General features: G+C 55.9%; 136 protein-coding genes, 1 pseudogene and 1 other annotated feature. Of the genes and pseudogenes, 108 read left to right on the top strand and 29 right to left on the bottom strand.

Annotated elements, in window-relative coordinates; all coding sequences use genetic code 11:
- Nucleotides 1–475: 475 nt before the first annotated feature.
- Complete coding sequence (locus ABD796_RS19260) at nt 476–3,604, bottom strand: ATP-binding protein (protein WP_344910613.1); 3,129 nt, start codon at nt 3,602–3,604, stop codon at nt 476–478.
- A 480-nt stretch (nt 3,605–4,084) separates the two neighbouring features.
- Between ABD796_RS19260 and glyQ the strand changes: the two genes are divergently transcribed.
- From glyQ to ABD796_RS19235, 5 genes are all read left to right on the top strand, one after another.
- Nucleotides 4,085–4,972 (top strand): glycine--tRNA ligase subunit alpha, encoded by an 888-nt coding sequence (gene glyQ, locus ABD796_RS19255; RefSeq protein WP_344910610.1) that lies wholly within the window; start codon nt 4,085–4,087, stop codon nt 4,970–4,972.
- A complete protein-coding gene (gene glyS / locus ABD796_RS19250) occupies nt 4,965–7,043 on the top strand; it encodes a glycine--tRNA ligase subunit beta (RefSeq protein ID WP_344910609.1) in 2,079 nt (692 codons plus the stop codon). The genes glyQ and glyS overlap by 8 nt, the downstream gene beginning before the upstream one ends.
- A gap of 517 nt (nt 7,044–7,560) precedes the next feature.
- On the top strand, nt 7,561–9,330 hold the full coding sequence (locus ABD796_RS19245) for a M91 family zinc metallopeptidase (RefSeq protein WP_344910606.1): 1,770 nt from the start codon (nt 7,561–7,563) through the stop codon (nt 9,328–9,330).
- A 70-nt stretch (nt 9,331–9,400) separates the two neighbouring features.
- Nucleotides 9,401–10,285: an immunoglobulin-like domain-containing protein gene (locus tag ABD796_RS19240; RefSeq protein ID WP_344910603.1), complete on the top strand. Its 885-nt coding sequence runs from the start codon at nt 9,401–9,403 to the stop codon at nt 10,283–10,285.
- Nucleotides 10,286–10,444: 159 nt separating this feature from the next.
- Nucleotides 10,445–11,197 (top strand): GTP pyrophosphokinase, encoded by a 753-nt coding sequence (locus ABD796_RS19235; protein ID WP_344910601.1) that lies wholly within the window; start codon nt 10,445–10,447, stop codon nt 11,195–11,197.
- Nucleotides 11,198–11,297: 100 nt separating this feature from the next.
- Here ABD796_RS19235 and ABD796_RS19230 read toward each other — a convergent pair whose 3' ends face one another.
- The gene (locus tag ABD796_RS19230; RefSeq protein ID WP_344910598.1) at nt 11,298–11,738 is read right to left on the bottom strand and encodes a PH domain-containing protein; all 441 of its coding nucleotides are present in this window, start codon (nt 11,736–11,738) and stop codon (nt 11,298–11,300) included.
- A 251-nt stretch (nt 11,739–11,989) separates the two neighbouring features.
- On the opposite strand from ABD796_RS19230, the gene ABD796_RS19225 reads away from it, so the two are divergent.
- The 30 genes from ABD796_RS19225 (at nt 11,990) to ABD796_RS19080 (ending at nt 52,159) form a co-directional block, all read left to right on the top strand.
- On the top strand, nt 11,990–13,762 hold the full coding sequence (locus ABD796_RS19225; protein WP_344910595.1) for a hypothetical protein: 1,773 nt from the start codon (nt 11,990–11,992) through the stop codon (nt 13,760–13,762).
- 97 nt (nt 13,763–13,859) lie between these two features.
- Nucleotides 13,860–16,247: a helix-turn-helix domain-containing protein gene (locus ABD796_RS19220; RefSeq protein ID WP_344910593.1), complete on the top strand. Its 2,388-nt coding sequence runs from the start codon at nt 13,860–13,862 to the stop codon at nt 16,245–16,247.
- Nucleotides 16,248–16,457: 210 nt separating this feature from the next.
- Complete coding sequence (locus ABD796_RS19215) at nt 16,458–18,089, top strand: type 2 periplasmic-binding domain-containing protein (protein ID WP_344910591.1); 1,632 nt, start codon at nt 16,458–16,460, stop codon at nt 18,087–18,089.
- A 32-nt stretch (nt 18,090–18,121) separates the two neighbouring features.
- The gene (locus ABD796_RS19210; protein WP_379120746.1) at nt 18,122–19,033 is read left to right on the top strand and encodes an ABC transporter permease; all 912 of its coding nucleotides are present in this window, start codon (nt 18,122–18,124) and stop codon (nt 19,031–19,033) included.
- Nucleotides 19,034–19,087: 54 nt separating this feature from the next.
- Nucleotides 19,088–19,969: a carbohydrate ABC transporter permease gene (locus ABD796_RS19205; RefSeq protein ID WP_344910589.1), complete on the top strand. Its 882-nt coding sequence runs from the start codon at nt 19,088–19,090 to the stop codon at nt 19,967–19,969.
- A gap of 17 nt (nt 19,970–19,986) precedes the next feature.
- Nucleotides 19,987–21,876 (top strand): glycosyl hydrolase family 28-related protein, encoded by a 1,890-nt coding sequence (locus ABD796_RS19200; RefSeq protein WP_344910588.1) that lies wholly within the window; start codon nt 19,987–19,989, stop codon nt 21,874–21,876.
- Nucleotides 21,877–22,038: 162 nt separating this feature from the next.
- The gene (locus tag ABD796_RS19195) at nt 22,039–22,956 is read left to right on the top strand and encodes a GNAT family N-acetyltransferase (protein WP_344910586.1); all 918 of its coding nucleotides are present in this window, start codon (nt 22,039–22,041) and stop codon (nt 22,954–22,956) included.
- A 472-nt stretch (nt 22,957–23,428) separates the two neighbouring features.
- Nucleotides 23,429–25,699 carry a helix-turn-helix domain-containing protein gene (locus tag ABD796_RS19190; RefSeq protein WP_344910584.1) on the top strand — a complete coding sequence of 757 codons (2,271 nt, stop codon included), beginning with the start codon at nt 23,429–23,431 and terminating at the stop codon, nt 25,697–25,699.
- Nucleotides 25,700–25,925: 226 nt separating this feature from the next.
- On the top strand, nt 25,926–26,837 hold the full coding sequence (locus tag ABD796_RS19185) for an ABC transporter permease (RefSeq protein ID WP_344910582.1): 912 nt from the start codon (nt 25,926–25,928) through the stop codon (nt 26,835–26,837).
- Nucleotides 26,838–26,847: 10 nt separating this feature from the next.
- Nucleotides 26,848–27,708: a carbohydrate ABC transporter permease gene (locus ABD796_RS19180; RefSeq protein ID WP_344910580.1), complete on the top strand. Its 861-nt coding sequence runs from the start codon at nt 26,848–26,850 to the stop codon at nt 27,706–27,708.
- A gap of 113 nt (nt 27,709–27,821) precedes the next feature.
- A complete protein-coding gene (locus ABD796_RS19175) occupies nt 27,822–29,354 on the top strand; it encodes an extracellular solute-binding protein (protein ID WP_344910631.1) in 1,533 nt (510 codons plus the stop codon).
- A gap of 32 nt (nt 29,355–29,386) precedes the next feature.
- The gene (locus ABD796_RS19170) at nt 29,387–30,442 is read left to right on the top strand and encodes an amidohydrolase family protein (protein ID WP_344910578.1); all 1,056 of its coding nucleotides are present in this window, start codon (nt 29,387–29,389) and stop codon (nt 30,440–30,442) included.
- Nucleotides 30,443–30,502: 60 nt separating this feature from the next.
- The gene (locus tag ABD796_RS19165) at nt 30,503–30,859 is read left to right on the top strand and encodes a Rieske (2Fe-2S) protein (RefSeq protein ID WP_344910576.1); all 357 of its coding nucleotides are present in this window, start codon (nt 30,503–30,505) and stop codon (nt 30,857–30,859) included.
- Nucleotides 30,860–30,906: 47 nt separating this feature from the next.
- Nucleotides 30,907–31,986, top strand: a complete 1,080-nt coding sequence (locus ABD796_RS19160) for a MupG family TIM beta-alpha barrel fold protein (protein ID WP_344910574.1) — start codon at nt 30,907–30,909, stop codon at nt 31,984–31,986.
- 243 nt (nt 31,987–32,229) lie between these two features.
- Nucleotides 32,230–33,036, top strand: a complete 807-nt coding sequence (locus tag ABD796_RS19155) for a response regulator transcription factor (protein WP_344910572.1) — start codon at nt 32,230–32,232, stop codon at nt 33,034–33,036.
- A gap of 21 nt (nt 33,037–33,057) precedes the next feature.
- Nucleotides 33,058–34,929 (top strand): cache domain-containing sensor histidine kinase, encoded by a 1,872-nt coding sequence (locus tag ABD796_RS19150; RefSeq protein WP_344910570.1) that lies wholly within the window; start codon nt 33,058–33,060, stop codon nt 34,927–34,929.
- Nucleotides 34,930–35,059: 130 nt separating this feature from the next.
- Nucleotides 35,060–36,013: an ABC transporter permease gene (locus ABD796_RS19145; protein WP_344910567.1), complete on the top strand. Its 954-nt coding sequence runs from the start codon at nt 35,060–35,062 to the stop codon at nt 36,011–36,013.
- Between the two features lie 22 nt (nt 36,014–36,035).
- Nucleotides 36,036–36,911 (top strand): carbohydrate ABC transporter permease, encoded by an 876-nt coding sequence (locus ABD796_RS19140; RefSeq protein WP_344910564.1) that lies wholly within the window; start codon nt 36,036–36,038, stop codon nt 36,909–36,911.
- A 23-nt stretch (nt 36,912–36,934) separates the two neighbouring features.
- A complete protein-coding gene (locus ABD796_RS19135) occupies nt 36,935–38,566 on the top strand; it encodes an extracellular solute-binding protein (RefSeq protein WP_344910562.1) in 1,632 nt (543 codons plus the stop codon).
- Nucleotides 38,567–38,886: 320 nt separating this feature from the next.
- The gene (locus ABD796_RS19130) at nt 38,887–40,416 is read left to right on the top strand and encodes a sensor histidine kinase (protein WP_344910560.1); all 1,530 of its coding nucleotides are present in this window, start codon (nt 38,887–38,889) and stop codon (nt 40,414–40,416) included.
- A 139-nt stretch (nt 40,417–40,555) separates the two neighbouring features.
- On the top strand, nt 40,556–41,716 hold the full coding sequence (purT, locus tag ABD796_RS19125) for a phosphoribosylglycinamide formyltransferase 2 (protein ID WP_344910558.1): 1,161 nt from the start codon (nt 40,556–40,558) through the stop codon (nt 41,714–41,716).
- A 180-nt stretch (nt 41,717–41,896) separates the two neighbouring features.
- Nucleotides 41,897–43,435, top strand: coding sequence for a spore germination protein (locus tag ABD796_RS19120; RefSeq protein ID WP_344910556.1), 1,539 nt, complete (start codon nt 41,897–41,899; stop codon nt 43,433–43,435).
- A complete protein-coding gene (locus ABD796_RS19115; protein ID WP_344910553.1) occupies nt 43,435–44,535 on the top strand; it encodes a GerAB/ArcD/ProY family transporter in 1,101 nt (366 codons plus the stop codon). The genes ABD796_RS19120 and ABD796_RS19115 overlap by 1 nt, the downstream gene beginning before the upstream one ends.
- Nucleotides 44,532–45,656, top strand: a complete 1,125-nt coding sequence (locus ABD796_RS19110; protein WP_344910551.1) for a Ger(x)C family spore germination protein — start codon at nt 44,532–44,534, stop codon at nt 45,654–45,656. Before ABD796_RS19115 ends, ABD796_RS19110 begins: the two co-directional genes overlap by 4 nt.
- Before the next feature lie 58 nt (nt 45,657–45,714).
- Nucleotides 45,715–46,815 carry a GerAB/ArcD/ProY family transporter gene (locus tag ABD796_RS19105; RefSeq protein ID WP_344910550.1) on the top strand — a complete coding sequence of 367 codons (1,101 nt, stop codon included), beginning with the start codon at nt 45,715–45,717 and terminating at the stop codon, nt 46,813–46,815.
- A complete protein-coding gene (locus ABD796_RS19100) occupies nt 46,812–47,948 on the top strand; it encodes a Ger(x)C family spore germination protein (RefSeq protein ID WP_344910548.1) in 1,137 nt (378 codons plus the stop codon). Before ABD796_RS19105 ends, ABD796_RS19100 begins: the two co-directional genes overlap by 4 nt.
- Nucleotides 47,949–48,061: 113 nt before the next feature.
- Nucleotides 48,062–49,573: a spore germination protein gene (locus ABD796_RS19095; RefSeq protein WP_344910546.1), complete on the top strand. Its 1,512-nt coding sequence runs from the start codon at nt 48,062–48,064 to the stop codon at nt 49,571–49,573.
- 19 nt (nt 49,574–49,592) lie between these two features.
- Nucleotides 49,593–50,792: a Ger(x)C family spore germination protein gene (locus ABD796_RS19090; RefSeq protein WP_344910544.1), complete on the top strand. Its 1,200-nt coding sequence runs from the start codon at nt 49,593–49,595 to the stop codon at nt 50,790–50,792.
- Between the two features lie 8 nt (nt 50,793–50,800).
- Entirely contained in the window at nt 50,801–51,034 is a 234-nt protein-coding gene (locus ABD796_RS19085; protein ID WP_344910539.1) for a hypothetical protein, read from the top strand.
- A gap of 15 nt (nt 51,035–51,049) precedes the next feature.
- Complete coding sequence (locus ABD796_RS19080) at nt 51,050–52,159, top strand: GerAB/ArcD/ProY family transporter (RefSeq protein ID WP_344910537.1); 1,110 nt, start codon at nt 51,050–51,052, stop codon at nt 52,157–52,159.
- 116 nt (nt 52,160–52,275) lie between these two features.
- On the opposite strand, the gene ABD796_RS19075 is transcribed toward ABD796_RS19080, so the two are convergent.
- On the bottom strand, nt 52,276–52,641 hold the full coding sequence (locus tag ABD796_RS19075; protein ID WP_344910535.1) for a c-type cytochrome: 366 nt from the start codon (nt 52,639–52,641) through the stop codon (nt 52,276–52,278).
- A 301-nt stretch (nt 52,642–52,942) separates the two neighbouring features.
- Between ABD796_RS19075 and ABD796_RS19070 the strand changes: the two genes are divergently transcribed.
- The 3 genes from ABD796_RS19070 to ABD796_RS19060 all read left to right on the top strand — a co-directional run bounded on the left by ABD796_RS19070 (nt 52,943) and on the right by ABD796_RS19060 (nt 54,935).
- The gene (locus ABD796_RS19070) at nt 52,943–53,770 is read left to right on the top strand and encodes a sensor histidine kinase (protein WP_344910531.1); all 828 of its coding nucleotides are present in this window, start codon (nt 52,943–52,945) and stop codon (nt 53,768–53,770) included.
- The gene (locus ABD796_RS19065; RefSeq protein ID WP_344910529.1) at nt 53,767–54,414 is read left to right on the top strand and encodes a response regulator; all 648 of its coding nucleotides are present in this window, start codon (nt 53,767–53,769) and stop codon (nt 54,412–54,414) included. The genes ABD796_RS19070 and ABD796_RS19065 overlap by 4 nt, the downstream gene beginning before the upstream one ends.
- Before the next feature lie 68 nt (nt 54,415–54,482).
- Entirely contained in the window at nt 54,483–54,935 is a 453-nt protein-coding gene (locus tag ABD796_RS19060) for a GlcG/HbpS family heme-binding protein (protein ID WP_344910527.1), read from the top strand.
- Nucleotides 54,936–55,035: 100 nt separating this feature from the next.
- Here the strand turns inward: ABD796_RS19060 and ABD796_RS19055 are convergent, their stop codons facing one another.
- The 5 genes from ABD796_RS19055 to ABD796_RS19035 form a co-directional block, all read right to left on the bottom strand.
- On the bottom strand, nt 55,036–55,812 hold the full coding sequence (locus ABD796_RS19055) for a carbohydrate ABC transporter permease (RefSeq protein WP_344910629.1): 777 nt from the start codon (nt 55,810–55,812) through the stop codon (nt 55,036–55,038).
- Nucleotides 55,813–55,935: 123 nt separating this feature from the next.
- Nucleotides 55,936–56,817, bottom strand: coding sequence for a carbohydrate ABC transporter permease (locus tag ABD796_RS19050; RefSeq protein WP_344910524.1), 882 nt, complete (start codon nt 56,815–56,817; stop codon nt 55,936–55,938).
- 161 nt (nt 56,818–56,978) lie between these two features.
- Nucleotides 56,979–58,325, bottom strand: a complete 1,347-nt coding sequence (locus ABD796_RS19045; protein ID WP_344910522.1) for an ABC transporter substrate-binding protein — start codon at nt 58,323–58,325, stop codon at nt 56,979–56,981.
- A 94-nt stretch (nt 58,326–58,419) separates the two neighbouring features.
- Entirely contained in the window at nt 58,420–59,202 is a 783-nt protein-coding gene (locus tag ABD796_RS19040; RefSeq protein WP_344910520.1) for a helix-turn-helix domain-containing protein, read from the bottom strand.
- Complete coding sequence (locus ABD796_RS19035; protein WP_344910518.1) at nt 59,180–60,979, bottom strand: sensor histidine kinase; 1,800 nt, start codon at nt 60,977–60,979, stop codon at nt 59,180–59,182. The genes ABD796_RS19040 and ABD796_RS19035 overlap by 23 nt, the downstream gene beginning before the upstream one ends.
- A 268-nt stretch (nt 60,980–61,247) precedes the next feature.
- Between ABD796_RS19035 and ABD796_RS19030 the strand changes: the two genes are divergently transcribed.
- Complete coding sequence (locus ABD796_RS19030; RefSeq protein WP_344910517.1) at nt 61,248–61,379, top strand: hypothetical protein; 132 nt, start codon at nt 61,248–61,250, stop codon at nt 61,377–61,379.
- Nucleotides 61,380–61,818: 439 nt separating this feature from the next.
- Here the strand turns inward: ABD796_RS19030 and ABD796_RS19025 are convergent, their stop codons facing one another.
- Together ABD796_RS19025 and ABD796_RS19020 are read right to left on the bottom strand one after the other, a co-directional pair.
- The gene (locus ABD796_RS19025) at nt 61,819–63,021 is read right to left on the bottom strand and encodes an MFS transporter (protein WP_344910515.1); all 1,203 of its coding nucleotides are present in this window, start codon (nt 63,019–63,021) and stop codon (nt 61,819–61,821) included.
- Between the two features lie 123 nt (nt 63,022–63,144).
- Nucleotides 63,145–64,044 (bottom strand): SDR family oxidoreductase, encoded by a 900-nt coding sequence (locus tag ABD796_RS19020; protein WP_344910513.1) that lies wholly within the window; start codon nt 64,042–64,044, stop codon nt 63,145–63,147.
- 351 nt (nt 64,045–64,395) lie between these two features.
- Between ABD796_RS19020 and ABD796_RS19015 the strand changes: the two genes are divergently transcribed.
- The 5 genes from ABD796_RS19015 (at nt 64,396) to ABD796_RS18995 (ending at nt 76,484) form a co-directional block, all read left to right on the top strand.
- Nucleotides 64,396–66,798, top strand: coding sequence for a helix-turn-helix domain-containing protein (locus ABD796_RS19015; protein WP_344910511.1), 2,403 nt, complete (start codon nt 64,396–64,398; stop codon nt 66,796–66,798).
- A 206-nt stretch (nt 66,799–67,004) separates the two neighbouring features.
- Nucleotides 67,005–67,943 carry an ABC transporter permease gene (locus ABD796_RS19010; RefSeq protein ID WP_344910509.1) on the top strand — a complete coding sequence of 313 codons (939 nt, stop codon included), beginning with the start codon at nt 67,005–67,007 and terminating at the stop codon, nt 67,941–67,943.
- Nucleotides 67,944–67,973: 30 nt separating this feature from the next.
- Nucleotides 67,974–68,846 (top strand): carbohydrate ABC transporter permease, encoded by an 873-nt coding sequence (locus tag ABD796_RS19005; protein WP_344910507.1) that lies wholly within the window; start codon nt 67,974–67,976, stop codon nt 68,844–68,846.
- 54 nt (nt 68,847–68,900) lie between these two features.
- Entirely contained in the window at nt 68,901–70,532 is a 1,632-nt protein-coding gene (locus ABD796_RS19000; RefSeq protein ID WP_344910505.1) for an extracellular solute-binding protein, read from the top strand.
- 261 nt (nt 70,533–70,793) lie between these two features.
- Nucleotides 70,794–76,484: an Ig-like domain-containing protein gene (locus tag ABD796_RS18995; protein ID WP_344910503.1), complete on the top strand. Its 5,691-nt coding sequence runs from the start codon at nt 70,794–70,796 to the stop codon at nt 76,482–76,484.
- A 75-nt stretch (nt 76,485–76,559) separates the two neighbouring features.
- Here the strand turns inward: ABD796_RS18995 and ABD796_RS18990 are convergent, their stop codons facing one another.
- From ABD796_RS18990 to ABD796_RS18975, 4 genes are all read right to left on the bottom strand, one after another.
- The gene (locus tag ABD796_RS18990; RefSeq protein WP_344910501.1) at nt 76,560–77,621 is read right to left on the bottom strand and encodes a Ger(x)C family spore germination protein; all 1,062 of its coding nucleotides are present in this window, start codon (nt 77,619–77,621) and stop codon (nt 76,560–76,562) included.
- Complete coding sequence (locus ABD796_RS18985) at nt 77,618–78,682, bottom strand: GerAB/ArcD/ProY family transporter (RefSeq protein WP_344910499.1); 1,065 nt, start codon at nt 78,680–78,682, stop codon at nt 77,618–77,620. The genes ABD796_RS18990 and ABD796_RS18985 overlap by 4 nt, the downstream gene beginning before the upstream one ends.
- Nucleotides 78,675–80,021 (bottom strand): spore germination protein, encoded by a 1,347-nt coding sequence (locus ABD796_RS18980; protein WP_344910497.1) that lies wholly within the window; start codon nt 80,019–80,021, stop codon nt 78,675–78,677. Before ABD796_RS18980 ends, ABD796_RS18985 begins: the two co-directional genes overlap by 8 nt.
- Before the next feature lie 117 nt (nt 80,022–80,138).
- Nucleotides 80,139–80,993 (bottom strand): helix-turn-helix domain-containing protein, encoded by an 855-nt coding sequence (locus ABD796_RS18975; RefSeq protein ID WP_344910495.1) that lies wholly within the window; start codon nt 80,991–80,993, stop codon nt 80,139–80,141.
- Nucleotides 80,994–81,256: 263 nt separating this feature from the next.
- Between ABD796_RS18975 and ABD796_RS18970 the strand changes: the two genes are divergently transcribed.
- The 5 genes from ABD796_RS18970 (at nt 81,257) to ABD796_RS18950 (ending at nt 85,524) form a co-directional block, all read left to right on the top strand.
- Nucleotides 81,257–82,573 carry an ABC transporter substrate-binding protein gene (locus tag ABD796_RS18970; RefSeq protein ID WP_344910493.1) on the top strand — a complete coding sequence of 439 codons (1,317 nt, stop codon included), beginning with the start codon at nt 81,257–81,259 and terminating at the stop codon, nt 82,571–82,573.
- Between the two features lie 31 nt (nt 82,574–82,604).
- Nucleotides 82,605–82,829: a hypothetical protein gene (locus ABD796_RS18965; RefSeq protein WP_344910491.1), complete on the top strand. Its 225-nt coding sequence runs from the start codon at nt 82,605–82,607 to the stop codon at nt 82,827–82,829.
- A gap of 8 nt (nt 82,830–82,837) precedes the next feature.
- Nucleotides 82,838–83,122 carry a hypothetical protein gene (locus ABD796_RS18960; protein ID WP_344910489.1) on the top strand — a complete coding sequence of 95 codons (285 nt, stop codon included), beginning with the start codon at nt 82,838–82,840 and terminating at the stop codon, nt 83,120–83,122.
- Nucleotides 83,123–83,152: 30 nt separating this feature from the next.
- Nucleotides 83,153–85,201 carry a hypothetical protein gene (locus tag ABD796_RS18955; protein ID WP_344910486.1) on the top strand — a complete coding sequence of 683 codons (2,049 nt, stop codon included), beginning with the start codon at nt 83,153–83,155 and terminating at the stop codon, nt 85,199–85,201.
- Between the two features lie 122 nt (nt 85,202–85,323).
- Nucleotides 85,324–85,524 (top strand): hypothetical protein, encoded by a 201-nt coding sequence (locus tag ABD796_RS18950; protein ID WP_344910484.1) that lies wholly within the window; start codon nt 85,324–85,326, stop codon nt 85,522–85,524.
- Nucleotides 85,525–85,868: 344 nt separating this feature from the next.
- On the opposite strand, the gene ABD796_RS18945 is transcribed toward ABD796_RS18950, so the two are convergent.
- The gene (locus ABD796_RS18945) at nt 85,869–86,654 is read right to left on the bottom strand and encodes a helix-turn-helix transcriptional regulator (RefSeq protein WP_344910482.1); all 786 of its coding nucleotides are present in this window, start codon (nt 86,652–86,654) and stop codon (nt 85,869–85,871) included.
- 94 nt (nt 86,655–86,748) lie between these two features.
- Here ABD796_RS18945 and ABD796_RS18940 point away from each other — a divergent pair, with 94 nt between their 5' ends.
- The 3 genes from ABD796_RS18940 (at nt 86,749) to ABD796_RS18930 (ending at nt 92,456) form a co-directional block, all read left to right on the top strand.
- Nucleotides 86,749–88,101, top strand: coding sequence for an ABC transporter substrate-binding protein (locus ABD796_RS18940; protein WP_344910480.1), 1,353 nt, complete (start codon nt 86,749–86,751; stop codon nt 88,099–88,101).
- A 50-nt stretch (nt 88,102–88,151) separates the two neighbouring features.
- Nucleotides 88,152–91,079: a glycosyl hydrolase 2 galactose-binding domain-containing protein gene (locus tag ABD796_RS18935; protein WP_344910479.1), complete on the top strand. Its 2,928-nt coding sequence runs from the start codon at nt 88,152–88,154 to the stop codon at nt 91,077–91,079.
- Between the two features lie 180 nt (nt 91,080–91,259).
- On the top strand, nt 91,260–92,456 hold the full coding sequence (locus tag ABD796_RS18930) for a TolB-like translocation protein (protein ID WP_344910477.1): 1,197 nt from the start codon (nt 91,260–91,262) through the stop codon (nt 92,454–92,456).
- Nucleotides 92,457–92,597: 141 nt separating this feature from the next.
- Here the strand turns inward: ABD796_RS18930 and ABD796_RS18925 are convergent, their stop codons facing one another.
- Together ABD796_RS18925 and ABD796_RS18920 are read right to left on the bottom strand one after the other, a co-directional pair.
- Entirely contained in the window at nt 92,598–93,866 is a 1,269-nt protein-coding gene (locus tag ABD796_RS18925) for an MFS transporter (protein ID WP_379120697.1), read from the bottom strand.
- A 207-nt stretch (nt 93,867–94,073) separates the two neighbouring features.
- Entirely contained in the window at nt 94,074–94,667 is a 594-nt protein-coding gene (locus ABD796_RS18920) for a TetR/AcrR family transcriptional regulator (RefSeq protein ID WP_344910475.1), read from the bottom strand.
- A gap of 286 nt (nt 94,668–94,953) precedes the next feature.
- Between ABD796_RS18920 and ABD796_RS18915 the strand changes: the two genes are divergently transcribed.
- Nucleotides 94,954–96,384, top strand: coding sequence for a DHA2 family efflux MFS transporter permease subunit (locus tag ABD796_RS18915; RefSeq protein ID WP_344910625.1), 1,431 nt, complete (start codon nt 94,954–94,956; stop codon nt 96,382–96,384).
- Nucleotides 96,385–96,483: 99 nt separating this feature from the next.
- Here ABD796_RS18915 and ABD796_RS18910 read toward each other — a convergent pair whose 3' ends face one another.
- The gene (locus ABD796_RS18910) at nt 96,484–97,236 is read right to left on the bottom strand and encodes an MBL fold metallo-hydrolase (protein ID WP_344910473.1); all 753 of its coding nucleotides are present in this window, start codon (nt 97,234–97,236) and stop codon (nt 96,484–96,486) included.
- Between the two features lie 123 nt (nt 97,237–97,359).
- Between ABD796_RS18910 and ABD796_RS18905 the strand changes: the two genes are divergently transcribed.
- The 7 genes from ABD796_RS18905 (at nt 97,360) to ABD796_RS18875 (ending at nt 104,605) form a co-directional block, all read left to right on the top strand.
- The gene (locus ABD796_RS18905) at nt 97,360–97,791 is read left to right on the top strand and encodes an Lrp/AsnC family transcriptional regulator (protein WP_344910471.1); all 432 of its coding nucleotides are present in this window, start codon (nt 97,360–97,362) and stop codon (nt 97,789–97,791) included.
- 83 nt (nt 97,792–97,874) lie between these two features.
- Nucleotides 97,875–98,456, top strand: coding sequence for a TetR/AcrR family transcriptional regulator (locus ABD796_RS18900; protein WP_344910469.1), 582 nt, complete (start codon nt 97,875–97,877; stop codon nt 98,454–98,456).
- A gap of 139 nt (nt 98,457–98,595) precedes the next feature.
- A complete protein-coding gene (locus ABD796_RS18895) occupies nt 98,596–99,813 on the top strand; it encodes an MDR family MFS transporter (protein ID WP_344910467.1) in 1,218 nt (405 codons plus the stop codon).
- Between the two features lie 750 nt (nt 99,814–100,563).
- Nucleotides 100,564–102,069: a spore germination protein gene (locus ABD796_RS18890; protein ID WP_344910466.1), complete on the top strand. Its 1,506-nt coding sequence runs from the start codon at nt 100,564–100,566 to the stop codon at nt 102,067–102,069.
- The gene (locus ABD796_RS18885; RefSeq protein ID WP_344910464.1) at nt 102,066–103,271 is read left to right on the top strand and encodes a Ger(x)C family spore germination protein; all 1,206 of its coding nucleotides are present in this window, start codon (nt 102,066–102,068) and stop codon (nt 103,269–103,271) included. Before ABD796_RS18890 ends, ABD796_RS18885 begins: the two co-directional genes overlap by 4 nt.
- Nucleotides 103,268–103,492 (top strand): hypothetical protein, encoded by a 225-nt coding sequence (locus ABD796_RS18880; protein WP_344910463.1) that lies wholly within the window; start codon nt 103,268–103,270, stop codon nt 103,490–103,492. Before ABD796_RS18885 ends, ABD796_RS18880 begins: the two co-directional genes overlap by 4 nt.
- 24 nt (nt 103,493–103,516) lie before the next feature.
- The gene (locus ABD796_RS18875; RefSeq protein ID WP_344910461.1) at nt 103,517–104,605 is read left to right on the top strand and encodes a GerAB/ArcD/ProY family transporter; all 1,089 of its coding nucleotides are present in this window, start codon (nt 103,517–103,519) and stop codon (nt 104,603–104,605) included.
- Between the two features lie 224 nt (nt 104,606–104,829).
- Here the strand turns inward: ABD796_RS18875 and ABD796_RS18870 are convergent.
- From ABD796_RS18870 to ABD796_RS18860, 3 genes and pseudogenes are all read right to left on the bottom strand, one after another.
- Nucleotides 104,830–105,590: pseudogene (locus ABD796_RS18870) on the bottom strand (glucose 1-dehydrogenase).
- 250 nt (nt 105,591–105,840) lie between these two features.
- A complete protein-coding gene (locus ABD796_RS18865) occupies nt 105,841–106,704 on the bottom strand; it encodes a hypothetical protein (RefSeq protein WP_344910459.1) in 864 nt (287 codons plus the stop codon).
- Nucleotides 106,705–106,831: 127 nt separating this feature from the next.
- Nucleotides 106,832–107,725 (bottom strand): LysR family transcriptional regulator, encoded by an 894-nt coding sequence (locus tag ABD796_RS18860; RefSeq protein WP_344910457.1) that lies wholly within the window; start codon nt 107,723–107,725, stop codon nt 106,832–106,834.
- A gap of 171 nt (nt 107,726–107,896) precedes the next feature.
- Here ABD796_RS18860 and ABD796_RS18855 point away from each other — a divergent pair, with 171 nt between their 5' ends.
- From ABD796_RS18855 to ABD796_RS18840, 4 genes are read left to right on the top strand one after another with little or no spacing between them, the layout of a single operon-like run.
- The gene (locus tag ABD796_RS18855) at nt 107,897–108,868 is read left to right on the top strand and encodes an ABC transporter ATP-binding protein (RefSeq protein WP_344910454.1); all 972 of its coding nucleotides are present in this window, start codon (nt 107,897–107,899) and stop codon (nt 108,866–108,868) included.
- Between the two features lie 38 nt (nt 108,869–108,906).
- Complete coding sequence (locus ABD796_RS18850) at nt 108,907–109,977, top strand: ABC transporter substrate-binding protein (protein ID WP_344910623.1); 1,071 nt, start codon at nt 108,907–108,909, stop codon at nt 109,975–109,977.
- 34 nt (nt 109,978–110,011) lie between these two features.
- Nucleotides 110,012–111,649 (top strand): ABC transporter permease, encoded by a 1,638-nt coding sequence (locus tag ABD796_RS18845; protein ID WP_344910621.1) that lies wholly within the window; start codon nt 110,012–110,014, stop codon nt 111,647–111,649.
- Nucleotides 111,646–112,944 carry an MBL fold metallo-hydrolase gene (locus ABD796_RS18840; RefSeq protein WP_344910452.1) on the top strand — a complete coding sequence of 433 codons (1,299 nt, stop codon included), beginning with the start codon at nt 111,646–111,648 and terminating at the stop codon, nt 112,942–112,944. Before ABD796_RS18845 ends, ABD796_RS18840 begins: the two co-directional genes overlap by 4 nt.
- Before the next feature lie 67 nt (nt 112,945–113,011).
- On the opposite strand, the gene ABD796_RS18835 is transcribed toward ABD796_RS18840, so the two are convergent.
- The gene (locus tag ABD796_RS18835) at nt 113,012–113,935 is read right to left on the bottom strand and encodes a LysR family transcriptional regulator (protein ID WP_344910450.1); all 924 of its coding nucleotides are present in this window, start codon (nt 113,933–113,935) and stop codon (nt 113,012–113,014) included.
- Between the two features lie 353 nt (nt 113,936–114,288).
- Between ABD796_RS18835 and ABD796_RS18830 the strand changes: the two genes are divergently transcribed.
- From ABD796_RS18830 to ABD796_RS18790, 9 genes are all read left to right on the top strand, one after another.
- Entirely contained in the window at nt 114,289–115,173 is an 885-nt protein-coding gene (locus ABD796_RS18830) for a carbohydrate ABC transporter permease (protein WP_344910448.1), read from the top strand.
- 25 nt (nt 115,174–115,198) lie between these two features.
- Nucleotides 115,199–116,095, top strand: coding sequence for a carbohydrate ABC transporter permease (locus ABD796_RS18825; protein ID WP_344910446.1), 897 nt, complete (start codon nt 115,199–115,201; stop codon nt 116,093–116,095).
- Between the two features lie 48 nt (nt 116,096–116,143).
- Nucleotides 116,144–117,430, top strand: a complete 1,287-nt coding sequence (locus tag ABD796_RS18820) for an ABC transporter substrate-binding protein (RefSeq protein WP_344910444.1) — start codon at nt 116,144–116,146, stop codon at nt 117,428–117,430.
- A gap of 21 nt (nt 117,431–117,451) precedes the next feature.
- The gene (locus ABD796_RS18815) at nt 117,452–118,180 is read left to right on the top strand and encodes a glycerophosphodiester phosphodiesterase (protein WP_344910442.1); all 729 of its coding nucleotides are present in this window, start codon (nt 117,452–117,454) and stop codon (nt 118,178–118,180) included.
- Between the two features lie 243 nt (nt 118,181–118,423).
- Entirely contained in the window at nt 118,424–119,284 is an 861-nt protein-coding gene (locus tag ABD796_RS18810; protein WP_344910439.1) for a transporter substrate-binding domain-containing protein, read from the top strand.
- Between the two features lie 31 nt (nt 119,285–119,315).
- Nucleotides 119,316–120,086, top strand: a complete 771-nt coding sequence (locus ABD796_RS18805; RefSeq protein ID WP_344910436.1) for an amino acid ABC transporter permease — start codon at nt 119,316–119,318, stop codon at nt 120,084–120,086.
- Nucleotides 120,083–120,793, top strand: coding sequence for an amino acid ABC transporter permease (locus tag ABD796_RS18800; RefSeq protein WP_344910434.1), 711 nt, complete (start codon nt 120,083–120,085; stop codon nt 120,791–120,793). The genes ABD796_RS18805 and ABD796_RS18800 overlap by 4 nt, the downstream gene beginning before the upstream one ends.
- Entirely contained in the window at nt 120,790–121,542 is a 753-nt protein-coding gene (locus ABD796_RS18795) for an amino acid ABC transporter ATP-binding protein (RefSeq protein WP_344910431.1), read from the top strand. Before ABD796_RS18800 ends, ABD796_RS18795 begins: the two co-directional genes overlap by 4 nt.
- Before the next feature lie 34 nt (nt 121,543–121,576).
- On the top strand, nt 121,577–122,932 hold the full coding sequence (locus ABD796_RS18790) for an LLM class flavin-dependent oxidoreductase (RefSeq protein WP_344910429.1): 1,356 nt from the start codon (nt 121,577–121,579) through the stop codon (nt 122,930–122,932).
- Here ABD796_RS18790 and ABD796_RS18785 read toward each other — a convergent pair.
- Nucleotides 122,917–123,804: a LysR family transcriptional regulator gene (locus tag ABD796_RS18785; RefSeq protein ID WP_344910427.1), complete on the bottom strand. Its 888-nt coding sequence runs from the start codon at nt 123,802–123,804 to the stop codon at nt 122,917–122,919. The genes ABD796_RS18790 and ABD796_RS18785 overlap by 16 nt on opposite strands.
- Nucleotides 123,805–123,940: 136 nt before the next feature.
- On the opposite strand from ABD796_RS18785, the gene ABD796_RS18780 reads away from it, so the two are divergent.
- The 17 genes from ABD796_RS18780 to ABD796_RS18700 all read left to right on the top strand — a co-directional run bounded on the left by ABD796_RS18780 (nt 123,941) and on the right by ABD796_RS18700 (nt 145,422).
- Entirely contained in the window at nt 123,941–125,365 is a 1,425-nt protein-coding gene (locus tag ABD796_RS18780) for an MFS transporter (protein WP_344910425.1), read from the top strand.
- A gap of 159 nt (nt 125,366–125,524) precedes the next feature.
- Nucleotides 125,525–126,442, top strand: coding sequence for an ABC transporter permease (locus tag ABD796_RS18775; RefSeq protein ID WP_344910619.1), 918 nt, complete (start codon nt 125,525–125,527; stop codon nt 126,440–126,442).
- A gap of 55 nt (nt 126,443–126,497) precedes the next feature.
- Entirely contained in the window at nt 126,498–127,379 is an 882-nt protein-coding gene (locus tag ABD796_RS18770) for an ABC transporter permease (RefSeq protein WP_344910615.1), read from the top strand.
- The gene (locus ABD796_RS18765) at nt 127,376–128,386 is read left to right on the top strand and encodes an ABC transporter ATP-binding protein (RefSeq protein ID WP_344910423.1); all 1,011 of its coding nucleotides are present in this window, start codon (nt 127,376–127,378) and stop codon (nt 128,384–128,386) included. The genes ABD796_RS18770 and ABD796_RS18765 overlap by 4 nt, the downstream gene beginning before the upstream one ends.
- The gene (locus ABD796_RS18760; RefSeq protein ID WP_344910420.1) at nt 128,383–129,360 is read left to right on the top strand and encodes an ABC transporter ATP-binding protein; all 978 of its coding nucleotides are present in this window, start codon (nt 128,383–128,385) and stop codon (nt 129,358–129,360) included. Before ABD796_RS18765 ends, ABD796_RS18760 begins: the two co-directional genes overlap by 4 nt.
- 60 nt (nt 129,361–129,420) lie before the next feature.
- Nucleotides 129,421–130,968: an ABC transporter substrate-binding protein gene (locus ABD796_RS18755; protein ID WP_344910418.1), complete on the top strand. Its 1,548-nt coding sequence runs from the start codon at nt 129,421–129,423 to the stop codon at nt 130,966–130,968.
- A gap of 45 nt (nt 130,969–131,013) precedes the next feature.
- On the top strand, nt 131,014–132,987 hold the full coding sequence (locus ABD796_RS18750) for a S9 family peptidase (RefSeq protein ID WP_344910416.1): 1,974 nt from the start codon (nt 131,014–131,016) through the stop codon (nt 132,985–132,987).
- Between the two features lie 127 nt (nt 132,988–133,114).
- Nucleotides 133,115–133,633, top strand: a complete 519-nt coding sequence (locus ABD796_RS18745; RefSeq protein WP_344910414.1) for a hypothetical protein — start codon at nt 133,115–133,117, stop codon at nt 133,631–133,633.
- A gap of 13 nt (nt 133,634–133,646) precedes the next feature.
- Nucleotides 133,647–134,186, top strand: a complete 540-nt coding sequence (locus ABD796_RS18740) for an OsmC family protein (RefSeq protein ID WP_344910412.1) — start codon at nt 133,647–133,649, stop codon at nt 134,184–134,186.
- A 183-nt stretch (nt 134,187–134,369) separates the two neighbouring features.
- Nucleotides 134,370–135,623, top strand: a complete 1,254-nt coding sequence (ilvA, locus tag ABD796_RS18735; RefSeq protein ID WP_344910410.1) for a threonine ammonia-lyase IlvA — start codon at nt 134,370–134,372, stop codon at nt 135,621–135,623.
- A gap of 378 nt (nt 135,624–136,001) precedes the next feature.
- Nucleotides 136,002–137,003, top strand: coding sequence for a LacI family DNA-binding transcriptional regulator (locus ABD796_RS18730; protein WP_344910408.1), 1,002 nt, complete (start codon nt 136,002–136,004; stop codon nt 137,001–137,003).
- Nucleotides 137,004–137,219: 216 nt separating this feature from the next.
- Nucleotides 137,220–138,542: an ABC transporter substrate-binding protein gene (locus ABD796_RS18725; RefSeq protein WP_344910406.1), complete on the top strand. Its 1,323-nt coding sequence runs from the start codon at nt 137,220–137,222 to the stop codon at nt 138,540–138,542.
- 45 nt (nt 138,543–138,587) lie between these two features.
- Nucleotides 138,588–139,475, top strand: coding sequence for a carbohydrate ABC transporter permease (locus tag ABD796_RS18720; protein ID WP_344910403.1), 888 nt, complete (start codon nt 138,588–138,590; stop codon nt 139,473–139,475).
- Nucleotides 139,468–140,298: a carbohydrate ABC transporter permease gene (locus tag ABD796_RS18715; RefSeq protein WP_344910401.1), complete on the top strand. Its 831-nt coding sequence runs from the start codon at nt 139,468–139,470 to the stop codon at nt 140,296–140,298. The genes ABD796_RS18720 and ABD796_RS18715 overlap by 8 nt, the downstream gene beginning before the upstream one ends.
- 311 nt (nt 140,299–140,609) lie before the next feature.
- Nucleotides 140,610–142,421 carry a right-handed parallel beta-helix repeat-containing protein gene (locus ABD796_RS18710; protein ID WP_344910399.1) on the top strand — a complete coding sequence of 604 codons (1,812 nt, stop codon included), beginning with the start codon at nt 140,610–140,612 and terminating at the stop codon, nt 142,419–142,421.
- A gap of 34 nt (nt 142,422–142,455) precedes the next feature.
- A complete protein-coding gene (locus ABD796_RS18705; protein WP_344910397.1) occupies nt 142,456–144,351 on the top strand; it encodes a right-handed parallel beta-helix repeat-containing protein in 1,896 nt (631 codons plus the stop codon).
- Between the two features lie 165 nt (nt 144,352–144,516).
- Entirely contained in the window at nt 144,517–145,422 is a 906-nt protein-coding gene (locus tag ABD796_RS18700) for an S-layer homology domain-containing protein (protein ID WP_344910395.1), read from the top strand.
- A gap of 87 nt (nt 145,423–145,509) precedes the next feature.
- On the opposite strand, the gene ABD796_RS18695 is transcribed toward ABD796_RS18700, so the two are convergent.
- Complete coding sequence (locus ABD796_RS18695) at nt 145,510–146,406, bottom strand: AraC family transcriptional regulator (protein ID WP_344910393.1); 897 nt, start codon at nt 146,404–146,406, stop codon at nt 145,510–145,512.
- 177 nt (nt 146,407–146,583) lie between these two features.
- On the opposite strand from ABD796_RS18695, the gene ABD796_RS18690 reads away from it, so the two are divergent.
- The 4 genes from ABD796_RS18690 to ABD796_RS18675 all read left to right on the top strand — a co-directional run bounded on the left by ABD796_RS18690 (nt 146,584) and on the right by ABD796_RS18675 (nt 153,233).
- Nucleotides 146,584–147,912, top strand: coding sequence for an extracellular solute-binding protein (locus ABD796_RS18690; RefSeq protein WP_344910391.1), 1,329 nt, complete (start codon nt 146,584–146,586; stop codon nt 147,910–147,912).
- A gap of 207 nt (nt 147,913–148,119) precedes the next feature.
- Complete coding sequence (locus ABD796_RS18685) at nt 148,120–149,163, top strand: FUSC family protein (RefSeq protein WP_344910389.1); 1,044 nt, start codon at nt 148,120–148,122, stop codon at nt 149,161–149,163.
- 88 nt (nt 149,164–149,251) lie between these two features.
- Nucleotides 149,252–149,504: a binding site (T-box leader), on the top strand.
- 73 nt (nt 149,505–149,577) lie between these two features.
- Nucleotides 149,578–151,251, top strand: a complete 1,674-nt coding sequence (locus ABD796_RS18680) for a glutamine--tRNA ligase/YqeY domain fusion protein (protein ID WP_344910387.1) — start codon at nt 149,578–149,580, stop codon at nt 151,249–151,251.
- A gap of 68 nt (nt 151,252–151,319) precedes the next feature.
- The gene (locus tag ABD796_RS18675) at nt 151,320–153,233 is read left to right on the top strand and encodes a PAS domain S-box protein (protein WP_344910385.1); all 1,914 of its coding nucleotides are present in this window, start codon (nt 151,320–151,322) and stop codon (nt 153,231–153,233) included.
- A 13-nt stretch (nt 153,234–153,246) separates the two neighbouring features.
- Here the strand turns inward: ABD796_RS18675 and ABD796_RS18670 are convergent, their stop codons facing one another.
- The 5 genes from ABD796_RS18670 to ABD796_RS18650 form a co-directional block, all read right to left on the bottom strand.
- Nucleotides 153,247–153,411, bottom strand: a complete 165-nt coding sequence (locus ABD796_RS18670) for a mechanosensitive ion channel protein MscL (RefSeq protein WP_344910382.1) — start codon at nt 153,409–153,411, stop codon at nt 153,247–153,249.
- Nucleotides 153,412–153,795: 384 nt separating this feature from the next.
- Nucleotides 153,796–155,175 carry an ABC transporter substrate-binding protein gene (locus tag ABD796_RS18665; protein ID WP_344910380.1) on the bottom strand — a complete coding sequence of 460 codons (1,380 nt, stop codon included), beginning with the start codon at nt 155,173–155,175 and terminating at the stop codon, nt 153,796–153,798.
- A 54-nt stretch (nt 155,176–155,229) separates the two neighbouring features.
- The gene (locus ABD796_RS18660) at nt 155,230–156,630 is read right to left on the bottom strand and encodes an ADP-ribosylglycohydrolase family protein (protein WP_344910378.1); all 1,401 of its coding nucleotides are present in this window, start codon (nt 156,628–156,630) and stop codon (nt 155,230–155,232) included.
- A 60-nt stretch (nt 156,631–156,690) separates the two neighbouring features.
- On the bottom strand, nt 156,691–157,572 hold the full coding sequence (locus ABD796_RS18655) for a helix-turn-helix domain-containing protein (RefSeq protein WP_344910376.1): 882 nt from the start codon (nt 157,570–157,572) through the stop codon (nt 156,691–156,693).
- Between the two features lie 308 nt (nt 157,573–157,880).
- Complete coding sequence (locus ABD796_RS18650; protein ID WP_379120753.1) at nt 157,881–158,606, bottom strand: phytanoyl-CoA dioxygenase family protein; 726 nt, start codon at nt 158,604–158,606, stop codon at nt 157,881–157,883.
- Nucleotides 158,607–159,062: 456 nt separating this feature from the next.
- Between ABD796_RS18650 and ABD796_RS18645 the strand changes: the two genes are divergently transcribed.
- From ABD796_RS18645 to ABD796_RS18580, 14 genes are all read left to right on the top strand, one after another.
- Complete coding sequence (locus ABD796_RS18645) at nt 159,063–160,862, top strand: cache domain-containing sensor histidine kinase (RefSeq protein ID WP_344910371.1); 1,800 nt, start codon at nt 159,063–159,065, stop codon at nt 160,860–160,862.
- Complete coding sequence (locus tag ABD796_RS18640; RefSeq protein WP_344910369.1) at nt 160,859–162,379, top strand: response regulator; 1,521 nt, start codon at nt 160,859–160,861, stop codon at nt 162,377–162,379. The genes ABD796_RS18645 and ABD796_RS18640 overlap by 4 nt, the downstream gene beginning before the upstream one ends.
- Nucleotides 162,380–162,492: 113 nt before the next feature.
- Entirely contained in the window at nt 162,493–163,761 is a 1,269-nt protein-coding gene (locus ABD796_RS18635; RefSeq protein ID WP_344910366.1) for an ABC transporter substrate-binding protein, read from the top strand.
- Nucleotides 163,762–163,840: 79 nt separating this feature from the next.
- Nucleotides 163,841–164,731 (top strand): carbohydrate ABC transporter permease, encoded by an 891-nt coding sequence (locus ABD796_RS18630; RefSeq protein WP_344910364.1) that lies wholly within the window; start codon nt 163,841–163,843, stop codon nt 164,729–164,731.
- Entirely contained in the window at nt 164,728–165,552 is an 825-nt protein-coding gene (locus ABD796_RS18625) for a carbohydrate ABC transporter permease (protein ID WP_344910362.1), read from the top strand. The genes ABD796_RS18630 and ABD796_RS18625 overlap by 4 nt, the downstream gene beginning before the upstream one ends.
- A complete protein-coding gene (locus ABD796_RS18620; protein WP_344910360.1) occupies nt 165,549–166,478 on the top strand; it encodes a nucleoside hydrolase in 930 nt (309 codons plus the stop codon). Before ABD796_RS18625 ends, ABD796_RS18620 begins: the two co-directional genes overlap by 4 nt.
- A gap of 9 nt (nt 166,479–166,487) precedes the next feature.
- Nucleotides 166,488–167,456: a DMT family transporter gene (locus ABD796_RS18615; protein WP_344910358.1), complete on the top strand. Its 969-nt coding sequence runs from the start codon at nt 166,488–166,490 to the stop codon at nt 167,454–167,456.
- Nucleotides 167,457–167,571: 115 nt separating this feature from the next.
- Nucleotides 167,572–167,928, top strand: coding sequence for a DUF1304 domain-containing protein (locus ABD796_RS18610; protein WP_344910355.1), 357 nt, complete (start codon nt 167,572–167,574; stop codon nt 167,926–167,928).
- Nucleotides 167,929–168,101: 173 nt separating this feature from the next.
- Nucleotides 168,102–169,007 carry a LysR family transcriptional regulator gene (locus ABD796_RS18605; protein WP_344910353.1) on the top strand — a complete coding sequence of 302 codons (906 nt, stop codon included), beginning with the start codon at nt 168,102–168,104 and terminating at the stop codon, nt 169,005–169,007.
- Nucleotides 169,008–169,159: 152 nt separating this feature from the next.
- The gene (locus ABD796_RS18600; RefSeq protein WP_344910351.1) at nt 169,160–170,080 is read left to right on the top strand and encodes a phosphatidylinositol-specific phospholipase C/glycerophosphodiester phosphodiesterase family protein; all 921 of its coding nucleotides are present in this window, start codon (nt 169,160–169,162) and stop codon (nt 170,078–170,080) included.
- A complete protein-coding gene (locus tag ABD796_RS18595) occupies nt 170,073–170,771 on the top strand; it encodes a response regulator transcription factor (RefSeq protein WP_344910349.1) in 699 nt (232 codons plus the stop codon). The genes ABD796_RS18600 and ABD796_RS18595 overlap by 8 nt, the downstream gene beginning before the upstream one ends.
- Complete coding sequence (locus tag ABD796_RS18590) at nt 170,746–172,062, top strand: HAMP domain-containing sensor histidine kinase (RefSeq protein WP_344910347.1); 1,317 nt, start codon at nt 170,746–170,748, stop codon at nt 172,060–172,062. The genes ABD796_RS18595 and ABD796_RS18590 overlap by 26 nt, the downstream gene beginning before the upstream one ends.
- Nucleotides 172,063–172,290: 228 nt before the next feature.
- Nucleotides 172,291–174,588, top strand: a complete 2,298-nt coding sequence (metE, locus tag ABD796_RS18585; protein ID WP_344910343.1) for a 5-methyltetrahydropteroyltriglutamate--homocysteine S-methyltransferase — start codon at nt 172,291–172,293, stop codon at nt 174,586–174,588.
- Nucleotides 174,589–174,757: 169 nt separating this feature from the next.
- Nucleotides 174,758–175,750 carry a zinc-dependent alcohol dehydrogenase family protein gene (locus tag ABD796_RS18580; RefSeq protein ID WP_344910341.1) on the top strand — a complete coding sequence of 331 codons (993 nt, stop codon included), beginning with the start codon at nt 174,758–174,760 and terminating at the stop codon, nt 175,748–175,750.
- Nucleotides 175,751–176,028: the final 278 nt, after the last annotated feature.

Here is a 176,028-nt window from a genome sequence, read left to right as displayed (position 1 = left end):
CTTCGTTACGTTAATTATCTAACGTTCCTTATTCGGTGTCCACTTTCTATGCTAACCGCAAAAGAGCCTTATTTCGCGATACGTGGCCGCTCCGGCGCGGGATAATGCCAGAAAGAGCACTAATGTTGGGCGAAGGGCCGCAGATCGGCCGTATTCTAGTCGGGAGGCCCAGGTTTATGCTCGAAAGAACATTATTTCGCGACGTTGGGCCGTTCCGCGCGGGATAATGCCAGAAAGAGCACTAATGTTGGGCGAAGGGCCGCAGATCAGCCGTATTCTAGTCGGGAGGCCCAGGTTTATGCTCGAAAGAACATTATTTCGCGACGTTGGGCCGTTCCGCGCGGGATAGTGCCAGAAAGAGCACTAGCGCAAATTCAGGCAGAACATGTTCAGACCTCACATCCCGCGACGAGATGTGAGGTCTTTTTCTCGAAATCATATATAGTCCCGCAAGGCTCGCTGGCACGAGAAGCGACTATTTTTTCACTCTAAAAGTAACGACTGTGCCTTGGTCGGCCGCGCTTTCGATCCGCAAGCCTTCGCCGTACAGTTGCATCAGTCTGCGATTCGTGTTCGCGAGACCAACCCCGTTTCTGCTCCCGGCCTGGACCTGAGAGAGAAGAGCGCTCATCGTCTGCTCGTCCATGCCGATGCCGTCGTCCTGGACGGTTATTTCGGCGTAATCTGTTTCCTCGGCAACCCGGATTTGGACGGTTCCTCCGCGGGCACGCTTCAGCACCCCGTGACGGACCGCATTCTCCACGAGCGGCTGAATGGACAGTGGCGGCACTTGCAGCACCAAGTTCTCGTTTACTTCCCAGACGACTTGAATGCGACTCTCGAACCGCTCCTTTTCAATAAACAAATAGGCCCGGACCAGCTCCAACTCTTTATGGAGCGGAACAACCCGATCCGAATTGCGGAAGTCGAAGCTGGCGCGCAAGTAATTGCCGAATACGACGAGCAGCGTCTGCATTCTGCCGGTATCGATCTCGCTGAGCGCCGCCACCGAATTGAGCGTATTGAACAAGAAGTGCGGCTGAATTTGCGCCTGAAGCCAAGCAGCTTCCATCCGGATACGCTCGCGCGCCGTCCGGGTCACCTCCGTCAGTGCCCGCACCCGCGACCTCAGCTCCAGCGCGTCGACGGGCTTCGTAATATAATCGTTGGCCCCCGACCGGAAGCCGGCTTCTATGTCCTCCGGTCTGCTCCGCGCCGTGAGAAGCAGGATGGGCAGCTCCGAATGGGAAAAGCGGCTGCGGACGATCCGGGCCACTTCATAGCCCGACATACCGGGCATCATCACGTCCGTAATGATCAAATCCCACACGTTACTGTCCAGCAGCGCCAATGCCTTCGGGCCGCTCGTGACTGTCGCGATATCGTAACGGCCGCGGGACAGTACGCCCGCCAGCACATGCAGATTGACGGGATCGTCGTCGATCGCCAAGATGCGCGGCCGATCTTCTGCGGCATCGATTGAAAAACCGGGGAAGTGCGCTTCAGCCGGATTCGGCTCGTCGGCAGGTTTCAGCTGGACGGCGGACTCCGGGTCGTCTGCGGTAGCGGCAGTCGCAGCCGTCTCGGTTACGACCGATACGACCTCTTGTGCCGAAGGCCGGTCCGCAGGCAGGCCGGACGGGTCGAATAACGGGATGGAAAACGTAAACGCCGAGCCCCGGTTGGGCGCAGACTCCACTGTAAGCGTGCCGGCGTGCAATTCGACCAAACGGCGGCTGATCGTCAAGCCGAGACCAAGACCGGTGATGCTCGACGAGGCATCCGCGTCGCCTTGCTCGTAAGCTGTAAAGATGCGTTTCTGCATACCTTTATCGATGCCGATCCCGGTGTCGGATATGCGGATGTGCATTTTTCCATCTTGTGCCCAGGCATCGATCCGTATTTGTCCGACATTGGTGAATTTGACGGCATTGTGGAGCAGGTTGAACAAGATTTGAATGAGCCGGTTTTCGTCCGCCAGAACGGGAGGCAGAGAGTTGGGGACGTTATTGACGAGCCTGACCGGTTTGCCCTCGGTCATGAACCGGACCATGTCCAGGACGCCGGAAGCGACTGTCTGGACGCGCAGGCGGACCGGGTGAAGACGGATACGATTTTCCTTGAGCCGAGTCAGATCGGTCAAGTCGTTGAGCATATAGGACATCCGTTTGCCCACGTCGATCAGCAGCTTCATGTTCGTGTCGATGCGTTCCGTTTCATAACGGGCGTTGCTTTCCAGAACCGTCTGGGCGATGTTCAAGATGCTGTGAAGCGGATTTCTCAGCTCGTGGGACGTATTCATCAGAAACTCGTCCTTCAGCTTGTCGGCCGCTTGCAGCTGCTCGGCCTGCTTGGCCGTCTGGGCGGAAATGCGGAAATACCGCTTGAACCAGTACAAGGCAAAGACAGTGAAGGCCGCGAGCATATCGAACGGGTAATAGCCGAGCTCGACCGAGCCGACGTTTTTGATAATTCCCCAGACCAGGTTCAGATTGATGGCCGTCGCCCCGAGCGCCAAATAAACGATATCCGGTACGCCTCTGCGTATGGCGAGCACGAGTAGAACCGGGAGAACGAAGAATGGAATGGCCACGAATGCTATGTGCAGGAGGTACCCATGGGAAAGCGTACGTCCCGGCAGGAACAGGACGAGCAGGGCGTACAAGCCGCACAAGATCGAATAAGAGCCTGCTGCGCGGAGAATCGGGAAAGGCGGCAGCAACTGCTTGACATAGTGCAGCAGAAAGACGGCCACACCCAAGAAAGACAAGTAGTACAGCTTCAACGTCCATTCAAAGGACACCGGGAACCACGCCGGCAAAATTCGGTCATCGTCAATCAGAATCGTCACGATCGCACAGATGGTCAACGCGGAAAAGTAGAGCAGCGCCTTCTGGCGGGCTCCCCACGCATACAAAATAAGCGAGTAGACGGCATGCATCAACAAAATGAGACATACGGAAAGCTGGGTTCCGACGGAAAACCAATAGGAGCGGTCGATGGCGGCCTCCGTGCCGAATTGGACCGACTGCCTGATGCCGCTTATGAAGCTATCGTCGTAATTGGCGACTTGAAAGACAATATCGATGACGTTTCGATCCGTCGTGAACGAAGCGGAATACGGGACCGCCCCGGCCGTATACGTCTCGCGGGTTTCGGCAGGCCGCCCCGATTGAGCGAGCAGTTGGCCATTGACGAACAGCGCCGAGGAAGTCGATATAACGGGAACCCGGATGCTGTAGGATCGGGTGCTGTCCGGTTCGACCTGTATGCGCAACCGATAAGAACCGTAGCCGAACGGCGAGCCTTTCCCATTGGATACGTGTGCTCTCCAGAGACCCGGAACGTTTACGATTTCCGCTCCTTCGTTCTGCGCCCCAGCGTTCTCCGGCCCCACCGTCAGAAGCTGATAGGGATACAATTCCCACTGGCCGTACAACGACAACGTAGGCCGGGAGGCGGGGTCCCAGCCTCTCAAGTCCAATTGGCCGCCGACCGCCAGGACATGGCCGGGGGACGCTTGAAGCATCATCCACGCGCTCCGTACTGTAGTTAAACATATTAGAAATAGACCGATTACGATAACGATTTTGCGCTTGCTCATTCCAATAAATCCCCTTTATTAGGAAGCCCTGCAGCCAAATATAGCCCACGGTTCCGGAGCCTGTCAAGAATCTGGAGAACCGTTTCCATAGGCTTACGATGCAAGGCCCGCTTCGTTTTGCGATTCAATAGACAGTTTGACATCGTCGAACCGTTCGGCTAAAATAGCATCATAATTGAATCGTTCTCTATGAAGGAGAAAGTAGCCGAATACCGTCGGCATCAGCAGCGAGCCGGGACAGGTGCAAGCCCGGAGAGACGGACCCGGCGAAAGGGCGCTCCCGAGAGACTTCAGTCGGAAAAAGCGGGTTTTCTTGAACGTATCGGGAAAACCAAGTAGGGTGGAACCGCGGGAGCCAAGCTTCCGTCCCTACGTCGGCCGTGAAGGCCGGCGTGGAGACGGGGGCTTTTTTTGTGTGTTTGCCCCCAGCCTTATGCCTTCAACGCATCAGTCCCATTCCAGCAAAGGAGCGAACACTCAATGAATTTTCAGCAAATGATGCTTACGCTGCAGCAGTTCTGGGCGGAGCAAAACTGCGTGATCGTGCAGCCGTACGACACGGAGAAGGGCGCGGGTACGATGAACCCGATGACGTTTCTGCGCACGATCGGACCGGAGCCCTGGAACGTCGCTTACGTCGAGCCGTCCCGCCGTCCGGCGGACGGCCGTTACGGGGAAAACCCGAACCGTTTGTACCAGCATCATCAATTTCAGGTAATCATGAAGCCGTCCCCGGACAACATTCAGGAGCTGTATCTGGAAAGCTTGAACCGGCTCGGCATCGACCCGCGCAGCCACGATATCCGGTTCGTCGAGGACAACTGGGAATCCCCAACGCTGGGCGCGTGGGGGCTTGGCTGGGAAGTGTGGCTGGACGGGATGGAGATTACGCAGTTTACGTACTTCCAACAAGTAGGCGGCATCGACTGTCATCCGGTGGCGGTGGAGATTACGTACGGGATGGAGCGTCTCGCCTCCTATATTCAAGAGAAGGAAAATGTGTTCGATCTGGAATGGGTGGCCGGCGTTACATACGGCGACGTGTTCAAGCAGCCCGAGTTCGAGCATTCTAAGTATACGTTCGAAGTATCCGACGCGCAGATGCTGTTTCAGCTGTTCTCGACCTACGAGGCGGAAGCGAAACGCGCGATGGAGTTGAACCTCGTTTTCCCGGCTTACGACTATGTGCTCAAATGCTCGCATACGTTCAACTTGCTCGACGCCCGCGGGGCGATCAGCGTAACGGAGCGAACCGGCTACATCGGTCGGGTGCGCAATCTGGCGCGCTCGGTTGCGGCCACGTATTTGCAGGAGCGGGAACGTCTCGGCTTCCCGATGCTGAAGGAAGGGGCGGTGCAGCATGGCTAACGATTTGCTTCTGGAGATCGGACTGGAGGAAGTTCCCGCCCGCTTCGTGCGCGCTGCGATGGAACAGTTGAAAGATAAAACCGAAAAATGGCTCGATGCCAGCCGGCTTTCCCACGGCGGAGTGAAGGCATACGCAACGCCGCGTCGGCTTGCTGTCGTTGTGCAAGGACTTGCCGACAAGCAGGAGGACGTCAGCGAGGAAGTGAAAGGTCCGGCTCGCAAAATCGCGCTTGATGAAGCAGGCGGATGGAGCAAGGCGGCGCTCGGCTTTGCGCGCAGCCAAGGCGTCGATCCGGCGCAGCTGTTCTTCCGCGAACTGGGCGGCATTGAATACGTGTATGCAGTCAAAAGCAGCCAAGGCGTAGAGACGTCGACGCTGCTTCCAGAGGCGCTGCCAGCGCTCGTCACTTCGCTGACGTTTCCGAAAAATATGCGCTGGGGCAGCTACGAGCTACGTTACGTCCGTCCGATCCGCTGGCTCGTCGCCCTCCACGGCGCGGAAGTGGTGCCGTTCGAGATAACAGGCGTGTCCTCGGGCAACGTGACGCGCGGCCACCGTTTCCTCGGGCAGGAGACGACGATCGGGGAGCCGTCGCAATATGCGGAACGACTGAAGGAACAGCATGTCATCGCCGACGTGGAAGAGCGTCGTGCGGCGATCGAAGCCGGCATCCGGGCGCTTGCCGCCGAACGGGGCTGGCATATCGCGGTCAAGGACGATCTGCTGGAGGAAGTGCTCTTTCTCGTGGAAACGCCGACCGTGCTAAGCGGCGCGTTCGATCCCGCTTTCCTGCATATCCCGCAGGAGGTGCTGATTACGTCGATGCGGGAGCATCAGCGGTATTTCCCGGTGCTCGACGCCGAAGGCAAGCTGCAGCCGTATTTTGTCACCGTGCGCAACGGCGATTCGCTGGCGCTCGACGTGGTCGCGAAGGGGAACGAGAAGGTTCTGCGGGCCCGTCTGTCGGACGCGAGATTTTTCTACGAGGAAGACAAGAAGCTTGTGATCGCGGACGCGCTCGCCAAGCTGGAAACGATCGTCTACCACGAGGAGCTGGGCACGGTGGCGGACAAGGTGCGCCGCATCCGGGCTATTGCCGACAAACTGGCGCAGCATCTGGCGCTGGACGCGACAGGACGGGCCGACGTCAGCCGTGCGGCGGACATCTGCAAGTTCGACCTTGTCTCGCAGATGGTCTACGAGTTTCCGGAGCTGCAGGGCATTATGGGTGAAGACTACGCGAACATGGCAGGAGAAAACGCCGCCGTTGCGCGCGCCGTCAACGAGCATTACTCGCCGCGCAATGCGGGAGACAAGCCGCCGGCTTCGCTGGTCGGAGCGATCGTGGGCATCGCCGACAAAATCGATACGATTGCCGGCTGCTTCTCGATCGGCATCGTGCCGACCGGCTCGCAGGACCCGTACGCGCTGCGCCGCCAGGCAGCGGGCATCGTCAGCACGCTGCTTGCCCACGAGCTGGAGCTTACATTGCCGGAGCTGTTCGCAATCGCGCTGGACTCTCATGCGGCCCGTGGCTTGAAGCGGGAGGCGACGGATATCCGCAAAGACATGCAGGAGTTTTTCACGCTGCGGGTCAAGAACGTGCTGACCGAAAAAGGCATCCGCTACGACGTTGTCGATGCCGTGCTTGGAGCGGGCGCGGACGATGTGCGCCGCACGCTGAAGCGGGCCGACGCGTTGGCGGCGGCGGCGACGGAAGCGAACAAGGAGCAGTTCCGTCCCGCCGTCGAGTCGTTCAACCGCGTCTGCAATTTGGCGGCCAAGGCGGACTCGCGGACCGTCGACGCGGCGCTGTTCGCCGAGCCTGCCGAGGGCGAGCTGTATACGCAGTGGCAGGACGCGCACGGCCGGTTCGCGCAAGCCGTCGAGCAGGCTCGTCTGGACGATGCGCTGGCGGCTCTGTCCTCGCTGAGCGGCACGATCGCCGGGTTCTTCGAAGCGGTCATGGTCATGGCCGACGATGAAGCGGTGCGCCGCAACCGGCTTGCGCTGCTGGCGGTCACAGCCGACGACGTGAAGGCGTTCGCGGATTTTTCGAAGCTGGTGTAAGTCTCGGAAATTCCCTAGCCCACAGCTGTAAAGAGTGTCTGGATATATGTACCGTACAATAGGCTGCCGATTTCAATCGGCGGCCTATTGTGCCGACTGGCCCAGCCGAAGGCGGATGTACACGATTCCATGACCCGCATTAACGGACGAGTTCCAAAGCACGTCGATTTGGAAAACCTGAAAGCGGTAAAGCAGAAGCAAGTTTATGTTGTGAATACGACACTGTGGATTGCTTAGATCCGACAGCGATGAATCTCGTTGTGGATCGCGCAGGCGCTACGAAAGCCGATGTCACAAAACGTCGGAGTCGCGATTCGATATGGTTTAGCGGCACAATACGATGATTAATGACATTAATAATAAATGATGCTAAATGATTTGAAATCCCCGCCTCGCCGCCGAAGCTGCGATGGTGGGGATTTTTATTGGATGAAGAAACGGAAATATTCGGAATTCCAATTCCATCCATCCGTTTGATATAATAGCAGAGAAAACGAAGCTTCAAGGGAGGGACATGATGAAGCAAATATCCGGCCGAAAGCCGGAGCGAAGCGAACGGGACCGTTCCCGCACGGCGCGAGCCCCCGCGGTCCATTCGTCGGCGCAGACTTCCTTGCAGACGCGGATGGTGCAGATGCAGCGAACGATAGGGAATCGCGCATTCGGTCAATGGCTGACCCGATCGTACGCTCCCCCTTCGGGGAAGACGATTCAGATGATGAGGGACCGGGATGCGTTCACGGGCGAACAGGTACAGGCGGAAAAGCAGGACGAGCTGCTCGGTCAAATCGCCGACCGGTTGGAGCAATACAACGAGTTCAACAACGAGAACGATGCCGATTGCCAACAGCGTTTGCACGGGTTGAAGCTGTTGGATTCGCATATCCACGCCTGGTTTAATCGGTTCGTTACGGGGAAGATCGACGTCGTTCCGAACGGGCCGCTGCTAAAATCGCTTCTACGGGAGAGCGAGGCGGAGCACCGAGAGCTGGTGAAACGCATCGCGGAGAACAACGAGCTGATCCCTGTGGATGCGAGCGATATGCAAGAAGAGGACGTAACGACCGTTCGGACGATATGGAGAGCGATCGTGGAAGAAGAGGGGAACCTGCTAATTCGGGAAAGAACGGAAGGCTTCCGCGACCGCATGCTGGCCGCCATTGCTAAGCTGCTGCAGGAGCCCGTCGGCCGGAAGCTGATTGCCGAATTGAATAAGAAGCAGGACAACGAGAAAAAGCAGGTGATTGTGTCGTCCGACTTCGTCCAAGAACTGAAGGGCTCGGGCATCGCGGACAGCGGCCAGAACGAGGCGATCCCGCAGCGCGATCTGGAGTCGAACGACAAGAACTACAACTTCAAGCCCTTGGCCGACAAAGCCGAGCTGCGCGACAAGGATCCTTCATCGATTCCGGAGTATCGCGGGGATCGAGGCGATGCTGCGGCGTTCAATCAATTTTTGGACGATAATCGCGACCAGACCTATTTTAAGTTCGATGGCGAAATATACCAGACCGGCCAAGGCACGGGGAGCTTTGTGCGCATTCATGGCGAAGGGATGAAGACGTTGGTCGGCGAGAACAATCAGGAGGTCGTCACCCCCGAATTCGTAACGTTGGGCCACGAGTTGGGGCACGCTTCCCGCTTTTTGAAGGGCATGACGCCGGACCGTTTCGTCGGTGTGGATCAGTTCGGCGTAGAGGGTATGGCGGACCGTCAGCTTTGGCACAATGCGGAGGAATATTTGAACATCAACGCCGTGGAAAACGGATTGCGAAACGAACATGGCATCGGCAAGAGGAAGTACCATAGCGGAACGTTGGACAATGTGAACAAGATGGTGCTGCACGAACGGTACGGCCTTCGCCGCGATCAATTGTACGAGCAGTATCCTTGGGCGGCGCGTCAATTGGGCGAGCATCCGCTGGCGAGCCTGGCGCTTGTTGCCGATTTTGTGGAACCGGTTGCCGACTTTGCCGATCCGGTCGTCGTCAACGAATTGCTAAGGCGGTTGGACGAGCTGGAGCCGGTATTGGCCGAGGTGGAGCGGCAGAAGGATGAGACACCGGATCGGCTGTACGACGCAGCCAACAAAGCCGTTAAAGCCAGAATGGACAAGGATGAAGAGTTTAAGGAGTACAGAGCGGCGTTCGCCGACGCCTTCCAGAATGTGCCGCTTCCCTTTCTGCCCGCGGAGCTGGAAAACCTGTACCGCTTGGCGCAAGGGAGAAGCTTCAGCCTGCAAATGAAAGCCGCTTCTTTGCTGGAGGATGTCGAATTCGATTTTTAATCAAACAAAGCGGGTTATTCGAAACAATTCGGCCGACCCTTTCGTCCATAACGGAAAGGGGTGGAAGAAAATGTTTCATGCGCGCATCAAAGCAATAGGGAATTCCGTGCTGCTGCTGTCGCTCGTTCTGGCCGGCTGTCAAGATAAGCCATCCGCGAAAACCCCGGAGTGGGAAAATACGGCAGACCTTCATGCTCCGCTATCGATGGGAAGCGGCCCGGATGAGACGAAGCAAGAGAACGCGCACCAGGAGCAGCAGTACCATGAATTCCAACAGCCGACGGATGCGTGGGGGGTGAACCGGGGAATCTCCCGTACGGTTTCCGGCGGAATTCGCTCTCCCGGCGAAGAAGTACGCATTCTGCTGCGGATAGAAGAACCGGAGAAGGGCAAAGAAATCGCCTCCCGCACAATCCGCTACAAGCTGACGGAGCGCGATCCGGAAGGCGGGCTGATCCGCTTGGTCGAGGAGGAAACGAGCCATATCGATCCGACGGTCGCGTTCTCCAGCTTTACCCCCAAGCTGCCGGAGCAAGAAGGGACTTATTATTTCCTGACGGCGGAAATTATGAACGGTCCGGTCGTGGAGGATACGGTGCTGTCGCCTATTCAAGTTCCCGTGCAGAAGCTGGAAGCGTCGCTGAAGCTCGATCGGGCGGTTTACCCGGCCGACGGCAAACCGGTGCTGACGGTATCGAACGAGGGTCCGAGTTCCTTGTTTTTCGGGCTGGACTATCTGATCGAGCGTAAAACAGACGGCGACTGGAAGCCGGTTCCGGCCGGGAAAAATGCAGCGGTTGCGTCAATCGGCTACAATTTGAAGCCCGGGAGCCATTGGGAGCAGACGATCGCTTTCAAAGGACTGTCGGCCGGCGATTACCGGTTCGGTAAAACGGTCGAGGGAGTCGGCACGCCGATCCGGAAAACGCTGTACGTCGAATTTTCCGTGCAATAGGGCACGGGTCGACCGGACAACGGCGGCGAAACCTTGTCCGGATCATCCGTCTGCAGAAGGCCATTCGAATCGGGCTGAGGTCTGTTTCCGTCTGTCTTCGTTTGATGCTACAATAAGGACGAGGGTATGTACCGAATTCCGCACTTAAGGAGACAACGGATGAACGCTTTGCAGATCAAGCAATTCAAACTGATCAAAACCGAAATTACCCGTTTTATGATGATGTACAAGTTCGCCCTGAACGAGCTTGAAACGAAGGTGGAAATATTGCAGGAGGAGTTTCAGCTGCTGCATGATTACAATCCGATCGAGCATACGAAATCACGGTTGAAGTCGCCGGAAAGCATATGGAACAAGCTGAAAAGAAAGCAAGGCGGCCTTTCGTTCGACGGCATCCGGGAACATGTCAAGGATATAGCGGGGCTGCGGATCACGTGCTCGTTTTTGTCGGATATTTATCGTATCCGCGATATGCTGGAGGCGCAAAGCGACCTGAAAATCGTTGAGGTCAAGGACTATATCCAGCACCCGAAGCCGAATGGGTATCAGAGCCTTCATCTTATCGTCGAGGTGCCGGTTTATATGTCCGATGGAAAGGAATTCGCTTGTGTGGAAATCCAGATCCGAACGATCGCGATGGATTTTTGGGCCAGTCTGGAGCACAAAATCTATTACAAATACAATGAAACGGTGCCGGCTCAGCTGCTTCGCGAGCTGAAGGAGGCCGCGGATGCGGCGGCGGCGCTGGATCGGCAGATGGAACGGCTGCACAACGAAATCCAGTCGATCCGCGAGGAGCAGGAAGACGGCGAGGCGAACGAGCTGACGCGCATTATGATCAACAACCAGCAGTTCTCGCTGCCCGAAGCGCTGTTCGGTCTGCTTGGCGACGGGCGGCAAGAAAAGGATTGAAAGCCGACGGCAACCGCCGGGGCTGCACGTGACGTTTAGCGCAGAGGGAGGATGATGCTGTCCGCTTGTCCTCCTGCTGTCGCCAATTTTCAATCGAACATTAGGCGTTGTCCCGGCGTATTTCGGTACGCATGTGGGGGCAACGTTTTTTTAGTTCCGTCATAAAGCCCTGTTCGTCCAAAGGGGAAATATGCACGAAGTCGTACTTGTTGTAACGGATCTCGATGCGTCGGATCGAGGTGGCGGCGCTGGCTGAGACGGAGCGGATCGTCTTCGCTTCGCTGATGCCGGCAAAAGGTACGGTGCGGCTCAGAGGTCCGGTACGAATGAGCAAACCGTCCCCGCCGATGACGTAGCAGGTGGCCAGCCACAGCCAAGCGACGAAGCCGCCCGCCGTAAAGCAGAGCAGAAATAGCAGCATGCCGCCGACGATACCAGCGCCTCCCACGAACAGCGGAGTCAAGCCACAGGCAAGCAAAGCGAGGACTGACGCCCAGAGCGTAACGGACAGCCAGAGGTCTCTTCTTGGAGCAAATTTCAATCGGCAGCACTCCTTCTGGTGGAATGGTCGCTTTTTCAAGCATTCGATTAGATTATTACATACGCCGGCTCGGTTTGGAAATAGCCGGCAATCGGATACCGCTGCGACAGAACGGGAAATTTGGCAAGAAAGCAATTGGAGTAGGGAAACGAGATAACCAATCGGGAAATCAGGAAGTGGTCATGATACGTTCTTGTCTCTATAGTTAGATACAAATCCAATGGTTATGGGGAGACAAGGAGGAATGAAGAATGAGGAAAACGACAACGTTCATGGCAGTGGTATGTATTATGTTGCTAAGCATGGTGTTAGGGGGGACACTGAGCAGTTTTGCCGATAGTCCGGTCACGCTTTACAACGACAATCATTACGGCGCGGAATCGAACCCGACCGGCAATCCGATCGGAGGAGGACAAGGATATAATAAAGCGGTTTCCGTGCCTCCCGTTGTGGTTGCTACAGCTGCGGATTTGGTTTATGCAGTCAATAGCGCTGCTTCCGGGTCTGTCATCTACGTGGACGATAACGCCAATATCGACATGAGCAGTTCGCCGCCGCTTGTCCTCCCAAGCGGCGTTACGCTTGCGAGCGGGCGCGGGAGCCTGCTGCCGGACGCGACGGTGTCGCAAGGAGGGCGTCTGTACCTGAATAAGCCGGGAGCAACGATGATCCAGGTGAATGGTACGAACGTGAGAATAACAGGATTGCGGATTGACGGAATGGACAATGAGGAAGGGACCTCCACATACGGGATTCCCGTCACGACAGGTGTCCAGATTCTTCCGACATACGCGCCCGAAATCGACAACAATGAACTGATGGGATGGACGTATGCGGCTGTATTGGGCAGCAATGGCCATGTTCATCACAATGACATTCATCATAACCGGCGAACGGGTCTTGGCTATGGCGTTGTCATTACGGGGAATGCCGCGACAACCCATGTAGGCGTATTAATTGAAGCCAACAAGTTTGACTGGAACCGCCACAGCATTGCCGCAACCGGGAATGTGAACGATCGCTATGAAGCCCGTTACAATTATATCGGGGGAAATATGGTACAACCCGGCTTTGATATGCATGATTTCCCGGCGTGCAATTGCGGCGGCGATATCGTCCATGTCCATCACAACACGTTCGAAATCATCCATAATTCCTTTAACGAAATGAGCTATGCGCTCGATGTTGGCAATGCGCCGAAGACAGGACTGTATGTTTATAATAACTGGATGTATAATCCGAATCCCGAATATGGCCTGAGACTGGCCAAACAAATGACGGAAGCCATACAGGTCGGTATGAACAAGTTCGGAACAGGGACCAATATTACGTATTCGTCGATGTATTTGTTCAAAGGGATCAACAATTCCTTTTTTAACGGCGGCTATATTTTCTCGACGCTTGCAGGAACGCCTACGATGACGGCAGGCAGAACGTTGACGGTGGGTGGAATTGACAACGTTTTCAACGCGGAGCAGGTCGGGGATCAGATCACCTATACGATCAACGTGGCGGCTTCCAAAACATTTTCCGTTCAAATGTTCAAAGGTCCCGGCTTAATCCCAGAAAGCGGCGCGATCGTCAAAGTGTATTTTGACGGCGACAGCAGTCATCCGGCAGGCATATTCGATACGAGCTTGACTCCCTTTTCGAACGCCTCGATCGGACAACAAACTCTCGACGCCGGCACGCACACCGTCACTTTGGAGGTCATCGGCAAAAACCCGAATTCGCTTGACTTCAAAGTGTACTACCGCATGCTGCGGCTGAATGAAGACATCGGATTTTGGCTGCAAGCCGATAAGCAGCTGCTCACGGTTGGCGAATCGGCTACGGTTCATTCGATCCGCGATTTGAGCGGCGCTTCCTTCGCAAGTGAAGATCCAAGCATTGCAACGGTGACGCCGCTAGGCTTGATTACAAGGGTTTCGGCAGGTACAACGAACGTTGTCGCATCCGTCTACGGGGATAGGGGGATTAGGTCCAGCGCTGTGCAAATAACGGTCGTGGATATAACGCCGTGAGGATGATCAAGGGAATTCGGAAGTGCAGATGGTTGCCAAGCTCTGATCGTTTCCCTATATAATCAAGGGTAAGGGTTTTAGACAGAGGGGGATTTCCATGACAGAGCTGCGTTATTTCCGGACAAAACGGGTGAATCGAAAGAGTGTATTTTTCAAGTTTCTCATCTCCTATATGGTGGTGCTGCTCGTATCGGTCAGTATTGGAAGCGTTCTCTACTACCGGGTTCAAACGGAGATGGTCGATACCGCCGGACGCGCTTATTTGGGTATGCTGGATCAGGTGAAGCAAGTCGTCGATACCCGTATGAAGGAAATGAACGGCGCGGCCTTACAAATGATCTTGAGCCCGAAGCTGCAATACTTGTTAAACCTGACGGACAATACGACCATTGAGGAACGGTACATGTATTTTGATTTCATGAAAGATATGCAGCGAATCAAAACAAGCATCGGCTGGATGAACGATTTCTATATTTATTTGCAAGACGCCAAAACAGTGATGACGCCGGACGCGAAAACGGACGTCGAAACCTTTTTTTCCACGATGATGGTTGGCGCCGATGCTTCCTATAAAGGATCGATGATGGAAAAGCTCGGGCAGTACAATGTTTCCGAGTTTGTTCCTTCGGTCATTATGGGTACCGGGTCGAACCAGAAGCGGATTATTTCGTATTTGCAAACGCTGCCTCTGGGAAGCAAGACGATAAAAGGAACCCTCGTCATCAATATCGACGAACAACAAATCGGCGATCTGCTGCACACGATCGAAATGGCGAGCCAGGCGCAAATTTACATTGCCGATGCGAAGAAGCAGGTTCTGCTGGAGCCCTCGAACAAGAAATGGAACATTCCCGACATGCTGGAAAGGATGTTATCCGATCCGCCTCACACGGCTGTCAAGGATGATCGCGGAAAGACGATGGTCGTTTCCCGAACGGTTTCGCAGGATAACGGCTGGACGTATATCGCGGTCGTTCCCCGGGACGTTGTCATGCAGCGCGTGAATAAGCTCAAATCGTACGCGATCATGCTGCTGTGTTTCTATTTGCTTGTAGGCGCAATAGCTTCTTATCTGCTTGCTTATCGCAACTACAACCCGATTCGCGAAATGGTGCAGCTGCTGCAGAAAGCGAAAGGCGCGGAAACGAAAGATACGAATGAATCGAATGAATCGAATGAATTTGACTATATCAAACGAATGTTATCCGGCACCGCTTATGAGGAGAAGCAATTGCGCGACAAGCTGACCCGCCAGACGCCGATCATTCAAGCCAATTTCCTTTCTCGTCTGCTCCGCGGACGCGTTGACGTTGCGGCCATGACGGAAGAGGAATGGCAGGAGATGGGCATCCGGATCCCTGTCAACGGATTTGCGGTTATGCTGATCGATATTGACGACAGCAGCGCTTTTGCCAAAGAAGATTCCGAACGGGAATGGGCGCTCATTCGCTTCATCGTATCGAATCTCGGCGAGGAGCTAATGAAGGGGGAAGGCTACGTAACCGAGCTGGACAGACAACAGTTGGCCGTGTTGGCCGGACTGGGCGGGCAAACTGCGGCGAGCGGCGAGCATGAGATCAAGGCGTTGGCGGAGGAGTTCCAAACGATTTTGTATCGCCGGTTTCGCCTGCAAACGACGATCGCCGTCAGCGAGATTCATCGCGAGATCGAACAGACTGAACTCGCTTACAGGCAGGCACTGATGGCTCTCGAATATAAACTGGTCAAGGACAGTAATTCCGTCATTATGTACGACGAAACGCGAGGGCTCCAGCAAAATCAATACCATTTTCCGCTCGAGCTGGAGGTGCAGCTTCTCAACTATGCCAAGGCGGGCGACTATTCATCCATTGACAAGCTGCTGGATCAAATCTACGAAATGAACTTCGTCAGTCACAAAGTCAGTCCGGAGAACGGGAAATGTCTGTTTTTCGATATCGTCTGCACGCTGCTGAAGCTGATGAATTCGACTTCCGCGCAGCATGCTCTGCATGTGCTTCATGAAAAGTACGACCCTGTCAAAACGATTCTCAGCCGTGCCACGGCTGCCGAGATGCTGCAAAAAACGAAGGAATGTTATGAAGCGGTTTGCGAATTGACAAGAGAACATCACTCTTCGCACAGTGACAAGCTGCTTGATGGCATGAAGCAATACCTGGAAAACCGCTACGCGGACAATAATTTCAATTTGACGTCGATGGCGGAGCAATTCGACTTGACGCCCAAGTACATATCTGCCTTCTTCAAGAAGCAAACATCGCAAAATATTATGGACTATGTCGTGGAAATGCGGATTGCCCACGCCAAGCGGTTGCTGCAGGACCGTTCGTTGACTTTGCTGCAAATCGCTCAGCAGGTCGGATACGTGAACGATGTCGGCTTGATCCGCGTGTTTAAAAAAATGGAAGGGGTTACGCCCGGTCTCTATAGGGATACGCTGCCGGCCGATCGGGAAGCTACGCGGGGCGAATCGGATATCGGATAACGGAAAGTGAAGACGGACAATGCCCGAATGGGGCTGCAGATAGCGAATCGCGAATATTGGAAATAGAAAAATCGTACCTTCCGCTTTATTGTTGGGAACAGGTCAACTAAATAAGTTGAACGAAAGAACTTCATGGAAAGGCGGCATGCAACGGGCTTCCATCATTCGTTCAACTTATATTGCCTATGAAAAAAAAGGGAGGAACTGAGAATGAGCAACTCGAGAAAGAGATTTCACGTTCTACCGGTATCGGCAGCACTGCTTGCGGCGCTGGCAACCGGCTGTACGGATACGAGCAAGTCCAATCAGCCGGGGAACGTTTCCCCGAGCCCTTCGGCCGGCGGGAGCAGCGAGGTTACCAAGAAGGAAGCGGCTTATCCGGCTGCATTAAGCTATTGGGTGGCGATGAATTCGGATGAAAAAGCGGTCAACAAAGACTACAACGATATGGCCATGTATAAGGAACTCGAGAAAAGAACGGGAACCAAGGTCGAATTTCAACACCCTGCAGGGACTGCCGCCGATCAATTCAATCTGCTGCTCGCGGGCAATAAGCTGCCCGATGTGATCTATTGGAACTGGAGGGACATTCCGCGCGGCCCCGGTGCTGCGATCCAAGACAAGACGATTCTGCGATTGAACGAATTGATCGATTCGTACGCGCCAAATTTCAAGAAGTATTTGCAAGATAACCCGGAGATGAAAAAAGCGATCACTTTGGATGACGGCACCATCTACGCGATGCCTTTTTTGACGCCGGATCAAGAGGCCGCATCCTTTCTCGGACCCATCATTCGCAAAGATTGGCTGGACAAGGCCAAACTCCAAAGTCCGACTACGATCGACGAATGGTACACGGCACTGAAAGCGTTTAAAGCGACGGATATGAACGGCAACGGCAAAAACGACGAAATTCCGCTGCTGCTCGATCAGGGTTATTTGGAAGCATGGAGCAGCGCATGGGGAGTCGGCACGTCGTTCTACCTGGATAATGGCAAAGTTAAATATGGTCCGACGCAGCCCGTCTTCAAGGAGTTCTTGAAGACGATGAACCAGTGGTATGCGGAGAAGCTGATCGATAACGATTACCTGGTTACGGACGGCAAACTGAGAGATTCCAAAGTGACGAGCCAGCAGCTGGGGGCGCTTGTCGGGTATGTCGGCTCAGGCATAGGCAAGTATATGGATGCGATGACGCCTAACGATCCGAACTTCGAGTTGGTCGGCGCGCCGTTCCCGGTCTTGAAAGCCGGGGACAAGAACAACTTCGGCATGAGCAACCTGCCCTTCATCGGCAGCGGCGCGGCGATTACAACTGCAAGCAAAAATCCGGAGCAAATCATCAAATGGCTGGATTATGCTTATAGTCGGGAAGGGAGTCTGTTGTTCAACTTCGGGACTGAAGGGGTCAGCTACAAGATGGAAAACGGCAAGCCGAAATTCACCGATACCATACTCAAAAATCCCGATAAGCTATCGATTAGCCAGGCACTGGCCAAGTTTGCCGTTTCGAACGGACAAGGGCCGTTCGTATACGACAGCGGAGTCGGCTCGCAGGTTGCCGCCAGGCCGCAGCAAGCCGCCGCTAAGAAAGCTTGGGGTCTTGCCACGGGAACAGGCCGGCTTCCGGGCGTCACGTTGACGGTTGAAGAAGGGGCCAAATTTGACACCATTATGGGCGACGTGAACACTTATTACAAAGAAATGATTAACAAATTTATTATGGGCATCGAAAAAACAGACAAATTCGACGAGTATGTAAAGAAAATCCAAAGCATGAACATCGATGAAGCGGTCAAAATTCAGCAAGCGGCTCTCGACCGTTATAACCAGCGCAAGTAAGGACTTACGAAAAGCGAAGCTATAGGGGAATGATGGGGTTGAGACATCGTATTCTGAAAGATTTTCAGCGGAACAAGATCATTTATTTCATGTTGATGCCAGTGGTTCTTTATTATCTTGTTTTTCACTATTATCCGATGTATGGCGTTCAAATCGCCTTCAAGGATTTTTCGCCGGGCAAAGGAATTTGGCACAGCCCATGGAACGATTTCCGCTATTTCCAGCAATTTTTCCAAGGCATTTATTTCTGGCGGCTGCTGCGCAATACGCTTTTGTTAAGCTTCTACGATATTGTTTTCGTGTTTCCTTCCTCCATACTGCTTGCCTTATTGCTGAATGAATTGCGAAGCCGCATGTTCAAGCGAACGGTGCAGTCTATCGTCTATTTGCCGCATTTCATCTCCTTGGTCGTGATCGTCGGGATGATGGTCGATTTTTTATCCTCGGACGGCTTGGTGAATCGGATAGCGGTCTTTTTTGGCGGGGAAGCGGCTTCGTATTTGCAGCAGCCGTCGATGTTTCGAACGCTGTACACGGCCTCTAGCGTCTGGCAGTCGATCGGCTGGGGCTCGATTATTTATTTGGCCGCGATCGCTACGATCGATGTCAGCTTATACGAAGCGGCCAAGGTGGACGGGGCCGGCCGTTTTAAGCAGATGCTGCACATTACGCTGCCCGGCATTCTCCCGACCATTGCGATTTTGTTTATTTTACGGATGGGCAGTCTGATGGCTGTCGGAGATGAAAAAGTGCTGTTGATGTATAATCCGGTCACCTACGAAACCGCCGATGTGATCGGCACCTATGTATACCGCAAGGGGGTACTGGATGCCAGCTTCGGTTTTAGCACGGCGATCGGACTGTTTAACTCGTCTATCAATTTCATTTTGTTGATTATAACTAATTATCTTAGCAAGAGGCTGCAGGGAACTCGATTATGGTAATGACGAGCATTCGCACAATCACGAGGGATACTGCGTCAGGAAGGAAGGCGCGCTATGCTTGCCAAACGAAAACCCGGGGAAATAAGCTTCGATCTGTTGAATACCGTACTGATGGTTTTGCTGTCGGTCATCACCCTGTACCCGATGGTATATGTGTTATTCGCTTCTTTAAGCGAACCGAGTTTGCTGGTTAAAGCGAGAGGATTTCTTTTTTATCCGAAAGGGTTTAGCCTGGATGCTTACAAAGCGGTGCTGGAAAACCCGATGATTATGACCGGTTACAAGAATACGCTGTTTTACGTCATTGTGGGCACCTCCTTGAATTTATTGATGACCACGCTGGCGGCTTATGGATTATCCCGTAAAAATGTCATGTGGAAAAATCCGATCATGTTTATGATCGTGTTTACGATGTTTTTCAGCGGAGGACTGATTCCCAGCTATTTGCTGATCCAGAACCTGCATATGATGGATACCCGCTGGGCGCTGATCGTTCCCGGGGCTATGAGCGCGTTTAATATGATCGTCATGCGGACTTCTTTCCAGGGGATCCCCGATGCGATGGAGGAGTCCGCCCGAATGGAAGGCGCGAGCGATTGGACGATTTTGTTCCGCATCATCGTACCGTTGTCTATGCCTGTTATTGCGGTCATGATTTTGTTCTACGGCGTTTCCAATTGGAACTCCTGGTTTGCCGCGAACATTTATTTGCGCAACCGGGATCTCGTTCCTCTGCAAATCGTATTGCGCGATATTTTGATCAGCAACGATACGGACAACATGATGCAGGGAGGGGCGGCGATCGACAAAGCGTCGATCAGCTATACGATCAAATACGCCACTATTATCGTTTCGACGCTTCCCATTTTGCTTATGTATCCCTTTTTGCAAAAATATTTTGTCCAGGGCGTGCTGATCGGCGCTTTGAAGGAGTAGTAAGGGGAGGACTAACAATGGAATCGAATCGTACCGAACAATCGGAAATGTCCCGGAGAAAGCTGCTCTCGACACTCGGCATGGCCGGCGTTGCCCTGGCCGCCGGTTCCATAGGTGTCGGCTCTTTTCCGCAAGCGGCGGAAGCCGCTCAACCCGCAACATTGGCGGAAGCGGATGCCGAATTTGCTGCAAGGGGGACGAATGTTAAGTGGAATGGTGCGCAGGGCGACGGTGCGGCCGATGATGCGGCCGCGATTCAGCAATCGATTAACGATGTAAGCGCCGCCGGCGGAGGAGTCGTGTTTTTTCCTGCCGGGACTTATCTGATCGGAAGTACGATTACGATTCCTTCGAATATTACCCTTCGGGGCGTGAATGCGGAACTGAGCGTGATCCGCGACCATGCTTCGCTTGGAAACAACGGAATCCTTTCGCTTATCGGCACGGTCGGATCGCGGCTGAAGAACATCAAGCTTCGCGATCTGACGATACGCAACGGCACGGCTGCTGCGTATCCAACCCTTCCGACCAAATGGAAAGACGGCATTGTAGCAAACTATGTGGACGGCTTGACGCTGGAACGGTGTACGCTTACGGAGGTTCAAGGCTATTCGACATTTGACGTTAAATTTTGCACGAATGTATACGTCGATCGCTGTCTGTTCTATCGCATCGCGTACTGCTGCATGCTGGTCGGTCCGGATTGCGACATTATCAAAGTGTACAACAGCACCTTTGATACCCTTACGACAGTGTCGGCTCCAGGCAACGCTTATACGTTCGCTACGGGAAATACGGTTCTGAACGAAGGAACGAATTGGCCCAAGAACATATGGATCGTCAATAACAAGTTTTTAAACAACCCCCACTGGGAAGGCTTGGATCTGCATGGCGGAGAAAATGTGTGGATTCTCAACAATTACATCGAAAATTGCTATTGCGGGATCAACGTTCAGAATACAGCCGGTTTTGTCTCCAACCCCGTCTTGAAAAATGTGATCATTGAAGGCAACATCGTCAAGCAAGGTTCGGGGGACGTCGGAAGCAACGGGATTCTCGTACAAGGGGTTAGCGGAATATGGGCAGAAGGGGTCGCCATTCGCAATAACAAGATCGACGGTTTTGGGCCGACGGCGAATGTGCTTAACGGCGGTATGAAGCTCTCGTGTATGACCAATTTCATCGTAGAAAACAATGTGATCGACAATTATTACCAGTCGGGCATTGTCCTGAACTATGCTTGCTTTGAGGGAAGCGTCGTCGACAACTGCATCAAGAGCTGCGCAGGAGCATTTACGTGGGCCGAAACGGCGGCTATTCGCATTCCGAATAATGGCGGGGGCATTTTTGGCGTACGCATTGAAAATAACACGGTGAATCCCGCTGTCCTCCATACAGATACGGACTTGAATAAATTTCCGAAATATTTTGTCGCCTGCAGCCATCAACGGGTGTCCTTGCAAATTTGCTATAACGCTATTCATAATATCGGAACCGCTTACTATCTGAATCCATCGTATATGAATGCCTTCTGGGCGGCGAAGCCGACGGGGGGCGCAGGGTCCGGTATTGTGCAGAAATACGGGGATGTCATTTATAACCAATCCGGACAACCGGGATGGCATGTCAGTCAGCCGACAATCGGATACGGTTCGCTTTACACCGGCGCAGTGACAACCGGGAGTATAACAAGCGGCGCCAACATCCTTACCGTCGGAAGCGGCCTGACCCGGCTGTTCCCGGTCGGCATGAACATTAAGGTGATAGGCGCGGGGGCGGGGGGAGCCGATTTGAGCGCGCGAGTCGTCAATAACAATCACGCTACGCAATTAATTTTGCATGTATCGGCAAGCACAACGGTTTCGGGGGCGGATATAAAGTACGACTCCTTGACTTTGGTTCCTTAACAGCAGGCTTGAAGGACGGCAGCGAGCGGATAACCCCGGGAATCGGCGAGCAGTTCGTACAGTATGCGGCGAAGCTGTTGGGCAGGATTTACGGCAGGCAGGTCGAATAACGTATAAAGATTTGATGTTGAAGCACATTCTTTTTAATATTGAGGTGTTCTCATGGGGAATGAAACGATCCAATACAGGAGGCTGAACGCTTGTACGTTCGACGAAGCGTTGTCACTGTGGAACCGCGGCTTCACCGGCTATTATTCAGATATGACAAGAACTATGGAACAACTGTTAAACAGCTTTGCGGCGAACTCCATCAAGCCCGAGCTGTCGGTAGCCGCGTTCGTTTGCGACGATCCCGCAGGCTTCGTATTTATCGCGACGAAGATCGTCGACGGCCGCAAATGGGCCTGGAACGGAGGAACCGGGGTAGCCCCGGAGTATCGCGGCAAAGGAATCGCCAAGGCGTTGATGCGCGAGGCGCAGCGGGTTTTTGCGGAAGAAGGTGTCGATTGCGCGATTTTGGAGGTCGTTTGCCGGAATGAGCATGCGATTTCGGCCTATGAAAGCGGCGGTTTTAGCAAAACCGACCGGATAATCGGACTGGTGCACAAGGGCACGCTGGATGAACAAAGCTTCCCGGTGCCGGATTCATCACCGGGGCTGCAGGCGGAATACGGCAAAGCTTCGGCTGCGGCGGAGCTCGATTTCTATCGGGATGTGGCCGCTTGGGAATGCATGTGGCATAACATCAAGAACGGGGAAGCGCTGATCGTGCGCGATCAGTTCGGCGAAGCGGCGGCATATGCTTTGTTTAGCCGAACCTTCGACAAGCAAGGGAATATGGAGACGGCAAACTTACTTCAATGCGAGCCAGCTCCCGGAAGAGAGGATCGCGACGCTCTGTTCGCTTTTGCGCTGAGGAGCGTCTACGGGCCGCTTGACCGGGCATGCACGCGCAGCACGGCTAACTTGTCTACTGCCAATCCGGAAGTGATCGATATGCTGAAAGTGGCGGGTTTCGAAACCCGTTACGAGCAATATTTGATGGTTATGGACCGGAGCGGGGAGCCGAAGCCGCAATAAGTTGAACGAAGGAGGCCAGGGCGGTCACGGCGGTTATCCGGGGGCTTGCATCGAACCGATCGTCGCCGCCTCCGCCGTCATTATAGGGTTGCAATAGGAAAGCTGCTTACACTGCTTGAGATATCGCTCCATCGCGCTTAAACTCCTCTATTTCCTCTTTTCCTTTTCCTGCTAAGGAATATTATTTTTTTCGTTGGACCTCCCGAAGAAGTAAAATCCGCGCTATTTAATTTCTCCACTATTTCATACCCATAGCTCTCTCCTTCAAAACAAGCAATCCCCTCTCTTCGTGACAACTAACTTGTTATACAATATAGTTTACACAAACAAATATTACGCAGTCAGTCCAGAACTGTTGAAATAATATTTCAAGGTGATATAATTTTTATACATTGTATTTGTAAGCGGTTACTATAATGAAAATGCGGACCAGCCGACGGTTACGCGTAAAGAAGGAAGGTGACGAGCTCGTATGATACGCTTTCACAAGCCTCGTATTGCATTGTTTTGGCAGTTCTTCGCCAAATATTTTGTATTGTTCCTTATTCCCGTTATTGTCGCGATTACGTTTACGTACATATTCGTTGTCCGTCTGATCGAGGATGATGCGAGAGACCGAAACGACATCGTGATGAGGAACAGCTCGGAGCAAATTGACAACGCTTTCTCTTCCATACAAACCGATATGATTCGCGTGCTGAGCGATTCCACGCTGCGAAGCTTCCTCCAGGTCGCCGGCGATTCCCCGGAAAATCAGCAGCGCAACGAGTGGCTTCACTCGCTGATGGACCAGCTGGACAAAATCATGGTCGACGATCTCGTCTCGAACGCCTATATCTATTTGGCGAAATACGACCTCGTGATCGATTCCAAGACGGACTCCGGCAAAGAATATTATTTCCGCTACAAATACCCGATCGCTCCATCGGAGCGCGACAATCTGTTCCTTCATCTGACCGGTAAAAAAACGATGTATTTTACGAAAGCGTACCGGGTCGACGTAAGCCCGATCTCTCCGGACACCTCGGCATCCCCTCATACCGTCATATCAACCGTCATGAGCTATCCGTTCAATTCCGCCGATCCGGACGTTTATCTCGTACTCGATGTGAAGCAGGATACGCTTCGCGAGCAAATCAGCAATAGCGAAGACTGGATAATCGGAGCGGCGATTACCGATGGAGAAGGGCGTCCGATCGTGCAGAGCGGCGCCATGGCGGCCGGCGCGGGCATCGATAATAAAAAGGCGGTATCGTCGATTCCGTCGTCGTTTAACGATTCGTGGCGGTACGTCAGCGTAGTCGATCTCGACAAGCTGCTGCAGCCTGCGCGCATGATCCGCATGCTGTCGCTCGTCTTTCTTGGCTTCTTTCTCGTACTCGGCAGCGGCGTATCGTATTATTTGAGCCGAAGGCTGTACGCCCCGATACTCGAAATCAAAAGAGGATTCGCCACGTATCGTCAGCCCGAAGCGACGGTGAAGCGGGAAGCGAACGATTTCGACGTCATCAAGCGGTTTTCCGGCATGCTCATCTCGGAGAACAACCAACTGTCGCGTCTTGTCAGCGGAATGGTTCCGATGGTGCAGGAGCATTTCGTCGGGAAGCTGCTGCTTGGGGAATTTCAGGATGAGGCCGCGCTGACGGCGTGCGCGAAGGAAATCGACTTCGATTACGATCCGACTGCAAACCGTACGGTGCTGTGCATCGAATTCCACTATTATTCGCGCGTTCAGGAAGGGCAGACGGAGACGTCCAAATCGTTCCTGCTGGCCGAACTGAGGGATAGTATCCGCAAAGCGTTTCCGGGTATGGCGATCTGGCTCAGCCATACGAAATCCGATATTTTGGCGTGCGTGCTGCACCACGCTCCGCATTCCGACATAGGGTCCAAGGAAGCGGCGGAGCGGATCAAGCTTTGCTTGCAGCCATTTGCACCCTTCTACAAGGCGACGATCGGCATAGGCCGGACGGTGGGGTCGATTCAAGAGCTGCCTGCCTCGTACGACCATGCCTTGTCCATGCTCCGGTACAAAGGTATGCTCCCCGAAGTGGAAATTTGCGGCGAGGAACGCGAACGCGAGGACCGATCCGGCTGGGACAGCTTCCTGTCGGTGCAGGAAGTGAACCGCATCTTCAATCTGTGCAAATCGCGCGAGTACGACAGCCTGCTGCAATCGACGTACGCTCTGCTCGATGCGGGCAAGCACGCGCGTGCGAGCGAAATGAAATATTTGTGCTCGGACGTGCTGAATACATGGATTCGGGCGGCGGAATACGAGAAAACCGATTTCAGCATCGCCTTCTATTCGAAGCTGTTCGATAGGCTCAGCCGCTGCGTAACCGTGGACGAAATCCGGCAAACGTTCCGCGACATTCACGAGCTGATGTTCCGGCCGAGGCAGCCGCACGACCGGACCCGGCCGTTCGCCGAAATTCTCGCTTACATTCACCGGCATTACGCCGAGGAGCTGTCGATCGAGCGCTTCGCCCAGCAAATGAACATGTCGGTCGGGCATTTCAGCCGTACGTTCAAGGGAGAGGTCGGCGAGAAATACGTGGAGTACATTGCCAAAGTACGGATGGATAAGGCGAAGCAATACTTGCTCGAGACGGATTTGAAAATCGATGAAATCGCCGAAAAAGTGGGGTATTGGGGGCGGAACTCGTTCATTCCCATTTTCCGCAAATACGAGGGGGTTACGCCGGCCAAATACCGGACCCTTTACAGTTCCGCCCCTTGAGCAAAGTTTGCCGCAAGTCGAGACTTCGTTTTTTCGGAAGTCTCTTTTTTTTCCGGCCAACCCGGGCCGCTGCGCGGTTTTGCGGCCCACGCAATAATGGCGACACCGCCAAAATATGCGCGCTTTACGTCTTGTGTCGCCTGACCGTATAGTTGGGGCAAGAACGAGCGAACAGGAATTGACGGAAATGAAATCGCTTGCAGAAAGCTGAAAGGTGTGAGACTAGATGGCCCGTTCTTGGTATGTGCTGAAAAAGTATAAAGCGCTTTATTTTCTGATGCTTCCCGGCATCTTGTACTACTTGATTTTCAAGTATGCGCCCATGTACGGCATCATTATCGCGTTTCAAGATTTTTCGATCGGCAGGGGCATTATGGGCAGCAAATTTGTCGGCTTGAAACATTTCCACGAATTTTTCGTCAACACGCCCGATGCATGGAAGCTGATCCGCAATACGATCATGCTGAATATCTACGGACTGCTGCTTCAATTTCCGGCGCCGATCGTTTTGGCCGTTTTGTTCCACGAGCTCCGGTTCAAATGGTTTAAACGGTTTGTGCAGTCGGTGAGCTACATGCCGCACTTTTTATCGACGGTCGTCATTGCCGGTATATTGGTTACGTTTTTGTCTCCGTCGACCGGGATCGTCAACTTTTTGCTCGTCAAATGGTTCGGCATCGAGCCGATTATGTTTCTTGGTTTGCCCGAGTGGTTCCGGACGATTTATGTCGGATCGGAAATATGGCAGGGCGTAGGCTGGGGGACGATCTTGTATTTGGCGGCCATTGCCGGCGTCGACCCGACGCTGTACGAGGCGGCGAAAATGGACGGAGCGAACCGGTTCCAGCAAATTCGCCACATTACGTTCATCGGCATGGTCCCAGTCATGATCATCTTGCTCGTGCTCAATCTCGGCCACTTCATGGAAGTCGGCTTTCAAAAAATATTGCTGCTGTACAACTCGATGAACTACGAAACGTCCGACGTCATCAACACATTCGTTTATCGGAGAGGCGTGCTGGACGCGGACTTCAGCTTCGCAACCGCCGTAGGCTTATTCCAGTCGGCAATCGGCTTCCTTCTCGTGGTCACGGCGAACCGCATTGTCCGCAAATACTCCGATACGAGCCTATGGTGAGGTGATTCGCATGCAAATCAAAGAAAGCTTCGGCTCCAAGCTGTTCGATGCGGTCAATGTGCTGATCATGATCGCGTTTGTCATTGTGATGATGTATCCGATGGTCTACGTCTTCTCCTCGTCCATCAGCTCCGACGCGATGGTCGCCAGCGGCAAAGTGCTGCTGTTTCCGAAAGACGTTACGCTGCACGCCTATAAAGAAATTATTGCAAATTCGGACGTATGGAGGAGTTACTGGAATACGATCCGCTATACGGTCGTTCATACGGTGCTGACCCTGCTCGTCACCTCGGCCATGGCTTATCCGCTGGCGAAAAAATGGCTCCCCGGCCGCAAAATCGTGCTGTTGATGGCCGCCTTTACGATGCTGTTCAGCGGCGGCTTGATTCCGACGTTTCTCGTCGTGCAAAAGCTCGGGCTGCTCAATTCGATCTGGGCAATCGTGCTGCCGACCTTGATCAGCACGTGGCACCTGTTCATCATGCGGACGTTTTTCGAAGGTTTGCCCGAGGAGCTGGAGGATGCGGCTACGATCGACGGCTGCGGGTATTTGCAGGTGCTGATCCGGATCGTCCTGCCGCTGTCGCTTCCCGTTATGGCCACGATCGGCCTGTATACGGCCGTCGGTCAATGGAACGCCTTCTTCGACGCCTTGATTTACTTGAACGACCGCAGCCTGTATCCTCTGCAGATCATGCTTCGCAACATTCTCGTAGCGGGCGCGAAAATTACGTCCGAGAGCGACGCCAGCCAGCTGCAGACGATGAAGTACGCGATGATTATGGTAGCGACCTTGCCGATTCTGTGCATCTACCCGTTCATCCAGAAATATTTCGTTCAGGGCACGATGATCGGCGGTATCAAAGGTTAGCCGCGTTTCACCCCGGTTCGGGGGAAGGACGCTGCAACATATACACAAATTTGTTTGATCAAAGGGAGGCAGATCAAGTGAAAAAAACGTTTGCCACAATTGTTGCCACGGTCATGCTCGGCGGCCTTGTCGTCGGCTGCTCCGGCACGAAAGATCAGCCAGCCGCCGGCGATGCGGGCAAAACCGGCACTACGGCCGTGGACAAAAAGCCGATTACGTTTACATGGCTCGCTTACGACCGCACCGAAGGCAAAATCCGCTCCGACTGGGACATTTTCAAGGAAATCGAGGCGAAAACGGGCGTTAAAGTCGACTTCCAGGTTGTCAGCCAAGAAGGTCTCACGGAAAAGCGGCAAATTATGATCGCCACCAATTCGGTGACCGACTTCATCCAAGTATCCACGCAGGAAGGCCGCGACAACGGACCGGAGAAAGTGTTCCTCAACCTGAAGGACTATTTGGATAAAGCTCCCAATCTGAAAAAGTTTTACGACAAATATCCGGAAGCAAAGGCGCAGGCGACCGGATCGGACGGAGGCTTGTATACCGTTCCCGTGCTCGAGGGCGACGCCGAAGGCAAAGGCTTCAACTTCGTGTGGCTGGCGCGGAAAGACCTGGTCAGCAAAGTCAATCTGAAGGAGCCGACGAATCCAGACGAATTGTATCAATATTTGAAAGCGCTCAAGGAGAAATACCCGGACGCCTATCCGTACTCTCCGGCGGCGGTCAATGGGGATGTCGGCCTGTATACGGTAATGGGCAACATGTTTACGGGCATCTCCGGCTTCTACAACCTGAATCCGCAAACCGACAAATACGCATTCGCTCCTTACGAAAACGGCTATAAAGACGCCATCGTCTATATGAACAAGCTGTACAACGAAAAGCTGCTCGATCCGGAATATCCGTTCCTGACCGGTCCGCAATGGGAAGAGCGGATGATGAAAGGCAAGGCGCTCGTTTCCTTCTACTGGAAAGCGAACCTCGCCACGCTGACGGATAGCGCCAAGAAAGCGGGGGCTCCGGCGGATTACGAGCTGGACGCCATCGCGCCGGTCGTAGCGCCGGGCGTCAAAAACTATTTGTACTCCCGCGCCGTCGTAGGTTCGTCCGGCCGCGCCATCTCGGCTAAGGTGAAGGATAAGGACCGCGCCGTTCAATTCCTCGATTACCTGCTCAGCGAGGAAGGCACGAACTATTTGGCGCTCGGCATTCAAGGCAAGTCGTATACGCTCGATAACGGCAAGCCGCTATTCATGAAGGAATTCGGCGATACGCCTTACGTTCCGCTCCGCCGCGATTTCGGCGTATGGTATGACATGATCAACCTGAACAATGCCCTGTCGCGCGAAGCTTGGGAACGAAGCGCAAGCGACAAAATGAAGGCGATTAACACGAAATATGCGCCGTTCATCGTCCCGGCTCCTAAAGCCAGCGTCAAAACGAAAGAAGAGCTGGAGCTGGAAAAGTCGAAGCTGAACAACTTGACGAAGTTTCTGGAGCAAAAAATGACCGAGTTCGTTACGGGCAAAACGCCGATCAACGACACGACGTACGCGCAATTTATCGACCAAGCGAAAAAGCTCGGCTCCGACGATCTGCTGAACATGTACAACACCGCCTACAAACGCACGTACGGCAAGTAATCCGCAAGCAGCGGCGCAAGGAGGAGCTTCGCATGTCCGAAATATATAAAGTAATCGATGTGGACGTCCACAACGAACAAAACGATTCCGCGTTCGTCCCTTATTTGCCCGAGCCGTGGAAAAGCCGGGTGGCGGCGAGCGGCATCGGCATGGCGGGATCCGGCTATTATTCGCCGGTCGGCGTTCTGCGGAGGGATTCGGTTCCGCCGGGGGGAGGCAAAGCCGGCTCGGACCCCGACTTCATGCTCAAGCAGCTTGTCGAGGAATTCGACATGGAGTACGCGATATTGACGGGCGTCATGTACAACATTTCGGCGACCCACGACGCGGACTTCGCCGCAGCGGTCTGCTCGGCCTACAACGATTATTTGATAGCCGAATGGCTCGGCAAAAGCAAAAAGTTCAAAGGCGCGATGGCCGTCGCCACGCAGGACCCCTATTTGGCGGCGAAAGAAATCGACCGGATCGGCGGCCATCCCGACATCGTCGAGGTCATCATTTCCAGCGCGGCGCGGATGCCGCTCGGCCAGCGCTATTATCATCCGATTTACGAGGCGTGCGAGCGCAACGGTTTGCCGCTCGCGATCCATCCGGGAGCGGAAGGGGCGGGGAGCTCGACTCCCCCGACCGCCGCCGGGTACCCGTCGCGTTATATCGAATGGCACACGTGCTTGTCGCAAATGTTCATGACCCATCTGGTCAGCATGGTGTGCGAAGGCGTGTTCGTGAAGTTTCCGAACCTCAAAGTCGTGCTTATCGAAGGAGGCATCGCCTGGCTGCCGGGCCTCATGTGGAGGCTCGACAAAAACTACAAGGCACTCCGTTCCACGGTGCCTTGGCTGACCCGTCTGCCGAGCGAATATATTCGCGACCACTGTTATTTGTCGACGCAGCCGATCGAGGAGCCGGACAATCCGCAGCATTTGATCGACTTGTTCAACATGATCGACGCCGAGAACATCATCCTGTTCTCCAGCGACTACCCGCACTGGGACTTCGATCCGCCGACGCAAATACTCAAGAAGCTGAAGCCGGAAGCAAAACGGAAAATCTTGTACGAAAACGCGAAGGCGCTGTATAAGCTGTAAAACCAGCGCAAAAGCCGGCGGCGCCATTCAGATTTTCAGAAGGAGGGCGGAACGAAAGCCATGCCGGTTCATTTCGTAATGAATGTTGGCGATATTCCGGAGGGCGGCCATGTCGTCGTGAACGTGGAGGGCCGGGAAATCGGCGTTTACCGGTTGGATGAGCAGTATTACGCCATCCATAACCATTGCCCGCACCTGGGTGCTCCGTTGTGTGCGGGCGCCATATGCGGCACGAATTTGCCGTCCGACGTATTCGCCTATCAGTTCGGCCGCAAGGGAGAGATCGTTCGCTGCCCGTGGCACGGCTGGGAGTTCGACATCAAGACGGGAAAGTCGCTGTTCAGCGACAAGGTCCGCACGCGCAGCTACAAGGTGGAAGTGTGCGACGGCAAAGTAGGAATCGTGATCGGGAGCTAGATACAACACAGACCTGGAGATAGATTACGGAGAGGAGACGGTAGCGCTTGGCGGAATTGGGACAATCGATCTATCCGACGCTTGGCATAGCGGAGGCGAACCGTCAGCTGGACGAAGCGATTCGCGTCGGCTGCAGGCATCTATTTACTTCGCTGCACCTGCCCGAGGCGAGCGTGGACGACTGGCGGGAGGTTCGCCGGCTGCTGGAGCGCGCCGCGCAAGCCGGAATGCGTATCGCGGCCGACGTGAGTCGGGCGTCGCTGGCGCAGTTCGACGCCGATCCGGAGCACTTGGCTCCGCTCGCGAAGCTCGGCATCGAGATCATCCGGCTCGACCACGGCTTTACGATGGAGGAGACGATGCGTATCCTTCGAGCGGAGCAGTTTACGTTCCAGATCAATGCGGGTTCGATGAACCGCGACGATGTGCGAAGGCTGGAGAAGGAGGGCGTGGAACTGAGCCGCCTGATCGCCGTGCATAACTTTTACCCCCGGCGGGAAACGGGAGTTACCATCGACTTCTACCGCCGCCAAAACCGGATGTTCCGCGAATTCTGCATTGCCACGGGCGGGTTTGTCCCGTCTTTGACAGAGCCGCGGGGACCGCTGCACGAAGGGCTGCCGACGGTCGAGGCGCACCGGCGCTTGCGGGCTGCCGAAGCCGCTGCCGAGCTGATAGCGGAAGGGCTGACGGATATCGTCTATTTCGGCGATCCGGGTCCGAATGAGAAAGAGTGGACGGCGGTCAGTCATGTCGTCTCCGGTCTGATTCCGCTTCGGGTGAAATGGATCGATCCGCTTCCCCCGGAGCTGGAGCCGCTGCTGGCGGACGTGCATACGAGCCCATGGGACGCCGCGGAGCTGGTCATTCGCTCGCCGATCAGCAAGCCGTTCGTAAGGGAGCGCGGCTTCGATCCGGTTCCCCGGAATACGTTCGAACGTCCGCTCGGCTCGGTTACGATGGACAATACGCGCTACATCCGCTATTTCGGGGAAGTGCAGGTCACGCGCACCGATCTGCCCGCCGACGAGAGGGTGAACGTGCTCGGCCGGGTTATTCCCGAGGATCGCCCGCTGCTTCGGCACATCGGCTCGGGAATGCGGTATGCCTTTGTCGCGATCGACTGAGGCGGCCGATTGGCCGTGACCGAACGCGAAAGCGCCGTGCCGAGGGATTGGGACAACAATAGCCGAACGAAAAAGCTGTCGATCGAAAGGTCGGCAGCTTTTTCGCGTCTCTTTTTTCGAAGTCCGAGATGCTCCCGCTTGCCCGCGCGGTTGGAACAAAAGAACGCTGTGCGGCGGAGGGGTTTGGCGCTATACTGGGAATGCCGATGTTGTCGGTCCGAATTCGAAGGGGGGCTGCGCCGCATGAAAGCGCATATCGTGGAAGACGTCAAGATCGTCAGGGAGACGCTGGTCCGTCATATCGACTGGTCCGGGCTCGGGCTGGAAATAGCGGGGGTATCGGAGGACGGGGAGCAGGCGCTGGAGCGAATGGAAGCGGCGCCGCCGGACGTGCTCGTCACCGATATCGGCATGGCGATGATGGATGGCATCGAGTTGATCCGGCGGGTGAAGGCCCGTTTTCCTGATACGAAATGCATCATTTTGTCCGGTTTGAGCGAGTTTCAGTACGCTCAGGAAGCGATCAAGCTCGGCGTAGTCGAATACGTGCTGAAGCCGCTGGACATCGACGAGCTGACCGCCGTCGTCGCCCGGACCGTTCGTTCGATCGTCCAGGAACGCGAGCAGCGGGACGAACTGCAGCGGGCGAAGCAGATCGTCAAGGCGCATCTGCCCAACGTAGCCGACGGCGAGCCTTCCATGACGGCGCTGTCGGGCAGCATGAAGCATGCCAAGGTCGTCGAGCGGATGCTGAACTACGTCAAGTCAAACCTCGCGAGCGGCACGCTGTCGCTTCAGCAGGTGGCCGACGAAGCGAATCTGAGCGAGAAATACGCTAATTCGATCTTCAAAGAAACGGTGGGCACGACGATCAATCACTATATTATCGCGCAGAAGATGGAGCTGGCGGCCCGGCTGCTGCAGGACCCCGACATGAAGGTGTACGAGGTATGCGAGCGGATTGGCTACGCCGACCACGACCATTTTCGGATCAGCTTCAAGCGGCATCACGGCTGCACGCCGTCGGAGTATCGGAACCGGACGCTTTGATCGAGAAGGGCGGGGATTACCGTGGCAAAAACGCGCAATCGCTCGGCAAGGCTTTATCAGAAAATCGCGATGCCGGTGACATTCATCATCGTCGCGCTGGTTTGCCTGCTCGCCGTGCTGTCCAGCGTCGTGATCGTCTGGATTCAGAACGACCAGACGGAGAAGTCGGTGCGACAGTCGACGAATTATGTGTACCGGAGCTTGTGGTATCAGTTCAATAGCTTGAAAAATATTCCAAGCTTTATTATATCAAGCCGGGAAATCGAGAATTTGCTTGAGAAACGGTACGCCTCCAAAGCGGATGCAGTTTCCGACTATTACGACCTGTTCACCGAGTTCGAGAACATCTCGCTCATGTCGCTACTGAACGAGGTCGATCCGCGGAGCCAGGCGCAAATTTCGTACGTCGTGACCGTTATTGTGGGAGCAGGCAGCGGCCTGTACGATTTGGCGACGGACCGTTTCGCCACGGTCAACGGCATTTACAAGAATGACGACGTAAAGGACAAGGACTGGTACCGCAAGCTGTCCGAATCGGGCAACCCGATGGTATGGTGGGCGGAACCGGGCAATGCGGACGGAATAGGCGGGCACATTTACGTGGCCAAACGCAAGGTGAGCGCCAAGGACGGACGCGAGCTCGGTTATGTCGTCGTCGGCTACGCCCTGAACAACATACGCGGCGTCCTGAATCAGGTCGGCCTTCTGCAAGGAGAATTCGTGCTGGCGGACGAGCAGAACCGGGTCGTCTACGGCACCAGCTATCCGTTCGGACGCACGCTGCCGGACTCTTTCACCGCAGGCATGAACGGTCAGGCGCAAGGAGAAGGACAAGGGCTGCTGACGCGGAAGATCGACGGGGAGCAGACGTTTATCGCTTGGGGGGAATACGATAACGGCTGGAAGCTGATCTCCATCGTTCCAGAAAGCCGTCTTGCGGACTACACCGCCGTCGTGGCCGCCATAGCGGTCGGAGTCAGCCTGCTCGGCATCGTCGTGACGACGCTGCTTATCCGGCGCGTGGCCGCTAAAGTGACCGTTCCGGTAACGCGGCTCGCTTCGCTGATGAAGCGGGTGGAGCTGGGTGAGCTGCAGCCCCCGGCACGGCTGGAGCCGGCCTATATCGACGAGGTCGATTTGCTGGGACGCGGCTTCGCCAACATGATCGCGAGGCTGAATGGACTGATCGAGGAAGTGTACGTCCGGGACATCGCCCAGAAGCAGCTTCAGCTGGACCTGCTGCATGCCCAGATCAATCCGCACTTTTTGTACAATACACTGGATATGATCAACTGCAAGGCGCTCGACGCCGGAGACCGGGACATCAGCCGCATCGCCCGTCTGCTCGCCACCGTGCTACGGTTCGGGCTGAACAAGGGCCAGCAGGTGATCGCGCTCCGCGACGAGCTGAAGCAAGTATCCAGCTATTTGGAAATTCAAGCGATGATGAACGGAGAGCTCCTCTACAACATCCAGGCGGACGAATCGCTGTCCGCAGAACCGGTTATTCATTTCGTGCTTCAGCCGTTGGTCGAGAACAGCATGGTGCACGGTTTCCGACAGCAGCGGACGAACCGGCGTATCGAGATTCGGGTGGAGCGGGATGACGGAGACCTGCTGATCGAAGTGCACGACAACGGCTGCGGGGCCGATGCGGAGCGGATGAACCGGCTGCTGGCAGGAGAGGAGCCGGAGGCGGGGAGCGCGTCCGAGACGGAGCTGCCGGCGCAGACGTCCGGGCTGGGCGTTCGCAACGTAGAACGGCGCATCAAGCTGTATTGCGGCGACCGGTATGGGCTTCGCTACATGCCCGCAGATAGCGGTACTTGCGTGCATGTCCGTCTGCCGCTCGCTTGGCCGGGGAAATCGGCATCCGATTTTTCCCCGGGTTAATCGTCCGATGCCCCGGTTTATTCCGGGGCTCTGATTTTATATGCTAAAGATGTAAGCCTTTTCGTAAAGCGCCGGCCGGCGATGCGAGGCTGAATAGACAAATAGACATCAAGAGAACGGAGGAGTGCGAGTGGAACCGGCTGCCAACGTTGCGGCCGCGCCGGTACGGGCAGGTATGAGACCCGTCTGGGCGCGGTTATGGAAATTCCGGCTATTGTACCTGATGCTGCTGCCGGCGGCCGTATGGGTTTTCATTTTCGATTACTTGCCCATCTACGGCGTAAGCGTCGCTTTTCTCGATTACAACTATGTGAAGGGTATCTCGGGCAGCACCTGGGCGGGGCTGACGCATTTCAAACAGCTGTTTGCCTCCGACATGTTCGTCTCGGCGCTCAAGAACACGATTATTATCAACCTGTACAAAATGGTCAGCGGCTTCATCTGTCCGATTGCGCTCGCCTTGGCGCTGAGCGAAATCCGCATCGCCTGGTACCGCAAGACGCTGCAAACGGCCGTCTACTTGCCACGCTTTGTCTCGTGGGTCGTGTACGGCGGTCTGATCACGATTCTGCTGTCGCCGCAGACGGGTATCGTCAACCGGATTATCAACTGGCTGGGCGGCAAGGAAATTTACTTTCTGGCCGAACCGGATCTGTTCCGCGGCATTCTCGTCGTCTCCGACGCGATGAAGGAGATGGGCTGGGCAGCCATCGTGTACATCGCCGCTATCGGGGGCATCAACCCGGAAACGTACGAAGCGGCTATCGTGGACGGAGCTTCGCGGTTTCAGCGGATGCTCAAGATTACGCTTCCCGGCATCGCCACCACGATCGTCGTCCTGTTCATTTTGCGCGTAGGCTTCATCATGAGCGCCGGCGTCGATCAGGTGCTGAACCTGTACAATCCGATCGTGTACGAGGTCGGCGATATTCTCGATACGTACATTTACCGGATGGGGATCGAGCAGTTCAACGTCAGTCTGGCTACTGCGGCCGACACGATCAAAGGCGTCATCGGCTTGACGCTCGTTCTGCTGACGAATGCCATCGCCAAACGGATCAACGGCGACTCGGGCATTTTGTGAGCAAGAAAGGGGCGGACAACGAATGAAAACAACATGGAATGAAAACGTATTCGTCGGGTTGAACTATACGATTTTGACGATTATTACTCTGATTATCGTACTGCCGTTCTGGTACGTGCTGGTCGTGTCGGTCACGCCGTATACGGATTTTATCGACAGCAATGGTTTTATCTTGTTTCCGAAGCAATTCAGTCTGGAATATTACCGCTACCTGCTGCAGGAAGGCTCGATGCTGTACAAGGCGTACGGCACGACGATCCGCAATACGGCGGGAGGCGTCGCTCTGGCGCTGCTGCTGACGACGACGGCCGCTTATGCGCTGGCGGAAAAGCGCTTGCCCGGGCGGAGATGGATTTTGCTGTTTTTCGTGCTCACGATGTTTTTCAGGGGCGGCACGATTCCGCTGTACATTACCGTCAAGCAGCTCGGTCTGCTGAATACGAACATCGTGCTTATTCTCATTATGGCGTTTAGCGCTTTCCTCATGGTTATCATGAAAACGTTTTTCGAGTCGCTGCCCGAAAGCTTGCGGGAATCGGCTTCGATCGACGGCGCTTCGGAGTTCCGCATCTTCTGGCAAATCGTGCTGCCGCTGTCGCGGCCGGCGCTGACGACGATCGGGCTCATGTACATGGTGACGTACTGGAACGACTTCTTCAACGCGCTGCTGTATGTTTCGGATTGGCACAAGGCGCCGGTGCAGCTCGTGCTGCGGACGATCATCGCCAATTCGAGCTTGCCTCCGGAGCTGCTGGAAGCGGCCGGGACGACTCCGCCGCCGACAATCGGCATCCAGATGGCCTGCATCATAATCGTTGCGCTGCCGATGCTCGTGCTGTATCCGTTCGTGCAAAAATATTTCCAGCAAGGCATGATGGTCGGCTCCATTAAAGGTTGACAAAGAAAAAGGAGGTCTTTTGCATGCAATCCGCCAAAAAATGGCCTTACGCCGCCGTGTCCGTTCTGCTCGCAAGCTCCGTCGCGCTGGCCGCCTGCTCCAAAGACGACCCCAAGACAGCGACTCCCGCGCCGCAGGGCAATGCGGCGAACGGCTCGGAGCCCAAGAAGGAAGAGCCCTACGAGATCAAGTGGCTCCGTCAGATCGACGTCTCCAAGCCGTACGATCCGAACAAAGACGTCATAAAAGCCGCTGTTGAGAAAGCGCTTAATGTCAAATTCAACGTCGAGTTGGTCGACAACCAGCAGTACAAGACGAAGCTGAATCTGAAGATGTCCAGCGACGACGTGCCCAACGTCGTACGAATCGATTTTGCCGACGATTTCCAGAAATATGCGGTTCAGGGGGCATTTGTCGATCTGACCTCGCTGATCAATGAGAAGGACACGCCGAATATTGCCAAGGAAGTGCCGGCGGCGGTGCTCGAGCAGGCGAAGCTTGGCGGCAAGCTGTACGGTATACCGTATGCCGGCGGACCGGGCTCGGGTTACCGGTGGAACATCGTCATGCGCACCGACTACCTCCAGTCGCTCAGCCTGCAAACGCCGAAGACGCTGGACGATTACTATGCGGCGCTGAAAAAAATCAAGGAAGCGAAGCCGGACATCATTCCTCTCGGAGGTTATACGTCGCAAATCGGCGAGGTGAAGTACGCGAACAATTCATTTGACCATATTTTCGGCGCCTTCGGCGTGACGCCGGGGTATTTTACGCAGAAGGACGGCAAGTTCAGCAACTTCGATATCGACCCGAGAATGAAGGACGCGCTGGCGTATTTGCAGAAGATGTATGCCGACGGCTTGATCGATAAAGAGTTCGCGACCTTGAAAGAAGAGCAGCTGCGCGACAAGCTGTACGCCGGCAAGCTGTTCTCGTGGATGGGCTGGTGGTCGACGGCCAACGACTACGATACGCAAATCGAAACGTTCGAATCGAAAAAGGCGGGCAAGCTCGGCAAAGACGAGAAGCTGCCCGACCAGTCGGCGCTGCCTTACAAATATTTGACGCTAGCCGACGCGATCACGGGCACTAACGGCACGTATGTCGCTCCGCAAGGCGCCCCGTTCGGGCAAGTGTTCGCGATCAGCGCCAAAACCAAGGATCCGAAGCGACTGCTGGCTATTCTCGACAAAGGGCTGACGATGGAAAACCAGATGCTGTCGGTCTGGGGCATCGAGGGCGTTGATTACAAAATCGAGAACGGCAAAATCAAGCAGGTCACCGACCATATCGATCAAAAAACGCAAACGGACAAGGATGGCAACTTCCACGGCATCCAAAGCTATACGTGGGCGCCCGGTCTGAACGGCTGGCCGCGTTATTTGGAAGCGACGCCGCTCCGTCAGCAGCAAGCGCTCGGTGTGGCGATTACTAACAAATACCAGATACAGGATGCTTCCAACTATTTGACGTCCCCGACGAAGATCGCCAGATTGAAGGAGCTAAACACGTTCCGCGACTCGACGTTCACGCAGATTATTATGGGCGCCGATCTGAAGAAGTTCGACGAGTTCGTGGCGAAATGGAAGAGTCAGGGCGGCGATCAAATCATCAAGGAGCTGGAAGATTCGTTTAAGCAAAAGCAGGGTAAGTAATCGTTTCGAGGACGCCTTCGTTCCCGCCGACCAAGCGGTGACGAGGGCGTTTTTGGCATGATCGGGCCACGCGTTCATATTGGGTTCATAAAGCCGTTCTATAGTAGGAAGTAGAAACTCGCAGCCACACCCGCATCGCCGATCGTCTAACTTGGCGGCGGTGGTGTATGCTATAAATAAAGCGTAAACCGCCAAGCAAAGCTTACTTACATGAAGGGAAGAACAGCGATGATCGAACTACGCATTGCCGCATACGGTTCACACGGGTGCAGAGGGCACCGCACCGCAGCCGTGAATCGTCCCCGGCGGGCGGTGGCGCCATGAGTACGGACCGCAAGCGCAAGGCCGCCGGTGAGCCGGCATCCACAATCGATTTATTGATGAAGAGGCCGCCCTGGTATAAAGTCGCGCCGTATGTGTTCATGTTGTTCCTCATGTTCTACGGGGTGTGGATGATTGCCTATACGGCTTCCTCCTTCCTGCATAGCCGCGGGGATAAGGAGGTGGTCTGGAGCGATCTGCTCGAAGAATTGAATACGTTAGCCTCGGTCCGGGAAGAAGCAGGGGGGCAGTCGGACAGCTTGATGGAACGGCTTGCGGTTACGATGGGCGTCCGCGCGGGGTGGATCGATCCGGCGGGGAAAGAGCGGTGGTACGGAAACGAACCGGTTCCTCTGTCCGTTGAAGAAATCGGCGAGTCGGAGCTGCGGCAGGTGCGGGAAGGCGAGACGATCCGTCTGCTGAACCGTCCCAACCCGTTCCGGAGCGGGGTGGCAACGGTCGCACGGCCCGTACGGAATGGGGAGGCATCGTACGCCTTATTCGTTCAAGGGGAAGCGCCGGGCTTCTTTCACGGATTCGTCAAGCAGCTGACGCCGCAGCTGATCCTCAATGGTATTTTGCTCATTCTCGGCATCATCGCTTTCGCACACGGAACGCCGCAGCGGATCCGCACTTGGACGACGATTATCGGGGCGCTGAATCGAATTTCCAAGGGGGATTTCAACGTCCATCTCGATATAGACACGGTGCAGGGACGCAAGGTGCGAAAGCCGCGCGGGAACCGCAAGCCGCGACGAGAGCGCCGGGATGGCGGCAACCATAACGACCTCGTCTACTTGACCCAATCGATCAACGATATGGCCTCCGGGCTGAAGAAGATCGAATGGATGCGGCAGGAATTCGTATCCAACGTTTCCCATGAAATCCAGTCACCGCTTACGTCCATCGGCGGATTTGCCCGTGCGCTGCGCAGCTCCGATCTGTCCCGCGAAGCACGAGACGACTATTTGTCGATCATCGAGACGGAAACGGACCGGCTTTCCCGGCTGAGCGACAACCTGCTCAAGCTGACATCGCTAGATTCCGCGCGCCATCCGTTCGAACGGAAACGCTATCGGCTCGACAAGCAGATTCGCCGTATCGTGCTAGCGTGCGAACCGCAGTGGGAATCCAAAAAGCTGGAAATGGACATCGAGCTGGAGCCGTGCGAGCTTGTGGCCGACGAGGATTTAATGAGCCAGGTATGGATGAATCTGCTGCACAATGCCGTCAAGTTCACGCCCGAGGGCGGCACGATCCGCATCGGCATCGCGGAAGCGAGGGGAGCCTGGACGGTCACAGTGTCCGATACGGGTATCGGCCTGTCGGAGGAAGACCGGCTCCACGTATTCGAGCGGTTTTTCAAAGCCGACAAGTCACGCAGCCGTTCCGAGGGCGGCAGCGGCCTGGGGCTGGCGATCGTCAAAAAAATCGTCGACATGCACGGCGGCACGATCCGCATGGACAGCCAAGCCGGTGAAGGAACGACGGTGACCGTCACGCTGCCAGCGGGAGCGCCGCCCGAATAAAGGAGTCCGACGCTCTTGCGTTCCCCAAAAGCGCTGTGTTACGCTGGGATGCGGGGAAATTCGGCGACGCTCTCTCAAGAACGCGCGCCGGATCGGGCAATTGTGAACGATTATTCGGGTGAAGCGGGGGACGACATCAATGTGGCATACGAAGAAAATGCTGCTGTTGGGTTCGGGCGAGTTGGGGAAAGAGGTCATTATCGAGGCGCAGCGGCTTGGCGTGGAGACGGTCGCAGTCGACCGTTACGATCATGCGCCGGCCATGCAGGTCGCCCATCGCAGCTATGTGATCGACATGCTTGACGCAGAGCGGCTGCGGGAGATTATCGAACGGGAGAAGCCGGATCTGATCGTGCCGGAGATCGAGGCGCTGGCGACGTCCGAGCTCGTGAAGCTGGAGGAGAAAGGGCATCGCGTCATTCCTACCGCCAGGGCGGCGAAGCTGACGATGGACCGCGAGGGTATCCGCCGGCTCGCTTCGGAGAAGTTGGGACTGCCCACGGCCGGCTACAAATTCGCCGATACATACGAAGAATTCGTGCAAGCCGTCAACGAAACCGGCTTCCCGTGCGTCGTTAAACCGCTCATGAGCTCGTCGGGCAAGGGGCAAAGCGTATGCCGCGAAGAGCAGGATATCGAGCGCTGCTGGAACATAGCCATGGAAGGCGGACGCGTGCAGAATGGAAGGGTCATTATCGAGGAGTTTATCCGCTTCCAGTCGGAGATTACGCTGCTGACGGTCCGGTCGGTAAGTGGTACGAGCTTCTGCGCCCCGATCGGGCACGTTCAGGAGAGCGGCGATTACATCGAATCGTGGCAGCCGCACGCGATGACCGATCATCAGCTCGAGGAAGCGAAGCATATCGCCAAGACGATTACGGACGAGCTGGGCGGATACGGGCTATTCGGCGTCGAGCTGTTTCTGACGGAGGACCGGGTGTATTTCAGCGAAGTTTCGCCGCGTCCGCACGATACCGGACTTGTTACACTTGTGACGCAAAATATATCCGAATTTGCGATTCATGTCCGCGCCATTCTTGGCTTTCCGATACCGGAAATCGCTTTGACGACGCCCGGAGCGAGCCGGCCGCTGAAGGCCGACCGCGAGCTGGAGCATTACCGGATCGCCGGAATCGGCGAAGCGCTGTCCGTCCCTTATACGCAGGTGCGCGTATTCGGCAAGCCGGTCACGAAGACGGGCCGACGGATGGCAGTCGCGCTGTCGACGGCCGGTTCGGTCGAAGAAGCCCGCGAGCGGGCGAAGCTGGCTTTGGACAAGCTTTCCGTCGAGGAAGCGTAATTTAACCACGCATTCGATTCAATCTTATACGCCGGGCACGTCCCGGATCGGAGCAAGGGGCATTCCACCCGTCACGACAGGTGACTGGGGATTGCCTCTTTTTCTGTTGTTTGCATAAGCTGGCAAACGCTGGGGACATTAAGGGGTGCGTCACAATGCTGAAATGCCGGGGTGAGTACGATGTGGGCGGGATGGTTTGGCAAAAAGAAATACCGGACGTCGCAGCCGCAGCGTCCCGACAAACATCAGGACGGCGATTTGATCGGCGGCGATCTGGCCGCGAATGTCGTGCACCTGAAGTCGATCTTCACGGAAACCCCCGATTTGAATATACGGCATTTGATCATTAAACAAAGCGGAGAGCCGGCCGCACTCGTTTATCTGGATGGGCTGACGGACAAAAACTCGATCAATAACGACGTGCTGCGGCCGCTTCAGCTCGATTCGGTCAGGGGCGATATCACCGACGGTTTGACAGTGACGGTCGGGCGCGTTCATCCTCTATACAGTTGGCCGCAGATCGAGATGGCCATCCTTCAGGGCAGCAGCGTCCTGCTGGTTGCAGGCCGCCAGGAAGCGTACGCACTCGATACGAGAGGCTGGCCGCAACGGGCGATCGAGGACCCGCAGCTCGAAGCTTCATTAAAAGGTGCGCATCAAGGGTTTGTGGAGACAGGAAGTCAAAATATCGCCATGCTTCGGCGGTATATTCCGAACCGCGAGCTGAAAATTACGGAAATTTCGGTCGGGCAGCGGGGGCATACGAAAATCTCCGTTCTATACCTGGCAGACGTCGTCCATCCGGAGCTGCTGCAAGAGCTGACCGATCGCATCCGTCGGCTCGAGATCGATGTTATTATCAATACGGGAGAGCTGGCGGAGCTGATCGAGGACAATCCGTTTTCCCCGTTCCCGCAATTCATCCTGACCGAACGTCCGGATGCTGCCGCCTCGCAAATTCTGCAAGGCCGAATCGTCGTCGTCGTGGACCGGAGCCCTAGCGTGCTGGTGGCGCCGGCTACGTTCACCTCGTTTTTCCAAAACGTCGACGACTACAGCACGCGCTGGTCGATCGCCACCTTTATCCGGCTGCTGCGCATGTTTGCCTTTTTTATCGCCGTTTTTTTGCCGGCGGCTTATATCGCTATCACTTCGTACAATTTCGAGACGATTCCGGTCAAGCTGCTTATTACGATCGGGGATTCGCGGGGACGCGTCCCGTTCCCGCCGTTCGTGGAAGCGATTTTAATGGAGATCACGCTGGAAATGATGCGCGAGGCGGGGGTGCGGCTTCCCGCTCCTGTCGGGCAAACGGTAGGGATCGTAGGCGGCATCGTCATCGGCCAGGCGATCGTGCAGGCCGGTCTGGTCAGCAACATTATGGTTATTGTCGTGGCGTTTACGGCGATTGCCTCGTTCATATTGCCCAATTACGATATGGTGGCCGCGGTCAGGCTGATTCGCTTCGTCATGATGGCGGCCGCCTCGCTGTTCGGCATTGTCGGCATTATCGTCGGCTTGATGACGCTGATCGGTCATCTGATCGCGCTCGAATCGCTCGGTACGCCGTACGGCACCCCATTCGCTCCGATGCGGTTTGCCGATTGGAAGGACGCGCTGCTCCGCCTGCCGTTATGGCAAATGAAGAAAAGGCCGGTCAGCGCCAGGCCTACTCAGTTGAAAAGGCAGGGCTCCAACCATCCGGAAGGAGACGGGTAATGAAAAAGTATGCGTTTAACGAGATCGGCTTTGTCCAATCCATCTTGCTCATTACCGGCATTCAAGTGAGCGTCGGCTTTCTGGCTTTGCCTCAGGCATTGGCGGAGGCGGCGGGTACCGACGGCTGGATCTCCCTCGTTATGGGCTGGGCCGTTGCAGTGACGGCAAGCCTGATCATCATCCAATTGATGAAGCGGTACCCGGACGGCACCTTGCCGGATTTGATTGCAGCGTATTTCGGCAAATGGGCGGGTATGGCGGGAGGCGCGCTGCTGGCTGTCTATTACTTTTATATCGCTTATTCGTGTCTCGTCTATTCGGTGCTTACGGCGAAAGCGTGGCTGCTACCGCAGACGCCCGCGTCCGTCATTATGCTGCTATTGCTTATTCCGACGGGCATGCTGGCGCGGAGCGGTCTCCGCGTATTGACGCGGTATGCGGAAATCGTCTTTCTGCTTTCGCTGTGGATTCCGATCGCTTACCTGTTTCCGCTCAAGGAAGCTCACTGGCTTCATCTGCTGCCCTTATTCAAGGCTGGCGCGGGACCGGTCTTCGCGGCGGTGCCGTCCACGTTTTATTTTTTCGCCGGCTTTGCGAGCACGTTTATTTGGTACCCGTTCTTGAAGGACAAGCGGCATGCGATGGCGGGAGTAGCGATTGCGAACACGCTGACTCTGCTCGTATTTTTGTTCATTACGATCGTCTGCTTCGTCTATTTCAGCCCGGACCGGATTGCGGTATACAGCGAGCCGGCGATTATCGTATTGAAAACGATCGAGTTCAAGTTTATCGAGCGGATCGAGGTGCTGTTTATCGCGTTCTATTTGATCATTTTCTCCCTTGCCTGGGCTCCTTTTATGTATTTTGGCGCGTTCTGCACAAGCTGGCTGTTCGGCAAGCGCGATCATCGGGGGCATTTGCTGCTGTTTTGGCTGCTGTTTGCCGTCGGCAGCTTCTTTTTTATGCCGGATTCGGACTTGAGTGAGAAAATGAGCGAGTTGCTTGGCAAGATCAGCTTCGGTATGGAGTACGTGCTCCCCTTCTGCCTGCTGCTTTATGTTTGGATGCACGACCGTATGAAACGGGGGAGCGGAGCATGAACAACAGGCTGCTGCTTGCGCTGCTTCTCGTCTGGACAGCCCTTATGACATCCGGCTGTTACGACCGGATCGATATGGAGGAGCAGACGACCAGTTTTCTGCTCGGCCTCGATCTCGACCAGCAGAACCGGCTGATCGTCTATTCCACAAACCCGGTGTTCGGTAAACGCGGCGGGAAGCAAAGCCAGGTAATCGTCCAACGGGCGGACACGATCCGCAAGTCGAGAGAGCTGCTGGAAGCACATACGCTCGGGTTTTTGAGCTTTCGCAAGGTGCAGATTTTGCTGCTCGGCCAGCGGCTGCTGGAGCATGACGACTGGTTCCGGCTGTTGGACGTCCTGCTGCGCGATACGAAAAATCCGTTGACGCAGCGGGTGGTCGCCTACAATGGGCCGCTCTCCGACATTATCGACATCAATCCGCCCGACCAGCCGATGCTGCCTCTGCTGCTGCGCTGGATGGTCGATACGAAAAGTGCGCATTCGGAGACGGTGCGGACGACCTTTCAGGAGCTGGACCGGCAAATGTACGAGAAAGGAGTAACGCCATACATCTCTTCCGTCATCCTGGACAAAAAGAAGGATGTCGTGCTGCATGGAACGACCTTGCTCGATAAAAAGGGGAAGTTTGCCGCTTCTCTCGATATGCCGGAAACGGTATTGCTGCAAATTTTGCAAAAGCGGGCGGACCAGCCGGTGAGCCTGACGATCCGCATCCCCGGCGAAGCCCGAAGCGGGATTCTGGATACCGACCGGCTCAGCTTCGAGACGGAGAAGGTGAAGACGAAGATCAGCACTTCTTACAGCGAGAATCGCTTCCAGTTCGCCATCGACGTCAGCATGCCCATTACGCTGACGGAGCGGCTATACCCGTATGACGTAAAGGAGCAGGGGAAGCGGCTGGAACAGGTCATTGCCGAACAGCTTCAATTGAAGTTCCAGAACGTCATCCGGACGGTTCAGGTAAATAAAATCGACCCGCTCGGGCTCGGGCTCTACGCGAGAGCTTACGCTTTCGACCGTTATCAGCAAGTAAGCGACCGATGGGGAGCGGAGCTGGCCAAGGCCGATATCGGGGTAACTGTAAAGGTGCGGATTCGTAGCGTGGGCCCTGTCAAGTGACCGCAGGGCGCCAGCGGCTGGCAGAGACGGGCCGGACTTTCGGAAAGGGGGGATGCGGATGAAACGGTATGCGTTCAATGAAATCACCTTCATGCAGTTCGTTTTTCTCAACTTCGGCCTGCAGGTCAGCGTCGGGCTGCTCGCCCTGCCGAAAGTGCTGGCGGAACGGGCCGGCACGGACGGCTGGCTGGCCATCGTCCTGGGGTGGGCCGTATCCACGGCGGCCGGCCTGGTCATCGTGCAGGTGATGAAGTACCATCCGGACGGCACATTGCTGGATCTGCTGTCGCATTATATGGGGAAGTGGGCCGGTAAGGCGGCAGCGGTCGTATTCGCCGTCAATATGTTTTATTACGGCTATACGGGAATTGTGAGAACAGTGTTGTACATCAAGCTGTGGCTTCTGCCGCAAACGCCGCTGTATATCACGACGCTGCTGCTGCTCATTCCGACCTATGCGGTCGCCCGCAACGGACTGCGTATTCTGGGCCGTTATGCGGAGCTGGTCGTATTCATTTCCCTCTGGATCCCGCTGATTTATCTGTTCCCGCTCAAGGATGCCCATTGGCTTCATTTACTACCGGTTTTGAAGGAAGGGTGGATGCCCGTTCTGTCGGCGGTGCAGCCGGTGTTCGTGTGCTATACCGGGATCGGAGCGATATTTCTGTTTTACCCGTTCCTGCGCCATCAGCGGCTGGCGTCCGCCGGCATCGTCTTCTCCAACACGCTGACGATGGTCGCTTTTTTATTCGTGACGCTCGTTTGCTTCGTCTACTTCAGCCCCGACGAAATAACGCAGTATAACGAACCGGTCGTCAATGTGCTGAAAACGATCGAATTCAAGTTTATCGAACGGGTCGAAGTGCCGTTCATCGCCTTTTTTCTGCTCATCTTCTCCCTGGGCTGGATTCCTGCTCTATATATGGGCGTGTTCTGCACCAACTGGCTGTTCGGTCAAGCGGACCACCGCAATCATCTGCGGATACTTTGGGCGGTAATAGCCATCGGCTCGTTTTTTTTCATTCCCACCTTCAATGAAACCGACGGGATGGAACATTCTTTGGCGCAAGTCGCTATCGTGTGCGAAGGCGCTTTTCCCGTCGTCTTGCTTGTCTACATCTGGATCTGCCATAGCGTCCGAGGGAGGAGAAGCGCATGAACAAGCGGTTGGGGCGATGGGCCCGGCTGCTGCTGATCGCGGCCGCCGTCGGCGCGGCTCCCGGCTGCTACGACCGGCTCGATTTGGAGGAAACGACTTCCCCTTTACTGCTGGGCTACGACATCGATCAACATAACAACATGCTCGTCTATATAAGCAATCCGGTATTCAATAAGAACGGCGGCAGCGAAGCTCACGAAATTGTCGTCGAGGCTTCGACATCGCGCGAGGCGAGAGATCAGGAGGATGCCCGTTCGGCAGGGAAAATTCACGGACGCAAGGTGCAGATCGTGCTTGTCGGCCAAAAGATGCTCCAGCAAGCGGACTGGTTCCGCATGCTGGACGTCTTCTTCCGCGATGCCAGAAATACGTTGACGCCCAGGGTGATCGCCTACAACGGACCGCTTTCCGAAATCATATACCTCGATACGAAAGGGCAGCCGATGCTGCCGCTGTTGCTGCGGGAAATCGTAGATACCAAAAGCGTGCGCTCCGAAACGGTAAAAACGACGCTGCAGGACATGCACCGGCAGCTCTGGGAGAAAGGCATTACCCCTTACATCTCGCAGGTCGCCGTCGTCAACGGGGAAGTGATGCTTCAAGGAATGGCGCTGCTCGATCATCAGGGCAAATACGCCGCCGCGCTGGATGCCCGGGAGACGATTTTGCTTCGCATGCTGCAAAATGAAGTCAAGCGGCCGGTCAGTCTGACGATCGCCGTCCCAGGCGAAGCGAAACAAGGCCCCTTTCATACGGACGAGCTGAGCTTTACGACGGAAACCGTGAACGCGAACGTCAAAACGTCCTATTCCGACGGCCGGTTTCAGTTCGATATCCGGGTCGACATGCGCGCTACGTTGTCGGAGCTTCTGCTTCCGATGCGCGAACCGTATTTGAACGAACCCGACTTGTTGAAGAGCTTCATCGCCGAGCAGGTGCGCAACCAGTTGAACGATCTTGTGCGCAAAATCAAACAGCATCGAATCGATCCGATCGGACTCGGCTTGTATGCCCGGGCATATGCGTACGAGCCGTACAAGCAGGTGGAGGACCGCTGGGGGGAGGCGCTGGCCGGCGCGGACATCCGGATAGCGGTAAACGCGGTGCTTGGGTCGACCGGACCCGTGAAGTGAGCTAGACCGTCCGGTCCGCGTCCCGCGTCATCGGCGGAAGAGTAAAATTTCCCAATACGGCAAACAATAACGGCACATAAACGATGATGTCCAAGAAGGGCTGGTGCTGAAGCATGGGCGGAAACGGGGCGGAACGGGTTGACGAAGCGCTGAGCGACCAGCTTGCTTACAACCTGAGCCGGATCAAGCGGGAGATCGGCAACAGCAGCGATATTATGTTCCGGGATATTCAGCTGAACGGGGGCGAATCCGCTTCCGCTCAGGCCGTTATTATTTATGTGGACGGCGGCACCAACCTGCAGCCGATGCTGCAATCGCTTCTGGCCGCCAATGCGGGCGGCAGCGAGCTGGTCGAAGCGGAGCAGTGGATCGAATATTGGAAGCTGAACGTCATCTCGGGCGGACAAGTCATTGAGGTGGTGTCGTTCGGAGAGCTGTACGAAGGCTTGCTGAACGGCAACAGCATTTTGCTGATCGAAGGGTGCTCCCGCGGCTTGTCGATCGGGACGCAAGAGCTTAGAGCGAGGTCGGTCGAAGAGCCGAACGTGCAATCGGTCGTCCGCGGTCCGCGCGAAGGCTTTACAGAAGTGCTCAGCTGGAACACGTCGATGATACGGCGTAAAATCGCCAACCGCCACCTGTGGATCGAATCGCTGAAAATCGGCAAAGTGACCAAAACGGACGTGGCCATCCTTTATATCGAAAATATCGTCGCCGAAGACGTGCTGGACGAGGTGCGCGCGCGGATCGCGAAGATCGACATCGACGGCATTCTGGAAAGCAATTACATCGAGGAGCATATTCGCGACAAGCAGATTACTCCTTTCCCTACCATCTTCAATACGGAGCGGCCGGATGTGGTGGCTGCCGGATTGCTGGAAGGACGGGTGGCGATTCTCGTGGACGGCACGCCGTTCGCGCTGCTCGTTCCGGCATTGTTCACCCAATTTTTCCAATCGAGCGAAGATTACTACCAGAAGCCCGACTTCGCCACGCTGATTCGCATGCTGCGGTTCCTGTCGTTTGTGCTTGCCATGTTGACCCCTTCTCTATATATCGCGATTACGACGTTTCACCAGGAGATGCTGCCGACGACGCTGCTCTACAGTCTGGCAAGCCAACGGGAAGGGGTGCCGTTTCCCGCCTTTATCGAAGCTCTGCTGATGGAGACGACCTTCGAAATTTTGCGCGAGGCGAGCGTCCGGATGCCGAAAACGATCGGCCAGTCGATCTCGATCGTAGGCACCCTTGTTATCGGCCAAGCCTCGGTGGAGGCCGGTCTCGTCAGTGCCGCAATGGTGATCGTCGTATCGATTACGGCCATCTCCAACTTTGTTCTTCCTGCCTTCAATATGGGCATCTCGGCGCGTATCGTGCGGTTTCTGCTGATGATTTTGGCGGCATCGTTCGGGCTGTTCGGCATTTTCATGGGCATTATCGTCATTGTGGTGCACTTGTGCGGGCTTACCTCGTTCGGAGTGCCTTACATGGCCCCGTTGGCCCCGTTCCGTATGTCCGATCAGAAGGACACCTTATTCCGGATACCGCTGCCCGACATGCTGAAGCGTCCAGCCAGCCTCCCGCAGCAAAATCCGGTTCGCCAAAAAAAGCGCGGGCGGCGATGACGGGGAAGGGGATTGGCACATGAAGCGAACGATTGTCTGGTGCGCCCTGCTGCTGGCGCTTGCGCCGCTTACCGGCTGCTGGAGCCGCCACGAACTGAACGAGCTGAGCATCGTGGTGGGGCTCGGCATCGATAAGGATGGCGACAAATATAAGATCACCGCCCAAATCGTCAACCCCGGTCAAGTCGTCGTCAAAAAACAGGCCGGAAGCAATGTAAGTCCGGTTATTACTTACGAGGAGACGGGCGTAACCGTTCCCGAGGCGCTGCGGCGGATGACCGTCAAGCTGCCCCGCCGTCTTTATTTTGCCCATATGCGCATGGTTGTGATCGGCGAGGATGTGGCTAGGACGGGAATCGGCAGACCGCTCGACTTCATCTCGCGCGACATGGAGATGCGCAATGACTTTTATTTGGTTGTCGCCAAAAAAGCGAGCGCTTCGGATGTATTGAAAACGTTCAGCTCCATCGATCCGATTCCGGCGAACAATATGTTCACGAAGCTGGAAACGTCGGACGAGCTATGGGCGGCAACGGGCAAAATGACGCTCGTTGAGCTGATTGACGATCTGAGCACCCAAGGGAAAAGTCCGACAATGACCGGGGTGGAGATCGTAGGCAATCGCGGCGACGCGAACCGGGCGTCAAGCGGTCAATATATCGATCCGCCTGTTATCCTGACCTATTCGGGTATGGCCGCTTTCAAGTTCGACCGAATGGTCGGTTGGCTGAACGAGAACGAGACGAAAGCATTGAAATATATCCAAAATTCGGTCTCCCAATCGATCGGCTACGTCTCGTGCCCTCATGGGGACGGGAATATCTCGATGGAAGTGGCTAGAGCCAGATCGCATATCGATGTCAAAGTACGAGGCGGCGTTCCGGTATTCGATGTCAGCTTGCGCGTGGAACAAAATATAAGCGATATCGAGTGCGATGCGGATTTGATGGACGTATCGATTATCGCAAAGCTGAAGGAGGAGTCCGACCGGAAGCTGAAGACGATGATGGAAGGCGCCATTCTGAAGGCTCAAAAGCAATTTGGCGCGGATATTTTCGGTTTCGGCGATGTGCTTCATAGCAAAAGCCCGAAAACCTGGCATTCGATCAAGGATTGGAACAAAGTTTTTGAGAATGTCGAAATTCGGGTCCATGCGGACACGATTCTTCGTCGCACCGGGACGACGCTGCAGCCGGTGCAGCAACAGATCGAAAGGTAGGGAAGCGGATGTGGATGACGATCTTTTATTCCGTAGCGTCGGTATCGATCGCAATCGCGGAAGCGCCGAAGCTATGGAAAGAGCGGAAGAAGAAAGAATTGTGGATATTCGCGGCGATATGGGCAGGCGGGGCTCTGTTGGGGATTACCGCGAGCCAGCATGTGCTTCTGCCCAATCCGCTTGACGGGATTGCCGTCGTCATAGGGCCTTTCGCGCAAGCGCTGTATAGTATGTTCGATTGAAGGGCGGGGTGCGTGATGAGAAAACAGGCGTTCTTGGAGGTTCGAACGTTCACGGTATTGGTCATTTTTTTCACGATCGGTACCTCGATCCTGATCGCCCCATCGGGGCTGGCGGCCGAAGCGAAGCAGGACGGCTGGCTCGGCTGCATCATAGGCATCGCTCTGAATCTGCTTGTCGTGCTGCTCTATGTGGTCTTGGCCGAACGCTACCCGGGCCTTTCTCTCGTCCAATATTGCGAAGCTGTGCTGGGCCGTTGGCTCGGCAAGGCGGCGGGATTGCTGTTCGTCGCCTTTTTTTATTTGCTGGCCTCGCTGATGATCGGGGATTTGGGATTTTTCCTGGCCTCTCAAATCATGCCGGAGACGCCCATGGAGGTTGTGCAAATTTTATTCATCATCGTAGTCGGTCTGGCCGTCCGCGCCGGTCTGGCCGTCTACTCCAGGGCGGCAGAAATTTTCTTCCCCTGGCTGCTGCTCCTTCTCGCCGTGCTGATCGTGCCGCTTGTGCCCAAATTACAGCTTCATAATGTGACACCCGTGCTGGAATATGGCATCAAGCCGGTATTGAAGAGCGGCTTCAGCCTTTTCGGGCTGCAGGAGACGGTCGTCATGCTTATGATTTATCCTCTCGTGTCCAAGGGAAAAGGACGTATCCGGGGACTTGTGCTCGGGACGGCGATAGGAGGCTTCGTCCTTTTCATCATTACATTATGGAGCATAGCCGTGCTGGGCGCCAGCCTGTCGGCCAATCAACTGTTTCCTGCCTATACGCTCGCCAAAAACATCAATATCGGCCATTTTCTCGAACGGGTCGAAGGGGTTATGATCTTCATCTGGATTTTATCGATATTCGTCAAAATCGCCATTACGTTTCATTCCGTCGCCCTCGGAACGGCCCAATTGTTCCGCGTCAGCGATGAAAAGCCGTTCGTCTGGCCTCTAGCACTGGGTATGCTGGCAATTTCGTTGATTTGCTACCCCAACACGATCTATGTGAAAGATTTCCTTGCCAAAAACTGGACCCCATTCGCGATCGTGTTTATGGTGCTGCTGCCTGTGCTGCTGCTTTGCATGTCCATGATTCGAGGACATGACGCGAAAAAATCGAACCATCGCCATCCCTAATCATCTTGCAGTTGAGCGGCGGCTCAGCGTATTTTCCCAGCAGGAGGAAGAGAGGCTTGCTATGTGACAGCACTGTCCTCGAGCAAGCCTATCCTAATAGTCTCCAATCGGATTTACTATTTATGTCCGGCCAACCATAGAGCGATATTGGCGACTTCTTCCTCTTTCAACGAGCTTTTGAATGCGGGCATTCCGCCTTTTCCGTTCAGTACGACCTTGTAGATTTGTTCGTTCGTCAGCTTCGCGCCCACTTTCTGCAAGTTCGGCCCGACCTTTCCCTCCAGTTGGTTGCCGTGGCAGGCGATGCAGGACTGCTTGTACAAAGCCTCGGCGGATGCCTGATCCAGCGTAACGCCGGGAACGGAAGGACCTTTCGCTTCCTGCTCCTTGTCGGGCTTGTCCTGCACGGCGCTTACCGTCAGCATGACAAGTCCCAGGGCACACGCTCCAAAAAACAGTACCGCCATGATCCAATTTCGCATCAGTACCCCTCCTTTTTCAAGATTTTATGTTATCACTCCCTCCCGGAGCTGTATATAGCTCCAAAGAGTCATGCCCACTGCGGGTTTGACCCCCGGATTGAATGCCGTGCTCTGCCGTTTCGGGGGAGTCATCCCGAACACAACCTCTCTTCTATGCCAAGAAATCGCCTCAACTTCACGGAATGTTCGCATCTATGGCGCTGCAGTAGCCCGATCGGGTCATACTCAGCGTCCAAGATATTGAGTAACATAAAGGGAGAACGGCTGCTGTGTGCATCGAGACCAAGGAGGGGGTTTGCCGGTGTCTTACAAGCAGATCAAATGGCTGATTTTAGTGATCCCGACGCTAACGATCGGATTGTGGGAATATGTGCGTCATCAGTTTTTGCTGCCGTACATTTCTATGGATATGGGCAATTGGCTGGCTACCGTCATCGTGTTTACGGTGACGATGATCTTCCTGACTCAACTGTTTTCCATGCTGGAGGATATGCAGGAGGAACTGAAGGAAGCGCGGGCGGCGAAAGCGGCGCTGGAAGAGCGGGAGAAGATCGCGCGCGAACTGCATGACGGCATCGCCCAATCGCTGTTTCTGCTGGCGGTCCAGGTCGACCTGCTGGACAAGCGGTACGACGGGGAGGCGAAGGAAATTCGCGGATTCCGCCAGACGGTGCAAGAGGTGAACGGGTATGTCCGGCAAGCGATCGCCAGCTTGCGTTACCCCGCGTCCGCCGACTCGCTGCCGTGGATGGAGCTGATGCAATCGCTGCCAGCGGATCTGGCCGCTGATACGGGCATCCAGGCGGAGTGGAGCTGGAACTTGCCCGAGGAGAAGCTGTCCCCCAAAGAAAAGGTGGAGCTGTACGCCTCCGTCCGGGAAGCGCTGCTCAACATCCGCAAGCATACGGACGCGGGGAGGCTCTGGATTACAGCGCGGGAGGAAGGGACGGGCTGGAGCTGCGTCGTCGCCGATGACGGGCAAGGGTTCCGGGAGGAAGCGTTGCGGCAAGCCGACAAGTTCGGTCTGCAAATTATGCGAGAGCGCGCGGACGAGATGGGTTGGATCTTCGAGCTGAACCGCGAGCAGGGGAGATCCGTATTCCGCATTCATAAGGAGGAAGAGCGGTGAATTCGTTGGTTCGCGTACTCATTGTGGACGACCATAAACACGCCCGGGAAGGCATGCGTACAATTCTGAACATGGACCCGGCTTTCGAGATCGCCGGCGAGGCGAAGAGCGGCCGGGAAGCGATCGAGCTGACGGAAGCCTGTATGCCGGATTTGATCCTGATGGACATCAACATGCCGGCGATGGACGGACTGGAGGCGACGAAAGCGATCAAGGAGAAATATCCGTACATCAAAATCGTCATGGTGACGGTATCCGACGATATCGCGCATTTGTTCGAGGCTTTGAAGAAGGGCGCGCAGGGCTATTTGCTGAAAAATCTGCATCCGGGGGAATGGCATCATTACTTGAAAGCGGTCGCTCTTGACGAAGCTCCGCTCAGCCGCGAGTTGGCCATGCGCATCTTGCAGGAATTCTCCCACAAGCGCATGCCGAGATTCGAGCGCACCCCGCTCACAGCGAGGGAGCAGGAAATTTTGGCGCTGGTCGCCAAAGGGCTGTCCAATCGCGACATCGCCGTGAGGCTGGACATCTCCGAGCATACGGTCAAAAACCATTTGAAAAATATTTTGCAGAAGCTCCATCTGGAAAACCGCGTGCAGCTCGCCCGGTATGCGTTCGAGAAAGGATTATCCGGAGTGTGAAGCGTCACCCGTCTGGGGAGATGACCATATACTGCTGAAGATAAACTCAATAAGGAGTGTATAATCGGATGCGTATCACACTGGAAGTGGCCAAAGCGCTGCTCGAGGCAGCGGAGAAAAAAGCGCGGGAGCTCGGGCTCGCCGAAGATATCGCCATCGTGGACGAGGGGGGCAATCTGATTGCCTTTCACCGCATGGACCATGCCCGCCTCGCGGGAATCGATATCGCCCAGAACAAAGCATGGACCAGCGTGGCCTTGAAGATGCCAACCGCTAATCTGGCGCAGGCCGCACAGCCCGGAGGGCCGTCGTACGGCATTAACACGACGAACCAGGGGAGGATCGTCATTCTCGGCGGCGGCATTCCTTTAATGAAGGACGGCATGGTCTATGGAGGAATAGGAGCCAGCGGGGCGACGAGCGCGCAGGATATCGAGGTAGTCAATGCCGCGGTGCAGCTGTACGAACGGATGCATCCCGCCATGAATGCCCGCATCGGCTCGATCTCGTCTTATCGATAACGGGCAGCCTTAGTCGACGAAACGAATATGGGTTTCCGTCCGGACCTTCCGTCCGCGGCGGAAGCTTTCTTTTTTTTTTCGGCGCCGCTCGCCGAAAGGCTCAGCCCTTGACCGACGAACCGGCGATACCTTGAATGATATATTTCTGGCCGAGTAGGAAGACGGCGATCATCGGTACGATTCCGGCCGTTGCGGCGGCCATCATGCCGTTATAGTCGATGTTGTTTTCCAGAATGAAGTTTTGCAGGCCAAGCGGCACGGTATACAGCTTCGGATTGGTCAAGAAAACCAATGCGTTCTCGTAGTCGTTCCAGTGCCACGAGAAATCGATAATCGCCAGCGTAGCGAGAGCGGGCTTCGCAAGCGGCAGCATCAGGCGGACGAAAATATGCCCGTGACCGGCGCCGTCAATGAAGGCGGATTCGGATATTTCTTTCGGAATGGCCATGAAAAACTGCCGCATCAGGAAAACGCCGAATATCGTGAACAGTCCGGGAAGAATGAGAGCCCAATGCGTATTGTAGATGCCGATTTTATTGAACAGGATAAACTTGGGCACGAACAGCACCTGCGGCGGAATCATCATCATCGACAAATAGACGAAGAACAGCGCATTTCTTCCTTTGAACTCGATTCTGGAAAAGCCGTAGGCCGCTAACGAGGCCAGGAAGGTTGCGCCGAGCGTGCTGATTAGCGAGATTTTCAGCGAATTCCAATAGTAGAGGCCGAAGCTTTGCCCGCCGCTCCACAGCTTGATATGATGCTTCCATTCCAGCCGGGTCGGCAGCCAGGAGCCGAACACTTCGGCAGGCGTTTTCACCGAAGTTAGCGCCATCCACAGGAAAGGGACGACCATTGCAACCCCGCACAGAAGCATCAGAACGGTAAGCAGTCCTTTGCCGACGGTGGAGGTGCCGCCGCCCGAAGACCGGAGCCGTTTGCTTTGTGCCGGTGCGGGCACTGGCGTAGTGTGAGCCGAGCGCATATCGCTATCCCCCTGTCAGTAGTGAACCCAGCGTTTTTGGCCGAGCCATTGGAATGCGGTGATCAGCAAGATGAAAGCGAACAGCACCCAGGATATCGTCGACGCGTAGCCCATCTCGTAGTAGCTGAATGCGGTCTTGTAGACGAACAGCGACATGACCGTCGTGCTGCTTCCCGGACCGCCTTGGGTAATCGCTTGAATGAGGGCGAACGATTTGACCGCCATGATCAAGCCGGTGACGAGCAGCAGAAACGTAGTCGGGCTGACGAGCGGCCAGATGATGCGGCTCACCGTATGCCATCGCCGCGCTCCGTCGATCTTCGCCGCTTCCAGCAGATCGGGCGATATTTCCTGCAAGGCGGCCAAATAAATGATCATATTGTAGCCGAGCATCAGCCACACTTGAATGATGTCGATGGCGAAAATGGCGGTGTCCGTCGTCGCGAACCAGCCTGGGGGTTGAGCAATGCCGATCGCCCGCAACAGGCCGTTGATCGGTCCTTGCGTCGGCTGAAACAGCAGCATCCAGACGAAGGCGACCGCTACGCCGCTTGTAATGTACGGCATGAAATACAGCGTCCGCAGCAAGTTTTTAAGGTATACTCCGCGGTTCAACACCAGCGCGACGCCAAAGGCGAGGGCGATCGAGACCGGTACTGAGCCAAGAAAGATTGCCGTATTCTTGATCGAGGTGTAAAACAGCTCGTCCCCGAACAGACGCCGGAAATTGTCTAGTCCGACGAAACCGAAGCGCGGATTCGCGAACTGGTAATCGGTGAACACGAGCGCCAGCGAGTAGAGGGCGGGTATGATGAAAAAGGCGATAATGCCGAGCATATTCGGCAGGATGAACAGATACCCGATCCATTGCTGTCTTTGCAACCAATTGAGCTTCATATCGGTACCTCCCGTCCTTGGGGGAATCGGGGAGCGGCGGTCCGGCCGCCCGAGCCGTGCCAGCAGGTCCGCCGCTATCCGTTGCGGCATGCGGAAATCGTCCGTGCGAAGCGGGGGAAGGGCGGACCCGAGCGAGCCGTCGCCGCACCACTCCGATGTCCTTATTTTTTGTTTTGCTTAATGAAGTCGTTGTGGCGTTTTTCCATGTTTTGCAACGTCGTCTGGATGTCCTGCTTATTCAGAAAATATTTCTCGTATTCTTCCTTGCGAGCGTCGACGACCTGCTGCGGGATATCCAGCTGGACGACGGGCAAGTCTCCGAACATGATTTTCTTGAGCGTATCGAGATCGTAGGTCGATTCCACACCCTTCAGCATCAGCTGGATTGCGTCGTCGGCATTGACCGACTTAGAGGACGGTATCCGGCCCCCAGCCGCCATCGGAAGCATGCCGCCATCGGCATACCACTTCAGAAACTTCCACGCTGCTTCCTTGTTCGCCGATTTCGGGTTGATCGAGATGACGTCGCCAAGTCCGCCTCCGGAATATTTGAAATCCTTTTGGTCCGCCTCGACTTTCGGCGTAGTCGCGAACGTAATTTTGAAGCTGCGGGGGTAATCCTTCAAGTTGTTGGAGTTGCGGAAAATAAACTCGCCCGCCCCGAGCATGGCCGCCTCGCCTTTCAAAAACATCGTGTCGATCGGCATTTTGCTCGTCAGCTGCTCACCGTAGGACGGCATCGATTTGTCCTTGTGCATCATGTCGAACATCGTTTGCAGTCCTTTTTGCCAATACGGGTTGTTGAAGTTGGACGTGCCGTCGCTTTTCGTCAAGCCCATTGCGGCGATAGAGCCGTCGAGCGGTCCGGTCGGTTCCCCGTTCCACTGCACGTAGCCCCAGACGTTCGGTTTCTTTAGCTTGGCCGCATACGTCCGCAAATCGTCTACGGTCCAATCGAGAGGGGGAACGGGCAGCTTGGCTTCGTCGAGCATCGCCTGGTTCAGCCACAGGAAGGACATGCTCTTCTTGGTCGGCAGCCCATAATAGTTGCCGTCCAGTTGCCATTGCTTGGCGTCCGGCCCCATCTTGGCGTCGATGTCGTAGTCCTTGTAGGCGCTCAAGTCTGCCGCCAGATTGGCGTCCACCCGTTTCTTCACGCGGGACAAAGCGTAATTCGCGTACAGGTCGACCTCCTGACCGGCCATCAGGGCGGTGTCCAGCTTCAGGTTGCCGGGGTCGTCGTTGACGAACCGGACGTACTCCACCTGGATGTCGGGGTTTTTGGCGTTCCACGCATCCATGACCTCCTGCGGACCGGCTTCGATCGGCACGCCGCCCCAGAATTTGAGCTTGACGACTTTCTTCGGATCGGTCTTGGCCGTCTCGGTCGTCGTGCCGCCGGAATCTCCGGTTCCGGCCGCCGTCGTACCCCCGCCGCCGCAGCCGGCGATCGTCGTGCCGATCAGCGCCGCGCATAACAAGCCCGCCCCTATTTTGTAACGTTTCATCGCTCTGGACCTCCTCGTACGATGCTTTTATCGGGTTGCCTTTACAATATATCAGTTCGGCCGGAACGTCTTAAGGAACGATTTTTAGAGAATGTTAGAACGATTTTTGGTTGTCGTCCGCGTTCCGCCGATAGTCGCCGGGGCTGACGCCCGTCCATTTGCGGAAAATTTTGTTGAAATAGTTGTCGTTGGCAAAACCGACTCTCTCGGCGATCTCGCCGATCGTGGCGGACGTCTCCGTCAGCAGCACCTTGGCCGATTCGATCCGGACGTTTTGCAAAAAGTTCGTAAGTGTCACGCTCGTCTTCTTGCGGAACAAGTCGCTCAGGTAGCTCGGGTCCATGGAGACCCACTCGGCCAGCGAAGCGAGCGACAACGGCTCGTCGTAATGCTGCAATATCCGGTCGATGACGGCGTTCAGCTCGGGATGGTCGGTCGGCTCCGCGGCGTGCTTGGCGATGCCCTGCAGTTCCCGCTCGATTTTGCGCAGCCGTCCGCGCAGCCGCAGCTCGCGTGCTACCTTGTCCAGCGTCAGCTCGAGCGCCTCCGCGTCCATTGACAGCTTCAGCAGATAGCTGGTTGCGCCGTGTTCCAGCGCGCTCCGGGCGTATTCGAAATCGCTCATGCACGTCAGCATCACAAAGCGGGTGTCAAAGCCTTCTGTCCTGACGGCCTGGAGCAGCTCGACCCCGTCCATGACGGGCATGACGATATCCGAAATGACCAGGTCCGGATTGTGCTTGCGGATATAAGCAAGCGCGTCGGAGCCGTTGGCCGCTTCGCCGGCTATCCGGAACGGCGAGGCGATTTTGCCGAACAGCGCTTTGACGTATTCGCGTGCCTGCAGCTCGTCCTCAACGAGCAGGGTAGTCCACATGATAAGCGCCTCCTTCTCTTTCGGAATAGGGGATCGACAGCAGCAAAGGGAAGTACAGGCGCGCCATGGCGCCTTGCGGCAGTGGCAGCAGCTGCAAATCCGCCTGGCCGGGAAACAGCAGTTCCAGCCGTTCGCGCAAGTTTTGCAGGCCGATTCCTTTGCGGACGCGGGAGCGTTTGCGTTCCATCGCCTGCTCGATGCCGATACCGTCGTCGCATACGTCCATCGCCAGGCGGCCGTCGTCGGAATAGACGCGGATCGTGATGTTCCCTTTGGCCTGCGATGCCCCGAAGCCGTGGTAAATGGCGTTCTCGACGAGCGGCTGCAGACTGAATTTGGGCACCAGCGCGTAAAGCAGCTTGTCGTCGAGGTCGAAGGATATGGAAAATTGCTGGTCGTACCGGCAGTTTTGAATATGCATATAGGCGCTTACGAGTCCGATCTCGGCTTTCAGGTGGATCAGGTCGACATCGGTGTTCAGGCTGTTCTCCAGCAGTCGCCCCAAAGCGATACATATTTCGTGCGTCTCGTCGTCCCCCTTGCGCAGCGAGATGCTCTTGATCGTATTCAGCGTATTCAGCAGGAAGTGCGGGTTCATCTGGGAGACAAGCACCTGGAAGCGAACCGCCTGCTTGTGCCGTTCCTCCATTTTGAATTTGTGCACGAGTTCGTGAATGTCGCGGACCATCCGGTTGAAGCTGCGGGTAAGCGACAAAATTTCGCCTTTTCCTTTTTCCGGCAGCACGATCTTCAGATTGTTCATGACCATCGCCTCCATCTTGCGCTGGAGCAGCTGAATCGGACGCGTAATTCGCGAGGCGATCAGCAGGGTCATGCCCATGAATAAAGCGGTAAACAGCGAAATGGTTACAAAAAACCGCTGTTTCAACTGGTCCGTTTCGCGGAATAGGACGTCCAGCGGCACTTCTTTGACCAAATACCACTGCAAGGAAGGAATGTAGCTAAAGGTGTACAGCGTCCGGTTGGCTTTATCGGTATAGGAGCTTCCGTTGCCGTCCGCCACGATGACTTGGGCAATCGCTGGATCGACGGAGGCGGATTGCTTCGGCTGGAGCACGACCCGGCCGTCCCCGTTCAGCAGGAAATAGCTTTGACCCGATGCGGCGCGGGACGGAAGGCGGTTAAACCATTCCCGGTAATCGATGCTAATCCGGACCGCGCCGATCGGGACGAAGTTCTCGTCCTTCAGCAGGGCGTACAGCGAAAGCAGGTAAGGGCTGGTCGTATGATCGCGGTATACGTAATTCGGCTCAAAGCCGTTCCATACATACTTGGAGGCTGAACCGCCGGTCAAGGAAACAAACCACGACTCTCGTGAAAGCTCTTCGTAGCTGAGCGGCTTGTCCGGCGAATAGGAAGCGTATACATGACCATGAAAGTCAAGCATCGTGTAGTAGACGGGGGCGTCTGACAGGAAGAAGCTGTTGCCGATACTATTGAATTTGTTTTCCACGCCTTTCATCCGTGACCAGGGATCGACCTGCTCCGGATGGCGCAGAACGGGTACGATGGCCGGGTCCTGCTCGAGTAGCGTCGCCGTTTTCGCCGCCACCTCCATCAAGTTCTCCAGCGAATGCTTCATCGTCTCCAACTGTTCGAGGTTTTGTTCGCTGTATTTCGTTTGCAGGAGCGTTTCCGTTTCCCGAAAATGATAGACGGAGACAAGCGTGAAGGGCAGTAGGATGAGGAGCAGAAACGATAAAAACAAGCGGTTTTTCAGCTGGCTCGGATATAAGGCATGCCGCCATGCAGTCATAAAGAATCTCCTCTCGGACGTTAGGCTGTGAAATGGACAATGCCGGAATTCTATTGTATACGCTATTCGGCATAGCGTCTAAAAAAAGTTTCAAGGATACAATTCATACTATCCCGATTAGAACACACGCCAGTTTTGTTTAGAACAACCGCGGTTTCAGAAAAAGCAGTCGGTCCGTTGCAGAATTTTACCATGCGGTCTCATTCGCTTCACTTCGATAGTTATATATTCTGAAAGTTCAAAATGAAAAGAAAGGAGGGGTGTAATCATGGAGATGAAGAAGCTCATCGACCAGGTTCTACACGGTGAGCCGGATGCATTTGAACCTATTGTGCGGAATTTGGAGAGGAAGATTTATACATTTTTAAAAGGATATCGTGGTCAAGCAAGATGTAGATGATGAAATGACGGAAGCACTACAGAATCCAAACAAAACTTGCTCACGACAGACGCAATGTCATTTCTTTAGGAGTAACGTGGAGTTTAAAAAAGGAATATATGGTAAAAATTTAAAGTGATCATGCGGAGAAATAATGGTATTTTCAGGGCGCATCAAAGTACCCTGTTTTGCCGTCGGGTGTATTTGGCCTCAAACATGCTGTAATCGTTTGGACGCCGCCATTGCCTCCACTTCTGCCAACAGGAGATCTGTACCGATCTTGAAGTGACGATCCGTATCGACGCAGGCCGCAATATGAGGGGCAACTCACATTCCGCACCCCAATTCAGCCGTTAAATGGTTAAATGGGTACAGCGATGGTTTTAGAGCAAAACCACCGCTGAGGCAAGTCGATTCGATTAGCTGAGATAAATCGATTCTAAGCCAAGACTAGTCTCCATTAGCTTACCGCCCCTTTGGGCGCTTTGTTACGAATCAGACAAGCGGCTAATAATCCGATGCCCAGCACAACTGCCAACAATATAAAGGTGAGTGGGAAGCTGCCCGTTTTCATGCACTGAATGGCAATAATTGGCCCCAGGCTCGTTCCCGCAAACAGAATAAACGTATAAACCGATACGGCGATGCCCTGCAAGGGGCCCCCAAGCTGGCCCACAAGCGTGATGAGGGCCGGACCTACAAGTGCGATACCCGCGATAAAGATAACACTCATAGCGACAAGCAGCGTTAAGTTAGAGATTAGCCCCAAAGAGGCTAGTCCTAGCATAGCTATCAATAACCCGCTTCGCATAATCCCCAGCGTGCCGAAACGCCCGGCAAGTCGGCCTGCGAAGGGAGAAACCAGCATTCCCAACACGCCGATGGAACGAACGTATAAAATTTCTTGATTGCTCAATCCGAAAGTCGGGCCGCTTAAATAGGTCCCCAGAGCGGTCGACATACTGACGAACGACATCAAGAGAACAAGCGCCACCAAATAAGCGAGAAGGAGGTTCTTACGGGCAAATAATCTCCCCATGTTCCGAAACGGTTTCAGGATACTGGATTTCTCATCCTGATATCCCCCCTTAGGCAGGAATTTCAAAACCAGAATGGCTGTAACCGAATAAAGGGCTGCCAGCAAATAAAAAATCGAGTACCATCCATAATATTGGCTCACGATCCCGCTCATGACTTGTCCAACGATACCGGCCACCATAAAGCCGGTAGTGATGAATCCGATCGCCGTCATCCGTTTTTGCGCCGGGTACATCTCCACAACATAAGCTAGTGCAACAGGAGAAAACGTCGCGGCGGCCGCCCCCTGTAATCCCCGTAGTACGATAATCCAAGTAAAGTCGCGGACCGTGCCAATGAACAGAGAAATGAAGGTCAAAGCAATTAAACCGATGCAAATAACCATTTTGCGACCGTACTTTTCGGATACCGCCCCATATACGAGACAACCTATTGCAAAGCCCAATGAGAAAATACTGCCTGCAGTCGCAGCCTGCGTGGAGGATATTTCAAAGATATCCGAGAACAGAGGAATAAGCGGAATGGTAACGTACAGGCTAGACATGATAACCATGCCTGCCCAGCACAAAATAATGGTCATTAAGGTATAGTTTTTTGAGGAATTGTTTTCTACTGGTTGTGTCATAAGAACACCTCATTCTTAAAGATGATGCCCGACCGGAGCTTACAGCAAAAGCCCCCTTCGCTAAGCAGCCAAAGGGGCCAAGTTCAACATTATCTCGTAAAGACAAAAGCTTGTCAGTATCGATCAGACCTTAAAATAATGGTCCCCATCCAGATCACTCAGAAGATCTGCATGCTCAGGCTTCCACCCGAGCAAATCTTGCGTCATCTTACTCGAAGCCTGAACGTTCTGCGAAACGAAATGCGTCAGCCAACCAAAGTGACCAGGAGCCTCTTCAATCGATTTACTGGCTATAGGAAAATGGAGGCGACGACCGATTACATCTGCGATCTCCCGAATAGATACACCTTCTTCGCCGATTGCATGCAATTTCGATCCTGCAGGGGCAGTCTCGATCGCCATTCGGAAAAGACGCGCTGCATCCAATCGGTGCACAGCGGACCAGCGGTTTTCGCCTGTGCCCACATAGGCTGAAACACTTGTACGCCTAGCGACTTGAATTAACGCCGGAACGAAGCCGCCGCGATCGCCGTCGCCGTGTACCGAAGGCGGGAGCCTCAACACGGATGCACGCACGCCTTGATTAGCTAAGGAAAGAGCTTCCTCTTCGGAAGCGATGCGGTGCTTTCCGGCAGTGTTACTATCAGGAGCATCGTCCTCTGTGCCAATTCGTCCTGGTGCAAGGTGAGCAATCACGGACGTAACAACCAAAGGGCGACCCGAACCGGCTAGCGCTTCGCCAAAAGCCTGAACTGCACGTCGGTCCGTTAGTCCGGCATTTGCCATGTTCGAAAAATCGTGGTTGAAAGCAGTATGAATGACACCGTCCGATGCTTCGGCACCGCTTTTCAGGCTATCGAGGTCATCCAAAGAACCACGGTGTACGGCGGCTCCGACTTTAAGGAGAGAGTTGGCTGACTCATCCGAGCGAGCCAGGCCAACGACTTCGTGTCCTGCGTTTAACAATTCACCTACGACGGCAGAGCCGATAAAACCGGTCGCTCCTGTTACAAAAATGCGCATAAAGAGATGCTCCTCTGCATATAAGTTATACTTGAGCCACCGAAATGATCAACTTGCGATCGGAAGTCGTGGTTACAAGGTTATCTTCATTGTAGAACGCATCCTGTCCTGATGATTGCCTGATCTGCTTCACTTATTGCCTATTCCAACGGAAGGTCAAAACCATTGGTTACTCACTGACGCAACCTAGAACGTCTCCCCTTAGTCGCAGCGCGGCGAACCAAGGCGATCGTCGAACTGGAGAATCGTCCCGCTAAGGGAGCGGTCCCTCTTCTGTAAGATAATGGGTAGACAGGCGCGGGAACTCGATGGTATGCTTTTCGGTATATGATCGCAAGGGGCCGAGAGGACATGACCGGAAGCTGGTCGCGCATTCGCGCATCGATCCGCAGAAACGGGTTTTTGCTCAAAATATTGCTGTCGTATATCGCGACAGGCTCTATCCTGCTCGGTGCGCTTTCGTTCATGATGTACGCCCAGTATTCCCGCAGCTTTCTGGATGAAATCCGCAAAAGCTCGGAAAAGGCGCTCAGCCAGTCGTACAACGTGGTCGAAACGTACTGGGCATCCACATTAGGGTATTTGACCCAATTTCATATTTTTTATAATATCCCGACCGGCGCCAACGATCAGGTGAGCGCGGGAACGCTGTTCAGCGCGCTGTTCGCCGAAGCTCACGAATCGCTGCAGATGGGCGATATTTCCCGCAAGCTGAGCGAGATCGTCGTTTCCAACCCGATTATCGAATCGGTTTACGTGATCAACCGGAAGGCGGACAAAGTGTTTTCCAACCTGACGGTGGCTCAGCCGGTCGACCAGTTTTTTGACCAGGCTATCGTTGATTACGTGTCTACCCATACGTTCAAGGGCGAATATACTGTTTATCCGCGCAGGGTGAATTTCACCTATGCCTACAAGACGGCGGATTACAACGCTATATCCGTTCTGTTCGTGGAGGAAACACACGACGGCAGGCCGGTATCCGTGCTTGTCTTCAATCTGAAGCAGAGCGCGCTCCAGCAGCTCGCGAACCCGCAATCCGACAACGACGCCAATCGGATCTTTATCGTGGACAGGGACGGGCTGGTCATCTCTCATCCTGAGATGAACCGGGTCAACACGAACATAGCGGATGAAGGCGATTACATCAAGACGATACTCGGAACGGAGCAGAGCAGCGGCTCGTTCACGTCGGATATCAACGGCAGCAAATCGCTGGTGGCGTACAAGAAGTCGACGGCCATGTTCGATTGGACGTTCGTAAGCGTGGGCGACTACAACAAGCTGCTCTGGTCGCTCTCCAAGCTCGGCAACGCGATTTTCCTGCTGACCGGCTTGTTCGTCGTGCTCAGCATCGGCACCGCCGTCTGGTTTACCCGCAATACGGTCCGTCCGCTGCGCCGCCTGCTGCGCAAAGTAAAGACCAGCACGCAGCCGTCGAATGAACGCGAGGCGTATACCGAATACGAAGCGCTGGATCATCTCGTCGACAATCTTGTGCACAACGTTGACGAGCTGAAAGCTTCAGTGCGGGAAGGGATGCCTGCGGTCAAGTCGGATTTGCTGAAAAGGCTGCTGCACGGCGCCGTCGCCAGCCAGAAGGACTGGAACGACATGGCGGACAAACACCATATCCGGCTCGCTTCGCCCTTTTATGCAGTATGCGTGCTACGCATCTGCTCGTTCCAGTCGCTGGCCGACCGGAGCACTTCGCGCGATCTGGCGCTCATCCGGTTCGCGATCATGAATATCGCCTCGGAGACGTTCGGGCCCGACTATGCCTATGCCATCGAGGCTGTAGACGGCGAAGCCGATCATATTGCGCTCATCGTCAATCTGGACGAAGGGCAAGCCGGCGAGCTGGGCGACTTGAAGCCGGTGCTGGCGAAGACGCAGGGTCACGTCCGCAGCTATCTGGGGTTGACCGTGACCGCTTCCGTAGGCGCTCCGGCCGCCGCTCTCCGCGACATTCACCAGTCTTACAAGAGTGCCTTGCGGCTGTCCGACTACCGGCTAATTTTCGGAAAAAGCGCGATTCTGCTCCAGGCCGATATACCGGCTCCGGAGCGGGAAGCGTACGAATACCCGCTTGATCTGGAGAAGAAGCTGATCGAAGCGATCAGGGCGGGGGAGCAGGAACGCGCGGACGAGATCGTCGGCGATATTTTGCAGCGGGTGCAGCGGTTCTCGTATGACGAAATCTTACTTTCGCTGACTCAACTGGCGCTCGCTTCCGCCGGCTCGGCGCAAGGAGCGGCGACCGATGAGGAAACGGACGGCGTCGGCTTGTCGTTCAAGGCGATCATGCACGAGCTGGACGGCTGCGACGATCCGGAGGACGTGCGGTCGTGGTTCCGGAAGCTGACGGGCACGCTGATCGAGATTAACCGGTCGAAGCGGGACGGCAAGAACAAAGAACTCGTGAACAAAATTCAAAGCTTCGTCGATGCCGGCTTCCGCGATCCGAACCTGACCGTCGAAGCGGTATCCGAGCATGTGGGGCTGTCGGCCAACTACGTGCGGACGATCTTCAAAAACCATACCGACCGCTCGCTCAGCGCCTATATCGGCGAGCTTCGTTTCGGCGAGGCGAAGCGGCTGCTGCTCGAAACGGACGAGCATGCCAATAAAATCGCCGAGCTGGTCGGCTTCGGCAGCGGCAAATATTTTTATTCCGCGTTCAAAAAAGCGGTCGGTCAAACACCCGACGAATTCCGTCGATCGCCGGGCGAACGTTCCGCAACATCCGAATAAATCGCTTAACGGCACCCCGAGACGCTTCTGCGTCCGGGGTTCTTTTTTTAACAAACCGGGTTTTCGTAACTTTTGAGGCGTGCTTTATTTTTACCAAATCGGCGTTTTGCCAACTTTCGTCCTTTTGTCCGGGGCTGTCGGCCGTTTACGCTAATACCGAGACGACCCGAACACCACACTATCGACAGAGAGGGGCGAAATGCACCATGGAACCGGCCCGTTCCTACATCGGCCAGTCGTTCATCAAGGAACTGGTTCGCAACAAATATTTGTACTTGCTGGCGCTGCCGGCCATCGTCTTTTTTTTCGTATTTTCGTATTTGCCTATGTTCGGCATCGTGATTGCGTTTCAGGACTACAATCCGCTCAAAGGCATTTTCGGGAGCGAGTTCGTCGGGCTTCGCAATTTCGATTTCTTCTTCACCAGCAACGACTGGTTGATGGTCACGGTCAACACCTTATATTTGAACGCGCTGTTCATCGGCTTCGGGCTGTTGGCGCAAGTCGTATTCGCCGTCATGCTATCGGAGATCCTCTGGCGGCCGTACAAGAAGGTGACGCAGTCGATCATGCTGCTGCCGTACTTCATCTCGTGGCCGATCGTGGCCATGTTCGCGGTATCGCTGTTCTCGACGGACAGCGGCTTTATTAACCGGGTGCTGGTGTCGACAGGCCTTGACGCGATTCCGTTCTACCAGAATCCGGACATCTGGCCGGGGACGCTGACGCTGCTGAAAATATGGAAAGGGACCGGCTACGGTGTCATTATTTATTTGGCGACGATCGCCTCGATCGACCGCGAAATTTACGAAGCGGCGAAAATGGACGGGGCCTCCCGGTTACAGCAGATTCGCTACATTACGCTGCCGATGCTGGCCAACACGACGATTTTGCTGCTGCTGCTGGCGGTGGGACATATTTTCTACGGGGATTTCGGGATGATCTATGCGATTATCGGGGACAACTCGCTGCTCTACCCGACGACGGATGTCATCGATACGTTCGTATTCCGGGCGCTGCGCAAGTACAGCGATATGTCGATGTCGTCGGCGATCGGCTTGTACCAGGCGGTTGTCGGCTTCGTGCTCGTGCTCGCGACCAACGCGATCGTCCGCAAGGCGAACAAGGACGCCGCGCTGTTCTGACCCATCCCTTCGAAGGAGCTAGATACCATCATGCAAACGAAACTGCTGTCCGACCGCTTCCTGGGCGCCTCGTTCTATGTGCTGTGCGGCCTGTTCGCGGCGCTGTGCGCGATGCCGTTCCTGCTCGTCATCGGCAGCTCGCTGACCGATGAAATGACGCTTCTCCAGGCCGGCTACCAGATTATTCCGTCCAAGCTGTCTTTTGACGCCTACAAGGCGATATTCGCCAGTCCGACCATTTACCGGGCATATTCCGTCACGCTATTCATCACGGTCGTCGGTACGGCGCTCAGTCTGCTCGTTACGTGCGCCGTCTCTTACGCCGTTTCGGTAAAGACGCTGAAGTACCGCAATTCGATCATGTTCTTCATGTGGTTCACGATGCTGTTTAACGGGGGACTCGTGCCGTGGTATATTCTGATTACCAAATATTTGCATTTAGGCAACAGTATTTGGGTCATGATCCTACCATCGCTCGTCAATCCGTGGTTTATGTTCCTGCTGCGCAACTTTTTCATGACGATTCCGGAGTCGCTTGCCGAATCGGCGAAGATGGACGGTGCGAACGACATCTATATTTTGTTCCGCGTCGTACTTCCGCTGTCGCTGCCGGCGCTCGCCACGATCGGGCTGTTCTACGCGCTGGAATACTGGAACGAATGGTTCAAGGCGATTCTGTTCATCGACGATCCGGGCAAATACCCGCTGCAGTCGATCATCGTGCGGATTATTAGCAGCATGACGTTCACCAACCAGCTGTATTCGATCGGCACGATCGTCGTGCCTTCTTATACGATTCGGATGGCTACGGTCATCGTGACGATCGGTCCGATCGTGCTGCTGTATCCGTTTATTCAGAAATATTTCGTGCAAGGACTTATGGTAGGCGCGGTAAAAGGCTGATCCCCGCTATTTAGGCGGATCATATAAACAGACGAGATCAGGAGGGTGCTAAGCATGAAAACGATGAAATGGGGGAAGACCGCCGTGGCGGTCGCCTTGTCGGCGGTCATGATCGCCGGCTGCAGCAAATCCGCGGACAACGGACCGAAGACGGGGGACGGGGCACAGACAGGCGTCAAGTCGGACGGCAAGAAGGTGCCGGATCTGGTCACCTTGCAGTTTTATTTTCCCGGCGATCCGCCGAACGACCAGCAGGCCGTTCTCGACGAATTTTACAACCGGACGAAAGATACGCTGAACGTCAAGCTGAACTTCAACTGGGTGCCATGGGATCAGCTGAAGGAAAAGATCGGGCTCAAGCTGGCATCCGGCGAGCAGGTGGATGCGGTGTTCGACGCTCAATGGAACACGATGCCTCAAATGATTGCCAAAGGCACTTTTCTCAAGTTGGATTCCTACTTCAATAACGACAAGTATCCGGGCCTCAAGAAAGCGTTCCCCGATGCGTACATCAACAACAACAAATTCGTCGACAGCAACAAGGAAGAGCACATCTACGGCGTGCCGTTCACGCAAACCTACGGCAGCTTGACGGGCGTCGTCATCCGTAAAGACTTGCGAGTCAAATACGGGCTGCCGGAAATCAAAAGCTTGGCTGAGCTGGAAACGTATTTCGACGCCGTGCTGAAAAACGAAAAAGGCATCATTCCGTTCGGCGTCAACGGCTCGCTCAGCTCGCTCGGCAACTGGCTGCAGGCCGACGTGAAGCCGACCGATCTGAACGCCATTATGGCGGGGGATCTGATCCCGCACTTTAACATCAAGAACGGCAAGGTCGACGTTGTGTTCGCCGGAGAAGATATCTCGGGTCTGCCTGCGCCGCTTAATACGAAGGAAATGTTCTACCTGCAGGAAAATACGGCGCGGCGCTGGTACACGAAGGGCTATTTGGAAAAAGACATCATCAGCCAAAAAGACTCCGCCGGATTCTTCAAGGCAGGGAAATTCGCCGCCGTCGGCGCCGATACGGCCGGCTTCAACTCCGTCTTCCGCGAGCTGAAGAAGGCGGTGCCCGGTGCGGAAGCCGAACTCGTCGATCTGGTGCCGGGCACGCGGGAGCAGAAGCCAGGCGCGGTGAAAACCGATTTCAAGGCGTGGAATTTCTCTAGCATTCCGACGACGTCCAAAAACGCCGACAGAGTCATGGCGTTCTTCGACTGGCTGTATGCCGACGCCAAAAACCACGATTTGTTCGAATACGGCATCGAAGGCAAGCATTGGGTCGCGGTCGGCCCGGATAAATTCAAGCTGCCGGACGGGGTCGATCCCGGCAAAAACTACAGCTTCCCCGGCTATGTGCTGACCTGGAACCCGAATTACAAGCGCACGCCCGCCGATTGGCCGGAAGAGCTGCAGAAGCGCGAGAAATATTTGTCGGAGGAGAAGTCGTACGTCAAATCGACGACGGCCGGCTTTACGCTGAATGCCGAGCCGATCAAGAGCGAGCTGGCGAAAGTCGGACCGGAGTTCAAAAAAGTGCGCACCGTCGCCTCGCTCGGCTTGACCGAAAACTACGAGGCGGATTATAAAGAAGCGATCGAGAAGATGAAGAAGATGGGACTGGACAAAATCCGCGACGAAATCAAGAAACAGCTGGAAGAGTTTTTGGCCGCGCAAAAAAAGTGACCGGAGGAGAAGCGAGCCGGCCGTAAGAGCTGCGGGATACGCGTAGTCGTGCGGACACCCGCGACTCAAGCGGGAAACGCCCGCAGCCGCCGCGAATGCCCGCGGTCCGACCATGAAACGCTCGCACGACCTGCATACGTCCAAACCCGATACGCAAGGATGCCTTGACGCCCGCCGGAACCGATCCGGCGGGCGCATCCGTTGTCGGGTGAAACGGCGTACGCGGCACGTGGCGTTTACATATCGAAAGGAGTGATTCTGATGATGCGCACGTACAGACGTTGGGCGGCATCGCTGCTCGTAGCCGCGCTGCTGTTCGCCCAATGGGCGGGTCTCGTTCCGTTTATTCCCATCGAGGTCGCACAAGCTTACGACCCGAGCGGGAATGTATTGGCCGGCGATTTTGACAGCGCATTCACGAACGGCGTCAACCCGTTCGTCGCGAACTCCAACGCAACCGGCGGAGTGACGCAGATGGTGTATACGCCGGGCAGCGGCTATGCGGTCGAGTTCCGCGATACATCCGCGTTCGGTCCGGGCGGCGCCGCCAACAGCGGCAGCTCGTTCTGTGCCCCGATCGGCGCGCAGAGCCGTCTCGTCAAGCGGATCAACGCCGTCTACGATTTGCCGGTCGGCAGCGATCCGGCGGTGTTCGTCTACGAATTCCAGACGCTACGCACAGCGGCCAGCAGCGCTCCGGTGCCGTCGGGCATACAGGCGGTCATCGAATTCGTCGGGCATGACAACGGGGTAACGGTTCCTCGATACCCGACCGGGCAGCCGAGCATTTTCCGCGCGAATGCGTATTTCGGCCAGCAGCCGGGCAATAACACGACGTTCGGAACGATTAACGACGCTGACGTTCCCGCCCTGAAATTCGCCATCATTCCGAACGGCGGGGCGAAGCACATTACGAGTCTGCGTCTATGTTTTGCAGTGCGGGTCGAGCCCGAAGGGACGCCTGAAGCGTTTGCCGTGAAAAATCTGGCCGTGTACGAAGTGCCGTATGTGTCCGGCCCGAACTCGCCTATCCGCGGCCTGGTCGCTCATTGGAACTTCGAGCAGGTAACCGACGGCAAGGTGGCGGATATGTCCGGAAATGGCCATACAGCGACCGTCACGAACGCCCAGCTAACGCCGAACGGACGGGTCGGCAGCGGGCTGGAATTCAACGGTACCAACGCGTACGTCAACGCCGGCCCGGCCTCCGATTATCAGCTCACCGATGCGCTTTCCGTGGCAATGTGGATTCGGCCCGATGAGCAGACCGTCACAGGACGACACCGATTTATATCCTGGACCGACGGGTTCCGTATAACCGGCAACGGCTTCGAGCTAGGCTTCGAGTCAGGCGGAACCCGGTTGATGTACACCTTTAAAAACGAAACGACCCATGAGGCGATCAGCAGCTATTTCGCCCAGACGACGCGTTGGGGGAAATGGATGCATCTGGCCGCGACGTGGGAGCTAAGCTCAAAAACGATTTCCCTGTATACGGACGGCAAGCTAGCGGGCAAGGCGACGTTTAACGGACCGCTGCCGGTGCCGACCAGCAATGTGCTAATCGGACGCGGAGAAGAGGCTTTCTTCCACAAAGGGACGATCGATGAAATCAAGCTGTACAATAAAGCGCTTACGGAGGCTGAGATTCAGGCGATTTACAACGATCTGCCGCCGATTCCAGTCAGCGGCATTGCGGCGAGCGCGAGCCGGATCGAGCTGGCTGTCGGCTCCTCGAGCATGCTCAATTATACGATAGCGCCCCAGAACGCCAAAGATTTGACCGTCTCCTGGTCCAACTCGAATCCGGGAATCGTCTCGATCGACGAATACGGCAAGGTGAGCGGCGTCCGCGAAGGGAGCACCGTCATTACATTGACGACGCGGGACGGAGCCCATACCGCGCAGACCGAGGTGCAGGTGGTCGTCCGCCATCCGACTGGCGTCACGCTGAACAAACCCGCGCTGTCGCTCGCCGAATGGAAAACGGAACGGCTGTCCGCCACGGTGCTGCCTGCGGATACGACCGACAAAACCGTAGAATGGAGCTCCAGCGATCCGAGCGTGGCGAAGGTCGACGAGAAGGGCATCGTCCGCGGCGTTCGCGCCGGCCAAGCGGTCGTCACCGTCAGGACTCGCGACGGCGGATTGACGGTTGCGGCCACGGTGACTGTCACGAAGACGGCGATAGCCAGCTTCGCGCTGAACAAGTCGGCGATGACACTGGCGCCTGGCAAGGCGGAGACGCTAATCCCAAGCGTGCTGCCGGCGAATGCCACGCACAAGGACCGTATCCGCTGGAGCACGAGCGACGCCTCCGTAGCCGAGATCGATCAGACGGGAGTCGTTGTGGCAAAAAGCAGCGGTCAGGCTGTCGTCACGGCGAGGGCCGAGGACGGCGGGCTGGCGGCTTCCGCGACTGTCACGGTCCCGGCGGCAGGGGCCGGCATTTGGAGCCGCGTGTTCGTGCTGCGGGATTACATGGATTTGTACGATTTTCCCGAGGAGCTTCTGAGCTATCCGCTCGTCTTCCCGGCGAATACGGTGAAGAAGAACGGCTTGAAGCTGACCGCCGATGACGGTACGCCCGTCGAATATGAGCTTGCCGACGCACCCGAGAATGCCCAAGGGTATTTGTCCGGAGCGACGCTTCGCTTCCGTACGGCTCTGGCGAAAAAAGGCATCCGCGGCTTCATGCTGGACTACGATCCGGCCTACGACGCGTCCGCCTCGACACAACGAATCGCCTTGACGGACAATCACGACGGGACGGCTACGCTGGCGGCGAACGGCCAGCAGATCAAAGTGCCGTACGGCACTGTCTCGTACGGCGCAGGCGCCGATATCGGCCAGGCGAAAGCGCCGATCGTCGCGATCGCGCGCGACGGGGCGAACTGGACCGGGGCTGGCGCGCTGACCGCGACTACGGCCATTCAGGTGCTGTCGGTTACCGGACGCGTTGTAGAGCGGGGAGCGCTGTCGTTGAAGTACGAGGTCAGCTATTTGTTTACCGGCGGCAAGAGCTACAAGGTGGCGCTGACCGTGCAGCACAACGAGCAGCACGTCACGGTTGACGAGACGATCGAAGGGTTCACGAGCAACGACAAAGTCTATTTCAAATTTTCAATGATGAACGGGCTCGATCCGGATGGACGTCTTGTCGTCAGCAACGGCGGGTACACGCCGGCTTATTCCGGCAAGTTTAACGACAAGCTGACTGCGACCGGCAAGCTGCCTTACGAGCTTGGTCTTTATTGGGTGAACAACTACGGCGTAATGCGCTCGACCGTGTTTTGGAAAGACGACGGCGCAAATGCCTTGATGTTCAGCCTGTACCGCAACGAAGACTGGAAAACCGCACGGCGTTACTATTACAACTCTGCCGGGGAGCACAACCTGAACTTCTACAGCTATGGCGGAGACAAGTACATGATCACGAAGCTGGAAGGCAGCGAGCGGCACTGGGCGCTTGGCTTGATCGACCGGGCGGACGTGGTCGTAAAAGGCTCGACGGCTGCTTACAAGGGCCAGTCTTGGCTGGCCAATTCCTCCTTCAACGGCTATACGTACAGCAGCTTATGGGGAGCCGGCCCCGAGGTGCGGCTGTTCCAGAAGCTGACCGAATTCAGCTTGAACAAAATGAAGGACCGCGTGCTCGATTGGGAGGAGCAGCCGAATATCCGGATCGATCTGCCCGGAAACGAGACGACGATGTCAGCCAACGAAACCGTCACGTTCAAGGACTGGAACGACTATAACCGCAAATACAAATTCGATCTTTACGTCGAACGGTATTTGGACGGCTCGTATTCGCAGCGCAACGACCGCAATGCCTTGCTTCAGTATGCGAACAGCCGATGGAGCTGGACGCCGGCCCAGCGGCAGCAGGCGAGAGCGCTAGTGGCCTTTAATGCTTACTTGTCCGCCGGGGATATCAACTTCCCGCACAAGTCGATGCTGGCCGGTCACGCCAACTTCATCATCGATGGCAAGCAGGCTGTCGCCATTACGGCGGGCATGTTCCCCGAGCATCCGGATGCGGCTGATTGGAAGCGGGAGTTTATGGCGTTTTACCAAGAGTGGGTGAGCTACTTCACAAGGCCTTCCAATCCGTCCACCCATGCGAGCGGGGGACGCTGGTACGAGAATTCGTCCACGTACAGCCTGGCCTCACTTCGCCCGGCGATGTCGGCCTATGAGGGGATGAAGCAGTACGACGGTACGGATCTATTCGACAATCCGAAGTTCCGCGACTGGATGTACTGGAACATCGCCATGCTCGTGCCGACGGAGGGCGGCATCCGCCAGCTGCCGCCGCAGGGCGCTCACGCGACGGATAAGGATTTGCCGGGAGGGGAATTCGACAATCTGTTCCCGGATCTGGCGAAGGCTCTTCAGCAAAGCGCCAATCCGGCAAACGTGCGGCTCGGCGACAATTTGCTCTGGAGTATCACCAAAGGAACGCAGGGCGTGAAGCCCGAATTGGGCTCCATGCTGTTCCAGGACTACGGAGCGATCATGCGCTACGACTTCGGCGGCCCGCACGAAGCGTACGTCAACGTGCAGCAACTTGTCGGCCCCGGCTACCGCTGGCATGCGGCGGCCAACGGCACGGTGTTGTATGCGGCCAAGGGCAAGCGGCAAAGCTGGAACGATTCGGAGGCGAGCGGAGACGGGCTGAACGTCAAGCTGCTGCCGGCTTTCGTCCCGGACGGCAAGTCCGAGTCGCTCGGCGAGCATGCGCTTGACGGCGTTTTGTACGACTTCGATTTCGCCCAATATTTCCGGGCTGAGGGAAGAGGCGCGCCTTATTTGGCCCGCGGGGTCATGATGCTGCGCGACGATTATATCGCCATTTATGACGACATGGCGGGCAATGCTTCCGGGTCGTTTTATTGGAACAACTCCGGCTATCGGTATACGGGCGAAAATCCGGATATTCATGCCGTCAAAGGAGGGGCGGGGGACCAGCTGCATATTGTCGCGCCTCAACCGGTTACCGTCACGTCAGCCGCATATGGCGCGATCGTGAACGGCAGCGAGTACGTGTATGCCGCCGGAAGCGATGGGGCGGCGCTGGACGTGATTGCCGGATCGGCCGTCTTCCAGGGTCGGACCGGATATGCCGGGCCTCAGGGCATCGCCTTGTTCGACGGAACGAAGGTCGGACTGTCCGGCTTTACGCTGGAACGGTCGGGCGGAGAGTTCGGTATCAGCGCGAGCGCCGCCGACCCGTCGGCGATTACGGGCCGCATTGCTGGCAAGAGCGGCGGTCTGGTAACGATTACGCCTCCGGCGGGCTTTTCGGCGGAGCAGGCGGAAGTGACGGTGGAAGGAGCCGTCGTTCCTTCGGTCGTAACGAACGGCACGATTACGTTCCAGGTCGCGGTCAGTCAAAGCGAAGGGACGAAACGGTACACGATCCGTCCAGGGACGCCGCCGCTGTGGGCCGACGGCTTCGAAAGCGGCAATGCCGACCGCTGGACGCCTACAGGAGGGACGTGGACAGTCACCTCGGACGTCTATGGCCGCGTATACCGCCAATCGTCTCCCGATGGTGGTTCGACCGTTGCCGGCAATACCGGATGGAGCGATTATTCCGTCCGGGCGGACGTCATTCCGACCGGCATCGCCTCCGGCAGTCGGATCGATCTGATCGGCCGGTACAAGGACGGCAACAACTTCTATTATTTGCAGCTTAGCGAGCCTGAGGGCCGACTGAAGCTGTATAAAAAAGCGGCCGGCTCCATAGCGCTGCTCCAGTCCGTGCTGCTCGCACCGCAGCCCGATCGCTGTTACATGCTGCAGCTGACCTTCGCAGGGACATCGCTGTCCGGGTTCGTGAACGGGGTTCGGCTGATCCAGACGACGGACGGTTCGCTAGCGGGGGGCAAAATCGGCCTGAGAACATCGTCCTCGGCGGACTTCGATAACGTGGTAGTGAGCGAGTAATGAGCGTAAGCCCCCGTCTCCGCGAAGAAGCGGGGACGGGGGCTTATTGACATCCGCCAAAGACTGCCGCAGCGGTCACGTTTCTTTAAAGTAAATGCTGTCCCGGATGCGCACTTGGCAGCTGATTTCGTGCTTCAGCTTCGGATACCATTCCGTTTTCCAGTTCTTGAGCTGATCCTCTGTCAGCATCGGCCGGAAAATTTGCCCGGTGCTTAGCGTGTCCGATTTTAATTTGTGCAGTTTGAGCACAATTTCCGCGGCTCGCATCTCGATCAGTTGCTTGATTTTACGGGCTATTTCCTCGTTGCTTTCGTCTTCCTTGCTCTCGGTCACGACGATATCGAGCGCAATGCTGCTTTTCAACCGGGGACCGGCAGCCGTCCAGCTTTTTTCATGCCTCACCTTCGCCTTTTTAATCAGAACGCTCGTATCCTGGGCGACTTCAATCGTGCCCCCCGTATATTTCTCCTGGAATACATTGAGAATCATCGTTTCGTCCGGAGAGACCATACCGATCATCTTATCGCCTTGCATGATCGCCGAGCCTTTGAAGATGAACAGCGTGTCCGTTCCCGCCTCGATTAAAGGAGCGGGCATGTCTTCGGTATAAGAATGAATGCTCCGGTAAGCCTCCCACAGACGGTCAATCGTTACGCTTGGCGTCCAGCCCGATTCCTCGCTAAAATAATCGTACGACGATACTTCCGGCGTCGGCTTCACTTGATGATACAGCGTCTTCTCGAATTTTCCCTGTACGATGCCGACCATGCCTTTAATGGAAATATCGTCGGCCCGGATCGCGAAATCGACGACATCTCCGATCCCTTTTTTGGCGAGCCGTTCGCTAATCAGGAATAACCGCAGGTGCAGAAGATCGATGCTTTTCTCCGCCTTTGTCCGGATCTGATCAATCGCCTTGCTGATCGACTTCGCCTCGTCCTCCAATATTTGCGTCCCGCCCCTGACGGTCGGAATCTGTAAAATAACCCGGTACGCTTCTTTCTCTCCCTCGTCAACGCCCATGACCACAGGCAGGTAACGCTTATTAATATCTTTCACATCCCAACAGCCGCTCAAGGTCAAGAGAGGGATGCACCAAAGAGCAAGCAGAAGGCGTTTCCAAGAGGCGGGATTCATACGGACGCCCTCCTTTTCCGTATTCCCGATGCATAGGTTGCGAGCGGGATGACCAGGATGCTGTACAGCAATAAATACGTGCTCCAGGAGTAGTACCGGTTCAGCACCTGCAGATTTGGAATTTGAAAAAAAAGCACATAGGCGGCTATGCCTACGGCGAGGGCAATCCACTTCTCCTTAGCAGGAATGAACAGCTTCTTCGTCAACGCAATTGTCATCCACAGCAATAGGGATACTTCCAGGGTGCCGAGTGCGCTGGAGGCGACAACAAAAAAAGCGGGCAGCCAGTCGAAAACGATCCATTCCAGGTCGACCGTATCCGAGGCCATCACGGTGGGGAACTGTAAAAGCAGTGCCGTCTCCTGACCAAAAATCAATAGCGGGGTGTAGACGAACGACAAATAAAACGCCGCCAAAATGAGCATAGCCGGCCATACAACCCGCCATTGCAACGGCTTACCGGGCGGAAGCAAGCCGAGAAACAAAAAGCCGGAGGAGGACAACAGACTGACATAGAAGGAGGGGCTTTTTACAAAATGAAGCTGAGGGTCCCAAATCGGAAACATGTTCCGATAATCGAAGTTGGCGTAGCTGATAAACAACGAAAACAGGACGAACGGAACAAAAACGAACAGCAGCGCCACGCTCAACCGGGCGATTACCTTGATCCCTTTGACGGCCGCATACAGGGAAATCGCCAAATAAAGAAGAGCCGGCGCCCATAACGGAGTTTGGGGAAGCAGTACGATATTGATCTGCGTAATCTGGTACCGGAACAGCAGCAAGATATGAATAAACAGAAACAGAATGAGGGGAGCAAGTATCAGCCGCGTTCCCCAGACTCCGAACGTTTCGCCTAGGATGTCGGCGATCGTCTTGCCGGGAAAGGCCGACAAGCCGCGCAAATAGATGGCGACCAGCCCCGCTTCCAGCAAGCAGCCGACGGCAATCGCTTCCCAGTGCCCTCTGGACGTGGCCTCCAAAATTTTTACTGCGAAATTGGAGGACATCGCGGCTAGGTGGATTTGCACGAATAACACGAAAACCAGCCGTCTACTCATCTTCTGGCATTCCTTTCGCGCTGAGTCTTAGATAAGGGACGGAGAACGTTCTCAGGTCGGCAAAATAAATGCAAAGCCCGATGATGGCGGCCTCAAGGCCATATATGCCGAAGACAGCGCTGACGATCAGCACAACGTACCGATAAATACGAATGCCGATCGTATTGAGGTACCCGGTCATCGTATAGTTGGCGATCGTTGACGCGGCCAATATGATGATGAGCAGGTTGCTGACCAGCTTCGCCTGCACGATCGCCTGCCCCAGAATAATGCCGCCGATCATCGTGATCGTCGGGCCGACGCTCTTCGGCAGCCGGATGGTCGCTTCGATGACCATTTCCAGCAGGAGAAGCATGATCAGAACCTCGACCAGCGACGGATATGGGACGCCTTCACGGCTTTTCGATACCGAAATCGCCAATTGAATCCGCAGCAGTTCGGGATTGACGGAATTTAGAACCACGTACAAGCCGGGCATGACAATCGCGAATAAAATTCCGGCAAGCCGGATATAGCAAAAGAACAACGCATACAGGCGAGGGTAGTTGCTGTCCGATTTGATGGACCACAAATCTTTCACGAGCGCCGGGAAGATGAGCGCGAACGGATGCTGGTCGAGGAAAAGAACTACTTTGCCGTCCAGTAGATTTTGCACCGCATTCTCCGGGGTTTCCGTGGACAAATAAGTAGGAACGAGGACGTACTTGGGCTGCTCCAGTACGCCGAGCAAATCCGTCAAGCTGTATACGTCGTTGCCTTTGTTGCGGTGCAGCCGCTCCTTGATCTGCCGGACGACTTTGCGGTTGGCCTTCCCTTCAACGTATAGCAAAGCGAGTCTTCTCAGCGAATTTGTGCCCAAATAATCGGTTTCGACCGTCAAATCTTTCATCTTTAAATGCTTGCGCAGCAGCCCGATGTTTTTGTTCAGATCCTCGGTAAAGGCGCCGAACGAAGACTGAAGCGGATTTTCGTTTTGCGGCGACGTGACGGAGCGGCTGTTCTGAAGCTGGCCGGGATCGAGAATGACAGGCTTGCCGGAACATTCGCGGCATACGACCAGTTTCCCTTGAAGCATGGCGTCGACAAGCAGCTCGGCGGGCTGGTTCGCGTCATGCTCGAAAGGAAGCAGTACCCGACCAAGGGCAGTACCGTCCTCTTCCGGACCGGCCGCCATCTGGTGCAGCGTCGCAAGCAGCGGAGGCAGCTCGACCAACGTTTGGATATAGTACACCTTGACGTTATCGTTAAACAGATTTACCGTTCTTGCGATAAAATCGGAGTTATGCTTGAAGGCGAGCAGCAAAGCTTCTTCCCAATCCCGATTGTCCATGCGAGTCATCTGATCACCCCATGGAATAGATTGAGTTGATTTCCATTTTTTTATACAGAGGCCCGGTCATTTTCACATTCCGGGGGAAGGCGGGGAAGGCGGATTTGCGCTTTCGTGCGGATGGGGTCAGACCGATTTGCGATATAGATTGGGAGCGATCCCGACGTATTTTTTGAATATGCGCGAGAAATAAAAGACGTCGTTATACCCGAGCGACGAAGCGATTTCCTTTAACGTAAGCTCGGTGTTCAGCAAGATGTTTTTCGCTTCGGCGATCTTCAGCCGATGTACGTATTCGTTCAGCGGATAGCCGGTCAGCTTGCTGACGTTGCGCTTCAGCGTGGACAAAGAAATGTGGTGTCGGTCGCACAGCTCCTGAGCGTCGAAGGAGAGATAAAGCGATTCGGCGATATCGTTCAATAGATGAATGCCTGCTTCCTTGCGGGCGTTTCCGGACGCCGGCTCGGCCATCATGAATTCGAACAGCAGCGATTCCAGCAGCAGCGCGGCCCGGTCCACCTGACTCGGAAGACCGCTTTCCATCAGCGTGAAAATACGCGCGATTTTGCTCATTTGGGCTTCGCTGCCCGTTACTTGCCGGACGGCTCCCGGCTGGATGAACCAAGTATCGAGCCATTCCTGAATCCGCGGACCTTGGATGGTGAAGAAATATTCGTCCCAATAGCCTCCCGGATCGGGACCGAAGCAGAATGAGGCGTTCGGATACACGAGAAACAGACTGTCCGGGGTAACCGGCAGCTTGTCGCCGTCGTTCACGCGGTACGTCCCTGATCCGGCCGTAATATAGCAGACGGCCCACTTGCTGCCGAACCGCGCCTTCTCCCGGTAAATCGTTCTGCCCGGCATATGCCCTACATCCAAAATCGTCAGCGATTTGACGTTCAGTTTGCTTTTGTCTACTTTAAGGTCGACAACCCGGATCGGCTTCGTGCCGATACTATAGTCCATGAAAGTGGGCATAGCGTACATTCCTTCCTAGAAAACCTCATGATAGGATAAGTATAAAGTTCCTTGCGGATTTTGCCCATACACCAAATGGAGAATCACGCCATAATACAAGAACTACGTTCTTTATAAGGGAACTTGAAACGAGATGAAAAGCGAGGTGAATCCGTCCTGAACAGAAGCTTTGATTAAGCGGTTACTTTCGCGGTTCATACAGCCGCAGCCGATTGCTTGTGAATTTGTATCCGTTTTCAGATCATACAGATGGGGGAATAACGATGCCAGCAAAACAAATAAGAGCGCTTGGCGGCGTACTGCTGACGGTAGCTTTGGGGACGACGGGATGCGCGGGGAAAGAGGCGGCGCCTGTGGAGCCGTCCAAAGCGGCGGCACCGGCAAAGCAGGAACCGGTCACGCTGAAATTTTATACGAAGACGCCGATTGACGATTTTGAGAAATACATCAACCAGTTCGTCAAGAAAAAATTTCCGCATGTAACGCTCCAGGTGGTGGAGAACAAGAAAGGCAGCGAGATTCAGGATCTGATCGCCGCCAACGACGTGCCGGACATTATATGGGAAGGGCTTACGAACATGGGGGCGGCGCTCGCGGAATACGACGTGCCGATGGATATGACCGCGTTAGCCAAAAAGTACGGCTTCGATCTGAACCAGTACGACGCCAAGCTGGTGGACAATATCAAGTCGTATTCCTCGAAAGGGGAAATCTTGTATTTGCCGTACAACGTACTCGTCTTCGGGCTCCATTACAACAAAGACATTTTCGATAAATTCGGCGTCGCTTACCCGAAAGACAATATGACGTGGGAGGACGTAAACGAGCTGGGGAAGAAGCTGACCCGCCAGGAGGGCGAGCAGCAATATATCGGCCTGCGGCCGCCGCTCGGCGTCAATCGGATGCAAAGCCAGCTGAGTCTGTCGTACGTGGATGCCGGCGGACAGAAGGCCGCACTCGCCACAGACGGCTGGAAAAAGCTGTTCGAGACGTTCAAAGCGACGAACGATTTCCCCAATCCGCCGGTCGTCAAATCGTTTTTCGACGCCCGCGACGAGTTTCTGAAGAAGCGTACGGTCGCCATGCTTCCGGACATTTTGCAGCTGCAAAACTCGGATATGGCAGGGCTGGAGAAGGAAGGGCTCCGTTGGGATTTCGCCACATACCCGACCTTTAAAGACAAGCCCAACGTAGGCGTAGGGGTATTCTCCGACGGCTTCGTCCTGCCGAAAGGAAGCAAGCATGCCGATCAAGCTTTCCAGGTTATCGCATACTTGAGCAGCGACCCGGAAGTGCAGTCGGAGGCGACGCGCAACGGGCGGATTACTGCGCTTAAGGACGCCAAGGTGCTGGAGCATGCGTTCGAGAACAATCCGGCCGCCAAGGGCAAAAACATCAAGGCCGTGCTCTCGCAAAAATACCCCGATCCGACCGTGTCTTCTCCTTATAACGGAGCAGGCTCGGGCATTATCAACGCGAAGCTTGTGGACTACGTGAACGGCAAAGCCGACGTCAACACGCTGCTCAAGCAAGCGGAAGAAGAGTTTAACAAAAAAATCGCCGAATTGAAATCGAAGTAAGCGCAGTCATCTGAACCTGGGAGTCCTGATGATGTCCAAAATTAAATGGTCGATAGGCGGCGCCCTGCTTGCGCTTGCGCTGGCGACGTCCGGCTGCGGCGGCAAGGAGGCGGCTTCGCCGGAAGCGGCCGGACAGCCCGAACCGGCGAAGCAGGAGGAGCCGGTCACGCTGAAATTTTACACCCAGACGGCGATGACCGCCGACGATTTCGAGCAATATGTCAACCGGTTCGTCAAAAGAAATTTCCGCATGTAACGCTGCAGATGGTCGAGAACAAGAAGGGCAGCGAGATCCAGAACCTGATCGCCGCCAACGACACGCCGGACATCATCTGGGAAGGGCTCACGAACATGGGAGGCACGCTCGCCGAATACGACGTGCCGCTGGATATGACGGCGCTGGCCAAGAAATACGGCTTCGATCTGAACCAATACGACGCCAAGCTGGCGGACAGCATCCGATCGGTTTCCCCGAAGGGCGAGCTGCTGTATTTGCCTTATAACGTCCTTGTCTTCGCACTGCACATCGCCGAGTTGAAGTCCAAATAAAAACGATCCGTTTGCGAGGAGGAATGACAGATGACCGAGCGCAAGGAGCCAGGCGAGACATTAACCCGCAGAAAGCTGTTAGCGACGATGGGGGCCGCCGGAGCGGCCGCCGTCCTGTACGGAACTGTGGCGGGAGCCGTTAATGGAAGAGAGCTTTCGGTGGAGCAATCCGTGTACGGCAATCCGGGCGGGAGCGGCCTCCCGCTGCGGGCTCGCGGCGCATTCCGGCCGCAGGTGCTTATCGCGCAGGAATGGGACATCCTGGAGCATACCGCCGCCGACGGCATCAAGACCGGCTATCGCTGGGCGGGTCAGCGCCCGCATACGACCGCGGCGGATAACCCCGCCGCAGACGGGGGGATCGGCAATACAGCATGGGTCCCGGTGTACCAGGTCGGCTTGGCCGGCGCGCTGGAGCAGATTAGCGGGGTTTCGCTGGTTGGAGGAGCCCGGCCGGTCTGGCGGGTGACCGATTCAGCTCTATGGCCATCCGATCCGACCGCGGCCCTCCGGTCGGTGCTGGAGGCGGCTGCCGTTTCCGGCGGGACCGTCCTGCTTCCGGCCGGCGTGCATTCCTTCACGGCATCGGGCGGCAATTTGGACCTGCCTCCAAATGTAACCGTTTGCGGGGAAGGGGTCGGGGTGACGAACTTGCAGTGGAACGGCAATGGCTACTTGTTCCGTTACTGGAGAAATGCGACGGTCTGGAGCGGTGCGGTCGGTACGAGTCACGCGATCGCGGACTTGTCCATTAATGGAGGAGGCAATGCGAATGCTAGCGGCGTGGAAATATCCGACACGTACGGATTCAAGCTGCGCAACGTCAGCATGTACGGCTTCACGGCCGGGGACGGCCTGGTGCTGCACAACCGCAACTTCTGGGTCGAGGGCACGACGCTGGAGAACGTCTCCATCAGCAATTGCAAACGTCAAATCGTCTTCAAGCGGCAGCCGGGAACGGCGAATATGCCCTCGTACGGCTATACGACGTTCCGCAACGTGTCGCTCAATGTCCGCGACGGACAGATCGGCATATTGGTGGGCGACGATGCGTACAATGAGGCAAAGCATGAAGTATACAACGCGATACTGGAAGTGAACATCTGGAACTCCGGCAATTCGCGCGGCATCGCTTTCGGCAAAAACGGCACGATTTCCGATTCATGGGGCAACTTCCGCTGCGAGACGCCGCCGGAAGGACAGATGTATACGGGCACGTTCGTCCATGTCCAGTATCCGGAAACGTCGGGGTTTTCCAACTTCGACGGACCGATCCGTACTTCGCACCTGAGCGGAGCGGAAAATTGGACGAATACGTGGCGCGACCTGCGCTATTTAAAGCTGAGGGACATCGGCGAGCCGAAGCCGGGCGTACAAAGCAGCGCGCAGTGGTTCCGGGTGTGCCGCATCGGAGGCGACCGGTCGCTGTTCAGCGGGCGGGTCCGGATGGTCACCGATTACGGCAAAGCCTCGTATCGGTCGGCATCCGCGGAATTCGCCTTCGGCACGCGCGGCAAGGAAGCGGGAGGCATCAAGCCTGTCTTTACGGTGGACGGCGACGGGTTTAACGGCACGTCGGACGTATATGCCAAATTCGTGCTCTGCGCCGACGCGCAAGGGCAGCACTGGCTGTATTTTCGCCGTCCGCGGTATACGAACTACTGCATATTCGAATACACGTACGATTTATACCCGCAAGGGACGTTCGAATACTGGGACAAGGTCGATTCCCCGGAGACGAATGCCGCATTGACGAAAGTGTGGGATTCGCTGTCTTCGCCCTCTCAGGCATCGTATATCGGAGACGAGCTGGTGTTTACGGGACAGAGGGCAATCGCTACGGTAAACGGGGGCAGCACGAATTATCAGGTCGCCCACCAACTGGGCGTTGTCCCGGAATGGTACACGGCGACGGCGCTGTCGGCGGACGCCAATGCGGTCGGCATCTCGTCCGTTACGGCCGATGCGAGCAATATCACGATCGCCTTCAAGGCAGCGACGCCGGCCGGTACCGGAAATATTAAGATTGCCGTCGAATGGGGCCGCAAGCAGTTCAACAACCGGTTCCGGCCCGCGTGAAGCGCTCTCGGGTGCGGGAGCCGCGCTCCGATCGGCTTCGCATCATCTACGAGGAAGGCCCTGCGATTACAGGGTCTTCTTTCTTTTATCGTTGCAAGACACGTATAGCAGGAGGTGCTCCGATGCGGTGGAAGGTGCCGGCTGGCCGGTCTTGGCGCAATAATGCCCTGTTTTATAAAATATGGCTTTGCTTTTTGTCCCTCCTTATCCTCAACACGTTCTTCGATACGTTTTCCTGGTTCGGGGAACGGTCCAAATCGTTCAGGCTCGGGAAGCTGGAGACGGACCGACTGTTCGATAGTATGCAGTCTGGCGGGCTGTGAAGGGAACGCGATGCTTGACGCCGCGGAGCAAGGGAAAGCATTTTCAAGGGGGTGTCCACTAAGTCCCCGAAATAAAAAGGTTGGGCGAGAAAATGTAAGATTTTCCGTCCAGCCTTTTTGTGTACCTACTTTCCGAAGAAGGGAGGAAAACAAAGGCCGGCTGGGGTGGGGGGCACATTGAACTTGAAAGAGACGACGCTTCGCGCTGACCTTAATATACACACATATTGCGCAGTACATCTATGGATGCGCTTTCCTACCTACACTATAATAACCAATATCGGCCCGATGAAGGGAATGCAGGCTGCTTTGCGCGCGCATGTTCAGCCTGGATCACTTTGTTTCTACAAAATATTCGCTTTTTTGAATTGCGCTGGCGTTACATTCATCTTCTGCTTGAAAAAACGGAAGAAATGCGAATGATCGAAGAAACCGAGTGCCTCGGCGATTTGTTTGATGCTCATATCCGAATGAAGGAGCAGGAAACGAGCTTTGTTGATTTTCAATTGGTTGTACAATCCCATGACACTGCAACCGAACTCCCGGTTAGCGATTCTTTTCACTGTCGACGGGCTGACGGATAATCTGTTCGCCAGTTCATCTATGCTCAAGGCTTCGGACAAGTGCATATTCATCAGTACCAGCATTTGTGAACGAAGGCTTGTTTGGCTGTCGAGCATTCGCAGGCAGTTGAGCAGTACAGAGTCGAGAATCCCGGCCGTCTGCAGCCTGGCAAGCAGCGTAAGCTGGCTGCTATGCTCCTGCAGCTCGGAAATGGTGGATAGCATATCGGACAGATCGACTACGACGAACTGCTCGACCTGCTTCTTCATCAGGGAGATGATTCCTCGCTGGTCGGGCATTTCACTCAGGTCAATGCCGATTTGCTGGTAACCGCTTTCAGACAAGAGTGCATGCGGATGACCGGGCGGAATGATGCAAATCTGTCCTCTCCGCAACCGATGTTCTATCCCGTCATGCTCAACGTGGAGGACGCCTTTGGTCACCCAAATGATCTGAAACATCGGGTGGTGATGCTCAGCCAGTTGGTAACCTTTATCCCGCGAAAGCATATGGACGAGATGGTAAGGTTCAGGCAACATATAGTTTTCGAAGAAGGAAGCAGACAATAGCAGCACCTCCCGCGTTCTTTCACTTTGCAATTAATGTAACGGAGGCCGTCGAGGTTGTCAATGATTCAAGCCAAATGAGGAGGTCAACTCAATGAAGGTTGGATCGAGAAAGCTATGGAAGTCCGGACTGTTGTCCGCCGCTATTGGAGGACTGCTCGCGGGTTGCAGCGGAGTCGCTTTGAACAAAGGAGGCAGCGGCACTTCGAATCGAGAAGGCGAGGGCATGCCGGCCCCGATCTCGAATGAGCCGGTCACGATCAAGATCGGCGCGACGGTTAGTGCCGCCCTGAATAATGAGGTCATGTTTCAGGAAACGGTCGTAGAACCGGTCAGGCGCAAGTATCCGCATATTTCGATCGAGTACATTCCGATGGGTGGCAACAATCCAGTCAAATCAATCGACGATTGGATTTCCAGCGGCAACATCCCGGACATTATCTTGCACGCCAACGGCTCGATGGGCGAATTGTTCACCTATGATCTGATGACCGATATTACCCCACTGGTCAAGCAGACGGGCGCCGACCTGAACCGCTTCGACAAGGCGGTATTGGATTCGGTGCGAGTCGCCTCCGACGCCGGGTGGCTGGTCGGCATTCCGTTCTCGCAAAATTTCAATGCGCTTTACTACAATAAAGACATTTTCGACAAATTCGCTGTCGGTTACCCGTCAGACGGAATGACATGGGATCAGGTCATCGAGTTGTCCAAACGTCTGGCCCGAAACGAGAACGGGGTGCAGTATAGCGGGCTTCATCCGGAATGGGCACTTCGGCCCGCCTACCCGCTCGCCCTCACGATCGTCGATGCCAAGACGGGAAAATCCCAACTCATGAACGCCCAGTGGAAGCAGGTTGCCGAACTGCTTCAGCGGATAGCGGCCGTTCCGGGCAATTGGGACGGCAAAACGAACCGAGTTGATTTCTGGGGCAAGAAGACGATCGCGATGCTGGCTACAACCAATGTGTTCACCTCCATCGAACCGGAAGCCCGAAAAGGATTTACTTATTGGGACGTAGCCCAATATCCGAGCTATACGAACCAGCCGGGCATAAGCGGCATGGTGGACGCTTGGGTGATGATTGTCGCAAAAACAAGCAAGCACAAGGAGCAAGCGATGCAAGTTATCAATGCCGTCACCTCCGACGAAGCGCAACTGCTGGCGTCAGCGAAGTACGCGCAGTTGTCGACGCTTGCCAATCCAGCCATGAAGCAGCAGTTCGGTTCGCAATTGGATAGTCTGAACATGAAGGAGAAAAACCTGGCAGGCATATTCAAGGGGCGCATCGTCGGCGCACCCAAATTTTCGCCCTATGAACGACAAGTACGATCGCCGTTTGAGGGTAACATGATGAAGGTGTTCAGTGGAGAAATGGACGTAAACTCCGCGTTGCGGGATGCGGACGAGAGAACCAACAAGCTGCTGGAGGAACGGAACCAATAACTGTAGCGGCAAGAGAAAAATATTAGGTTTCATCAAGGAGAACGAGACTGATGAAGAAGCAATTTGCAACCTGCGAGTATGTGTATTACGACGGGCATAAACGCCCGGGCGGCTCGACTGATTTCAGTGGCCCGGACAGCGTGCTGGATACGGAGCAGCGAGTTGCTTTTCTGGCAAGTTATGCGAAGCAGGCGCAGGCCTGGTTTGACGATGACGACCTTGCGAAGCCGGTCGTGCCCCGGCAAGAGCTGCAGGACGCTGTAAACCGTTTGAAGCCTCGGCCGACAACGGCGATCCGAAAACAAACCGAGCTGACCGAACTGGCGTATACAACGGCCGGAGGCGAGCGTCCAGGCTGGAAGCTGTACGGCACCGGCGCGTCCATGGAGGAGGGACATCTCGTCCTGAGCGACGAAGAGATTGCCCCTGTATGCTGTGCGAAATATGTGCTCGCAGAAGCTGCGCAAGTGACAGACGTTTCGTTGGAGATGTGGATCGACCCGGCTTTTCAATCCGCTGTCAGCAGTCATCATTACTACAGCAGCATCGGCAGAAGCTTCGAGCTGCGCTTCGATACGCTGCATGCGGTCAAAATCAAGTGGCTGGCAACCGGTCACAGGAAAGCATACGGCAGCAGCATGTGGCATCCGCGAATGGAGGATGCGGGAACGTATTCCTTTGGCGAGTGGATGCCGGTTCGCATTCAACTGGATTGGCAGCAGCAGGCCTATACGGTCCAATTCGGCGATCATGACACATCGGAACCGATTCCGTTTCCGTGTGCTTGCGATCAGTTGAACAATATCTTTTTCGACGGCGGGATGCATCCAGGTGCACCATGGCGTATACGCGGCTTGCGTTTCTATCGGTCTGGCCTGAAGAACGGTGTTCCGTACGAGGAGGTAGATATGGAACGACCTGTTGATACGATCGATCTCGACTGGACACAGCGGGGTTATGACGACTCCGCTTGGAGCCGGACCTATCTTCCGTGTGCGGTAGGCGGATTTCGGGAACGAGACAAACCGTTGCTGCTGCGCAAGACTTTTTCTGTCGAAGCGAACAAACGTGTCATACTGGTGATCGATTCGCTGGATCCGCACGGAGATGTATGGGTCAATGGGACTCTTGTACGGGAACAAAAGCATTTCCTGCAGGCGCGTATCGATATTACTGCCTATGTGACCTCGGATGGAGCCAATACGCTCGCGATCCAGGTTTACCCGCGAGCCCCGGAGGTTTACTACCCGTGGCATAGAAATACCGACGTGTATCACGGCTGGTTTGCGGGACGGATGCGCATCGAGCAGACCGGCTCAAGTGTCATTAGCGAACCGGTCGTACGCACCCGCAGCGTGGGCGGGGAGAGGATGGCGGAGATCGAGATTGAGGCACAAGTTGCGCATGAGGGAGCGAATCCATTTTGCGGAAAAATGCGGGTGAAGGCGCGCAGATGGTATCCGACCGAGGGTGCATGGGAAGAGCTGCTCGAACAGCCGATCGTTGTCGAGGCGGGGGAGCAGACAAAGCTGGTCGGCAGATTTCGGATGGAGGCTGACTATTGGGATGTCGATCACCCGGTGTTGTATCAGTTCAGCTTGCAATTGCTTGACCCTGTAGGTACGCCAGTCGACGACGAGACGGTCGTCACGGGGATTCGTACGATTGATCAGCAGGGCGGCTCTGTCCGGTTGAACGGCAAGCCGATTATGCTGAACGGGGCGCTTTTGATGCAGTTTCTTCCGCCCTTCGATGACATTCCGGTCAATCATGTATGTCCAAGCACGGAGCAGATTGCATGGCAAATGATGATGATCCGACGAATGAACGGCAATACCGCCCGGCTGCATATGCTTGGCTACGGCACGAACGACCCGAGGTATGGGGAAATATGCGATCAGTTGGGCGTTATGCTCATCTGGACGACGCGGATGATCGATACGTTGGAGACCTGTGTATACGAAGAGGGCTGGGGGCCCAAAGAAGCGTACAGGAGTCAGATTCGGCAGGTAATCAACCATCCGTCGATTGTCATGTGGGAAGGCTCCAATGAATTTCACGGCAACCTGGCGGAAATTGACCGGATGTACGACGCCTATGTCGAGCTGTTCGCAGATCTCGATCCGACACGGCTGCTCAGCCCGTGCTCCCATCTCTACTACGGCGGCGGCTTGTACGGTGACCGGCACCAGTATTACAACGATGACGGCACGATGGATCAGGATGGCAGTCCGGCACACGCCTCCCACGGCTGGACGTCGCCACATGTCGTACGCAGCTGTCATCCGTATGTCATGCTGAACGGATACGGGCAGACGTGGGATCAACTGCGCAAGCAGGACTGGCGATGGCAGGAAGAACTGCTGAAGAGCAAGAAACATGCGTACCTGCTGACGGAATTTGCCGTTACGGGGGACCCGAATTGGCAGCTGCAGGAGAACGAGCCGTGGCATCATGTCCCGTCCTATGAGAAACCGTACGACAAGGGCAGCATCGGCCGGCCGCTCACGTTTGCGGAATGGAAGGAATCGCAGGCATTCCAATGTCTCGGCGCGTTCCATGCGGTGAAGCGGGCAAGGCTGGCGGGAGCCGATGGCTTGGTGTGGTGCTGCTTGTCCGAAGGGGCGAACGACGTGACGTATAAGAAGCCGCCGATCGATTTTTACGGTCATGCGAAGCTGGGCTTTTACGGACTGCGGATGGGATTTCAAGACATATTGGCATGCAACGGCAACACCGATGTGGTGCTGGGCGCTGATGACCAGATTCATCCGGTTATCCTGAACGCCAAAGGAGCGGCGAGCATTCATGTCGATGTGTCCATTCTGAGTGAAGATAGACGGGTGATCCAACAGGTGGCGTATCGGGATGTGGAACTGCAGGGCGGGCTCGAGCAGGTTGCATTGTCACCGTTCTTGCCCGAGCTGTCGGAGTCTGGCTATTACACGATCCGGTTCGACGTTACGACCGAAGCGTAGACTTGCGGGGCAGAGCCTGGTGCACGTTCCGGTGAAACTGATCGGGCGTGCATCCGAATTCCCGATTCAACAGGAGACTGAAACTCGACAGAAACTTGTAGCCGACTTCCTATCACCTATCGGACACGGTTAACCGTAATCACAAATGTATCAGGATATTCAAGAGGAGGGAGTGACAAGATGGGGAAGCCAGCACTTCGAAAACGGGAACTTGTGCCGTCCGTAAGGCTGTCTGATGAAGAAGGCCAGACTTTTTTCGGCTATTACGACAACCCGGCATTCAGCGGAAACGACCGACGCCATCTCGTTCATCGGGTGCCTTTCTGCGACCGGATGCAGCGGGCGGGCGACTCAGCCGAGCTTGGCTTCATCGAGATTGACAGCGGGCGGTATACCCGATTTGCAGAAACGACGGCCTGGAATTTTCAACAAGGCTCGATGCTGCAATGGAATCCTTCAGCTCCAGACGACGAAGTGATTTACAATACCGTGCGGGATGGCTGCAATTGCAGCGTCGTACAGAACGTGCATACGCAAGCGATACGGTATTTGGCCAGGCCTGTAGCCAATGTCGATCCCACCGGAAGATATGGGCTCAGCATCAATTTTGGCAGAATGTTCGATTTCCGCCCAGGGTACGGTTACGCCGATATCGCCGATCCGTTCCGCTCGGAGCTGCACCCGTCAGAAGATGGCATTTTCCGTGTCGATCTGCGGACTGGGGATGCCCAGCCAATCGTCAGTCTGGAAGAAATTTGGTCGTTCATCAAGCCGGTGTTTCAAGCGGTGGAAGCCAAATTGACAATTAATCATATTACGTTCAATACGATCGGCACACGCTTTCTGTTCTTGGCCAGATGGGTGCCGCCCCACAGCGGGAAACATCTGACCGCGCTTATGACGGCGAACGCGGACGGGAGCGGGCTTCGCTGTCTGTCTCTGTATACGCTGCAATCCCACTACCACTGGCGGGACGAGAGTCGCTTTGTCATTTTCGGAGGAGGCCCGCGCGGCGAGCAGCTTTATCTTTATGAGGATGCGCCCGGGATGAAAGGAGAACCGGAGGTTGTCGACGCGGCTTCTTTTTCAAGCGACGGCCATTGCAGCTACTCGCCGGATCGCAGGTGGATGCTGTACGACAGCTATCCGGATCAGGACAATATGAGGCATCTGTACGTATACGATTTGATACGCAAACAGAGGGTGACGCTCGGTTCGTACTACACGCCTCCGCACATCGCGGGAGATTTCCGCTGCGACCTGCATCCGCGCTGGAATCGCGCTGGTACTGCGATCAGCTTCGATTCCGCACACGAAGGACAACGGCACGTCTATATGATCGATTTGCGGGAACTGCAGCGATTGGAAGGCAAATAAACCTATGGGAGAGGGGATTCGGGTGCTCAGGAAGACAGTCACTTCTCTTTTGTATAGTGTGATTTCACCCAAGATCAACAATCATGGCGCCTTTCAACCGGCCGATCGAATTTTATTGGCCAAAGGTGCGGAATGGAATCATCAGACGATCCTGCGAGTGAACGCCCAGAACAGCAGGGCTGCGCCGCTAACCGCCGCGCCCAGGAGGCATACTCCGTTCCAGCCGGCGTAAGCGTACATGCGGGTAGAGGCGATGGAACCGAGTGCGCTGCCGGCGGAATAGAAGATCATGTAGCCGGCGGTCAGCCGGCTCCGCGCCTCGGGACGCGCGGCGAAAATCATGGTTTGGCTCGTCACGTGTACGGCTTGCACCGCCAAGTCGAGCAGGACGATGCCGACAATCAGCGCGGCCAGCGAGTGGTTCATGTAACCGATCGGCAGCCAGGATGCCAGCAGCAGCGTCAGCGCAATGCCGGTCGTTCTCTGCCCGAGCCCGCGGTCGGCAAGCCGGCCGGCGCGGGCCGCCGCCAGTGCTCCTGCGGCGCCGGCCAGTCCGAACGCCCCGATCGCGGTATGCGAAAGCGACAGCGGAGGGGCGCTTAAAGGCAGCACAAGCGAAGTCCACAAGATGCTGAACGCTGTGAAAATAAGCAGAGCGAGGATAGCCCGGACGCGCAGCACGCGCTCCTGAACGAACAAGGCGGGCACCGATCGAAGCAGCCGGACATAGCCGATTCGCTCGTGCGGCAGCTCCCTTCGCGGCAGCACGCGGAACAGCACGACGGCCATCGCGAGCATAAGCGCGGCGGAGACGAGATAGACGGAGCGCCAGCCTCCCAGATCGGTCATTGTGCCGGCGAACGTTCGCGCCAGCAGGATGCCGGTGACGACTCCGCTCGTCGCCAGGCCGACGGCTCGACCGCGCTCCGCCGGAGCAGCCAGGCTGGCCGCGTAGGCGACGAGCGTCTGGGTCGTGACGGCGAACAGGCCGACGGCGGCTACGCCCGCGAGCAGGAGCATACCGTTCGGAGCGAAGCCGACCGCCAACAAGGCCGCGGAGGACAGCGCCATCTGGACGGCGATCAGCCTGCGACGGTTGAACACATCGCCCAGCGGCACGAGCAGCAGCAGCCCAAGCGCATAGCAGATTTGCGTAACGGTGACGACGATGCCGATCGACGAGGAGGCAATGCCGAATTCGCGCGCCAGATCGTCCAACAGCGGCTGCGCGAAGTAAACGCTCGCGACCGCGAGCCCGCAGGCGACGGCGAGCAGCAGCGGCACGTAACGGGGTAGGGGAGAGGACTCGGCATGTTCAGAGGCCGCATGTGCTGCTTGTTCCCGCTCTGCCGTCAGTCTGCTCCGCCCTTGTCGTGGCATCGGGGTATCTTTTCTCTGGCTGGTCTTCATACGGACAAACCTCCTTGTTTAAAGTACCGATCGGTACAAAATAATTTCCCGTTAACTATACATCGCAATTTCGCAGGCTGTCAACGTCAAAATTCACGAAGCATCGTTTGGAGGCAAGTTAAAAAGGCTGTTCTACAGTAGAATGACTACTGCGGAACAGCCTTATTTCACTCCAGAAATCCCGAACCATCAAAGGCATACTCAAGCTTACTTTTTTTTCTGAGGAGAACGGATCAAAGAAAACTGTTTGGCGAGAAAAGCCGGGGTATACGGCATATCCTTCCTCAGCCAACTGACGATCGTTCCAATCAAAGCGGAAGATCCGTACCAAATGGCAATGTCCTTCTGCACGCCGGTCGTACCGACGGAGGATTCGCTTCCCAGCTTATCTACTCTCGCCGTAATGACTTCCGTCAGCAATTTCAACATCCGTTCCGTAAAAATCGGCGTTCGTCTCGACGCAAGAATAACTTTATAAAACTTCGCATGTTCCGCGATGTGTTCGAGCAAATTAACCATCATCGGCCAATCTTCATCTGTTGTGGCAGTCGGGTCCCGCAGCTCCTCGCTCAGAATCCGTTTGAGGTCCTCGTTCATCTCGTCCGCCATTTTCTCCATCATATCCGGAATGTCCTTGTAATGAAGGTAAAACGTAACGCGATTGATGGTCGCGCGCTCTGCAATGCGGTTTACCGAGATTTTCTCAATCTCCATTTCCTCAAGCAGCTCTACAAAGGCATCTTTCAACAATTGACGCGTGCGGAGGATCCGTGGATCAGTGCGGGACGTTCGATTCTCCATGTATCGTTCCCTCTCCTTAAGGATGCAATAGCGACAGATTTCTGTTTTTTTGTAGTATTTTTTCCGAGTAAACGACAAAAAACAGAAAGATGTAAACTAATTAACATGATCGAATCAATGTGTCGCTTGTAAAACCGATTCTTTTGCCTATAATCTAATTAATATAGTGTTGATTATATAACACACTGTAAATTTAGTCTAGAGAGTCTTGAAAGGATGGAGTAGGTTGAGCACCAGCAGTGCAGTAGAAAGTACGAATGTAAAGAAGGGACCGATCTTATTCATTATGATTTTAGGCGCTTTTCTAGCGATCCTAAATCAGACCATCATGAGTGTGGCTACACCCGAGCTCATGAAGGATTTCAGCATCACGGCTGCAACAGCGCAATGGCTCACTACCGGCTACATGTTGGTAAACGGCGTGCTTATTCCCATCACGGCCTATCTCATGCAGCGGTTTACCACGCGCCAGCTTTTTCAGGCCTCTATGATGATCTTTCTTGTCGGTACGATCGTATGCGCCTTCTCCGGCACCTTCCCTGTGCTTTTGACCGGACGTATGATCCAAGCCGCTGGGGCAGGTATCATCATGCCGTTGCTGATGACCGTAATCTTGACGCTTTTTCCGCCTGAAAAACGCGGCGCGGCCATGGGCATGGTCGGGTTTGCGATCATTTTCGCCCCAGCCATCGGGCCAACGCTCGCCGGGTATATTCTTGAAAACTATGCTTGGGAATCGATGTTTTACGGCATGATCCCTCTGGGCCTTATCGTTATTATCTGCGGGTTTATTTATTTGAAAAATGTATCGGAACGCGTTATAACCAGCATCGACATGCTCAGTGTCGTCCTCTCCACGATCGGATTCGGCGCGCTGTTGTTCGGGTTTAGCCGGGCTGGAAGCTTGGGCTGGTCGAGCGCGGAGGTGCTATCCTTCGTCGGTGCAGGTATATTGTCTCTCGCCTTATTCACTTGGCGACAGCTCGTCTCCGAGAATCCGTTACTTGAACTCCGGGCGTTCAAGTATAGCATGTTCTCCTTAACAACCGTTATCAGTATCGCGGTTACGATGGTGATGTATGCCGATATGATGCTGCTGCCGCTCTATTTGCAAAGTGCCCGCGGCTATTCCGCGCTGGAGTCCGGTTTGCTGCTCTTGCCCGGAGCGCTTGTGATGGGCGTTCTCATGCCGGTCGCCGGAAAGCTTTTCGACCGTTATGGCGCGAAATGGCTGACCGTTATCGGTCTGATCATTACGATTCTCACGACTGCCGGCTTTATTAATTTGACGGATTCCACCAGCTATACTTACCTGGTGCTGATGTCTACAGGCAGAAGGATCGGGATGGCCTTATTCATGATGCCTCTGCAAACCGCAGGATTAAATCAATTGCCGAGTCGGCTTAACGCGCATGGCACGGCGATCTCGAATACGATTCGGCAAGTAGCCGGCGCAGTGGGAACATCGTTACTCGTGACGGTCATGTCGACCCGTACTGCTGCCCATCTCGCGGATACGATAGCATCAGGAGCGGCTCAAGGCGTGACTAAAGAACAAATGATTACGGAAGCCACCATCCAAGGAATCAATGATGCGTATGTCGTCATTATCGGGATTGGCATAGTGGGACTGTTGCTTTCCTTCTTTATCAAACGCGTGAAGCAAGCTTCCGGGGAACAGACAGTCGGGGTTTTGAAAACGAAAAAAGCCGTTTGACTTTAAAACCTTAAGTAAAGGCAACGCCCATTCACTTCCCTCGCGGAAGCGGAATGGGCGTTGTTGCTGTTGCGGAACGGCATGATGAGCAAATTGGGATCAGTACGCAATCGTTTCCCCATCTGACGGAATCCGGACTTGTCCGGCAAGCTGAAGTTCTTTCAGACGATGCTCCAGGTCCGCTTTTGTGACCAGGCAGTGGTTGATGGCATCCATATGAACGGCAACCACTTGAGCTTCCGGCGCATAACGGCATAATGACGCAATATCCCTATCGTCCATCGTAATCGGATCGCCGTACGTAAACCGGGCGCCTCCGGCGTTGACGATGATCACATCCGGACGATAGGCGTCGATCGCTTCGCGCACGTCGTCGCACCAGATCGTATCCCCGGCGATATAGAGGGTCGGTTCTCCAGCAGCCCGCAGAACGAAGCCGGATACGTTACCCATCAGCTTGCCGATCTCGCCGGTGCCATGCTGACCGCTAGTGCGATTCAACATGATGCCCTTTTGGTCGAGCCCTTCGGAGATCGCAGTCACATTCGTAAATCCGTCGGCCGAGATCTGCTCATCGTCCCCCGGCTGACAGATGACGGGAACGGAGGAGGAGAGGCGTTCTTTAGCCGTGCCGTCCCAATGGTCGTTATGGAGATGGGTTACAATAACGGCGTCGGGCGCCAGCCACTGTTCTACCGGACCGGGCAGCGGAACGAGCGGATTGCGTCTATCGTTGGGCGTATTGGGAAAGGCGGGATACGCGCCGGAATCGGCCAGCATCGGATCGACCAGAAACCGAAGGCCGCCGTAGGCAAGCCAAAGCGTAGCATTACGTACAAGTTGTATTTCCATCACGAATCGCTCCTTTCGAAAATGGCGTATGATACAATTATAAAAGAATCGCGTGCATCGCTACATAACTTGCTGAAAGCAAATCACTTTACCGGCTTACGCGGTGAAAGGAAGTTTATCGATATGACAAGCGGCTTGACGTTGGATCATTTGGACATGGCTATCTTGAAGCTGCTGCAGGCTGACGCCCGGCTGTCCAACAAAGAAATCGGCGAGCGCGTTCATCTGACCGGCCAAGCCGTCGGTGCGCGGGTGCGCAAACTGGAGGAGGCCGGAGTTATCGAAGGGTATACAATACGTTTGAATGCCTCCCGCGTCGGTCCTGCCGTCCGGGCATTTGTAACGGTTTTCCTCTCTTCGGGAGCGGCGCACCAGAAATTTCAGGCGTATGCGGCAAGCCAGGAAAGCATTGCCGAGGTACATCGGGTCAGCGGGGAAGGCTGCTACTGGATGGCCGTTACGGTGGACGACTCGCGGCAATTGTCCGAACTGCTCGACGGCCTGCTGCCGTTTGCGAATTATAAAGTCAGTATGTCCATCGACCGGATTAAATAAGGCTTGAAAGGAGCGGGATTTGACGGACCTGCCCGTAGAGATTACAATCATATCATACTGATCGATACAAAAAGAGGTGGCCATTGGTGCGGAGACGGGAATTCGATGTGGAACAGGCGCTGGACGCGGCCATGCAGCTGTTCTGGGAAAAAGGATACGAAGCCGCGTCGTTGAGCGATTTGACGTCCGCCATGGGCATTCAGAGACCTAGTCTGTACGCCGCTTTCGGGGACAAACAAGGTCTGTTCGAAGCGGCGCTGCGCAAATATACGCAAGCCCATGCCCTCGCGCTGCGCTCCATTCTGCATAGCAAAACATCTGTGAAAGAAAGCTTTCGCTCCCTGTTCGAAGGGCTTGTCGAAGCGGAATACGCCGGAAACCGCAACCGGGGATGCTTTTGCATCAATACGATCGTGGAGCTGGCCCCGCACGATGAGAAGTTTGAGGTGCTGACCAGAGAACACCAGATGTACCTCGCGGCTATTTTTCAAGAGGCGATCGAACGAGGCAGGAAAGCGGGGGAACTGGAGCCCGGAGAGAATGACAAGGCGCTGGCGCAGACGCTCGTCGTCTCGCTGATCGGACTGACCGTCATGATGAAAGCCCGGCCGCCGCGTACGATGGCCGATCATTGCGTCGAGGTGACGCTCACGCTGCTGAAATAATCCAGTCCGTATATCTCCAAAAAAAGGGAGCCGAAGTGCCAAATCCTTGCTATAATGCATAGAGCACGCACGTGCATTATCGTGTACCCCGAAGATGCGGCACGAGGGGACGCGGAGCGCAAAAGGATGGTGGCCGGCTATGGCATTGCAGGCGTGGCGAGTTGCGCCAAGCAGCATTAAAGCACTGTACATCTGTTCTTTTCTTATGAATTTGGGTTTTTACGCCTTGATTCCGTACTTGACGCTGCACTTGACCGGTCACTTTCTATGGTCGCTGGCGCTAACCGGTGTCCTGCTTGGCGTCCGGCAGTTTTCGCAGCAAGGGCTGACGTTCGTCGGGGGCGTCGTGGCAGACCGATTCGGCTGCAAAGAGACGCTGGTGATCGGCGTCGGGGTGCGCGCGGTCGGCTTTTTGGCGTTTGCCTTCTGCGGCGAGGTGTGGCAGTTTTTCGCGGCGGCAATCGTTTCCGGTCTGGGCGGAGCGCTGTTCGATCCGTCGTATCAAGCTGCGTTCGCGCGGCTCACGCCGGAGGAGCATCGGAAATTACTGTTCTCGTTCAAAAATATCGTGTCCAATCTGGGCATGGTTTCCTCGACGATCGTCGGCAGCGTGCTGAGCTCGCTCGATTTTTTTTATTTGTCGCTTGTGTCCGGGGGCATCTATATCGTGATCGGCTGTGTCATCGCCTGGTCGCTGCCGAGGCTCACGGTGGAGTTCTCGCGCGACAGCGTGTTCGCGGACATCCGGACGATATTCAAGGACAAGCCTTTTGTCACGTACACGCTTATCCTCGTCGGATATTACTACTTGTTCATGCAGCTGTTCTTGACGCTGCCGCAGCTGGCCGAGACGGTAACCGGGAGCAAGAGCGGCGTTGCTTACGTCTATGCCGCTATTTCGCTGTCGGTCGTCGTTTTGCAGTTTCGCGTTACCCGTCTCATTCAGCGGTTTGAAAACCGGTTTATGCTGATCGGGCTCGGCACGCTCGTCATGGGTCTCGGGCTGTTCGCGTTTGTTTTCGCCTTCAATGTGTGGCTGCTGCTGGCCGGTTCGGTCGTATTCGCGCTCGGCACGATGATCGCCGGCCCGCTGCTGATCGATGTCGTGCCGACGTTTGCTCCTCCGCGACAGATCGCCTCGTATTACGGCTTTAACGGCTACTCGTTGGCGATCGGCGGTGCGTTGAGCACGATTGTAGGGGGCTGGTTCTACGATCTGGGCACACATCTCGGCAGACCGGGCTTGCCGTGGCTCGTCTGTCTGCTCGTCGCCTTGCTGGCCTCCTGGAGATTGTTCAAGCTGAAAGACAGCCATAACCGCTTTCAGAAAGATTCTTCCGACTTGGCGCAGCCATGAAATACGTCTTAGACTTGGCCGTACTTGCGAAATGCTTCCTTCGGCCCATGCCTGTGCCGGTGACCGAGACCGGGACCAATTGAATGAACGTACACTCGCTAGAGTGAACAGCCGTAGACGCCTGCCTGCGGCTTTTTTTAACGTTGCAGAAAGTTTAACTTCGCTAAAGTGGTAAAGCGGTAAATCAGTAAATCGGTGTAAGTCGAAGAGCGACATTCTGTACCAAGAAAAGCAACCTCTAAAATTCGGCTGCGCTTCATCGAATTGGCTTCGATCCGAAGCTTTTTTAATCTATCTGCGCACCCCGTTAAAGCCATCGTTACCGAAGTTAACCGTCATCGCTTATTTAAGCCGCGGAACCGGCGTTTTTTCGCGGTGGAGGCCTCGGCTAATGTCCGAAAGAACCTTATCCGCGCCGGCTGTCCGCCATTTTGCCAATATAGTGTTCCTTCGAGCACTATGGAGCGCCGAAAGCCGCGGAACCGGCGTTTTTTCGCGGTGGAGGCCTCGGCTAATGTCCGAAAGAACCTTATCCGCGCCGGCTGTCCGCCATTTTGCCAATTTAGTGTTCCTTCGAGCACTACGGAGAGCCGAAAGCCGCGGAACCGGCTTTTTTTCGTGCCGCGCCGCTCATTTTGCTAAACTCGATCCGACGCTTTTCTTATGACCTGCCCTCCTTTGCCTGCGCGTTCTGATAGAATCCGCGGCAATTGGATACCCTAACCAGACAGAGGAAGGGGGGCGGACGGTATGGAAGTTCCGGTGCAAGACGGTTTGTTCCCGGACGGGGGGAGGGCGGAGCTTTCTTCATTCAAGCAGGCGCTGCGCGAGCGGATCGGCGACAGTCCGGATATTATTTACCGCGATATCGTACTCGGCGAAGTTCCCGGGTTCCTGGTATATATCGAAGGCATGGCCGAGCCGCGGCACATACTCGAAGCGATTCATCAGGACGTCAACTGGCGCGATGCGGGCTTAGAGCGGTCCGGGGAGGACTTGCTCCAACTGCTTCGGGAACGTATCGTGCGGGAAGGAAAAGTAGCGTCCGTCGAAACGCTCCAACAGGCGACCGCCGCGCTGCTATGCGGCAATACGGTCGTTTTTCTGCAAGGAGCGGACCGCGCGCTGGCTATCGGGACGGAGCAGCTGAAGCAGCGGGATGTGCAGGAAGCGAGCTCGCAGTCCGTCGTCCGCGGGCCGCGGGAAGGCTTCACCGAATCGCTGCGCGACAATACGGCGCTCGTCCGGCGGCGCATTCGGAACCCGCGGCTGCGGCTCTGGCAGACGAAGCTCGGTAAAGATACGCAGACCGATGTGGCCGTTATGCACATCGAAGGCAAAGCCGATCCCGCCGTGCTGCAGCGGCTGCTCGACAAGATCGTACAGCTCGAACTCGACAGTGTCCTGGAAAGCAACTATATCGAGGAGCTGATTCAGGACCGGCGGTACAGCCCGTTCCCGACCGTCTACAACTCCGAACGTCCCGATGTGATCGCCTCCTCGCTTTTGGAAGGCCGTATAGCGGTGTTCGTGGACGGGACCCCGTTCGTGCTGGTCGTGCCGGCGCTGTTCGCCCAGTTTTTCCAATCCAGCGAGGACTACTATCAGCGGGGGGATTTCGCCAGCCTCGTCCGGCTTCTTCGTTACTTATGCTTCGCCATCTCGCTGCTGACGCCCTCCTTCTATATCGCCATTACGACGTTCCATCAGGAAATGATACCGACCAATCTGCTGATGAGCCTGATCGGCCAACGGGAAGGCATTCCGTTCCCGGCGTTTATCGAGGCGATTACGATGGAGATAACGTTCGAAATATTGCGGGAGGCGGGCATCCGTCTGCCCAAATCGATCGGCCAGTCGGTATCGATCGTCGGAACGCTCGTGATCGGGCAGGCGGCGGTCGAGGCCGGACTTGTCTCGGCGGCGATGGTCATCGTCGTCTCCATTACGGCGATCGCCAACTTTGCTCTGCCGGCGTTCAACATCGGGATCTCGGTCCGGCTGCTGCGATTCGTACTGATGGGGATCGCCGCTTCGTTCGGCTTGTACGGCATTATCATTGCCATGGTGATGCTCGGGCTGCATCTATGCAGTCTGGAGTCCATGGGCATTCCCTATATGACCTCGTTCGCGCCTTTCACCTGGAGAAGCCAGAAGGATGCGCTGCTGCGGCTGTCCCGCAGAACGGTAGCGAAATATTTCGCCCATGAGAGCCCGGACCGTTCGGCGCCCGGGCAAGAGGAAGGCGCGCCATGAGGGGCCGCGCGGCAAAGACGGTGCTGCTGCTTGCGTGTTTGTCCGTCCTGCTTAGCGGCTGCTGGAGCCGGAAGGAGCTGAATGAGCTGGCGGTCGTCGTGGCGCTCGGTATCGACCTGCACAAGAACGGCTACGCCGTGACGGCGCAGGTACTCAATCCCAATGAGGTGAGAACGCAGAAGAGCACCAGCGGAGCGACACCCGTCATCACATACAGCTCGGAAGGAAGGACCGTTCCGGACGCGCTGCAGCGGATGCTCATAGAAGCGCCTCGGATGCTTTATTTGTCCCACGTCCGCGTGCTGGTGTTCGGCGAGGCGCTTGCGAGAAAGGGGCTTAGCGATACGCTGGATTTTATTTCGCGCAATCAGCAGCTCCGGACCGATTTTTTTTTGCTTGTCTCTCGCGGAGCCCAGGCTGCGGACGTGTTGAAGATCGTGACACCGTTCGAGCATGTTCCCGCCAATTCGCTGTACACGTCCATCGTGATTTCCCATCAGAAATGGGCGGCTACGGGAAAAGTCACACTGCAAAAATTCATTACCGAGCTCGGTCGGGAGGGCTCCAATCCGGTCTTGTCCGGCGTTCATGTGACCGGCAGCGCGGAAAAGGGAAGCTCCCTCGGCAACCTGCATAAGATCGACCCCGACGCGCTGCTCCAGCATGCCGGACTGGGCGTGTTCGAAGAAGATCGGCTAGTCGGCTGGCTGGACGAAAGCTCAAGCAAGACCGCCAACTACGTGCTGGACGAGGTCCATACGACGATCGGCTACGTGCCGTGTCCGGGCAGCGGCATCGCAGGGGTGGAAATTGTCCATTCGGACAGCGATATTGACGTCTCGCTCGGGGAAGACGGCAAGCCGGAGTTTACCGTTCGTTTGGACGTCGAGACGAACCTGAATGCGGCAGAATGCTCGATGGATTTGAGCAAACCGGCTACGATCGAGAATATTCAGGAGAAACTGAACGAGAAATTCGCCCGTTCTCTCGAAGGGAATATTCATGAAGTGCAAACGAAATACGGGGCCGATATATTCGGGTTTGGCGAGGTGCTGCACCGCAAATATCCAAGCGTGTGGGCCAAATACCGGGAACGATGGAAGGACAGCTTCGGCGGGATGAAGGTGAGCGTCGAAGCGGACGTTACCATACGGCGCATCGGTTCCATCGTCCAGCCGGTACGACGGGAGATGAGGGAATGATAAACTGGAGCATGACGCTGGCCTTGCTGTTTCTCCTTGTCCCGGTTGCGGAAGCGCCTCGCCTGTTGAAGCTGCGCTCGACGCGGGATACGGTCGTGTTCGGGATATTGTGGACCATCGCCTTTGCCGCCATCGGGGCGGAATGGCTGGGGCTGCCCATGCCCCGTCCGCTCGATTGGATTCGCGCGGCTACGCGGCCGCTGAGCGGGCTGCTATCATAACCGTCGATAGGGTAGGTGTGCGTAATGAGGGAGAACGGTCTGGCCGGACGGCAGTTTTTTATCATGACATTCGGCTTGACGGTAGGAACGTCCATCCTGGTGACGCCGGCCGGGCTGGCGGGAACCGCCGGGGGAGATGCCTGGCTTTCCTCGCTGGTCAGCCTGATGATCAATATGGCGATGGTTGCGCTTTATATCGTCCTGACCCGGCTGTATCCGGGCCGGACGCTGTTCGAAATACACGAGGCGGCGCTCGGGACATGGGCTGGCAAAGCGTTGACGCTGCTGTATTTGTTTTATTTCCTCATTCTGGCCGGCACGCTGCTCGGCAACTTGGGCTTTTTCCTGTCCAGCGAGATTATGCCGGAGACGCCGATCGAAGCGATCCAGATCCTATTTTTGGCGGCCGTTGTCATGTGCGCCCGTCTCGGCATCGTGGTGCTGGCTCGCGTAGGCGAACTGATGTTTCCATGGGTCATCGTCCTGTTCCTTTTTCTGGCGCTCGCGCTGCTGCCCCAGATCGATTGGAATCACATCAAGCCCGTTCTGGAAAAAGGCTGGGCCCCGGTCGTCAAAGCCGGCTTGCATTCCGCGATGTTTCAGGAGTTGGTCGTGCTGCTTATGTTCATTCCGCTCGTCAGGGAAGGGAAGAAGGCTTCACACGGCTACTTGGCAGGAACCGCCCTGGGCTCTCTGATGCTATCGACCGTCGTGCTGTTGAGCGTGCTTGTGCTCGGCGTCCAGCAGTCCGCCAACAGTACGTTTCCCGCCTTCGCGCTGGCCAAGACGATCAATATCGGCAATTTCCTGCAGCGCGTGGAAGGACTACTCATCACGATTTGGGTACTGACGTTTTTCATGAAGACGATGCTGCTGTTTTTCTCGATGCTGAAAGGGTTCCAAACGTTATGTCGGCTGAAAAGCTACCAACCGCTGGTCTATCCGCTGGCCATGCTTGTGCTCGTCATTGCCTGGAATACGTACATCAACACCGTTTATGTCGGGGAAATTATCCAAAAGGTATGGTCCGTCTATTCCATGCTGCATGTGCTGGTCATTCCGCTTGCGATCGCGGCGATTGGCGCGGTCCGGAAGCGGTTGACGTCGCGATAAGCGCGCAGACGAAGGTTTACGTAAAGAAAACGGCAAACGGCAAAAGCCGGCGAAGCGGGAGAGTCCTGGACGGACTGCTCGCTTGCCGGCTTTTTGACCGTGTAGATGAAGCGACTTTCTAACGAAACGATCAGGGTTGTCCCGTAACCGCTACGCTTGTTTACCCGAACCGCCCTAGACTGACGTCTGTCCAGCTGTCCCCGGTGGCGGGCGCGATCAGAAGCTTAGTAAGCCGACCAGCCGCCGTCCGCGGTAATGACCGTGCCGTTGACAAAGCTGGAGTCGTCGGAGGCGAGGAACAGGGCGACTGTCGCGATGCGCACCGGTTCGGCCGCTTCACCGCGCTGCAAGCCCATGCCGGCCATCGCCTGCTCCAACCCGAACGGATCGGGCTGCGTAATGCCCGTGCCGATATTGGTGGCGACGGCGCCCGGGGCGATCGCGTTACAGCGGATGCCGAGCTTGCCGTATTGAAAGCCGACATTTTTGGTCATGCCGACGACCGCGTGCTTGGAGGCGGTGTAGGCGAGGCCGGCTCGCGACCCGTACAGCCCGCCGACGGAAGCCGTATTAATAATGACGCCGTGACCTTGCTTCGTCATGAGCGGGATCGCTTTGCGAATGGCTCTCATCGGCCCGGTAACGTTAATGTCCATGACGCGGTTCCACATCTCGTCCGTCACCGCTTCGGCGGACATCATCTGGTCCATGATACCGGCGTTGTTCACCAATATATCCAGTTTGCCGAAACGCTGGACGGCGGTGTCGATCATCTGCGCGACGTCTTCTTCTTTGACAACGTTCGTCACCGTCCCGACAGCCTCTCCTCCGGCAGCGACGATTTCCTGCACGACGGCGTTGACCGCCGCTTCGTTAATGTCGGCGACGACGACGCGCGCTCCTTCTTTGGCGAACAGCAGAGCCATTTCCTTGCCCATTCCCGATGCGGCCCCGTAATGACGGCGGCTTTCCCTTGCAGCTTCATCGTTCCTCATCCTTCCCGGTTTTTGTTCGTTCGATCGTCTTCCGGCGGGGCTCCGAGTTGTCCTCTCCATCATAACAAGCTGGAACGGTATTTAGTATGACATTGTGGTGGATTTTGTAATCCGTACCCGGCTAGCCGCGGCACGGCTTGCGGCTCAAGCGAAGAAGACGCCCCCTCGCCCCGGAACAAAACGGGAGATAGAAGCGTCTTCGTATGAAAAGGAAGGGGCCTGTGCGAACTTTCCGGTCCGTCAGTACCGGTCCATGATGAGCTGCGTCTTCAAGGAATCTTGAGCGAGCAGCCAGCCTTGGCCTTGCAGATAGGAGATGAGCTGGCTTTGCTTCGACGCGGCGTCGGTCTGGTTGGCTGTTTTGAACGAAGCCTCGACGATATATTCGGTGCCGGTGCCGTCGGCGTCCTTGATCGGCCATATTTCGATGTAAAGCTCGGTCTGGTTCCATTCGCCGATATACCGTTTGGCCAGCACCGGTCCGTACTTACGGGAGTCGTTCAGCATGACCGTCCCCCAGCCCGTATAGAGCCAGCGATCCAGCTTACCGGGGATGTTGGCGGTCAGCAGGTTGCGGGAATCTTTGGCGGAAGGCAGGTCCATGCCGCTGTAGCCTGATTTTTTGCCCGTCTTTTTCGTCGAGATGCTCAGCGTTTTGTTCAGATAGCCCCATTCCACCTGCGCCTCGTAGTTCGTATCGGTGCTGTCGAACCCTTCGAGGTTCGCTTGGGTCAAAGCCGCGGCAATATTGCCGTTCACAATCGGGTAGCGCTTTTTGTAAGTCAATTCGAAGTCGTTTTTGTCCTCGATTTTGCGGATTCTCGCGCTCCAGCCGTTGTCGTACAAATCCCGGTTGTCGGTGTCCATGAACAAGACGTTCATCTTCGTCACCGTATCGGGCATGTCGAACGCATTGCGCACCCCGCTTTTCAGCTTATGATCGGAGTTCAGCACCGCCGTCGGGTTCATCAGCAGCTTCACCTCGTAGTCCGGCACCATGTTGCTCGCCGATTTGACGGGCGGGGCCGCCCACAGCGTGACGCCTACCAATAAAGTCGATACAGCGGCAACCATCGCTCCCGTCCAAGCTTTGTTCCATTTCATCAAGCTCATCTCCCTTAACCGGTATAGTCGACGCAAGTCTTTGCCTGCGTTCAAGCTTAACGGTAAACGGATTGTGTATTCTCCATGTCAACGGCCGATGTAGTTATTGTAAAAAAAAGGAATCTTACTAAAGCTCGACCTTCCGCAGATGGGAGACAAACGATTCCATCAAGGCGGACGGCTTGCGGTCCACATTGACGGCGCAGTAAACGAAGCGGCTGAACGTCTTGCCCGGAATCGGGCTGATCGCCAGCAGTCCCTGCCGGGCTTCCTGACTAACGGCAAGTCTGGAAATAAACGAGATGTGGTTGCCCAGCATAACCGTTTGCTTGATCGCCTCCAGCGAGTCAAGCTCCAGCAGCGTATTGAGCCGGATGCCGTTGGCGCGTACCCACTTGTCGGTCATGCGCCGCGTGCTGGACTGCTGGCCGTGCAGGACGAACGGAAACCGGGCCAGCCGCTCGGGGTCCGGATCGGCAGACTGGGCAATGGGGTGCTGCGGGGCGCAGATCAGCACCAGCTCGTCCTCGCAGATTGCCTCCGAATGCAGGGAAGGTGTCTGGAACGGCTCCGCCGACATAATGCCGAGATCGATCTCGTGATGGACCAGAAGCTCTTCGATGACCGGGGACGTCTTGACGGCCAAGGAAATCGAAATGTTCGGATGAACGGCGGCAAACGCGTTGAGCACGACCGGCAGCACGTAAGTCGCCGGCACATAGCTCGCGCCGATGCTCAGCGTTCCGCGTCCCGCATCGGCAAACTCCTGCACGACGCGGCCGGCTTCGCGGGCCAGCGCGTTGATTTTGACCGCATAATGCAGCAGCGCATAGCCGGCTTCCGTCAAATGGGTTTTGCCTGCGCGCGCCTCGAACAGCTGCACGCCCCATTCCTGCTCCAAGCCTTTCATATGGAAGGTGATCGTAGGCTGCTTCAGCCCGAGGGCGTCGGCCACGGACGTAATTTTCCCGTGCTTCGCCAGCAGCTCGATGATTTGAAATTTCAACAGACTGATGTTCATGCTGCTCATCCTCCGCCAAGTTCGATTCGGTCAGGATTATTATAGATTAAATCTATGAAACTATATAGTATCCATTGATAAATTTAACAGTAGCTTTACGTGGCGCTAACACTTCGCGATTGTTTGTCTTGTACACTTGAACCAGTAACAAACGAAGGCGGGAGAAGAAACATGGATGTCGTAATCAGCGGACTCCGCAAATCGTTCGGCCAGGTCGCGGCTTTGAAGTCGACGGATTTGACCATCAAGCAGGGAACGTTCACGACGCTGCTCGGCCCCTCGGGGTGCGGCAAAACGACGCTGCTGCGTCTGATCGCCGGTCTGGAGCAGCCGGACGGCGGCGAAATTCGCATCGGGGACGAATGCATTCATTCTTCTTCGCGAAGGATGGACAAACCGGTCCACAGCCGCGGCTTCGGCATGGTGTTTCAGGACTTTGCGCTCTGGCCGCACATGACTGTGTTTGAAAATGTCGCGTTCGGCTTGCGGGCGGCGAAGATGACGAAGGATCTGCGGGAACGCGTGCAGGAGGCGATCGCGATGGTCCGCTTGAGCGGAATGGAGCAGCGCTATCCGGACCAGCTGTCCGGAGGCCAGCAGCAGCGGGTCGCTTTCGCCCGCGCAGTCGCGACGAAGCCGCGGCTGGTGCTGTTCGACGAGCCGCTGAGCGCGCTCGATGCGGTCCTTCGCGATGAGATGCGGGTCGAGCTGATGAGTCTCGTTCAACGCATGGGGCTGACCGCGTTGTATGTCACCCACGATCAGATCGAAGCGATGTCGATGTCCGACGAGATTGTGGTCATGCAGGATGGCGGGATTTTACAGCAGGGCAATGCGGAAACGATCTACCGTCGCCCGGACCATCCGTTCGTCGCCCGTTTTATTGGGAAGTCGAATTGGATCGAGCGGGACCGCGCGATGATTCGGCCCGAGCATGTCCGGTTTACGGCAGAGCACCGCGAGGAAAGCAGCTATACCGGCACGATCGCGACCGTCAGCTATGTGGGCGAGCGATACGAGCTGCAGCTGGATATGGGGCCGATGGGAACTTGGGCGGCCTATCATCACCAGCGTTTACCCGTCGGAGAGACGATGCGGGTCTATGTCTCCCCGCAGCAAATCCATCAGATGAAAGCCAATTAAGGGAGGACTTACAAGTGAAACAAGTAAAAAGCGGGGCTATGCTGCTGTTGACGATGGCAGTGGGATTGGGATTGACGGCATGCGGCGCGAAGCCGGCCGGCACGAATACGAACGGAAGCGGAAGCGCCGCTCCGACGCCGCCTAAGACGGAGGCCGCTGCGCCGGCAAAGACGGAAGCGCCCAAAGAAGAGAAGAAGCTGAGCGGCAAGCTGGTCGTGTACAGCGCCGGTCCGAAGGAGTTGGCCGAAGGGATTCAGAAAGGATTCGAAGCGAAAACCGGGGTCAAAATCGAAATGTTCCAAGGCACGACCGGCAAAATTTTGTCGCGTATGGAAGCCGAGAAGGCGAACCCGGTCGTCGACGTCGTCGTATTGGCATCGCTGCCTTCCGCGCAAGGCTTGAAAAAAAGCGGCTTGACGATGGAGTATAAAAGCGCGGTCAATGCGGATAAGCTGATCCCCGAATGGTCGGACAAGGAAGGTCATTTCTTCGGCTACAGCGCCTCCGCCCTCGGTATCGTGTACAACACGAAGCTCGTCAAAACGGCGCCCAAGGAATGGGACGACTTGACCAAAGAAGAGTGGAAAGGCAAAGTCAACATTCCCGACCCGGCGCTGTCCGGCTCCGCGCTCGACTTTATTACCGGCTATTTGAACGTCAAGGGCGAGGCGGGGTGGTCGTTGTTCGAGCAGTATAAGAAGAACGGCGTAGCCCAGGCGGGAGCCAACCAGGAGGCGCTCGATCCGGTCATTACGGGCGCGAAAAGCGTCGTAGCCGCAGGCGTCGATTACATGGCCTACCAGGCCAAGGCAAAGGGCGAGCCGGTCGACATCGTTTACCCGGCCAGCGGAACGGTCATCAGTCCCCGTCCGGCAGCCATCGTGAAGTCGAGCAAAAACGTCGACAACGCCAAGGCGTTCATCGATTATCTGCTTTCCGACGAAGCCCAGAAGATGGTGGCGGATACGTATTTGCTTCCGGGGCGCAAAGACGTGAAGGCGAAGGATCGCGCCGGCGCGGACCAAATTCCGACTATGAAGGTCGATTGGACGTGGATGGATACGAACGGCGAAGCCGCAACGAAAAAATTTACGGAGATGTTCAAATAACTTGAACCGAACAATACGATACCCTTTTCTCGGGATGACTCTGGCGATCCTGCTGCTCGTGCTGCTGGTAGTCGTCCCGCTCTTCTCTATTTTTTTGACCAGCGTTCGTACCGACAGCGAGTGGGACTTTCTTGCTCCGCTGCGAACGATTATGGAGAGCGATCTGGCCGGAGTGTTTCTGAACTCGATTTGGCTCGGCCTGTGCGTCGTTCTCGGCGCTACCGTATTCGCATTGCCGCTGGCGTGGATTATGGCCAAGACGGATTTGATCCGGCATCAGTGGCTGGACGTCATCCTGCTTGTTCCGTTTATGACGCCGCCTTACATCGGTTCGATGGGCTGGATTTTGTTCATGCAGAAGAACGGCTACCTTGAGCAGCTTGCGCCGTTCGCGGCCGGCTGGTCGGATCGCTTCTTCAGCTTCGGCGGCATGACGCTCATCATGAGCCTGCACTTGTTCCCGTTTCTGTATCTCGTCCTGCGCAATGCGCTGATCCAGATCGGAGGCAGCAAGGAGGACGCGGCCGCCGTTCACGGAGGACGGTTTATGTACCGGTTCGTCCGAATCGTCATGCCGCTGCTGCTGTCCGCTTATGCGATGGGGGCGCTGCTCGTCTTCGTCAAGACGATCGCCGAATTCGGAACGCCGGCTACGTTCGGGCGCAAGATCGGCTACTACGTGCTGACGTCGGAAATTCATAAATATATTTCAAGCTGGCCGATCGACTTCGGCAAGGCGACCGCGCTCGCTTCCGTGCTGCTCAGCACGTGTCTGCTGCTCTGGTACGTGCAGTCGGTCGTCAGCAGCCGGTTCTCGTACCGGCTGGTCGGGGGCAAAGGCTCCCGCTTCAAGCGGTACCGGCTGAACGTTGGCATGCGGCTCGCCTGCTGGCTGTATGTGACCGGACTGCTCGTCGTATCGATAGGCGTTCCTTATTTCTCGATCATCGCCGCTTCCTTGATGAAGCTGCGCGGCGTCGGGCTGGCCTGGAACAACCTGACACTGAACTATTACGCGGAGCTGCTGACATGGGGCTCGAAAAGCATGCAGGCGCTCTTGAACAGCATGAGCCTGTCGTTGACTGCCGCGACGATTGCGGTTATTCTGGGCACCTGGTTCGCGCTGACGATCGGCCGCTCCAAGACGTGGCCCCAGCGGCTGACCGATCTGTTCAGCCTGCTGCCGAATACGGTTCCCGGCATCGTTATCGTCGTCGGGCTCATCCTCGTCTGGAACGCGCCCTGGATGCCGATTCCGCTGTATAACACGTATGGCATGGTCGTGCTGACGTATGTGGTTTTTTTCCTGCCGTATACGGTGCAGTACGTCAAATCCAACTTTTCGCAGCTCGATCCAGCCTTGTTCCAGGCCGGGCAGGTGTTCGGCGGCAAGCCGTTCTACGTATTCCGCCGCATCCTGCTGCCGCTGATCGTGCCGGGCATGCTGGCGGGCTGGATGATGACCTTCACGATCTCGATCCGCGAGCTGGTCGCCTCGCTGATGATTTTGCCTCCTTCGATGGAGACGTCGGCCACCTATATATTCGCCCAGTTCGAGCAGGGCAAAGTGTCGCTCGGCATGGCGATGGCCGTCGTATCCGTCGGGGTGACGACCGTTATGCTGCTTGTTATCAATTACTTGAGCGCCAAGAGAAAGTGGAATGTGACATGACTGAATTGACCGTATGGGGAGGGGCCGGCGAGCACGGCCGCTCCTGTTATGTACTATCCGACGGGCGGGTTCGCGTTATGCTGGATTGCGGCGTCAAAAAAGCGGGGGCCGGCGAATACCCGCTGCTGGACGAAACGGTCGTTTCGCAGCTCGACGCCGTTTTTTTGTCCCATTCGCACGAGGATCATTCGATGGCGATCCCGCTGCTGTACAAAATGGGGTACGCCGGGACGGTGTGGACGACCCGCGAAACGGAGGAGCAGCTGTCCGGGTACTTCGCTTCCTGGCAAACGTACGCGGAACGCCACGCCGCCGGGTTGCCTTACGGCCCGGAGCATATCACCGCCATCCGCTGCGCTTATCTGGAGGACGCCGCGCCGGCGCGGCACTGGTTCGAGGCCGCACCGGGCATACGCGCCCGGTGGGGCAGAAGCGGCCATCTGCTCGGCTCCGTCTGGCTGCAGCTGGATTTGAACGGCAAGCGCATCTTTTTTTCCGGGGACTACTCGGGGGAGTCATCGCTGCTTGCCGCGGATTCGCCGGAATGGACCGACTGCTCCGCGACGTCGCCGGAGACGATCGATCTGGCGATTGTGGATGCGGCTTACGGGCTCGACAGGGAAAGGCAGGACGAGAAAATAAGCAGGCTGCGCTCGGCGGTGGCGCATACGCTGGAGCGCGGAGGGACCGTGCTGCTGCCCGTACCGGCGGTAGGCCGGGGCCAGGAGCTCCTGCTGTGGGCGCGGGAGACGTTCGCGGACTGTCCGCTGCTGGCGGAGAAAGAGCTGCTCGCAGGGCTGGAGCGTCTCGCGCTGCGGCCGGAATGGCTGAAGCCGGGGGCGGTAGAGCGGATTCACGCTTTGCTTGCCGGCCGCTCGTTCCAGGTTGCGGAGGACGACGTGCACAGAGAGCGCTTTTTGACGTCCGGCAGGGGCGGAATCATCGTGACGAGCGACGGGATGATGCATTCGGCCAAAGCCCAATGGTATTATGAAAGGCTGGTTGGTAGCGAAGACAATGTCGTTATCCTGACCGGTCATCTGGCGCCGGGCTCGTTCGGCCGCACGCTGCTGGAAGTCCCGGCGGCTGCCGGGCGCTGCCGGGCGTTGTTCGTCAGCTACAAGGTGCACCAGGGGCTGCCCGACGTGCGCGCGATGCTGCGGGCCGTGCCGAGCCGGCGAAGCTTGCTCGTTCACGCCGCGAAGGACGGGACGGACGCGCTGCGCAGGCAGCTGGAGGAGGAGACGTTCCAGGGGCTGTTTTCTTTGCAGGCGGGGGAGACGCTGCCGTTCTAAGCTCGCGGCAGGCTTGCCGAGAGAGCGCGCAGGGGAGGCGGGAGCCGTTCGGATACTCGGCCGGCCATCAGCCGCTCTCGGTCCCGATTTTGTAAAATGAGCTTTGGGCGACATCGATAAAATTGTGGGCGGAGGCCGAGAGCTCCCGTCCTTTTTTGTACGCTACGCCGTAAGAACGGGTCGTATGTTCGCCGATCATGCGGCAATACGTCGGCTTCTCCGCATGCGCAGACGAGCCCGTCAAAATTTCCGGCACGAACCCGACCCCCATGCCGTTGGCGACAAGCGCATCCACCGTATCCCAGTTCATCGTCTCGAAAACGATGTTGGGCGCAAATCCGGCTTCGCTGCATAAACGGAACCCCATACTCGTAAACTTCTGCTCTTTTTTCAAAAAAATAAACGGCTCGTTCCGCGCCAACCTCAGGTCGATAAAGGGCATACCGCCCGACAGCGGAGGGGTCAGACTCCTGTGCAGCTCGTGGTCTCTGGGTATGGCGAACAAAATTTGCTCCTGGTAAATAGGCCGGTATTCGATTTCCGAATCGGCAAGCGGGAGCGGGATCATGGAGAAGTCGACCTTGTCCTCCCGCACGAGCTGTTCGAGCGCCGCGGAATGCATTTCCGTAATGTCCAGCGCGACCCGCGGATACAGCTTATTGAACGCCGGAATGATACGGGGCAGGTACAGCTTGCTGTAGAACGGAGAAATGCCGATGCGAAGCTGCTCCTCTCCCGTATCGGCGATTCTTTGCTTCAAACGTTCGCTCATGCGCAAAATTTCGCTGCCCTCTTTCACGAACAGCTCTCCCGCGCTTGTCAGCCGGACCGTGCTGTTCTCGCGGATGAACAGCGGCGTACCGAGCTCGGCCTCCAGCTTCCGGATGCACTGGCTCAAGGCCGGCTGGCTGACGAACAGCTTGTGGGCCGCCTTGGAGAAGCTCAGCTCCCTGGCCACCGTGACCGTGTACTGGATGTCTCGCAGCTGCATATCGGTCGTCCCTTCCTATAACTTTTTATTATAGGTGCATTGTATCTAACTATTTCACGGAACACAAGCGGACGATTATAATGAAAACTGTCCGGCACCGCAGACGGGTGCAGGCTGACAAGGAAGAGGGCGATTGATGGTTTCGTTTAATAGTAATTAACACACGACTGCCTAGGGCGGGACGCGTTTGTTTCGCCTACAAAAGAAAGCGCTTTCACGATTGTTGACAATTTCTTAATAATGCTGTTAACAGTCCGATGATGAATCCGGTTTACAATAACTTCGATGTCGGTCCGAGTTTGTCCATAAGACTGAAGGGTCCGGACATTTACCTAAACAGAGGAGGTGGTCGTATGACTGCTGCCAGGTTGCGCGAGAACGCCATCGGGTACCTGCTGATTTTGCCCGCCGCCTTGCTGCTGCTGGTCTTCGTCATTATTCCGATCTTTTACAGCGCGGGCTTGAGCTTGCTTTCCTGGGACATGATGCGGCCGAAGCCCGTCTTCGTCGGACTGGACAACTACGGGAGCCTGCTTGCAAGCGAGAAGTTCTACAATTCGCTCGGACGGACGCTTCTGTACGCGGTCATGACGGTACCCGCTTCGATGCTGCTGTCGCTGGGGTTCGCCCTGCTGCTGGATAAAGGGCTGCGCTTTGCGATGACGATTTACCGCTCGTTTTTTTTCGCGCCGATCGTGACCTCGACTGTCGCGATATCGGTCGTCTGGATGTATATTTATCACCCCGATTACGGGACGGCCAACTCCGTCCTGGCCTGGTTCGGAATCGGTCCTCTTCGCTGGCTGAACGCCTCGGATACGTCGCTGCTGTCGCTGGCCATTATGGCGATATGGAAGCAGACCGGGTTTTGCGTCGTCATCTATTTGGCCGGCTTGCAAGCCATACCCGTGGATCTGGAGGAAGCGGCCAAGGTGGACGGCGCCAGCTTGTTCCGGATCATCGCCCAGATCAAGCTGCCTTTGCTGACGCCGACCGTGTTCTTCCTGCTGATCTATCTGACGATCGAACAACTGCAGACATTTACGCAAATTTCCGTCATGACCCGCGGCGGGCCAGCGGAGAGTACGGAACTGATCGTCATGCATTTATGGAAATATGCGTTTGAACGGTTCCAGATGGGCTATGCCTCGGCCATCGCCATTGCGATGCTCGTCATTATTTTGCTGCTCACCTGGGTGCAAATGGCTTTAATCGGCCGCAAGGTGCATTATCAATAAATCGCTTATCGGGAGGAAGGTAACGTTGAAAGCTACTACCGGAGTATGGAGGAACGCGGGCGCGGCGCCGGCGCGAACCCTCAACGTGTCCGAACGGAAGCTCAAGGCATGGTCCGTTCTTGTCGTCAAGCATGTGCTGCTGATCGTGCTTTCGCTGGCGATGATGTTCCCGTTCCTATGGATGTTCCTCGGCTCGTTGAAAATGCCGGATGAAATTTTCAGCGGCGACATTTTGACACTTCCCCGCACGTGGCAATGGAGCAATTATATCGATGCGTGGCAACGGGCCCCGTTTGGCCGCTTTTTTCTGAACAGCCTGGCCATTTCCGTGGCTACGGTGATCGGACAGCTCATTACGTGCAGCTTGGCCGCTTATGCGTTCGCCTGCGTGTCGTTCAAAGGAAAACAGGCGTTGTTCTTGATCTTCATCGCCACGACGATGATTCCGTTCGAATCGACGATGATCCCTTCTTATCTGGTCATCAAGTCGCTCGGGCTGATCAATACCCATCTGGCCATGATATTGCCTGCTCTGACAAGCGTGTTCGGTATTTTTCTGCTGCGGCAGTTTTACTTGACCATTCCGCGCGACCTGCTCGACGCGGCGAAAATCGACGGCTGCTCGCACTTCGGCATTCTCCTGCGCATCGTGCTGCCGATATCGAAGACGATCGCCGCGACGCTCAGCCTTTTCGCTTTTATCAATTCGTGGAACAGCTACCTGTGGCCGTTATTGGTAACGAACACGACGCAGATGAGGACGGTGCAGATCGGGCTCAGCTATATGGTCGACAAGGAGCTGGGAACGCAATGGCCGCAGCTGTTGGCCGCTTCGACGTTCGTCATTATGCCGATTCTGCTTTTGTTCCTGTTCCTGCAAAAATATTTCGTACGCGGCATGATCACGAGCGGACTTAAATAAACGGACTGCGTCAGACGGTCCGAATCGATAATCAGGAGGCGGAGGAAGTTGAAAAAAACAGCTTTTCTATCGATGGCGGTATTGTTGGCATTCATGACCGGCTGCGGCGGCGGTTCGGGAAATCCGGCCGGTGACGGCGCGGACAAGAACGGTTCGGCCGACGGCAAGAGCGCGGCTCCCGCAGGTCCCGTTACGCTGAAGATGTGGACAACCGACAGCGGGCTGCTCAAAGACTACTTGGACGCCTTCCATTCGGCCAATCCGAACATCAAGGTAGAGGCGGAGTTTATGGGCGATTACGACGAAATGGCCAAGAAGGTGCAGGCCGGCATCGTTTCCGCCACGACCCCGCATGTCGTCCAGCTCGGACAGCGCCACGCGATTCCGCAAATTGCCGACAGCGGCAAGCTGCTGCCGATCGAAAGCTTCATGTCCAAAGCCGAAATCGAGGACGTCATGCCGGGTTTCTGGCAGCGCTATACGTATAAAGGAAAGAAGTGGGTTATTCCGTTCCAAAGCAGCACGCCGGTATTATACTACAACAAAACGCTTTTCGAGAAAAACGGCGTGAAGGTGCCGGATACGTGGGACGAACTGATCGAAGCCGGCAAAAAGCTGGCCGGGAACGGAACTTGGGGCGTGAATTTGAGCAGCGACAGCCCGTGGTATTTCCAGCCTATGGTGTGGAACCGCGGCGGGCAGTTGATCAAAGCAGACGGAACGCCGAATCTGAACGGCAAAGAGGCGGTGGAGACGCTGCGTTCCATTCAGGATGCGGTTCACGTCTCCAAAGTGATGCCGCCGAACCAGATCAAAACGTCGACCGAAGATTTTAACGCCGGCAAACTGGCTATGCTTTTCCGTTCGGGGGCCAGTCTGGCCGGAATGAAAAAACAAGTCGGGGACAAGTTCGAGATCGGCGTCGCCTTCCTGCCGAAAATCAAAGAGCGCTGGGTGCCGATCGGCGGCAACGGCCTGGGCATCTTCAAGTCCGACAAAGCCCATGAGGAAGCTTCCTGGAAGCTCGTCTCGTTCTTGACCAGCGTGGACAATACGGCCAAAAACTCGATGCAAACCGGTTACATTCCGATTAAAACGTCGGCGTTCGAGCTGCCCAGCTTCAAGGAGCATCTGACGAAGGATCCCAACTTCAAGGTGACGATCGATCAGGCGCAATTCCTCCGCGGCGAAAGCATTCACCCGGCCGACGCGCTCATCTGGTCCGGTATTATCAATGCGATCGAAGCGGTGCACAACGATCCGAAGCTCGACCCGCAGACGATCATGGACAAGCTACAGGCCGAAGTGGTCGATTATATGAAATCCTATAAATAATTTGAATAGGGGAACGCCTGTATGTTCATGAATTTGGCTCATCGCGGAGCCTCTCAATATGCCCCGGAAAATACGCTGGCGGCGTTTTATTACGGCATCCAGCTAGGAGCGAACGGCTTGGAGACCGACCTGCGCATCAGCCGCGACGGCGTCGTCTTCCTGTTGCACGACGACCGGCTGGAGCGCACGACGAACGGCAGCGGCCGCCATACCGACTATACATGGGCGGAATTGCAAGAGCTGGACGCCGGCTCGTGGTTTGCCCCGGCTTATGCCGGAGAACGTCTGATCAGCTTCGAGACGTTCGCCCATTTGTTCGGCCGCAAGCCGCTCAAGCTTGCTCTGGAGCTGAAGGACGACGGAATCGAGGAAGAGGTGGCGCACGTCGTCAGGAAGTACGAATTGCAGTCCAATGCCGTCGTGACGTCGTTCGATTTCGACAGCCTTAGGCAGCTTCGCCGTCTGGACGAGCACATTCCGTTAGGCTATCTGGCGAACCAATGGGACGCCGATCTGCTGGAGCGTCTGAAGGAAACCCGGGTCGGGCAGCTGTGCCCGAATGCGGAGACGCTCACGAAGGAGCAGGTGAATCTATTGAAGCGGGAAGGCTTCGAGGTGCGCGCCTGGAAAGTGAAGGACGAAGCGCTGATGCGCCACTGCCTGCAATGCGGTGTCGATGGGATGACAATCAATTTCCCGGAGAAGCTGCATGAGGCTCTGAACGGAGAGGAAGCGTCGAATCGGCAATAAGTAAGATAAAGAACCTTTACACCCGCGTATGAAGCTAGCGGGGTGCAAAGGTTCTTTTTTTTGTCCGAGCGGGCTCGCGGCAGGGATCGTCTCATGAATGTTTTTCATCAAAAAGATCGAAAAGGCTCATTAGACGGCCGGAGCGGGCGGATGGTAAGGTTGACGCAGCAATAAAACACATTAAAGAGATGGGAATTATACGAATAGTATCGCCGTCTCTCAAAAACAGAAGGAGTCCGAACGATGAACAGGTTACATGCACTCGCAGCCCTTATGACGCTCGCGCTGACGGCGTCGGCTTGCGGCTCGGGCGGCCAGACCGCCCCGTCTGCGCCAGCCGCCGCAACCGCCGCTGCGGAAGCGGCCGGAGCCGCGCAGCAGAAGGCGGCCAAGGTCGTGATTGGCACGAGCACGACTTACCCCAAAGTGTTCTACATCGACGAGAAGGGCAACTTGACCGGATTCGACGTGGAGTTGGTCAAGGAAATCGACAAGAGGCTGCCGGACTATGAGTTCGAGCTGCAGGCGATGGATTTTACGAACTTGCTCTTGAGCCTCGAAACGCGCAAAATCGACGTCATTGCCGCGCAAATGCTGCGCACGAAAGAGCGCGAGCAAAAATATTTGTTCAATAAAGAGCCATACACGTACCGGCAGACGAAAATTATCGTCAGCAAGGACAACAACAGCCCGATCAAGACGCTCGACGATCTGAAAGGCAAGAAAGTATTGACCAACGCCACCAGCGCCCAAGCGGTATTGCTGGAAAACTACAACAAGGCGCACGACAACGCCTTATCGATCGTATACCAGAGCGGCGCCGCCGACGATGCGGTCAGCCAGCTGGCCTCCGGCCGCGTCGACGCGACGCTTGCCGCCGATTTCACGCTGTCGCTCATCGACCCGCAGGGTAAGCTGAAATCGGTAGGCGGGGCGCTCGACAGCAGCGAGGTGCTGTACGTGTTTCGCAAGGACGATCCGGCGGAGCAGAAGCTGGCGGACGCGTTCGACAAGGCGCTGCAAGCGATCCGATCGGACGGCACGCTCACGCGGCTAAGCGAACGGTGGCTCGGCGCGGATTATACGAAAAGCCCCGCACCGTAAGCTATCCGGCAAAGAGAGGAGGCGCGGGAATTTGGGCGCCGCATTCGATATCGCTTACGTCTTCCGCTTCGTGCCGATGCTGCTGACGACGCTGGACGTGACCTTGCGCATCGTCGCCGGCGCGACGCTGCTGGGTCTGATTGCCGGACTGCTCGTCGCTCTGCCCCGGCTGTACCGCGTGCCGGTTTTGCAAAACATATCGCAGGCGTACGTTTCCTTCTTTCGCGGAACCCCGATTCTGATCCAGCTGTTCTTGTTCTATTACGGGCTGCCCGAGCTGCTGAAGTTTGCTCATATCGATGTGACGCGGGCGCCGGTGCTGCTATTTGTGATCGCAACCTATGGGCTGAACGGCGGCGCCTACATGTCCGAGATGATCCGGTCGGCCGTTCTGGCGGTCGACCGCGGGCAGGCGGAGGCGGCGTACGCCATCGGCATGAGCGGCTACCGGACGTTCACGCGCATCGTGCTGCCGCAGGCGCTGCCGGTAGCCTTGCCGTTGTTCGCCAACGCCGTCATCGCGATGCTCAAGGACACGTCGCTCGCATTTACGCTGGGCGTGATGGAGCTTACCGGCAAATCGCAGACGCTCGGGATGCTGACGCGACATTTTACGGAAACGTACCTTTCGCTTGCACTTATTTATTTACTGATCAGCCTCGCGCTGGAAAAGCTGTTCCGTCAAGCCGAACGGCGCCTGCTCCGCCACGAGCGGGAGCCTTCCGCCGACGTCCCGCGGCGAAGCCGCCGCATGCGGCTGCTGCTTCGGCGGCCGGCAGGCAAAGGAGACGTTAGCCTATGAAACTCGATTTGGCCTTTATCGGAACGGCGTTCATCGAGCTGCTGACCGCCGTTCCGACTACGCTGCTCGTCACGTTCGTAGCGGTTGTATGCGGCTTCCTTATCGGAGTTGCGGTCGCTGTCGTCCGGATGTATCGGGTTCCCGTGCTCTACCCGGCCGCCGCCGCTTACGTGACGTTTATCCGCGGCACGCCGATGCTGACGCACCTGTTACTTGTCTATTTCGGACTTCCGGCGCTGATCGACGGCTTGGCCGGGATATGCGGCTGGAAAGTGAATACCGCTTCCATTCCGATGATCGCCTTCGCCTTCCTGGCCTTCTCGCTCACGTCCGGCGCCTATATGTCGGAGGTGGTCCGGTCCGGCCTGCTTGCGGTCGGCCGGGGACAGACGGAGGCCGCGCTGTCGCTTGGCATGACGCCGTCCCAGACGCTGAGGCGCATCGTAATGCCGCAGGCGCTTGCCGCCGCCGTCCCCAGCTTGTCTAACGCGGTTATCGGCATGCTGCACGCGTCCACGCTCGTTTTTGCCGTATCGGTCGTGGACATTAACGCCAAAGCGCAGATCGTTGCCTCGAACAACTGGAAATATTTTGAATCTTACTTGGCCGCAGCGGCTCTCTTCTGGGCGCTGACAGCGGCCGTCGAGGGCGCGGCGGCGCTTATCGAGAGACGCCTGCGGGCTTACGGAGAAGGAGGCGCGGCATGATCGGACTGAACGGCCTTGTCAAAACGTTTGGCCACCATCGCGTGCTGAAGGGTATCGACCTGACGGTCGCGGACGGCGAGGTCGTCGTCATTGTAGGCCCGAGCGGCTCGGGCAAGACGACGCTGCTGCGCTGCGTAAACTGCCTGGAGAAGCCGGACGAAGGCTCTATAGCCATCGGCGGCTTTACGGTCGACTGTCGGTACGCAAGGAAGCGGGACATACACGAGCTGCGCCGCAAAACGGCAATGGTGTTCCAGCAGTACAACCTGTTCAAGCACAAGACTGCGCTGGAAAATGTGATGGAAGGGCTGCTGATCGTCAAAAAAATGCCCAAGGTGGAAGCGCGGGCCCGAAGCGCGGCCCTTCTGGAAAAGGTGGGGCTCGCGGATAAGCTGGACGCTTACCCGAGCCGCTTGTCCGGCGGACAGCAGCAGCGCGTCGGCATCGCCCGCGCGCTGGCGATGGAGCCGGAGGTCATCTTGTTCGACGAACCGACCTCCGCGCTGGACCCCGAGCTGGTGGGCGAGGTGCTGGCCGTTATCCGCAGCCTGGCCCGCGAAGGCATTACGATGATGATCGTCACCCACGAGATGGGCTTCGCCCGCGAGGTGGCGAGCCGCGTCGTGTTTATGGACGATGGCGCCATTGTGGAGGAGGGGGCTCCTGCCGCGCTGTTCGCGAGGCCGCAGCAGGAGCGCACGCGGCAGTTTTTGCGGCGCTTGCACCCGGCTCCGCTCGATGCGCGCTGACCGCCGCAACCAACAAAGAGAAGAGGGACGAACGATGGCCGAACGCAGACAGCTGAAGCTTGGCGCCATGCTGCTTGGCGTCGGAAGAGGGACGTCGACATGGAGACATCCCGATGCGATTGCCGACGCAAGCGTGAATGTGGACGTGTATCGGAAGTGGGTGGAGAAGGCGGAGGAGGGTAAGCTGGATTTTGTGTTTATCGCAGACGGTCTGTATATCGAAGAGAAGTCGATTCCCCATACGTTGAACCGCTTCGAGCCGCTGACGCTGCTCAGTGCCATGGCCTCCGTAAGCAAGCGGATCGGGCTGGTCGGCACGCTGTCCACCACGTACAGCGACCCGTTCACGGCCGCGCGGCAGCTTGCGTCGCTGGATATGCTCAGCGGCGGGCGCGCCGGCTGGAACGTGGTGACGTCCGCCATCGACGGCGCGGCGCTCAACTTCGGCAAGGGCGGGCAGCCGCAGGCGCATCCCGATCACGGCTTGCGCTACCGCATCGCCGAGGAATTTCTGCGCGTCGCGCGCGGGCTGTGGGACTCGTGGGAGGACGACGCGTTCTTGCGGGACAAAGCGTCCGGGGTGTTTTTCGATCCGGCCAAACTGCATGCGCTGCACCATCGCGGCGATTTTTTCTCGGTGAAGGGTCCGCTTAATATCGCGCGTTCTCCGCAGGGCCATCCGGTCGTATTCCAAGCAGGCTCGTCGGACGCAGGGAGGGCGTATGCGGCCCGCGAGGCCGACGCCGTGTTCACGGGCATCGAGCACGAGACGCTGGACGAGGCGGTCGCCTTCTATGCCGATGTGAAGGGGCGGGCCGCCGCGCTGGGCCGCAACCCCGACGATCTGCTCGTCTTCCCGGCGATCGCTCCGATCATCGGCAGCACGACGGAGGAAGCGGAGCGCCGGTACGCCGAAGTGGCCGGGCTGGTGTCGGTCGAGGAAGCGCTGGACAATCTGAGCCGGTATTACGGGCATCATGACTTTACGCAATATCCGCTCGACGAGCCGTTTCCCGAGCTCGGCGACGTAGGCCGCAACGGCTACCGCAGTATGATTGAGCGCTTCAAACGCAACGCCAGGGAGCGGGGGCTGACACTGCGCCAGACGGCGCTTCAGGTGGCGACGCCGCGGGACGCGTTCGCGATCGGCACGCCGGAGCAAGTGGCCGACCGCATTCAGGAGCGGTTCGAAGCGCGGGGAGCGGACGGTTTCGTCGCCGGGCCGGTGTTGCCGGACGGCCTGGAGCGATTCGTCGATGAGGTGGTGCCGATCTTGCAGCAGCGTGGGCTGTTCCGCCAAGAGTACGAAAGCGATACGCTGCGGGGCAACCTGGGGCTGCCTGTACCGCTAAACCGCTATGCGAAAGCGGGCGCTCAAGCCGGTAAATAGTGCTGCCTGTCGATCAGAAAATCCCGGAACCGGACGGTGGCGGGAGAGAGATGCCGCTTCTCCTTCCAGCCCATCTCCACGGGAAGCTCGGCTGCCCTGATATCGAGGGGCACCCAGGCGATGCCGTTCAATTCGACGCTGTACGACCGGGGCAGGACGGATATGCCCAGACCGGCGGACACGAAGCCGGATACGGTCGGCAAGTCCTCCGCCTCGTAGAGAACGTTCGGCTTGACTCCGGCCGCTGCGAACAGCCTGTCGAGGACGCTTTTCAAGCCGCATTGGTTTTTCAGCCCGATGTACGGCTCACTGGCCAGCTCGGCGAGCCCGATGCTGCCGCGGTCTTGCCAGCGGTGGCCGCTTGGCACGGCCATATCGAGCCGGTACGAGCAGACGGGATGCCAAGCGAAGCCTGGCTCGTCCCAGCGCGGCAGCGAGATGCACAAATCGCTCGCTCCCGTCTCCAGCCGGCTGCGGACGAAGCTGTCCGTCCCTTGCTGCAGCTCGAAGCGGACGTCGGGATAGCGTTCCCGGAACTTGCTGATAAACCACGGAACGAGCCGCGTGCCGAAAATGTTCAGAAACGCGATGGACACGACCCCGGTGTCCGGATTCGCAAACGCCTCCAGCTCCTGCTTGCCCTTCTTGATCTCCTGCAGCACCCGCTCGACCCGCGCGGCGAACAGCTCGCCGCAGGCGTTAAGCCGGACGTTGCGCCCGCTGCGCTCGAACAGCGGCATCCCCAGCTCCTCCTCCAGTTTGGCGATCGAATGACTGAGCGCCGGCTGTGTAATCGATAGCGACTCCGCAGCGCGGGTCACATGCTGCAGCTTCGCTACCGTCAAAAAATATTCCATCTGGTTCAATTCCATCCGGCTTGCACCTCTTCCCTCATGGGTTAATCATGAATCGGGTTTATCATAATAAGCAAAATAATAGATTGGACGATATGAATTGTCAATTTTTATAATAAGGGGAAAATCGTGTTTGGAAAAGAGGCTGCTCGATATGAATTCAAATTCCTACGTAAAGCTGACGAAGGAGAAACCTTTGCTTCTTGCGCTGGCCTTCGCCCTCACCATCTCCGTCATGAACGCGACGATGTTCAACGTGGCGCTCCCGCAGATCAGCGCCGAATTCGGGTTATCGCCCTCGCAAGCCAGCTGGATGCAAACGCCGTACATGATCGTGTTTGCCATCGGCTCCGTGACGTACGGCAAGCTGGCCGACAAGTTCAAATTGAAGGACCTGCTGACATTCGGCCTCATCGGGTTCGCGCTCGGTTCGCTTGCGGGCATGGCGGCCAACGAGTTTTGGATCGTCGTGCTGGGGCGCGTCCTTCAGGCGACGGGCGCTTCGGCGATAACAGCCGCGTCGGTGATCATACCGGTGCGTTATTTTCCACGAGAGACGCGAGGCCGGGCGCTTGGGGTAACCGCCACGGGCATCGCGCTCGGCACGGCGATCGGTCCGTCCGTTGCTGGATTCATTACGAGCGCGGCCAGCTGGCGTTTGTTGTTCCTGCTGTCTCTGCTCGCCCTGATCGCGCTTCCTTTGTTTCGCTCCTGTCTGGACGATGCCAAAGGAACGGCGAAGCCGACCGATCTGTGGGGCGGCCTCCTGCTTGGCGGCACGTTGGCGGCATGGCTTGGCGCGCTGACGGGCGGCGGACCGCTGCTTGCGGTTGCGGGGTGTGTGCTGTTCGGCTTGTTCGGGATCCGTATTCGCTGTACGCGGGAGCCGTTCATTCGGCCTTCGCTGTTGTTCGGCAACAAACGGTTTGCGTTCAGTCTGCTCGTAGCGTTTGCCTCCTCATGCGCCTTTTTCAGCACGCCGTTTCTCGTTCCACTGCTGCTTGGGAACGTGAATGGGTTGGCTCCGCGTCATATCGGGCTGACGATGCTGCCGGCCGCAGCCATGGCCGCGTTTCTGGGGCGATTAGGCGGGAAAATTGCCGATCGGCGGGGGAGTGCGGCGCTGTATGGCGGAGCGGCTGCGCTGCTGGCTTCGGGGTTTGTGCTGCTTTCATGGGCGGCCGGCTCGTCGCCGGCGCTGATCGCCGGGGTTCTCGTGCTGGCCAACGTCGGGCAGACATTTATGCAGATCGCTTTGTCGAATACGGTTTCGGGAACGCTGCCTGGGGATCAGACCGGTGTAGGCATGGGGCTGTTCAGCATGGTCGGATTTATCTCCGGCGCGGTGTCGACTGCGGCGCTCGGGCGGGCGCTCGATGTCGGGGCGCATGGGGTCAAGCTCAACCCGCTGCATGGCGGCGGTCCGGGGCTCGTTTACAGCGACCTGTTCCTCGCGCTTGCCGTGCTGGTTGCGCTGGCAGCTATCTTGTACGCACTGCTGGCCGCATCGGGCCGGAAGCAAACGATTTCCAAAAATCGACAACATTCACCATCATACGACAAAAACACACTTGACTGATCGGAATAATTATAATAGTATAAACGGACAAACTCGATGAGTTACCGACTAGACAGCTAGAGGGACCTATCATCTTGGCGCTCGTTTTGCGTGCGCCGATGTAGGCCTCTTTTTTGTTATGGAGGCTTATGGGGGCGGGTCACGATTGAGGTGATTTTTTTGCAAAAGTATATGTTTCGGCAGCTGCTGCTGATGATTCCTACGCTGTTCATCATCGCGACGATCGTCTTTTTTCTGGTGCAGGTGACGGGCGATCCGGTGGCGCTGCTGCTGCCGGAAACGGCGACGGACGAGGACAAGCTGGTTTTGACCCAGGCGCTAGGCCTGGACCGTCCTATATTCGTGCAATATTTGATTTTTTTGAACCATTTGCTTCACGGCAATTTCGGACAATCGTACCATTTCAGCGAACCGGCCTTGAGCGTCGTGCTGGAGCGCATGCCCGCCAGCTTCGAGCTCGCTGTCGTTTCCATGCTCGTCGCGCTCGTCATCTCGGTGCCGCTGGGTACCTTTGCCGCGATCAAAAAATCGACCTTCTGGGACTTCGGCATTTCCGGCGTTTCGGTGCTGGGAAAAGCGATGCCCAACTTCTGGATCGGCATTATGCTCATTTTATTATTCTCGGTAAATCTGCAATTATTCCCTGTTTCCGGAAGAGGCACGCTGAACCATCTGGTGCTTCCCGCGATTACGCTCGGCGCGGCGATGGCGGCGGAGATGACCCGGCTCATTCGGGCCAGCCTGCTGGATATTATGCAGGAGGACTATATTTTGACGGCCCGAAGCAAAGGGCTGCGCGAATGGACCGTAATCTTCAAGCACGTGTTCCGCAACGGTCTGATTCCGGTCGTGACGGTTATGGGGCTGCAATTGCCGCAACTGATCGGCGGGGCGTTGATCGTCGAGACGGTTTTTGCCTGGCCCGGTCTCGGTCAGCTGATGCTCTCCGCGATGAATTCCCGCGATATGGCGATCGTACAAGCGGCTACGTTCGTCGTGGCCGTACTGGTCATTGTCGTCAATTTTATCGTCGATTTGACTTACCGGCTGCTGGATCCGCGCATTAAATACCATTAGAAGGAAGGGGGAGCGACCCTTGCAGTCATCGGACATAGAGGCGAAAGGAGCAGCCATCCCTTCCCTGGCGCCCGCAGCCAAGCGGACCCGACGGCGCAGGCTGCGGGTAGGGACAGGCGCCATCGGCGCAGTTCTGTTCCTGATCGTCGCCGCAGCCGCCCTGTTCGCTCCGCTTCTGGCACCGCACAATCCCATTACCATTCAATCGTCGCTGAGACTGCTGCCGCCGATGTGGATGGAGGGCGGGACGGCCGATCATTTCCTCGGCACCGACCATCTGGGGCGGGACATCTGGAGCCGCTTGCTGTATGGCTCGCGCATGTCGCTGCTGGTCGGCATCAGCGCGGTTGCGGTGTCGGGGTCGATCGGCGCGGTGCTCGGCATTGCGGCCGGCTTCTTCGGCGGATGGATCGACCATATCGTCATGAGGGTGATCGACGCTTTGCTGGCGATCCCGACGCTGCTGCTCATCTTGTTCGTCATGGCCGTACTCGGACCGGGCCTGCTGACGCTTATCGTGGTGATCGGCGTTACGAGCTGGGTGTCCTACGCCCGGGTCATGCGCGCGGAGGTGCTGAGCGCCAAGGAGCGCGACTACGTGCGTGCGGCTCGTTCCGTCGGGGCGGGCAGCGCGCGGCTCATTTTCAAACATATTTTGCCGAACGTGCTGTCCTCCTTTGTCGTTATCGCCACCATGAACGTAGCCTCGACGATTATGACGGAAGCGTCGCTGAGCTTTCTAGGCTTAGGCATCAAGCCTCCGACGGTCACTTGGGGCGGCATGCTCAGCGACGGCAGACAGTATTTGGCTTCAAGCTGGTGGGTATCCACCTTTCCGGGCTTGGCGATTACGATTACCGTGCTGTCGATTACGTTTCTGGGGGATTGGTTAAGGGACAAGCTCGACCCCCGCATGGGGAAAGGGGGAGGCCGATGACGACGGAACCGGCGAAGACCGAAGGGGACGAGTCCCGTCTGCTGGAGGTAAGCGGGTTGACCACCGTCTTCCCGACGCGGAGCGGAACAGTGACCTCGGTGGACGGAGTCGGGTTTGCGGTGGACCGAGGCGAGGTGCTGGCGATCGTCGGCGAGTCGGGCTCGGGCAAAAGCGTGACGTCCCTGTCGATCATGCGGCTCATCCGTTCTCCCGGAACGATCGCGGGCGGCAGCGTCAAGCTGCAGGGCGCCGATCTGCTGCGGCTTAGCCCGAAGCAGATGCGCGACGTTCGCAGCCGCCGCATCTCGATGATTTTTCAGGACCCGTTAAGCGCCTTGAACCCGGTGTTTACGATCGGCAACCAGCTCGGCGAGAAAATCCGCACCGCCGGAAAGATCGGCAAGCGCGAGCTGCGCGAGCAAAGTCTGGACCTGCTCCGCCAGGTGGGCATCCGCGATCCGGAGCTGACGCTCCGCCGCTTTCCCCACCAGCTGTCCGGCGGCATGCGCCAGCGGGTGATGATCGCCATGGCGCTGTCCAACAAGCCGCAGCTGCTTATCGCCGACGAGCCGACCACGGCGCTGGACGTGACGATTCAAGCGCAGATTCTCCAGCTGATTCGCAAGCTGTGCCGGGAAACCGGAACCGGCGTTATCTTTATTACGCACGATCTGGGCGTTGTCGCCGAAATGGCCGACCGGGTGGCGGTCATGTATGCCGGGAGGATCGTTGAGCAGGCGACCGCAACCGAGCTGTTCGACAATGCGAAGCATCCTTACACCCGCGGGCTGCTCGGCTCGATGCCGACGATCGATCAGCAGCGGGAGGAGCTGTATTCGATTCCGGGTACCGTGCCCCCGCTGACCGATCTGCCAACAGGCTGCGCCTTCCAGCCGAGATGCCCTTATGCGACGGAGCTCTGCTCCCGCCAGCGTCCGATTCTGGAGACGGTCGGCAGCGATGGGCACGAAGTCAGCTGCTTTCACCCAAGGGAGGCGGGAACATGAACGAAGCGCCAGTTGCGCCGCCCCTGCTGCAAGCGAGAGGGCTGAGCAAATTTTACGAAACGAAACGCGGGCTGTTCGGCAAGGCCGACTATATTCGCGCCGTGGACGGCGTCGACCTCGACGTGTACGAAGGGGAGACGCTCGGTATCGTCGGCGAATCGGGTTGCGGCAAGTCGACGGTCGGCCAGATGCTTCTGCAATTGTTGCCGCCGACCGCAGGGGAAATCCGCTTCGGGGGGCAATTGTTGACCGGGCTGCCGCCGGATAAGCTCCATGCGGTCCGCCGCGATATGCAGATCGTGTTCCAGGACCCGTATTCGTCCTTGAACCCGCGCATGAAAATCGGCGATACGATTGCCGAGCCGCTGCGCATACACCGAACCGTCCCGCGAGCTGATATCCGCCGCGAGGTCGCCGGGCTGCTGGAAGCCGTCGGCTTGGGCGAGCATCATATGTCGCGCTACCCGCACGAATTCAGCGGCGGCCAGCGTCAGCGCATCGGCATCGCCCGCGCTTTGGCGCTGAAGCCCAAGCTGATCGTATGCGACGAAGCCGTATCGGCTCTGGACGTGTCGATTCAGGCGCAAATTCTCAATTTGCTCAAGAAGCTGCAGCGAGAGTACCGGCTGACATATGTGTTCATTTCGCATGGAATGCCGGCGGTGAAGCATATCAGTGACCGGGTCGCCGTGATGTATTTGGGCAAGATCGTGGAAATCGCCGAGCGGGACAAGCTGTTCGCGCACCCACGGCATCCGTACACCGAAGCGCTGCTGGCTTCGCTTCCGGCCTCCCATCCGGGAGAGCGGAAGGAGCGCGTCATCGTGCAGGGGGAGGTCGGGGACTCCGTCGCGGCGGTGCCCGGGTGCCCGTTCCAGGCCCGCTGCCCGTACGCCCGGGACTTGTGCCGGCAGACCGCCCCCGTATTGACGGAGGAAGCCGGCCATGCGGTCGCGTGCCATTTTCCTTTATAACGTATCTTTTTAGGCCAATTCACAAAGGGGTTCACCACAACAAGGAGGTTTATACACAAGATGAAACGAATGTATTCCAAAGCTCTTATTTTTCTGTTGCTGACCGCGCTGGCGTTGACCGCATGCTCGGGCAAGCCCGGCTCTGACGCTAGCGGCGGAACGCCTGCTGCCGAGAAGGTGCTTACGATTGCTCACGCTTCCGATATTAAAGGGTTCGATTTTCAGAACAACAACATTACACTGACGTCCGCCGTTCTCGTCAACGTCTTCGATTCCCTGGTGAAGAAGGACGCGAACGCGAATTACCAGATCGCTCCGCTGCTCGCCGCCTCCTGGGAGCAGAAAGACCCGCTCACCTGGCGCTTCGTTCTGCGCAAGGACGTGAAGTTCCATAACGGCGACCCGTTCACCTCGGCGGACGTCAAATATTCGCTCGAACGCGTGATGGGAGATACGAAGCTGATCGCGAACTCTACCTTCAAAAACCTGAACGCGATCCAGATCGTCGACGATTACACGGTAGACATTACGACGAAGGAGCCGGACCCGATTTTGCTCAACCGTTTGTCGGGCAACACGGCCAGCATTTTCCCGTCCAAGTACATCAAGGATCAAGGCTTCGACGCTTTCCTGAAAAATCCGGTCGGCACCGGTCCGTATCAATACAGTAAATGGCTGAAGGACGATCGCGTGGAGCTGGTGAAGAACAAGTCGTATTACGGCGGAGAGCCGAAATGGGATAAAGTCGTATTCCGCACCATTCCGGAAGATTCGACGCGCGCGGCTGAATTGCTGACCGGCGGGGTCGATATTGCCGTCAACATCGCGCCGGGCGACGTCGACCGGGTAGAGAAGAACGATAAGACGCACGCCGTGCTCGCGCCGATCCAACGCGTCATTCAGATGTGGTTCAAGACGCAAGGCGACGGACCGACCGCCAATCCGAAAGTACGGGAAGCGATCGAGCTCGCCGTCAACAACAAGGAGATCGCCGACAAAATCATGGGCGGCTCGGCCATTCCGACGAAAACCCAAGTAACGCCGGGCAATTTCGGCGCCGACAACAGCCTGTTCGACAAATTTGCGTACGATCCTCAGAAAGCGAAGGCGCTGCTCCAGGAAGCGGGCTACGGGGATGGGCTGAAGATCAACATTTCCGCGAACAACATGTTCAAGGAAGTGGCCGAAGCGGTCGCCGGCATGCTGGACGCCGTAGGCATCAAAGCGAACGTCGATCTGCTGGAGCAGAACAAGTTCGCCGAAAAGCTCAACTCCAAAACGCTGAACGAAGTGAGCCTGCTCGGCTGGGGCAACTCCGACTTCGACGGCAGTGTGCTCGACCAATACCAGATCGAACGGGCAAAAGGCATCACCGATTACAACAATGCAGAAGTCGACAAGCTGCTGAAAAACGCGGCCAAAAACATGAATGCCAAGGAAAGAGAACAGCAATATCAGGCGGTACAGCAGCAGATCGTCAAGGATCGTCCGGCTGTTTATTTGTTCCAGCTGAAGGGCCGCTACGGCGTCAGCGACAAGATCGATTACAAGCCTAGACTCGACGAGCTGTACGTCGCCGACGAAATTTCGCTGAAAGCCGGCAAATAAGACCAAGATCGGATTCAACGCCAATCCGAACAGGAGGAGTACGGGATGAAAAGACCGATAACCGCCGAAGATTTATACCGGCTCGCATGGGTCGGCGACGCCGCGCCGAGTCCGGACGCCGCCAGCATAGCCTACGTTTCCCGAACCGTCAATGAGGACCGGAGCGGATACCGTTCCCAAATTCATGTGGTCAGGGCGGACGGTTCCGCAGACCGGACGTTCACGGCGGGCGAGCAGGACAGCTCGCCGTCGTGGTCGCCGGACGGGAAGCGAATCGCTTTTATCCGCAAGCGGGGAGACCGTCAGCAGGTGTGGGCGGTTCCCGCGGACGGAGGCGAAGCGTTCGCCCTAACGCCGGACGATATCGAGGTCGGCTCGTTCGCCTGGTCGCCGGACGGTGAACGGCTGCTGCTGAACGGCAAGCCGGCCGGTCAGTCGTCAAAAGGGACCGCCGCGCCCGCGGTTCGGGTGGTCGAGCGGCTCAAATGGCGAGCCGACGGAGAAGGCATCTGGACCGGCTCGGTTACCCGGCTATACGTCTATGCGGTTGACGGCCGGGAGCCGGTGCGGGCCGTGACGGACCCGAGCTTCGACGTACTCACTTCCGTCTGGTCGCCGGACGGAAAGCGGATCGCCTTCGCAGCCAGAAGGCTGGACGGAGAGACGGACCCGGATCGGACTTTGACGCAGGAATTGTTCGCGGTCGATCTGGAAGAGGGATCGCTGCGCAAGCTGACGGAAGCCAGTTACGCGATTCACCGGCTGGCTTTCGTGCCGGACGGCACCCGATTGGCTTTTATAGGCCACGACAGACGGTTTGCCGGCGCCACGCACAACGCTTTGTACGTGATACCGGCAGACGGGGGCGAGGCTTCTCTGCTGAGTGAAGGGCTGGACGTGCACATCGGCAACGCCGTCGTGAACGATATGCGCTCCGCACTGCCGACGCCGCTGCTCGTTAGCCGGGACGGCCAATCGTTCTATGCGCTCGCTTCCGTGCAGGGCGATGTGCAGGTGTACCGTTTCGGCGCGGGCGGCGCGTATGTGCCGATCACGCAAGGAGAACGCGAAGTGTACCATTTCGCCGGACAGCCGGACGACGGAACGCTATGGATCGCCTCCGCCGACGCGCTGTCGCCCGGCGACTTGTACCGCCTGGACCTGCAGACGCGCCATGAAACGCGGCTGACCCGCAGCAACGACGCTTTGTTGGACGATGTCCGGCTGAGCGCTCCCGAACCGTTCCGGACGACGGCGCCTGATGGCGGTGCGCTGCACGGCTGGTATATGAAGCCTGCGGGGGCGGAGGAGGACAGGGGCGGGAAGCCGTATCCGGTCGTCCTTGAAATTCACGGCGGACCGCATGCGATGTACGGCAGCACGTTTATGCTGGAATTTCAGCTGTTGGCCGCGCAAGGGTTCGGCGTCGTCTATGCCAATCCGCGCGGCAGCCACGGCTATGGCCAACGCTTCGCGGACGCCTGCCGCCGCGACTACGGCGGCGGGGACTATATGGACGTGCTGGCGGGCGTCGATTACGTAATCAAGCACGACCCGAACGCGGATGAAACCCGGCTCGGCGTAACCGGGGGCAGCTACGGCGGATTTTTGACGAACTGGATTGTCGGCCATACGAACCGGTTCCGGGCTGCCGTGACGCAGCGCTCGATCTCCAACTGGCTGTCCTTTTACGGCACAAGCGACATCGGTTATTTTTTTGCCGAGGAGGAGATCGGCGGGAGTCCCTGGCGCGATACGGAAGCGTTCTGGAGGCAGTCGCCAATTGCCTATGCGGAAGCCGTGAAAACGCCGCTGCTCATTTTGCACGGGGAGAACGATTTACGCTGCCCGATCGAGCAGGCGGAACAGTTGTACGCCGCGTTGAAGAAGCTCGGCAAGACGACGCAGTTCGTCCGGTTCCCCGAGTCCAGCCACGAATTGTCGCGCAAAGGACATCCGCAGCTGCGAATCGAGCGGCTCAACCGGATCGCGGGCTGGTTTAAGAGCTATTTAAGTTGAACGAAAGCTTGGGAAGCCCGTTTCAATCCGAAAACGACTGCCTTGCCGCTCAGACATCTTGTTCTCAACTCCAAAACTCGCTGCAAGGCAGATCCCTTTCTCCATCTCACTTGGCCATTTTCAGGAAGTGATTTCGTTCAACTTATATTTGGAAAGGAGAGAAGACGTAATCAAACCACAACAAACAAGCGGGGAAAAAGTCGGCATTTCGCAATGGTCGGCCATCGTGCTGGAGACGCTGCGTGCCGGATCGCTGAGCGACGAGCGCATTTTGGCGCTGCTTCGGGAAGGGGACGTCGATTCGCTGCCGTCCTTGCCCGATAAGCTGAACTACGACGAGCTGCTGGAGCTGGCCCGTACCGACTGGGAGACCGTCCGGTCGGCGGTTTCCGAAGGCTACCGCATCAAATACAACACCATTTACGGAATCCGGACGCTCTTGAAGCTCAAATATGAAGCGGAAGCCAATCTGGTCTACGAGCAGGGAGAAGGCTACCTGGATCAAATCCGCCTGACGGATGCGCAGCTGGAGGAGTTCCGGTCGAGTCTTTCCGCGTACTGGTCCATTACGGATCAGGAGCCGCCCGCTGACGGCCGCCGTCTCGTACGTATCGAACTTGGCAAAATCAATGGAAATCCGGAATAGGAGAAGTGGACGCATGTCGAAATTAAACGAATATTTGACCCATAAGCGCAATGCTCTGTTGGAGCGGAGAGAACGGTTCGAGAACGATCCGAACCTGCAGTCCAATACGCTCAAGGCGACCGTTCGGGCGGCAGGGCGCAGCGGGGTGCGCGAGATTCGCATCCGCGATTTTCAGATCATCTCGGACAGCCCCGACGATTTCGCCGGCCACGAGCTCGGCCCGAGCTCGCCGGAATCGCAGCTTGGCGTGCTGGGCAGCTGCATTACGCATATTACGCTGATCCAGGCGGCGGACCGTCAAGTCAAGCTCGATTCGCTGGAGGTGAAGGTGACGGGGGAGATGCATCCTCTGGCCGGACGGCCGGGCTATGAGCATATTCCGATTTGCCCGCACAACATCGAATACACGATCCACATCACTTCCCCTGAATCGGAGGAGACGATCGCCGCGCTGCACGAAGCGGTGGAGAAGGCATGCCCGATTCTCAACCTGCTGAGCAATCCGCAGACGATCCGCAGCCAAGTTCAATTAACGAAAAGCGAGCCGGAATAACCGTCCGCGCAGCCAATAAGCCGGCTTCCCTTCACAGGGGCCGGTTTTTCGTTTGCCGGTGCAGACCCGAAACCGGGCGAACTTTCCTGTTTTGGCCGGTCGGCCGATTGAACAGGGCAAAATATGCTGGACAGCCTCCCCAGTCGGTGTATAATAATGAAATTACGTGTAGCGGAGGCAGACATGGATAGTCCAACAATCAGGCTGGAAGACATCGTTATGGCAAGTCATGTGTTGAAAGACGTTATTACGCATACCCCTTTGCAGCATAACTATATATTGTCGGACAAGTACGGCTGCAACGTCTATCTGAAGCGCGAAGACCTGCAGGTCGTCCGTTCCTTTAAAATCCGCGGAGCCTACAACTTGATGAGCAGTCTGCCGGCGGATAAGCTGGAGAAGGGCGTGGTGTGCGCCAGCGCGGGCAACCATGCGCAAGGCGTCGCTTATTCGTGCCGGACGCTCAAGGTGCGCGGGAATATATTCATGCCGACGACGACGCCGAGGCAAAAGATTTCCCAGGTCAAGCTGTTCGGCGGTCCTTATATCGAAGTCATATTGCGCGGAGATACGTTCGACGACTCGCTTCGCGAAGCGGTGGCGTTCAGCGAACGCGAGGGAATGCAGTTCGTTCATCCTTTCGATCACCGGAAAATTATTGCGGGACAAGGAACGGTCGGTCTGGAGCTGATGACCGATATGCGCGAAACCGTCGATTTCGTCTTCGCGGGAGTCGGCGGAGGCGGTCTTGCGGCCGGAGTCGGAGCGTATATCAAGAGCATCAGCGCCCATACGAAGCTGATCGGCGTCGAGGCCGCGGGGGCTCCTTCGATGCAGCAATCGTTCGAGCAGGGCGAGATCGTTACGCTTGGCGAGATCGACAAGTTCGTCGACGGCACCGCCGTCAAGCGCGTCGGGGAGCTTACTTATGACATTTGCCGCCAGGTGATCGACGATCTCGTCGTCGTCCCCGAAGGCAAGGTGTGCACGACCATTCTGGAGCTGTACAACGAAAATGCGATCGTTGCCGAGCCGGCCGGCGCTTTGTCGATTACGGCTCTGGATCAATACCGCGAACAGATCGCCGGGAAGAACGTCGTCTGCATTATAAGCGGCGGCAACAACGATATCGAAAGAATGCAGGAAATCAAGGAGCGTTCGCTCATCTACGAAGGGCTGAAGCATTATTTTACCGTCCAGTTTCCGCAGCGGGCCGGAGCGCTCCGGGAGTTTCTCGACGAGGTGCTCGGACCGAACGACGACATCACCCGATTCGAATATACGAAGAAAACGAGCAAGGAGAACGGGCCGGCGCTCGTAGGCATCGAGCTGAAACATAAGGACGACTACGGTCCGCTGATCGAACGGATGGCGGCGAAAGGAATCCAGTATGTCGAAATCAATAAAAACCCGACCTTATTCAATCTGCTGATCTGATCGGAACAGTCCGGTCGTTCGCTCTCCGGTTCGCCGGCTTCGCGCGGGATGCGGTTGGACTGCCTATTTTCTTCGCGCGTGGACCTGTCCGATCGGACAGGTCTTTTTTCTTACCGAAACGTTTGCGCAAGATATGCGAAGAAATGTCCGAATCCCGCAATAAATCGGCAGAAACATTCGATAAGTTGCGTTAGAATGATAACGTATTTATTATGCAACGAGGGAGGTATTGGCGTTCCGGCCCGGTTTCATTCGACGAGCTGCTTGCCCGCAGTCCGGTTTTTCAATTTCGCTCTTAACATTTGCGAACACGTGTAATATAATAAACAAGAGTAGAGAGCAAAAGCGAAAAGTCCGGAAAGGAAGAGCACCATATCGATGAAAGTTACGATTAAAGATATTGCCAGAGAGGCCGGAGTCAGCCATCCGACCGTTTCGAAAGCGTTGAACGGCGCGCCGGGCGTCAGCGAAGACATCCGCAAAAAAATCGTCGCCATCGCCAGCCGGATGAATTACGTACCTAACCTGGCCGCCAAAAGGCTTGTCGACCGCAAGACGAATTCGATCGGGCTCATCTGGCCGAAAATCGAAGGACTGTTTTTTTATCATCTGGGCTTGCAAATCCAGAAGGAAGCGGCAAACCGGGGTCTTGACGTAATTATGTCGCTGGCCGAACCGCCGGAAGCGCTGCGCATATTCAACGAGCATTTCGTCGACCAGATCGTGTTCTGGTGCGCTCCCGGATGGCAGCCGTCCGTCGACTTCATCAAGCAGCGGGAACTGTTTCACGGCAATATGCTGCTCATGGGCGGCGGGAGAATGGAACAGACCCATTATATCGGAGTCGACCGCAAATCGGCCGTGTACGAGGCCGTCCGTTATTTGGCCGATCAAGGGCACCGCAAGCTTACGTTTATCGGCAACCGTTCCGACAAGCTGACAGGCTTCACGCAAGGGCTGCTGGAATTTAGACTGGATTACCACGAGCGTTACTTCGTGCCAATCGAGCCGGGAGAGGCCGTCACCGAGGACAGCATGAAGGAGCTGCTGGACGGGGACAACCGTCCTACGGCATTCATCGTGGACAGCCAGACGTATGCCTTCGAGCTGCTCAAGCTGTTTCGTAAACGCAAGATCCGAATCCCGCACGACTATTCGCTCGTCGTATACGACGACATTCCCGAGATGGAACGGATGGATGTGCCGCTTACGACCGTCGGGCCTTCGATCGACAGGCTGGCTTCGTCTGCCCTGGATATATTGACCGATCGCGATGGCAGAGGGGAAAAGAAATGGGCCGATATTGAGATCGGCTGTGAGCTGCATTTGCGCAAATCGGTGAAGACGTTGCGCGACGAACTCGGAGTCGAAAATGCTTGACTGCTAGAGAACACGTGTAATAGAATAAAGTTGCTTCGCTCGGCGAATTTGCTTGGGCAGAAACGACTTTTTGCCTCATCGGAAGGTTAATGTGCAGCAAAAAAGAACACGTGTAAGTGAAATATCTCTAAAAGCCTTTAATAGTAAAGGAAACCGTGTTTTATGTAAGTGCAAATAAAGTTTAACTTGTATCGTTCAAATAAGGGAGGTCTATCTATGAAAATGAAAAAAACGGCTTTAGTTACGGTTGCCACTGCGACTGCCCTCGCGCTGACCGCGTGCTCGTCGGGCGGGTCCGGCAAAACTGAGAACGCTTCCAATACCGGCGGCGGCTCGACGCCGCAAGCCCCGAAGGAAGTGACGCTTAAAATCGGCTTGCCCGGCGCTTATGACATTACGAACAAAAAAATTATCGAAGGCTTTCAGGCCAAATATCCGCACATTAAGCTGGACATCGACGAATCGCCATGGGCCGATTTTACGAAGAAAATCGTGACGAGCATCGCCGGCAACAACCCGCCGGATATTTGGTTCCAGGAAAACGCGGTCATAGTGGGCTACGGCAAACGCGGCGTGGCGGAGAACCTCGAGCCTTACATCAAGCGGGACCTGAAAACGGCCGATTACATCGAAGCGCTGACCGCCGCCAAATCGACGGACGGCAAAGTGTACGGCATACCGCACGGCATCAACTCGACGGCGCTCGCCTACAACAAGAAGCTGTTCCAGGATAACAACGTGCCGCTGCCGACGGACAACTGGACGTATCAGGACATGATCGATGCGGCGAAGAAGCTGACCAAGGATACGGACGGCGACGGCAAAAGCGATATTTTCGGCTTCAACACGGCCAACAGCATCGCGCTCGGCTGGATTCCGTGGATGAAGGCGACCGGCGGCTCCGCGCTCGATTCGTCCATGACGAAGGCGACGTTCACCGATCCGAAGTCGATTGAAGGGCTGACGAAGTGGGCGGATACGATCAACAAGGACAAAATTAGCCCGACGCGCCAGCAGCAAGGGACGATGAAATATTTCGAGGAAGGCAAGGTGGCGATGACCTTCCTTCAAACGTCGCAGCAGGTCAGCCTGAACAAAAACAAGCCCGACCTCGACTGGGATATCGCTAAAATGCCGCTTGGCTATACCGGCAAGCGCTTCGTGCCGATCGTCGTCAACCAATGGCTCATTTATTCGAAGGCCAAAGCGGAAGCGAAGGAAGCGGCGTGGACGTTCCTGCAATATTATTTGAGCGACGAGGCGCAAACCCTTCTGGCGGAAAGCGGCGCGAGCCTGCCGGTGAAGAAGTCGACCCTGGAAGCGTTGGAAAAGCAAACGACGAAACCGCTGAACAAAAAAGCGTTCACCAAAGGCACGGAGGAAGCAGGCGGCACGCTGGACGAAAACCCGACGTGGAACGAATGGCGCGCGGCGGCGACTCCGATCCTGAACGACATTCTGGATGGCAAAACGGCTCCGGAAGCGGGCGCCAAGGAAATCCAACAAAAGGTTCAAACGATTCTCGACGACGACAAATAAATGATTCGAGTGGACCGGGCATCAGCCCGAGGATGAGGTGTTACTATGCGTAAACAAGGTTGGTGGGGCTTCAGCTTCACCCTCCCCTTTCTTTTGCAGCTTGTTGTCTTTTTCATATTCCCGTTCATTTTTTCGCTCTATTTGACTTTTACGAAATGGGACTTGTTCAACCCGCCGACCTGGGTGGGCCTGCGGAACTGGACCCAAATGTTTTCCAACAACGTATTCTGGCTATCGCTGCGCAACATCTTTTATTTCGCGCTGTTGTTCGTGCCGATTCAGACATTCGTCGCCCTGATTCTCGCTTACTTGCTGAATCAGCAAATCCGCGGCAAGGCGCTGTTCCGGGTCGTCTACTTCCTTCCGGTCATCACGCCTTGGGTAGCGGGCGGACTGATCTGGCTCTGGATTTACAATAACGACTACGGCATTCTCAACTGGCTGCTGGAAAGTCTCGGCCTCGAACGGGTCGACTGGATCGGCAGCGACAAATGGTGGCTCGTCATCGGGGCGGTCGCGGTCGTGAACGTATGGAAAGGCGCCGGGTATTCGATGGTGCTGCTGCTTGCGGGCATGCAGAACATCTCGAAGGATATTATGGAAGCCGCCCGCATGGACGGGGCCGGAGGCTGGACGTATTTCACCAAAGTGACGATTCCGATCGTCTCCCCGATGGTGTATATGGTTATGATCCTGTCGACCATTTCTGCATTCCACGGGTTCGACGTCTTTCTCGTCATGCTCAGCGATAAGGGCGACATCAATGCGGTCCACGACCGGAACATGGTGCCGAACATTTTGATCTACCGCGATGCCTTTGTGAACGTGAAGATGGGGGCCGCATCGGCTTGGGCTTGGGCGCTGTTCCTGATTATTCTGCTCGTGACGATGGTCCAGAAGAAAATGGAGAAGAGGTGGGTCCACTATGAATAAACCGTCTCGCGGCTTGCAGTGGGCCGCTTACCTCATTCTGACCGCAGGCGCGTTGATTATGCTCGTGCCTTTCGCGCAGATGGTTTCGACGTCGCTCATGAAGCCTGGCTTCGAGCTGCTTCTGCCTCCGCGGTTCATTCCCGATCCGGTGGAATGGAGCAACTACAAGCGGGTATGGCTGGAGATCAATTTCTTGCGATATACGGCTAACAGCGTGTTCGTGACCGTGCTCGACCTTGTCGGCATGGTAGCCTCCTGCGCACTCGTCGCGTACGGGCTTGCTTTCTTCGAGTTTCGCGGGCGGGGACTTATTTTTCTGGCGATGCTCGGCACGATGATGCTCCCGTCGCAGGTGACGATGATTCCGACCTATTTCATCTGGAAGGAATTCAACCTGCTCAATTCGTACTACCCGCTTATTTTGCGCAGCTTTCTTGGAGGAGCGTTTGGCATCTTCCTGCTGCATCAGTTTTACAAGTCGCTGCCGAAGGAGTTGTACGACGCGGCCTGGGTGGACGGGGCGAATCCGTGGAAGATCTTCTACAAAATTTATTTGCCCTTGACGAAACCGGCGCTCGCCGCCTTGGCCGTCTTCACGTTTATCAGCGCTTGGAACAGCACGCTGGAGCCGCTGATCTACTTGAAGGACAAACATCTGTACACGCTGCAGCTCGGCTTGCTGTTTTTGCGCAACGAGGTGGAAAACAAGACGACGCTCATTATGGCCGGTTCGGTCATAACGCTGCTGCCGGTGCTGATCGTGTTCCTGTTCGCGCAGAAGCAGTTTGTGCAAGGCGTCGCTTCGACAGGACTGAAAGGGTAAGTCAAGGAAAAAGGTAAGCCAAGGAGCGGCGGCGCACCGACTGGCTGCTTGCGCCCGTAGTATGATGCCGGCAACACCGCGACGGACCCGGTATGCCATAGCGCAAGGAAGCGGACATTTCGATCAACGGTATCCACTGCAACGGCCGTTATCGGAATGAACGCGGAATTGCGCATGGCGTACAAGCGCAAAACCGGACTTCGGCTTTGCGCGAACCGCCTCGCGTTGCTCTATATAGCTTTTGGACGACCCGCAATTTTTCACGTATCCGGTACGCCGCGGCGTACCCATTCCAAAACGGAGGGATGAAAATGACGGATTCGCACAAGCTTGAAAACGGTATCAAGGGTATGGAAAGGGAGCAAATGGAACAGAAGGCGTTGCTTGAGGGAGAGGCTGGTGCGGGGTTGACGCGGCGCAAGCTGCTCGCAGCTATAGGCGCGACCGGATTATCCGTAGCAGCGGGGGGCGCTTTCATGCAGCTGCTGACTCCGGGCGCAGCCGCCGCAGCGGGCGTAACCTCCAGCGTGTACGGCATTAGTCCGTCGTTAGCTGGCACCGCCGATCCAGGTTGGGTGAACGTACTCGATTACGGAGCCGTCGGGGACGGCACGACCGACGATACGGCAGCTTTCCAGGCCGCCGCCGTTACCGGCAAGCCGGTGCTGGTACCTGCCGCAGCGTCGTACTACAAGCTGACCGCGTCCGTCTCGCTGACGAACTCGATCTTCGGTGTCGGCATGCCGGAAATCCGCATGGACGGGGCGAATGGCTCGCTCGCGAAGCGGATGTTTATGATCGTCGGCTACCAAGGAGGCGGTCTCACCGTATCCGGGTTGTACTTGAACGGCGGCTATTCTTCGGGCACGCTCGGCGAATGGTCCCACCATATTTACATATCGCACTCGCAGAACGTCTACGTCCATAACAACTGGCTGCACGCTCCGTATGGGGACTGCGTCTACATCGGCTCGGATTACGTCGCTCCAAGCGAGAACGTGCAGGTTCGCGAGAACGTGCTGAGCAACCCGCGCCGCTGTGCGGTAGCGGTCGTATCCGGGCGTAAGGTGTGGATTGAGCGCAACGTCGTCCGCGATCCGTACCCGTACGTATCTGCGATCGATCTGGAGCCGAATACGTCGACGACAGGCTCTGATATCGTCGAGGACGTTTGGATCGAGGACAACGAGTTTTACAGCGAAATTTATTTTGTAAACTCTTACAATCCGAATCCGGCTTATCCGAACAAGCGGATCACGATTGCCGGCAATAAAGGCAAAGCAAGCTACCTGTTCCGCTGCAGCACAACCGCCGGGACGGCTGAAAACGTTACCATCCGCGACAACGAGTTTTACGGCGCCGGGCGGATGATAACGAGCTCGAATGTATTGAAAGGGTTGGAGATATCCGGAAACCGGGACTATTCCACGGGTCCTTCCGGCTGGAATGTGGCCAATGCGACCACTCCGGTCATAGCGGGCAATTTGTTCGACGCGGCTCGCGCGGTCGCCGTCACGTTCCAAAACTGCCAATCGATCCGGTTTGCCGACAATCTCGTCAAAAATCCGGCTTCGTCCGATGGTGCGGTTCGTTTCGCGGGGACAACGGCAACGAGTCGTCACCAAATCGTCGATAACCAAATACTGGGAGGGACGAACGGAGGCTATTTCTTCGGTGCGGTCGTCACCGATTCGCTGTTTGACGGCAACGTCACCGAATGCGCCGTCAAATGCATTCTGGTGGATGCGGCTGCAAGCGGCTCGGATTTGCGGATTACGACTGACAATGTATTCACCGGGGCAGGGGTAGCGGTTTCCGGAGGCGCCAATCTGACCAGATGGACATCGCCGGACATCCAGGCGAAAGGGACGCTCACCGGATGGGCTGCGGCCGTTCCGACTGCCGGCGCATGGAAGAGGGGGAGTCTGCTGTGGAACGTGCAGCCGTCTTCGCTATCGCCGGTCGGCTGGGTATGCGTGACCGACGGGACGCCCGGGATGTGGCTGCCGCTCGGTTCCGCCGGAGGATTGACGAATCAGGCGTTGAAGCTGGCATCGCCGGGAGGAACCGTTTACATTGTAGGCGTAAGCGATTCCGGTGCACTTACCGTATCGCCGGCTTGAGTCGAACCGACAGAGAAAGAGGAGGAAAATAAGAATGGAAACGATTAGCAGAAGAAAGTTGCTCGCTTCGCTCGGGGTTGCGGGAGCGGCGTTGGCGACAGGCAATATCCTGGGTGCGGGAGGAAAGCTAGCGCATGGTCAAAGCGTCAATGAAAGCGTTTACGAAAGTTTGAGTCGCGGAGCGGGTAATTCCTTTCATTGGAAGGATTTGGAGAACATCGACTTCTGCGTAGCCGTGACGCTGGCGGAGCTGAGAAGCGGAGCGGATGCCCGTCCGGACGACGCCTATTACGTGACCGATCCGGGCAAGGAAGGACTGTTTCTACGCGATGCGGCCGATACGTCGAGCGCGGACAATACGGGTACGGTCGTGGTGACGTCCGGGGGCAAGCGGTTCAAGCGGGTAGTCGGCGACACGGTACGCGCCTCCTGGTTCGGGGCCAAAGGGGACGGCACGACCGTCGAAACGCAAGCGCTGCAGAACGCCTTGAACGCAGCCGCCGGCAAGAGGCTTTACATCCCGAAGCAGACCGGGGGCTTCTACTTGTCCGGACAGCTGATTGTACCCGGCGATATTGTCGTGGAGTTCGAGCCGGGCACGATCGTCCAGGCGATCGATACCTTAAACCGCAACGCTCCGTACGAGCGGCTTATTCGGATCAAAAACGTCAAAAATGTACGCATCGAAGGCAACGGCGCGACGTTGAGAATGAATAAGCCGGCTTACCCGTCCGGGGAGCAGGCGCATATTATCGATATCAGCGGGTGCGAGAACGTCACGATCGAGCGTCTCAATGCGAACGACAGCGGCGGCGACGGCTTCTACGTCGGCAACTACGAGTCGACGTTGCCCTACTGCAAAAATATCGTACTGCGCGACTGCACAGCGAGCAACAACCGCAGACAAGGCCTTTCGGTCATCTCCGTGGACGGGTTTCTGGCCGACGGCTGCCAGTTCGTCAAGACATCCGGAACGGCGCCCAAGAGCGGCGTCGACATCGAGCCGAACAACAATTCCGGCAAAGACGTGCTTAAAAACGTCCGGTTTGTCGGCTGCGTGGCGGAAGGCAACGACGGTCGCGGGTTTCTCGTCACTCTTCACCGGATGACGGCTGCCAACGAGCGCGTCGATATTACATTCGAGCAATGCCGCACGAAGGGCAACTCGTTCGGCTCGTCGGTCAACTACGGCGGAGACGGCGTGAAGGCGATCCAAGGCGAAGTGAAATTTATCGATTGCACCGCCGAGAACGAGCAGTACGCCGGTTATTCGGTCTTGTCCAACTCCGCGGAAAGCGTGAAAACGACCTTTGTCCGCTGCCGGGCAGTCGACTGCAACACGGTCAACGCGCCGGAGGACCCTTACGGCTACGGCTCCTCGTTCATCGTGGCGACCGTTCCGCAGCAGGTCCGGGCTTCCATCGGCAACGTATCGTTCAGCGGCTGCGAATCGATCGACTCCCGCCCGACTGCGCAAATCGTTCGCGGCTTTGCGGCTAAGCGCAACGGGACGGAGATCATCCGCAACGTGACGTTCGACGATTGCCGGGTGCTGGGCGGGGCGCAAAGCTTGTACCATATCGATCCGGTCGCGCAGCAGATCGATGCCCGCAGCGTCCCGGCTCCGACCTACGCGTTCACCGCATCCGGCCAGGTTACGCCGAGCCGGATCGGCCATACGCTGACGAACGCCGGCGCTTCCGGATCGGTCGAGCTGACGCTGCCGGTAGCGAAGGAGGGGCATTCGTTCCGCTTTGTCGTGGAGTCTGCCTTCGCCGTCCGGCTCGTGCCGCAAGCGGGAGCTTCGATCCGGAAACCGGTCGGCTCCGGTACGGACGTTCAGTCGGCGAACCCGGGCGATTCGATCACGCTGCTCGGCCGTTCGGACGGCAATTGGAACATTGGCGGCATCGTCGGCGCTTGGTTTTAGATCGCAGGCCGTCTCATTCCGAGATCACAAAACTCCCTCGAATCGTTGGCGATTCGGGAGTTTTTTGTTTGCCGTTTCGGGGCTGTCTGCAACATTTCGGCGAGCGCGGACGTTAGAATAGCAACTCTGGCCAGAGCATACCGGACTTATAAGGAGAGAAACCTCATGAAGAAAGCAGCCATACTTACATCCGCCGCCATACTGTTCGGCAACCTGGCTTTCGGAACGGCTTACGCCTTCAACGACGTCGACGCCGGACAGGCTGCGGCCGTCTCCAGCTTGCAGCAAAAAGGAATCGTCTCGGGTATCGACAACGAGCGTTTTGCGCGGAAGGAAACGATCAGCTACGCGCAAAGCTTGCAAATGATCGTCAAAGCATTCGATTACAATCTGGATACGATGAAATTCGCCAAGCCTCCGGTCGCCTCCGGGCTGTTTGCCCAAGTCCGGGACGACGCATGGTATGCGGACGCGTTCGTTATCGCCTACTACAACAATCTGGACATTCCGCAGGACGTCAACCCCCAGGCAACGGTCACCCGCGAGCAATTCGGCAGCCTGCTGATGCGCGCTCTGGAGAAGAAGGCGAACTTTCCGATGATTAAAATTCATCTCCCGATCGCCGACGAGGCTGCGATTACTCCCGGAAATCAAGGGGCCGTTCAACGGCTGATACATTATAAAATCGCCGAACTGGACAAAACCGGCAGCTTTTTGCCGACGGCCCCGCTGTCCCGCGGAGAAGCCGCCGTCTGGCTGTATAACGCACTGGATGCGGCCGCCAGCCAAACACGCCCTCCGGTAGAAGCGGAGGACATTACGCTCCAGACCGAGAAGGTGAACGACCAAGTCAATAAGGTCACTTTATCCCGGGGCGCCAAGCCAAACGCCGGTTACGGCATTCAGGTTGTCGGCATTCGCTTCGAGCAGGACGGACGGGCCGTTATCCGGTATACGCTGCAAAATCCGCAGCCGGACACGATGTATGCCGAAGTCGTAACGGAGGCGAAGGCCGTCACATACGTGCCAGCCGCCTATAAAGCGGTTCTGGAGGAGGTCGTTTCGAACTGAAGCCGCAGCGGGCGCTGCCTCACATCGTTTATTGCCGGGAACTGCGAATCGCGCAGTTCCTTATTTGCGCCCGGGCGAGCGGCTGGATCAAGCGTGTATTCCCGTTGACGGCTTAAAGCCGGACCGGTACGTCTCGCGATACTGCCCGGGCGTCATTCCCTTCAGTTTCCTGAACGCACGGCGAAGCGAGCGGGCATGATCGAAACCGACCTCGACGGAAATATCGACGATGTCCATGTCGGTCGTGGCCAACAGGCTCGCGGCCCGGCCTACGCGCAACGAGTGAAGATAGTGAACGAACGTCTGGCCCACATGCTGCTTGAAGAGGCGGCTCACATACGATGTATTCCAGTTGTACCGGTCGGCCAGCGTGGTCAGAGACAGCTCCTCGTTATAATGCAGGTGCAAGTAGTTAAGCAGCTCCAGCACGTTGCTCTGCGATTGCACGACTGAGGTGTCCGCTGCCGAAGAGGCGAACAGCGTCCGGGTCAAAAATACGAGGATATCCAGCAGCTTGGAACGCAGAGACGTTTCTTTGGCGAACAGCGTGCTTTCGTATTCCGACTTCATGGAGTCGAACCATCGCTGCATGTAGACGGTCTGATCTTCATCCAGCTCGTAGTGCGAGGGCAGCTGCTGCCCGGTTTGCAGCAAATATTCGCCGAGTGGATGATCGGACGGGCTCAAGAAAAGCAGATTGATGTCGAACATGCAATTATACTTATGAACGGGGGCGTTGTGCACCCGGATTTCATGGATATGATGCGGCAGCAGCAAGGAAACCGTTCCCCGTTTGAAACCGCAAGACTTCCCGTTGACAATCTCCGTACCGGTTCCTTCGACAACGAGGCTAAGCTCCGCGAAATTGTGATGATGGAGCGGGTAATCCCGGACCATGCGCTTCTCCATAATAAAAAGCGGAAGCCGGCTTTTTCCATAAAGATCGTGATTCAAGGAGTCTTCATAGCGGGGGGCGAGAACCATAAAACAGCTCCTTTGCAATCGTTTTCTTTATTGTAGCACAGTGAAATACAAGTGGAAGCCGGTCTCCGGTAAAAAGTGGCCCTCTTGACCTCAATTAATGTCCGCCGCCCGCTGCTGTTCTTCGTTATATTGAAGGAGGTTCGAAAGTATCGGTATAGTAAAGGAGACGAACAGGGCATGAGTAAGAAAAAAGGACGGTACTACGTGGCGCTTTGTCTGCTTGCCGGAACGGTAACGGCACTGCTCGTATCGGCTTGTTCGTCCGGCAGTCAGCCGGGCGCCGCGGATCGGACGGAGCAGAAAGAAAGTAGCACTCCACCCGCTCCGGAGCCGGTCGAGCTGTTTATTTACGGGGGGCGCTACGTATCGGAAGAGGGCTTTATGGAAGCTTACGGCAAGTATATTCAACGGAAATACCCGCATATCCGGTTTACGGTGTACGGAAACAAAAACGCCGCCGACATCGTATCGTCCGGTCAGCCGATCGACATTTTTTACGCCGATCCGATCGCGTACCCTCGGGATGTGGGGCAATTCGGACTGGCTTACGACATGTCCGCGCTGATTAAAGAATTCAAATTCGACCAAAGCCGGCTGTACCCGGGCCCGATTCAGGTTATGCAGGACACCTTCGATAAAGGGGTTACGGGGCTGCCCTTGTCGATGAGGAACGTCGTGCTGCACTATAACAAGGACCTGTTCGACAAGTTCGGTGTAACGCCGCCGCGCGACGGGATGACGTGGGACGAAGTGTACGAGCTGGCCCGCAAGATGACTCGTACAGAGGGCGGGGTTCAGTATCGGGGGATGGATTTCTCCACCCATGTGATCGATTACAACCAGCTGTCGCTCGGATGGATCGATTCGAAGACGGGGCGAGCCAGCGTGAATAATGCGCAATGGAACGAGCTGATCCGCAACTTCGGCCGCTTTTACCAGATTCCGGGCAATGAGGTGGGGACCCCGCAGGCCAAGGAGATTATGGACTGGAACCGGTTCGGGGTGAAGGGGATAACCGCGATGGAAGCGACTACGTTTTATCCCGCCACCGTTACGAAAGATTTGTTCCAAATGGATTACGCTTCGCTTCCTGCGTTTTCGTCCAAGCCCGGCACGGGCTCCCAATCCCCCGCTACCTATATCGGAATCACGTCCAGCGCGAAGCATCCGAAGGAAGCGTTCCGCGTCATCGAGTATTTGCTGTCGGACGAGTTCCAGACAATGCTTTCGCGGCAAGGAACGATCTCTTCGCTGCGTAACAAAGCCGTAAACGACGTATTCGGCGCCGACGTGCCGGAGTTGAAGGGTAAAAACCTGAAGCCGGTCATACCGTCTCAAGCGGCCGCTCCCGCCCCGTTCTCCAAATGGTCGGGCCAAACCCAGGCCAGCTATTGGACGCCTCTGCTGAACGTATTTACGGGCGAGGTTGATCTGAACACGGGGCTGCGGAACATGGAAGAATCGATTAACAAGAAAGTCGACGAATTGAACGCCGCGACCCGCTAAGGACATACGAGTCTCAAAGCATTACTGCTAAAAACTTCCGACGAGGAAGTTTTTTTGCTGCCCACCTCCAGGAGTGGCAGCGGGCTGGCGGCAGCGATGCCGCCGATCATGCGGGACGGGGGCATCCGCCTAACCGGGCGGACTTGTTGGATTGCCGGGCGGATTGTATAATTCTCCTTGTTACCTTAGATTGAAAGGAGGAGCCCCATGACATTCGGAGCCCGGATGCTCAAGACAGGAATCGCTGTCACCTTGGCCTTGTACATAAGTTCTTGGCTCCACTTCACTCCTCCCGTCATTGCCGCGGTTGCGGCGATCTTTGCCATGCAGCCGTCCATTTATCGCTCCTGGCGGTATTTCCTCGACCAGGTCCAGACGAATACGCTCGGGGCGGCCATCGCGCTGCTGGCCGGGATGTATTTCTCCAACGAACCGATCGCCATCGGGGTGTTATGCATTCTGGTCATTATGGTGTGCATCAAATTCAAGATGGAAGAGACGATCGGCTTGACGCTGGTTACGGTCGTTGCCGTGATGGAGGCGTCCGGACAGTGGGACTTTGCCCTGAATCGGTTTCTGCTTAGCCTGATCGGCATCGTCTCGGCATTCGTCATCAATATCGCGTTCCTGCCCCCGAGGCCGAAGGCGCAGTTTCACGAGCAGGTGCGTGCGGTATTTACCCAATTGTCTCTGCTGCTTCGCACGGCCGTATCGGACGAGATGAAGGAGAAGGTATTCCGCGAGCAGAAGCAGGCACTCCAGGACGGCCTAATCTCGCTCGCCGCCAAGTACAAGCTGCTGGAAGAGGAGCACAAGAAGCTGAAGCGCTCCAAGTACCGTCAAACGCGTCAGCTCGTCGTGGACAAGCAGCTGCTGTTCACGCTGCAAAAAGGCTACGAGGTGCTGGAAGCGGTGCACGAGCATTTTTTTCAGGCGGAACGAACGCCGGACATGAACAAGAGCTACGACCGGCACTTGGAGAAAATTATTAAGTATCACGAGCACGTGCTGCTCAAATTCGAGGACAAGCTCAAGTCCGGCAGCCATAACTCGTTTCCGATCGAAGAAGCGAACGACCGGTTTATGCAGCAGGCTACCGACGGCTACCGCGCAAGCAAAGACGGTTCCTTGCGGCTGCTGATCGTGGCGGCGGCCATGTACGACTACGGCCATCAGACGGTCCGTCTGAACCGGATGGTCCGGCACATCGATTCCGCCGAAGCCGAGCGGGAGGAACGCGAGCACGCTTAAGAACGGTTGCGTTATTTGCTCCCTTGCAGGCGCTTGTTCAAGCGATCGGTTTACAAGCTTTGAACGATTTGTTATTATATATCAATATTCAAAGGCGATGACGAGAAGAGTAAGGAAAGACGCGCTTGTCCAGAGAGCTCCGGCAGCTGAGAAGGAGCCAAGAGCGTTTTCCCGAATCAAGCCTCCGAGCCGCATGCCGGAACCTTGACGGGGGATGGCATGACGGGAGCTCCCGTTACAGAGATAAAGTATCGCATGGTTTGCAATGCCGTACTTGAAGAGGTTAATATGGCGACATATTAACGAACCTGGGGTGGTACCGCGAAAATTTCGTCCCCAAGACGACAAGTCTTGGAGGTGAAGTTTTTTTTGTTTTCTTGGCCGTTTAATCCGATTCATTAGGAGGAGTCCCCATTGACCAGAGAGAATGAATATGCAGCGGAAACCGGTATATACCGGCTTATACGCGACGAGCTGGAGGCAGGGGCTTTCGGCAGAGACATGCGCACGCGGTTTCCTCCCGAGCCCAATGGTTATTTGCATATCGGCAACGCCTACGCCATACACACCAATTATACAGTCGCGCAAACGTTCAACGGAACGTTCCATCTCCGTTTTGACGATACGAATCCTTTGAAAGAAAACGCGGAGTACGCCAACGCGATTATCGAGGATCTCCACTGGCTCGGGTATGATCCGGGAGGCCATATTTACTACGGCTCGGACTACTCGGAGCAAATATGCCGGGCCGCCGTCTTCCTGATCGAGCGCGGCAAAGCGTATGTCTGCGATCTCGGTCCGGAGGAACTGGCGGAATACCGAGGAACCTTGACGGAGCCGGGAAGGGAAAGCCCGTACCGGAACCGTTCCGTCGAGGAGAACCTGGAGCTCTTTGCCGGCATGAAACAAGGCGCTTACCCGGCTTCCTCCAAGATTTTGCGCGCGAAAATCGACATGGGTTCCCCGAACATCAATTTGCGCGACCCGGTGTTGTACCGGATTATCGACGCCGAGCACTACCGCACGGGCCGGCAATGGAACATTTACCCGATGTACGACTTTGCCCATCCGATCCAGGACGCGATCGAAGGCATCACGTATTCGTTATGTTCCATCGAATTCAAAGACCACCGGCCGTTGTACGAATGGGTATTGAACGAGCTGCAAATCCCCGAGCCTCCGCGGCAAAGAGAATTCGGCCGGCTCAGCTTGACGGGCGTCGTGACGAGCAAACGGTTTTTGCGGCAGCTTGTCGAAGGAGGCTACGTGGAAGGCTGGGACGATCCGCGACTTCCGACGCTGCGCGGCTTCCGTCGAAGAGGCTTCACGCCGGACAGCATCCGCGGCTTTCTCGAAGAGATCGGCACCATCCGCACCCGCAGCACCGTAGATATCGCGCTGCTTGATCACTGTCTCAGGCAGGATTTGAAGCGGAAGGCGATGAGCGTCATGGCTGTTTTGCGGCCATTGAAGGTGGTCATTACCAACTACCCGGAGGGCGGTTCGGAGCTTGTCCGCATAGAGAATAACGCCGAGAACGAGGAGCTGGGCAAACGGGACGTTCCGTTCTCCGGAACGATCTATATCGAGCGGGATGATTTTATGGAACACCCCGTTCCGGGATTCCACCGGCTGAGCCCGAATGCCGAGGTACGGCTGAAGGGCGCGTACTTCATCAAATGCGAGGAAGCAGTCAAGGACCCGGCTACCGGCGATATAACGGAGCTGCGCTGCACCTACGACCCGCAGACGAAGAGCGGCACAGGCTTTACCGGGCGCAAAGTAAAGGGGACGATTCATTGGGTATCGGCGGAGAATGGCGTAAAGGCGGACATTCATCTGTACGAGAAGCTGCTGTTGGAGGGAGATATTCCGCAGGACGGCAGCTGGTCCGATACGATTAACCCGGACTCGCTCATCGTCGTTGGCGGCGCCCTGCTGGAGCCTTCCGTCCAACAGGCGGGGCCGGAGCAAAGGTTTCAGTTTTTCCGTCATGGCTATTTTGCCGCAGATTCGGTCCGAACGGTCGGCGAGCGGCTTTCGTTTAACCGGATCGTACCGCTCAAGGACAGCTGGAACAAAAAATGATTCGCGCCAGCCGATTCGGGGTAATGGATGCAAGACATAAGAAATGCGGGGGGAGGCCAATGCCGGATATGGAGGTATTAGATCACCAGGTTTTATTTGAGCATGTGTACAAAAACGCCCCGATCGGCGTAGCATTAATCTCGATAGACCGGAAGTGGATCAGTGTCAATCCTGCGGTGTGCCGTATGTTCGGGAGTTCGGCGGAGGAAATGATGTCGCTTCCGGCGGTAGACTTTATCGATCCGGACGAGAAGGACGAATATTTGCTGCGGAGCCTGCTGGAGGGCGATACGACCACTTTCGAATTCGAGCGGAACTATATGCACCGCAAAGGCAGCCGCCTGTCTGCCTCTCTGCATATCTCGCTCGTACGCGACGAAAACGACGGGGAACCGCTGTTCTTCATCTCGCAAGTCATCGACATCACGAGGAGCAAGGTGGTCGAGCAGAAGCTGCAGGAGAGCATCGAACGTTACACGTCGCTGAAGAAGTACAATCACGATGCGATCATTTCGTTCGCTCTGGACGGCATCATCATCAACGGCAACCAGATGGCCGAAATATTGACGGGGTACCAGATCGAAGAACTGGTAGGAACGAGCATCTCAGCGATAATCGGCAAAAATAACGTGGCGGAGGCGCTCTCCGCTTCGTTCGAATACAGCGCCGTCGAGAAGTCGATCAACTTCATCCGAAAAAAGGACGGCCGGTCCGTCGAGGTGCTGACCACCCTGGCGCCGATCATCATTCATAATCAAAATGTCGGGTTCTACATGATCGCCAAAGACATGACGGAGCAGAAGCGGCTGATCATCGAGAAGGAAGCCGCCGAGAAAACGAATAAAGCGAAAAGCGAGTTTCTGGCGATGATGAGCCATGAAATCCGCACTCCGATGACGGGCGTCATCGGCATGACCGATCTGCTGCTGGCGACGGCACTGGATGCGGAGCAGCAGGAGTACGTGGAAAATATCAAAAAAAGCGGCAGTACGCTGCTTGCGATCATCAACGATATATTGGATTTTTCCAAAATCGAATCAGGCAAGGCGGAATTGAGCCTGGCACCGTTCAGCGTAAGAGCCGTCGTCTCCGAATCGTTGAATATTATGCTGCCCAAAGCGCTGGAAAAAAACTTGGGCATGAACGCATCGATCGAATCCGACGTGCCGGGATTTGTGCTCGGTGATGCGACGAAGCTGCGGCAGGTGCTGACGAACTTGCTCGGCAATGCCGTCAAGTTTACGGTCGAAGGCGGGATTGCGATCTCCGTCGAATGCGAGGACGAGGAGGACGGCGATGCCTGTCTGCGGTTCTCCGTTCGCGATACAGGCGTTGGCGTCCCGGAAGGAAAGGCGGCTTATTTGTTCGAGCCGTTTTATCAGGCCGATCATTTCATGACCCGCAAGGCGGAAGGAACGGGGCTCGGCTTGGCGATCTGCAAGAAGCTCGTGCAGCTGCTTGGCGGCGACATCAGCTACGAGCCCGGGCCGGGAAGGCACGGCTCGGTCTTTGCCTTCACCGCTCGCTTTCCGGTCCATAAGCTTCCCGATTCCGAGGAACGCGAGGGCTTGGACGGCGGGGACGACGGGATGCTGTACCCGCTGCAAATATTGATTGCCGAAGACAATGAAGTGAATCAGTTCGTTTTGAAAAAAATGGTCGAGAAGCTCGGCTACAGCGTCAAGGTCGTTCCTAACGGCGAAGAGGCGGTGGAGGCGGCAGCACGGCGTTCGTACAACATCATTTTTATGGATGTGCAGATGCCGGGCATGGACGGCATCGAAGCTACGCGGCTCATCAAGCGGATGGGAAGTCCGTACAAAAGGCCCTTTATCGTAGCCGTTACGGCGCACGCGATGAAGGGCGACAGCGAGAAATATTTGGCGGCGGGAATGGACGAATATATAAGCAAGCCGATCGGAATCGGGGCCGTCTCGTCGATTATCGACAAATATTTGAAACTCCAAAACACACCCGTATAGGGTGTGTTTGCTTTCATTCCTGAACCGTTCTCCGACTAACGGTAATATCCGGTCCGTACTTTTGCGTCAGGGCCGGCAGACGGTCCACAATAAACCAATACAACTCCCGCCGGTTTTGATTGGTAGGCCGCAGTGTCTCTTGAACTTGTCCGTTCCACACGATATCCAGCACAATCACAACCCACACCTCCCACCTGTTTGCAAAGTCAGGTCTGAAAAGGATTCCGTTCTGACTTTGTACCCGAATATCCTTATTATACACCCCATTGTTTAAGCGGATATTAACGCCATGTTGCTATTTTTTTAATTAATATCATTAAATATTAATGTTGTCAATCGCCTAAAAGGTATTATGTGCCGAAGAGAATATGAAACGGATAAGAGACCTAGAAGTTTTAACGAGGAAGATGGGCGAGCCGAAAGGGGAGGCTGACGGCACGAACATGATTGAAGGGGGAGAGGGCGCGGAGAACGCCCTCTTTTTAAGACAGGAGGAAGAATGGTTTTTCAGAGAAGCTGGACTGTGATGACGCATTTTTTATTTATCGGAAAGCGCTTTCTTTTATTGACTTGCAATGTAAACATTAATATTTTCCTCGGATTCGCGCAAAGCGGTGTTAATATCCTTTGCCCCTTTCACAACCGAATTCATGGATTCCAGTATGATTTGTTTTGCACGAGCGTCATACTTCGTAACCGGAAAAGGCTTGGAAGGCTGAGACAAGAAAGCGGCTTTCAAGTTTTTCCCTTTCGTGAAATCCAAAGATTTTCCGAATTCCTCTTCAATGTCTTTACCGGTCAAGGTCGGAATGCGGCCGACGCGGGCAATCTCTTTTTGCACGTCTTCGGACAGGAGGGTGGCCAGCACTTGGAACGCTTGATCTTTATATTTGCTTTGCTTTGTTATATGCAAAATGTACTCATCTACCTGCATACCCGTATTTGGCAGCTCTTTAAACGAAGGATACTGAACGATATCCCAGTTCAATTTTTTCTCATCCTTCAAATTGGATAACAGATTCAGCGAGGGATACATCGCCAGCGTCTCGTCTTTGGCAAATTGATTGATGGCGTTGCCGGAAAGCTTCACTTCTCCGTTTCCGGGAATTTCATATATTTTCTTCAGCAAATCGAACACATTTTTCCAGCTATCGGTATTCACTGAAGCCTTATTCGTTTTTGGATCTACGTAACCGAGGGACAAGACGGATGATACTCTGACGGCTCCATCCGGTTCAAGTCCGCGATATTGAACGCCACCCTCATTGCGGGTAAGCTTTTTGGCCAGCTCATAGGTTTCTTCCCAGGTCATTCCGTTGCGCGGATAGGCTACGCCGAACTTATCGAAGATCGTTTTATTGTAATAGTTCGCATAAAAATGCATGGTCCACGGAAGCCCGGTCAAATAATCCGTCTGACTGACGATTTTCACCGCATCCACTGCGGTCTTGTTCAATCGAGTGAGATCAAAACCGTGTTTTTTGATCAAGGGCTCGATATTTTCTTCCAAGCCTCTGCCCATATACCGCTCCATGAGGGGGGAGGCGGTCATCACCAAATCGGGAATTTGATCGGCTGCTATCAGTTCGTCTAGCGTTTGGCCTTTTGCCGCCAAATTAAAAATTTCAAACGAAATATGCGGATATCGTTTTTTGACCGGCTCCTCGATATACTGTTTAAACTCGGCTTCCTGCACCCAATTGTAGGGGAGTGCGATCCGCAGCGTTACCGGATTGGTGCTAATCGAAAGAGGCTCGTTTTGAACGGCTTTCCCGGCCTTCTCTGTTTGCTGACCACCACAGCCACTTAACAAGAAACACATCATGGCTACACTAAGGACAACGGCTTGCTTCTCATGTTTTTTACGCAAATGGAACCCTCCTAGTATTTTTTTCCCAATCTGGTTTTCAAGAGCAATCAACAGTGGGGGAGCGACGTGCATTCCGCCGCTTCTCGTCAATTGCAATGCTAACGAATTTCCTGCGCTCGGTCGGAATTACGCGCCGCCGAGGTCCAAGGAAGCACGGATGCTGCGAAACACATCATAAGTGCGTCTGGCGCATTCCGAGATGGAGATGGGGTGGAAGCCGATCAATTCCGCGTATAGCGTATCGTTTAGCGGCTGTACCCAGTTTGCCGGCAGCTTGCTTGCGCCAAGCGTAGCGCCCATGATGGAGCCTACGGTTGCTCCATTGCAATCGGTATCCCAGCCGCCAAGCACGGAAGTGGCGATGGCGGTTTGGAAATCGCCTTTGGCGAAAATAAGGGAAGCAGCGACTAGAGCGGCGTTGTTGTTCGTGTGGACAGGGTGATAGTGCTTGAACGTCTCCCAAATGCGATCGACAAGCTGGACCTGATCCTTTGCTTCCTTGGCTATCGATATCGCAAGTTCGATGTCGTGCGAAAGTCTGCAATTGCGCGGAATTTCGCTTAGCCCGATACGCACGATACGCTCCGGATCGCTTTCGACGAAAGCGGCAGCGATCATGGCTGCACAGAACATTTCCCCGTATATGCCGTTCTTTACATGCGATAAAGAAGCATCGCGCCAAGCAAGATCGGCAGCCAGTTCGGGGTTTCCGGCTGCGCCGTAAGCGAAGCCGTCGGCGCGAATTTGCGCTCCAATCCATTCCCGGTATGGATTCAAATACGTGCGCACCCAATCTTTGCGGGAGTTCCAGTCGTCCGGTCTTTGTCCTTTTTGATGAGAAGTCGCATGCGCGAAATTCAAATAAGCTTGCGTCTCTGCGGTACAAACCTGTCTATAGACGAGCCGTCTGTGCCACAATTTTCCGATGTCGAACGAATCGAAGGTAAGCCCTTTCTCTTCCAGCATAATCAAGCCGAGCACGGTGTAGCGTATATCGTCGTCCGTTTCCATGAAACGGATGCGTTCTCTCGTGCTTCTCAAGCTGGCGGAGGCAAGCGCCAAGCCATGCTCCTTCTCCGCGCGGGATTCGATTGGAGTATATCCGCGAATCGGCCAGGCATCGGCCCCTTCGAACCAAAGCTGTACGTTGCGCCATCCCGGATTGCTCTCAGTTCCGCCCATGTAGTGCCATGTCTCCAAGGGTTTGCCTAGTGCGCAGCCGGCGCTACGGCCGAGCCATGCGCCATAAAATTTGTCCTGCCATTGCGCCTCATCCAGCGAATCGTTCAGCTTGCGCGGACCGTCAGGCCTCAGAGTACGAATATCCTCCAGTTCCGACGGCTCCTCGTAAGGAAAATCGCTTCGAGTTGGAAGCGCTGCCAATTCGTTGTAAAGAGCCATCAATTGCGCCTCATCCGTCCCTGCTGCCGCGACCTTCTCGGCGTAGCCGTCGACGTCGCAGCCTTCCTGATTTCGTTGCACGACTTCTTTTTTTACCAATTCATCTAGTGACGTCCAACCCGCCATATGAATGCCCCCCATCGAATTAATAAGATGTAAGTTTAGTATAGCCGGGGGACATGCGAGTCATCTACTCAGCTCTTGTTTTGTATTCTCAATAATTTCGTGCACCGAAAATTTGTTGCGATAATCGAGTGGAGAAAGCCCTACGGTGGATTTGAAAAGACGATAGAAGGAAGGGATGCTCTGAAAGCCGCTCCCGAAACAAACGTCTGCGGCGCTAAGGTTCGTGCTGATCAGCAGTCGTTTCGCTTCATTGATTCGCAGATCCAGCAAATATTCTTTAAAACAGCGGCCCAGCTCCTGCTGAAACAGGTGGCTGACCCGGGAGGGACTAAGGAGGAGAGCATCCGCAATATCCGTCAGCTCCAGGGGCTCCCGGAAGCGATCTTCAACCAGAGCCAAAGCCGGACGCATCCGTCGGAACGTATCGGTCATCCGTTTCCACTCCAACTTCGACATGCTAGTCGAATAATGGCGCAGCAGCAGCACACACAGCTCGAGTAGGGCGCTTTTGGCCATGCTTTTATAACCGTCCTCTTTGGCGTCGAGCTCGTTCCATATTTGTCCAATCAATGCCCCGAGCGGTGCAGCTAGGGGAGAAGCCGAAGTAATGCGATTGTCGAAATAATCGGAATTATAAGCGAATGGCAGCAGCAACGATTCTTCCTCATCAAGTAACAAACGCGGATCGAAATTGATAAATATATAGGTGCTGGGATTGCATTCATCCGATTTGGCAATATGGAGTTCCCTATTATTCACTATAAAAATATCGCCGACTCCGACCCGGTACTGCTTCTCGCCAAAATAAAAAATGCCGCTACCGGAAATACAGAGGCCGATTTCCAAACTTGAATGAAAGTGAAGCGGTTCCAACTTTTCGTTGGGCGTCCAGCGGAATGCGTTAATCGGAATGTTGTTCTCATAAGTAATATTCAGCCTCATTTGGGGAACCTCGAATAACGAATTTTTCTTCCTCATAAATCGAGAGGATCGGCGTTTAAGGCGGGGGAGAGCCAGGACCATTCACATCCCGTCGCCCATGCTGCTGGTATTGTCGGGGAAAACAGCCGTATTTGCTCATGACGCACATCTCGTAAAATTCGTGCCAATGAAGCGGAGACGGCTTCGGCAGACGCTGCACAAAGATGTTGAATGACTGGTTAAGCTGCATATACTGCTCATTCAACAGACGCCTAGGCTGCGGCCAGATCTCCCGCTTCATCGGTTCATTCCTTTCGGCTCACAGGCGTCTATACGTTCTCAAACTTGCTTCCCGCTACATCCCGCCCTCTGGCAAGCCATACCTTGTGATTCTCATTACGCTCCGGAATGACTCGCGTTTCTGTGGAGAAATAGCGCATCGTATAGCCGCACCTGCGGTGAGGGCTCGTATTGGCCTTTGCGCCATGGATGATCCGGCTGTCGTGCAGCGAGCATTCGCCCCGCTCCAGTTCAAAGTAGACGGCTTGCGAATCGTCGATATTTTTCACTTGCGACCGGAACAAGTTCGTGCTTTTGTCCACGGCCTCATACTCGGAAAACCCGTTGTTATGAGTGCCGGGGATGACGCGCATGCAGCCGTTCTCCTGATTGCTGCGGTCAATGGCCAGCCAGACCGTCACGATGTGATCGAAGCTGCTCACGCGGCCTTTCCAGTAGGCCGAATCTTCGTGCCATGGCGTGGCGCGCCCCACCACCGGATCTTTACAGATAAAATGGCTCGACCACAACCCAATATTCGGACCGAGAATAGGCTCCACCAGATCCAGCACCTCATCCGCGAGCAAAAACTCCAACAGCCGTTCATCGCGGAAGTGCGGGGTATCCAGCTCATCCGACAGCTTCGAGCCCTTCAAGGCCAGCTGCTCCTCAAAAATGTTCGTCAACTTATTCAACTTTTGTTCAGAAAAAAGCTGCTTTTTGTACAATAAATATCCGTTATGGTTATAATACGCCGTATCCTCCGGTGATATCAAGCTTTCGTTTTGTAACAAGGAAATCGCCTCCACCAATCGTTTGTAAGTACATCTCTACTGTAGCAAATCGGGTGAGGCGGACGCTCATCTTTCCATCCGGGAAACTTAGCATATCTTCAGATTTTGTTCGATTATTGCAAGAGAAAGGAGGCGGGATCTGATATTTAATTAATGATATTAAATATTAATGATATAAATAGATGCGAGAAATAAAATTAACTTGATTCGGGAGAAGAAGCCTTATCGGCCGCTTTTTAATTTACATAACAAATACTATGTTAACAAAATATCCGTATTGCTATCCTGCGGGCAAATAAGGTAAAGTATAAGCGCGCATCCCGGGACGGGGTGTTTGTCGTCGCTAAACGGTATTCAGGGCCGCAGTATCCGCAAAGGAATTGGCCTTGAACCGCACCGTACAGCCGACGTACCAGTATACAACCGGGGGATGACCGCATGGGCCTAACGGACGGAATGAGAAGCTTCCTGAACAAAAGTATCGCCAATCGGATGATCGTTTATTTCTCCCTGTTCGGAACGTTGCTGCTGATTGTGCTCGGGGCGGTTAATTATTACGAGTCCTCGACTTCGCTGGAATCCGAGATCGTTCACTACACGACGGAGATGATGGAGCAGACGGAAGCGAATCTCGATTTGTATGTAAACGATGCCAAAACGCCGATCGCGCTCCTCTCGACGAATTCCTCGCTGATCGCCTCGCTTCGCCACTATCAGGATATGTCTTGGGTAGACCGGCTTGCCCATAACCAAGCCATCGAAGAACTGACATTCAATATCAACACGTTCAAATCGTACATTGACGATATTCTCGTCATCGGCCGCAACGGCTACGTCAACAATCTGTATTCCGGCAAATATATGAATACGAGCTACCCTTTTTTCGAACAGCAGTGGGTGCGCGACGCTCTGAACTGGAAAGAAAGCCAGCTGCAAATTATTGGGCTGCACCGAAGGGAGTATTATACGGTTCTGGACCGTAAATACAATACGGATACCGTGTCTGTCGCCCTGCCGATCTTCGACGAGAACCGCGAAGCGATCGGGGTCGTCATCTGCGACCTCAATCTCGACAAAATCGGCGACCTGCTGCCGGTGAAGCGGATTGCCGACAACCAGCAGTTGTTTCTGCTCGACGGCAAAGGGCAAATTTTGTTCGACCAAGGCAATAGCAGAGTCGGCGAGGCGTACGAACCCGGCTTGTTCGAGCGGATCAACGCCGGCTCCTCGGGACGTTTTCGACAGACGATCGACGGCCAGAACATGATGATCCTGTACACGACCTCCGAAATGACCGGCTGGAAAATCGTCACCCAAGTGCCGATGAACCTGATCTATCATCACGCCAACAAGCTGCAGGCGACGACGTATATCAGTATTTTGTTCGCGATCGCAGCCATCATCGGCATCTCCACCTGGATATCCGTCCAGCTCCGCAAGCCGCTCAAGCTGCTCGTCTCCCGGATGAAGCAAGTGGAGGCGGGCAATTTTACTCCGAAAACGAAATCGTACGGCTACGGCGAGGTTCAACTGCTCGGGGATAAATTCGAGAATATGGTGGCCGAGATCAACCGGCTCATTACGGAAAACTATGAATCCCGCATCGTGCAGCAGGAATCCGAATTCAAGGCGCTGCAAGCGCAAATCAACCCGCATTTTCTGTTCAACACGCTGCAGCTGATCCAGACCGAGATCGTCTGCGAAAACTACGAGGAATCGTCGGAGCTGTTGGTCGCCTTGAGCCATCTGTTCCGTTACTCCATGGACTATACGCGTCAGGTCGTCACGCTGCGGGAGGAACTCGACTATATCGGCAGCTATTTGAACATATACACGCAAAAATACAAAGGCCGGCTGCACACGTCCATTAGCGCAGACCCGCTCTTGGAAACCTACGCCATACCGAAACTCATTCTGCAGCCGATCGTCGAAAACTGCATCGTGCACGGCTTCGCCGACGGATTCCACAGCGGCAAGATTACGGTGGATTGTGTCTGCGATGAAGAAGGGGTACTGATCCGGATAGCGGACAACGGTATCGGCATGACGGAGGAGCAGCTCGCGGCTCTGAGCGAGAAGATCGGCTCTACATCAGGGGAAGGCAGCCGAATCGGCCTGCGCAACGTGCAGCAGCGGATCAAGATGAAATACGGGGAAGAGTACGGCATGTCCGTGTCCGGCAACCCGCGAAATTCCACCATTGTCGACATTCGACTTCCGGGAGAGATGAAGCCATGATTAACGTATTGCTCGTTGACGATCAACCCGCCGTTATCGGCTTTTTAAGGAACAGCTTGAACTGGGAAGCTTTGAATATGCGTATCGTCGGTTATGCGGCGAATGGCGAGGAAGCGCTCTCTCTGGTGGAGCAAACGTCGCCCGATATTGTCATCACCGACATCAAGATGCCGATCATGGACGGGCTGGGTTTGATGCAGGCGATACGCGCCCGCTCGCTTCCGTGTAAAATCGTCGTGCTGAGCGCCTACGGCGAGTTTGAATATGCAAAACAATCGATTCAGTACGGCGTAAGCCATTACTTGCTCAAGCCGATCGATAAGGCGAAGCTGCTCGATATTTTGAACCGGATTTCCACAGAAATCGAGCATGAGCAGGATTTCAATCAGGAAGTTACGCTGATGAAAAACAAGATCCGTCAATTCATTCTTGAGGAGCATAAGCGCAAACTAATTCGGCTGCTGCATTCTCGGCAGTCCGGTCCGTTCGCCCAGATGGCGCTCGATCCGCAGTTGAGCCAGGTGACGGAGGGGGCCTTTTGCTGCATGATCATGGAGTGCGATTCGCCTGTCGCTCCGCCCGAGCCGACAGCAGACGGGGATCGGACGTATACGCTGCTGCTCCATAACGACCGGCTGGAGCTCGTCTGCTTCTATGATCCGGGCGCGGGCGTCGACGATGGCGAACTTCAGCGGGCTATGATCGGGCAGTACGGCCTGCCGGACGGCAGCATCGCCGGGTTCAGCAACGTCCATACGGGAACGGATGCGGTTGTTGCCGCTTACGCGGAGGCGAAGGAAGCGATCAAAGGCGGATTTTATTCCGGCAGCAGCGGCAACCGATACTGCGATCTGGCTTTCGGTAAGGGCCGGTCGGACAAAAATGCGACGGCGGCCAAGGACAAAATCGGCGCCTGGCTGCGCAGCGGACAGATGGACAGCTGCACAGCCTATATCCGCGAGGAATGGACCCAGCCGTTCCGGGACCAGCGGACCTCGCCCGAGCTCGTTTGCCAAAGCTGCTACGAGTTGTTGTTCCTGCTGCGCAGCGAGTTCGGTTCGGATGCGGAAGGCACGGGGCGGCTGATGGACGAGTTGCAGCAAATTGCGCGGTTTTGCAAGCTGGAGCAGGTCCAGAGCTACTTGATCGACCAGCTTGTCGGTCTTGCCGCGCGCCTGCAATCGGAGCAGGCGCAGACGGATCAACTGGTGCGCAGCGTGAAGGCGTATATCGGCGTTCATTTCCGCACGAATATTTCATTGGACTTGATGGCCGGGACGCTGTTCGTCAGCAAATATTATTTAAGTCGCATGTTCAGCAAAATGACGGGCGAAACGATTTGGGACTATTTGATCCGCTACCGGCTGGACAAAGCGAAGCATCTGCTCGTCACAAGCTCGATGAAAACGTACGAGATCGCCGCAGAGGTCGGCTACGAGAACACGTCGCATTTCAGCACACTGTTCAAAAAGCATGTCGGCGTCTCTCCGCAGGAATACAAACAAGCGAACGGATGAGCAATATAAACAACGATTTCGCAACAAACTTGATTTCGATCCGCCCGGAATTCCGTTACGATAAGAACTGTCGTACGACACAACGATACGCAGCACAAAGGGGAGGAAGCAAGTTGAAAAAGATCACAACATCGATTGTCTGCTTCACGGCGGTATCGCTGCTCATCTCGGGTTGTTCCAGTTCCAGTAGCGGTCAAAAGGAAAGCGCTAACACAACCAAACCTTCGCCCGTTACATTGAGCGTCATGTCCTGGGAAAACGAAAATGCGATGAAGCCCCTGCTGGAAGGCTTTAAAGCGAAATACCCGGACATCAAGATCGATTTCCAATTCACGCCTCCGACGAAAGATTACATCCAGAAGCTCAAGACGACGCTGCTGACCGGCTCGGCTACAGACGTTTTCGTCATGGCTTACGAAAACAAGGACGATATTATCCGGTCCGGCTATGCGCTCGATTTGACCAACGAACCGTTCATGTCGATCGTCTCCGACTTCAACAAGCAGACGTATTCGGCGAACGGCAAAGTGTATGGCTTCGCTCAAAGCGCCTGGGCAGGGGGGATTTTCTACAACAAGAAGCTGTTCGCCAAAGCGGGCGTGCAGGTGCCGACCAATTGGCAAGAATTCATCGATGCCTCCAAAAAGCTGAAAGCAGCCGGCATTACGCCTTATCTGGATAACCTACAGGACATGGCGGCCAACATTGTAAGCGGTCTATTCATTACCGAGACGCATGCCAAAAACCCGAAATTCGACGAAGAAGTAAACGCCGGCAAGAAAAAATACGTCGACGGTTGGACGATTCCGGCGCAGCTGTGGTACAACGACATGTACAAAAACGGCCTGATGACGCAAGACATGCTCGGCTTGAGCTGGGATCAGCAGCAGAACGAGTTCGCCACCGAGAAGGTCGCGATGTCGCCGGGCGGACCTTGGTGCATCAAGGTATTCAATAGCGCAAATCCGAATCTGGATTTCGGCATGATGCCTTATCCGGGCGTGGACGCCAACAACGCGCATTGGGCCGGAGCGGCGGGCATCGCCTACGCGATCAACGCCAAGACGAAAGTCAAAGAGGCCGCGGCGGCCTTCCTGTCGTACATGGCGACGCCGGAAGGACTGGAGCTGTACAACAAAGGCACCGGACAAATTATTAGCGCCAAGGGCGGAGAGAAGTTCGCGGTTCATCCTTCGCTGGAGGATGCCAAAAAAGGGCTGTTGAAAAACGACATCTGGAATCCGTCGGGCGGCTGGCAAAATCCGGAGGCGATTCGGAACGTGCTGCAGACGTCGCTTCAGGAAACGTTGGCCGGTAAAATCAAACCGGAGCAAATCGCTCAAAATATGGATAAGAAGTTCGAAGAAATGAACAAAAAGTAAAGCAGGCAAGCTTCATCAGAGGGAGCATGATGATCGGCTGCCGATCTTAATGCTCTCTCTTGTACAGGAGGTGCTGGAAATGAAGCATAAATCGCGCAAAATCAAATTCATCTTCTTTATGTTTCTGGTACCCGCTTTGGCCAGCCATACGCTGTTTATCATTTTCCCGTTTCTGAAAAGCTTGTATTACAGCTTTACGAATTTCGACGGGATGTCGCGGCAATACAAATTTGTCGGCATCGGCAATTATATCGACTTGTTCCATGACAGCGCCATGCTGGCGTCGATGAGCTATACGCTGTTCTACACGTTCAGCTCCATCGTGCTCGTGACCTTGTTCGCCATTCCGCTCGCCATCATTCTCGACTCGGGGATGAAGACGCGGAATTTGCAAAGGGCGGTGTTTTTCTTCCCGTCCGTACCGAGCTCGCTTGCCATCGGCTACATTTGGGCGTACATTTTCTCGCCGACCGATTCGGGCGCTCTGAACTACTTGCTGCACAACCTGTTCGGCATGGAGCGCGTGCCTTGGCTGTCCGACCCGTTGCTCGCGCGCGTATCGACGGTTATCGTCGGCGTATGGGCTAGCTTGGGCTGGCATGCAGTGCTGTACGTCGCCAACTTGCAGACGATTCCGCACGAATACTATGAAGCGGCGCAAATTGACGGGGCCACCTGGAGGCAACGCCTGTTCCACATTACGATTCCGATGCTGTCTCCGGCGATGACGGCCAGCCTGCTCATCCTGACGACAGGGGGCTTGAAGGTGTTCGAGATTCCGTTCGCGCTGACGAAGGGCGGACCGGGCTTCGAGACGCATTCGATCTCCCAGGTAATCATTTTGCGGGGCATCTCGGAAATGTTCTACGGGAAAGCGTCGGCGATGAGCATCGTGCTCTTCCTCTTTATCGCCATCATTACGATTATCCAGTTGAAATGGACGCAGGGAAGGGAGGCGCGTCTGCGATGAGGACGAAAAAACGCGGCGTGATCGCGCTGGAAGTCGTGATGCTGGCGATCAGCGCGCTGTACATGTACCCCTTCTATTATATGGTGATCAATACGATGAAAACGAGCCAGGATGCGGCGTTCAATCCGCTTTCGCTGCCGGCCCGGTTCGTCTTCGACAGCTATGCGCGGGTGTTTGCCGATACGCCGATCTTAAATGCGTTTAAAAACAGCCTGGTCATTACCGTGTGCGCCGTGGGCCTGATCGTGCTGCTCGGCTCGATGGCGGCGTATGCGATCTCGTTCGGCAGAAATAAGTCCAACACGTTTTTCATGTTTTATTTGCTGGCCGGTTTTATGATTCCGATGCAATCGTCGCTTATACCGCTGTTCGAGATTATGACGAAGCTGCACTTGATCGACAAGCTGTCTGGGATCATCTTGTTTTACAGCCAAGGGTGCGTATTCGCCTTCTTTCTTTACCTCGGCTTTATGCGCTCGTTCCCGTCCGAGTTGGAGGAGGCGGCGATTATCGACGGCTGCGGCCCGTTCCAAGTATTCACCAAGGTTGTATTTCCGCTGCTCAAGCCGATTACAACGACAGTAATTATTTACCATACGATGTGGACGTGGAACGATTTCCTATTCGCGAACGAATTCTTGAACTCGCGCAGCAACAGTACGCTAATATTGGAAATATTCCGCGCTAAGGGCCAGTTCTCGACCGAGTGGTCGACGTTTATGGCGATGCTCGTTATCGTACTGGCGCCTTCGCTTGTATTTTTCCTATTCATGCAGAAGCATATTATTAAAGGTTTAATGGGAGGGGCGATCAAAGGATGAGAGACAAAATCATTATCGACACGGATATCGGGGACGACATCGACGACGCCCTGGCCATCCAGATGGCGCTTCATTCGCCCGAGCTGGACGTTGTCGGCATTACGACGGTGTTCAAATCTTGCCCCAAGCGCGCCCGGCTTGCCGCCCATCTGCTGTATATGAACGGCAGAAGCGACATTCCCGTCGCCCTCGGCGCGGCGGCTCCGCTTACCGGCAATTGGGATTCGTACAAGGAGCCATGTCAGTATTCGGAAGCGGCGATGGGGCATTACGACTGCGGCGCCATGCCGGAGGCCGCTTCGTTTCTCGTCGAGCAGACGGCGCTGCATCCGCAGCAAATCCGCGTTGCGGCGATCGGTGCGCTTACCAATATTGCCTCGGCCATTCGGCTGTCCGACGACTTCGCGCGCAACGTCAAGGAAATCGTGCTGATGGGCGGCGTCTACTCGTATCATTACAACGAGTGGAACATCAAGTGCGACCCGGAAGCGGCTGCGATCGTATTCCAGTCCGGCATTCCGATCGTGATGGTCGGACTCGATGTGACCCTGAGCTGTTATGTGACAGCAGACGAGGCGCTGGACCAATTGGACAGAGCTTCCTACAAGGCGGCGCCGTTTATCGGGGATTGCATCCGCATGTGGCGGGCCGTCTCGCCCAACCGTCCGATCTACTTGCACGATCCGCTCGTCATTGCGGCGATGATCGACCCGACGACTGTGAAGACCGAGCAGATGCTTATCCGCGTCGAAACGAAGGGCCAGTATACGCAAGGCATGACCTTTGCCGCGCAGCGACCGTTCGGCGAGCGGCAAGAGGGGCCTATGAACGCCGCCGTCTGCACGGATGTCGACAAGGAGCGGGTCGTCCGGCTGTTCGCCGAGCGGACTTTGCAGGACGGCGCTCCGGCACCGGCCATGTCGTAAAGAACGGGCATGCAGCCGCTTCGACATCCGGATATCCGTTCCCCGAAACATGCGGCAGGACGCTACGGCTGGTTTTTCGTCGCCGCCACCGTTATTCTTTTTCAAGCCTCGGATATATCGCTGCGGGTGGCTTCCGTCGGCACCCACTATACGGCCGGGGCCGTTCTGCAAGCAATCCCGCTGCTTCTGCTCGCGCTGACGACTGCGTTCGTCAAGCGACGGACGTTACCCCGGTCCATACCGACGAGCGGTTGGGCAGCTGCCGCCGGCTACGGTTGCTTGCAATTTCTGGCGGGCAACGTGCTGTTCTATGTAGCGGTTCAGCTCGGCGGGCTCAGTATCGCGTCACCGGCCGTGCAAAGTCAGGCGATATGGGCCGTTCTGATCGGCGGGGTGCTCCTTCGCGAACCGATCAGCCGCACGATGGTCGGCGGAATCGCCCTTTTCGTGACCGGGCTGGCTCTGATGTTCGGGTACAAGTCTGCCGGGATGCCGCTTACCATCGGAACGGCATGGGCGTTCGTATTCGGCTTAGCCGGCGGGTTATCGTGGGCGAGCGCCTCGGCCGTCCTGAGAGCCCGCCTGCGCAGCGGAATGGCGCCGGCCCAAGTGCTCGCCGTCGGGGCGGCGTCCGGCATCGTGCTGCTGAATGTGCTGATTGCGCTTGTCTACGACAGCGCTGAGGTGTGGGCTACCGTTACGCCTGAAGGGGCTCTCCGTCTTATCGCCGCCGGCTGCTTCAACGGCTTGGCGATCTGGAGCTTTTCTTACGCGCTGCGGACGATTCGGATGTCGAAAGCCATTCCGGTCGTTTCCCTCAGCATCGTCTTGAATACGATCATCGGCGGCGTTTATTTTAACGAATACGTGAATACGGGCTCCATCTGCGGCATGCTGATCGCCTTTCTTGGCGTCATTATCGTCCAGGAGCCGCGAGTGGGCGGCAGCCGAAATCGAACGGAAAACCGTGTGCCCTAGAACGAAGGCAGACTTTTCCGATAGAAATAGAGAGCTAGCTTCGGAGGCAGTCGTTTGCATCCGCGCAGGTCTGTGGTACTCTTAGAGGGAACCTTACGTCACGGAGGCGAACATTTTGGTCAGTTCCCTGTTTGTCGGGCTTGTCGCTCTTATCCACTTATACATTCTCTATCTGGAGATGTTTATGTGGGCGACCCCCAGAGGATTAAAGGCTTTTGGCATGACGAAGCAAGCTGCCGAGGCGTCTAAGACGTTGGCCGCCAATCAAGGGCTGTACAACGGATTTTTGGCCGCGGGGCTTATTTGGGGCCTGGTTCATCCCGATGTCGCCGTCGGACATCAGATTGAAATTTTTTTCCTGATATGCGTTCTCGTCGCCGCTTTGTACGGCGGGGCCACCGCGAAAAAATCGATTTTGCTCGTCCAGGGCTTGCCAGCCCTTATCGCTCTGCTGCTGGTCCTGTTCCTTTGACCGGCCGGCAGACAGAGGAGCGTGCGATCTCTGCAAGCAGTCATAACCGGAAGTCATAACCGGAAAACCGCCTTGTCGAGGCGGCTTTTTTCGTCGTGACAGGTATTGTGATGAAGCATTAGAAGCCGATAGGTGATCTTTCACGACCGAACAAGAAAGGACGGCGATGCGCGTTGACCTTACAGCAGCTCCGTTATGTAATCGAGGTGGCCAACCGCGGGTCGATGAACGAAGCGGCCAAACGGCTGTTTCTGTCGCAGCCCAGCCTTTCGAATGCGATTAAAGAGCTGGAGGAAGAAATCCGGGTTACGATTTTCGAACGTACAAACAAAGGCATTACGCTATCGAAGGAAGGGGCGGAATTTCTCGGCTACGCCAGGCAGGTGATCGAGCAGGCCGAACTGCTGGAGAACCGCTACCTGAACGCCAAGCCTTCGCCGCAGCATTTCTCGGTGTCGACCCAGCATTACGCCTTCGCGGTGAACGCCTTCGTGAAGCTGGTCCGCGAGCATGGCCACGAGGAATACGAACTGGCTTTGCGGGAAACGAAAACGTACGAAATTATTCAGGATGTCAAAAGCCAGCGCAGCGAGATCGGCATATTGTACGTCAACGAATTTAACTCCAAGGTGATCAACCGGCTGCTCAAGGACGCCAACCTGACGTTTACGAGCCTGTTTACGGCAAAGGCGCACATTTTTATAAGCATCGGCAATCCGCTGGCCAAGCAGGCGGTCGTGACGCTCGACGAGCTGCAGGATTACCCGTATTTGTATTTCGAACAAGGGGAGTACAATTCGTTTCACTTCTCCGAGGAAATTCTCAGCACGCTGTCGCACCGCAAAAGCATCCGCGTCAACGACCGGGCGACCCTGTTCAATCTGCTGATCGGCTTGAACGGATACACGATCTCGACCGGAGTGCTCAGCGCCGATCTGAACGGCAACGAGATCATTCCCGTTCCGCTCGCCAGCGACGAGACGCTCCATGTCGGCTGGATTAGTCACCAGAATGCCGCTCTTTCCAAGCTCGCCTCCGCCTATATTGAAGCCCTGCACGAGACTTTGGCTTCCAGTTAGCCCGCCCCGATAAACGTCAGAAGCCTTGAGCAATCAAGGTTGTTTGGCGTTTCTTAAAAATCTTCATCGTTTCTTTCGTTTTTTCCCCAGCCCTCCTTTATTTTTGTGCCGTAGTATTTCTATCATCGGTATAGAAAGGAGAGCTAAAACGAATGATCAAAAAAACCGTATGTTGGAGCCTGATCGCCGTTCTTATTATTTGGTGCGGATGGGGGCTCATCTGGTCCGGGAAAGAGCGGGAAATCGCAGTTGGGCCAATCGACGGCTGGAAAGCGAATACGTTGATCGCGCATGCCTTGGGCGGAATACAAGGCTTCAAGTATACGAATTCCTATGACGCATTCATCGCCAACTATCATAGAGGGTTCCGCTTGTTTGAAGTCGATCTTCTGCAGACGGAAGAGGGGGAGCTGGTTGCAAGACACGACTGGTCGCAAAACCTGCAGCCGGATCTAACGAAAAACTCGCTTATTCAAGGTCGATTTCGTCCCCTCGCATGGCCGGATATTCTCCAACTGATGCAGATATATCCCGATTTTTATTTGATTATTGATATGAAAGCAAGCGGGAACGAAAATATCCATCGGCAATTTGAGCATTTGGTCAATGAAACGCTCCGGGCAGACCCTTCCCTGTTGAACAGAATGATTCCTGAACTATTTAGTCCGGCCATGTATGATACGGTCATGAGCATTTATCCATTTCCCAACAACATGTATTCGCTCTACAACACCGCCGCTTCGGCCACAAGTATTTTACAGTTTGTTAAGGAGAAACACATTTCGGCGGTAGCCATGCCTGTATATCGCGTTTTTATGAACCCGAATCTAGTCCGATCTCTGCAGGATCTGGGGGTCAGAAGCTATGTTCATACGGTTAACGGCAGATGGACCATGGACCTGCTGAGCAGCTTCGGGGTATATGGATTTTATACGGACAGGGAGGTATCGCCGGTCGAGCTTGCGCTTGCGCATGCAAACGTCAGTCCGGACAACGGCGGCTTCCCGGAATATAGCAGCGCCGACTTGGTAAAAATAAGCACATTTCCTATGAAGGTGAAAAACAATGGCTAAAATGAACATCCTTGTCGTGGACGATGAATTGGAAATTCGCGAAGCGCTCGTCCTTTACTTGAGAAGCGACAGTGTCGACGTCATTACGGCCTCGAATGGGCTGGAAGCGCTTGACATCTTGGAAAAGGAAACGATCCACCTGATCATCATGGACGTGATGATGCCGCAGCTCGATGGGATCAAAGCGACCTTTAAAATTCGCGAAAGCAAAAACATCCCGATTATTATGCTCTCGGCAAAATCGGAAGATAATGACAAAATTTTGGGCCTTAACGTGGGGGCCGACGATTACATGACCAAACCGTTTAATCCTCTCGAGCTCATCGCAAGAGTTCGTTCCCAGCTGCGGAGATTTACGAATCTAGGCGCTATTCAGACGAACGAGGACGAGATTATTCAAGTCAAGGGCCTTGTGCTGAATAAAAGCACAAAGACGGTTGAGGTCGATGGCGAGGATGTGAGGCTGACTCCTAAGGAATACAAAATTTTGGAGTTATTGATGGAGAACAAGGGGAGGGTCTTCTCGCTCGAAGAGATTTACGAGCGCGTGTGGAATGAACCGATCTTTTCCTCGGAGAATACGGTCGCGGTGCATGTTCGCAATATCCGCGAGAAAATCGAGATCAATCCCAAAGACCCGAAATATTTAAAGGTGGTATGGGGAATTGGATATAAAATCGAAAAAAAATAAAGCGAACCGGCGAATTTCTGTCGACCTTCTGGTCATACTGGCCGCGGCGATCCTGTGGATCGTCATTCTGATTAACCGATTTTTCGTCGGCAGACTGTACGTGGAGTGGTTTATCCTTGTATGGATCCAGCTCTTTTTGCTAGTTATCATAGTCGGTGTATTGGCAGGCAAGGTGTTCTTCCGCCGGAACGCATCCCCTGATCGGAGCGAGCTGTGGCGGGGAAGCGTGACGACGTACTACATTCGCCTATGGAGCCGCTGTGTAAGGGCTGTGCTGCAGAATGGGAAAATTTCCTGGGGATTGCTCCTTCTATTCTTGTTAACGGCGATATCCGGCATCGTCGGATGGCGGGCGGCTACGTATGCGAGCAGCAACGAGCTCGGTTGGCTCCTTTTCTACGAGGTTTTGTACATCTTGTTCGTCGTTCCGTATGTTCTCGGCAAGCTTGGGAGGTTCGCCGCGATCGTCAAGGGAGCGAGAGAAATTGCCGATGGCAATATTCAATATACGATTCAAGAGTCCGGGAAAGATATTCTATCCAAACTTGCGAGTGACCTGAACAACATGAAGGCCGGGTACCAAAATGCGCTGGAGAATCAAATAAAGAGCGAACGTTTAAAGACCGAACTGATCACCAACGTATCGCATGACTTGAAGACGCCGCTCACTTCCATTATCAACTATGTCGATCTGTTAAAAAAAGAGGAGCTTCCTTCCGAGACAGCCAGAGCCCATGTTCAAATCCTCGAGCGCAAAGCATTAAGGCTCAAGCTATTGATCGAAGACCTGTTCGAGGTGTCGAAAATGGCCAGCGGCACGGTGGAGCTGGATATTGAATCTGTCGATGTGGCCACCTTATTGACCCAGGCTATCGCCGAATTCAGAACCCATGCAGGGGATGCTTCCCTTGAGATTAGAGAAAGAATAGCCAAGTTCCCGATCCATGCAAGCTTGGACGGCAATAAAATATGGCGCGTCTTTGAAAATGTAATCGGCAATGCTAAGAAATATTCTCTTCCCGGCACCCGGATCTATATTTACTTGGATGAAACCGACGACCAGGTTCTCTTCAAAATTCAGAATACGTCGGCCTACGAGATCGATTTTGCTGCGGAGGAATTGTTCGAGCGTTTCAAAAGAGCGGACGAATCCCGTCATACGGAAGGCTCCGGTCTCGGTCTTTCGATCGTGAGAAGTATCGTGGAGCTGCACGGCGGAGAGATCAAAATCGAGATTCATGGCGATCAATTCAATGTCATTATACATTTGCCCAAACGCCGCTTGCTCTAGTAGGCATAAACGGATTCGGCCTTTTCGCTTCGCGCCCGAACGGAAGGGCTTTTTTCCTTTCCCGCCTCCTCATGCTCTGGCATCGCGCCAAGTTCCGTCCCGATGCCGGACAGGGACGACTTACCTATAGCTTCCGGCTATAACCAGCTATAGAAATTTGGATTTACGCTATAGCAAAGCGAATATGTTATCTTTCTTTTAACACGCAGATAAGAGGAGAGTTAGCATATGAAAAGCGGCAATTTGGGTTACCCCCGTATCGGACGGAACCGGGAATGGAAGAAGGCGCTGGAGGCGTATTGGGCCGGGAAGCTGGAGGAAGAGGCTTTCCATGCGGAGCTGAAAGCGATCCGTCTCGGCAATCTGAAAGCGCAGCAGGAGCGGGGAATTGAGATCATTCCGGTTGGCGACTTCACTTATTACGATCATATCCTCGACACGGCCGTCATGTTCGGCCTGATTCCGGCACGCTTCGGCCGCTTGGAAGGCAAGCCGGACTTGTCGGTCTACTATGCGATGGCGCGGGGCAGCCGCGACGCGACCGCCTGCGAGATGACGAAATGGTTCAACACGAACTATCACTACATCGTGCCGGAGCTGGATCAAGCGAACCCCGTTCTGACCGGCAACCGTCTGCTGGACACATACCGCGAAGCCAAGACGGAGCTCGGCATCGAAGGAAGACCAGTGCTCGTCGGTCTTTATACGTTCCTGAAGCTGTCCAAGGGCTATGGCCGCGAGGGATTGGCCGGCTGGATCGATTGCCTGCTGCCCTTGTACGTACAAGTTCTGCGCGAGCTCGAAGCCGAGGGCGTTGCTTGGGTGCAGATCGACGAGCCGATTTTGTCCTCTTCGCTGAGCGGCGACGAGCTGGCCCATGTCGCCCGCATTTACGAGACGCTGACGAAAGAAGTGCCGGGCATCAAGCTGCTGCTGCAAACGTATTTCGAGTCCGTTGACCGTTACCAGGACGTCGTCTCGCTTCCTGTGCATGGGATCGGCCTCGACTTCGTGCATGACGAAGGGAGAAACTTGCAAGCGGTACGCGAGCACGGTTTCCCTGCGGACAAAGTGCTGGGCGCCGGTCTGATCGACGGCAGAGGCATCTGGAAAGCCGATCTGCAAGGCAAGCTGGAGACATTGAACGCCTTGACCCAAGCCGTATCCGCAGACCGAATCATCGTGCAGCCGTCGTGCAGCCTGCTTCACGTGCCGGTAAGCGCCGCACAGGAGAACCTGCTGCATACGACGCTGCGGGAGGCGCTCGCCTTCGCCGATGAAAAGCTGGATGAAATCGCTCTGTTGACCAAAGCCGCGAACGTTGGCGCGCAAGCTTTCGCCGCCGAGCTGGCCGAATCCGACCGCAGCCGCAAGGCGCTGGAGCAATCGCCGTCCCGGGCCCGCAAGCAAGTGCATGCACGGATCGCCGGACTTACTCAGCAGCCTTCGTCCCGAACGGAATCCTTCGACGTGCGGCGCAAGGCGCAGCAGGAGCGTTGGAAGCTTCCTTTGCTTCCGACGACGACAATCGGCAGCTTCCCGCAAACCCCGGAAGTCCGCAGTGCCAGACAAAAATGGCGCAAGGGAGAGTGGGGCGCAGAGAAGTACGACGCTTTCATCAAGGAGCAGATCAAGACGTGGATCGATCTGCAGGCGGAGCTAGGCCTCGATGTATTCGTGCATGGCGAGTTCGAGCGGACCGATATGGTGGAATTTTTCGGGGAAAAGCTGGCCGGGTTCGCCTTCACCGCGAACGGCTGGGTGCAGTCTTACGGCTCCCGCTGCGTGAAGCCGCCGGTCATCTACGGCGACGTTGAATTTGTGGCGCCGATGACGGTCGCGGAGACAGTCTACGCGCAATCGCTGACGACGAAGCCGGTCAAAGGTATGCTGACCGGTCCGATCACCATCCTGAACTGGTCATTCGTCCGCGACGACAAGTCCCGCGAAGAGGTGGCGTACCAGATCGCTCTGGCGCTGCGGGACGAGGTGGAGGCGTTGGAGAAGGCCGGGATCTGCATGATTCAGGTCGACGAGCCGGCGCTTCGGGAAGGGCTGCCGCTTAAGGAAGAGAAGAAGGACGGGTATTTGGACTGGGCGGTCCGGGCTTTCCGGTTGTCCACCTCTACCGTCCAAACGGAAACCCAAATTCACACGCATATGTGCTATTGCGAATTCCACGATATGATCGATTCGATCCGGGCGCTTGACGCCGACGTCATCTCGATCGAGACGTCGCGCAGCCACGGGGAACTGATCGGTAGCTTTGAGGAGCACATTTACGACAAGGGCATCGGGCTTGGCGTCTACGACATTCACAGCCCGCGCGTCCCGACGGTCGAGGAGATCGGCACCATGATCGATCGCGCCTTGAAGGTGCTCGATTCCGCCCAGTTCTGGATCAATCCGGACTGCGGACTCAAGACGAGAAAGCTGGAGGAGACGGTCGCCTCCTTGCGCAACATGGTAGCGGCGACTTTGCTCGCCCGCGACAAATACGCCCTGAGTCATCAAGACGCTCATTGAGAAGTGTCCGTCACGAACCCTTTTATGAGGAGCACGCCATTCCGGCGGGCTCCTTTCTTGCTTGACGGCGGCGGACACCCGATGGGGACGGAGAGTTGAAAAAGGCCGCGAGACGTGTTTAGATGAACGTATACGAACGGATGTTCAACGACGAGGGGAAGCATGCTTTGTGGAAGCTACGCGTATTACCTACTATGAGTTCGGCAATCCGTCCGACGTCCTGCGCGTCGAAACCGGACCGGTAAGCCGCCCCGGCCAGGGAGAGGTGTTGGTACGTATGGTGCTTAGCCCGATCAATCCGTCCGACCTGATCCCGATTACCGGCGCTTATGCCCACCGGATCGGCTTGCCGGCGGTTCCCGGCTACGAAGGGATCGGAGTTATCGAGGATACTGGCCCCTCCGTCTCCCGGTCGCTGATCGGACGGCGCGTGCTGCCCTTGAGAGGGGAAGGGACGTGGCAGCAGTTCGTGACAGCCCCGGCCGAGTATGCCGTATCCGTTCCCGACGGTCTGGACGACGAGAGCGCCGCGCAAATGTACATTAACCCGCTGACGGCGTGGTTAGTCTGTACCGAGGCGCTGCGCCTCCAACCCGGCGGCACGGTGCTCGTCAATGCTTGCGGCTCCGCGATCGGGCGACTGTTCGCCCAATTGGCGAAGCTGTTAGGCTTCCGGCTGATCGCCGTGACCCGCAGCGGCGCGTATACCGCCGAGCTGCTGCGGCTCGGCGCTTTCGCTGTAGTCAATACGGCGGAAACGGAATTACGTCCGGCCGTCATGGAGCTGACGGGCGGCGCCGGCGCGGATGCGGCGGTCGATTCGGTGGGCGGCGCGGCCGGGACGACGATGGCTTGCTGCCTGAAGCCTGGCGCGGTGTTTTTAAGCATAGGGCTGTTATCGGGGATACCCGTCAACGGAGCGGAGATTGCTCGGCAAACCCAGGCCGACGTCCGGTTGTTCCACCTGCGTCACTGGAACCGGCTCGCGGCTCCTCCGGTATGGCAGGAAGCTTTCCGCCGATTGATGGCGCTCGTGCTGGACGGACGATTGACGCTCATGCCCGCCCGGGTCCGCTATAGCCTGCCCGATGTAAAGGAGGCAGTTCGCTCTGCACAGTCCGGCGGCAAAAACGAAGGGAAAGTTTTTTTGACTCTACCTTAAAATCAGTGCTTGACATGATGTGAAGCTCCAGAGAGCCTCTTGGTCCCTAACGTCTTACGAAGCATGAAGAGAGTTGTACGGTTTTTCACACAAGTTGTCTCCAAAGCGATTCCGATTCATGCCTGTTGTGCGAAAATGCGGTTAGCATAGAAAGTGGACACCGAATAAGGAACGTTAGATAATTAACGTAACGAAGAAAGGGGTGTCCGGAAATGGTAGAACAGAAACAGCATTTCAACGAAGATTTTAAGAAAAGAACGGTGAAGTACATCCAGGAG

Source organism: Paenibacillus hodogayensis, assembly GCF_039536325.1.
Lineage (GTDB): Bacteria > Bacillota > Bacilli > Paenibacillales > NBRC-103111 > Paenibacillus_AB > Paenibacillus_AB hodogayensis.
The sequence above is the reverse complement of the archived record's forward strand: the minus strand, read 5'-3'. Positions and strand labels throughout refer to the sequence as shown.

Coding starts and splice junctions, on each gene's coding strand:
- ABD796_RS19260 (WP_344910613.1), bottom strand. CDS start 3,604: ATGAGCAAGCGCAAAATCGTTATCGTAATCGGTCTATTTCTAATATGT.
- glyQ (WP_344910610.1), top strand. CDS start 4,085: ATGAATTTTCAGCAAATGATGCTTACGCTGCAGCAGTTCTGGGCGGAG.
- glyS (WP_344910609.1), top strand. CDS start 4,965: ATGGCTAACGATTTGCTTCTGGAGATCGGACTGGAGGAAGTTCCCGCC.
- ABD796_RS19245 (WP_344910606.1), top strand. CDS start 7,561: ATGAAGCAAATATCCGGCCGAAAGCCGGAGCGAAGCGAACGGGACCGT.
- ABD796_RS19240 (WP_344910603.1), top strand. CDS start 9,401: ATGTTTCATGCGCGCATCAAAGCAATAGGGAATTCCGTGCTGCTGCTG.
- ABD796_RS19235 (WP_344910601.1), top strand. CDS start 10,445: ATGAACGCTTTGCAGATCAAGCAATTCAAACTGATCAAAACCGAAATT.
- ABD796_RS19225 (WP_344910595.1), top strand. CDS start 11,990: ATGAGGAAAACGACAACGTTCATGGCAGTGGTATGTATTATGTTGCTA.
- ABD796_RS19220 (WP_344910593.1), top strand. CDS start 13,860: ATGACAGAGCTGCGTTATTTCCGGACAAAACGGGTGAATCGAAAGAGT.
- ABD796_RS19215 (WP_344910591.1), top strand. CDS start 16,458: ATGAGCAACTCGAGAAAGAGATTTCACGTTCTACCGGTATCGGCAGCA.
- ABD796_RS19210 (WP_379120746.1), top strand. CDS start 18,122: ATGGGGTTGAGACATCGTATTCTGAAAGATTTTCAGCGGAACAAGATC.
- ABD796_RS19205 (WP_344910589.1), top strand. CDS start 19,088: ATGCTTGCCAAACGAAAACCCGGGGAAATAAGCTTCGATCTGTTGAAT.
- ABD796_RS19200 (WP_344910588.1), top strand. CDS start 19,987: ATGGAATCGAATCGTACCGAACAATCGGAAATGTCCCGGAGAAAGCTG.
- ABD796_RS19195 (WP_344910586.1), top strand. CDS start 22,039: ATGGGGAATGAAACGATCCAATACAGGAGGCTGAACGCTTGTACGTTC.
- ABD796_RS19190 (WP_344910584.1), top strand. CDS start 23,429: ATGATACGCTTTCACAAGCCTCGTATTGCATTGTTTTGGCAGTTCTTC.
- ABD796_RS19185 (WP_344910582.1), top strand. CDS start 25,926: ATGGCCCGTTCTTGGTATGTGCTGAAAAAGTATAAAGCGCTTTATTTT.
- ABD796_RS19180 (WP_344910580.1), top strand. CDS start 26,848: ATGCAAATCAAAGAAAGCTTCGGCTCCAAGCTGTTCGATGCGGTCAAT.
- ABD796_RS19175 (WP_344910631.1), top strand. CDS start 27,822: ATGCTCGGCGGCCTTGTCGTCGGCTGCTCCGGCACGAAAGATCAGCCA.
- ABD796_RS19170 (WP_344910578.1), top strand. CDS start 29,387: ATGTCCGAAATATATAAAGTAATCGATGTGGACGTCCACAACGAACAA.
- ABD796_RS19165 (WP_344910576.1), top strand. CDS start 30,503: ATGCCGGTTCATTTCGTAATGAATGTTGGCGATATTCCGGAGGGCGGC.
- ABD796_RS19155 (WP_344910572.1), top strand. CDS start 32,230: ATGAAAGCGCATATCGTGGAAGACGTCAAGATCGTCAGGGAGACGCTG.
- ABD796_RS19140 (WP_344910564.1), top strand. CDS start 36,036: ATGAAAACAACATGGAATGAAAACGTATTCGTCGGGTTGAACTATACG.
- ABD796_RS19135 (WP_344910562.1), top strand. CDS start 36,935: ATGCAATCCGCCAAAAAATGGCCTTACGCCGCCGTGTCCGTTCTGCTC.
- ABD796_RS19130 (WP_344910560.1), top strand. CDS start 38,887: ATGAGTACGGACCGCAAGCGCAAGGCCGCCGGTGAGCCGGCATCCACA.
- purT (WP_344910558.1), top strand. CDS start 40,556: ATGTGGCATACGAAGAAAATGCTGCTGTTGGGTTCGGGCGAGTTGGGG.
- ABD796_RS19120 (WP_344910556.1), top strand. CDS start 41,897: ATGTGGGCGGGATGGTTTGGCAAAAAGAAATACCGGACGTCGCAGCCG.
- ABD796_RS19115 (WP_344910553.1), top strand. CDS start 43,435: ATGAAAAAGTATGCGTTTAACGAGATCGGCTTTGTCCAATCCATCTTG.
- ABD796_RS19110 (WP_344910551.1), top strand. CDS start 44,532: ATGAACAACAGGCTGCTGCTTGCGCTGCTTCTCGTCTGGACAGCCCTT.
- ABD796_RS19105 (WP_344910550.1), top strand. CDS start 45,715: ATGAAACGGTATGCGTTCAATGAAATCACCTTCATGCAGTTCGTTTTT.
- ABD796_RS19100 (WP_344910548.1), top strand. CDS start 46,812: ATGAACAAGCGGTTGGGGCGATGGGCCCGGCTGCTGCTGATCGCGGCC.
- ABD796_RS19095 (WP_344910546.1), top strand. CDS start 48,062: ATGGGCGGAAACGGGGCGGAACGGGTTGACGAAGCGCTGAGCGACCAG.
- ABD796_RS19090 (WP_344910544.1), top strand. CDS start 49,593: ATGAAGCGAACGATTGTCTGGTGCGCCCTGCTGCTGGCGCTTGCGCCG.
- ABD796_RS19085 (WP_344910539.1), top strand. CDS start 50,801: ATGTGGATGACGATCTTTTATTCCGTAGCGTCGGTATCGATCGCAATC.
- ABD796_RS19080 (WP_344910537.1), top strand. CDS start 51,050: ATGAGAAAACAGGCGTTCTTGGAGGTTCGAACGTTCACGGTATTGGTC.
- ABD796_RS19075 (WP_344910535.1), bottom strand. CDS start 52,641: ATGCGAAATTGGATCATGGCGGTACTGTTTTTTGGAGCGTGTGCCCTG.
- ABD796_RS19060 (WP_344910527.1), top strand. CDS start 54,483: ATGCGTATCACACTGGAAGTGGCCAAAGCGCTGCTCGAGGCAGCGGAG.
- ABD796_RS19055 (WP_344910629.1), bottom strand. CDS start 55,812: ATGCTTCTGTGCGGGGTTGCAATGGTCGTCCCTTTCCTGTGGATGGCG.
- ABD796_RS19050 (WP_344910524.1), bottom strand. CDS start 56,817: ATGAAGCTCAATTGGTTGCAAAGACAGCAATGGATCGGGTATCTGTTC.
- ABD796_RS19045 (WP_344910522.1), bottom strand. CDS start 58,325: ATGAAACGTTACAAAATAGGGGCGGGCTTGTTATGCGCGGCGCTGATC.
- ABD796_RS19040 (WP_344910520.1), bottom strand. CDS start 59,202: ATGTGGACTACCCTGCTCGTTGAGGACGAGCTGCAGGCACGCGAATAC.
- ABD796_RS19035 (WP_344910518.1), bottom strand. CDS start 60,979: ATGACTGCATGGCGGCATGCCTTATATCCGAGCCAGCTGAAAAACCGC.
- ABD796_RS19030 (WP_344910517.1), top strand. CDS start 61,248: ATGGAGATGAAGAAGCTCATCGACCAGGTTCTACACGGTGAGCCGGAT.
- ABD796_RS19025 (WP_344910515.1), bottom strand. CDS start 63,021: ATGACACAACCAGTAGAAAACAATTCCTCAAAAAACTATACCTTAATG.
- ABD796_RS19020 (WP_344910513.1), bottom strand. CDS start 64,044: ATGCGCATTTTTGTAACAGGAGCGACCGGTTTTATCGGCTCTGCCGTC.
- ABD796_RS19015 (WP_344910511.1), top strand. CDS start 64,396: ATGACCGGAAGCTGGTCGCGCATTCGCGCATCGATCCGCAGAAACGGG.
- ABD796_RS19010 (WP_344910509.1), top strand. CDS start 67,005: ATGGAACCGGCCCGTTCCTACATCGGCCAGTCGTTCATCAAGGAACTG.
- ABD796_RS19005 (WP_344910507.1), top strand. CDS start 67,974: ATGCAAACGAAACTGCTGTCCGACCGCTTCCTGGGCGCCTCGTTCTAT.
- ABD796_RS19000 (WP_344910505.1), top strand. CDS start 68,901: ATGAAAACGATGAAATGGGGGAAGACCGCCGTGGCGGTCGCCTTGTCG.
- ABD796_RS18995 (WP_344910503.1), top strand. CDS start 70,794: ATGATGCGCACGTACAGACGTTGGGCGGCATCGCTGCTCGTAGCCGCG.
- ABD796_RS18990 (WP_344910501.1), bottom strand. CDS start 77,621: ATGAATCCCGCCTCTTGGAAACGCCTTCTGCTTGCTCTTTGGTGCATC.
- ABD796_RS18985 (WP_344910499.1), bottom strand. CDS start 78,682: ATGAGTAGACGGCTGGTTTTCGTGTTATTCGTGCAAATCCACCTAGCC.
- ABD796_RS18980 (WP_344910497.1), bottom strand. CDS start 80,021: ATGACTCGCATGGACAATCGGGATTGGGAAGAAGCTTTGCTGCTCGCC.
- ABD796_RS18975 (WP_344910495.1), bottom strand. CDS start 80,993: ATGCCCACTTTCATGGACTATAGTATCGGCACGAAGCCGATCCGGGTT.
- ABD796_RS18970 (WP_344910493.1), top strand. CDS start 81,257: ATGCCAGCAAAACAAATAAGAGCGCTTGGCGGCGTACTGCTGACGGTA.
- ABD796_RS18965 (WP_344910491.1), top strand. CDS start 82,605: ATGTCCAAAATTAAATGGTCGATAGGCGGCGCCCTGCTTGCGCTTGCG.
- ABD796_RS18960 (WP_344910489.1), top strand. CDS start 82,838: ATGGTCGAGAACAAGAAGGGCAGCGAGATCCAGAACCTGATCGCCGCC.
- ABD796_RS18955 (WP_344910486.1), top strand. CDS start 83,153: ATGACCGAGCGCAAGGAGCCAGGCGAGACATTAACCCGCAGAAAGCTG.
- ABD796_RS18950 (WP_344910484.1), top strand. CDS start 85,324: ATGCGGTGGAAGGTGCCGGCTGGCCGGTCTTGGCGCAATAATGCCCTG.
- ABD796_RS18940 (WP_344910480.1), top strand. CDS start 86,749: ATGAAGGTTGGATCGAGAAAGCTATGGAAGTCCGGACTGTTGTCCGCC.
- ABD796_RS18935 (WP_344910479.1), top strand. CDS start 88,152: ATGAAGAAGCAATTTGCAACCTGCGAGTATGTGTATTACGACGGGCAT.
- ABD796_RS18930 (WP_344910477.1), top strand. CDS start 91,260: ATGGGGAAGCCAGCACTTCGAAAACGGGAACTTGTGCCGTCCGTAAGG.
- ABD796_RS18925 (WP_379120697.1), bottom strand. CDS start 93,866: ATGAAGACCAGCCAGAGAAAAGATACCCCGATGCCACGACAAGGGCGG.
- ABD796_RS18920 (WP_344910475.1), bottom strand. CDS start 94,667: ATGGAGAATCGAACGTCCCGCACTGATCCACGGATCCTCCGCACGCGT.
- ABD796_RS18915 (WP_344910625.1), top strand. CDS start 94,954: ATGATTTTAGGCGCTTTTCTAGCGATCCTAAATCAGACCATCATGAGT.
- ABD796_RS18910 (WP_344910473.1), bottom strand. CDS start 97,236: ATGGAAATACAACTTGTACGTAATGCTACGCTTTGGCTTGCCTACGGC.
- ABD796_RS18905 (WP_344910471.1), top strand. CDS start 97,360: ATGACAAGCGGCTTGACGTTGGATCATTTGGACATGGCTATCTTGAAG.
- ABD796_RS18895 (WP_344910467.1), top strand. CDS start 98,596: ATGGCATTGCAGGCGTGGCGAGTTGCGCCAAGCAGCATTAAAGCACTG.
- ABD796_RS18890 (WP_344910466.1), top strand. CDS start 100,564: ATGGAAGTTCCGGTGCAAGACGGTTTGTTCCCGGACGGGGGGAGGGCG.
- ABD796_RS18885 (WP_344910464.1), top strand. CDS start 102,066: ATGAGGGGCCGCGCGGCAAAGACGGTGCTGCTGCTTGCGTGTTTGTCC.
- ABD796_RS18880 (WP_344910463.1), top strand. CDS start 103,268: ATGATAAACTGGAGCATGACGCTGGCCTTGCTGTTTCTCCTTGTCCCG.
- ABD796_RS18875 (WP_344910461.1), top strand. CDS start 103,517: ATGAGGGAGAACGGTCTGGCCGGACGGCAGTTTTTTATCATGACATTC.
- ABD796_RS18865 (WP_344910459.1), bottom strand. CDS start 106,704: ATGAAATGGAACAAAGCTTGGACGGGAGCGATGGTTGCCGCTGTATCG.
- ABD796_RS18860 (WP_344910457.1), bottom strand. CDS start 107,725: ATGAACATCAGTCTGTTGAAATTTCAAATCATCGAGCTGCTGGCGAAG.
- ABD796_RS18855 (WP_344910454.1), top strand. CDS start 107,897: ATGGATGTCGTAATCAGCGGACTCCGCAAATCGTTCGGCCAGGTCGCG.
- ABD796_RS18850 (WP_344910623.1), top strand. CDS start 108,907: ATGCTGCTGTTGACGATGGCAGTGGGATTGGGATTGACGGCATGCGGC.
- ABD796_RS18845 (WP_344910621.1), top strand. CDS start 110,012: ATGACTCTGGCGATCCTGCTGCTCGTGCTGCTGGTAGTCGTCCCGCTC.
- ABD796_RS18840 (WP_344910452.1), top strand. CDS start 111,646: ATGACTGAATTGACCGTATGGGGAGGGGCCGGCGAGCACGGCCGCTCC.
- ABD796_RS18835 (WP_344910450.1), bottom strand. CDS start 113,935: ATGCAGCTGCGAGACATCCAGTACACGGTCACGGTGGCCAGGGAGCTG.
- ABD796_RS18830 (WP_344910448.1), top strand. CDS start 114,289: ATGACTGCTGCCAGGTTGCGCGAGAACGCCATCGGGTACCTGCTGATT.
- ABD796_RS18815 (WP_344910442.1), top strand. CDS start 117,452: ATGTTCATGAATTTGGCTCATCGCGGAGCCTCTCAATATGCCCCGGAA.
- ABD796_RS18810 (WP_344910439.1), top strand. CDS start 118,424: ATGAACAGGTTACATGCACTCGCAGCCCTTATGACGCTCGCGCTGACG.
- ABD796_RS18800 (WP_344910434.1), top strand. CDS start 120,083: ATGAAACTCGATTTGGCCTTTATCGGAACGGCGTTCATCGAGCTGCTG.
- ABD796_RS18795 (WP_344910431.1), top strand. CDS start 120,790: ATGATCGGACTGAACGGCCTTGTCAAAACGTTTGGCCACCATCGCGTG.
- ABD796_RS18790 (WP_344910429.1), top strand. CDS start 121,577: ATGGCCGAACGCAGACAGCTGAAGCTTGGCGCCATGCTGCTTGGCGTC.
- ABD796_RS18785 (WP_344910427.1), bottom strand. CDS start 123,804: ATGGAATTGAACCAGATGGAATATTTTTTGACGGTAGCGAAGCTGCAG.
- ABD796_RS18780 (WP_344910425.1), top strand. CDS start 123,941: ATGAATTCAAATTCCTACGTAAAGCTGACGAAGGAGAAACCTTTGCTT.
- ABD796_RS18765 (WP_344910423.1), top strand. CDS start 127,376: ATGACGACGGAACCGGCGAAGACCGAAGGGGACGAGTCCCGTCTGCTG.
- ABD796_RS18760 (WP_344910420.1), top strand. CDS start 128,383: ATGAACGAAGCGCCAGTTGCGCCGCCCCTGCTGCAAGCGAGAGGGCTG.
- ABD796_RS18755 (WP_344910418.1), top strand. CDS start 129,421: ATGAAACGAATGTATTCCAAAGCTCTTATTTTTCTGTTGCTGACCGCG.
- ABD796_RS18750 (WP_344910416.1), top strand. CDS start 131,014: ATGAAAAGACCGATAACCGCCGAAGATTTATACCGGCTCGCATGGGTC.
- ABD796_RS18740 (WP_344910412.1), top strand. CDS start 133,647: ATGTCGAAATTAAACGAATATTTGACCCATAAGCGCAATGCTCTGTTG.
- ilvA (WP_344910410.1), top strand. CDS start 134,370: ATGGATAGTCCAACAATCAGGCTGGAAGACATCGTTATGGCAAGTCAT.
- ABD796_RS18730 (WP_344910408.1), top strand. CDS start 136,002: ATGAAAGTTACGATTAAAGATATTGCCAGAGAGGCCGGAGTCAGCCAT.
- ABD796_RS18725 (WP_344910406.1), top strand. CDS start 137,220: ATGAAAATGAAAAAAACGGCTTTAGTTACGGTTGCCACTGCGACTGCC.
- ABD796_RS18720 (WP_344910403.1), top strand. CDS start 138,588: ATGCGTAAACAAGGTTGGTGGGGCTTCAGCTTCACCCTCCCCTTTCTT.
- ABD796_RS18715 (WP_344910401.1), top strand. CDS start 139,468: ATGAATAAACCGTCTCGCGGCTTGCAGTGGGCCGCTTACCTCATTCTG.
- ABD796_RS18710 (WP_344910399.1), top strand. CDS start 140,610: ATGACGGATTCGCACAAGCTTGAAAACGGTATCAAGGGTATGGAAAGG.
- ABD796_RS18705 (WP_344910397.1), top strand. CDS start 142,456: ATGGAAACGATTAGCAGAAGAAAGTTGCTCGCTTCGCTCGGGGTTGCG.
- ABD796_RS18700 (WP_344910395.1), top strand. CDS start 144,517: ATGAAGAAAGCAGCCATACTTACATCCGCCGCCATACTGTTCGGCAAC.
- ABD796_RS18695 (WP_344910393.1), bottom strand. CDS start 146,406: ATGGTTCTCGCCCCCCGCTATGAAGACTCCTTGAATCACGATCTTTAT.
- ABD796_RS18690 (WP_344910391.1), top strand. CDS start 146,584: ATGAGTAAGAAAAAAGGACGGTACTACGTGGCGCTTTGTCTGCTTGCC.
- ABD796_RS18685 (WP_344910389.1), top strand. CDS start 148,120: ATGACATTCGGAGCCCGGATGCTCAAGACAGGAATCGCTGTCACCTTG.
- ABD796_RS18675 (WP_344910385.1), top strand. CDS start 151,320: ATGGAGGTATTAGATCACCAGGTTTTATTTGAGCATGTGTACAAAAAC.
- ABD796_RS18665 (WP_344910380.1), bottom strand. CDS start 155,175: ATGCACGTCGCTCCCCCACTGTTGATTGCTCTTGAAAACCAGATTGGG.
- ABD796_RS18660 (WP_344910378.1), bottom strand. CDS start 156,630: ATGGCGGGTTGGACGTCACTAGATGAATTGGTAAAAAAAGAAGTCGTG.
- ABD796_RS18655 (WP_344910376.1), bottom strand. CDS start 157,572: ATGAGGCTGAATATTACTTATGAGAACAACATTCCGATTAACGCATTC.
- ABD796_RS18645 (WP_344910371.1), top strand. CDS start 159,063: ATGGGCCTAACGGACGGAATGAGAAGCTTCCTGAACAAAAGTATCGCC.
- ABD796_RS18640 (WP_344910369.1), top strand. CDS start 160,859: ATGATTAACGTATTGCTCGTTGACGATCAACCCGCCGTTATCGGCTTT.
- ABD796_RS18630 (WP_344910364.1), top strand. CDS start 163,841: ATGAAGCATAAATCGCGCAAAATCAAATTCATCTTCTTTATGTTTCTG.
- ABD796_RS18625 (WP_344910362.1), top strand. CDS start 164,728: ATGAGGACGAAAAAACGCGGCGTGATCGCGCTGGAAGTCGTGATGCTG.
- ABD796_RS18620 (WP_344910360.1), top strand. CDS start 165,549: ATGAGAGACAAAATCATTATCGACACGGATATCGGGGACGACATCGAC.
- ABD796_RS18615 (WP_344910358.1), top strand. CDS start 166,488: ATGCAGCCGCTTCGACATCCGGATATCCGTTCCCCGAAACATGCGGCA.
- ABD796_RS18600 (WP_344910351.1), top strand. CDS start 169,160: ATGATCAAAAAAACCGTATGTTGGAGCCTGATCGCCGTTCTTATTATT.
- ABD796_RS18595 (WP_344910349.1), top strand. CDS start 170,073: ATGGCTAAAATGAACATCCTTGTCGTGGACGATGAATTGGAAATTCGC.
- metE (WP_344910343.1), top strand. CDS start 172,291: ATGAAAAGCGGCAATTTGGGTTACCCCCGTATCGGACGGAACCGGGAA.